Raw genomic sequence first — 230686 nt, 5'->3', positions numbered from 1 at the left:
AGTCTCCTGCACAAGAGATTTTTTGTTTGGGCGATCGCTCGCGAGAAAGACTTTTTGGTTGTGCGGTTTTTTTTTAGGTGTGCGAGTGGGGCGATCTGGGCGAACAGCGCCGGGACTGAAGCCCCTCCCACAAAAAACCTCGCGGCTGCGATGCCTTTTTCAAAAAAACTGCATAACCAAAAAGTCTTTCTCGCAAGCGACTACATGAGCAAAAAATCTCTTGTGCAAGAGACTTCATGGCGGCGAGGTTTCTTGTGGGAGGGGCTTCAGCCCCGACGCTTTTGTTTCAGGTGGCCGCGTAATCTTGATGCCTGAGACGGGCGGCAGCGAAGTCTCTTGCGGGAGAGGCGTGTGGGTTGTGAAGTGTTCTCGTAGAAAAACACATCGCAGCTTCGAGGTCTCCTTGGGAAAGGCTTCAGTCCCGATGCTTTGGTCTCAGATAACAGCGCAACCGCGATGCATGAGACAGGTTGCAAGGCATTGAGCGCATCCGAATCGCAAGCGCCCGCCTAACCCGCCTCCGCGATCAGCATCAACGAAACCGGCCGCCCGCTCACCGGATGCACCGGCTCAGCCAATTCGCGCAATCGCAGGCCGCTGCGTTCGAGCAACGCGACCCAGCCGCCGATGGTGCGGAAATACCACGGCGCCGGTTCGCCGAAGGCCGCGTCGCAGCCGGCCCAGCTGCCGTCGCGCCAGCCGTCGAGGTAGGGCGCTTCGCCGCAGGCTTGCGGCGGATGCAGGGTCTGGATCAGCACATGGCCGCGCGGGTTCAACAAGGCCGGCATCGCGCCCAGCAAGCCAGCCACGCTGTCGTCGCCGAGCAGGGAGAAGTTGCAGATCGCCAGGTCGTAGCGTGCGCACAGGGCGCCTTCGGCGATGGCCTCGTAACTCAGGCAGTCGTAACGCGGCTGCACTGCATGGGCGTCGCCCTGCAGCCGGCGCGCGGCGTCGATCAAGTCGGGTATCGCATCGACGCCATGCACCTCGATGCCGTGCAGGCACAACGCGCGGCTCAGCCAGCCTTCGCCGCAGCCCAGGTCGAGCACGCTGCGCGGCGCCAGCCGCAACGCGGCGTCGACGACGGCGCGGTCGGTGACCAGGCGCCGGCTTTCGATCGCCTGCGCGCGCACGGTCTGGGTCCAGGGCGCGGCGTTCTCGCGCCAGGCTTCGAGCACGCGTGCATCGCTGTGACGGGGAGATGCGTGGGCCATGGCTCAGGCTCCGGCGGCGGTGGGGGCGCGGCGGCGCGAGGTCGAGTAGGCCAGCCACAGCAGGCTGGCCAGCGCCAGCACCGCGATGGACCCGGGCAGGTAAAGCACGAACCAGCCGATCGAGGTGTCGACCTTGCCGTAGGTCCAGATCGTGAATGTCGCGAACAAGCCGTCGGCCAGGATCAGGAACGCCAGCGTGGTGGTGCGGCGCACGCTGGCGAGCAGGCAGGTCAGCGCGATCAAGGCCTGCGGCAGGCCGATGTAGAAGAAATTCATCGCGCCGGTGTACAGCGACTGCGACAGGCCATGGCCGTCGGCGATCCACGACTGGCCGAAGAAATACAGGAACGGCAGCGCGAACAGCAGGGCGGCGAGCGGCCAGAACCGGAGGGGGCTCATGCGACGTTCCTTGAGCGGATCGGATTGCGATTGGATTCGACGACCCCGCCTGGTCCCGCGGCGGTACGCATGCGATGCGTACCGTTTTGTAGCCAGTGGTGCCACAACGTTGGCTGAGTGACGGGCTGCGGCACATGGAGCCCAGGCTTCGCCGCGCTGGGTTGCCGATTCACCGATCGGTCCGGCCGCGTCGACGCACTCAGGCCGGCATCGCACCGTGGATCGCGCTCAGGCCGGCGCGCTCATGCCGGCGTGTAGCGCCAGTGCCAGGGTTCGTAGACGATCCCGTGCGGATTGCCGCGCGGATAACTCATCGCATAGCCGTAGCCGCCGGCGCGCTCGCGCAGCCAGGCGAAGGCCGCGGTGTGTTCGAACGATTCTTCCGCCGGCGGCTCGCCCGGCGTGCCGATGTCCAGCGCCAGACCGCTGTGGTGTTCGCTGTAGCCCGGCGCGGCGTTGACGGTGAGGATCTCCTCGACGCCCAGGCCGCGCGCGAGTTTGCGTTCGAAGATGCCCAGTTGGTAATCGTGGCTGCGGTAGCCGGAGATCGCGTCGAGCACGATGCCGTCGCGTTGCGCGGCCTGTCGCAGGTGGGTCCAGGCGCGCGCGGCGGCCGGGTGCAGCCACAGCGGGCGGCGGAAGCGGTCGATGCCGGCCAGCGCCAGCCGGTCGGGTTCGGCGATCAACGTCAGGCCGGTGCGTTGTTCGTAGGCGGCGCCGTCCAGGCCGAGCGCGTCGAGCCGGTGTTCGATCCGGTCCAGTGGCAGCGCATGCACGCGGACCAGGCCTTCGCGGCGGTATTCGACGATGCTGTCCAGGGCGTCGAGCGCGGCGTCGATGCCGTCCTCGCGCATCAGTCGGTGGACCAGCGGCAGCAGCCCCTCGGGCAGGTCGGCGGCGAGGAAACGGCCGTCGCGCTTGCGCCGCAGCACGTGTCGCGCGCGCGCCAGGGCGCGGGCGTCGTGGTTGCTGCGCGCGCGCAGCAGGCCGCCCGGCCACAGTTCGATCTCGGGCGTGTTGATCAGGACAGTGCCGGGGCCGCGCATGGGCTCAGGTTAACGGCTGCGGCCGCGGCGTGCCACGGTGCCGGTCGCAAGCCGGGCTGGCGAGCCGCCGGCGGCGCGCGCGCGGTTCATGCCGGCTGCTTGAAATACAGGCGGGTGCCGAGAATGCCCGGGTCGTGTTCGACCGCGACCAGTTCCCAGCCCTGTTCGCCGCGCTGATCGAGTTCGCGCTGGATGCGTTCGCGCATCGGCGCCTCGAATAACTGGTAGGTGAATTCGGTGACGTGGTGCTTCCATTGGCTCATGCGTCGTCCTCGGGCGTCGGGGTGTCCTGGCGCGGCAGCCGGCCGCTCTTGCGCAGCGCGTCGCGCAGGACATATTCGATCTGCGCGTTGAGCGAGCGCAACTCGTCGTCGGCCCAGCGCTGCGCGGCGGCGAGCACTTCGGCGTTGATGCGCAGCGGGTAGGCTTTCTTCTCGCTCACCGGCGGCCGGTCCGCTCGTCGCGCGATCCGTTCGCCGTGTCGTTGCGCCGTGCGTCGCGGTCGCGGTAATCGCGCCGCGCCTTGGCCACCGCCAGCATCAGCGCCACCACCAGGCCGTTGACGGCGATCAGCAGGGCCACGGTGACGCCGGTGGTGCGGCTGTCGTTGCCGGCCGCCCAGTAATACCCCGGCGCGGCCAGCAGGATCGCGATGGCGATCAGCGCGAGCAGGCGTGACAGCCGCGCCGCGGTCGCGGCCGGGTCGCGCAGGCGCGAGGCATCGAGCCCGTTGACCAGGTGCAGGTTGCCGCGCGCGACCAGGACCGCGGCGACCAGGGTCGGCACCGCGCTGATCAGCATGATCGCCGGCAACATCAAGGCGTGGGTGGTCGTGCTCATGGGCGGGCCTCAGTACAAGGTGCCGGCGTTGACGATCGGCTGGGTGCTGCGGTCGCCGCACAGCACCACCAGCAGGTTGCTGACCATCTGCGCCTTGCGCTCCTCGTCAAGCTGCACCACGCCGTTCTTCTGCAATTCGGCCAGGGCCATCTCGACCATGCCGACCGCGCCGGAGACGATGCGGGTGCGCGCGGCGATCACCGCGTTGGCCTGCTGGCGCTGCAGCATGGCATGGGCGATTTCCGGCGCGTAGGCCAGGTGGCTGATGCGCGCGTCGACCACGTGGATGCCGGCGTCGGCCAGACGTTCCTGCAACTCGTCGCGCAGGTGCACGGAAATCTCGGCGGCGTGGCTGCGCAGCGACAGCTGGCCGTCCTCGTGCTGGTCGTAGGGATAACTGGTGGCCATCGCGCGCAGTGCCGACTCGGTCTGGATGTGGACGAAGGTTTCGTAATCGTCGACGTTGTAGACCGCTTCGGCCGAATCGACCACTTGCCACACGATCACCGAGGCGATCTCGATCGGGCTGCCGTCGAGTTCGTTGACCTTGAGCCGGCCGCTTTCGAAATTGCGGATGCGCTGGCTGACCTTGCGCTTGGCGAACAGCGGGTTGTTCCAGCGCAGGCCGTTTTCCTTGACCGTGCCGACGTAGCGGCCGAACAGGCTCAGCACCGCGGCCTGGTTGGGTTCGACCATGTACAGGCCCATCAGGCAGAACGCGGCGATCGCGCCGATCAGCGCGCAGACCACCATGGCGACGAAGTGGCCGGGATCGGCGATTCCGGTGGCGAAGCCGTAGGCGCACACGAGCAGGATCAGCAGCAGGCCGATCAGGACCGGGATGCCGGACAGGGAGTGGGTCGGGTTTTCTTTCATGGCGGCGGCTCGGTCGGTGTCTGCGATATTGATATCAGATTGATATCAAGTCTGGACGGCCGTTCGTCGGGCGGTGCGTCGGGCGAGGTGGCACGCCCGGTCTGGCTTGCGCGGTAGTCTGCAACTCCGCGGTCGCGGCTTGCGCCGCTCCTACATGGTCTACCTGTAGGAGCGGCGCGAGCCGCGACCACGTCCATTCACCTGCCGGCGCAAACCGCCGTCAGCCATGCTCCACCCGATTCCCGATTCCCGATTCCCGATTCCCGACTCCCAATCGCGAATCCCGCCCTTACGGCGTAATCCGATACAAAGGCGCCGGAATGAACTCCCCCGTCGCATACAGGCTACGGCCATCGGCCGACCAGCCCAGCGCCTCGGCCTGCGGCAACCACGGCAGGTCGCTGACCCGCGGCGTGCCGGCGACCGCTTCGGCCCAGGTCTGTTTCGGCTGGCGCGGGTACTGCAACAGATAGCGGTACGTCATCACCGCCAGGGTCGCGCCGTCGGGCGAGATATCGGCCGCGGTGACCTGGCCCTGCAACTTCGCCCGGCCCGGATTGGATTTGCGCAGCGCCGCGTCGGCCTGCGGGATGCCGGCCAGTTCGCCGAGCCGGGTCGCGGTCTGCAACGCATTGCCGGCCGGCATCAGAGGCAGTGCGAACAGCTCCGGCGGCTGGCGCTTTTTCGAAATCAGCAGCACCTGCTGGCGCGCCACGTCGACCGCCACCGCCTCGCAGTCGCGCGCGCCGTCGGGCCAGCGGAACGCGATCGACCAGGCCGGCTTGAGCCGCGCGTTCTCGATCTTGTCCGGCTCCTCGATCACATGCAGTTGCAGGCTGCGGCGTAGGCCGCCGTTGTCGCCGGTGTCGGCGATCAGCAGGTAGGAGCGGCCGTCGAGTTCGAACGCAGCCATGTCCTCCCAATCGGTCTTGGTCACGCCCTCGATCCGCAGCGTGGCCAGGCGGTCGCCGTTGGTCGCGACCGCGAACAGACGCTCGGGGTTGCCGCCGTCGTCGTGCATCCACAGCACGCCCGGATGCCGGCGCGAGGCGGCCAGGCCGCTGATCTCCGACAGCTGCGGGTCGAGCATCATCCCGGCCAGTTCGCTGCTGCCGTGTTCGGGCGGCGTGTGCGAACCCGAACACGCGCCCAGCGCGGCCGCGCCGAGCAGGCCCATGAGCCATGCCAGCCGGCGCCGAACGCCGCCCGGCGCGGTGGCGGCGCGGGCGGTCTGCGGGGCATCCGGCGATGCGGGAGCGACGGCGCGCACTGCGGGCCGAGGACGGGCAAAGGGCATGGCCACAGCATCGCACGGGCGATGCGTGCCGCCATAGTCCGCGAACGCGGCCCCGGCGCGGAAAGTTAGACTAGGCTCATCCCTCCCCATGCTTCGAGATTTCGCCCATGACCACGCTCGGTACGCCGCTGTCCCCGCACGCCTTTCGCGTGCTTCTGCTCGGTTCGGGCGAGCTGGGCAAGGAGGTGGCGATCGAGCTGCAGCGCTTCGGGGTGGAGGTGATCGCCGCCGATCGCTACGCCGACGCGCCGGCGATGCAGGTCGCCCATCGCAGCCACGTGCTGGACATGCTCGACGGCCAGGCCGTCCGCGCCTTGATCGCGGCCGAGCGGCCGCACCTGATCGTGCCGGAAATCGAGGCGATCCACACCGAAACCCTGGTCGAACTCGAGCGCGAATTCGCCGAACGTGGCACCGACACGCGCGTCATCCCGACCGCGCGCGCCGCGCGCCTGACCATGGACCGCGAAGGCATCCGCCGCCTCGCCGCCGAAACCCTGCAACTGCCGACTTCGCCGTACCGTTTCGTCGACACGCTCGAGGAGTACCGCGCCGCGGTCGCCGAACTCGGCCTGCCGTGCGTGATCAAGCCGGTGATGTCGTCCTCGGGCAAGGGCCAGAGCCTGGTGCGCGATGCGGGCGAGATCAACAAGGCCTGGAATTACGCCCAGACCGGCGGCCGCGCCGGCGCGGGCCGGGTCATCGTCGAAGGCTTCATCGATTTCGATTACGAGATCACCCTGCTGACCGTGCGCCATGCGGGCGGGGTGACCTACTGCGCGCCGATCGGCCACCTGCAGCGCGACGGCGATTACCGCGAAAGCTGGCAGCCGCAGCCGATGAACCCGGTCGCGCTGGCGCGCGCGCAGCAGATCGCGCGCACCATCACCGACGATCTGGGCGGTTACGGCGTGTTCGGCGTGGAACTGTTCGTCAAGGGCGACGAGGTGTGGTTCAGCGAAGTGTCGCCGCGGCCGCACGACACCGGCCTGGTCACCCTGATCTCGCAGGACCTGAGCGAATTCGCCCTGCATGCGCGCGCGATCCTCGGCCTGCCGATTCCGACCATCCGCGAACACGGCGCGTCGGCCTCGTGCGCGGTGCTCGCCCAGGGCGTCGGCGTGCCGGTGTTCTCCGGCGTCGACGCGGCGCTGGGTCAGGTCGACACGCAGTTGCGCTTGTTCGGCAAGCCGCGCGTGGAAGGTCAGCGCCGGGTCGCGGTGACTCTGGCCCTGGGCGCGGACATCGATCAGGCGCGCGCCAAGGCGCGCGAAGCGGCGGCGCAACTGCGGATCGAACTGCGCTGAGCGCGACGACGCGCCGCGAGCCTTCGTTCGCGGCGCGACACCGTCCGCCGCCGCGCGCGCCGGGCCACCGAGTACCGAAACTTCCAGGGAAGCGACGATGAACGACACGCAGGGCTACGCGGTATTTTTCTTCCCGCAGGCATTGGAGGTGCTGGGCGAGGCGATCCGGCCGTATCTGCTCGACGGGCCGGCCGGCGCGCACGTGCTGTGCAAGGAAATCGACACCGGCGGGGCGTTCACCGAAATGACTCTGGAAGGCCGCACCGCCGACGGACAATTCTTGTCGCTGGAACTGATGGTGCCCGGCAGCATGGTGCGCATGATCGTCTCGGCGCATGGCGAAGGCTCGTTCGGGTTCGGCGCCAGCCTGCCCAAGCCCGCGGCGAAGGCCGTGCCGGCGGCGGCGAAGCCGGCCGAACCGGTCGCGGCGCCGAGTGCCGCGCCGACTTCGGCACCGACACCGGCATCGGCACCCGCACCCGCGCCCGCGCCCGCGGTGCCCGATGCGCCCGCGACGGTGATTGCCGCGAGCCATCCGAACAAGCCCGAATAAGCAGCGTCGCGGCCCGACCGCCTGCGATCGTGCCGCTTCGCGGCAGCGAATCGTTGCGAGCGTTTGCGATGCAAACACGATAGATTTCGCCGCTTCGGGCCGGACGATGGAGTCGGCCCGCAACTCGCCGGCGCATCGGGCGCTGACACGGAGTCCTGCAATGAACACCTCGCGCAAGCCCGAAGACACCGTCACCTTGTACAGACCGGTCGGCCCGGAGGAATTGGCGAAACTGCGCGACAGCGCATTCAAGCGCTGGCCGCCGCGCCTGCCCGAGCAGCCGATCTTCTATCCGGTGACCAACGAGCAATACGCCGCCGAGATCGCCGAGCGCTGGAACATCAAGGACAGCGGCTACGGCGCGGTCACCCGCTTCCAGGTGCGCGCCGCGTTCATGGCCCGTTATCCGATCCAGAAAGTCGGCGGCGCGCATCACACCGAATGGTGGGTGCCGGCGGAGGAACTGGAGGATTTGAACGATCAGATCGTGGGCACGATCGAAGTGATCCGCGAGTTCCGTCGGCCTGAGTGAGGGGCCGCGATGTGCGTGCCTGGCTGGGCGGGCGGCGAAGCTGCGCAAGCTTCGTTGTCGCGGATCGTTCGACGCTGAGCGGATGTCGTCGCTTCGTTGGTCGGGGCTGAAGCTCCCTCCCACAAAAGACCTCGTTCGGCATGCAAACGCCCGACCCACGCGCGATCGCTGCCGCGTAATCTTTCGTGGGAGGGAGCTTCAGCCCCGACCGAGGACCGATGTCATCGCACGGCTCCATCGAGCCCGCATCCACCCGCGATCCACGACACCGGATCGTTGCCCACCGCAACGAAGTCGCCTTCGCTCATGCTGCCGTGGTCGACCACAAACACAGTGGCTGGGTTCAGCGCGGCGTGGATTACGATCGCGCGGCCGCCGCCGTCGTCGCCCACGCTCAGATAGCCCGGGCAATAGACCTGAGTTTCGTAGCATTCGTTGCGTTCGATCAGTTCGTCGGCGGCGTACAGCCGGATCGCGCCGATCTCGCCGCCGCCATGACGGGCGATCGCTTCGCGCAACTCCGCCGCGATCGGCGCGCCGAGCCAGCGTTCGATCGCTGACCACGGTTCAAGCGGGCGCATCGGCTTCGACCGCCGCGGCCGCATCAGGCGAGGCGGCGAAATGACGGGTCACCGCGGCGACGATCTTCTCGATGTCGTGCGCATAGAACCCCGATGAATTGAAGGTGTTGAATTCGATCACCTTGAGCCCGTCGTCGGTCTGGGCCACGTCCATCACGCAGGTGCGGTGCGGCAGCCAGCCGTCGGCCAGCGCCTGTGCCTGCTCGTACAGCTCCGGGCGCGCGACCGCGTTGGCCATGCGCTGGCCGGCGATGCGATACGACGAGCCGTCCACGACGGCGCCGTCGACGATGAAGTAACGCCACTCGGCGTGGATCTTCTGCGGCGGCGCCACGATCACCTCGGTGTCGCCGTCGAAGCTGAAGTTGCCCGAATCCACGCTGCTCATCCAGCGGCGGATTTCCCTGGCGACCGTGACCGTGCCGTCGAAATGCTTGAGGTCGTGCAGCGGGCGCACGAACCAGACGCTGTCGTCGGCTTCGTGCTCCATCGCCGCCATGCACTCGCGCACGCTCATCTGCCGCACGTGCTGGTTGAGCATGTCGTCGCGGTTGCGGTTCCAGCAGTCGACGCGGAAGGTGTCGGGATCGAAGCACAGCCCGCTCCAGCCGCGCTTGGTCGCCAGCCGGGTCAGTTTGGTCGCGCCGTAGGGAATCACCACGCCGTCGATGGGCGGCACGTGGTTGCCCAGTTCGTCGGAAACGAGTTCGTTGGAGAACGGAATGACCTGGATGTCCTGCACGCGCGCGCCGGCATCCTCGGCGGCGTTCCACACCCGGCGGATCTGTTCGTCGGCGATGAAATTGGTCTGGATGGCCCAGGTGACGGGAGTGCTCATGCGTTGGATCGTCGGTCGGTCGGTCGGTCGGGCGCGTGCGATGACGGTGGCGCCGATTCTATCGTCCGGATTTCATGCGCGGCGATGGCGGACGACGAGGCGCGGTGCCGCGGCGAAACGCGAGAACGCGAACGCCGACGGGTTTCAGCCGCGGGCGAAGATCAGCAGCTCACTGCTGGTGGCGATCACCAGGCTGCGGCCGGTGGCCGAGAAGCCGCAGGCGCGCACGGTCGAGTCCGAATGGATCTTGTGCAGCGACGCGGGCCGATCGTACAACTCGCCGAACAGGTGCGAGCCCGGTTCGGTCAGCACCAGTTCCTGCGCGGGCCAGTCCAGTTCGAGCCGGTGCAGCGCCCAGCCGTCCGCGGTGGAGGTGGGCAGTCCGCCGCCGGCGATGCCGGCGACGCGGATCGCGTGCCCCTGCAGGGGGCCGATGCCTTGCGCTTCCAGGTTGGCGTAGTCGTGTTCGTAGTCGCCGCGATCGCGCGCCACGCGCTGGCCGTCGAGGCAGTCGAACACGCCGCGCCCGCGGCTGGACACGACCAGCAGCAGATCGCCATCGCGGTCGAAGCCCACGCAGCTCAATCCGCCGACGGCGATGCGTGCGATCGCATTCCAGGGCGCGGGCGGCGGGGTCGTTGCCAGCGAACGGATGCGTTCGCGCAGTGTTTCAAGACGTGAAGTATTCAAGGTCGACATCGGTTGTGGCGGTGGAATCGGTGCTTGTCCGATCGCGACGACGCGCATCGGACCGGGCGCTTCATCGAATCGGGCGGCGGACGCGAAGCGCGGCGTCGGCGTGGGTTTCAGCGGGTGCGTTCTATCACTCGATCGGCGCGCGCGAATCAGGACAGCGATCGGGCTGACACAGCATGCCGCCGTCGCGGCCGAAATTCTGAGGCGTGTGCGTCCGGTTAATGTGATCTTCAGCACCGCGCTTCAGCTCGAAGCGCGCGTCCGGTCCGCTTGCGCAGTGTTCAATTGCTCAGATCGACCCACACCAGGTGATGGTCGCTGGCTTCGGAAATCTTCGCGTCCTCGCTGCCGGCCTTCGGCCAGAACACGCCGGTGTCGGCGACCTGCCAGCCGCGCGAGGGCAGCACGTAGTCCAGGCGCAGGGTGCCGGCCTTCGGGCCGAAATCGCCGGTGTGCTGGGCGACGTCGCCTTTGCGTGGGAAGCCGTAGAAGCGCGCGCGCTCGGCGGCGCCTTCGCTGTGCGGTATATGGCTCGCATCGACGCGCGGGTGGTCGAGCAATTGCCTGATCGAGCCCGGGACGCCGTCGCCGTCGATAGGGTCGGCGTTCATGTCGCCGACGATGACGAAGCGCGCATCGTTCGCCAGTCCGCCGCAGCGGCCCTGGTCGTCGCACAGCCACGCCGGCGTGCCGCCGTCGAGGTAACGCGCCCACAGCGCGATTTCATCGTGATTGCGCGCGCCGTTGCGATCCTCAGGGCCGTCGAACACCGGCGGGGTGGGATGCGCGGCGAGGAAATGCAGCACGCCCAGCGGCGTTTTCACCGGTACGTCCCAATGCGATTTCGACGACAGCCGCATCTGCGGCCACACGGTTTGCGAGTACCAGGCTTTGCCGGTGGCCGGATCGCGCGGCTGGCGCGCGCCGGGCAGGGCGCTCCACTTGAAGGTCTGGAAGCTGCGCACCGCGGCGGTGTCGATCGGATAACGCGACAGCACCAGCATGCCGTACTGGCCCGGATGCAGGCCGTAGCCCCAGGCGTCGTTGCCGCGTGCGCGGTCGGCGCGCTTTGCATCGCCCGATTGCCCGTCGCCGTCCAGGTCCAGCCCGCTCGGCACGCCGGTGTTGACCGGGGCGAGGTAGCGATAGGGATAGCGCAGGGCCTCGCCGCCGCCGGGCTGGGCGACTTCCAGGTACTTGCGCTGGAACAGGTCGGCCGCGCGGTGCTGCGGGTCGTAGTCGAATTCGTTGAGCAGGACCAGGTCGGGACGCACGCGCTGCAGCACCGCGGCGATCTTGCGCGCGTTGCCGTCGTCGTTTTGCAGGCGCGCGATCAGGCCGCCGTCGGCGTCGTCGTACAGCGAGGTGTTGTAGGTCGCCACGCGCAATTGCGCGGTCTCGCTCTGGGCCTTGACCCAGGCCTTGGGATCGCCGTGGACGTTCACTTGCGTGCAGCCCGCGAGCAGGGCCGCGAGCAGCGCGGCGGCGTAGGGAAGGGGTCTGGACATGGGCGCATGATGGCACGGCGCGATTCGGGCTTTAGTGACAGTTTCGGGCGGTTACATGGGCGAGTTGTCGGGGGCGTTCGCGGCGGGCTGAGACAACAGCGTCGGGGATGAATCCCCTCCCACAAAAAACCTCGTGGCGACGAAATTCATTGTGGGAGGGGATTCATCCCCGACGCCTTTCGTTCCGATCTCGATCGATACCCGATCGCGCAAGCGGCTCCACAAACAACAACGCCCCGGCAAGCCGGGGCGTCGCGTCAAACCCGAAGGTTCGAATTACAGGGTGCAGCCGAACGAAGCGTACTGGGCCTTGCTCTGATCCAGCGCCATCTTGCAGGCGTTGGCCAGCGCTTGCTTGCCCTGCGGCGTGGCGGCGGCCTGGGCCCAGGCATTGCGGCTCTGGTCCAGACCGGTCTGGAACGCGGCGCGCTGGGCTTCGGGCACCTTGTCGGTCAGGCAGGCGCTGACCTTGGCCAGGTAGTCGTCGCACTCGGCAACGCCGACGCTGGCGGCGGCCGGGGCCGCAGCCGGAGCGGCAGCCGGGTCCATCGGAGCGGCGGGCGCGGCTTCCGGAGCCGGGGTGGCGGCCGGATCGGCGGCCGGCGCGGCAGCCGCGTCGGCGGCCGGGGCGTCGGCGGGCTTGTCGGCGGGCTTGTTACAGGCGGCCAGGCTCAGGGTGATCGCGGCAGCCAGGAACAGGGTGTTCAATTTCATTGCGGAAACTCCATGTGGCGTTGAGTGATGAGGGTGGCGGCTCCATGCCAGGCCTGAGCGGCGCCTTCCCGCATGTCGTGACTACGACGCGGCTACGAAATACACGACCCGCACGCACAGAGTGTTACGAATGTGTAAAAACCCGCCAATCGCGACCATCGAATGCCTCCAACGGTCGAAATCGGCGTTTGTAGTCCATCTTCGGATGGCCGGCGATCCAGTAACCCAAGTACAGATGGCCGCGCCGTTCGCGCTTGGCCCATTCGATCTGGCGCAGGATCGCCAGCGTGCCCAGGCTGCGATCGGCGAGGTCGGGATCGTAGAAGGTGTAGACCGCCGACAGTGCGTTGTCGACCACGTCGGTGACCGCGACCGCGAGCAGCTTGCCGTGGCCGCGCGGCGCCGGTTCGCGCAGCTCCAGGAAGCGGTTCTCGCTCCAGCTGCCGATCAGGAACTGGTCGAACTCGAGCGCGCCGTGGCCGTCCATGCCGCCGCCGGCATGGCGCGAGGCGAGGTAGCGCTTGTACAGCGCCAGTTGCTCCTCGTCGCGTTCGGCCGGGCGCACCCGCATTTCCACCGCGGCATTGCGCGCCAGGCAGCGGCGCTGGCTGCGATCGGGCACGAAGCGGTCGACCGGGATGCGCACCGCGACGCAGGCGCGGCAGCCGCTGCAATGCGGGCGGTAGACGATGTCGCCGGAGCGGCGGAAGCCCCAGCCCAGCGCGTGCGGATACCACTCGCGCAGGCGCGGATCGCGCGGGTCCAGGACCAGGTCGCGGGCGGTCCGCTCGGGCCAATAGCCGCACGCGTGCTCGCCGGTGTGGAACAGGCGCAGATCGTCGCTGTCAGGCTGAGGTTGCGTGCCCATGGGCGCAGCATAGCGCCGCGTTCGCCCGATGCGCAGGCCGGCGTCGGAGTTTTGCGTGCTCGCCGCCGATCGGCCGGCTGTCGCGCCGATGAATATCCGCGCCGGCGTGTCAACCGCCTTGCGGCGGGGACGTTGATCCGCTCATCGGCGCCACGGTGGCGCCTGCCGCAGGAGTCAACGCATGACCCGTTCCCCCCTCTATGTCGCCGCGCTTGCCGCGGCCATGCTCGCCGGCGCGGCCATCGCAGCGCCCCAGGACAACGCCGCCGCGCCGCAGCGCCAGCGGATCAAGCTCGACGCCAACAACGACGGGGTGATCACCCGTGAGGAAGCGTCCAAGCTGCCGCGACTGGCCGAGAATTTCGACAAGCTCGACAAGAACCACGACGGCAAGCTCGATGCGAGCGAACGTCCGCAGCGTCGCGGTGGCCGCGAACACGGCGGCGGGCGTGGCGGCCATGGCGGCCCGGCCGCGCTCGACACCGACGGCGATGGCCGAATCAGCCAAGCCGAAGCGGCGAAGTCGCCGCGCCTGGGCGAGAAGTTCGCGCAGATCGATCGCAACCACGACGGCTACATCGTGCGCAGCGAGTTGCGTGGTTACTTCGAAAGCGAACGGCCCAAGCGCGAAGCCGAACGCGCCAAGCGCTTCGACGAGAAGTTCGCCGCGGCCGATCTCAATCACGACGGCAAGCTCAGCAAGATCGAAGTCGACGAAAAGATGCCGCGCCTGGCCAAGAGCTTCGCGTTTCTCGACGAGGACCGCGACGGCTTCCTGACCAAGGCCGATCTCAAGCCCGCGCCGCATCGCTGAGGCGAGCGTCCGCCTTGCCGCATCGGAGTCGCGGTCCGATTCCGATGCGGCGCCTGGCTGCCGGCGACGCCGCGTGGTTCCAGCGCAATGATCGGGATCTGTCGCGCCGCATCTCGATGCCGGCCCGGCGCCTTGGTGCGTCGCGTGGCGCGATTCGCGCCTGACCGCGAGAGTCGGGCAAACGTGCAGGCAAAGTTTGAGCAATTTTTGTGGTTGTTTTGATCCGCTTCGTGTGTTTTGGCGTCGAATGAATTGGACGCGTTTTGCGCAGTCGCGGTTTTGCTCCGGATGGATCATCCGCATAAAACCAGGCTTTTTTAGCGATAGCGTGGTTTTTTAGTGTATTTAAAGCGCGAGCTTTCAACACAAATTGCGCGCAAAAATTTTATTTTCGATAAGGCCGCGCGCAGCCTTCTGTTTTCGAATCTTTGGGATTAGAAGTAGTGCCACGGCATCCGGAAATCGAGATGCCGAGACGTCGCATAGGGGAGCGATGCTATGGCGCTGCGGCACCTGTTCAATGCCCTGTTCAATGCCCTGTTCAATGCAATGTCGCCAGGCGTCCGCGCTCGGACGAAGGGGCGCCGCCGTCTGGCGATCGCGACCGTGACGATCGCCGCGACGATGCTCGCGCCGGCCGCGCAGGCCGATCGTGCGTTCGCGCCGCGCTACCAGAACCCGGCCGTCAACGGCGACATCACCGGCATCGGCAACATCAACCTGCATTGCGGCGGCAACGTCGCGCTGTGCGCGCAGGCGCAGAGCGGCAGCATCACCGTGGTCAATCAGGACCCGGCCATCGCCATGGTCTATGTCGATGTCGACAGCGACGCGACCACGTTCAACTCCAGCAGCGCCAATCTCGCGCTGCCCGCGGGGTCGACGGTGTTGTTCGCCGGCCTGTACTGGAGCGGCATCAGCGCCTCGCTCACGCGCAACAGCGTGCGTCTGCGCACGCCCGGGGCCGCGGCGTACACCGCGCTCAACGCCGACGAACTGTTGACCAACGTCTCCGGCGCGTTCGGCGATGCCGCGTATCAGGGGTTCGACGACGTCACCGCGCTGGTCAAGGCCGCGGGCAACGGCACCTACACCGTGGCCAACGTGCAGACCACCCAGCGCGGGCTCGGTTCGCCGGGCAGCACCTGGGCCGGCTGGGCGCTGGTGATCGCCTACCGCGATCCGGCCCAGACCGCGACCCGCAACCTCAACATCTACGACGGCCTGCTCAGCGCCAGCGACGCGGCCTTGCCGGTGGACATCGCCTTCAGCGGCTTCGTGACCCCGGCCACCGGGCCGGTCAATACCACCCTCGGGCTGCTGGGCTGGGACGGCGACGATACCGTCGACGGCGCGGTCGGACTGCAGTACGGACGCAACGCGGCCACGCTCAGCAACGTGTCCAACGCGGCCAATCCGGTCAACAACTTCTGGAACAGTTCGATTACCCGCAACGGCGTCAACGTCGGCACGCGCGCGCCGAACTATCTCGACACCCTGGGCATGGACCTGGATTTCACCCCGCCCAACGTGCCCTTGCCCAACAGCGCGAACTCGGCCTTGATCCGCGCCCGCGGCAGCATCGACGAGGTGTTGATCTTCGGCATGATCAGCCGCGCCACCGACGTATCGCGGCCCAATCTCAAGGACCGGCTGCTCAAGGGTTCGGCCGATCTCAACGGCGGCGGTCTGTTGCCGGGCGAATTGCTCGAATTCACCATCGGCAGCACCAACACCGGCAGCGATGCCTCGTTGCAGACCGTGCTGACCGACGCGATCCCGGCCAACACGACCTACGAGCCGGGCAGCCTGGTCATCGTCAGCGGCGCCAATGCCGGCGCGCAGAGCGATGCGGCCTCAGACGACCAGGCCGAATTCGATGCCGGCAACAATCGCGTGGTGTTCCGCCTGGGCACCGGCGCGACCGCCGGCGCCGGCGGCACGATCGCGCCCGGGGAGAGTTTCTCCTTGCGTTTTCGCGTGCGGGTCAACGCCGGCGTGGCGTCCGGTACGGTGATCAACAACAGCGCCAGCGTGGCCCATCGCGCCGCGACCCTCGGCGAGAACCTGCTCGATGTCACCGACGCCGATGCCGCCGCACCCGGCGATCAGCCGACCCGCAACGTGGTCGCGGCCCTACCGCTGATCGTGCTCAACAAGACCAGCCTGCGCGGCGTCGGCAGCTTCGCCTTCGCCTTGACCAACACCGTGCAGGCCGCCGGCAACGTCACCACGGCGACCGCGGGCACCGCGACCCAGGTCGACGGCGACGTCAATGCCGCCGGGCTGCAGGCGTACACGGTCGCCGCGGCCGGTAGCGAGGTGACCATCGCCGAGACCGGCCTGCCGGCCGGCTATGCGCTGACGTCCGCGGAGTGCCGCAATGCCGCCAACACCGTGGTCGGCGCACTCGCGGGCACGGTCTACACCCTCCCAGGCGCCAGCGTGGCCGCCGACGAGGTGCTGACCTGCACCTTCATCAACACCCGCAACCAGGTGGCGCTGTCGATCCTCAAGAGCGACGCGAGCGCGACCTACACCCCGGGCGGCAGCGCCGTGTACACCATCACCGTGCGCAACGACGGACCCGACGCGGTCGCCGGCGCGCTGGTCGAGGACCTGCTGCCCAACGGCGCGACGCTCGCCGCCGCCTGGACCTGCGCGATCGGCGCAGGCACCGGCGCGTGCAATCCGGCCAGCGGCGGCGCGGCCGGCGGCGCCGCGGTCAATCTGAGCGTGGATCTGGACAACGGCGCGACCGCGACGATCACCGTGCCGGTGAACTTCGCCGCCGAGCCGGAGGCGTATGTGCCATGAGCGCGTGGATCGTGCTCGATCGGGGCGATGAGGTTCGCGCGGGGGCGCAGCGAAGCCGCGGCGGCGCACGGGAGGGCGCCGCCGCGGCGTTCGCCATCGGCCGCGCTCAGCCGAAACGGCCTTCGCGGTACAGCACGAACACCACCGAGGCGAGCATCAGCAGCGAACTCCAGGCCATTGCCTGCGGCCCCAGCACCCAGCGATAGATCGGGCTGTGCCTGGGGTCGCGGCCGGTGTCGCGCTGCATCCGCGCCATCGACGGCGCCAGCGCGCGCGGCAGCACGATCAGCCATTGCCACAGGCTCACTGCGATCACCGCCACGGTCACGCCGAGCGGCACGACCCAGCCGCGGCTGAGTTCCAGGGTGATCATCGTGATCACCGCCAGCAGCGCGCCGGTGACGCTGATCAGCGTGACCAGCCGACCGATCTCGCGCCGCTCCTGCGGCGTGGCGGCGAAACCGAGCAGATAGCGCGCGATCAGCACCGTTGCGATCAAGCCGCCGATGAAGCCGCCGATCAGGCCGGCCATCGTGTGCGAATTGATCGTCGTCATCCGCACGGCGATCGAGGCGGCGTCCAGCGGCGCGCCGGTCACCGCTTCGGACACCGGCGACAGCACCCGTTCGACCACGAACACCACCACGCTGCCGACCACGCCGCCGGAGGTGCCGGCGGTGCCGAGCCCGCCCACGCCGAACTTGCCGGCCAGGCCCGAGCCGATCGAACCGGCCGCGATCGCCGCGGTGGTGGTGCCGGCCGGCGCGATCACGCCCAGCGCGCTGGCCACCAGGGTGGTGAAACCGACCGTGGGCGCGCTGGCCTGGGCGAACACCGCGAAGCGATCGAGCAATTCGCCGCGCACCGTGCTGCGCGCGCGCGACAGGCGCTTGCGCACCGCCGCGTCGCTCAGGCCGAGCAGGGCGGCGACCTGCTGCGAGCTTTGGCCTTCGCGGTAATACAGCAGCAGGACTTCGCGGCTTTCGTCGGGCAGGGCCGAGATCAGTTCGGCCGCGACCTGGGCGCGCTCGGCTTGGATCAGGCGCTCGACCGCGCTGGGTTCGGGATCGGCCGCGGCGGCGATGGCGGCGTCGAAGTCGTCGCTGCCGCGCGGCAGGCGCTGGCGCGTGCGCAGGTGGTCGTGGGCGAGGTTGCGGGTGATCTGGCGCAGCCACGGCAGGAAGCTGGACGGGTTCTGCAGCTTGCGGATGTTCTGCCAGGCGTTGAGGAACGCCTCCTGGGCGATGTCCTCGCTGGCGTGGACGTCGCGCACCATCGCCAGGGCGATGGCGGTGATCGAGTTCTGACAGGCGCCGACGATGCGCGAATACGCGGCGGTATCGCCGCGCGAGGCCGCCGGCAGATCGTGGTCGATCAGGGAATGCAGGGCTTCGGCGTTCATCGGACTGTGTTCCCGCGGGTGATCGGGGTACACGCGGCGAGGGTGCGGCGATGGATCATCTGGCGTCTCCGGTCGGCGGCGGCATCGCGCGATGCCTGGCGACTATGACGGTGGCCGGCGGAGGATGTGACCACGGGTCGCGACAGAGCATCGACCCCGCAAGCCGCCCGACTCCCATGCAACCACGAGGTCTTTTGTAGGAAGGGGGCAGCCCCCGGCGCTTTTCGCTCAAGTCGCGAGCGTCTATCGCTTCGGATCGAACAGCATCGGGGCTGAAGCCCCTCCCACAAAAACCTTCGGGGCTTTCGCAGTTGCTGATGGAGGCGATGCTGAAAATCGGGTCGCAGGCCTCAAGCTCAAGCCGACTATCGACTATCGACTATCGACTATCGACTACCGGTTTCCGTACCCCAGACCTCAGCCCATCGCGCGCACAGTCTTGACCGTCTTGACCACCGTCCAGTTGCCGTCGACCAGCTTGACCTCCAGCGTCTTGTAGACCGCCTGCGAGCGACTGAAATACGCCGAATACTCGACCGTGCCCGCGCTCGCCGAAGTCGGCCGGAACGCATGCACCTGGATCAGTTCGGCCGGCGCGCCGTCGAGCGCGTGGCTGCCCTGGTCCTCGTCGGCCACTTCCACGCACTGGCTCGCCGGCAACAGGCGCAGGTTCGAACGCGCGAGCGCGGTCAGCAGTTTGCGCGAGGCGTCGCTGCGGTCCACGCGCAGGCATTGGGTCGGTTGATCGGCCTCGGCCAACTGCTGCTTGAACACCGCCGCGGCCAGCCCGGCCGGTATCGCCGCGACGCTGCCGTCGAAGGCGTGCGTCTGCAACGCGACCATCGCCGGATCGACCGCCGGCGCGGCCACCGGGCGATTGCGCAGGTTGTGGAACATCGCCAGGCCCAGCACCACCGCGATGCACAGCAGCAGGCCGATCTTGATCCGGAACGCGCGCTTCTGCCCCGGCGTGCGGGTCTGGTCGATGCGCGACTGGAAACGGAACGGCGCGTGGTGCGCTTCCTCGGCGCGGGTGCTGTCGATCAGCCCGGCTTCGCGCAGCAGGTCGCGCGCGCGCAGCTGATCGCTCGACTGCACCACCCACACCGCCGGACGTTCCTTGGGCTGTTCGGCGTAACTGAAACTCGAACGCCGGTTGCCTTTGTAGGAACGGTCGTTGGTGACCCGCACCTCGATCCCGGCATCGCGCAACAACTGCGCCACGCCTTCGACGTTTTCCAATCGCGGACTGCTGAAGACCTGCCTCATGTCAGCCCTTCGCCGGCGCTTGCGCGGCCATCACGCGGATCAGGCCTTCCTGCGCGCTGCTGGCGACCAGATGGCCGTGGCGGTCGAATATCTGCCCGCGGGCCAATCCGCGCGCGCCCTGCGCGCTGGGGCTGTCGATCGAATACAGCAGCCAGTCGTCGGCGCGGAACGGACGGTGGAACCACAGCGCATGATCGAGCGAGGCCATCTGCACGTTCGGCTGGTAGTAGCTGATGCCGTGCGGAAAGGTCGCGGTGCCGAGCAGATGGAAGTCGGACGCGTAGGCCAGCAGGGCGCGATGCAGCTCCGGCGCGTCGCCGACCGGTTCGCTCAGGCGGAACCACACCTGCTGGAACGGCGGCCGCTTGGGCGGGTTGAGTTCGTCGCGCGGATACACATGGCGGAATTCGAACGGCCCCTGCCGCGACAGCCAGCGCTGGACCTTGGTCGGCAGCGTCGCCATGACCTGCGCGGGCACGGCGGGCGCCGGGTCGATGTCCTCGGGCTTGGGCACTTCGGGCATCGACAACTGGTGCTCGCCGCCGTCCTGGTCTTCGTGGAACGAGGCGGCCAGGAAGAAGATCGGCTGGCCGTGCTGGATCGCGGTGACCCGGCGCACCGAGAAACTGCCGCCGTCGCGGGTGCGGTCGGCCTGGTAGACGATCGGCGCTTCGATATCGCCGGCCTTGAGGAAATACGCATGCAGCGAATGCGCCGCGCGCGCGGTGTCGAGGGTGGCCTGCGCGGCCGACAGCGCCTGGCCGAGCACCTGCCCGCCGAACACGTACTTTGTGCCGATATCGCGGCTCTGGCCGCGAAACAGGTTGTCCTCCAATCGTTCCAGCGACAGCAGTTCGATCAGTTCGGAGACGGGGGAGGCGGTCATCGGGGCGCGGTTTGGGAGGTCGGGGGGAGTATAGCGGGACGCCTGCCACACTCCGGCGCGGCGCGGCGGGCGGTGGCGTCGCCTTGCGGACGCCGTGTCGCGCGCCGATGCGGCCGGCTCAGCGCGGCAACCGCTCCAGGCCGCACGCCGCCAACACCCGCGGCCACGGAAACCACGGGCCCGGATCGAGCTTGCGCTGCACCAGCACCGAAGGATCGTCGCTGGCCTCGACCTGGGCGGTGTCCAGGTCCTCGTGACCGGCGATAAAGCGCAGCGACGGCAGGCGCTGGCGCAGCTCGTTCAACAAGTCGGTCAGCGCCTGGATCTGCGCCGCGGCGTAGTCCTCGGGCATGGCCTGGCGGCGCGAATCCAGCCAGTGCGGATACCGCCCGATATTGACCAGTTCGATCCCGATCGAGCGCGGGTTGTAGCCGCGCACGTGATGGGCGATGCGGTCCTCGCCGACATAGCGCAGCACCGAGCCGTCGCGGTCGATGTAGTAGTGGCCGCTGTTGCCGGTGCCCGATTCGGCGTACAGCACCCGCTCGCCGTATTCGCGCGCCGTGGCCAGGTCGGGCAACTCGGTGCAATGGATCACCACCAGGTCGATCGAGGCCGGATCGCGCGGCGTCAGCCGGGCTTCGTAGGGCAGGGGCGCGGGCGTGAGATTCAGGGGCGGCATGCCTGCGGATGCTACCATTCGCCCTCCCACGGAGCCCTCGATGACCCTGCCGCCCGCCGACTCCGCGCTAGGAAAGCTGATGGCCACGTTGCCGCGGCCCGGCCGGGTCGAATGGATCGGCGTGCGTCCGGCGCGGGCGGTGCGGATGCAGTCGCTGGACGAGGTCGTCGCGCAGACCGGCGCGGGCCTGGCCGGCGACCGTTACAAGGGTGGCAGCGGCAAGCGCGGGGTGACCCTGATCCAGGCCGAGCATCTGCCGGTGATCGCGGCCCTGTCGGGTCGCGAAGCGCTGGAACCGGCGCTCCTGCGCCGCAATATCGTGATCTCCGGGCTGCCGTTGCTGGCCTTGAAAGATCGCCGCTTCCGTGTAGGCGACGCGCTGCTGGAATGGACCGAGTCCTGCGACCCGTGTTCGATGATGGAAGCCGCGCTCGGCCCGGGCGGTTTCAACGCGATGCGCGGCCATGGCGGGCTGTGCGCGCGGGTGCTCGAGGGCGGCACGATCCGGCGCGGCGATGCGCTGGTGCCGGTGATCGATGCGGTTGCGGTTTGATTGCGCGATTGCTGCGGATGATCGGGTTGGCTGGTTTCTTTCGCGATCGGTTGCCGCCTCATGGCCGCGAATCGGGCTCGGCCGTTTGGGCGAGCGCGAAATGATCGGGGTCGTTGCGATGGATTTCATGCGCGGTTGGCGCCGTGGCAGGGAGTTGACTGATGCGGTGCGGTCCGCGATTGATTCACATCCAGGCTGGATGATCTCCCCGGGACATCGCCTCTGCGGACGTTCGCAGTGATCCGCACCTGCTTCATCTCGACTTAAAGATGACCACTCAAAGTCACTGCGTTCCCGGACGTTCGATGTGACCTGCAACTACTTCACCTCGGCTCTTAGATGATCACCCCAGGTCACTGCATCCCCGGACTTTCGCAGTGATCTGCACCTACTACACCTCGGCTCCTAGATGATCACTCCAGGTCACTGCATTCTGTCTCATGGCTTCGAAAGCGGCCCCGACGCGACCAAGGTCACCGCCTTGGCCGAAGCGGCGCAGCGGCTTGGATGGACCCACGAGCGTCCCGACTACACCGACCTGGACGCCAGACGCGAAGTCAGCGACCTGGGCGATGTCTACGCGCGCATCGAGCGCCTGCTCGGGCTGGCGCGCGCGGCCGCCGAACGCGGGCCGGTGGTGCTCGCCGGGTCGAGCCTGGGCGCCTATATTTCCGGCGCGGTGTCGATGCAGGTCCGGCCCGCCGGCCTGTTCCTGATGGCGCCGCCGATCGCGATGGGCCCGGCGCCGGTGCTGCAGGCCGCCGATGTACCGATCAGCATCATTCACGGCTGGGACGACGAACTGATCCCCGCCGCCGACGTCGTCGCCTGGGCCCATCCGCGCCGTGCGCGGTTGCTCCTGGTCGACGACAGCCACCGCCTTACGGCGCACGTGCAGGGCAGCGCCGACGCGTTCGCGCGCCTGCTCGAAACATTGTGAGTACCGCGCAAGCATGAGCAAGTTCTACGCAAGCTGCGGCAAGGGTCTGGAATACCTGTTGGCCGACGAACTGATCGCGTTGGGTTGCCAGCGCGCGACCGCGGCCACCGCCGGCGTCAACGTCGAAGGCGACCTCGCCGATGCGCAGCGCGCGGTGCTGTGGTCGCGTCTGGCCAGCCGGGTGTTGTGGCCGATCGCCGAATTCGATTGTCCCGACGAACACGCCCTGTACGCCGGCGTCGCCGCGCTGGACTGGCCCGCGCACATGGAGAGCGTGCATACGCTCGCGGTCGACGCCCACGTGTCGGGCGAGGCGATCACCCACGCGCGCTACGCCGCGCAGCGGGTCAAGGACGGCGTGGTCGACGTGATGCGCGCGCGCACCGGATCGCGGCCCGATGTCGATACCGATCAGCCCGATCTGCGTTTGAATCTGGTGATCCGCAAGGGCAAGGCGATCGTCTCGATCGACCTGGGCGGCGGTTCGCTGCACCGGCGCGGCTGGCGGCAGAAACAGGGCGAAGCGCCGTTGAAGGAAAACCTCGCCGCGGCGGTGCTGCTGCGCGGCGGTTGGCCGAAGGTCTACGCGAACGGCGGCGGCTTGTTCGATCCGATGTGCGGCAGCGGCACCTTGCTGATCGAAGGCGCGCTGATGGCCGCCGATGTCGCGCCGGGTCTGCTGCGTCACGGCGCGCTGCCGCCGACGCGCTGGCGCGGCTTCGATTTCGCCCGCTGGCGCGTGTTGTGCGAGCAGGCGCGCGAGCGCGAAGCCGCGGGCCTGGCCGCGCTGCGGCCGGTGTTCGCCGGCAGCGACATCGATCCGCATGCGATCCGCGCGGCGCGCGACAACGAGATCGAGGCCGGGTTGGCGGGGGTGATCGAATGGAATGTCGCGGCGGTGGAATCGTTGCAGGCCGCGCCTGCGCGGCTTCAGGTGACACAGCTTCAGGCCACTCAACTGCAAGCCGCGCAACTTCAAGTAAGTCATCCCCGCGAAGGCGGGGATCCAGAGACTTCAGAGTCGAACCGCGATAAAGCCCTGGATTCCCGCGTTCGCGGGAATGACGGTCTTGAAGAGGCGATCTCGTCCGAGACCAACGCACGCTCGGTTACGAACGCGCACAACGACGCGCAAACTCCGGGCCTGGCCGTCTGCAACCCGCCCTACGACGCCCGCCTCGCCGCCGACCCCGCGCTGTACCGCGCGCTGGGCGAAGCGCTCAAGCGCACCGTGCCGAACTGGCGCGCCAGCCTGCTGTGCGGCGACCCGGCATTGGCCCAGGCCACCACGCTGCGCGCCAGCAAGAAGTACCAGATCTTCAACGGCGCGATCGAATGCGCCTTGATCGTGTGCGAGCCGATCGCGCGCATCGGCCACGCCGAACGCAAGGCCCAGGCCGAAGACGCCGCGCCGCAGCCGCTGAGCGAAGGCGCGCAGATGGTCGCCAATCGCCTGCGCAAGAACCTGCGCAAGCTCAAGAACTGGCGCCAGCGCGAAGCGATCGAGAGCTTTCGCGCCTACGACGCCGATCTGCCCGAATACTCGGCCGCGATCGACGTCTACACCACCGACGAAGCGCAGCCGCGCACCTACCTGCACGTGCAGGAATACGCCGCGCCGTCCGACATTCCCGAAGCCGACCAGCGCCGTCGCCTCAACGAATTGCTCGCCGCCGCGCGCGAGGTGTTCGCGGTGCCGCGCGAGCGGCTCGCGGTCAAGACCCGCGCCCGCGGCAAGGGCGGCAGCAAGTACGGCCAATTCGATCAGCGCGGCGAATTCATCGTCGTGCGCGAAGGCGCCGCGCGGCTGCGGGTCAATCCGTTCGACTACCTCGACACCGGCCTGTTTCTCGATCATCGGCCGATGCGCCTGCGCATCGCCGAGGAAGCGCGCGGCCGCCGCTTCCTCAATCTGTTCGGCTACACCGGCGCGGCGACGGTGCACGCGGCGGTCGGCGGCGCCAACGAGACCACCACGGTCGATCTGTCGGCCACCTACCTGCAGTGGTGTTCGGACAATCTGCGCGAGAACGGCGTCACCGGCGCCCAGCATCGTCTGGCCCAGGCCGACGCGATGCAATGGCTGGAAGCCGACCGCGGCCGCTACGACCTGATCTTCTGCGATCCGCCGACCTTCTCCAATTCCGCGCGCGCCGACGACTTCGACATCCAGCGCGAACACGTGCGCCTGCTGCGCGCCGCGGTCGCGCGCCTGGCCGACAACGGCGTGCTGTATTTCTCCAACAACTTCCGCCGGTTCCGTCTGGACGAAGAGGCGATCGCCCAGTTCGCCCGCTGCGTGGACATCAGCGCGCAGACGATTCCGCCGGATTTCGAACGCGACGCCAGGATCCACCGCTGCTGGCGGCTGGAGCCGCGCTGATGCCATCCCTATTTTTTCGTAGCACCCTCGCGCCTGCGCGTTGGTTGGAGCATCGCGCATGAAGTCGCACCGCAAGCCCGGTACCTGGACCTTCTTCCGTCAGTGGCTCAAGAACCCGTTGCGGGTGGCGGCGGTGGCGCCGTCCAGCGCCGAGCTGGCCGCGGCGATGATTTCCGAACTGCCCGACGCGGTGAACCGGGTGATCGAACTCGGCGGCGGCACCGGCGCGATCACCCGCGCCCTGCTCGATGCCGGCATCCGCGACGAAGACCTGCTGGTGCTCGAACTCAACGAAGAATTGCACGCACACCTGCACATGCGTTTCCCGCAGGTGCCGGTGGTGCTCGGCGACGCGCGCGCGTTGCCGCAACTGGCGCGCGACAGCGGTTATCTGGCGGCCGGTCCGGCAGATGCGATCGTGTCGGGTCTGGGATTGCTGACGATGCCGCATCCGCTGCAGCGCGACATCCTCGGCGCGGCGTTCGAATGCCTGCGCGAGGACGGCGTGTTCGTGCAGTTCACCTACGGCCCGGCCGCGCCGGTGGCCGATCCGGTCGCGCGGTCGCTGGGCCTGCAGGTGCGGCGCGGCGATTTCGTATTGCGCAACGTGCCGCCGGCGACGGTGTATGTGTATTCCAGGGTGAAGCGCTGAGGCTCGCGCGAGCGATCCCCGCCGAAACCTCGACCGCTCTCCCTCTGCCGCTTGCGGGAGAGGGAGGTGAAAGCGGGAGGTTGGGTTGAAACGCCGGTGGGCGATGATTGGTGATTGTTCCATTTTTGTAATTGATGATTGCATCGGGAGCGCTATCGTTCCGAAAATGCAGTGCCATCCTATGGCCATCGCCAATCCGGCGTCCCGATAGGAAAGACCCATGGCCACCCCCACCGCTTATGCCCGCGTCGGCCGCAAGCTGCGCGGCCAGCCGACTTCCGATGGCGCCGGGGTTCGCCTGACCCGGGTCATCGGCGGCCCGCAGTTGCCCGACCTCGATCCGTTCCTGCTGCTCGACGAATTCGGCACCGACAAACCTGAGGATTACCTCGCCGGCTTCCCGGAGCACCCGCATCGCGGCTTCGAGACCGTCACCTACATGCTCGACGGCCGCATGCGCCACAAGGACAACCACGGCAACGAAGGCGTGCTGGTCCCCGGCAGCGTGCAGTGGATGACCGCCGGCCGCGGCCTGGTGCATTCGGAGATGCCCGAGCAGGAGCAAGGCCGCATGCGCGGCTTCCAGTTGTGGGTCAACCTGCCGGCGCGCGAGAAGATGACCGAGCCGAAATACCAGGAGTTCGCGCCCGACCGCATCGTCCAGTTGCAGCCGGCCGACGGCGTGCAGGTCAAGCTGATCGCCGGCCGCATCGGCGACCTGCGCGGCCCGATCGCGCAGCCGGCGACCGATCCGGTCTACCTCGACATCGCGCTCGATGCCGGCGCGCGCTGGGAGTACGAACTGCCCGAAGGCCACAACGCCTTCGCGTACGTCTACGAAGGCGGCGTGCAGATCGGCGACGGCGAGGACGCGCGCGCGATCGATGCGCAGGAACTGGCCGTGCTGTCGGGCGGCAACGTGCTCAAGCTGTTTGACGCGAAGCCGGGCAGCCGCCTGATCGTGATCGCCGGCCGGCCGCTGCGCGAGCCGGTCGCGCGCTACGGCCCGTTCGTGATGAACACCAAGCAGGAAGTGATGCAGGCCTTCGTCGATTTCCAGGAAGGCAAGTTCTGATCGCGATCCGCGCCTGAGGCAGCGACGCGAAAGGCCACGCGCGAGCGTGGCCTTTTGCTTTTTCATTCGCCGGTATTGGCATGCGCGGCGATTTTCGCTGCGCCCGCAACACCGATGTTTCACCCGCGATACGTCCGTAGCCCGATGGCGCGCGCGTTGTTTTCTATCGCACGCAACATCGACGCAGGTCCGCGGCGATGGGCGAAGACACGCGCGCAGCCGCGCAAGCGGCGCGCGTCACAAGGAGCGACATCGCATGGCCACCAAGCTCGATCCCAAGCAGATCACCCTCGTCGCCACGTTCGTATCGGCCGGCGTCGCCAACGGCGCCAGCGGCTGGTGATCGTCGGCGGCAAACTCAAGAAGATCCCGCCGCGCGGCATCAAGCAATTGCAGGCGGTGTCGCAGATGCTCAACGCCGCCGACGCGCTCGGCAATGCGCGACTGGCCGCGCAGTTGCAGCAGACCGCGATCGAGGTCGCGAACGAGGCGGTGCGTTAGTCGACGATGCATCGGCGGGCGGGCGTTGCGACCTCGGTCTTGCGCGTCCGTCGTTGTTTCGCGCGTGTCGGCGCGGCATGGGCCGCGCCGCATCGTGCGCATGCGCTCGGCGCGCGTTGCGCGCGGAACAAGCGCGCGACCGGCGCGAGACCGAAACGAAAAAGCCGCGCGGGTGCGCGGCTTTTTCGTTTGCTGTCGAGCGCGGCATCAGTCCTTGCCGAGCCAGCGATACACCGCGCCGCCGAGCAGGCCGCCGACGATCGGCGCGACCCAGAACAGCCACAACTGGCTCATGGCCGCCGCGCCCGCGAACAAGGCCACGCCGGTGGAACGCGCGGGATTGACCGAGGTGTTGGTGACCGGAATGCTGATCAGGTGGATCAAGGTCAGGCCCAGGCCGATCGCGATCGGCGCGAAGCCGGCCGGCGCGTTCTTGTGGGTGGCGCCGAGGATGATGATCAGGAACATCGCGGTCATCACCACTTCGGTCAGCAGCGCCGCGGTCAGCGAGTAGCCGCCGGGCGACATCAGGTCGTAGCCGTTGCTGGCGAAGGTGCCGGCCGCGTTGGGGTCGATGGCGAAACTGCCGTTGCCGCTGGCGATCTGCAGCAGGATGAAGCCGGCGAGGATGCCGCCGAGCACCTGGGCGACGATGTAGGGAAACAGGTCCTTGGCCGGGAACCGGCCGCCGGCCCACAGGCCGAAACTCACCGCCGGATTGAAATGGCCGCCGGAGATGTGGCCGAACGCGTAGGCGCCGGTCAACACGGTCAGACCGAACGCCAGCGCCACGCCGAGCAGGCCGATGCCGAGCGGATTGCCCGCGCCGCCGAAATTGGCCGCCAGCACGGCGCTGCCGCAACCGCCGAGCACCAGCCAGAACGTACCGATGAACTCCGCACCGAGTCGCTTGATCATGATCGTCATCCTTTGAGGTAGTGGGGCATACAGGCCCTGCGGATCGACGATCAACCCTGTTCAGTCTTGGAACGGGGCAGTTCGACCCTGTTCAGCCAGGCCATTCTTATGCTGGCCGATTCCTCAAAAATGAGCAATACGTCACAAATATGCAGCGCGGGCACAGCAAAACGACCGCGCTGAGCCAGCGCGGTCGTTTTGTTGGAACGCAGTGCTGGATTACTTGGCGCTTAGTTGGGCGGTCGGAAATCGCAGGCCTTCGGTCTGGCCGATGACCTCCTTGAGCTGATCGGGCGAGGAGGCCTGCATCCAGATGTGCGCGACCTTGCCCGAGCCGATCTCGATCAGCGTTTCGCGGACCTGGATGTCGGGTTTGCCGGCCAGCTCGCCGCGATACCAGTACATCGCCTTGCCGTCGATCGTGCTGGCTTCGGCACGGTCGCCGCGTTTGGGCGTGAACGGCGATTTGCTGGCGATGTACAGGCCGAAGGCTTCCGAGCCGTCGGCGCGCAGAGCGCGGCAGAAATCCGAATCCGCGCTGGCGCGGTACTCCCAACGCAAGCCGGTGCTGGCGGGCAATGCCGGGCAATTGCCCGGGTCATCCGCAGCGGCGTCCTGGGCTTTGGCGTTGGCACACAATGCAAACAACAACACCAGCCACGGCACAGCGTGCTGGTTCTTTCCCCATGACTTCACGACACTTCCCCCTGCAACCGGATGTATATGGTTAAGCGGTGTTGCGAGTCCTATAGGTTGTGACCTTAGTCCACTTTGCGGGGATTGACAAACGCCAGATTCGGAAAAGTCACCGTTCAGGTAAAGGAATGAATTCGTGCTCACCCGGGATGTGACCGAATCGTCCCTCGGCCCAATCCTGCTTGGCCTGTTCGATCCGCTCACGCGAACTTGAGACGAAGTTCCACCACAGATGGCGCGGCCCATCCAGCGGCTCGCCGCCGAGCAGCATGGCCTTGACCGGGGTCTTGGCGCGCAGGCGCGGCCGGGTGCCCGGATCAAGCACGACCAGGTGTTTTTCCGGCACATCGGCGCCATCGAGCTGGGCCTGGCCTTCGAGCAGGTACAAGGCACGCTCGGCGTGACTGTCTTCGATTTCGAGTTCCTTGTCCGGGTCCAGATCGATGGCCACGTACAGCGTGTCGGCGAATACCCGCACCGGCGATTCCTGGCCGAAACCGCGACCCGCGACGACGCGCAACCAGGCACCGTCGCGGTGCAGTTGCGGCAAGGTCGCGGCGGGATGGTGGTGAAAGGCCGGCGCGGTTTCCTCGAACGAACGCGGCAGCGCGACCCAGGTCTGCATGCCGTGCAACGGATGGCCGTCGGCGCGCGGTTTTTCCGGAGTGCGTTCGGAGTGGGCGATGCCGCGGCCGGCGGTCATCCAGTTGACGTCGCCGGGATGGATGTCCTGCACGCTGCCCAGGGTGTCGCGATGGCCGATCGAACCGGCCCACAGGAAGGTCACCGTGGCCAGGCCGATATGCGGATGCGGGCGCACGTCGATGCCGTGGCCGGGCTCGAACGCGGCCGGACCCATGTGGTCGACGAACACGAACGGACCGACCGAGCGCGCCTGGACGCTCGGCACGGCGCGACGCACCTGGAACCCGCCCAGGTCGTGGATGCGCGGGGCGATGATCGTGGTCATGACGGACTCCTGCGAGACTGATACCCGCAGATTGGCATGACTTTTATGCATTCGCGGTGTCGATGCTGCAACTCGGTGTTGCAGTTGCCGGCATGGATCGAGAGGGCAGCGGGTGTGCGGCTGTTGCCGATTCCCCTGCCAATACCCTGAGCAAGTCCGAAGTCTTTTGTGGGAGGGCCTTCAGGCCCGATGCTTTTCGCTCAGGTCGCGATGAAACCGCATCAGTCGCCCCCATGAAAGCTGCGCGGCGATCCGAGCGAAAAGCATCGGGCCTGAAGGCCCTCCCACAAAAGACTTAGCTGCATCGGTATTGACTGGCCAGCGAAGGCTTCAGATCGCCGGTCGGGCGCGATCGAGCAACTCAATCACCCGATCATTTCACCCGATCACTTCGCCTGGAACCGCACCGTCGCATGCGGCGGCTCGGCGAAATCCAGCGCCTGCAATTCGAACGTCCACGCGCCCGCGCTCTTGCTCGGTTGCGCCGGCGTGTTGAGCGACACGGCGGTCTTCGTGCCGTCGCTGCCGGTCCATTGGAACTCCAGCGTCGCATCGCCGGCCCAGATGCACTGCAGGCCCGGCTTGCAGCGCGAGTCGGCGGTGACGGCGACGAAACGCAGGCGCGAGCGATCGGGCAGGGTCACTTCATCGCCGGGCCGCATCGACAGCGGCTGCCCGGGACGCGCGCCGTCGCCGGTTTCGGGGTTGGCATCGGCCTGGTCGGACGGCGCGGCGTGCGCGCAGGCGGTCAGGGCGAGCACGCACGACAGCGTCGAGGCGGCGAACAAGGGCTTCATGGCGGGACTCCGTGCGGGCGGGGCGGGCTGGCTGAACACATGAGCTAAGTCGGTGCGCAAGGCCGATGAGCTGGATGGACGGGCCGAACCCGTGAACAGGCATGCTCGACGATCCGCGTCGGTGCGTCCAGCCGCGCGAGCATCGCTCAACGCGCGCCGCGTCACTGATCGCGCGACTCGCTGTAGCTCGGGTGGCCATCGCGATCGAAGTCGATGCGCATGCGCCGGTCGAATTCGGTTTCCGCCATCGGCGCCACGCTGCACTGACACAGGGCTGCGGCAATATCGGGCGCGGTATTGCTGTGGCCGACCACCAGCACGGTGCCGCTGGGATGTTCGCGCCGCAGCGCCGCGGCGAAATCGCCGGCGGGCTGTTTGGCGTCGTAGCCGATGACTTGCAGTCCGTGCGATTGCGCGGTCGGTTCGCCGGTCTGCTGGGTGCGGCGATACGCGGTGGCATAGACCGCGCGCACCGGCTGGTTTTTCAGCGAGGCGGCGAGGCGTTGCGCGCGCGCGCGGCCGACTTCGCTCAGGCTGGGGTCGCGCGGATCGTCGTCGCTTTTTTCGGCGTGACGCACGATCACGAAACTCGCGCTGGGCGCGGGCGGCGCGCTTGCGCAGGCGGCGAGCAGGACGCTCAAGCCCAGGGCGGAAATACGGGCGATCGGTGTCATGCCGGAATCCTTGGAACGCTTGGAGTTGCGGACGATGCAGTCGGCCTACTTCAACACATCGGCGCCGGCCTGGGCGATCTCGCCATCCTGCGCGGCCCGCGCGCCGGACACGCCGATGCCGCCGATCACCTGATCGCTGTGCAGCAGGCGCACGCCGCCCGCGATCGGCGTGCTCGACGGCAATCCGAGCACGACGGTATTGCCTTCGCTGAGCAGCTTTTCATGGAACGCGGTATCGCGGCGGTAGTTGACCGCGTGCGTGGCCTTGCCGATGGCGACCTCGACGCTGGAATTCGGCGTGCCGTCCATGCGCTGGAAATGCAGGAGCCGGCCGGCGTCGTCGACGATCGCGATCGATACGTTCAAGCCCTGCGCGCGCGCCTTGTCTTCGGCGGCCTGGGCAATCTGCTTGACCGCGGCGAGATTGAGGGTGGTGCGTTGGCTGAGTTCGATCTTCATGGCGGCGGCCGCGGTGAGTGCGAGCACGGACAGCGCCGGCATCAGCAGCGCGAGGGCGAGGAAGCGGGCATGGCGAGACGGCATGAGGCGCCCGGCTTGGGAAGGGAGCGGCGATGGTAGGGCGGATGTGGGGTGGGTGTCAGTGTGGAATGTCAGGGGACGAGCGTTGCGAATGGCTTGTGGGGGCGAGGACGGGGGCGAAGAGTGAGTGGGAAGAAATGAGGAGTGAGTGGGAAGGAGTGAGGCATGAGTAAACGCGGAGCGAGCGGATGACGCCGGGCGCGGCATACGCGTCGGCGGACATCGTGAATATCGCTAAAGCCCGCGCTCGTGAAATTCGCGCCGAACTGTTCCCCCCTTTGAAAAAGGGGGGCTAGGGGGGATTTGCTTTTCGCTCGCGGCCATCGCGACGAAGCAAAAGCAAATCCCCCGCGCTGCCGATCAACCGGACATCGTGCCGACGCCGGGCGCTCGCCCCCTTTTTCAAAGTGGGCACGACAGTTGCGCGCGCCGCTCGAACCGCAGTCGCAGCCATCGTGCGGCGCTCGACGCGCAACCTCAGTGCTTGGTATCGAGCAAAGTCAGCAACCCCTTCGCCGCCGCCAACCGCGCCAACGCATCGGGCAGGTCCAGCTTGATCTTGAGCTTGTCCGGTCCATCCATCTGATACAGCTTCGGTTGGCCCTGGATCAGCTTGATCACCGACATCGGGTCCACGTTCGGCCGTTCGACGAACTGCAATCGCCCGCCCTTGTCGCCCAGATCGAGTTTGCGAATGCCCAGATTGGTCGCGATCAGCTTGAGTTCGGCCACCGCGAACAAGTGCTTGGCCGCGTCGGGCAACAGGCCGAAGCGGTCGATCATCTCGACCTGCAGCTCGCGCAGTTCCTCGCTGTCGCGCGCGCCGCTGATGCGCTTGTACAAGGTCAGGCGGGTATGCACGTCGGGCAGGTAATCGTCGGGAATCAGCGCCGGAATATGCAGTTCGACTTCGGCCCCGCGCGATTGCGTGGAATCCAGGTCGGGCAGCTTGCCCTGGCGGATCGAGCGCACCGCGCGTTCCAGCAACTCGGTGTAGAGGCTGAAACCGACCTCGGCCATCTGCCCGCTCTGATCCTCGCCGAGCAACTCGCCGGCGCCGCGGATTTCCAGGTCGTGCGTGGCCAGGGTGAAACCGGCGCCGAGTTCGTCCATCGAGGCGATCGCTTCCAGGCGCTTCTGCGCGTCGGAGGTGATCGAGCGCTTGTCGGGCACCACCAGATACGCATACGCGCGATGATGCGAACGGCCGACCCGGCCGCGCAGCTGATGCAACTGTGCCAGGCCGAACTTGTCGGCGCGGTTCATGATGATGGTGTTGGCGTTCGGGATGTCGATGCCCGACTCGATGATGGTCGTGCACAGCAGCACGTTGAAGCGCTGCTTGTGGAAGTCGAGCATGACGCTTTCGAGTTCGCGCTCGGCCATCTGGCCGTGGGCGACGCCGATGCGCGCCTCGGGCACCAGTTCTTCGAGCTGACGCTTCATGCGGCCGATGCTCTCGACATCGTTGTGCAGGAAATACACCTGGCCGCCGCGCGACAGCTCGCGCTGGAACGCCTCGCGCAATTGCATGTCGTCCCAGGGCACGACGAAGGTCTGCACGGCGAGGCGATGCGCGGGCGGGGTGGCGATGATGCTCAGATCGCGCAGGCCGGCCATGGCCATGTTGAGCGTGCGCGGGATCGGCGTCGCCGTAAGCGTCAACAGATGCACGTTGGCGCGCAGCGCCTTGAGCGCTTCCTTCTGGCGCACGCCGAAGCGCTGTTCTTCGTCGACGATGACCAGGCCGAGGTCCTTGAAGCGCACGTCGCCCTGCAACAGGCGGTGGGTGCCGACCACGACATCGATCTTGCCCTCGGTCAGCTTCTCCAGTTCGGCCTTGATTTCCTTGCTGCTCTTGAACCGCGACAGCACCTCGACCTTGAGCGGCCAATCGGCGAAGCGATCGCGGAAATTGCGGTAGTGCTGCTCGGCCAACAAGGTGGTCGGCACCAGCACCGCGACCTGCTTGCCGGCGGTGGCGGCGACGAAGGCCGCGCGCACCGCGACTTCGGTCTTGCCGAAACCCACGTCGCCGCAGACCACGCGGTCCATCGGCTGGCTGCTGCCCAGGTCGCGGATCACCGCTTCGATCGAGGAATGCTGATCGGGCGTTTCCTCGAACGGGAAGCCGGCCGCGAACGGTTCGTACATCGAACGGTCCACGTCCAGCGCCAGGCCGGCGCGCGCCTGGCGCTTGGCCTGGATCTCAAGCAGTTCGGCGGCCACGTCGCGGACTTTTTCCGCGGCCTTGCGCTTGGCCTTGGTCCATTGCTCGCCGCCGAGCGAATGCAGCGGCGCGGTTTCCACCGACGCGCCGGAGTAGCGGCTGATCAGGTGCAGTTGCGCGACCGGCACGTACAGCCGGTCGCCCTTGGCGTATTCGATTTCCAGGTATTCGCCGGGCTGGCCGCCGGCTTCGAGCACGATCAGGCCGCGATAGCGGCCGACGCCGTGATCCTCGTGCACGATCGGCGCGCCTTCGGACAACTCGCCCAGATCGCGGATGATCGCTTCGGGTTCGCGGCCGACGCGCTTGCGCCGGCGCGGCTGCGAGGCGCGCTCGGGAAACAGCTGGCGTTCGGTCAATATCGCCAGCGCCGGTTCGCTGAGCGCGAAGCCGTCGTCGAGCGGCGCGACTGCGATCGCGAAGCGGCTGGCGCCGTCGCGGAACGATTTCCAGTCGGCGACCACATCGGGTTTCAGTGCCGCGGCCTGCAGCACTTCGAGCAGCGCTTCGCGGCGGCCGGCGGTGTCGGCGGCGATCAGCACGCGGCCGGGATAACTGCCCAGGAACGACTTCAACGCTTCGGCGGGTGCAGCGTCGCGCGCGGCGACCGGCAAGGTCGGCGCGGGCTGGTCGCCCAGCGCGACGGCCTTGCCGCGTTGCGGATGCTGTTCGCCGCACAGCTCGATGCGCGCGGCCTGGTTGAGGCGCTCGCGCAGGCCGACCGGGGTCAGGTACAGCGAATCGGGCGGCAGCAGCGGGCGTTCGAGATCGTGGCGGCGCTGTTCGTAGCGCTCGCCGGTCTGGGTCCAGAATTGATCGGCCGCGTCCAGCGCGCCGTCGGCGATCACCGGCAGCACCTTGTCGCCGAGGTAATCGAACAAGGTCGCGGTCTGTTCGAAGAACAGCGGCAGGTAGTACTCGATGCCCGACGGCGCGATGCCGGCCTTTAGATCCTGATACAGGGCGCTGCGCCGGGTATCGAGATCGAAGCGTTCGCGCAGCGCATCGAGCGCGCGCTTGAGCGAGGCGTCGTCGAGCGGCACTTCGCGGCCCGGCAACAGATGCACGCGGTCGATCTTGTCGAGCGAGCGCTGCGATTCGGGATCGAACGCGCGGATGGTGTCGATCTCGTCGTCGAGCATCTCGACCCGGAACGGCGTGTCGGCGCCCATCGGGTAGACGTCGAGCAGGCCGCCGCGGACGGCGAAATCGCCCGGATCGAGCACCTGCGGCACGTGCCGGTAGCCGGCCGATTCGAGCCGGCGCTTCTCGTTGTCGAGGTCCAGGCGCTGGCCGACGCGCACGTCGAAACTGCCGCCGACGATATGCCGCAACGGCGCCAGCCGCTGCAACAGCGTCTGCACCGGCACCACCACGATGCCGCGCTTGATCGACGGCAAGCGGTGCAGGGCCGACAGACGCTGCGAGACGATGTCCGGGTGCGGACTGAACAAGTCGTAGGGCAGGGTTTCCCAATCCGGGAAGGTCAGGACCGGCAACGCGCCGTCGTGACCGGCGTCCGCGCCCAGCAGGGTGCGCAGGTCGGATTCGAGTTGGTGCGCGCCGTGGTTGTCGCGCGCGACCGCCAGCAGCGGGCCGTCGTAGTCGGCGCCGGCGCGGGCGATCGCCCAGGCCAGGGCGGAAGGCGAGGCCGGCGCGCGCCACCAGGCACGCTGCTGGCCGGTTTTAGGCAAAAGGGCAGACACGTGGTGAGGGAACTCGCAGAGGGCGGCTAGGTTAGCCGCAGGGGGACGTAAGGTCACGTCGCGCGCGCGGGCTTTCGCCTGCATGATGGCGCGGCGCCGAAGCACGGACCGGAACGCTCTGTCCGGCGCAGGAGCCGGCGCTCGTCACGGCCGGCTCACGCGGGCCGAAGCCGCCAGCGCGCGGCATCGGTCTTACGCTCATGAAGATCATGGAGGAAAGTGCAGTCATGAAGCTCGATTCGTTGGTTTCGCGGTTCCGCCGGCCGTTGCTGGCGTTGGGTGTGATGAGTGTGGTCGTGGCGTCGGCGTCGGTGTGGGCTCAACCCCCGCGTCCGCCGACCGCGGTGTCGGTGACCAGCTACTACACCGATGCATCGCATGCGTACGTGGCCGGGGTGGTCTTCTACGGGGATTGCCCGGCGATCAGTTCCGGCAGCTTGATCGGCGCGTCGACGCCGTATTCGGACACCACCACGGTCATGTGCGACGACGTGGACAGCGTGCCGCTGCCGTTCTGACCGGTGTCGCGCTAGGTTCAATGGGGCCGTAGTCGGCCCGTGACAAGGCGCCCGGGAACGGGCGCCTTGTCGTTGTCGCGCGTTGGATTACCGCCAGGGACGACACGGCCTTGTCGGCCGGGTGGTGTCGGGCGGGGTGGGGCGACTCAGTTCTGGTTGTTGCAGGTGGCGTAGTGCCAGCTGAACTTCGCGGTCTGCTGGCCCCAGTCCAGCGGCCTCGGGCCGGGACAGCCGGCGCCCTGATAGCGCATGCCGACGACCCTTTCGACACCGTCGCGACCCGCCGGGCCATAGTAGGTGTAGACCAGCCAGCCGCTGCCGGACGGCGGGACCGGCAGCGCCGAACTGGCGAGCGAGAACAGTCCGCCGACCACGATCGTGGCCAGCAGGGCGATGCGTTTGAAACCCGAGCGCTGCGTCGTCGTTTGCATGGGAGACTCCTTGTCGTACGCGGTTGTCGAAGGTGTGACCGACCGGCATTGCGCCGCAACACGAATCGCGGCGGCGTCCGGCCATGGCGACACCAACGCAGCCTAGCAGCCCGCCCTGGCCGGTGCGTGCAGGCACGCGGCATCTGGTTTTTCGAAGTGTCTGGCCGCCGAAGCAGTGTGCAGGCGGCAAGTCGCGGCCGTGAACAAAACGGCGATCGGGCCCGCGGCGAAGCGCGGGCACGGGTATCAGGTACCGGGCGTGGTCTCGCCGGCGGCGGCCTTGTGGCTGCGCAGGTCCAGCGACACCCGGATCAGGCCCGGCGCGTCCTGCTGGAATTCGCGTTCGAACCCCAGCGACTGGGCCAGCGACAGCATCGGCGTGTTGTGCTCGAACACGTCGCCGTACAGCCGATGCACCTTCTTGCCGCGCGCCCATTTCACCAGCCGGGTCATCAGATACCGGCCCAGGCCCATATTGGCGATGTAGCGGCTGACCAGGATCGCGAACTCGGCGTCCTGGGTGCGTTCGTCGATCGCGACCCGCGCGACCGCGCCGACCAGGGCCTCGCCCGGCGGCAGCGGCTCGGCCGCGACCAAGGCGAATTCGGTGCGCGGATCGATCCGGGTGAAGCGCTCGGCCATGTCCGGGGTGAGTTCCTTGAGCGCATACAGGAAGCGCTGTCGGACTTCGTCGGGCTGAAGCAGGGCGAAGCCGGCCCGCAGGGGCTCGGCATCCTCCGGCCGGACCGGGCGGATCAGAACTTCGCGTCCGTTGGGAAGACGCTGGCGTTCGTGCCAGGGAGGCAAACGTTCACGCGTGGCCATGGTTGGGATAGTGGCACATTGTGACGAATTTGGCCCTTCATCTTCGTGAGGGGCGCTCGCCGGTGCGATCGGCGGCGCTGAGCGGGTGGAATCGGCTCATCGGGCCTGTGCCGGTGAAGGGTGGGCCGGCGCGGGCTCCAGTACGGCGGTTTTGTTGACGCGAGGCACGTTGGAAATGCGAATGGCTCGCATGATGGCTGGGCGATGACGGCCTGACAATGCCCCCACGGCCGGCCAAGACGCCAGTGCCTCGCGCGGCGGCCTTCAGCCAGCCGGTTCCTTTCGACCCGCCCGATACCGGGCCCTCGACCGGACCGTGGTGTCCTGGGCGGGCCAGCTGCGCACGGCGGGGGCCAGGGGCGCGCCCGCGGCGCCGATGGCTAGGCGGCCATCGGGTTCGACCGGGCGGAGCCTGCCGGCCGTGCTGGCGGAGAAAGCCGGGCGAATGAAGCGGTGGCCGCGTGTGCAGCGTCTGGCGCTGTACCGCGTTCGCAAGAAGAATCGGCAGGCGGGCGTTGCGAACACATGCCCGATGCAGTGCAAGGCTCGATTCGGTGCAGACCGTCGAGGTAGGCGCGAGGGACGTGGCGTTGGGGGCGATGCGTGCCTTGCCGGACAATTTCTGTGCCGTGCGCTCGGCGATTGCTTTGCCGACGATGGGCGCGAATGAGCGCGAGGGTGATGTCTCGGTTTTGATTCTGGGTCTTGATCGCGTGTCGCTTGCATCGGTGTTCGCGCTGGGTGGAGTGGCGCGGTCGCGGCTTGCGCCGCTCCTCCAGGGGGTTGCCGTTGCCTGCCGGCGATCGGATGGCCGCGTGAGCCGCATGGGCTCCCTGTAGGAGCGGCGCAAGCCGCGACCGCGCGACCTCATCCGCGCCGCACGCTCGCCTGCCTGCGTAAATGCCGCCGCGCTCGTACCACCGCATCGCCCGCGCTGGCACCTGTCCCGGCCTGTCCAAAGGCCAGCATCGGCAATGCTAGACTCCGCCGCTCGTATCCGAAGGAGCAGTCCAGTCATGGCAGGTGGTGGCGATTCGACCCGCGCGATTTTGTTCGCACTTGGCGCCAATTTCGCGATCGCGGTGGCCAAGGGCGTGGCCGCGTTCTTCACCGGTTCCAGCGCGATGCTGGCCGAAACCGTGCATTCGCTGGCCGACTGCGGCAACCAGGGCCTGTTGCTGCTCGGGCTCAAGCAGTCCAAGCGGCCGCCGACGCCGGACTACCCGTTGGGGTACGGCAAGGCGATCTACTTCTGGTCGTTCCTGGTCGCGGTGATGCTGTTCACCGTCGGCGGCATGTTCTCGCTGTACGAGGGTATCCATAAATTGCAGCACCCCGAGCCGCTGAAGCAGTGGTGGTGGGCGGCCGGCGTGCTGGCGTTCGGCATCGCCGCCGAATGGGTGTCGATGCGCGCCTGCCTGCAGGAAGTGGCCAAGGCGCGCGGTCAGCGCTCGCTGTGGCAGTGGTTCCGCGAAAGCCGCCAGGCCGAACTGGTGGTGATCTTCGGCGAAGACCTGGCCGCGCTGCTGGGCCTGGTGCTGGCGCTGGGCGCGGTGCTGCTGGCGGTGGTCACCGGCAACCCGATCTGGGACGCGATCGGCACCGTCTGCATCGGCGCGCTGCTGATCATCGTCGCGGTGTTCGTCGCGATCGAAGTCAAGGCGATGCTGATCGGACAGAGCGTGGATCCGCTGCGCCAGCAGCAGATCCGCGAGTTCCTCGATTCGCGCCCGGAGATCGCCAAGGTCATCAGCGTGATCACCCTGCAGCTCGGCAACGAGGTGATGGTGTCGGTGCAGGCGCAGATGCGCGAAGAGCAAAGCGTCGCCGGCCTGACCGAACAGATCAACTCGGTCGAACGGGCGATGAAGCAGGCCTTCCCGGAGGTGCGCTGGAGCTTCTTCGAGCCCGACTTCAAGCTCGGCGACTGAGCGCTCGCGCCGTCGCGTAACAACCCGACCGGGGGAGCGAACGCTCCCCCGGCTTTTTTCTGCGCGGGCTTTCTGGGCAGGCAAGGTTCGCCCTCGTGGCGCGTTCTTGGCCATAATCCGCCCGGAGAACCGGCAAGCGAATGGACGGCGGACGATGAAGACGGGCAAGGCGGTGTTGGTGTCGGTGGGGATCATCGCGGCGGTGCTCGCCGTCGCCGGCGGCGTGGGCTATTTCGTCTACAGCAAGGTCGACAGCCGCAGCAAGCAGGCGGCCGCGCAGATCAAGGCCGAAGCCGAACACGAAGACGCCGACGAGAGCGCGCCGCAATGCGGCAGCCACGACGACGACGAACGTGCCAAGGCGGTGCTGGCGCCGATCGAACCGGCCCTGCAGAACACCCAGCGCCCGGTGGCGCGCATCGAGCTGGAGGAGATGAAGGCCGACGACGTCGCGGTCAGCAAGGTCGGCGGCCGCGCGTACTGGGCGGCCGGGCGCGACTATCCGCGCGATCCGCAGGGCCAGCCATTGTTCCTGCTGGCGCAGGTCCAGCTCAGCGAATTGCCGAAGATGCCCGGTTATCCCGAGCGCGGCATGCTGCAGTTCTTCATCTCCGGCGACGACTACTACGGCGCCGCCATCGACGCCGCGCACGGTCCCAAGCGGATGGACGCGCTGGCCGAGCCGAAGGGCTTTCGCGTCGTGTACTGGCCCGACGCGAGCGCGCCGGCGATCGCGCCGCCGGTCGCCACGGCCGGCCTGGATGCATTGCCGTTCGACCCGGCCAAGCCGCGCCGCATCCGTTTCAGCGCCGACCACGAGACCATGGGCATCCACGATGTCGGCCTGGCGAAGGTGCTCGGCACCGATATCGACGCCCTGGCCGAGCGCTACATCAGCGCCAACGTCGACGATCGCGTCGCCGCCGAGGACCTCAGCGACGAAGTGTCCGACTATCTCGATCGCAGCGGCCACAAGCTCGGCGGTTATCCCGATTTCACCCAGGACGATCCGCGTAACGCCGACGACAAGCGGGTGCTGCTGTTCCAGCTCGACAGCGACGACGGGCTGATGTGGGGCGATTCGGGCATCGCCAATTTCTTCATCGACCCCGCCGACTTGGCGCGCGCGGATTTCAGCCGCGTGTCCTACCACTGGGATTGCTATTGAGCGCGCCGGTCGCGCGCGCGTATCGCGAGGACGACCACGCCGCCTGCGTGGCGCTGTTCGAATCCAACGTGCCCGAGTATTTCGCCGCGGTCGAGCGCGAGGATTTCCTGCAGACCTTGCAGCGCATCGATCGGTACTGGGTGATCGAACAGGCCGGCGACGGCATCGTCGCCTGCGGCGGTTATGCCGGCGTGCCCGATCAGCCCGGCGTCGCGGCGTTGTGCTGGGGCATGGTGCGGCGCGACCTGCACCGGCGCGGCCTCGGCGATTTTCTGGTCGGCGAGCGTTTGCGCCGGATCGACGCCGACGAGGATTTCAACGCGGTGGTGATCGAAACCACGCGTTTCAGCTGCGGCTTCTATGCGCGCTATGGCTTTGTAGTGACTCGCGAACAGGCCGATGGTTTCGCGCCGGGGTATGACCTGGTGGAGATGCGTCGAGTGGTGCCGCGGGTCGGTTACGCGGTGATCTGAGCGGAAAGCGTCGGGGCTCAAGCCCCTCCCACAAAAGACTTCGAAGCTCGCGCAATCTTTTGTGGGAGGGGCTTGAGCCCCGACGCCTTTCGCTCAAGATGCGGTGAACCGCGGCAACCGAAGCGAATCGGTTCACCCTGATCCAACGATTCACTCGGCTGACGCCGCAAGGCGATGCGGCGCCGGCCGATCGGCCTCAGGGCACTTCGCAGCCGGCCCGGCCCATGCAACCCAGGTAGCCGCGTTCGCACGCATCGGCCGGAATGCCGTTGTTCAGGCAATTGCGCTGGAGGCGCTCGCAGTTGACGATCGCCTGCGGCGTGCAGGCGGCGGCGAAGACGGCGGTCGACAGACCGGCGGTGAAAACGAAGGTGCAGGCGAACAGCAGCAGGGTGCGGGATCGTGGCGTCGAGCGGGTCATGAGCATTCCTTTGTCAAAGTGTGGAGGCGTTGCGGTGCAACGGTGTTGGCGACGAGCGCCGCTGCGGCGGGGCTCACGGATCGTCGCAACCGGCCCGTGCCATGCAGATCAAGTAGCCACGCTCGCACGCGGCGGGCGGGCCGCCAGCCAACTCGCAGTTACGTTGCATGCGCTCGCAGTTGACGATGGCTTGCGGCGTGCATCGTGCGGCGAACGCGGTGGTCGACAAGCCTGCGGTGAAAAAGAAGGTGCAGACGAACAGCAGCAGGGTCCTGGATCGTGGCGGCGAGCGGGTCATGAGCATTCCTTTGTCAGAGTGTGGACGCGTTGCAGTGCAAGGATGTGGCTGACGAACGTCGTTCGAGCGTGTCGCGGACAATCGCCGCGCGCTTCGGCCGCCGTGGGCGGCGCGGGCGCGGCAAGGCCGATCCTGGCGCAAGCGGCCGAGGGGTTGCAATGGGCGGGGCGGTGAGTCGCGTCGGGCGGTCCGCGGCCGCGGAGGTGGCTCCGCGGCCGCGATTCATCGCCCGAACGCGTCTGGCGATCGGTCCCCGCGATCAGGGAATGACGCAGCCGCAGCTGCGATAGCAGCGGTTGTAGTTCAGTTCGCAATTGGTGGTGGCCGGATCGCACAGGCTGTAGGCGCGTTCGCAGCCCAGGCGGCAGGTGTTGTTGCACGCGGCGATCGCGGTGCTCGCCATGCCGATGCCGAAGGCGAATGCACACAGGGCGAGAAGGGTCGATTTCTTCGGGATCATGTGAACTTCCTGTCTGAGCCCGTCATTGGGCACAGGCGGTCATACGCCCAACCTCAGCGTGGCCGCAAGGCGATTTTCTGACAGGTGCGCGATCGGCGCCGGTATGAAAAGGCAGGCCGAAATGCCGGTTTTTCAGCGGTTTTCGCCTGTTCCGCCGGCTCGCCGCGGCGAAGCGGCGGCGACGCGCGAGGGCGAAATGCAATCGGCGATGGCATTGCGCGACCAGCGTGGCCGGGTGTCTCGCTGCGCTGCAACGCGGGATTGCGGCGATGGCTCGCGCAAGGGTGCGATGCAGGATGTGATCGGGTATGCAGTTGGATTTGTGATCGGTCGACAGAGCGCGGCGCGTGGGCAGGCCTTCGCCCATGCGGCGCTGATCAATGTCGGATCGATGCCGTCCGCGCTGAATCGGCTCGTCTGAGTCGTAAGCTTGAAGTCTGCAGCTCAGACCGCGCGAGCGGGACCGGCGCGCAGCCGCGCGCCGGCTCGATCGTTCAGTCGCCCTGCTTGAGCCAGGTAATCGCGCCGGACGCATCCGCGGTTTCGCCCAAGGTGCGCGCGAGCACCGGCAGCACCGCGTCGAGGGTGCGATCGAATTGCCACGGCGCGTTGAGCAGCAGCAGGCCGCTGCCGTTCATGCGCAGCGGCGAATCGTCGGCGCGCACCAGCAGCTCGGCGGTCATCACCGACTTGGCCGGCAGGGTCGCGGCGCGGCGGTAGAACGATTGCAGCGAACGCCGGCGCTTGATCGGATACCACAGCACGTAGGTGCCCTGCGGCCAGCGCGCGAGCGCATCGCGCAGCGCGCCCAGGGCGGTGTCGAATTCTTCCAACTGCGCCTCGTACGGCGGGTCGATCAGGACCAGGCCGCGGTTGAAGCGGGTCGCGCCGAGCTTGGGCGGCAACAGCGCCTTCATCCCGGTGTAGCCGTCGCGGGCGTGGACCGCGACCCGGGGGTCGTTGTCGAAGTGATGCTTGAGCTGGGCCGCTTCCTCCGGCTGCAGTTCGCAGGCGGCGATGCGGTCGTCGTCGCGCAGGGCATGCGCGAGCAGCCACGGCGAGCCCGGATACGCGGCCGGCCCGTGCTCGGCGCGGCAGGCGCGCACCGCGGCGAGGTAGCGGCCGATCGCCGGCTGCTTGGGCGCCTCGGCGAGCAGCCGGCCGATGCCGCCCTCGGCCTCGCCGGTGCGCTGCGCCGAATTGCCGTCGAGCGGGTACAGCCCGCGCCCGGCATGGGTATCGAGCGCGAACAGCGGCGCCGGCTTGGCGGTCAGTGCGTCGCACAGGGCCAGCACGGCGATGTGTTTGAGCACATCGCCGTGGTTGCCGGCGTGGAAGGCGTGGCGGTAATTCATGAGGGGCGGCCGGGAATAGGGAATCGGGAATGGGGAATCGGCAACGGCAAAAACCCCGGCGTTGGGTCGGGCAGGGCATCATTATGACGGCAAGTAGGCTTTCCCCCGATTCCCGATTCCCGATTCCCGGCCCCTCATGCGCATCCTGCTAGTAGAAGACGAATCCGCCATCGCCGACACCGTGCTCTATGCACTGCGCGCCGAGGGCTTCGAGACCACCCACTGCCTCACCGGCGGCGAGGCGCTGCGCGAGGCGCAGCGGGTCGCCTACGACCTGGCAGTGCTCGATATCGGCCTGCCCGACATCGGCGGCTTCGCCCTGTGCCGCGAGCTGCGCCGCGATCGCGACCTGCCGGTGATCTTCCTGACCGCGCAGAACGCCGAGGCCGACCGCATCCTCGGCCTGGAGATCGGCGCCGACGACTACGTGACCAAGCCGTTCTCGCCACGCGAGCTGGCCACCCGGGTGCGGGTGGTGCTGCGGCGCAAAGGCGGGGCGAACGTCCCGGCCGAGTCCGAGGCCGGTTTCGTCCACGACGGCGAGGGCAAGCGCATCCGTTACCGCGGCCAGGCGCTGGACCTGACCCGCTACGAATACGGCCTGCTGGCCGCGCTGCTGCAGCGCCCCGGCGCGGTGCTGTCGCGCGCGCAGTTGATGGACCGGGTATGGGGCGACGCGCTCGACAGCGGCGACCGCACCGTCGACACCCACATCAAGACCCTGCGCGCCAAGCTGCGCGAGATCGGCCCCGACAGCGACCCGATCCGCACCCATCGCGGCCTGGGCTATTCGCTGGAGCTGGGCTGAGATCGCCGGCATGCGCATCGGGCTGCGGATCTTCCTGGGGTATTTCCTGATCGTCGCGGTCGCCGCGCTGCTGCTGGCGCGGGTGTTCGTCGCCGAGGTCAAGCCCGGCGTGCGCCAGGCGATGGAAGACACCCTGGTCGACACCGCCAACATCCTCGCCGAGCTCGCCGCCGACGATTTCCTCGCCGGCCGCATCGACCACGGCGACTTCGCCAAGCGCGTGCGCGCGCTCGGCGAACGCGACGTCGGCGCGGCGATCTGGGGCTTCCGCAAGCGCGCGACCACGTATCGCGTCTACATCACCGACGCGCGCGGCATCGTCGTGTTCGACAGCGACGGGCGCGATGTCGGCCAGGATTACTCGCGCTGGAACGATGTCTACCTGACCTTGCGCGGCCGCTACGGCGCGCGTTCCAGCCCGGCCACCCAGGACAATCCCGACGACACGATCATGTACGTCGCCGCGCCGATCCGCGACGACGCGCGGCGGGTGGTCGGTTCGTTGACCGTGGCCAAGCCCAACAGCGCGATCGCGCCGTTCATCGCCCGCAGCCAGTCGGTGGTGATGCGTTGGGGGTTCGTGCTGATGGGCGTGGCGCTGTTGATCGGCGTGTTGGTGTCGTGGTGGCTGTCGCGCCAGATCGACCTGCTGCGGCGCTACGCGCATGCGGTCACCGCCGGCGCGCGCGCGCCGCCGCCGGACGCGGCCGGCGAATTCGGCGAACTCGGCCGCGCCCTGGAAACCATGCGCACGCGCCTGGAAGGCAAGCAGTACGTCGAGCAGTATGTGCACACCCTGACCCACGAAATGAAGAGCCCGCTGGCGGCGATCCGCGGCAGCGCGGAACTGCTCGAATCGCCGCCCGGCGACGGCACCATGGCCGACGCCGACCGCGCGCGCTTTGCCGGCAGCATCCGCGGCCAGGCCGAGCGCCTGGCGCAGATGATCGACAAGCTGCTCGCGTTGGCTGCAGTCGAACATCGTCAACGCCTGGAAAAACCCGAACCGGTGGCGCTGGCCGCGATCGCCCAGGAAGCGGCCGAACAATGCGCGCAGCGGCTGCACAAGACCGGCGCGAAACTGCTGCTGGACCTGGAACCGAACCTGCCGCCGGTGCTCGGCGATGGCTTCCTGCTGCGCCAGGCCTTGATCAACCTGATCGAGAACGCGGCCGATTTTTCCCCGGCCCAGGGCGAGATCGTGTTGCGCCTGCGCCGCGACGGCGAGTCGCAGCGGGTCGAAGTCAGCGACCGCGGCCCGGGCGTACCCGATTACGCGGTGGGACGGGTGTTCGAGCGGTTCTATTCGCTGCCGCGTCCGGCCGGCGGCAGCCGCAGCAGCGGACTGGGCTTGTGCTTCGTCGCCGAAGTGGCGTCGCTGCATGGCGGCGGGGCGGCGTTGGTCAATCGCGATGAGGGTGGGGCGGTGGCGAGCTTGGTGGTGCCGGGGTAGGGCGCACAGGCATCGAGCGGAGTACCGGGTGGCCAACAGAGGCTCGATCTTCGTTGCGTTTTGCCGTTGTGCGATCGCATCGCATCGCGGCCGTCGCTGAGTCGAGCGCGAGTGGATTGGCCGAACGCGACGGCGAAACCATGGCCGTTGTGCGCGACCGCGACTCACGATCGATGTCGTATCGGCGAGAGCCGCTGCGGCCCGCTGCGGATCGATCGGATCGGCCTCTGAATTTTCGAATTCTGCGCAAATACCTATTTTTTGTGCGTTTTATGCGGATAGGGTCGGCGAGTGTCGATGCTTGCTTTATGTGCCGTCGAAGCTAGCGCAGCGCGAATATTGATCTGTAAAAGCGTCGCGACGAACGATTTGGCCGAGCCGCCCGGTTTTCTTCGTTTGGAGTCTTGATCCGCGGTCGATACGCAGCGCGAACGCATCGGGTCTAGTGCGATTTGGTGCTTGCATACCGGATTTTTTCGGATGCAGCATGACTGCAACCAGGGGGCTGGGGCGGTCATGGAAGCAATGGAGACAGGGATCGGCGCCGTAGCGCTATCGCATGGCGTCGGCACGGTACGACCAGGTTGCGGTATTGGCGATGAATTGTTCGCGCCGGTGCCTGGTTCTTTCTTCTCTTTCTTGGCTTGGCGCGACGCTCGCGAATGCCGCGACGCAAGTCGTGACCACTTGCCGCGATCGCGCATCGCCGCCCCGCGTCGATTGAACACGACATTGCACAAGGTCGCTCGATCACGCACCGACCCGTTCTCGCGACGCCTCCATGGCCGCACAGGCAGGAGCGCTTCGCGCCGCCTGTCGACTTCGTCGCATCGGCGGTGTCGGGAGTACCGCAATCGGCCGAGTGTTTCCGCCGCGCGCTGAGGCCCGGCGTCGTGGGACCTGCAGTTCAAAACGAAAGGGGGATCAAATGGATATGAAAACAACCGCATCCGGTCTGGTGTCGACGCTTGCTTTCCTTGTTCTGGGCGGCTGCGCGAACATCCAGACCTTGGGTCGGCATACCGCTACACCCATGGTCGAAGGAAAGGGGCGGGCCATCCATCTGGATGCCCAGCAGCGCCTGGTGGTATTCACCGCGAAAAAATACTGCGCCGAGCCCAGTCCCGATGCGCTTGCCGCCTATGCGGCCGCCATCGGCGTGAGCGCTTCCAAGGTTCCAAAAAATTCCGCGGCGATTTCGGCCGCGTTGAACAACGTTGCCGGGTCCATCGGCCTGCGCACGCAGTCCATCACCCTGATGCGCGACACGCTGTACCGCAATTGCGAAGCGGGCATCAACGGCTATCTGAGCAACGAACAGGTGGCGGTGCTGCTTGCGCGCAGTCAGGACCTTACCGCCGTGATCCTGGCGATCGAGCAGCTGACCGGCGCGGTGGCGGCCCCGCCGCTGATGCTCGACACCAGCGGCGGCTCATCGGCGGCGTCCACGCTGCTGGCCAATACCGAAGCGCTCAAGGCAGCTGAGAAGATGGAAGCGGAAATGAAGGCCGCTCGCGACGAGGCCGAAAAGCAGCGCGACGATCTATTGGCCAAATTCGACGAAGTCAAGGCGAATGCGGATCGGCTCAGAAGCGAAAGCGACGCCGCCCCGGACGATGAAGGAAAAAAGACTGCGGCGGTGAAGGAAGAAGCAAAAACAGACGCCGCGAAGATCGCCGCCGAGGCAGCGAAGACCCGGTTCGTCGACCTGGATGATGCCTACGTTCGCCAGAAACAGACGACCGCGACGATTTCCGCGCTGCGCGACAGCAGCGTCAATACGGTTAATGCCCATGTGGCCGGAACCGCGCGCGCGGGTGAATTCCTTCATCGCAACACGATCGACGACAAATCGGTCGAGCACATCGCCGACGCCGTCGAAGAGACGATAAGGCGGTTTCTGCACAAGGACTACTTCGCCGACGCCTGCCTTGCCGTGCTGATGCCGGGCGCCGCGGAAGCGCGCGATGCCGCCGGCAGGGCATTCACTGAGAATGACGGTTCTTACAGTCGCGACGTCATGGCCGTCGTCAAGCGGAATTACATCGGCTTGACCTACACGTGTCTGAGGTACTTCTCGAAATACGAGCCGCATTACATCGGAGCGGAGGAAGAGGCGGCCAGAGGAACCGCTGGTGATGGGAAAGAAAAATCTCCAGGAACCAAGCCGCCGGCAGCAGCGGCGGGCATGAACGCGCCGGAGGTGATCAAAGCAAGGGACTTGGCGAAGGCTTCCGAAGCCCAGCGCGACCAGGTCTTCATCCAGCAGTTGCTTGGGCAGCCCGCCTCGCCCCCGAGTCCCGACAAAAATCAGTAAGGCCGCGTCGATTACTTTCCCTTGCCACGACGCCGGCCTGACGACCGGCCCGGCGTCCGTGGCGATCATGCGCATCGATCCGGACTATTTCGTATCCACCCGATCAGGCCGCGTCCCAACGCTTCACCACCACTTCACCAACGCAACACCGCAACGTCATCGCCTCCCCGCACACCGCCCCCAAGCTGCGCGCCAACGTCACGGAAGGAGTACGACATGCGGGTGTGGTTGAAGATGCTGATGGTGCTGGGCATGACCCTGGCGATACTCATTCCCTTGCTGATGATCGGCGGCATCATCAGCGAGCGGCAGCAATACCGCGCCCAGGCGGTCGCCACGGTGGCGCGCAGCTACGCCGGCGCGCAGGCGTTCTCGGGGCCGGCGCTGGTGGTGCCGTACGAAGACACCTGGGTCGAGGCGGAAACCGACGACAAGGGCGCGGTCAAGCACACCGTGCATCGCGAACAGGGCCGCTGGACCTACTTCCCCAACAAGCTCGCGGTCACCGGCGACCTCAATCCCGATACCCGCCGGCTCGGCCTGCACAAGGTCCTGGTCTACACCTGGCAAGGCAAGGCCGAGGCCGATTTCGCCGCGAACATCCCGGCCAATCCGGTCGCCGCGGCCGGCACCACGGTGTCGGGCATCACCCGCGTCATCGGCAAGCCGTGGTTGAGCTACGCCTTCGCCGACGTGCGCGGTCTGCGCGAACCCAAGCTGAAACTCGACGGCGCGCAGGCGGCGATCGAAGACGGCCTGGGCGCGCGCGACGGCGGCGGCATCCATGCGCGACTGGCCGCGCCGGCGCCGGGTACGCAGCTGCGCCTGCAGACGCAGTTGGAGTTCGCCCTGGGCGGCACCGAATCGCTGGCGCTGGTGCCGTTGGGCAAGGACAACCGCTTCGCGCTGAACTCCTCGTGGCCGCATCCGAACTTCGGCGGCAGCTTCCCGCCCAGTTCCGACGGCATCACCGACAAGGGCTTCAAGGCCGAATGGCGGGTGTCGTCGGTCGCGACCAATGCCCAGCGCCAGTACCAGGCCGGCACGATCATGCCGTCGGTGACGGTGATCGGCGACGACTCGGTCGACAGCGCGACCGGCGGCGACATCAACGCCGTCCAGGTCACCATGAAGGACCCGGTCAACGTCTACTCGCAGGCCGATCGCGCGACCAAGTACGGCCTGCTGTTCGTGCTGCTGACCTTCGTCGGTTTCTTCATGTTCGAACTGATCAAGCAACTGCGCATCCACCCGATCCAGTACGGCCTGGTCGGACTGGCGCTGGCGATCTTCTTCCTGCTGCTGGTCAGCCTGAGCGAACACATCGATTTCGGCCTGTCCTACCTGGCCGCGACCGTCGCCTGCATCGGCCTGATCGTGTTCTACCTCAGCGCGGTGTTGCGCAGCGTGGTGCGCGCGCTGGGCTTCGGCGCGATGCTGGTGACCTTGTACGGCGCGCTGTACGGGCTGCTGATCTCGGAAGACAACGCCCTGGTGCTCGGCGCCGGCCTGCTGTTCGTGATCCTGGCCGCGATCATGGCGCTGACCCGCAAGGTCGACTGGTATCAGATCGGCGGCAATGCCGGCCCGGCGGTCAAGCGCGGCGTCGCACCGGCCCCGGCCCCGGCCAGTCCGGCCGCGCCGCTCGAGCCGAGCGTCCCGCCGGCCCTGTAAGCGGCGGGTCGATCCGGCGGCGGCAGGCGAGGACGCCTGCCGCCGCTGTCGTTTCCAGGCCGGGGCGCGAGGCCTGGGGCCAGCCCCGATTGGCGCGAGCCTCGGCGACGGCGGAAGATGAGTTCCCGCAACCCACCGGCGCGGCCGGCCCTCACGCGCCGCGCGCCGACCCGCCCGCGCTCACCAAGATGCCGACATGAAGAAACCGATGCCTCAGATCCGCAGCTACGCCGGCGCCGAGATCACGCCCTATCTGGACGCGATCGCCGCGCTGCGCATCGCGGTGTTCCGCGACTGGCCGTATCTGTACGACGGCGATGCGGCCTACGAGGCCAAGTATTTGCAGACCTATCGCGATTCGTGGCGCAGCATTGCGGTGCTGGCCTTCGACGGCCCGCGCGTGGTCGGCGCGTCCACCGGCGTGCCGATGAGCGATGAAATCCCCGAATTCCGCGCCGCCTTCGACGATCACCTGCTCGATGTCGATCACGTGTTCTATTGCGGCGAATCGGTGCTGTTGCCCGAGTACCGCGGACGCGGCGTCGGCCACCGATTCTTCGACATGCGCGAGGCGCATGCGCGCGCGCTCGGCGGTTTCAACTGGACCACGTTCTGCGCGGTCGAACGCGAGTCCGGCGACCCGCGCCAGCCGCCGTTTCATCGCGGCAACGAGGCGTTCTGGAAAAAACGCGGCTACACCCATCGCCCGGAACTGCGCGCGAACCTGCCGTGGAACGAAGTCGGACGCGGCGAGCGCCCCCACACCCTGAGTTTCTGGCTGCGGCCGCTGGGGCGCGCATGATGCGGGTGGCCGTGGCCAAGTACGCGATCGGCGCGCCGCGCACGTTCGCCGAATTCGCCGACAAGCAGACCCAGTGGCTCAGCGAGGCGCGGCGCAGCGGCGCGCAACTGGCGGTGTTGCCCGAGTACCTGTCGCTGGAACTGGGCGCGACCTTCGGCGCGGCGACCCAGGGCGACCTGCATGCCTCGCTGGTCGCGACCCAGGCCTATCACGGCGCGTGGCTGGATTTTTTTGGATTGCTTGCGCGCGAGTTGGGGCTGCATATCGTCGCCGGCAGCTTCCTGTTCGATCCCGGTCATGGGCGTTATCGCAACCGCAGTTACGCCTTCGCGCCCGACGGCGGTCGGCTGTGGCAGGACAAGCTGCAACTGACCGGTTTCGAAAAACAGGCCGGGGTGATCGAGGCCGGCGATGCGCTCAAGACCTTCGCGCTGGGCGAACAGCGCGCCGGTATCGCGATCTGTTACGACATCGAGTTCCCGTTGCCGGTGCGCGCGCAATGCGAAGCCGGCGCGCGCTTGCTGATCGCGCCCAGTTGCACCGACACCGCGGCCGGCGCGACCCGGGTGCGGGTGGGGTGTCTGGCGCGCGCGTTGGAAAACCGTTGTTTCGTCGCGCAGGCGGTGACCGCGGGCGAGGCCTTGTGGAGTCCTGCGCTCGACACCAATACCGGCGAGGCGGCGGTGTATGCGCCGATGGACGTGGGCCTTCCTGCGGACGGGGTGTTGACGCAGACGCGCGGTGGGCAGCGGTGGGCGTATGCGGATCTGGATTTCGCGGCGCTGGAGGCGAGTCGGGGGCGGGCGCAGGTGGCGAACGATCGCGATTGGGTGGGGCAGTTGCGGCCTGGGGTGTTGCGGGCGCAGGTGGATCGGTTTGGGTGATGGGTTTTGTTGATGGTGGAGTGGTTTTTTAGCTGCGGGTGGATGCGATGTTGATGAGGTGTCGCGGTCGCGGCTTGCGCCGCTCCTACAGGTAGGCCATGCGGCTTCGGCTTGGGCCTGAAGTCGCGCAGTTCATCCAGCGCCGCGAGGCCTGAACTCGCGTTAGCAACAGCACACCCGGAGGGCGGCGCACATGGATGTGCGCCGTGCGCCACCGAGACAGGATGTCTCGTGTGGCGCATGCCTGCGCAAGCACCGATCGTGCGGCTCTTGATTCGAAACAGGAACGCCTTTTTCTTTGGTGACTTTCTTTTGTGGCTCTGGACAAAAGAAAGTTACCCGCCGCTTTAGTGGCGGAAGCTTTTGATCCTGCTTGCAGCTTCAAAGCTTTGAAGCTCTAGAGCTTTTGAAGCCAGAGGCAAGATCAATAGCTTTCGTCCGCAAGCGGCCGAGTTACTTTCTTTTGTCAAAAGCGACAAAAGAAAGGTAACCAAAGAAAAACGCTTTTTCTTGAATCAAGTGCCCGCAAGTGCGGAGCTTCCGCGGGCACGCGCCACACGGGACATCCATGTCCCGGTGGCGCGCGACGCGCATCCATGCGCGTCGCCCTCCGGGTGTGCTGTTGTTCTCGCGAGTTAGTCGCCTCGCAGCGCTGGATGAACTGCAAGACTTCAGGCGAAAGCCGAATGGCCTACCTGTAGGAGCGGCGCGAGCCGCGACCGCGCCAATTCGACTACGACGCCGGTTGCGATGCGCAACGGCAACTGCGGATGCAACTTCCAGTGTCACCTGGGTCGAAATGCAATCCAAAAGCGGGGGCGGCCAACGACACCGCGCGCAGCGCAAACCCTCAACCAAACAGCGACACCCCAGGCACCAACCACAACGAAACCCCCGCCAGACTCGACCCGATCACCGTCGCGGCCACCACATCGCTGGGGTAATGCAAGCCCAACACCACCCGCGACGCCGCCACGCTGGCGGTGAACGGGATCAACAGCCACGCCAGCACCGGGTAATGCGCCATCGCCACCAGGCTGAAGGCCACTGCGTGCAAGGTATGCCCGGACGGGAAGCTGAATTCGTCCAGCGGCGCGACCCAGGCGTGGATGCGCTGGTCGGAGGCGAACGGACGCGGGCGGCGGGTCCAGCGCTTGAGCAGTTTGTACAGCGCCAGCGCGATCACGCCGGTCGCGGCCAGATGCAGCGAGGCGCGCAGGCCGTCGTAGCCGTCGACCGCGATTAGCGTCGCCATCAGCGCGTACCAGAACACGCCGTCGCCCAGGCGGCTGACCGCGGCGAAATAGGCGCGCGAACTGTTGCGTTCGCCGAGGCGATTGGCGCGCAGGCACCAACCCGATTCGCCGGCGATCAGACGCTTGCGCAAGGGCAACCGGTTCATACGACCTCCTGCTTGGGTTTGGGTTTGTCGCGTTGCGATGCCGGGGTGCTGCGATTGCGCGGGTTGCGCTGCGCCAAGGCGTGCAGCAGCGCATCGAAATCGGCCGCGACCTGTTCCGGGCGCAGGCCGCTGATCGCGTCGCGGCCTGCGCGCGACATTCCCGCGCGCAGTGCGTCCTGGCTGCCGATGCGGACCGCGGCATGCACGAAGCCGGCGTCGTCACCGTCGGCGATCGCCGCGCCGTGCAGGCCGTCGCGCAGGTGTTCGTGGGCGGCGCCGTAGTCGAACGCGACGGTCGGCACGCCGCTGGCCATCGCTTCCAGGGTGACGTTGCCGAAGGTTTCGCTGTGGCTGGGAAACAAGAACAGATCGCCGCTGGCGAAATGTTCGGCAAGCACCTCGCCGCGCTGCACGCCGCAGAAGATGAAATCCGGGTGGTCGCGCTGCAGCTTTTCCCGCGCCGGGCCGTCGCCGACCCAGACGAAACGCGCCTGCGGCCGTTGCTGCTGCAAGGTGCGGAACGCGCGCACGGCCAGTTCGAGATTCTTTTCCGCGGCGATGCGGCCGACGTAGATCGCGGCGAAACCGGCCTCGTCCAGGCCCCACTGGCGGCGCAGGTCGGCGCTGCGGCGTTGCGGATCGAACAGCTGCGTGTCGACCGCGCGCGGCAGTCGCACCACGTCTTCGAAGCCGCGCGAGCGCAGGAACTCGGCCAGTTCGCGGGTCGGCACCAAGGTCGCGTCGGCGCCGTTGTGGAAGCGGCGCATCCACGCCAGCGCGGTGCCGGCGAGGAACGGCGCGCCGTAGTCGCGCATGTATTCGTCGAAACGGGTGTGGAAGCCGGTCGCCGCCGCAATGCCCAGGCGCTTGGCCGCGCGCAGCGCCGACCAGCCCAGCGGGCCTTCGGTGGCGACATAGATCGCATCGGGGCGGTCGCGCGTCCACGCCGCGCGCAGGCGGCCGGCGCAGGGCAGGCCGAAGCGCAGCCCCGGATAACGCGGCAGCGGCAGGCTGTTGACCAGCAGTTCGTGCGTCTGCGCCTGGGCGCCGTCGCTGAGCTGGCGCGGGCGGATCAGGCCGACCTCGTGGCCACGCGCGCGCAGACCCTGCTCCAGACCTTGCACGGTCAGGGCCACGCCGTTGATTTCCGGCGGATAGGTCTCGGTGACGATCGCGTAGCGCATGCCGCGGCTCCCGGTTTGGGCAATCCTGGGCGTGGGCCGTGTCGCGCTTGTGGCGTTGGCATGACCGGCCGATGACGTGGCCGGGTAATCGTTTTCTTGTGATCGATTCGGCGCTTCGCCCGCTCGCGGCGAGTTCGCGCGCGATCCGTCAAGCGTGCCTTGCGTTCAGCGTATTCCGTGTTGTTAACAAGCGCATCCCTACAATCGCCGGGTTTATTCGATCCGAGGTGGTTCTTGCAGCGACGCGAATTGCTCCAGGCCGGGCTGACCCTGCCGTTGGCCGCGCTGGCCGGCGGCGGCTGGTGGCCTGGCCTGGCCCGGCCGCCGCCGGCCCCGCCCAGCGCTTCGACGCCGGCACGGTGCCGGCGCTGGCGCGCGCGTTGGCCGCCAAGCCCTACCGGCCCGCCGACGCGGACCTGCCCGAGGCGCTGGCGCGGATCAAGTACGACACCTGGCGCGACATCCGCTTCGACCCCGCGCAGGCGCTGTGGAAGAACGACGGCCTGCCGTTCCAGGTGCAGTTCTTCCATCGCGCGTTCCTGTTCAAGCATCGCGTCGACATGCACGTGGTGCACGGCGGTTCGGCGACGCCGGTGGTGTACCGGCCGGCCATGTTCGATTTCGGCAAGGCGCCCAAGCCGGCGCAGGACGATCTGGGCTTCGCCGGGTTCCGCCTGCATGCGCCGATCAATCGCAAGGATTACTTCGACGAGGTCTGCGCGTTCCTGGGCGCGAGTTATTTCCGCGCGGTGGCGAAGGACCTGCTGTACGGCTTGTCGGCGCGCGGGCTGGCGCTGAACACCGGCGCCGGCGACAACGAGGAATTCCCGGTGTTCACCGGGTTCTGGATCGAGCAGCCGGCGCCCGGCGCGAAACAGATCGTCGTGCATGCGCTGATGGACAGCCCCAGCGTGGCCGGCGCGCTGCGCTTCGCGATCACCCCGGGGGTGCAGACCGTGTTCGATACGCAACTGCGCCTGTACCCGCGGGTCGCGCTCGATCGGGTCGGCATCGCACCGCTGACCAGCATGTACCACTTCGATGCCACCGACCGGGTCGGCATCGACGATTTCCGTCCCGCGGTCCACGACTCCGACGGCCTGGCCCTGCACAACGGCGCCGGCGAACAGATCTGGCGGCCGCTGCACAACCCCGGATCGCTGCAGGAAAGCGCGTTTCAGGACCGCAGCCCGCGCGCGTTCGGACTGATGCAGCGCAAGCGCGCGTTCGCCGACTACGCCGATAGCGAGGCGCATTACGAGCGCCGCCCCAGCCTGTGGGTGGAACCGGCCGGCGATTGGGGCGAGGGCGCGGTGCATCTGATCGAGATCCCGACCAAGGACGAGTACCACGACAACATGGTCGCGTTCTGGCGCCCGCGCGCGCCGCTCGCGGCCGGACGCGAGCACCGTTTCGACTACCGCCTGCACTGGTGCGCCGAGCAGGCCTGGGCGCCGACGCTGGCGACGGTGCGCCGCACCCGCATCGGGGCCGGCAGCAACGGCGCGCGGCTGGTGGTGATCGACCTCGACGGCGCACGCCTGCGCACCCTGGCCGCCGATGCGCAGCCGCGCGCGGTGGTGTGGGCTTCCTCGGGCCAGGTCGTCAACGCGCTCGCGCATGCCAACGCCGGCACCGGCGGCTGGCGGATGTCGTTCGAACTGCAACCCGGGGACGCGCGCGTGGTCGAACTGCGCGCCGTGCTGGAAGACGCGCGCGGTCCCCTTTCCGAAACCTGGCTGTATCGTTGGACTGCATGAACGCAACTGTCGCTCCCCCGAAGAAAACGCCCTCCGTGGCCTACGAAGCGCTGCCGGCCGAAGCGCCGATGGCGATGCCGGTGCAATCGCTGCGCGTGGGCGAACGCCCGGACCGGCCGCTGCCGAGCGCGCCCAACGCGATGGCGTGGCGCCGGCTGTACGTGATCGGCGGCGCCGCGCTGCTGACCCTGACCGCCGGCTATCACATCCTGCGGGTGCTGTACGTCGGCGGGCTGAGCCTGCTCGAAGGCATGCTGCTGGTGCTGTTCGTGCCGCTGTTCGCCTGGATCGCGCTGGCGTTCACCAGTTCGCTGGCCGGGTTCTGCCTGATCCTGTCGCGGCGGCGCTGGCGGTTCGGCCTCAAGCAAGGCGGCGAGTTGCCGGTGCTGGGCCTGCGCACGGCCTTGCTGATGCCGACCTACAACGAAGACCCCGAGCGGCTGATGGCGGGTCTGCAGGCGATCTACGAATCGGTGGTCGCCACCGGGCAGGTCGATCGCTTCGACTTCTTCATCCTCAGCGACACCACCAAGGAGCCGATCCGCCAGGCCGAGATCCGCGCGTTCCTCGCATTGCGCGAACGCACCGGCGGGCACGAACGGATCTTCTACCGCCGGCGCAAGGACAACGCCGAACGCAAGGCCGGCAACATCGCCGAATGGGTACGGCGCTTCGGCGCGGCCTATCCGCAGATGCTGATCCTCGACGCCGACAGCCTGATGACCGGCGAAGTCATCGTGAAGCTGTCCGGCGCGATGGAACGCAACGCCGATGTCGGCCTGATCCAGACCTTGCCGATGATCGTCAACGGCCAGACCCTGTTCGCGCGCATGCAGCAGTTCGCCGGACGCGTGTACGGGCCGGTGATCGCCTACGGCATCGCCTGGTGGCACGGCGCCGAGAGCAACTACTGGGGCCACAACGCGATCATCCGCACCCAGGCCTTCGCCGATCACGCCGGCCTGCCGGAACTGCGCGGCTACAAGCCGTTCGGCGGCACCGTGCTGAGCCACGATTTCGTCGAGGCTGCGTTCATGCGTCGCGGCGGCTGGGCGCTGCACATGGTGCCGGGATTGGTCGGCAGTTACGAAGAAGGCCCGCCGTCGCTGACCGACATGCTGGTGCGCGATCGCCGCTGGTGCCAGGGCAATCTGCAACACGGCGCGGTAGTGTCGGCGAAGGGGCTGCACTGGATCAGCCGCATGCACATGGCGATGGGCATCGGCCATTACTTCACCGCGCCGATGTGGGCGATGCTGATGCTGATCGGCCTGGCGATCCCGCTCGACAAGGAAGGCTTCTTCAACTGGGAGAGCATCCGCCTGCCGGGGTTTTCGCCGAGCGCGTACTGGCGCGATCAGGACCCCGACCGGGTGCTGTGGGTGTTCGTCGCGACCATGGCGGTGCTGCTCGCGCCGAAGTTCATGGGCTTTCTGGCGATGTTGACCGACCGCGAGACCCGCCGCGGCTGCGGCGGCGCGATCCGCGCCTTCCTCAGCATGATCTTCGAAACCCTGCTGGCCGCGCTGATGGCGCCGATCACCATGTACGTGCAGTCGCGCGGCGTGGCCGAAGTGTTGGCCGGCAAGGACTCGGGTTGGGAATCGCAGCGCCGCGACGACGGCAGCCTGCCGCTGTCGGGCCTGATCCGCAGCTACGGCGGGCTGAGCCTGCTCGGCGTGCTGATCGGCGGCATGGCCTATGTGGTGTCGCCGCCGCTGGCGGCGTGGATGTCGCCGGTGATCATCGGCCTGTTGCTGTCGATCCCGGTGGTCGCCTTCACCTCCGCGCGCAGCACCGGCCTGTGGCTGCGCAAGATCGGCATCTTCCGCATTCCCGAAGAGATCACCCCGCCGCCGGTGCTGGTGCGGGCCAAGCAGTTGCGGGCCGAGGCGGCGCAGCGGCCATTGGATTGAGTCCGGGCGCCGTCGTCCATGCGACGAGCGGCGCGATCCATTTGCAGCCATCCCAGATAACAGGCGAATGCGCCTGTGAAAGTCATGCCTGTAGTCGTGCGCATGGAGTCTGCGATGCTGCTTTCGGCCTGGCGAATCTATCGATTGCATTTGCTGCTGGAGTCATGCATTCAGCGGCTCGAATGTGCCATCGATATTGAAGATTGGACAAAGTGATTGTCCACGAGTGACTTGTAAGCATCTTTTTTCATGAAGGAATCGTCCTGTCCTTCAACGAATCTCTCAATGCCTCTTGACGGTGCGGATCGCAACGTAGAACTATCAGGCAGCGCCCGGTTGCAGGTGCGCCAAGCGCGATCGATTCGATACTGTGGAATCAGCGACACAGGAGGCGCCGATGAGCAACATCGAGCGAACTCGCGGGCCGATCGGCAGCCGCATCGAGTGGGCGCGCGATGCCGCGTTGATGCGAGAACTTGCCAGCATCAATGAGCGGGTCGTATGCGAACTTGGAGCGCTTACGTCATATGGTCTGCAGGTGAAGGCAAAGCAAAAACCTGCAGGGGCGCGATCGGCGACGGCCTTGGATCACGGATTGAAGGAGAACGACACCATGAGGTTGCGTGATGTTGCCGCCATCGCCGCAATGGCGACCGCAGTGGGCAGTTGCGGAGCGTCTGAGCCGGCTGTTCAATTCCAATCGGTCTCGGTTACGCCGGGTCACACGCAAAAGGTCGAATCGCTTGGTTCGCACTACAAGCAAGGCATGGCCTATGGGCCTTTCCGGAAATTGTTGATAGCCGACGGTTGGAGGCCGGCGGCGAACCTCGACGAATGTCTGCGGGTGACGGTCGGCGACGACTACAGGAAAATCTGCGAAAACCCTGCCATCTCCGCGGCCTGCAACACGTGCATGGAATTCAGGGAAATCGAAGCTTGCGCGGAGGATGGCTACTGCTACATGACCTTCTCCGGTCACGGCGCGCAATTGAACATCAAGACCTATGGAGACGTCCTCAGATTGAACAAGGACGGCTCCGAGCCGATTGTCCAAGAGTGGACGCTGTCGGCCAAATAGCTTTCGTGATGCCCGTTAGGTGTGAGAATGACGAACGCATTGGGCGATCTGATCAGCAAGGGTGAAGGCGATTACAACTCCTATAACAAGGGCACAGCGGGAGGGCGGATCGTTGGAGCGGATCAGCCGATCGATCTGGGGCAGATGACGATACAGGAGATCATGCGCTGGCAATCGCTTGCGTCTGGAGATCCGGACAGATTGTTCGCAGTCGGAAAGTATCAAGTGATTCCCGCGACCATGCGGCTGACGGTGAACGGGCTTGGCGTCGATCTATCGGAAAAATATACGCCGGAAAACCAGGAAAGAATGTTCGCGGACTACCTGGTCAGGGTTAAACGTCCGGATATCTACAGGTACATCGCTGGGGAGGAAGGGGCCACGTTGCGCGAGGCGCAAAAAGCGGCCTGCCTGGAATGGGCGAGCGTGGAAGACCCCGACAATCCGGGGCATGTATACGCACTCTATGAGAAACATGGCAACCGGATGCACACAAGCGCCGCGGAAGTCGCTGTGGCGTTGGACGCGATGCGAGAGCAATATCGAGCCCGCATCGAGAAGGGTGTGCCGCCCGATGCGGCCTGGCAGCAGATCACTACTGGCGAAGTCCCCACGACGCAGTGGAAGGGAATTCCTTATGCGATTTCCGATCCTCGCCCCCTCGCGTTGGCCGACCGCGGCATCGATGTTCGCGCGTTGCAAGAGAATCTGAACCGGCTTGGCGTCACCGATGCGCAAGGGCGCGCGCTCAGCGCTGATGCACAGTTCGGTCGAAACACGCATGACGCGATCACGAATTTTCAGCGTCAACAAGGGATTTTGCCCTCGGGCATCGCTGACGTCGCAACGCTCAATGCCATACAACGCAGTATCGGCGCCGCCGATCCGTTCCAGGAAGTGAAGAAATTCCAACCATCCGGGTCGCGTGACGATTGGATGCAGACCGGCGGCAACGGTCTTCCCGGTTATCTCCACGCCGCTCAGCCGTCCGGGCATGAGAGTCGGACAAGGACGCCGGCTGCGTTCGCAGATGGCGTGCTGAAAATCGGCGAACGCGGCCCTGAAGTCGCGAAGCTACAGGAGAGCCTGATCCAGTTGGGCATTAACGAGCATATCAAGAACCCGATCGTGCCAGACGGCGTGTTCGGTTCCGATACGCAGCGCGCGGTACAGGCATTTCAGCTTTGGCATGGATCGCAGAAGGTCGATGGCGTGGCCGATCGGCAGACCTTGACGGCGATCAACACACAGGCCGGGCTGGCGCTTATTCAGCGCGCGACGGATCGGGTCCAGGGAAGCCCAACGAGCGATTTCGCTGCCAATGTCAATCTCGGTACGAAGATCGATCCACAGGCAGGGGCCGATCTTCGCGTGCCCAACGAGACCTTCCAGGCGACAGCGCATGCGTCGGTGCCGGCTCAATCTTCGTATGCGGACCCATCGCGGTTTTCCAACGAAGATCACGCAATGTTCGCAAAGATTCGTGCGGGTACACTAGCGGGTGTGTCCGATGAGACCGTGGCGTGGGCGATGTTGGCCGCCAAGCGCATCGGCATTGCGGATGCGGATCGCCTGGGTCCGGTCGGAATCGCCGATGGCAAGTTGTGGGTGGGGGGCACCGTGCCGGGCTATCACACCGGCGTATCGATCATCGATCCGCCTCCAGCGATGCAGGACACCTTACGGGAAACGCAGGCGTTCAATCAGCAGGTGGCCCGGGATGCGACTCAGCGTTCGCCGGACGATCCCAGCCAGGGACCTCGCAGGTAGCGATTGCACGGCGCAATTCAGGCGAGCCGTCGGGGGCCGTGGCGAACGACCGCGATGAGAACCCAAGGACGCAAAGACGGCGAGGATGGATATGCTTGCATCATGAGCCATATTCCTTTCGCCCCGGACCCCGCGTTGAGCCACGTCGTCGGCGCCACCGCGCCGCCGCTGCTCGAAGAAACCATCGGCGCGATGCTCGCGCGCATCGCCGCGAGCTGGCCCGAGCGCGAGGCGCTGGTGGTGCCGCCGCAGGGCGTGCGCCTGAACTGGCGCGAGTTCGATGCGGCGGTCGACCGGTTGGCCGCCGGCCTGCTCAAACTCGGCCTCGCCCCGGGCGACCGCATCGGCGTGTGGTCGCTCAACCGCGCCGAATGGGTGCTGCTGCAATTCGCGAGCGCGCGTGTCGGCCTGATCCTGGTCAACATCAATCCGGCGTATCGCACCCACGAGCTGGAATACGCCTTGAATCTGGTCGCCTGCCGCGCCCTGGCGATCGTGCCTTCGTTCAAGACGTCGCACTATCTGGAGATGCTGCGCGAACTGGCGCCGGAACTGGGCCAGCAGCCGCCCGGCCTGTTGCGCGCGCGGCGGTTGCCGGATCTGCGTCACGTGCTGACGATGGGGTCGGGCGAACCGCCCGCGGGCACGCATGCGTTCGACGCGATCGCTGCGTGCGAAGACCCCGACGCGCATGCGCGACTCAAACAGATCGCCGCGCAGTTGTCGCCGGACGATGCGGTCAATATCCAGTTCACCTCCGGCACCACCGGCGCGCCGAAGGGCGCGACCCTGACCCATCGCAACATCGTCAACAACGGCTTCTTCGTCGGCGAGGCGATGCGCCTGAGCGAGCACGACCGGCTGTGCATCCCGGTGCCGTTCTATCACTGCTTCGGCATGGTCCTGGGCAATATGGCCTGCGCCACCCACGGCGCGTGCATGGTGATTCCGGGCGAAGGCTTCGATCCGCTGGTGACGCTGCGCACCGTCGCCGACGAGCGCTGCACCGGCCTGCACGGCGTGCCGACGATGTTCATCGGCGAACTGGAGCATCCGCGTTTCGGCGAGTTCGATCTGTCGAGCCTGCGCACCGGGATCATGGCCGGTTCGAATTGCCCGATCGAGGTGATGAAGCAGGTGGTCGAGCGCATGCACATGCAGCAGGTCACCATCGCCTACGGCATGACCGAGACCAGTCCGGTCAGTTTCCAGACCGTGCCGGACGATCCGCTGGCGCGACGCGTGGATTCGGTCGGGCGCGTGCATCCGCACGTGGAGGTGCGCGTGGTCGACGAAGACGGCAACACCGTGCCGCGCGGCGAGATCGGTGAACTGCTGACGCGCGGGTATTCGGTGATGCAGGGCTATTGGGGCGATCCCAAGCGCACCGCCGAAGCGATCGACGGCGAAGGCTGGATGCATACCGGCGATCAGGCCATCATCGACACGGACGGCTATGCCCACATCGTCGGTCGCTTGAAGGACATGCTGATCCGCGGCGGCGAGAACGTGTATCCGCGCGAAATCGAGGAATTCCTCTACGCGCATCCGGCGATCGCCGACGTGCAAGTGTTCGGCGTGCCCGATGCGAAATTCGGCGAGGAAGTCTGCGCCTGGATCCGCATCGCCGACGGCGCGGCATTGGACGCCGACGCGGTGCGCGCGTTCTGCCAGGACCGCATCGCCCAGTACAAGATCCCGCGCTACATCGAGTTCGTCGACAGCCTGCCGATGACGATCAGCGGCAAGCCGCAGAAGTTCGTGATGCGCGAGAAGATGATCGAGTTGCTTGCGGCGATTCGAGACCGCGGGTGAGCGTTGCGAGTGCGCGACGCTCGCCGAACCGATGATGCGATACCCGTAGCCTGTCAGCCGTCATTCCCGCGAACGCGGGAATCCAGTGACTTTGCTTCGCCTGCACGAAAGTCACTGGATTCCCGCGTTCGCGGGAATGACGTTCTGGTGAGGGCGTTGGCGGTTGAAAAGCGCAACAGCCGGCTTGGCTCGAAACTCAGGCCGCGAGCAATTTCAACGCAATTCCGAGCCCGGCCATGTCCTGCGGCTCGCCTTCCAGATCCGCGCGCACCAGCGGCCGCGATTCCAGCCAACGCTTGGACACGGTCAGGGTCAAAGTGTTGCCTTCGGCGTGCGCGTCGAGCTGCGGGATCGGGTCGGACTCGTGGGCGCGATGCAGCAATACCGCCAGGCGCAGCAGGGCCGAGCTGCGGCGAACCGCGGCCAGCAGGCGATCGGGCAGGGCGTCGAAGGCGTTCTTGGGAATGCCGCGGCGATGGGTGCGCACCAGCGCGGCGAGGAACTGCTGCTGCTGGCGCGAGAAGCCGGAGATGTCGGAATTCTCGATCACGTACGAGCTATGCACGTGGTACTGGCTGTGCGCGATCACCAGGCCCAGTTCGTGCAGGCGGGTCGCGCGTTGCAGCATCAGGCGGTCGTCGGCATCCAGGTTCCAGGCTTTGGCGACCTGATCGAACAATCGCAACATGGTCGCTTCGACCCGCGCGGATTGTTGTTCGTCGATGCCGTAACGCTTGACCAGCGCGACCACCGCGGCGTCGCGCGGATCGTCGGCGCCGCCGCGGCCGAGCATGTCGTACAGCACGCCTTCGCGCATCGCCGCCTTGCTGATCGCCATGCGCTGCAGGCCGAGGACGTTGAACGCGGCTTCGAGAATGAGGATGCCGCCGGCGATCACCGGACGGCGGTCGGCGGACAGGCCGGGCAGGTCGATGGTTTCGATCCGGTCGGCCTGCAGCAGGCGGTCGCGCAACTGCGGCAGGGCCTCGGCGGTGACCGCGCCCTTGGTCAGCTTCATCGCCGCGCAGATTTCGCCGATGGCCTTGTTGGTGCCCGACGAGCCCAGCGCTTCCTGCCAGCCCAGGGCGCGGTAGGTGCCGGCGAACTGCTGGAACTCGGCCGACACTTCAGTGAGCGCGTCGCGCCATTTCTTCTTCGACAGCTTGCCGTTCTCGAAGAACCGGCGGGTGGTGGCGATGCAGCCGACCTGCAGGCTTTCACGCTCGATCGCCTCGAAGCCGCTGCCGACGATGCATTCGGTGGAACCGCCGCCGATGTCGATCACCAGCCGGCGTTCGCCGGGCTTGGACGGTTGGGCGTGGGCGATGCCCAGGTAGATCAGGCGCGCCTCTTCGCGGCCGGAGACGACTTCGATCGCGTGGCCCAGCGCCGATTCGGCCGGCATCAGGAACGCCTGCGGCGCGGCCAGCCGGCGCACGGTGTTGGTCGCGATCGCGCGCACCCGCTGCGGCGGCACGTCACGGATGCGCTGGCCGAAGCGCGACAGGCAGTCGAGCGCGCGCTGACGCACTTCCGGCGCCAGCCCGCCCTTGCGGTCCAGGCCTTCGGCCAGGCGCACGGTCTCGCGCAGGCGATCGACCGTGCGCAGCTGCCCGAGCACGTACCGCGCGACCACCATATGGAAACTGTTCGAACCCAGGTCGATCGCGGCGAGCAGGTCGCCGTCCTGGAGCGGCAGGCGGGTGGTCGGGAAAAGATTGTTCATGCGCGGAATTTTATCCGCAGATCTTGGCTAGCAGGGTCGATTGCGCCGAATGCGGCATTTCGCCGTCGCGCGGCAACACCCGCGAGTAGTGGCCGTCGGCCTGCAATTGCCAGGCGTTGAGGTTGTCGGCGAGGTAATTGGCCAGGGCTTCGTCGTAGACGCGGGCGCGCAAATCCGTGTCGAGGATCGGGAAACCGGTCTCGACCCGGCGCAGCAGGTTGCGTTCCAGCCAGTCGGCGCTGGAGCAGAACAGGTCCGGCGCGCCGTCGTTGGCGAACCAATAGACGCGGTGATGCTCCAGGAACCGCCCGACGATCGAACGCACCCGGATATTGTCCGAGATGCCTTCCACGCCGGGACGCAGGGTGCAGGCGCCGCGCACGATCAGGTCGATCTGCACGCCGGCCTGCGAGGCCTGGTACAGCGCGCGGATCACCTGCGGCTCGTTCAAGGCGTTCATCTTGGCGACGATGCGCGCGGGCTTTCCGGCGCGTGCGTGCTTGGTTTCGCGGTCGATGCGCTTGAGCACGCCGGCGTGCAGGGTGAACGGCGATTGCAGCAGGCACTTGAGCTTGAGCGACGGCGCCAGCCCGGACAGCTGCTGGAAGATCATGTGCACGTCGTTGCCGATGTCCGGATCGGCGGTGATCAGGCCGAAGTCGGTGTAGGCGCGCGCGGTGCCGCTGTGATAGTTGCCGGTGCCCAGGTGGACGTAGCGCTTGAGCTTGCGGCCTTCGCGGCGGACGATCAGCAGCATCTTGGCGTGGGTCTTGTAGCCGACCACGCCGTACACGACCTGCACGCCGGCTTCCTGCAATCGATCGGCCAGGCCCAGGTTGGCTTCCTCGTCGAAGCGCGCGCGCAGCTCGACCACCACGGTCACGTCCTTGCCGTTGCGCGCGGCCTGCACCAACTGCTCGACGATCGGCGAATCCTTGCCGGCGCGGTACAGGGTCTGCTTGATCGCGAGCACGTTCGGGTCTTCGGCGGACTGACGGATCAGCTCCAGCACCGGTGCGAACGAATCGAAGGGGTGGTGCAGCAGCACGTCGCCGTCGGCGACGGTGTCGAACAAAGTATCGACGCCGGGCAGCACGCGCTGCTGGTACGGCGGGAATTTCAGTTCGGGACGCTGGACCAGATCGTAGACCTGGATCACGCGATTGAGATTGACCGGGCCGTTGATGCGGTAGACCGCGTTCTCGGGCAGGTCGAAATTCTCCAGCAAGGTGCGCACGATCGGCTTGGGGCACTGCTCGGCGATTTCCAGCCGCACCGCGCGCAGGTAGCCGCGGCCGATCAGCTCGTCGCGCAAGGCCAGGGCGATGTTGTCGACTTCTTCCTCGTCGACCAGCAATTCCGAATTGCGGGTGACGCGGAACTGGTACGCGCCCTTGACCTCCATGCCCGGGAACAACTCATCGACGAACGCCGACAGCACCGAGGACAGGAACACGAAGTCGTGCTTGCCGCCGGAGACGTTCTCCGGCATCTGGATGATCCGCGGCAGCGAGCGCGGCGCGCGCACGATGGCGAGGTTGCCGGCGCGGCCGAACGCGTCCTTGCCCTTGAGCACGACCACGATGTTGAGCGATTTGTTGAGGATCTTCGGGAACGGGTGCGCCGGATCGAGGCCGAGCGGGGACAGCACCGGCATGATCTCGTCGCGGAAATACGCGCGCAGCCAGCGGGTCTGGCGCGCGTTCCAGGAATTGCGGCCGAGCACGCGCACGCCCGATTCCTGCAGCGCCGGACGCAGCACGTCGTTCCAGCATTCGTACTGGGCCTTGACCAGTTCGGCGGCGCGGTCGTGGATGCGCGACAGCACGGTCTGCGGCGCGAGGCCGTCCGGGCCCGGCGCGAGGCCGAGGTCCTGGGCGTGGCGCAGGGTGCCGGCGCGGATCTCGAAGAATTCGTCGAGGTTGGTGCAGGAGATGCACAGGTACTTCAACCGTTCCAGCAACGGCACCTGCGCATCCTGGGCCTGGGCCAGCACGCGGAAGTTGAAATCCAGCTGCGACAGTTCGCGATTGAAGTACAGGGCGCTGTCGCGCAGCGGATCGGTGTCGAGCGAGGTGTCCGTCATCGCGTTCATGGCGCTGTCGCTGGTTCCCTGAGGCTTAAATATCGGAAGGGTGGGCGGGATAGGCAAGCGTATCGGCATACGCCTCGCCGTAGGCATCGCGGCGGCGGATGCGGTCGACCCCGAAATGGCAGGCGAAGGTGCTGCCGCGGCCGACTTCGCTGGCGATTTCCAGGCGCGCCTGATGCAGATGCAGCACGTGCTTGACGATCGACAGGCCCAGGCCGGTGCCGCCGCTTTCGCGCGAGCGGCTGGTCGAGACGCGATAGAAGCGTTCGGTGATGCGCGGCAGGTGCGCGGCCGGGATGCCGTAGCCGCTGTCGACCACTTCCAGCACCACGCCGCGGGCGATGCCGGCGCTTTCGGGGCGGAAGCGGATGCGGATGCTGCCGCCGGCCGGGGTGTAGCGGATCGCGTTGCCGACGAGGTTGGAGAACGCGCTGTGCAGTTCTTTATTCGATCCGAACAAGTCGACGCCGGCCAGGTCGTCCATCGCGATTTCGTGGCGCCCTTGGCTCAGCGCATTGGCCTCGCGCTTGAGCGTGGACAGCATCGAGGCCATCGACACGGTGTCCTCGGCCGGCAGGTTGTCCTGCGATTCCAGCCGCGACAGGGTCAGCAGGTCCTCGACCAGCTGGGTCATGCGCTGCGACTGGCGTTGCATTTCGGCCAGCATCGGCGCCCAGTCCGGGTGTTCTTCCGGATCGAGCATGTCGAGGTAACCGTGGACTACGGTCAGCGGCGTGCGCAGTTCGTGCGAGACGTTGGCGACGAAGTCGCGGCGCATCTGTTCGAGTTGCAGCAGCCGGCTGACGTCGCGCGCGACCAGCAGCCACAGGTTTTCCGAATACGGGATCAGGCGCAGGCTCAGGGTGATCGCCGGGTTCCACGGCGAGGCCGCTTCCAGCGGTTCGGCGTTGCGGCCCGAGGCCAGCCAGTGCGCCAGTTGCAGCGGTTGCAGGCGGTTGACCACCGGCGCGCCGATGTCGCGCGGATAGCGCAGGCCCATCAGCCCGGTCGCGGCTTCGTTGAACCACTGGATGCGCTGGCTGTTGCGTTCGACCACCACGATCGCGTCGGGCATCGCCGCCGCGGCGGCGCGGTAGGCGCGCAGCATTTCGATCAGGCGGCGCTTGCGTCCGCGCATTTCCGCCTGGCTGCGGTGCAGCAGGCGGTCGAGTTCGTTCCAGATGCCTTCGCCGAGCGGCGGGGTCAGGCGCTGGCGCGCGGTCAGCCGGATCAGCACCCGCCGCAGCCGCCAGTAATGCCAGGCGACCACGCCGAGCGCGGCGGCGGTGACGATGGGCCAGGGGTACCCGACCAGGATCCCGAGCACGGCCGCGCCGACCAGGATCAGCGCCAGCTGACCGAGGGTGCGGAACCAGGCGGAGCGTGCGCGCGGCGGCATACCTCCAGCTTACGCGGCGAGCGACGCGGAGAAGCGGTAGCCCGCTCCGCGCACGGTCTGGACCATGCCGTCGAGACGGTGCGGTTCCAGGGTCTTGCGCAGGCGGCGGATGTGGACGTCGACCGTGCGTTCTTCGACGTAGACGCTGCCGCCCCACACGTGGTCGAGCAACTGGGTGCGCGAGTAGACGCGTTCGGGATGGGTCATGAAGAAATGCAGCAGGCGGTATTCGGTCGGGCCGATCTGGACCGGCTGCTGCTCGCCGCCTTCGGCCTGGGCGAACACCCGGTGAGCGGCGCCGTCGATGCGCAGCGGGCCGACGCCGACGCTGCCGTCTTCGTCGTCTTCGCGCGAGCGGCGCAGCACGGCGCGGATGCGCGCCAGCAGTTCGCGCGCCGAGAACGGTTTGACCACGTAGTCGTCGACCCCGGCTTCCAGGCCGCCGACGCGATCGTTCTCTTCGCCGCGCGCGGTCAGCATGATGATCGGGATCTCGCGGGTCAGCGATTCCTTGCGCCAGCGCCGGGCCAGTTCCAGGCCGCTGGTGCCCGGGAGCATCCAGTCGAGCAGGATCAGGTCGGGCACGCGGTCGGCGATGGCGGCCTGGGCCTCGCGGGCGTCGCCGGCATGGACCGGGTCGTATTCGCCCTTGCGCAGGGCAAAGGACACCATGTCGCGGATGGCGGGTTCGTCTTCGACTATCAGGATGCGCTTCTGCACACGGTCACCGAGGGGGAGGCGGAAAGGGTTCGTCCTTGAAACCGCGCCAGTACACTACCGTTTTGTGACTACTCCATGACATAGGACGGGCGGCATTGTCGGCTTTGTGATGTCGTGCCGCTGTGCGTGTGCCATCCATACGCCTCCAGGCGTGGCGCGGTTCTGCCGGGGTTGGGCGCGCTTTCGCCGTCGTTGCCGGCGTTATCGCCGTAACTGGAGTTTGGCGGGCAGGTTACATCGTGATGGCAGAACGCGGGCTCGGGGCGCGTGTGAAGCGACATTCGCCGATAACGATTCCACGAAATTGTTGCCCTCTTTGAAAAAGGGGGCGGCGCGTTGCGACAGATGGGTTGCGGTCGGATATGGCGGCGCGGGGGATTTGCTTTGGCTTTTCGGATGCCTGGTAGGGCGAAAGGCAAGAGCAAATCCCCCTGGCCCCCTTTTTCAAAGGGGGGAACGCTTCGGGTGGGAGCGTGGGGGCGGGGCGAGCGAGCGGGGCTTACTGCCGGCGCAGGTCTTCGTCGCGCACGCCCTGGCGCTTGAGTTCCAGCACGGTCGGGGTGATCGCGGCGATCCGCGCCTCGATCCGGGCGCGGGCGTAGTAGTCCAGGTCGGGCTTGCGCTTGAGCGTGTTCAGCTGGACCAGCGCCTGCTCGGGACGGCCGCGCAGGTAGGCGGCTTCGGCATAGGCCTCGCCGGCGCGGATCGAGTCGCCGGCGATTTCGCAGGCGCGGGCGAAGGTCTGCTGCAGCAGCGGGTCGTCGCTGTGGTTGCCGAACAGCGGCCGCAGCACGGCCTGGGCGCGCTGGCCGGCGGCGGCGGTGCTGCGGTCGGTCAGGACCTTGGCGTAGCTCAGGGCGATCGCGCGGTTGTTCGGGGTCTGCCGCAGCAGCGCCTCGAAGCGCGCGTCGGCCGCGGCGTTCTTGCCCGACTGGGCTTCGGCCTCGCCCAGCGCCAGGCTCAGCCACAACTGGCCGGGGTGCTTGGCCAGCAGTTCGCTCAGCGCCGGGATCGCCGCGCCGGACTGGTTGTTGCGCATCCGCGCCAGGGCCAGGCCGTAACGCTGGGCGTCGGTGCCGGTGCCGAGTTTTTCGTATTCGCGCACCGCCTCGCGCGGCGAGTTGGCGCTGAACACCCGGACCCGTTCGCGGGCGTAGTCGAACAGCCCGGTGCCGCCGGCGGTCAGCGCCTGGTCGGAGATCTTCAGGCCGCTGGGCAGCAAGGGGTTGTCGGTGCCGGTGGCGGTGTCGGGCAGGCTGAACGGCGCCTTGGGAATGCGCTCGACCCGGGTCTCGGTGGGCGTGGCGGTGACCGCGGTGACGCTGTTCTTGTTGGCGATCTGCTCGGCGCGTTCCTTGGCCTCGCTGATGCGGGTGGTGGTGACCGGGTGGGTCATCAGGTAATCGGGGGTTTCGCCGTACCAGTTGGCCGCGTTGCTGCGCGAGACGACCTGCATGCGGGCGAAGAAATCGGCCATCGCGCTGGTGTCGTAGTTGCTGCGGTACAGGGTCTGGATGCCGATCCGGTCGGCTTCGGACTCGTTGGAGCGGGTGTAGTTGATCTGGCGCTGCTGCATCAGGCCCAGGCCGGAGGTGATCGCGGCCATGGTCGCGTCGTCGGTGGAATTGCTGCCGGCGCCCTGCGCGGCGACGATCGCGCCGAGCATCGCCAGCAGGATCGGCAACTGGTCGCGCTGGGCGCGCTCGACCCCGCGCAGCACGTGCTGCTGGGTGACGTGGGCGATTTCGTGCGAGATCACCGCGGCGACCTCGTCTTCCTTCTCGGCGGTCAACACCAGGCCCGAGTTGACCCCGATGTAGCCGCCCAGAGTGGCGAAGGCGTTGATCTGGCGCTCGCGCAGCATGAAGAAGGTGAAGGGCTGGCGCGGCTTGTCGCTGTTGGCGGCCAGGCGCGTGCCCAGGGTGTCGAGCCAGCTGTCGATCAGCGGGTCTTCGAGCAGGTAGTCGTAGTGGCGCAGCTGCGCCAGCATCATCGAGCCGTACTCGCGCTGCTTGGCCGGGGTCAGCAGTTCCGCGGCCGAGGAGCCGATATCGGGCAGCTTGTTTTCCTGCGCGCTCGCGCAGACGCTGCCGAGGGCGAGGGTTACAGCGGCGGTGAGCAGGGCGATGCGGCGCAAGCGATGAGTCCTCGGAACGGCGGTGGTGCGGACGACGGCGGGCGGTGCGGGTGCAGCGTCGTGGCGGTCATCGCGCCGCGGGTCGATGGCAGGATGCAGCGCGCCGCGATCGGTGGCGTGAATGCGCCGTTAATTTTCATCGCAGCCCGCCGCGAGAACGAACCCGAAGCGGGAAAAACCGGCCGACTCCACGCCAGCGTACTGAGTCCGGCCGGACTGCGTTCCACCGGCGCGCTTTAAACTGCCCGACCGCACGCCCATATTCCGACCGCAACCCCTTTCAAGAGTTCAGGCAGGAGAACCGTTTTGAGCGACACCGCCCCCAAGCCGCAGATCGTCATCTATAGCACCGCGATCTGCCCGTATTGCGTCGCCGCGAAGAATTTCCTCAAGAGCAAGGGCCAGACCTGGAGCGAGGTGCGCATCGATCTGGACCCGGCCGAGCGCGAAAAGATGGTCGCGCTGACCAAGCGCACCAGCGTGCCGCAGATCTTCGTCGGCGACACCCATGTCGGCGGCTACGACGACATGATGGCGCTGCACCGCGCCGGCGGGCTGGAGCCGCTGTTCGCGGCTTAAGCGATGCTGTGTCGGGCGGCGTTTGTCGCCGCCCGCTTGCGTGCGCCGACGCCTGTTGATCCATGTCCGCCCGGGCGTGATGGTTCGCCGATGAACGCGGCGGGCGGCTCGCGCCGGCCGCCGCGGTCGCGCCCGGCGAGCGTATTTCCCTTATTCGAGGAGTTTGTGTGAGCAACGACCGTACCGACGACAGCGCGGCCCAGAGCGAAAGCGACCGCGTCGCCGAATTCACCGCCTTCCGCAAGCGCATGAACGAACGCATCCTGGCCGAGCCGAACCAGGTCGTGCGGCGCTTCTTCGCGCTCGACACCCAGACCTACCAGGCCGGCGCGCTCGACGTGAAGACCAAGGAGTTGCTGGGCCTGGTCGCCTCGATGGTGCTGCGCTGCGACGACTGCATCAGCTACCACGTCGCCCAGTGCAAGGAAGCCGGGGTCAATCGCGAGGAAATGTTCGAGGCGTTCTCGGTCGGTCTGGTGGTCGGCGGGTCGATCGTGATCCCGCACATGCGCCGCGCGGTCGATTTTCTCGACAAGCTGGAGCAGGGCGAGGCGGCCGCGCCGGCCGGTCACGATCACGGCTGAGGCCGATTTAGCCCTTGTAGGAGCGGCGTGAGCCGCGACCGCGACATCGCGCTTGCGTCGTGGCTGCGATGTCGCGGTCGCGGCTTGCGCCGCTCCTACAGGGGCTAGTTCGAAGCCCGCTCGCTGCGAGCATCTGGAGCGAGAGCTGGCCAGGCACTACGGCTTCGGTGGGTTGAGTGGTATTCGGTCTCTTCGGTTGGTCGCGGCTCGCGCCGCTCCTACAGGGGGCAGACCCACTTTCGGCGTCCGGGCGCCATGCCGAATCGGGCCGCTTGGCCGCCTCCGGCCCTCGTCCAGTACTGCCCCGAATGCAGGGGCAGGCCGCTTCCGGCATAATTACGGGGCTAAGACCTCGTGCGCCGCGCCGCCTGCGCCGCGCCCTTCAGCTGGAAGAACTCCCTCATGACGCAAACCATTACGGTCATCCGTGGCGACGGCATCGGCCCCGAGATCATGGACGCGACCCTGCACGTGCTCGACGCGATGAACCTGGGCCTGTCCTACGAATTCGCCGACGCCGGCCTGGTCGCGCTGGAAAAGCACGGCGAGCTGCTGCCGGCCGCGACCATGGACTCGATCCGCAAGAACCGCATCGCGCTCAAGAGCCCGTTGACCACGCCGGTCGGCGAAGGCTTCAGCTCGATCAACGTCGAACTGCGCAAGCGCTTCGACCTGTACGCCAACGTGCGTCCGGCCAAGTCGTTCCCGAACACCAAGTCGCGCTTCCCGAGCGGCGTGGACCTGATCACCGTGCGCGAGAACACCGAAGGCGCGTACATCGGCGAAGGCCAGTCGCTGTCGGAAGACGGCGAGACCGCGCTGCTGACCCAGAAGATCACCCGCCGCGGCTCCGAGCGCATCGTGCGCTACGCCTTCGACCTGGCGCGCAAGACCGGCCGCAAGAAGGTCACGGTGGTGCACAAGGCCAACATCCTGAAGTCGACCTCGGGCCTGTTCCTGAAGACCGCGCGCGAAGTGGCGCAGCAATACCCCGACATCCAGTGCAACGAGATGATCGTGGACAACACCTGCATGCAGCTGGTGATGCGCCCGGAGCAGTTCGACATCATCGTCACCACGAACTTGTTCGGCGACATCATTTCCGACCTGTGCGCCGGGTTGGTGGGCGGCCTGGGCCTGGCCCCGGGCGCGAACATCGGCACCGACGCTGCGATCTTCGAGGCCGTGCACGGCTCGGCGCCGGACATCGCCGGCAAGGGCATCGCCAATCCCTGCGCGCTGCTGCTGGGCGCGGCGCAGATGCTCGACCACCTCGGCCAGCCCGAGAAGGCGACCAAGCTGCGCGAGGCGATCATCGCCACGCTCGAAGCCAAGGATTCGCTGACCCCGGATCTGGGCGGCGAGGGCAATACGCTGTCGTTCGCCAAGGCGATCGCGAGCCGCGCTACGGCTTGATCGGCGGTCTATCGCGGGATACGACGAGGCGCCTTCGGGCGCCTCGTTGCGTTTGGAGGTTCTGCCGGCCTGCCCTCACCCCAACCCCTCTCCCGCAAGCGGGAGAGGGGCTTTCAAGCGTCGCCTAAAGAGCCCGGGCTCTTGATCCCTTCTCCCGCTTGCGGGAGAAGGTGCCCGAAGGCGGATGAGGGCGGGCAGGGATTGTTCCCGTCCCCATGAACTCCCCCAAAGCGTTCCACCCCCGGCACTCGACACACGCCATGCTGCACTGCAAAATCGCGCCGTCTTAAAATCCATTCGGATGAAGCGATGAATGAGCCGCTCCGCCCCGGCGCCCCGATCACCCCCAGTGCCCTGGCGCTGACGCCGCTGCTGCTGTTCCTGGCGCTGTTCTTCGGCGCCGGGCTGTATTTCACCGCCAACGGCGACGCGATGGGCTTCTACCAGTTGCACGCGCCGGTCGCGATCCTGCCGGCGCTCGCGCTGGCCGCGTTCATCGCCTGGCGCCGCGGGATCAAGCCGCTGGAAACCCTGCTGGGCGGCATGGGCGACCACAACGTCGTGCTGATGTGCCTGATCTTCCTGCTGGCCGGCGGCTTCGTCGAAGTGTCCAAGGCGATCGGCGCGGTCGATGCGATCGTCGCGCTCGGCGTGGGCAACGTGCATCCGGCCTTGCTGCTGCCGGCGCTGTTCGTGGTCGCCGGTTTCATCTCGCTGTCGCTGGGCACCTCGATGGGCACGATCGCCGCGGTCGCGCCGATTGCGCTCGGTGTGTCGGACGCGTCGGGGCTGGACCGCGCGCTGGTGCTCGGCGCGGTGATCGGCGGGGCGACCTTCGGCGACAACCTGTCGGTGATCTCCGACACCGCGATCGTCGCCAGCCGCACCCAGGGCTGCACGATGCGGGAGAAATTCCGCGAGAACCTCAAGCTCGCGCTGCCGGCGGCGATCGCCACGCTGGTGCTGCTGGGGTTTCTCGGCGAAACCGCGCCGGTGCAGACGCCCGATCCGGTGTCGCCTTGGCTGATCCTGCCGTACCTGGTCGTGCTCGGGCTGGCGATCGCCGGCGTCGACGTGATCATCGTGTTGAGCATCGGCCTGGTCATCGCGGGCCTGTTCGGGGTGTATTTCGCCGAGGATTTCGGCTTCGCCGCCTACACCACGCATATCTGGGACGGTTTCGAGAGCATGGTCGAGATCACCTTGCTGTCGCTGCTGGTCGGCGGTCTTGGCGCGCTGATGAAAGCCGCCGGCGGGCTGGCCTGGGTGGCGCAGACCATCGGCCGGTTCGCGCGCGGCCATCGCAGCCGCCGCGCGGGCGAGATCAGCATCGCCGCGTTGTCGGCGACCACCGACGTGTTCACCGCCAACAACACCGTCGCGATTTTGATCAGTGGCGGTTTGGCGCGCGATGTCGCGCAGCAGCACGGGGTGCCGCCGGCGCGCGCGGCCAGCGTGCTCGACATTTTCGCCTGCGTGACTCAGGGCGTGCTGCCGTATGGCGCGCAGATCCTGCTGGCGGCGTCGTTGAGCAAGGTCTCGCCGTTGCAGTTGATCGGCAACGTGCATTACAGCTGGCTGCTGGGCGCGGTGACGATCGGGGCGATGCTGTGGCCGTCGCGGCAGCGGGCCCTCACCCCAACCCCTCTCCCGCAGGCGGGAGAGGGGCTTTAGTACGGCGAGGCGGGTTGAGTTCCTTATCCTGCCTGCAAGAGAGAGGATTCATTACGGCGAGGTGCTACTACTCCCTCTCCCGCTTGCGGGAGAGGGCTGGGGTGAGGGCATCGCAGGCCACCTGCGCGACTATTTGCCCGCCGGCTTGCCCGCATCGATCAACAGCGCCTGCCCCGGCTTGAGCACGGCATTGGCCGCCAAACCGTTGCGCTCCAGCAGATCCGCGACGCGAATGCGATAGCGCTTCGCAATCGTCCAGGCGTTGTCGCCGCGACCAACGGTGTGGCGACGCGCCTGCGTTTTCGCCGAACCGCTGTCGGCGACGGATTTTTCGCCGGCGCGCTTGCCTTCGTCGCTGCGCGCAACCCGGTCGCGACCCTTGGCCGCAGGCTCAACCCGATCGCCCGACGCCGGACGCTCCGACGCCTCGACAGAACCGCGCGTGCTCGCGACCGCAGTCGAAGCACTGCTCGACCCACTGGCGACGGGCGCGCTCGACCGGTCGCCACCTGCCGGCGCGACGCCGGCCAACTCGACACCCGCCAAATCGATATCGGCCGCGCTCACGCCGGCCGCGCCGATCGCGCTGGCCGCCACCGCCAGCAGCGGCGCGCGCTTGCCGGCGCTGCGGGCGATGCGGCCGTCGCCGAACACCGGGTTCAGGCGCTTGATCTGGGCGAGGTCCTGGTCGGTGCGCGCGGCCCATTCGCCGATGCTGTCGATCTCGGCCGGCACGGTCACCGCGGCCAGCCGTGGCACCGGACGATCGAGCGCGCTGAGCCATTCCTCGCGGTCGTCGGCCTGCTCCATCAGGCACGACAGCGCATGCAGCTTGCGCACATAGGCCGTGGTGATGTCGGACAGGCCGGTCAATTGATCGTGGCGTACGTCGGCGATGCTCAGGCCGCTGCGCTTGACCGCGTTGAGCACGCGGTACTCGCCGGCGTTGTAGGCCATCACGGTCAGCTGCCAGTCGCCGCCGAACATGCCGTGCAGGGTTTTCAGGTAACGCACCGCGGCCTGGGTCGATTCGACCGGCGACAGCCGCCCGTCGTAGCCCTCGCGCATCGGCACGCGGTGGTTGCGCGCGGTCATCGCGATCATCTGCCACAGCCCGGCCGGGCCGGAAGGACTGCGCGCGCCGGGCTTGTAGCCGCTCTCGACGAACGGGATCAGCGCGTACTCGGTCGGCAGGTGCGCCTCGCGCAGGGCGTCGACGACGTAGCCGAACAGCGGCAGCAGGTCGTCCTCGCTGGAGGCCAGGCGTTTGGGCGCGGTCGAGAAATGCTGGCGCCAGTGGCTGCTGACCCCGGGCTCGCAGGTCTTGTCGGCCAGGCCGTCGCGGAAGCGCTGGTAGATCTCGCGGCCGTTGCGGCTCGGACCGGTGCCCAGGTCCGGCGCGGCGACCGCCAGTTGCGCGGCATCGGCGGCGATCGCCGGCGCCGACAGTGCCGCGCTCAGGCCCAGGCAGGCCGCCAGCGCCAGATGCAGCGGCCGGCGCGCCGGCCTGCGGCCGCGGGCGTCGCCGCGTCTCACGCGCGGAACCCGTCCTTCCAGCGCCGCAGTTCGGCGAAGGTTTCGGTCTCGTCGGCCGGCGCGCGACCCAGCCGCGCGGCGACCGCGGCGATCACCGCCGGCTCGCGGGTGCGCAGGAACGGGTTGGTCGCGCGTTCGTCGCCGATCGAGCTGGGAAGGGAGGGACGTCCGGCGTTGCGCATGGCCTGGGCCTGTTCGATTCGGCGCCGCAGCGCGGGATTGGCGGGTTCGACCACGCTGGCGAAGGCCGCGTTGGACAAGGTGTATTCGTGGCCGCAGCAGACCCGGGTGTCGTCCGGGAGCGCGGCCAGCCGGGTCAGCGAGACCCGCATCTGGGCGGGCGTACCTTCGAACAGGCGGCCACAGCCCAGGCTGAACAAGGTGTCGCCGCTGAACACGATCCGGTCGGTGGCGCGGCCGCCGCGCTCCAGGTTGTCCTGTTCCAGGTAATAGGCGACGTGGCTGCGGGTGTGGCCGGGCACGGCCAGCGCGGTCAGGCTCCAGCCGTCCACGTGCAGGCGGGTGCCGTCGCCGACGCGGGCGGTGGCGCTGGCGATGCGCTCGTCGTCCGGGGCGAACACCGGGATGTCGGGCCAGCGCTCGCGCAGGGCCGGGGTGCCGCCGATGTGGTCGTCGTGGTGGTGGGTCAGCAGGATCCCGACCGGGCGCAGGCCGTGCGCGGCCGCGGCCAGCACCGGCGCGGCGTCGCCCGGATCGACGATCAGGGCCGATTCGTCGTCGCCCGACAGGGCCCAGATGTAGTTGTCGCTGAGGGCGGGCAGGGCGAGCAACCGCATCGTCGGACTCCTGGCGGCGCGCGGCCGGGGCCGTCGCGGTGGGCGGGGTGCTCGGCTTGCCTGGCCGGCGCCCGGGGCGCACAGTCGGGGCGTCGCGGACCGATGCCATCCTGGGCCGTACCGAGCTTCCTTGGTAAACGTTCGGGAGCTTGAAATCGGAACGGTCCCCGGGGTCGGCGTGCTCCGATCTGGCCGCGCCGAATCCCGAATCCCGATTCCCCAATCCCGGCTCCAAGAGACGCGACCATGCCCGCCCTGTCCCACGGCCGTCAACCCGATCACGAACCCAGCCCGGCCCTGGCCTGGTTCGGCGAGGTGCCCGGCCACGGTCTGCTCGACGTGGAGTCGGCGTCGATGGCGCGGGTGCTCGCGGCCAGTCCGAGCCTGCCGTGGGCCTGGTTCGGGGTCGCCGCGGCCTCGCCACCGCTGGGCCGCGGGGTGGCGCTGCGGCGCAGCGCCGACGGCTTCGACGGCGCGGTGCGCTGCCGTTTGCCGCTGCCGCTGGCCAGCGAGGCCTTCGGCGCGGTGCTGCTGCAGCACGTGTTCGACGACGGCGTCGACTGCGCGCCGCTGCTCAGCGAATGCGCACGCATCCTCGCCCCGGGCGGGCGGCTGTGGCTGGCCACGCTCAATCCCTGGAGCCCGTACCGCCTGCGCTGGGCCGGCAGCGGCCTGTACGCGCGCGATGCCGGCCACTGGCAGACCATGCTGCGCGCCTCGGGCTTCGCCGCCGACCCGGTCAGCCTGCAATGGCTGGGGCCGCGCTGGCGGGTCGCGCACGGCGAGGCCGGAGTCGGCGCGGCCGACGTGCTGCGCGCCGGAGTCGCCCTGACCCTGACCAAGCGCGTCCACGCCGCGATTCCGCCGGGCCGGCTGCAACAACTGCGCTGGCAGACCGGGCTGGGCCAGGCGGGGCTGGCGAACGCCGGCCTGCCGCAGGCCAACCAGAGCGGCCGGGTCGACAGCGGCCGCGGCGATGCCCGCCGCAGCGCATCGGCCAACGCGCCTATCGACCGCAACGACCCCGATCCGCTCGCGGCCCGGATCTTGCCGTTCGATCCCGACCGATCCGATGCGACCCGCGGCGGCGCGCAACAGCGATAATGCTCGGCCGTCGAAAGCGAGTAGCTGTTGCGTGAGCCAAACCACCTCCGAAGTCGACAAGACCGTCAGCATCCACACCGACGGCGCCTGCCTCGGCAATCCCGGCCCCGGCGGCTGGGCCGCGTTGCTGCGCTACAAGGGCCACGAGCGCGAGTTGTCCGGCGGCGAGCCCGACACCACCAACAACCGCATGGAACTGATGGGCGCGATCATGGGCCTGGAAGCGCTCAGCGAGCCGTGCAGGATCGTGCTGACCACCGACTCGCAGTACGTGCGCAAGGGCATCACCGAGTGGATGAGCAACTGGGTCCGGCGCGGCTGGAAAACCGCCGGCGGCGACCCGGTCAAGAACCGCGACCTGTGGGAACGCCTGCACGCGGCGAGCCTGCGCCATTCGATCGACTGGAAGTGGGTCAAGGGCCATTCCGGCCAGCCCGAGAACGAACGCGTCGACGTGCTCGCGCGCGTCCAGGCGGAGAAGCTCAGGGCCTATCGGCCTTGAGCCACAAGTGAGGGCAAAGGAGTGAGGAGTGAGTGCCAGCACTCGCGGCTCTACTCATCGCTCACTCCTCCAGACTCGTTCCTCGCTTTTTGAGACAATCGGCTAATGCGTCAAATCATCCTCGATACCGAAACCACCGGCCTGAGCTGGGAACGCGGCAACCGCGTGGTCGAAATCGGCTGCGTCGAATTCGTCGAGCGCCGCCCGAGCGGCCGCACCTACCACCAGTACATCAAGCCCGATTGCGATTTCGAAGCCGGCGCGCAGGAAGTCACCGGCCTGTCGCTGGAGCGCCTGGCCAACGAGCCGACGATGGAGCAGGTGGTCGATGAATTCCTCGAATTCATCAAGGGCGCCGAGCTGATCATCCACAACGCCGCGTTCGACGTGGGCTTTCTCAACAACGAGCTGTCGATCTGCGGCGCGCAGTACGGCAAGTTGGCCGATCACGTTCCCAACATCGAAGACTCGCTGCTGCTTGCGCGCCAGCGTTACCCCGGTCAGCGCAATTCGCTGGACGCGTTGTGCAAACGCCTGGGCGTGGACAACTCGCACCGTCAGTTGCACGGCGCGCTGCTCGACGCCCAGTTGCTCGGCGAGGTCTACATCGGCCTGACCTCGGGCCAGGAAGAGATCGGCTTCGGCGATCCGGCCGCGATCGCCGCGCAGCAGAGCCCGGCGAGTTTCCAGATCGACCCGGGCGCGGTGCGGCCGCGGGTGATCGTGCTCGCCGACGAATTCGCCGCGCATCAGGCGCGCCTGGAGAAGCTGCGCAAGAAGGCCGGCGGCAAGTGCGTGTGGGATGCGTTCGATCCGCCGGCGGCGTTGGCCGAGGCGTAAGTCGCGCGATCGCGGCGAGCGGTCGGCGGATCGACGAACGGTCGGCGATTCGATGGGTGGATTGCGCCGGCCGTCGTGTTGGCGCGGTCGCGGCTTGCGCCGCTCCTACAGGGGGCGGTCGAAGCTTCGTTGGCTACCTGTAGGAGCGGCGCAAGCCGCGACCGCGAATCCGCAACGACTGCGCAAACAACGCCGCGTGCCGGCTGATGCCAGCGCCCGAACGCGTCGAAACGATCGACTGGAAAAATTTAGACGAAGCTAAATCCGTCTAAATCCCTGCGTCGCCACCCAGCCTCAATGGCTGCGCACCAACACCACCGTGACATTGTCCGACCCGCCGCCATCCAGCGCCGCGGCGACCAGCGAATCCACGCATTCCTGCGCGCTGCAGTCGTTATGCGCCAGCACCCGGGCGATGCTGCGATCGTCCACTTCCTCGGTCAACCCGTCGCTGCACAGCAGCAGCTGCATGCCCGGACGCAGTTCGCCGGTCATGGTCTCGACGTTGAGATTGCGCGGGTCGGTCACGCCGAGCGCCTGGGTGACCACGTTGCGATGCGGATGGCTGCGCGCCTGCTCGTGGGTGATCGCGCCGTTGGCGATCAGCTCCTGCACATAGCTGTGGTCCTGCGACAGCTGGGCCAGATGCCCGTCGCGCCACAGGTACACCCGGCTGTCGCCGACCCAGGCCACCTCGAAGCGGTTGCCGTTGATGCGCGCGGCGACCACGGTGGTGCCCATCGGCAGGGCGTCGTTGCGCCGGCGCGAGGTGCGGATGATCTCTTCGTCGGCGATCCGGATGGCCTGGGCCAGGCCGGTGCCGTTGCGGACCTCGCGCACGATCGACTCGCGCGCCAGCGCGCTGGCGACCTCGCCGTATTCGTGTCCGCCCATGCCGTCGGCGACCAGCCATAGGCCGAGTTCGCTGTCACCGTAATAGGTGTCTTCGTTGAGTTCGCGGCGCAAGCCGACGTGCGTGAGGTGTCCGAATTCGATCATCTGCCGGTCAGTGCCATTCGCTTCGTCGGGATCGCCATTGCAGTAACGGAATCATCGCGGCACAACGGCCTAGTGACAAGAAAGCGTGATCCCTGCACGGCTTCATGCCCGAGATTCGATGAAGACCGCGTGTGTACCGGATCGGTGGAACCCCGCCTGGCGATACGCCGGCGCGAGCCGATCGCGGCATTTGCCGTGCATCGTGACGCAAGTCGGATTCCGAGCCTGGCTCAGTCCGACCAAACCGGGCGTGAAGCGTAAGCGCAAGCGGTGGTCGCAGAGCATGGATCTGCGCGAAGCCTGTCGAACAAATGCAGCCGAAATGCGCAGCGAATACAGCCGATGTGAGCGTCCTGCCCCGCGCACTGCCGATCCAACCGTCGTAGCCCGCGCCTGCGGCGATCCGGCGCGAACCTCGACGCCAACCGCCACGGCGCGCAAAGTGCCGGCCGTCGTCGCCCGGACCGCGAGGGCAGGGCTTCGGCGTTCGACTCAGGCCCCGAGCGCGATGGCCCTAAAACAACACGGGCCCCGAGGGGCCCGTGTCGTGCGTATCTGGCGGAGAGGGGGGGATTCGAACCCCCGGTACGCTATAAACGTACGCCTGATTTCGAGTCAGGTACATTCAACCACTCTGCCACCTCTCCGGGTGCAGTGAGCCGCGAATGATACGGATACTCGCGACCGCCGACAAGGTTTCTCGCGCATCGGATCGATCCGGCCCCGCCCGGCCCGCATCCGGCGGCCGCGGCGCCGGCCGGGGCGCCGGCTCGGGCGCCCGGCGGGGCTACACTAATCGGCCCCCTGATTAGCAAACGGCGGCGTCCCATGTCTGAAATCCTGGTCCCGGTGTCCTTTGGCGAACTGCTGGACAAGATCTCGATCCTGCAGATCAAGTCCGAGCGCATGAGCGACGAGGCCAAGCTGGCCAATGTCCGCGCGGAACTGAGCGCGCTGGAGCAGACCTGGATGGCCCATCCGGCCGCCGGCGGCGACATCGGCCGTCTGCGCGCCGAGCTCAAGGCGGTCAACGAGCGCCTGTGGGTGATCGAGGACGACATCCGGATCAAGGAAAAGGCCCAGGCCTTCGACGCGGAATTCATCGCCCTGGCGCGTTCGGTCTATGTCGAGAACGACGTGCGCGCGCGGGTCAAGAAAGAGATCAACCTCGCGTTGGGTTCGACCTACGTGGAAGAGAAGTCCTACCAGGACTACGGCACCGGCGCGTTCTGATCGCGGCGGCTGCGAGACGACCGAGCCGTTGAACCCCTCGCTCGGGGACGACGGACGCATGGCCGATCGATGCCGCGTCGTGCGTCGTCGGCGCTGCGTGTACGGCGGCGTGCTCGCCTGGCGGCTATCGGGCAGACTGTTGCCGATGGCGATGGCGATGGCGATGGCGCCGTGCAGGTCCAGAAAGGGCGCGAGCGGCTCCGCGCCGCTCAGCGCCGCGCCGCCAGGCGTTCGAAGAACTCGCGCCGGTCCGGATCGGCGAAGGCGCCGATGAAGCGCAGGTCGTTGTAGAGCCGGCCCGGCGGGTCTTCGCTGAAGCGGCAATCGCAGTAGTAGTACAGCGAATTGGCCTGGGCGATGCCCAGTTCGCGGCAGCGTTCGACGATTTCGACCTGGGTCCGCGGCGAGCAATCCACTTCCTCGCAGATCCGCTCGATCGGCAGCAGCGCGTGGCCGGCGCTGCGATAGGCGACGAAGAAATCCGAGTCGATGAAACCGCAGCGCAAGTCGCGCTGGATCGGGCTGCCGCTGTGCAGCGATTCCATGCCGCGGGTGTAGGCGTGGAAGTCGTCGTCGCTCTTGTGGCTGGTGCCGATCCAGACCGAGACCACGTCCCTGGCGGTGTCGTCGATCACTGAGGCGATTGCAAGCCGGGCAGGGCGCGCTCGTAGCCGGCTTCGTGGCATTGCGCCGGATCGCTGGCGGCGTCCGGGTCGGCCAGCTCGTGCCAGTTGCGCGCCGCGACGGTGAAGCCCAGGCCTTCGAAACATTGCGCGTGCTCGGCGAAGGCTTCGTCGTCGTCGAACACGCGGTCGCCGATCAGCGCTTCGATCAGGCCGCGGCCCTGCAGCAAGGAGAACTGGCCTTCGTTGTCGAACTTGACGATCGGCGCGGCGGCCAGCGCGGTGCGTTCGGGGCCGTGCCAGTAGCCGAACAGATTGCTCTGGTCGTCTTCGGCGAAGAAGCTGATCTGCGCGCAGACCTCGTCGATCGCGACGATGTTGGCCGCGATCGAGGGATCGGCGCGCTCGGCTTCACTGAGGTAGCTGTCGGGATGGAGCAGGGTCGGCGCGTCGTCGGCGGCGAGCAGGCGATAGCCCAGGTCCGACAGCGCATCGTTGAAATCCTCGTCGCCGCTGTCGCGCAGGCGCAGCAGCAGGCTCAGCTCGGGCGAAGGCGGGCCGTAGTCGTCGTCGATCGTTCCCAGGGGCATGGCGGTCTCGCGGGTTGAAGGTGGTGGTCGATGAGCTTGTTAGACGAACGTTGCACGCAGACGATCGCGCACGTCCATCAAGGCGAAACCCAGCAGGTTGAGCCCTTGCCAGGCCTCCGGGCGGGTCGCGTCGGGATGATCGGCGGCCAGGCCGATGCCCCAGATCGGATCGACCGGGCTGGCCTCGACCAGCACCTGCTCGCCGGTGCTCAGCAGGAAACCGCGCAGCCGCGGGTTGTGTTCGAACTTGGCCTGATTGCCGGCGACGACCAGTTCGTAGCGATGCGCGACCCAGCGCGCTTCGTCGAAGCCGGCGATCTTGCGGCCGAGCGCCTTGACCTTGGCCGGGTCGTCGCTGGCGACGATCTGCGCATGGATCGCCTCGTCGCCGAACAGCCGCGCCTTGCCGGCCATCATCCAGTGCTCGGCGGTGGCGTAGCGCTGGCCGTCGAGCTCGAACGGCGCCGGATACCACTGGCTGAAGCAGCTCTTGCCGACCTGGCCGGGCGTGACCCGGTGGCCCCAGAAGCACAGGTAGTCGAACCGCGCGCCGGCGCTCAGCGCGGCCTGCAGGTCGGCGAGGGAACGTGGGGTCATGCGCAACGTGTCCTTGTCGGAAGAAGGTTTACCTGCCCGGATGATCGGCGCGGTAGCGTTCGAACGCGGCGATGCCGTCGTCGACGCCGATCAGGTCCATGACCCCGTCGTGTTCGATCTTGGTGCCCCAGGCGATCTCGCTCGCGGCTTTGCCCAGGTACTTGCGCGCGGCGTCGTCGTAGCGGTCGGCGCAGTAGCGCAGGTCGCTGTACGGGCCGCTGCGCGCCGGGTTGCTGGCCGCGTGCAGGCCCAGCACCTTGGTGCCCATGGCGTTGGCGATGTGCATCGGGCCGGAGTCCGGGGTCATCAGCAACTGGCCGCGTTCGAGCAGCGCCGGCAATTGCTTGAGCGTGTCCTTGCCGACCAGGTCCAGCGCCGGATGGCTCATCGCCGCCATGATCGCATCGGTGGTGTCGCGTTCGAGCTGGCTGCGGCCGCCGCACATCACCACCCGCCAGCCGCGCTGCGCGGCGTGATCGGCGACCGCGGCGTAGCGCTCGGCGCGCCAGTTGCGCAGGGTGTGGCTGGAGCACGGCGAAATCAGCAAGGTCGGCACGTCGTCGCGCGGCCATTGCGCGCGCGCCCATTCGCGTGCTTCGTCGGGCACCGGCAGGTCCCAGACCACCCGCGTCTGGCGCAGGCCGAGCGGTTCGCAGAAGCTGCCGATCGCATCGAGCACGTGGATGCCGGGGCGGTCGGGGATGCGTTCGTTGACGAACAGGCCGTGCAGGTCCTTGGAACGCGCGCGGTCGTAGCCGATCCGGCGCCGCGCCGGGACGAACGCCGACAGCAGATTGGCGCGCGCGGCGACCTGCATCTGCAGCAACGCCTCGAACCGGCCGTCGGCCAGCCCCAGCGCGCGCAGCTCGCGGCCCAGCGCGCGCATGCCGGCCAGTCCGCTCTTCTTGTCGTATTCGACGAAGCGCACGCCTTCGAGGCCTTCGAGCAGGCGCCGCTCGCCCTTGCCGATCACCCAGGTGATCGCCGCCTGCGGCCGCGCCTCGCGCAAGGTGCGCACCAGCGGCACGACGTGGGTGACATCGCCGAGCGCCGACAGGCGTAGCAGGCAGATCGAAGGAGCGGCGCTGAGAGACGAATGGGTCACGTGACTTGTTAGACTCGGGCGGATGACGGGTTATGACGCCGCCGAAGGACTGACACCGTACCGCGACGACAGCGGGTACGGTGCGATTGTGTTCGACCGCGAGCGGGTGCAGCAAGCCGCGCCGGACTGGTTCTCGCCCGCGCACTGGGGCGAGAAGGCGCGTCCGGTCGACAGCGGCGGCCGCGGCGGCGCCTGGTTCGTGGACGCGCCGTTCGGCCAGGTGGTGCTGCGGCGCTACCTGCGCGGCGGCCTGGTCGCGCGCTTCAACCGCGATCGCTACTGGTGGCAGGGCGCCAACAAGACCCGCAGCTTCGCCGAATTCCGCCTGACCCGCGAACTCGCGCGCAAGGGCCTGCCGGTGCCGGCGCCGGTCGCGGCCTGGTACCGCCGCGACGGCCTGCATTACTACGCCGCGATCATGATCGAGCGGCTCGACGGCGTGCGTTCGCTGGCCGACCGTGCCGCGGTCGCCGGCGACGGCGCGCCGTGGGAGGAAGCCGGCCGGCTGATCGCGCGCTGCCACCGCGCCGGGCTGGACCACGCCGACCTCAACGCCACCAACCTGCTGTTCGACACCGCCGGACAGGGCTGGGTGATCGACCTGGACCGCGGCGCGATCCGCATTCCGGCCACCGCCTGGCGCGAGCGCAACCTCGCCCGGCTCAAGCGGTCGCTGCTGAAACTGCGCGGTTCGCGCAGTCCCGAGCAGGTCGAGGCCGACTTCGGCCGATTGCGCACGGCCTATGAACGCGCCTGGGAACGTGGTTACTAAGTACTTGGGCGAAATAAGAGGGCTGGAATGACTTGGCGGCTGCGTCTGCACGGTGTCGGCAATGCGTCGGCGGTGGAACTGGGTTCGGCGATGGCGACGCTGGAGCGCGACGGCGAGCCGTGGCTGACCGTCGACTGCGGCGGCGAGGGGCTGACCGCCTTTCTCGCCCATTACGGCCGCATGCCCGAGGCCCTGTTCGTCACCCACAACCATCTGGACCACATCGGCGGCTTCGAGCGCCTGTTCGTGGCCCACTACTTCGACGAAACCCGGCGCGGCAAGGTCCGCCTGTACGTGCCGGCGCCGATCGTGCCGCTGCTGCACCAGCGCGTGGCCGACTACCCCAACGTGCTGGCCGAGGGCGGGGTGAATTTCTGGGACGCGTTCCAGCTGATCCCGGTCAGCGGCCATTTCTGGCACCGCGGCCTGCGCATGGAAGTGTTCGCGACCCGCCACCACTGGCCCGACAGCAGCTTCGGTCTGCGCCTGCGCGGCAGCGCGATCTGGACCGGCGACACCCGGCCGATCCCGGAAATGCTGGCCAAGTATGCCGATGCGGGCGAATTGATCGCCCACGACTGCGCGCTGGAGGGCAATCCCTCGCACAGCGGCATCGAGGATCTGGAGCGCGAATACCCGCGCGCGCTGCTCGAACGCTGCCTGCTGTACCACTACGGCAGCCGCGAGGAAGGCGACGCGCTGGCCGCGCGGGGGTATCGTGTAGGCAGGCCCGGCGAGGTCGTCGACCTCGCCGATCCCACCGCCGCGCAGGCGCCGTTCGATTGACGCGCCTGGCTTGAACGCCATCGATTGAGCGCCATTCGATTGAGAGCCACCGATTGAGAGCCTTCGTGTGAACGCCGTCCCAGGTCTGCCGCTGCCGCCGGTCCCGCTGGATCGCCAGGGCCGGCCGCTGCGCGACCTGCGGCTGTCGGTGATCGAGGCCTGCAATTTCCGCTGCCCCTACTGCATGCCGGCCGAGCGCGTGCCCGACGACCACGGCCTGGATGCGGCCTCGCGCCTGAGCTTCGACCAGATCGAAACCCTGGTGCGCGGCTTCGTCCGCGTCGGCGTCAGCAAGCTGCGCCTGACCGGCGGCGAACCGCTGCTGCGCAAGCGTCTGCCCGAGCTGATCGCGCGGCTGGCGCGGATCGACGGCCTGGACGATCTGGCCCTGACCACCAACGGCTCGCTGCTCGCGCGCCAGGCGCGCGCGCTGCGCGAGGCCGGCCTGCGCCGCCTGACCGTCAGCCTCGACGCGCTCGAACCCGAGTTGTTCCGGCGCCTGTCTGGCGGCCGCGGCGACGTCGCCGACGTGCTGGCCGGGATCGAGGCCGCGCGCGCGGCCGGGTTCGATTCGCTGAAGATCAACTGCGTGATCCAGCGCGGCGTCAATGAAGATCAGGTGCTGCCCTTGGTCGAACATTTCCGCGGCAGCGGCCACGTGCTGCGTTTCATCGAATACATGGACGTGGGCAACTGCAACGGCTGGAGCGAGCAGGGCGTGGTCAGCTCGCAGCAACTGCGCGACCGCATCCACGCGCGCTGGCCGCTGCGCCCGCTCGACGCCAATTACCGTGGCGAGGTCGCCTCGCGCTACGGCTTCGCCGATGGCGGCGGCGAGATCGGCTTCGTCTCCTCGATCAGCGCGCCGTTCTGCGGCGACTGCCACCGCTCGCGCGTGTCCGCCGACGGCCGCCTGTACACCTGCCTGTTCGCCGCCGAAGGCACCGACCTGCGCCCGGCGCTGGCCCAGGGCGAACTGGCGTTCGCGCAGCGCCTGGCCGAGCTGTGGACGCGCCGCAACGACCGCTACAGCGAACTGCGCGCGATGGATGCGCCGCGTTCGAAGCGGCATGTGGAAATGTTCCTGATCGGTGGGTGAGGGGGGGCGATGCGATTGGGTTCGGACGCTGCATCGAGCCCTGACCGAAAAGCGTCGGGCATGAAAGCCCTCCCACATAAGATTGCGCAGGTTTCGAAGTCTTTTGTGGGAGGGGCTTCAGCCCCGATGCTTTCCTCTCAGATCGCGGCAGTCGACCCGGCATGAACGGCATCGATACCTCACTCCGGGTTTCCAGCGGCCGATCGATTGAAGCCACGCGATCCAGTTCGGGTGATGTATCGAGCACTGACCGAAAAGCATCGGGCTTGAAAGCCCTCCCACAAAAGACTTCGAAGTTCGCGCAATCTTTTGTGGGAGGGGCTCCAGCCCCGACGCTTTCCTATCAGATCGCGGCATTCGACCCAGCATGAACGGCATCGATACATCACTCCGGGTTCCCAGCGGCGGATCGATTGAAACCACGCGATCCAGCTCGGACGCTGCATCGAGCCCTGACCGAAAAGCGTCGGGCATGAAAGCCCTCCCACATAAGATTGCGCAGGTTTCGAAGTCTTTTGTGGGAGGGGCTTCAGCCCCGATGCTTTCCTCTCAGATCGCGGCATTCGCCCCAGCATGAACGGCATCGATACATCACTCCGGGTTTCCAGCGGCCGATCGATTGAAGCCACGCGATCCAGTTCGGGTGATGTATCGAGCACTGACCGAAAAGCATCGGGCTTGAAAGCCCTCCCACAAAAGACTTCGAAGTTCACGCAATCTTTTGTGGGAGGGGCTTCAGCCTCGACGCTTTCCTCTCAGATCGCGGCATTCGACCCAGCATGAACGGCATCGATACATCACTCCTTGTTCCCAGCGGCGGATCGATTGAAGCCACGCGATCCAGCTCGGGTGATGTATCGAGCACTGACCGAAAAGCATCGGGCTTGAAAGCCCTCCCACAAAAGACTTCGAAGTTCGCGCAATCTTTTGTGGGAGGGGCTTCAGCCCCGACGCTTTCCTCTCAGATCGCGGCATTCGAACCCGCATGACCGACCACACCCTGATCTCTCAAGGCTTCCAGCACATCAACGCCGCGATCACCGCACCGGCACTGGCGCAGATCGCGGCGCAACCCGAGGTCGCCGACGCAGGCGACGCCGATGCCGGCACCCGGGAACTGCTGCAGCAGCCCTGGTGCCGCGATCTGGCCGCGCGCCTGCGCAGTCACTTGCAGGCCGCGCGGCTGTTGGACGAAGACGCGGTTGCCGTGCAATGCACCCTGTTCCGCAAGAGCGAAGGACGCAACTGGAACGTCGCCCTGCATCAGGACCTGTCGATCCCGGTCGCGCAACGCGTCGCGCATCCGGCCCTGAGCGGCTGGTCGCTCAAGCAGGATCGGCATTTCGTGCAACCGCCGACGACGCTGCTGGAGCGCACGCTCGCGGTACGCCTGCACGTGGATGCCTGCGGCGCCGGCGACGGCCCCTTGCGCGTGGTGCCCGGTTCGCATCGCCACGGCCGGCTCGATCCGGAAACGGCGCGACGCCTGCGCACCGCGAACGGCGAAGTCGAATGCACCGCTCAGCCCGGCGATCTGCTTATCATGCGACCGTTGCTGCTGCATGCCTCATCCAAGGCCGTCCAACCCCGTGGGCGGCGGCGGGTCCTGCATTTCCTGTTCGGCCCGCGCGATCCCGGGTTCGCACTGCGTTGGAGTCTGGCGATTTGAAACCCAAAGCTTCCCTGACCCACCTCGACCGCGCCGGCCGCCCGGCCATGGTCGACGTGTCGGACAAGGCGATCAGCGCGCGCGAGGCCATCGCGCGCTGCCGCGTGCGCTTTCCCGCAGCGGTCGCCGCGCAATTGCGCGCCGACGGGCTGCGCAGCAAGAAGGGCGCGGTGATCGATACCGCGATCATCGCCGGCACCCTGGCGGTCAAGCGCACCCACGAACTGATTCCGTTCTGCCATCCGCTGCCGATCGACGGCTGCCGCTTCGCCATCGACTGGGACGGCGCGAACAGCCTGTCGATCGAATGCGCGGTCAAGACCACCCATCGCACCGGCGTGGAGATGGAAGCGCTGACCGGCGCCACCGTCGCCGCGCTCACCGTGTATGACATGTGCAAGGCGCTGTCGCACGCGATCGTGCTCGGCCCGGCGCAATTGCTCGGCAAGCGCGGCGGCAAGCGCGATTTCGGTCGTAGCGATGCGGTGGTTGCGGGCGTGCACGCGGGTGAGGTCGAATCGAAGCGCGGCGCGGTCAAGCGCGTCCAGCCGTCGGCTGCGGCGTCCGCGGTCGCGGCTCCCAAGCGCGCCGCCAAGAAAGCTGCATCCACCAAGCGCGTAACCGCCAAACCCGCGCCGCGCAAACGCGCGGGCACGACGCGCGGCACGCAAGGAACCGGTGCATGAGCCGCCTGACCGTGCTGTATTTCGCCAGCCTGCGCGACGCCGCCGGTGTCGCCAGCGAATCGGTCGATGCCGACAGCGGCGACTTGCGCGGCCTGTACGAGAGCTTGCGCGAACGCCACGGCTTCGTCTTGCCGGCGCAGCGCCTGCGCGTCGCGGTCGACGGCGCGTTCGCGCATTGGGACGACGCGCCGCGCGCCGGCAGCGAAGTCGCCTTCATTCCACCGGTGTCGGGAGGCTGAGCGATGAAACGATTCCTCTTGTCGCCGCAACCGTTCGAGATCGCGCCGCTGCGCGAGCAACTGCTCAACGCCCACGCCGGCGCCTACGCCAGTTTCGAAGGCTGGGTGCGCGACCACCACGGTGGCCGCGCGGTGGCCGGCCTGCGTTACGAAAGCTATGCCGCGCTGGCCGACAGCGAGGGCGAGCGCATCGTGGACGAAGCGATCGAACGCTTCGCGATCGTCGACGCGCGTTGCGTGCATCGCGTCGGCGATCTGGCGATCGGCGAACTCGCGGTCTGGGTCGGCGTCAGCGCGGCCCATCGCGATGCGGCCTTCGCCGCCTGCCGTTTCATCATCGATGAGACCAAGGGGCGAGTGCCGATCTGGAAGCATGAGCGCTATGCGGATGGGGAGGCGGGTTGGTTGCATCCAACGCCGCCAGAGGCGAGTTGACGAACGCAGTCGTTTCAAAGGTGCGAAGGTCGCGGTTGCTTGTGGGTGAGGCTTAAAGTCGCTGGATTCCCGCGTTCGCGGGAATGACGGACTGGGGGGAGCGAATCGATCCAGGCAAGCGCCGAAGCCGAGGATCGAACAGATCGCCAAACTTCCACCCAACGTCATTCCCGCGAACGCGGGAATCCAGCGACTTTCCTCGCCGAGACCGCGGCACATGAAGCGATAGCCGCTTTGTTGTAGCGTCGGCCTTCCCTATCGTCCGACCGGTCGCCCGCATGTTCCGTTCACTGTGCCTGTGCTTCTTGCTCTGCGCTTCGGTGCCCGCGGTTTCAGCCGAGCTTTTGGTAGGCAACAAAGCCGCCGACACCCTCTGGCGCCTGTCGCTGGACGATGGTCGCAAGCTCGGCGAATTCGCCACCGGACATGCGCCGCATGAGATCGCGGTCAGTCACGACGGCGCGATCGCGCTGGTTGCGAATTACGGCGGCAAAGAGCCCGGACATACCCTGAGCGTGCTCGATCTGCGCGGCGCGGCCCCGCCGCGATCGATCGAGCTGGGCGAACACGGCCGGCCGCACGGGCTGCGCTTCCTGCCCGGCGATCGCGAGGCGCTCGCGACCACCGAGGCGTCCAAACATCTGCTGCGCATCGACGTGGCCAGCGGCCGGATCGTCGCGGCGATCGCACTGGGCGAGGGCAAGGGCCACATGGTCGCGGTCGCCGCCGACGGCAAGGCCGCGTATGTGAGCAAGGTCGATCGCGGCACCGTCAGCCGCGTCGATCTGACCGACAACACCAAGACCGACGAAGTGCCGGCCGGCGCGGGCGCCGAAGGCATCGCGGTGCGACCCGGCAGCGACGAGGTCTGGGTCAGCAATCGCGACGCCGGCACCGTGACCGTGCATGACGCCAAAACCCTGGCGATCCGCGCGACCTTGTCGAGCCCGGGTTTCCCGATCCGGGTGGTGTTCACCGCCGACGGTCGCCACGCGCTGGTCAGCAATGCGCGCGCCGGGATGCTGTCGGTGTTCGACGCCAAGCGCAAGAAACCGGTGGCGACGATCGCGCTGCAACGCGACGGCGCGGCGTACCGCGACACCATGCTCGGCCGCGCGGCGCTGCCGATCGGGGTGATCGCCGATCCGAAGCGGCCGCGGGTGTATGTGGCGATCAGCGGCGGCGACGAGGTCGCGGTGATCGACCGCAAGCGCTGGAAGGTGATCGACCAATGGAAGACCGGGCGCGAGCCCGATGCGCTGGCGCTGGCGCTGTCGTTGGCGTCGGATTGATGGCGGCGCCTGGTGGGCATCGCGATCGAGATCGGCGCTGAAGTTTGCGCTAACGCAGTCGGACCTCAGCCCGATTCGCTACCAAAAACACCGCGCGAGCTCAGCTGGCGACCGTCACCGCCAACCGCGCCCCGAATCTCTAATCCCCAATCCCGAATCCCGAATCCCCAAAAAGGTGGCGGCCCCGCAAGCGTGACTCCGGCGCCCGAATCGGTCGATACCGTTGCTGCCTTCCGGCCCTGGCGGGATTTTCAACTTATCGTCGCGGAGGCGCCAACGGGGCCACCATAGGGATCGCATGCGCGCCTGGGCGCCATGCGGTGTCCGGATCGGAGGCGGTGGCGCCAGGGCGTCGCCGTTTCCTTCCAGAGGGGCGGCATTCTGCCTGAAACCATCGCCGCGACGCAATTGCGCCGGCGCGCGGCATGGCCGGGCCTTGCGATCGGCCCGCGCGGCAAGGCGTCGCGGCGGGCGACTGCGCCGTCCGGGCGAGGGCGCGCCGCCAACGCAGGCCCGAACGGTCCCGTCTCGCGCCGCCCGATCATCGCAGCAACCGCCTCGCCGCAACGGCTAGAATCCCGCCATGCGCATCGCCGTCGTGTCCGACATTCATGGCAACCTCGCCGCCCTCGATGCGGTGCTGCTCGACATCGAGCGCCGCGGCGCCGACCGCGTGGTCGACCTCGGCGACCTGCTGTCGGGCCCGCTGCAACCGCGCGAAACCGCCGACCGCCTGATCGCGCTGGGCTGGCCGACCATCGCCGGCAATCACGAGCGCCAGGTGCTGACCGATCCGCCGCAGCGCATGGGCGAATCCGACCGCTTTGCGGCCGCGCAGATCCGGCCCGATCAGCGCGAGTGGATGCGCGGCCTGCCGGCGACCCTGCGTCTGAGCGACGAGGTGCTGCTGGTCCACGGCACCCAGCGCAACGACCTGGAATGCTTCATCGAAACCGTCGACGCGAGCGGCATGCGCGCGGCCACGCCGGACGAAGCGGCCGAACGCGCCGGCGACAGCGACGCCCGCGTGATCCTGTGCGGCCACACCCACGTACCGCGCAGCCTGCGCCTGGCCGACGGCCGCCTGATCGTCAATCCCGGCAGCGTGGGGCTGCAGGCCTACACCGGCGAGCATCCGTACCCGCACCGCGTCGAAGTCGGTACGCCGCAGGCGCGTTATGCGATCGTTGAGCGCAGCGGCGACGGCGAATGGAACGCGCAATTGATCGCGGTGGACTACGACTGGAACGCCGCGGCCGAACTCGCGTTGCGCAACGGCCGCCCGGATTGGGCGAGGGCGCTGGCGACCGGGTGGGTTTGAGCCGCGCGGCGGCCGGGAAGCAATCAGTCGCGACCAACGCCCGCGGCGTTCGCCGAACATCGCAATCAAGGAACGAATCAACGCAATGAACGCCATGAAACGCGCATGCAGGCTGGTCCTGCTCGGATCGCTGTTGTTCCCGGCAAGCCAGGCCGCCGCCCAACACGTGAGCAGCGGCGGATGGGTCGACCAGGGCTCGAAGCTGCGGCAGCCTCCGGTTTACCCGCAGCAAGCCATCGCCCAATGCGTTCGTGGCACCACCGTGATCATCGTCGACGTGGACCGCGACGGGCGATTCGTTCGTGCCGTCGTGGAGAAGTCCAGCCGCAACCGGCACCTGGATGAGGCGGCGCTGGAAGCCGCGCGCCACTGGGCCTACATCGCGCCGCGCAACGAGAAGGGCGAGACCGAGGCGGGCCGGATTCGAATCCCGCTGGATTTCGAAGCACACGAAAGCTGCTGGACGAAAATCGTCCCGGATACGTCGGCCACTCCCGAAGCGTCCTCGGTCGAGCGCCATCCGCCGCTGTGGCCCGGCACGGTCGAGGCCAACCAGCTCAGCGGCGAAGTGGTGGTGCTGGTGCTGCTCGACAGCGACGGTTCGAAGGATTCGGTGCGGATCGCGACGTCCAGCGGCGATGTGGGCATCGACAACGCGGTCGAGTTCGCGGCGAATGAATGGACCTACGTGCCCGCCATGCTCGACGGCAAGCCGGTGCGTTCGGTGCTGCGCGTGCCGATGGCCTATGGCAAAAAGCCGCGCTGACCGCGATAAATCCTATGCGTTGGCATCGGCGCGCTGCACTCGATGTTTGCAGGTAAAGCAAAAGCGGCGCGGCCGTTCAGGCCACGCCGCTTTGATACTGGGTCAACGACTGCGGCATCGGGTGGCCGCGCGTATCGATGCGCCGCCATCGCCTATCCGCGATGCCCGCCTCAGCTGGTGACCAGCAGCTGCGAGGCTTCCTTGGAGATTTCCTGGCGAATACCGGCGTACTGATCGCCGGACAGCTCGCGCAGCAGTTGATCTTCGATAAACACATTGGCGTTCTCGGTAAACGCCTTGAGGTATTTGTCCTCGTTGCCGGATTTCGACAACGCGTCGACCACCTTGCCCTTGAGCAGGTCCGTGGCCGCGCCATCGGCCGCCTCGCCGGCGCCCGTTTCCAGAACCTTGTCCAGCGCGCGCACCGCGCCGCTGTCCTCGCCGAACACCGACTTGAACGACGAGCGCAGCCCGGTGCCGAGGCTGTCGCCGCCCGGCAACAGGCCGACGAACAGATTCATCATCGACTCCAGATCGGCCTTGCGCGCCGCGTCGTCCTCGGCCTTGTCGCTGAAACCGTCCAGCACCGCCTGTTCGGTCGAGGCCATCAGATGGGTCAGCTTTTGCGTCGCCTGCAGCTTTTCGTTTTCGTTGTCGGACTTCAGCGCGTTGATGTAGTCCTTCGACCACATATCGGCGTTGCCCGCCAGCTTGTTCAACACCTCGGTGCCTTGCTCGTTGGTCGGCGACAGGCCGGTCAGGCGTTCCAGGTTGGCCATGATGCGCACATTGCGGGTCGAGTTGGTCTCGCCGTCTTCGCCGATGCCCGATTCGCCCAGCCGCTTGGTGTCGAAGATCTCCGCGCCCTTCTTGAGCATCAACTCGTTCAGGGCTTCCTGGCGGCCTTCCTTGGGCATGTTCTTGTCGGTATAGAAGCCGTTGTCGCCGTAGGGATTGTTGGCCGACTGGGTGTAGACGTACTCGGCCAGATCGCCGGCGTAGCTGCGCTTGTCGTCGGAATAGCGGCTGTCCTTATCGTTGGCGACCGCCTTGATGATCAGGTTCATCGGATCGCGGTTGTAGGCGTCCGACAACTTGCTGTCGGCGCGATCGAGCCAGGCGTTCTCGGTGGTCACCTTGCTGAAGCCCTTGCTGATGTCGTCGATCACCTGCTCGCGTTTTTCCTTGTCCACGCCGTGCAGGATGTTGTTGATCACCGACTGATCGGGCCCCGCGCGATCGGCCGCGTTGATCAGCAGGCCCAGATAGTCGCCGCGCGAATTGGCGTCCTTGTCGTTGCCGGGCGCGCCGTCGTTGATCTGATCGATCGAGAACTTCTCGACGAACTTCGAGAACTCCTGATTCACGCCGCCCTTGCCATCGTCCAGGCCCGCCAACAACCGGTCGAATACCTCACCGGTGTTGTTCTCGTTCTTGTAATTGGGGCCCGCGCGGCTGCCGGCCGGACTTTTGTCGACGATCTCGCCGTCGACGCCGCCCATCTTGAGAAAGTCCCAAGTCACGTCCTTGTCGACCTGCCCGTTGTTGTAACCCGAGGCCAGACTCGACAGCACGGTCCTGCGATCATCGGCGCTGATGCGTCCATCGGCGACGAGCTTGTCGAGCCGATCGCCCTGCAGCCACGACCCCGTCGCGCCTTTGTCGCCGTCGAAGACCGCGCCCATGAAACGGCCGCGGTCCTCATCGTTGAGCTTGGGCAGAAAATCGCTGGCCAGCGCATCCAGACGTTTGTCGTAATCGTCCTTCTTGTGCTTGATGTCGCCGACCGAATGCAGTTCCTTCGCCAGGTCCTCCAGTTCGGAGCGGCTGGGCGAATGATAGTTGTCGGCCTGTTTCTCGACGCCGAGCTTGACCGCGTCGACTATGCCTCGGATGGCATCCAGTGCTTCCATGATCGTCACCTGTGTTCACGGGGGAGGAAGACGACATTCGCGCGACGGGCGCCACGCTCAGTCATGCATGACTTGAGCGTTGAATTTGTTTCGATCTAATTCAACTAGGGAATTCCCTAGAAAATTGGCGAAAACGGGGGTGGTTCGGTGATGTGAAGTGGGGTTGGGTCACATCTAGGGATATTGGTGGTTGAATCGAGTATTCGGGTGAGCAGCGCCGCTATCGCATAAACCGGGGCGCGTAGAGACGGCTGCCCAGCGAGCTGGGCTCGCTTCCTCCACCTACCTTTTATACGAAGCCCGTAAACGCCCATTGCCGGCGCTGCATCTGCCTAGGCGCCCGAGGCGACGGTCGGATCGACGCCGACCTGACCGCCACCATCCGCCATGGCCTCGGCGCTTTTTACTCGCAATCAAAAGCCCGAGGCTGGGAGTTGCTGTTTTTTGGGGGGCGCTGTGGCGCCCTTGGTTTCAGGGGGCAAATCCTGGCGAACCGGATCCTCCCAGGTACCTCGGTAGTCGACACTTCGGCCATAGTTCTCAACCTGGAATAGCGGCACCGCTTCACAGTTCCAATTAAAGGTAGTGCCGCTTGCTTGCCCAGCCTGGGCCTGGCGCCTGGTCGTGACCCAACGAACCGCAGTGGTAATAAATAAGAACACTCGCACCCCTATCCTGGCTCCAGGCAAGCGAGGGGCTCGACCGTAGGGCGCTCTTCATGGTTCTATTTGGGCGCACAGTTTTAGCCAGTAATTGTTGCCAGTTGGCATGCTCTCCAATGAACATGTCGCTGTTCGCTGTTCGCTGTTCGCTGTTCGCTGTCGCCGACGCTGAGATGCTGGACGCTCAGGATTGACTCCCTCAAGCCGCAAAGGACGTGCCGGCAACTTCTCCACGAAAGATGCAGATGTTTCATAGGAAACGGACGTCTCCGCACGCCATGACGGCCGCGGCGGCTTCTGTCGACGGGCACCTGATTGCCCCCCAAGGAGATCGACGATGTCTAGAAGAAATGGAGTTCCATCTGCCGGGCTCGACAGGCACCCCCTCGGAGCCGTGCTGGCCCTTTCAATCGGCGCGGCGCTTTGCACAAGCGCCCAGGCCCAAGAGGCCGGAAAACTCTGGATCAGCAACGCCATTCCGGCACAGCCTCAGCTTACCGAGGCGGGCATCCAGCAAGAAATCAAGAACTTCCTCTCCAACTTTCCTGGTGGGTCGGCGTCCAAGTTACTCGTCACCGGCAACGTCGTCTTCGGGAACAAGGCTGTCTACAACTACGATTTCGAGCCGCTGCCGCCGATAATCGAGGCATGGCGATACAGCGAAACCAGCAGTTCTGCTGGCCCCGAGGTCGGCTCGATCGAGGCGCTCAAGGCGCAACTCATCCAGCGTTTCAATCAAGAGAGCGTTAACGAGGGATGTGCGGCCGCCACTACGATCGAAATCGCTCCGGATTGGAGCGAGGACGTTCTATGGGATGACGATCAGACCGCTACCCTAGGATTTGGCGACTACACCGGCACGCGGTCGGCATGGACCGGAAGCCAGTGCGACACCGTCAACCTCAGCGGTTCCTTGAGGCGTGAGCGTGATGTCGCCTGTCCGAACGACGCCTTGCTGTCCTGGCGAGCGGATCTGCAAGCTTGCGGCGGGCCGCCGTTCCAGATCACTTATGAAACCGCGCCACTGCCCAAGAACGAGTGCCCGGTCGGCAATCCGTGCGACCCTACCACCGGCGACAAGTCCGAGCCGGCACCCGATTTCGATTTAGGCTGGATCGCGTTCGACCGGCACTACCACTCGATGGCTTCGGCGGCACGAAGCGGTTTCGGCGACGGCTGGACCCATTCGCACAACATCCAGTTGGCCATGGGCACCGACCCCATGGACCCGAACCAAACCCTGCAAATGGGGTTGATCGAAGCCGATGGCTCGCAGGTCTCGTTCACTGCTATTGGTTCGGCGTACGAGGCCGACGACGGCAGCGGTGACCGGGTTGTTGCCGACGGCGCGGACTGGCTGCTGTATCGGCCGGATCGGGTGCTGCGCTTCAACGCCAACGGACGCCTGACTGAGCAGCGGTTCGAAGATGGCACCTCGTTGGGCTACACATACGACGCGTCGCGGCGCTTGACGACGATCACCCACAGCAGCGGTCGAAGCTTGGGGTTCGAGTACAGCGCCGTGGGGGACAACGCGCCCATCGTGGCGATCCGCTCTGCTGGTGTTGCGCTCGCCAGCTACACCTACACCGCCGGTGGACAAGTCGAAACTGTTACCTACGCAGGCGGCGGAACCCGCACCTACCATTACGAGGACACGCGTTTTCCGCGCTTTCTGACCGGCGTGACCCGCGAGGATGGGCAGCGCTACAGCAGCTTCGCCTACGACGACAAGGCGCGAGTGGTGTCGAGCACCCATGCGGGCGGCGCGGACGCCGTGACCTTGACCTACCCCTCCGCGGGCGGTTCGATCGTGACCGACGCGCTCGGTCAGGCCACCACGTACGGCGTGTTGCCGGCTGGAAACGACGGCCTGTCGCGCAAGCCCACCACGTTCACCGACACGCGCGGAAGCGTCACCCGCACGTATCTGGACGCGGGCTCTGATTTCCGGCGTCGCTTGAGCACGGTCGAGGATCGGCGCAATGTAAACACCAATCACAGCTACACCGAAGCGAATGACGCCGTGACGGGCCAGCCGACGCGCACCCACGCGGTCACAGAAGCGGTGGGGCTGGATGAGGAGCGCACCAGTCAGGTGCGTACCGATATCGCCAGCAATCGCGTGCTGATGACGGTGGTTGGGAACCGTGAAACCCGCATCACCCGCAACGCTCGGCTGCAGCCGGTCACCGTGGCCGTGCGCGACACCACCACCAACGATGTCCGCACCACCACCTTCGCCTACTGTGAATCTGGGGATGTGTCGGCACCCAACAGCACCTGCCCGACGCAGGGTCTGCTGGAGTCGGTGGACGGTCCGCGAACCGATGTCAGCGACATCACGACGTTTGAGTATTTCGGCAGCGACGACAGCACCTGTGCAACCACGCCGGAACTGTGCACGTACCGAAAGGGTGACGTGCGCAAGACCATCGATGCGCTTGGTCGTGCAACCGAGGTGCTGGGCTACGATCCGCAAGGCCGACCGTTGTCCGTGCTCGATCCCAATGGCGTGGTCACCGACTACGAGTACAACGCGCGCGGCTGGCTAACGGCCACGAAGGTGCGTGGGGCCAACAATGCGGCGGAGACCGACGACCGCATCACCCGCATCGAGCACGAGCCCACGGGCTTGGTCAAGAAGGTGACCCTGCCCGACGGCGTCTTCACCCGCTACACCTATGATGCAGCCCATCGCCTGACCGATGTCCTGGACAACGCGGGCAATACGATCCATTACACGCTCGACCTGGCCGGCAATCGCAAGCAGGAAGACACCAAGACCGCAGGCGGAACACTTCGGCAAACCTTGTCGCGCGTGTTCAATACGCTGGGGCAGTTGGAGGCGCTCAAGGATGCATCGCAGAACGCCACCGGCTTCCACTACGACGCCAATGGCAACCCCGACCAGGTCACCGACGCCCTGCTGCGCAGCAGCACCCGGGCCGTTGACCCCCTCAACCGCTTGAGCATCAGCGTGCAGGATGCCGGGGCTGGCGGCTTGGCAGCCGAAACCAAGTTCAAGTACAACGCGTTCGATCAGATCACCCAAGTCACCGATCCCAATGCGCTGAATACGACCTACGCCTATAACGGCTTTGGGGACCGTACCAAGCTGACCAGTCCGGACACTGGGGTTACCGATTACACCTACAACAGCGCGGGTCTGTTGGCGACCAAGAAGGATGCCAACGACGCCGTGGCGCATCGCTACACCTACGATGTGCTTGGTCGGCCGAAGGCGGTTTTCTACACGGCTGCGGGTCCGGCGGATGTTGAGTACGATTACGACACCGTCAACACCGAATGCACCGCCGGCCAGAGCTTTGCGACGGGCGGCCTCACGGCGACAAGGACCGAAGGCAATGAGCTGAAGTACTGCTACGACCGTTTCGGTCAGGTCGTTCGCAAGGTGCAGATCGTCGCGGGCAAGAGCTTCACCCTGAGCTATACCTACACCCTTGCGGGAAACCTCGACACCCTGACCTATCCCGATGGCACCACCGTGGACTACGTCCGCGATTCGCAAGCGCGAATCACGGAAGTCGGCGTTCGTCCGAATGGTGGCAGCCGCACGGTGTTGCTGAACAACGCGGCCTACGAGCCGTTTGGTCCGGTGAAAGGGTGGACCTACGGCAATGGCCGGACGCTGGTCCGCACGTACGATCTGGACTATCGCCCCAGGACCATTCTGGACAGCGCCAGTGGCGGCTTGTCGCTCGGCTATGGCTACAACAGCGTTGGCGAGTTGACGGAGCTGAAGGACGGTCTACAAAGCGCTTTTCAGGCGAAGTACGCCTACGACACGCTGGGCCGGTTGACCGTCACTCAAGACCCCAATGCCAACCCGTTGGAAACCTACACCTACGACAAGACCGGCAATCGAAAGGGCTTGACGGATGGTGGTGGCCTGCAAGCCTACGGGTACAACAGCGCCGGAACCCATCGTTTGACCGACGTGGCCGGCGTGGCGCGCGGCTACGACGCGGCGGGTAACACCACCAGCATTGGCGGCACTGCAAAGGAGTTTGTTTACAGCCCCAACGACCGATTGCGCCAGTTCAAGCAGGCCGCTGTCATCAGGGCGAGCTATCGCTACAACACCCGCGGCGAGCGCGTCGCCACGACCGGCACCACGACAAGCACCATCGATACTTACACCTTGTACGATGAGACCGGCAACTGGATTGGCGACTACGACACCACAGGTGCGGCCAAGCAGCAGGCCATTTGGTTCGGCAGCGCGCCGGTGGGTTTGGTGGTTGGAGCTGGCGCAGCTCAGACGCTGGCTTATGTACAGCCGGATCATTTGGGCACGCCGCGGGCTGTCATCGATCCGGCTCGTAATGTTGCTGTTTGGACGTGGGACGCCAAGAGCGAAGTGTTTGGCAACAGCCCGCCGAATCAGGACCCGGATATGGATGGAACAGCGTTCGTATTCAACATGAGGTTTCCGGGGCAACGGTACGATGGAGCTACTGCAACGAACTACAACTTGTTCCGAGATTATGACTACTCAGTAGGTAGATATCTGCAGAGCGATCCCATCGGGCTTGTTGGCGGCGCATCCACTTTTGCTTACGTAAACTCGTCGCCGCTGCTCCACTTTGACCCTATAGGATTAATAGCAAAATGCAAATGCACGGATAGCGGGGTCGAGATCGAAATTCCGATCAGGTTCGAGGGCCCCGGATCTACGCTACCCGATGTTGTCGATGACATGATCCTGGCTATTGAATCCAACTGGACATCACCAGGGTTTACGGTAAAAGTCATTCGCGACGGTCAATACCCGAATGTGATCGACGTTCCCTTAGGGCAAGGCACTTCCAATGTGGTGGGTCACAGTCGTGGCACTTGGTACGCGGGCTCCGACCCTTGGGTCGCGTCTCATGAGGCCGGCCATCTAATGAAATTCAAGTTTGACGGCAGGGACGACATGTACAACATTACATCTACAAACCCGAGAAAGAGCGTCCCGGAACCGGGCTGGGAGGGGACCATCATGGCTGATGGCTTCGGAGTAGTGGATCAGCGCACAAGGGATGCGATCATCAGTGCTTTGGGATGTAAAAAGAAAAAGTGGTTTTGGCAGAAATGACAATCATAACAGTGGCGGCCATGAAAATAATCACGACAGTTTCTCTGCTGTTTCTATCGGCATGCGCAAGCGCGTCACCTGTTGATCCAATGCCCGCGACTGCGGAGGTTTGGGTTCAGGGGGCAGTTGAATTCGCTCCGTCTACGAAGAATAAACTTCCAGTTGAAAGATACATCCAAGTAAAAGATGGCGAGATAGACAAAGCGTTGGCTCAGCTCGATTCCAGACAGTTTGTTTTGCTATCCAAGGAAGATCTTCAGAAAAGCTTCCCTGTCGCGGCTTCACGGCTATCTTTAGGGGAGCGCTATTACCTTGTGCGTGGGCCATCTAACGAAGGTCGGGGGGCTTACACTGCTTACTTCAAGGCCGGAGAGTTGTTGATTCTGCACACTCAGATGGGTGGATGTGGCAAGCCTTTGAAGGCGGCTTTCATCGTCAGGCTAGATGCCGACATCAAAAAATTGTACGGCGGATGCTCTGGTGTTATGTAGCACTAGCCTGAATCGCCCGGCATTCCGGTGGCTGCGATCTGGCTAACGAAACTTCCGAGTTGTCCGGCGCCGACATGACCGGAGAAATGGCCCATTCTTGGGCCATTTCTCTTCTGCGCCGGCATTGGTTTTTTTAGGTGGTGATAGTCGAAATTATTCCTCATGTCGACGATCAATTTTTACGGGCGCAATTTCCGATCCCGATGGCAGCAATCATCTGTGGGCAACGCGAGGGTACTCATCGCAACCGAGATGGAGGGATCGACATCACGAACATGATGCTTAACAGATGTAGTTCGCGATGACCGGCCGTCGTCGACATCGTGAGTGGCGTCGATCTATTTGACGTGCCCAAAACAAAACAAGCCCCTGAGATCATCAGGGGCTTGTTTCGTAATCTGGCGGAGAGAGGGGGATTCGAACCCCCGAAGCGCGGTTTAGACGCTTACACACTTTCCAGGCGTGCTCCTTCAACCACTCGGACACCTCTCCGGACCTGTCCGGCCGCTTGCGCGGGCCGTGCAGAGCCGGGGATTCTAGCGGCGAGCGGCCGCAGTAACAAGCCACGGCGTGGGTCGGGCGCCGGGAGCGGGGGCGGTGCTCGGGCGCGAGGGTGGGGCGTGGCACAATGCACGGGTGCGTTTGGGTCCGCCGGCGGTGTGCGTCGGGGGACCCGTGTCGCGGCGGCCGCGACGGTCGCCGGCGAGGGTATCCGGGCGGTCCGGACGCCCGCCGCCGGGCTGTCGCACGCCCCAGCCGTCGCTCTTCCGCCCCGCCTGCTCAACGTTTTCAAGGATCCGATGTCCTATCTCGTCCTCGCCCGCAAATGGCGCCCCAAGCGTTTCGCCGAACTGGTCGGGCAGGAGCACGTGGTACGCGCGCTGACCAATGCGCTCGGCACCGGCCGCGTCCACCACGCCTTCCTGTTCACCGGTACGCGCGGCGTCGGCAAGACCACGATCGCGCGCATCTTCGCCAAGTCGCTGAACTGCGAGCACGGCACCTCAGCCGATCCGTGCGGGCAGTGCAGCGCCTGCCTGGACATCGACGCCGGCCGCTACATCGACCTGCTCGAGATCGACGCCGCCAGCAACACCGGCGTGGACGACGTGCGCGAGGTGATCGACAACGCCCAGTACATGCCCAGCCGCGGACGGGTCAAGGTCTATCTGATCGACGAAGTCCACATGCTGTCGAAGTCGGCGTTCAACGCGCTGCTCAAGACGCTGGAGGAGCCGCCGGGGCACGTCAAATTCCTGCTCGCCACCACCGACCCGCAGAAACTGCCGGTGACGGTGCTGTCGCGCTGCCTGCAGTTCAACCTCAAGCGCCTGGACGAGCAGCAGATCAGCGGGCAGATGACCCGCATCCTCGCCGCCGAGGGCATCGGCGTGGACGAATCGGCGATCCGCCAGCTGGCCAAGGCCGCCGACGGCAGCCTGCGCGACGGCCTGTCGCTGCTCGATCAGGCGATCGCCTACGCCGGCGCCGGTGGCGATGCGCCGCTGGAAGGCACGGCGGTCGCGGCGATGCTGGGCTCGGTCGACCGCACCCGGGTCGGCGCGGTGCTGTCGGCGCTGGCCGACGGTGAAGGCCAGCGCCTGCTCGATGAGGTCGCGACGCTGGCCGAATTCTCGCCGGACTGGGGCAGCGTGCTCGAAGCTCTGGGCGACGCTTTGCACCGGATCCAGGTGCGGCAGCTGGTGCCCGAGGCCTTGGTCGAGGCCGACGGGGTCGATGTCGATCATCTGGCCGCGCAGTTGCGGCCCGAGCTGGTGCAGCTGTGGTACCAGATGAGCGTCAACGGCCGTCGCGACCTGCCGCTGGCGCCGAGCCCGCGCGCGGGGTTCGAAATGAGCGTGCTGCGCATGCTCGCGTTCCGGCCGAGCGCGGCGGGCGAACCTGCTTCGCCCGGCCCCGGCCCGTCGTCGGGCGGTCGCAGCGAACCGGTGCGGTCGGCCAACGCCGCTGCGCAGGCTGCGGCGGCGATCCGCGAGATGGGGACGCCGGGCCGCGAGGCTGCGCCGGCGCAGAGCGCATCGGTCCAGAGCGCGCCGGCCCAAGCTGCATCGAAACCGGCCGCGCCGATACACAATCCGGCTCGCGACACTGCGCCGTCGCGCGAGGCGATGTCTTCGCGCGAACAGGCCGACGATCGGCCGCCGTGGGCGCTGCCCGAGCAGGCGCCTGCGCGCGTCGCGCCGCCGGTGTCCGTGGCACCCGCAACGCTGGCGCCGTCGCGTAGCGAGCCGGCTGCGCCGCGCACTGCGCCGGCTTTTCCGGCCAGCGAGCCTACGCTGTCGATGCGGGTCAGCGAGCCCAGGCCTGCGGACACTTTCATCGCCGTGCGCGACGAGCCGCTATGGCCGGAAGACGAACCCCTGCACGACAAGCCGCCGGCGCGGGTCGCCACGGCAGCGGTCGAGGCCAAGCCCGAACCACGGGTCGAAGCGAAGGCCGAACCGGCCCCGGTCGAAACCCGATCCGAGCCGACGCGCGAGCCCGCTCATGACCTGATGCCCGCGCACGCGGCACCGGTGCAGCCGCTAATGCCCAGCGAACCGCAACGCGGCGCCGCGGCGCCCGAAGCCATCCGCCAGCAACCGCCGCGCGACGACATATTCGCCGCGCCGTCCGCGGCCCCGGCCGTTTCGGCGCCGGTCTCCGAGCCGATCACCATGCCCGCGCGCGCCGCGTCGGCGGGTTCGTCGGCCGCGGGCATCGCCGACGACGACGCCTGGCACGCCATCGTCGACGCCAGCGGCCTGCGCGGCCCGGCCCGGATCCTGGCCGAACACGCCGGCTTCATCGGCTACGCCGACGGCGTGCTGAACCTGTCGCTCAGCCCCGACGACGACCATCTGCGCGCGCCGGCCCTGATCCAGCGGGTCGCCGATGCGCTGGCCACGCGCCTGGGCGTGGCGCCGCAGATCCGCTTCGAAACCGTCAAGTCCGGCGAATCGCTGCACGCGCGCAACCAGCGCGCGCGCGACCAGCGCCAGGCGGCGGCCGAGGACATGTTCATGAACGATCCCGACGTGCGCCGGTTGATCGAGGATCACGGCGCCAAGGTCGTGGCCGACTCGATCCGGCCGTTCGACGACGCCTGAGGCCGCGCGACCGCCGCGCCCCTTGCGCCGGGCCGCTTGCGGCCCAAGACAGGATCGGTATTCATACCGATGACGTGTGGCCGCGCCATCCTCGCGGCCATCGCACCCGACCAGACAACTCACGACAGGCAGGACACCATGCGCGGCAACATCGCCCAACTCATGCAACAAGCGCAGAAGATGCAGGAAAACGTGCAGCGCGCCCAGGAAGAACTGGCCAAGATCGAAGTCACCGGCAGCGCCGGCGCCGGCATGGTCACCGTGACCCTGACCGGGCGCATGGAATGCCGCAAGGTGCGCATCGATCCGTCGGTGATCAGCGATGCGGAAATGGCCGAGGACCTGGTCGCCGCGGCGTTCAACGATGCGGTCAACAAGATCAACGCCGAATCGCAGACCCGCATGTCGGCCGCCACCGCCGGCATGCCGATGCCGCCGGGCATGAAGCTGCCGTTCTGATCACGTCGCCTGACCACGCCACCACGGAACGCATCACATGGGTTTTCATATCGGCCTCACCGCTGCGCTGATCGCGGCGATCCTGCTGGGCCTGGACGTCTACACGACCTGGGCGATCTGGCGCGAGCCGGACCTGACCGGCGCGCAGAAAGCGGTGCAGTCGGCCTTCGTCTGGCTGCTGCCGCTGCTCGGCGCGATCGTCTGCCTCAACGTGGTGCGCGCGATGAACCGCGAGCCGGTCGCGCGCAGCAACTTCACTCCGTCGGAGTGAATGTCGTCGTGCCGGCCGTCGCGCTTCGTCGTCGATTCATGCGCCGGGCCGGCGCATGAGCAGCGCGCTGCTCGAACAACTGATCGACGCGTTCCGGGTGTTGCCGGGCGTCGGCCAGAAATCGGCCCAGCGCATGGCCTACCACGTGCTCGAACGCGAGCGCGCGGGCGGCCAGCGCCTGTCCAACGCCCTGGCCGAGGCGATCGAGAAGATCGGCCATTGCGTGCGCTGCCGCGACTTCAGCGAAACCGAAGTCTGCGCGACCTGCGCCAGCGGTTCGCGCGACGCGCATCTGCTGTGCGCGGTGGAATCGCCGGCCGACCGCCTGGCGATCGAACAGGCGACCGGTTACCGCGGGCTGTATTTCATCCTGCAGGGCCGCTTGAGCCCGCTCGACGGCATCGGCCCGCGCGAACTGGGCCTGGATCGCCTGGCCGCGCGCCTGGCCGAGGGCGAGGTGCAGGAACTGATCGTCGCGACCAATCCCACCGTCGAAGGCGAGGCCACCGCGCATTACCTGGCCCAGCTCGCGCGCCAGCACCAGGTGCGCCCGAGCCGGCTCGCGCATGGCGTGCCGCTGGGCGGCGAGCTCGAATACGTCGATCGCGGCACGCTGTCGCATGCGTTCGGCAGTCGCAGCGAGATGGGGTGAGAGCCGGGAATCGGGAATAGAGAATCGGTAGAGCGAAAAGCGTGCCGGTTACGCTGTACCGTTACGATTCCCTATTCTCCATTCCCGATTCCCGGCCCCCTATGACCGACTCCACCATCTTCGGCAAGATCATCCGTCGCGAACTGCCCGCCGACATCGTGTACGAGGACGACGAGCTGATCGCGTTCCGCGATATCGCGCCGCAGGCGCCGGTGCATGTGCTGTTCGTGCCCAAGACGCCGATCGCCACGCTCAACGATCTGCAGGCCGAGCAGGCCGCGATCGTCGGCAAGCTGGCGCATGCCGCGGCTGCTTACGCGCAGCGCGAAGGGTTCGCGCAGGACGGCTATCGGTTGGTGATGAACTGCAACGAGCACGGCGGGCAGACGGTGTTCCAGTTGCATCTGCATCTGCTGGCGGGCGCGCATCTGGGGCGGTTCGGTACGCCGCATTGAAGGGTGTCAGCGCTCGCCGATTCGGTGAGCGCTCGCGACACAAAGCAAATCCCCCGGCGCATTGAAGCATCGCAACGGCTTCATGTATCGCAGGCGCCAGCCCCCTTTTGCAAAGGGGGCGATGTTCAGCGGCAGCGATCTTTATAGGGCGACGAGTTCCACCCGCATTTAGCGCTTGTCGTTACCTCTCGCCACCGTGCTTTTGCCGTTGCTGTTCCCCCCTTTGAAAAAGGGGGGCAGGGGGGATTTGCTTTTAGCCCCGACAACCGAATCACTCGAACAAAACGCAAATCCCCCGGCGCATTGAGTCATTGCATCGACGTCATGCATCGCAGGCGCCAGCCCCCTTTTTCAAAGGGGGCAATGTGCAAAAAGGGGGCAATGTCCACTGGCCTCAAGCCCCAAAACGACCGAAGGCGCTTTCGCGCCTTCGGTCCGCATCACGATTCGCGATGATTCATCGCGACCGATTCACCACCAGCCCCACCACGGCCACGGCGCCGGACGTTCGATAACGTCGACCTGTTGCCGCACCGGCCACAGATAGACCACGTCGGCGTCGAGCTGCGGGAAGCGGTAGTCGTACTGGCCGATGCGCCGCGTTTCGTAGCCCGAGACGCGGCCGGTGAAGGTCACTTCGCGGTTGGTCTCGAACAGCGCCGGATCGTAGAACCCGGTGCGGCAGGCCAGGAAGCGGCCGCCGGTGTCGTCGGTCGCCCAGTACGGACGGCCGGTGTCGGTCAGGCGGGTCGAGATCATTTCGAAACAGGTGCGGTTGGCCTGCGGTTCGACCGAGACGATGCGGCCGCCCCAGCGCACGACCGCGCCGGTGCTGTCGTTGGCGGCGGCGTCGGCCGGGGTCAGGGCGGTGAACGCGCCCTGCAGCGGTTTGGGTGCGCTCACGCAGGCGCTGAGCAGCGCGACGCTGGCGGCTAACAAGGCAAGACGGAGCTTCATCGACGTTCTCCAGTGCGGCCAGGACGGTGTACGCGTAGCGCCCGGACCAGTTCGTTGCGCAGTTCTCGGGCCTCGCGTCGCCCGGCTTGGCCGCCAGCGTACCGCCAATCGCTGAAGTGTTGGCTAAGTTGGAGCAGGCCGATCGCCAAATCCGGCCGCTCCTTTCCGACACGTTCAGCCCAGGCCAGCGCCGGCTCGTGCGGTTCGCGCGCCAGGCCCAGGCGCCGGTAGCGCCGGCCCAGGGCGTGCCAGGCGCGCAGCACCGGGTCGCGCTCGCGCTCGCCGCGGCTGCTGAGCCAGATCATCCACAGCCCGGCGACGCTCGCAAACAGCACGAACAGCACAATCAGCCGGGTGCTGTCGAGGCGATCCACGCCGAACGGCTGCAGCAGCCGTTGCTGGCGGTTGGCGTCGAAGCCGAGCACGAAGTCGTTCCAGCCGCGGCGCATCCAGTCGCTGAGATTGAACAGCGGCGTGACCGCGCCGATCGAGCCGAACAGGCCGTTGGCGCCGGGCGCGCGATCGGCCAGGGTGTCGTAGATGCGTTCGGGCGCGACCGCGGCGGTCGGATCGACCCGCACCCAGCCGCGTCCCGGCAACCAGACCTCGGCCCAGGCGTGCGCGTCGGAGCGGCGCACCAGCCAGTAGTCGCCGATGCGGTTGTAGTAACCGCCGGCGTACCCGGTGACCACGCGCGCGGGGATGCCGGCCGAACGCATCAGCACCACGAACGAGGAGCTGAAGTGTTCGCAGAACCCGGCCTTCTGGTCGAACAGGAACTCGTCGACCGAATGCCGGCCGAGCAGCGGCGTGGTCAGGGTGTAGGCGAACTCGCGGTGGATCATCGACATCGCGCGCTCGACGATGGCCGCGTCGTTGCCGCCCAGTTCGCGGCGCCAGCGCTGCGCCAGCGCGAGGGTGCGCGGGTTGTAGCCCTGGGGCAGGGCGAGCGCGGCGCGGCGCATGGTTTCGCGCAGTTCGGGTTCGTAGTTGGCCGGCGGCGAGGACTGCAGATGCCAGCGGCTGAGCGAGCTCAGCGTCTGCTCGGCGTAGATGCCGTGGTCGAGCGACAGTCGCGAATTCGGCGGCGCCGCCAGCGGCAGGTCGAGGGCGACGAACTGGCGGGTGTCGGTGGCCTCGACTTCCAGGTCGTAATCCCACAGCACCCGGGTCGAGCGCACCGGCGCCGGCGGCAGGCCGCGGAACCAGCGCGGCTGGGTCCATTGGCGGCCGTCGAAATTCCACAGCACCGGACCGCGCCAGTACATCTGCGAGGTCGGCGGGGTGGCGCCGCGGAAATGCGCGCGCAGGGTGACGGTCTCGTCGTTCATCAGATCGACCATCTCGCCCGGCGCCATCTTGTCCGACAGCCCGGGCCGCGCGAGCGCGCGTTCGGGCACGCCCCACAACGGCGAACCCAGGCGCGGGAACAGCCAGAACACCGCCAGCGCCAGCGGCAGGCCGATCGCGACCAGGCGGCTGATCGCGCCCAGGCGTTGCCACGGCGTCAACGTCGGTTCGACCGCGCGGCCCGGTTCCGGGCGTGCTTCGACTTCGGCCAGACGTTGCAAGGTCGCCAGCGCGAACAAGGCCGCGGCCAGGCCGAGGATCAGCGACAGTGGCCCCTGGTCGAGCAGGAAGGTCGCGAACGGGCCGAACAGGGCGAAGCCGATCAGGCTGCGCGCGTCGCGCAGGGTGTAGGTTTCCGACGGCTTGAGCGCGAACATCGCCGCGAGCAGCGCGCAGCCGGTGTCGCGGCCGAGGGCGAAGCGGGTCAGCACCAGCACGGTGCCGACCAGCGCCAGCACCATGATCAGGCGCAGCAACGCCGGCAACGGCCGGCGCCACGACAGCACGCCCACGCCGATGCCGGCACCGGCGATGGTCAGGGCGATCTGCAGCGGCAATTGCAACAGCAGCGGCAACAGGCAGCTCGCGCCGGCCAGCAGCGCCCAGCGGCGCGAGGTCGGTTCCAGTGCGGGCGGGGAGGGTGCGCGCTCGGTCACGGCCGAATCGGTTCCTGCTGGGTTTCACTGCGATGGATGTCGCTGCGCGCAATGCAGCGGCGACGCGGGGACGGAAGCATCGACGTTGGCTGCGTCGCGGCGGACCGATCTTAAACGGGCTTGTCTTGAAACCGGCCGGTCTTGAACCGCTTCGATTTCAAATCGACCCACTCAACCGGCCGATAGTAGAGCAGCCCGGCGCGCGCCGGCACAGTGACGCGCGCCGTGTCCTGACATGGCCGCGGCCGGCGCTGCCTTGTCGCTGGCGCCGCAAACGTGTTCCCATGGCCGGGCCAGCTTCAGGGCATCGTCCGCAACAAGGCAGTCGCAGGCGTACACGCACGGTCGAAGACGACGACGCGGCGCCGGACACAGGGAGTGGTAATGGCCAGCGAACCCGATACCGATTCTTCGACCCGCGCCGCGACCGGCACGCCACCGCCCACGATCGTGCATGGCAGCACCGTCCCCGCCGGCGGTCCGGCGGCGGTCAACGGCACGACCGCCGACGGCAAGCCGACCGTATCGCAGGAATTGTTCCGCCGCGGCGATGTCGTCATCACCCGCGAGCAGGTCATCGGCGGCGATCAATTCGGCGACAAGGTGGTGATCAGCACCGGCGCCGGCGATGATCGGGTCAATGTCGATCAGCGCCGCAACGGCGTGCTCGACGTGAACATCAACGGCAGCCGATACGAGATCACCCTCGCGCCCGGGCAGGAACTGGGCCTGCGCACGGGCGACGGCAACGATGTCGTCATGACCCGGCCGCGGGTCAGCGTGAACATGGATGTCGACGGCGGCGCCGGCAACGACACCATCACCACCGGCGCAGGCCGCGACCGCATCGACGGCGGCGCGGGCAACGACACCATCCGCAGCGGCGACGGCCGCGACGACGTGTTCGGCAATACCGGCAACGACACCATCGACGCCGGTCGCGGCAACGATGTGGTCTACGGCGGCGACGGCAACGACCGGCTGCTCGGCGGCGACGGCCGCGACTACATCGAAGGCGGCAAGGGCAACGACCGCATCGACGGCGGCCGCGGCGACGACGTGCTGTCCGGCGGCCTGGGCGACGACAACCTCGTCGGCGGGCGCGGCAACGACCGCGTCTACACCGGCGCGGGCGCGGACCGGGTCGACAACCGTTCCGGCAACGACGCGATCTACGGCCAGTCGGGCAGCGACAACATCACTGTCGCGCGCGGCGCTTCCAACCGCGTGGTCGAGGTCGACATGACCGCCGCGATCGGCGCCAGCGTCACGGTCAACGGCTCGGCGGGGTTTACCCAACGCACCGAAGCCGACATCGAGATGCTGCGTTCTTCGCCCAACGGCCGGCAGATGCTGGGCGAACTCGACCGCGCCGCCGATCCGGTCACCGGCACCGGCAAGAGCACGACCATCACCGAGCTGCAGAACGAATACAACGGCTCGGCCGGCCCGGTGACGCCGCCGACCTATCTGCGACCCGGACCCGGCGGCGCCACCGTGGCCGGCGGCGGCGAGAACACCACCGTCAGCTACAACCCGTCCAACCACAGTGAACAGTTTCCGGCCCCGCCGGTGGTGCTGTTCCACGAGTTGTCGCACGCCTACAACGGCGTCAACGGCACCGCGCAGCGCGGCACCTATGCCGGCGCCGGCCCCGACAACGGCATCAACAACGACGAGATGCAGGCGGTCGGCCTCAACAACGGCGGCGCGGCCTTCGATTTCGATCGCGATCCGGCGACCCCGGCGACCACCGCCAATCCCAAGGCGCTCAGCGAAAACGGCCTGCGCGAGGAAATGGGTTTGCCGCAGCGTCCGAACTACAACGTCGGCGGCTGGAGCGGCGATATGGCGCGGGCCGACCTGCCGACCGGGTTGCCGGCCGCTGGCGGCACCGCGTTCGCCGGGATCGACAGCCGGGTCAGCGGTCTGTTGGCGGCGTTGGACTCGGGCGATCCGGCGGCGCTGCGAGCGGCCACCCAGCGTGTCGCATCCTCGGAAATCGGCCAGTCCTTCCGCGAAGAAACCATCAGGACCGTGGATCAACTTGCGCAGGCGCAACCTGGGCCGGTGATGGAAATGGCCACGCCGGGCGAAGCGCCGCTGTCCATGGGGCCGCGGCGGTGAAGCCCGCGCGCCAAGCCTGCCCGGCCTGTCGTGCCGGCGCATCAGTAGTGATCGCGGTACTGGCGGCGGGCATCGCCACCGCCTGCGCGCAAACGCAACGGTCGAAAACGCATTCGGAGAGCAGTATGAGTTCCACACCCCCGATCCAGGACGCAGCGGCAGCTCAGACGACCGTGCAGGGCGAACAAGGCAGCGTGTTGCAGGTCCGCTTCGACTATCAGCCCGCCGCGCGCCTCGTGGCGGTGAGCTACCGCTTGCGCAATACCGCCGACGCGCCGCTGGCGGTGTTCGATCGGGGCAATTTCCACGCGATCGATACCGGACGGCAGAAAGCCGGCGAGGTCGGCATCCCGACCGAAAAGACCGAAGGCGAGGACGTCGAGTTGATGCACGGCGTGCTGCCGCTGCGTCGGCCGTCGCCGACCGTTCCGCCCACGCCGATCGCGCTGCGGCTCGAGCCGGGCAAGGAGGTGTCGGCGCGGTTCGAGTACGCCCTCAAGGGCACGCTCGCGCCCAAACGCCTGCGTTGGTGCGTGGGCGTCATGCGTTTCAACGAAACCGACTTCGACCAGCCGCACACTGCATCGCAGGGCCAGTTGTGGCGCGCCTCGTTCGCGGTGGTCGGGAAACAGCAGATGCTGTGCACGCCATGGTTCGACGTGGCGGCGAATCGTTTCCAGGCGTAAGGGCCGCGCGCAGTCGCCGGCCTCAGCCCGGCGGCAACAACGCCAGCGCCTTGAGACAGGCATGCCGATGCGCCGCGCCGGCGCCCGGTCCGAGCGAGGGCTGATTCGGCAGGCTCAGCCGATAGCGGCAGCCGTCGCGCTCGGCTTCGTCGACCCAGCGCGCCAGCCGCGAGATCCGCGCTTCCTGGTTCAGGCCGACCAGCCGGTGCCACTCCAGCTCGACGTCGGCGCCGACCGGTTGTTCGTATTCGCGCACCAGCAGCATGTCGCGCCGCGCCGAATGCTTCCAGGCGATCGCGCGGCGCGCGTCGCCGGGACGGTAGGCGCGCAGGTGATGCACGTCGTCGCCGGCCGGATGCAGCCGGCTCACCGCCTGATCGCCGCCGCCGATCGGCAGCGGCGGACCGTGCGCTTCGGGCGTGGGGTACACCAGCAGCGGCGCCTGCGGCCACACGTGCGACCAGGCGCGCGCCAGGCCGAGCGGCCGGGTGGTGGACACGCGCAGTTTCGGCAGGTCGAGCCAGCCGCGATGTTCGGTGATCACCCGCAGTTCGGCTTCGCCCGCGCCCTGGTCGAGGTCCAGGCGCGCGCCGGTCAATTCGGCCGCGCCGGGCGCATCCACGCGCAGGCCGCGCCGTATCCGGTCGGGCGCGGCGCGCGCATGCACGCGCACCAGCAGCGCGGTGCCGGCCGGGACCGGTTCGGCGTCGATCGCGACGATGCTCAGCCCGGCCAGTTGCAACTGCGCGGCGATCAGGCTGGCCAGGCCGGCGCCGGCCAGCAGCAGCGCGAGCAGGAACGCCGGGTTGTTGTTGTAGTTGAGCGCGCCCAGCAGCATCGCCGACAGCAACGCCGCATAGAACGCGCCGAAACCGGTCGGCAGCACGTAGATGCGGCGGCGGTCGAAACGCGCCGGCAGCGCTTCGGGCGAGCGCGGCCGGGTCAGCGTCATCATCCGGTTGCGCAGCAATTGCATGTAACGGGCTCGCAGCGACGGCGCGCGCGGCGGCTGCGGCGAAGGGGCGGCCATGGCCGGTTTCAATCCACCGCCACGGCGTAGAGGATGGACTTGGCGATATCCGGCCCGGCATCGGCTTCGGCGACCAGTCGATGCGAGGCGACCGCGGCGAACAGCGCCTGCACGTCTTCGGGCACCACATGCGCGCGTCCGAGCAACAGCGCATACGCGCGCGAGGCGCGCAGCAGCGCCAGGCCGGCGCGCGGCGACAGGCCTACGCGCACGCCCGGATGCTTGCGGCTGCGCGCGAGCAGCGCCTGCACGTAGGCGATCAGTTGTTCGCTGGCATACACCGCGTCGACCGCGCGGCGGATCGCGTTGACGTCCTCGCTGCTCAGCACCGGCCGGGTCTGCGCGATCAGGTCGCGGCGATCGGCGCCCGACAGCAGGTCGCGTTCGGCCGCTTCGTCGGGGTAGCCCAGTTGCAGCCGCAGCAGGAAGCGGTCGAGCTGCGAATCGGGCAAGGGATACGTACCCGACAGGTCCACCGGGTTCTGCGTGGCGATCACGAAGAACGGGTCGGGCAGGGGATGGGTGCGGCCGTCGACGGTGACCTGGTGTTCGGCCATCGCTTCGAGCAACGCGCTCTGGGTGCGCGGCGGCGCGCGGTTGATCTCGTCGGCCAGCAGCACCTGGGTGAACACCGGGCCGGGGTGGAACTGGAACTGGCGCGATTGCGGATCGAACACCGACACGCCGACCACGTCGGCCGGCAACAGGTCGGAGGTGAACTGCACGCGCTGGAATTCCAGGCCCAGCGCCGCGGCCAGCGCATGCGCGAGGGTGGTCTTGCCCAGGCCGGGCAGGTCTTCGATCAGCAGATGCCCGTCCGACAACAAGGCCACGAACGCCAGCCGCACCGCCTGCGCTTTGCCGAGTACCAGGCCGTTGACCTGGGCCTGTGCCTGTTCGAGGGACGCGCGCAGGGCATCGGGTAGGATGCTGGCGTTGCTCGCCGCGCCGCTCTTGTCGGCGCGGGTCGCTGCCGGGGCGGAGGCGCCTGTCATTGCGGAACCTGCAGTCGGTGGAGCGCTCGTCGGTGCTGCGGTCATCGTTGCGTAAGTCCTGAGTCTGTAGGGTCGAGCGTAACGCGTGCCGTGGCGATCGGTGCGGCGGTGCAGGCGGGCGGCATGATCGCCTGCGGCTTGCGTCGGCTGCATTGGACGACAGGCTTTCTGGGACGAGCGTCAACAAACGCGCCCGCCCCGGCGCTCCCCGGATCGTGCCGCCTCGCCCGCGCGCTGCGTCATCGCAGGGCGTGCATCGCGCGGCATCCACAGTGGGCCGTGCTTGCCGTGGCGGCGCGGTCCATCCATCCGAAGTGTAGCGAGGTCGAGTATCGATGCGGGACAAGGACGAAACCGGCGCATTGCGCGATCTGCCCATTCGGCGCGTGTTCTGGACCCTGTGGTCGCTGGTGCTGCTGCTCAAGCTCGCGCTCGCCGCGAAACTGCCGTTGTTCGTCGACGAAGCCTTCTACTGGCAGGAAGGCCGGCATCCGGCCGCCGCGTACTCGGACTTGCCCGGGCTGACCGCATGGCTGGCGCGGATCGGCGTGGAGCTCGGCGGCAACCACACCCTGGCGCTGCGCGCGCCGTTCGTGTTGATCGCCGCGCTGGTGCCGTGGCTGCTGGCGCGGATCACCGCGCGCGAATTCGGCGAACGCCAGGGCTGGATCGCCGGTTGCTTCGCGCTGCTGCTGCCGTTGTCGGGCACCTTGGGCGTGCTCGCCTTGCCCGACGCGATGATGGCGCTGGCGACCTTGCTGTGCCTGGACGCGGGCGCGCGGCTGTTGCGCGAGGTCGATGCGCGCACCGCGGTCGAACTCGCGGCCGGCCTGGCCCTGGGCGCGTTGAGCCATTACCGCTTCATCGCGGTGATCGGGGTCGGCTTCGTGGTGCTGCTGTTGCTGCCCGAAGGCCGGCGCGCGCTGCGCGACGTGCGCCTGATCATCGCCGTCGCGATCGGCGCCTCGGCGTGGGCGCCGCTGGTGGCCTGGAACATGGACAACGCCGATGCGGGCCTGCGCTTCCAGCTGGTCGACCGGCATCCGTGGTCGTTCCATGTCGACGGCCTGTGGTTCATCGCGATCCAGGCGCTGCTGGTGACGCCGGCGTTGTTGCTCGCGCTCGCCATCGCCGGTGCGCGCGGCGCGCGCGCGGCATCGCCGGTGACGCGTTACTTCGCCTTGCTCGGCAGCCTGGTCGTGCTGGGGTTCTTCGTGCTGGGGTTTTTCGCCGACACCGAGCGGGTGAGTTTCCATTGGCCGCTGCCGGGGTTCCTCGCCTTGCTGCCGCTGCTGCCGGGCGTGCTCGCGGCGTGGCCGGGTTGGGCGCGCGTGCTCACCGTCGCCTGCGCCGGCGCGACCTTGCTGGCGATGCTGGGCTATTACGTCGCCGTGTCGATTCCTGGTTTGCGCGCGCACAGCGCCGGCGAGAAGTGGTATCCGTCCAATTTCGCCGGCTGGGACGAACTGGCGCGCGCGGTGCGCGCAAAGCAGCGGGCGATGCCGCCGGGAACGCGCATCGTCGCCGACAACTTCAAAGTCGGCGCCGAACTGGGCTTCGCGTTGGACGATCCGCGCATCGCGGTGCTCGATCATCCGATCAACCACAAGCACGGCCGCGCGCCGCAGTTGCAGTTGTGGGGCCTGCAAAGCGCCGGCCGCAGCGACTGGGGCGATACGCCGGTGCTGTTGGTGGTGGGCGTGGCCGAAGTCGAATACAAGAACCTGCTGCAGCGCTATCACGCCTTGTGCGCGATGGCCGGGCCGTTGCCGCCGCCGCAGATCCTCAACGTCGATCACGGCCGTCAGCGTTTCGCCTTGTTCGCCTTCGACGGCGCGCCGCGCGCGGGCGACTGCACCACGCCGGCGATGGCCTGGATCGATGCGCCCGTCGCCGGTACGAAGGTCGGCCGCGCGTTCGAGGTCAGTGGCTGGGCGTTCAAGGACGGCGTCGGCCTGGCGCGGGTCGAGATCATGCTCGACGGCCGTGTCGTCGCCCAGGCGGACTACGGCAGCGAGCGGCCGGGCGTGCGCGAGTACTGGACCTTGCCGGACGGCCGGCATTCGAGCGATCCGCAGCATCCGAAGGTCGGTTTCAACGCGAAGATCGCGCTCGATGCCGAACCGCCGGGCCGGCATTGGCTGGGGCTGCGCCTGCATGGGCGCGACGGCAGCGTCGAGGATTGGGCGGAGCAGCCGATCGAGGTCAGGCGGCGGTGATTTCGCCGCCGGCCGTGTCGTGTGTTGGTGATCACGCGAGCGCCCGAAGCGCTATCGGTGCAAGTGCATCAGTGGTGAGGCGAGCGTAGCTCGATCCGTCGCTCAGACAGGCTGCAACCGGCAGACGAATCTTCGAGGTCTTTTGTGGGAGGGGCTTCAGCCCCGACGCTTTTCGTTCCGATCGCATCGATGCCGCATCGAGATTTGATCGGAAAGCGTCGGGGCTGAAGCCCCTCCCACAAAAGATTGCGCAAGGTCGATCCTCGCTGAGGGATTGCGCGCAACGATCATGGCGAGAGTCGATGCCGCATCGAGATTTGATCGAAAAGCGTCGGGGCTGAAGCCCCTCCCACAAAAGATTGCGCAAGGTCGATCCCGGCCGGAGTCGCACGCAACGATCAATACCGCCTCAGGATCAATGCCGCATCAAGGCAACCGATACCCCGCCTCGCGCAACAACCGCGCCGTCGCGATCAGCGGCAGGCCGATCAGCGCGGTCGGATCGCGCGATTCGATCGCCTCGAACAACGTGATTCCTAAGCCTTCGGACTTGAAACTGCCGGCGCAGTCGAACGGCTGCTCGGCGTCGACGTAGCGCGCGATCTCCTCGGCGCCCAGTTCGCGGAAACGCACGACCGTCGTGTCCAGCGCGGTCAGCGGCGCTTGGCCGTGGCGCAGCACGCACAGACCGGTCAGGAAGCGCACCTCGCGTCCCGACATCGCCGTCAGTTGGGCCAGCGCGCCGGCGCGGTCGCCGGGTTTGCCGATCGGCCGGCCATCGAACTCGGCGACCTGGTCCGAACCGATCACCCAGGCGTCGGGATGCAGCGCGGCGACCGCCGCGGCCTTGGCCACCGCCAGGCGCGCGGCCAGCGCGGCCGGCGCTTCGCCGGGCTGCGGGGTTTCGTCGGTCTCGGGCCGGGCGGTGTCGAACGGCAGGCCGAGGCGGCCGAGCAGTTCGCGACGGTAGACCGAGGTGGAGGCCAGAAGCAGGGGCATGGGCGAGAAAGGAGTTGAGAGGAATGAGGAAAGGAGTGGGGCGAGGCCGGTTTTCGTCTCGCAGCTGGCTGAGCAGCTGGGGTTCAGCCCAGCGGCGCCGTCCGGACCCGCTCGATCTCGTTCAGCAACTGCTCGATCTTGACCCGGGCCGCGTCGATCGAGGCGCGGACCTCGATCAGCTGGGCCGGGCTGGCGCGGCGGCCGTGGTCGCGCAGCCACAGGCGCTGGCGGAGCATTTCGCGCATCGCGTCGCCGACCGGGTCGCGGCCCTCGTCGCCGGCGACCGCCTCGATTTCGGCGCGCGCGGTACGCAGCCGGGCTTCCAGCGCGTCGGCCGCGTCGAGCACTTCGCGCATCGCGCGCTGGCGTCGCGCCGGGCCGAACTGCCAGATCAGGGCCGACGCCACGGCCGCCAGTACGGCCACGGTCAGGAGCAGGACGAGGGTCAAGGCGGACTCGGCGCGGCTGCGGTGGGCCGGGCAGTCTGCACGGAGCGCCGGGCCGGCGGCAAATCCCGGCGGCAAATCCTCGTCCCGCCCGAGGCTTACGGTTTGACACAACCCCGGACGGTCTTTAACATTCCGCGGCTTATGTCAGCCGATGTGCCATCCGGGCGGGTGCCCGATCTTCTCGATGCCTGGCGCCTGGTGGCGTCTCGGCGCGGTGTGGAAGGGCGTCTGCCGTTGTCAGCCCTGACCCGGTTGCAGGCCAGTCTGCTCGATACCGAAGGTTTCGTTGAGTACTCGCTGGATTTCGACACCGACGAGCTCAAGGTGCCGTACGTCGAGCTGAAGATCGACACTGCGTTGCCGTTGCTGTGCCAGCGCACGCTGGAGCGGTTCCTGCTTCCGGTGCAGATGGTGCAGCGTCTCGGCCTGATCCGCGAGGAAGCCGACGAAGCCGCGCTGCCGGAAGGCTACGAGCCGCTGCTGATGCCCGAAGACGGCATGCTGCGGGCCTCCGAGCTGGTCGAGGACGAACTGATCCTCGCCGTGCCGGTGGTGCCGATGGCGCCGGGCACCGAGGCGGTCGAGCGCGACTGGCCGGCGCCGCAGGAAGAGCGCGACGCGGCCAACCCGTTCGCGGCGCTGTCCTCGCTCAAAAAGAATTGATGCAACACGCACGACCCCGCAACACCCGTTCGACCCAAGTTTCCTTCCGACCTGCAGGCGAATCAGCAAGCCGTTCCTGCTAATCGGGCTACGCTATCCACCTCAGGTTTCGACCGCTTTTCCGGAGCAAGACCATGGCTGTCCAGAAGTCCCGCGTTTCCCCGTCCCGCCGCGGCCAGCGCCGCGCCCATGACGCGCTGACCAGCAAGCAGCTGGCCACCGACCCGACCAGCGGAGAGACCCACATCCGCCACCACGTGACCGCCGACGGCTACTACCGCGGCAAGAAGGTCATCGAGACCACTTCGCGCGTCGCCGACGAAGAGTAAGCTTCGTCTGCAAGCCGCGCCGCATGCCGTGATCGCGGCATGCGTTGCCGCTGATCTGGGCCGGCGCCGATGCGAACCGCATCGTCCCGGCACCGATCCGGGCCATTCGCCAGGAACGGCCCGACCGCAAGCAGACCTGCGGCCGCCGCGACTTCTACCTGCCGCCAGCTTATGCTGGCGGTCCTGTTTTCCGGTGGCCCGCGTTTGCCTGTCTCGCGCTGAGGCGCAAGCACCCTGCGGACCGCCTTACGGCAACGCCGCGGAGTGGTGATGACAGATCGGATTTACGCCCGTATCGCGGGCACCGGCAGCTATCTGCCGGAAAAGGTGTTGACCAACGCCGACCTCGCCCAATTCGTCGATACCAGCGACGAGTGGATCGTCAGCCGGACCGGCATCCGCGAGCGTCACGTCGTCGCCGAAGGCGAGACCACCTGCGACCTGGCCTACCACGCGTCCGTGCGCGCCCTCGAGGCGGCCGGCGTGGACGCCAGCGAGATCGACCTGATCGTGCTCGGCACCACCACGCCGGACCTGATCTTTCCGTCCACCGCTTGTCTGCTCCAGCACCGCCTGGGCGCCAACGGCTGCCCGGCGTTCGACGTCAACGCGGCCTGCTCGGGCTTCGTCTATGCGCTGACCGTCGCCGACAAGTTCATCCGTTCCGGCGCGGCCAAGACCGTGCTCGTGGTCGGTTCGGAAACCCTGACCCGGATGCTCGACTGGAGCGATCGCGGCACCTGCGTGCTGTTCGGCGACGGGGCCGGCGCGGTCGTGCTCAAGGCCGACAGCGAAACCGGCATCCTCAGCACCCATCTGCACGCCGACGGCGGCAAGAAGGAACTGCTGTGGAATCCGGTCGGCGTGTCGGTGGGCTTCAAGCCCGAAGAGCACAACGCCGGGGTCAAGGTGTTGATGACCGGCAACGAAGTGTTCAAGCATGCGGTCAAGGCGCTGGATTCGGTGGTCGAGGAGACCCTGGAAGCCAACGGCCTGGACCGGCATGAAATCGACTGGCTGATTCCGCACCAGGCCAATCTGCGCATCATCGAAGCCACGGCCAAGCGCCTGGACATGCCGATGGATCGCGTCATCGTGACCGTCGATCGTCACGGCAACACCTCCTCGGGCTCGGTGCCGCTGGCGCTGGACGAAGCGGTGCGTTCGGGCAAGGTGCAGCGCGGGCAGTTGCTGTTGCTGGAAGCCTTCGGTGGCGGTTTCACTTGGGGCTCGGCGCTGCTGCGTTACTGATGCGTTGCCGGTTGCGAGGGCGGCGGTGGCCGTCCTCGTTTGATGGCTGGATTTCCGCGCGGGTCGGGCTTGTCGGGTTCGGCTCGCATAGTGCAGCTTGCATGTTGCAGCTTGTCGATGCGGTGCGCGCGGGCTGGCCGTTGGTTTCGATGCGGCTGTTGATTCGCGGTCGCGGCTTGCGCCGCTCCTACAGGCGGATACCTGGCTCACGTCGCGCGTGCGCCATGCCTGTACGAAAGCCGCGTATCGCACTGTAGGAGCGGCGCAAGCCGCGACCGCGCAGGCATGAGTTCGCCGCGCAAGCGCGTGTCCGCACCGCGCAATCGTCATGTGCGCGTCGCTTTGCACCGCGCAATCGTTATCGACGTGCCGCTACGGCAATCCGACGCGCCCGGGTGCATCGCCGCCCATCGCGCCTCCATCGTTTGCATCGTCGCAGCGCCTGCCCAGTCACCCGGCATCGCGCCGGGATGTGACCCCGTACCGTCGGGTACAGACGATCGCGACGGTTCGCCCGTATCATTCGCGATCCTCACCGATCTGGCAGCACGCGTGACCGATCAGCGACTTTCTTTCGTCTTCCCGGGCCAGGGCTCGCAAGCCATCGGCATGCTCGCCGAGCTGTCGGAACTGCATCCGCAGATCCGCGACGCCTTCGTCGAGGCCAGCGATGGCGCCGGGGTCGATCTGTGGGCGCTCAGCCAGGGCGGTCCCGAGGAAATGCTCAATCGCACCGAATACACCCAGCCGGCGCTGTTGGCCGCGGGCGTGGCGGTGTGGCGCCTGTGGCAGGCCCGCGGCGGCGCGCAGCCGGCCTTGCTTGCCGGCCACAGCCTCGGCGAATACAGCGCGCTGGTCGCGGCCGGCGCCTTGTCGCTGCGTGACGCGGCGCACCTGGTGCGCCTGCGCGGTCAGCTGATGCAGGAAGCCGCGCCTGCCGGCACCGGCGCGATGGCGGCGGTGCTCGGCGCCGAAGACGCCCTGGTGGAGGAAATCTGCCAGGCCGTGTCGGGCAGCGAAGTGGTGGTGCCGGCCAATTACAACTCGCCCGGCCAGATCGTGATCGGCGGCCATGCCGGCGCGGTCGACAAGGCGCTCACTCGTCTGGCCGAAGCCGGCGTGCGCAAGGCGGTCAAGCTGTCGGTCAGCGTGCCCTCGCATACGCCGCTGATGCGCGAAGCGGCCAACCGTCTGGCCGAGGCCATGAACGGTACTACCTGGCACGCGCCGAACGTACCGGTGGTGCAGAACGTCGATGCGCAGGTGCATGCCAGCGTCGAGGCGATCCGCGACGCGCTGGTGCGTCAGTTGTACCTGCCGGTGCAATGGACCGGTTGCGTGCAGGCGCTGGCCGCGGCCGGCATAGGCTGCATCGCCGAATGCGGCCCGGGCAAGGTGCTGGTCGGGCTGGTCAAGCGCATCGACAAATCCATCGACGGCCGCCCGCTGGGCACGCCGGGCGATTTCGAGACCGCGCTCGCCGACTGGCAGTGAGCGCGGACCGATCAACCCATCGTCATTTCGCCGCGATGCCGCCGTCCACCGGCAAGGTCACGCCGGTGACGCCGTAGGCTTCGTCCGAACACAGCCACAAGGTGGCGTTGGCGATCTCTTCGGGTTCGGACATGCGCTGCATCGGCGACTGTCCGGCCAGGAAGGATTTCATTTCATCGCTCAGGAAGGCCTTGGTCGCTTCGGTGGCCACCGCCGCCGGAGCCACCACGTTCACCCGGATATGGTTTTTCGCATACATCACCGCCGCCCATTTGCTCATGTGGATCATGCCGGCCTTGGCGGTGCTGTACGACAGGCTGGTGAAGTCGACATCGACGATCAGCCCGGCGATCGAGCCGGTGTTGACGATGGCGCCGCCGCCTTGTTTGAGCATTTGCCGGATCTGGTACTTCATGCCCAGGAATACGCCGCTCAGGTTCAGCGCGATGTTCTTGTCCCAGCCTTCTTCGAGGGTGTCATGGACGCCGGTGCCCAGTTCGTCGGGCGCCAGGATGCCGCCGGCGTTGTTGACCGCGACGTCGAGTCGGCCATGACGTTGGGCGATGTCGGCGACCAGGCGTTCGCACTGGCCCGGGTCGGTCACGTCGGATTGGACGAACTGCGCCTGCCAGCCTTGTTCGCGCAACTGCGCTTCGAACGCGGGGCCGTGATCGGCCGACAGGTCGGTGAACACCACGCTCGCGCCTTCGCGCGCGAACGCGGTCGAGGTGATCTTGCCGATGCCGGTGGCACCGCCGGTGACCAGCACGATCTTGTTTTCGTAACGTTTGCGGCTCGCGGTCATGGATCGCGCCTTGGAAGAGTGGGCGAAGCGGGGAAGGGTGGGGAGTGCGGGCGTGCCGGCAACGACGCGGCAGCGGCCATGGTGAGCGGCGAGTATTGCGCCCGCATGGCGCGGCTGAACGCGGTCTGCGTCACGTCGGCCGACGCGCGCGCAGGGCGCTTGGCGCGGATGCGCGCGCGGTCGGGTTCATTCCGTGATGCGGGCCGCCAGGGCGGCGTCGGCGCCGGTTCGCGCGCTACTCATCGCCACCCGCAGCCTGTACGCTTTGCTGCGGTCGCAACATTTCCGGTCCGGCGCCCGTGCGGCGACCGTCCCGGCAATGCCGCCGCGACCGCGACCCGATACGATCGGGCCTGGCCCCGCCGCGCGAGCGCGCGCCGGCCCAGCCCGCACCGGACACGTGTTTTGAACGGAGTGAATGCATGAGCACTGCCCCGCTTTCGGGTGAAATCGCCTTGGTCACCGGCGCCAGCCGCGGCATCGGCGCCGCCATCGCCGACGAGCTGGCCGCGCAGGGCGCGACCGTCGTCGGCACCGCGACCAGCGAGGCCGGCGCGAAGGCGATCGGCGAGCGCCTGGCCGCCCACGGCGGCCACGGCCGGGTGGTCGATGTCGCCGACGCGGCCTCGATCGAGGCGCTGATCGACGGCGTCGGCAAGGACATCGGCGCGATCTCGATCCTGGTCAACAACGCCGGCATCACCCGCGACAACCTGCTGATGCGGATGAAGGACGAGGACTGGCAGGCCATCCTCGACACCAACCTGAGCAGCGTCTACCGCACCAGCAAGGCGGTGATGCGCGCGATGATGAAGGCGCGCAAGGGCCGCATCATCAACATCGCTTCGGTCGTGGGCGTGACCGGCAACGCCGGCCAGGCCAACTACGCCGCGGCCAAGGCCGGCGTGATCGCCTTCAGCAAATCGATGGCGCGCGAGATCGGCAGCCGCGGGGTGACCGTGAACGTGGTCGCGCCCGGCTTCATCGACACCGACATGACCCGCGACCTCCCCGAGGACGCGAAGAAGGCCATGTTCGAACAGATCGCGCTGGGTCGCTTCGGCGAACCGGCCGACATCGCCCGCGCCGTGGCGTTCCTGGCCAGCCCAGGGGCGGCCTACATCACCGGCGAAACCCTCCACGTCAACGGTGGCATGTACATGCCGTAAGCCCTTGACGTAGGCTAGTAAGCGATTGAACCCAAAGGGGTTTCGTCGAAACCGGGGGCCGGTCTCGCGAAACCGCTCGATTCCATTAGACTATTCCATCGAAAACCCCTCACGGGAGGAGCAGCATCCATGAGCAGCATCGAAGAACGCGTCAAGAAAATCGTGGTCGAACAGCTCGGCGTCAAGGAAGACGAAGTCACCAACAACGCTTCGTTCGTCGACGATCTCGGCGCGGATTCGCTCGACACCGTCGAGCTGGTGATGGCGCTCGAAGAAGAGTTCGAGTGCGAGATTCCGGATGAAGAAGCCGAGAAGATCACCTCGGTGCAGCAGGCGATCGACTACGTCAAGGCGCACGTCAAGTCGTAACGCGCCTGGCGCTGGCCGCATGCGTCACGACGCCTGCGGCAAGCGCGCAGCACGCATTATCAAGTGACAACTCGGGGCCGCATTGCGGCCCCGTGCTTTTCCGGCCGGTCAATACGCCGGCGTAGCGTCCGCAGACGGAATCAACAGAGGCAGCGTTGCATGTCCAACCGTACCTTCAACCGCCGCGTGGTCGTCACCGGCCTCGGTCTCGTTTCCCCGCTCGGCAACGACGTTGTCAGCAGTTGGGACGGCATCGTCAATGGTCGCTCCGGCATCGGTCCGATCACCCATTTCGATCCGGCCTTGTTCACCACCCGCATCGCCGGTGAAGTGCGCAATTTCGACATCACCAACTACGGGGTGAGCTCGAAAGACGCCAAGAAGATGGAAGAGTTCATCCACTACGGCGTGGCCGCATCGCTGATGGCGCTGCAGGATGCCGGCATCACCGTCGACGATTCCAACGCCGAGCGCATCGGCGCGCTGATCGGTTCGGGCATCGGCGGCCTGCTCGGCATCGAAGAGCAGACCATCAAGTACCACGAGGGCGGCCCGCGCAAGATCTCGCCGTTCTACGTGCCCAGCACGATCATCAACATGCTGCCCGGCCAGGTTTCGTTGCTGACCGGCATCAAGGGCCCGAATTTCTCCGCCGTCTCGGCCTGCGCCACCTCCAACCATTCCATCGGCATGGCGATGCGCATGATCCAGTACGGCGACGCCGACGTGATGGTGGCCGGCGGCGCCGAGCGCGGCTCCTCGCCGACCTCGGTCGGCGGCTTCTGCTCGATGAAGGCCATGTCCACGCGCAACGACGATCCGATCCACGCCTCGCGGCCGTGGGACAAGGAACGCGACGGTTTCGTGCTCGGCGACGGCGCCGGCGTGCTGGTGCTGGAAGAGTACGAACGCGCCAAGGCGCGCGGCGCGCGCATCTACTGCGAACTGGCCGGTTTCGGCGCCAGTTCCGACGCGTTCCACATGACCGCGCCGAGCGAGAACGGCGAAGGCCCGGCGCGCTGCATGGTGTCCGCGCTCAAGGACGCCGGCCTCAACCCCGAGGACGTGGATTACCTCAACGCGCACGGTACCTCGACCCCGCTCGGCGATCTGGCCGAGACCCTGGCGATGAAGCGCGCGTTCGGCGACCACGCCTACAAGATGATGGTCAGCTCGACCAAGTCGATGACCGGGCACCTGCTCGGCGCGGCCGGCGGCGCCGAGGCGATCTTCTCGGTGCTGGCGCTGCATCACGACATCATCCCGCCGACCATCAACCTGGACGAGCCGGGCGAGGGGTGCGATCTGGACTACGTGCCCAACACCGCGCGTCAGGTCAAGATCGACGTGGCGATGTCGAACGGCTTCGGTTTCGGCGGCACCAACGGCACGCTGGTGTTCAAGCGGCTGTAATCCGCCCGAGCATCCGCGTCACTGCGAGGCCCGCGAAGTCCAACTTCGCGGGCCTTCGCATGTCTGCGATGCCACGATGCCCACCTGTAGGAGCGGCGCAAGCCGCGACCGCGAATCCACACCCAAGTCGAAACGCCGCCATATCTGCGAATCCCCAATCGCGGCTTGTGGCAGTACCAAATTCCCACGGCCGCCGCTCCGACAACCCCAGCCCCAACGCGTACGATGCCGCCATGCCGACCGCATCCCCGCGCCATGACTGAATTCCGCCTGTTCCGCGGCGCCGACCGCATCGACGCGCTGTCGCCCGCCGACCGCGCCTACGCCTATGGCGACGGCGTGTTCGAAACCATGCGCGCGCACCGCGGCGAGCTGCCGTGGTGGGACCGCCACTGGGCGCGGCTGCGCCACAGCGCGCCGCGCCTGGGCCTGAGCTTGCCCGACGAAGCCCAGGTCCGGGCCGAGGCGCAGGCCTTGCTAGGAGGCGAAGACGCGGTGCTGAAGCTGATCCTAAGCCGCGGCGAAGGCGGCCGCGGCTATGCGCCGCCGCCGCAGGCGATCCCGTCCTGGACGATTTCGCGCCATCCGCTGCCGCCGCCCGCGCCGCGCGAGGGCCTGACCCTGCGCTGGTGCGACCTGCGCGTGTCGCTGCAGCCGGCGCTGGCCGGGATGAAGCACTGCAATCGCCTGGAGCAGGTGCTGGCGCGCGCCGAATGGGACGATCCGAACGTGCATGAAGGCCTGTTGCTGAACGCCGACGGCGAACTGGTCGGCGCGACCGCAGCGAATGTCTTCCTGTTGCGCGCCGGGGCCTGGCTGACCCCGCCGGTAGACCGCTGCGGCGTCGCCGGCGTGTGCCGTCAGGCCCTGATCGATCTGGCCGATATCCAGGTGCGGCCGCTGAACGCCGCCGACCTCGCGCGGGCCGACGCGATTTTCCTGTGCAACGCCGTGCGCGGTATCCTGCCGGTGGCGCGGCTCGGCGAGCGGCAATGGGCGCCGCATCCGGGTCTGACCGGGTTGCGGCGCCGGCTCGGCTCAAGCCATCCCGCCTTCGCTGGGCTCGACGACTAGCGCCGCACTCGCGGCCGCCGGTCGCGGCGGCGCGCGGCGGGTTGAATCGAATGACGGAGGTTTCGTGGCAGAAAAGAAACGCAAGCGCGGCTGCGGTTGCCTGATCGTGATTGTGGTGCTGCTGGCGGCCCTGGCCGCCGCGGGCGCATGGCTGTGGCAGCGTTACGACGCCTTCGCCGTCACCCCGATGAGCGGGCTGGAGAAGGGCGAAACCTTGTTGGTCGAACGCGGCGACTCGCTGCCGACGGTGGTGCGCAAGCTGCGCGCGGCCGGGGTCGAGGTCGGCGAGCCGATGCAATGGCGCGTGCTGGCCAAGCAGCTCGGCGCGGCCGGACGGCTGCAGGTCGGCGAATACGCGCTGGAACCGGGCACCAGCCCGCGCGCGCTGCTGATCGCGATGCGCGACGGCAAGATCATCAGCTACCGCTTCACCATCGTCGACGGCTGGAACATGCGCGATCTGCGCGCGGCCCTGGCCCGCGCCACGCCGCTCAAGCAGCAGATCGGGCAGCTCGACGACAGTGCGCTGATGAAGGCGCTCGGCCATCCCGGCCAGCACCCGGAAGGCCGCTTCCTGCCGGAGACCTACCAATACACCGGCGGCGACACCGACCTGGACGTGCTCAAGCGCGCCTACGCGGCGATGGACAAGGCGGTGGCCGCGGCCTGGGCCGCGCGCGATCCCAGCAGCGTGCTCAAGAGCCCGGCCGAACTGCTGATCATGGCCTCGATCGTGGAGAAGGAAACCGGCATCCCGGCCGAGCGCGCGCAGATCGCCGGCCTGTTCGAACGCCGGCTCAAGCTCGGCATGAAACTGGAAACCGACCCGACCGTGATCTACGGCATCGGCGCGGCCTACGACGGCAACATCCGCAAGCGCGACCTGCAGACCGACACGCCGTACAACACCTACACCCGCGTCGGCCTGCCGCCGACGCCGATCGCGATGCCGGGCCTGGCCGCGCTCAAGGCCACGGCCAATCCGGCCCCGGGCGATGCGCTGTTCTTCGTCGCCTCCGGCGACGGCAGCGGCCGCAGCCTGTTCGCCGCGACCTACGCCCAGCACCAGGCCAACGTGCGCATCTACCTGCAGCGCTATCGCCAGAACCAGACCCGCGGCCAGCCCGAGGAGGGCAAGGCGGTGCTGGAGGAAGCGGCCGAAGGCAGCGATGCGCCGGCGCCCGCGCCGGCATCGCCCGGGGCGACCCGATGACGCTGCCGACCCACGCGCGCTTCGTCACCCTGGAAGGCGGCGAAGGCGCGGGCAAGTCGACCGTGCTCAGCGCCTTGCGCGCGGCGTTCGAACGCGCCGGCATCCAGGCCGTGTACACGCGCGAACCCGGCGGCACGCCGCTGGCCGAACAGATTCGCGGCCTGATGCTCGATACCCACCACGAGCCGGCCTCGCCCGAAACCGAATTGCTGCTGGCCTTCGCCGCGCGCGCCCAGCACGTGCGCGCGACGATCGTGCCGGCGCTCGAACGCGGCCAGTGGGTGGTCAGCGATCGCTTCACCGATGCCAGCTACGCGTATCAAGGCGCCGGTCGCGGCCTGGATGCGCAGTTCATCGCCGAACTCGAGCGGCGCGTGGTCGGCATCCGTCCGGCGCTGACTCTGTTGCTAGACGTACCGGTCGAGATCGGCCTGCAGCGTATGCGCGGCCGCGGCGCCGCCGACCGGATCGAAGGCGAACGCAACGATTTCTTCGAGCGCGTGCGCCAGGGCTATCGCGATCGCGCCGCGGCCGAGCCGGAACGCTTCGAACTGATCGATGCCAGCCAGCCGGCCGACGCTGTCGCCGCGCGGGCGGTCGCGCGTGTGCATGCGTTGATCGCCGCGACCCCCGAGGCCGCGCGATGAGCGCCGCCGTGTTCGCGCCTTGGCAGCGCCGTATCTACGACCAAGCCAAGGCCTCGATCGATGCCGGCCGCCTGGGCCACGGGCTGCTGTTCTGCGGCCCGGCGCAGTTGGGCAAACGCGCGGTCGCCGAGCGTCTCGCGCACGGCCTGCTGTGCCGCGACCGCGACGCCGCCGGCGAGCCCTGCGGCCGTTGCCGCAGCTGCCTGCTGCTCGCCGCTGGCACCCATCCGGATTACCAGTTGGTCAGCTTCGTGCCGAACAAGGAAGGCACCAAGCTGCGCACCGAGATCGTGATCGACCAGATCCGCAGCCTGTCCGAACGCCTGGCGCTGACGCCGCAGTACGGCGGCGCGCAGATCGCGATCATCGATCCGGCCGACGCGATCAATAACGCCGCCTGCAACGCCTTGCTCAAGACCCTGGAAGAACCGGTGCAGGGCCGCTACCTGTGGCTGGTCAGTTCGTACCCGGCGCGTCTGCCGGCGACCATCCGCAGCCGCTGCCAGCGCCTGGAGTTCCGCTTGCCGCAGCCCGACGAATCGCTGGCGTGGCTCAAGGCGCAGGGCCACAGCGAGGCCAGCGCGCGCGAAGCCTTCGATGCCGCGCGCGGCCATCCCGGCCTGGCCCACGAATGGCTGACCGGCGACGGACTCAAGCTGCGCCGCGAAGTCGCCGCCGATCTGAGCAAGCTCGCGCGCGGCGAGACCTCCGCGCCGGAAGTCGCGCAGCGCTGGGTCGGCGACGAACACGCATCGCTGCGTCTGCGACACGCGTCGGACATCGCGCTCGCGCAAGCCGCGTCCGGCTTGACCGACCCGGCGCGCGCGCGCAGTCTTGCGACTTGGTTCGATCGCGCCAACCGCACCCGCGATTTACTGCGGACCACGGTCCGCGCCGATCTGGCCGTCGTCGAATTGTTGATGGCCTGGCGCGCCGACGAAGCACGCCGCGCCGCAGGAGGAAGCAGGGCATGAACGCAACAGCGGGCGCAGCGCGGCAGGGCATCTTGTCGTTGACGATCAAGGACAAGGCGGCGCTGTACAGCGCTTACATGCCGTTCCTGAAGTACGGCGGCATCTTCGTCGCCACGCCCAAGCGCTATTTCCTCGGCGACGAAGTGTTCCTGCTGCTGACCCTGCCCGAATCCAGCGAGCGCATGCCGGTGGCCGGCAAGGTCGTCTGGGTCACCCCGACCGGCGCGCAGGGGCATCGCGCGGCCGGCATCGGCGTGCAGTTCGCCGAAACCGCCGAAGGCGATGCGGTCAAGGGCAAGATCGAGGCCTTGCTGGCCGGCACCTTGTCGGCCGAGCGGCCGACGCACACCATGTAAGACCACGGCCCGGTAGATCGGCGGTCGATCCGTTCGCAAGGAGGCGCGATGTCATCGGCGTGTGCTATTTCCCCGTGCGACAAGCGCGCCCAGGCCCGGCGCGTGGGCGACGATCTGCTGCGCCATCACGGCAAGAAGCCGTATTACAGCGTCGAGCAAGTGAAGGCCGCGAACCTGCGCAGCCAGGTGCCGACCGACGTGGTCTGCTGGTCGCATGCGCTGTTCAACACCCACGAGGATTTCGACGCGATGCATGCGGCGCTCGGCGAGGCTTGCGATTACGTGGGGATGAAGACGCAGATGCTGCAGGCGGTCAGCGTGGGCGAGGGTGGGTGGTTCGACTTCGATTTCGACCTGTCGTGGTTGGAGTTTCCGGATATCGATTGGTCGGTGTTCGATTTTTTCGATTGACGGTGGTGGTTGGGCGTGGGTTCGGATCGAGTCGTGTCGCCGTTTTGAACGCCTGACACGGTGGTTTGATTTCGATCGCCGCGATCGCGTCGTGTCCTCGAATCTTCGCGTTGCCCTCATGGCCTACCTGTAGGAGCGGCGTGAGCCGCGACCGCGCCAATACGGTAACGATGCAAGGTTCGTCGTAGTTGCATTCCCGCGGTCGCGGCTTGCGCCGCTCCTACAGGTAGGCCATGCGGGTTATGCCTCGTTTCAGTCATCGCTTCCAGAGCTGCGAGGCAAAGAACTCGCGTTAGCAAAAGCACACCCGGAGGGCGGCGCACAGGGATGTGCGCCGTGCGCCACCGAGACAGGATGTCTCGTGTGGCGCATGCCCGCGTCGGCATCGATCGTGCGGGCACTTGATTCAAAGAAAAGCGTTTTTCTTTGGTTACCTTTCTTTTGTCGCTTTAGACAAAAGAAAGTAACTCGGCCGCTTGCGGACGAAAGCTGTTGATCCTGCCTTTGGCTTGAAAGCTTGAAGCTTCAAAGCTTGAAGCAACATCAAAAGCTTCCGCCACTAAAGCGGCGGGTAACTTTCTTTTGTCCAGAGCCACAAAAGAAAGTCACCAAAGAAAAAGGCGTTCCTGTTTCGAATCAAGAGCCGCACGATCGGTGCCGACGCAGGCATGCGCCACACGGGACATCCTGTCCCGGTGGCGCACGGCGCACATCCCTGTGCGCCGCCCTCCGGGTGTGCTGTTGTTCTCGCGAGTCAGTGGCTTCGCAGCGCTGGATGAACTGCGCGGTTTCAAACTCAAGCAAGAGCCGCGTGGCCTACCTGTAGGAGCGGCGCAAGCCGCGACCGCACCATCGCGGCAACGTCGAAACCTACGCCGCAGTTGCGCTCCCGCGGTCGCGGCTTGCGCCGCTCCTACAGGCAGGCCATGCCGCTACGTTGCTCGCAACGCCGGAAAAAACGAAGAAGCCGCGCACTGCGCGGCTTCTTCGTTTGCTAACCGCGCCGAGCGCTTACTTGCGCAACGCCGCCGAATCCCAACCCGGCCGCGGCGCGAACCGATCGCCATAACGCGCCTGCAACTGCTGCAAACGCGCGAGCACGTTCTCCACCCCGGTCTCGCGCACGTACTGGATCGGACCACCACGGAACGGGGCGAAACCGGTGCCGAAGATCACGCCGGCGTCGAGCAGGTCGCCGTCGCTGACCACGCCGTCGTGCAGGCAGGCCACCGCTTCGTTGATCAACGGCAGGATCAGGCGATCTTCCAGGTCGGTCGGCGCCTTGTAGTCCTTCGGCAACTCGGGCTTCTGCGCGCGGCCGTTTTCCCACTTGTACAAACCCTGGCCGTCCTTCTTGCCGCGCTTGCCCGGCTCGACCGTGCTCAGCGCGGCCGGTACGGTCAGGCCGAGGAACGGCGCGAGTTCCGCGCCGACGCCGGCGGCGACGTCGAGGCCGACGGTGTCGATCAATTCGATCGGACCCATCGGCATGCCGAACTTGATCGCGGCCTTGTCGATCGCCGGACCCGGGATGCTTTCGGCGAAGGCATTGCCGGCTTCGAGCAGATACGGGAACAACACCCGGTTGACCAGGAAGCCCGGCGTGCCAGCGACCGGCACCGGCAGCTTGTCGATCGCCTTGCAGAACGCCGCCAGGCGCTGTTCGGTTTCCGGCGCCATCGCGTCGTGGCGGATGATCTCGACCAGCGGCATCAACGCCACCGGGTTGAAGTAATGCAGGCCGCCGAACTGGGCCGGACGGCGGATGTGTTCGCGCAGTTCGTCGAGCGGGATCGAGGAGGTGTTGGTGGTCAGCAGCGCATCGGCTTTCAGGCGCGGCTCGACCTGGTCGTACAACTCGCGCTTGGCTTCGGGTTTTTCGATGATCGCTTCGATCACCAGGTCGGCGATATCGGCGCCGGCGCCGCCCAGATCGCCTTTCAGCCGCGCGGCCACGGCCGGGCGCTTGGCGTCGTCCTTCACCTTCTTGGCGAACAATTCCCGCGCGCGTTCCAACGCGCCGTCGATGAAACGCTGCTCGCGATCGGACAAAGTGACTTCGAAGCCCTTGTAGGCCGACCACGCGGCGATGTCGCCGCCCATCACGCCGGCGCCGACCACATGCACGTTCTTGATCCCGTGCTCCTTGCCGCCCTGGCCCTTGAGCCGCTCCTGCAGGAAGAACACCCGGATCAGATTGCGCGCGGTCGGCGTGCCCGACAGCTTCACCACCGATTTGCGTTCGGCCGCGAGCTTGGCTTGGATGCCGCCGCCGGTGCGCTCCCAGGTCGAGATCAGCGCGTACGGGGCGGGGTAGTGGTCTTTCTTGGCCTTGCGCGCGACCTGCTTGACCAGCATCGGCGCGAGGATCTTGCGCGCGGGCCAGGTGTTGCTCGCCCAGCCCATGAAGCGCTGCTTGAACGGACGCTCCGCGCCGCGCAGGGCGAGGCCGGCGGCGGTGTCGACCAGCACCGCCGGTTCGGCGATCTTGTCGACCAGGCCGATCGCGCGCGCGGCCGAAGCCGACAACGTGCGGCCGGTCAGCATCATGTCGAACGCGGCCGGTGCGCCGACCAGGCGCGGCAGGCGCACGCTGCCGCCCCAGCCCGGGTAGATGCCGAGCTTCACTTCCGGCAGGCCGATGCGGGTCGACGGGTCGCTGCTGGCGACGCGGTAGCGGCAGGCCAGCGAGATTTCGGTGCCGCCGCCCATGCAGAAGCCGTGGATCGCCGCGACCGTGGGGCAGGGCAGTTCGGCCAGGCGCTGGAACACCTGCTGGCCGCGACGGATCGCGTCGCCGACCGTGCCCTTCTCGTCGAAGGTCTGGAATTCCTTGATGTCGGCGCCGGCGATGAAACCGCTGCTCTTAGCCGAGCGCAGCACCAGGCCCTTGGGCGGGTCCAGCGCGAGGCGTTCGAGCAGGCCGTCGAGTTCGATCAGCACGTCCTGGGCGAAGGTGTTGACCGGCGATCCCTCACGGTCGAAAGAAAGCACCAGTACGCCGTCCTCGCGCAATTGGGTGTGCCAGTGCCGGGCACGGAGCCCGGCAAACGCGGGGAGGCCGTCGAGGGCTGCAGTCATGCCGCACCATCCGTTCAGGTATGGAATAGGTCGCTATCATCCCGATCTTGTTTCGTCGCCGTCAAATCGGCACCGCCGAAGTGACGGCGCGACCGTATCGGGACGGCAACGCAAACGAGGGGATTGGCGACCACAATGGACCGTCCGAGCCGCCAGCGCATCGCTTATGTGACACTTGGCGGTTGCGCGAGGTCGCCGGTGGCCCCATTAATCCAGCGATTGAACTTTCCCCCGACAGGGTTGTCCCATTGTTCGGCCATGGCCGAGCTGACAGGAGTGCCGGCGCGGTATGGCCGAAAATGAGTTGTTGGACCAGGAGCTGGTCAGGCGTGTCCAGCGCGGCGACAGCACGGCCTTCGATGTATTGGTGCGCAAGTACCAGCATCGGATCACCGCGTTGATCGGGCGCTACATTCCCGACTGGAGCGAATGCCAGGACGTGGCCCAGGAAACCTTCATCCGCGCGTACCGCGCGATGGCGAATTTCCGCGGCGACGCCCAGTTCTATACGTGGTTGCACCGGATCGCCGTGAATACCGCCAAAAACTACCTGGTAGCGCAGAACCGACGGCCGCCGACCGACGATATCGACGCCGGCGACGCCGAGCAGTTCGATACCGGCATCCGTCTGCGCGACACCGACACGCCGGAACACGAACTGCTGCGGCAGGAGATCGAACGCACCGTGATGAAGGTGGTCGATTCGCTGCCGGAGGAATTGCGGGCCGCAATCACCCTGCGCGAGGTGGACGGCCTGAGCTACGAAGAGATCGCGCAGAAGATGGCTTGCCCGATCGGTACCGTGCGTTCGCGGATTTTCCGCGCCCGCGAGGCGATCGATACGGAACTTCGGCCCCTGTTGGACAACCAAGACCAGGGTAACCACCGCCCCCGGGAGCGCGCCCACTGATGACTTCGACCCCATTCCATAGCGATGCCCACCGCGACGAGCGCGAGAACCTCAGCGCCTTGTTCGACGGCGAGCTCGATGCCGACGCGGCGCGTTTCGCGCTCAAGCGGCTCGGTCACGACGTGCAATGGCGCGACACCTGCGGCCGCTGGCAGCTGTGCGGCGACCTGCTGCGCCGCCAGGCCGGCGCGGGCGTGACGCCCGGTTTCGCCGATCCGGGGTTCGCCGACCGCGTCGCCGCGGCGATCGCCGCCGATGCGGCCTTGCAGAACGTGCGCGATACCACGGCGGCTCAGGACGCCAGCATCACGCCACGTCGGGCCGCCGGTTCGCGCCGTGGCTGGATCGGTGGCGCGGCCTTGGCGGCCTCGGTCGCGGTCGCGGCCTTGTTCGTGGCGCGGCCGTTCTCCGACGAGGCCGGCGGCAACGCCGACCCGGCCCAGGTCGCGGCCCAGACCGCCACGGTGGCCTCGGCGCAGAACACCCAGCCCACGCAGCAGCCCGCCCCGCAGCCGGTCCCGGCCGAGCCGGCGCAGGCGATCGCGGCGGTGGCCGACACCGAGCCGTCGCTGACCTCGGCCGATGCGTCCGGGCTCGCCGCCGGTGCGGTCGCGGTCGCGGAAATTCCGCGTCGCCTGGCCGAGCGCCGCTCGCGCGGACAGAGCCAGCGTGCCGCATTGCGTGCCTCTGAACGCCAGGCCGAAGCGCCGGTGCAGGTTGCCGCGGCCGGCGGCGCCAGTTCGCCGGTGCTGGCCGACGCCACCCACGCCAACCCGTTCCGTCCGCAACCGCAGAACGAATCGCCGGCGGCGCGTCCGTGGCCGCGCGCGGCGCTGCCGAACTACCAGACCGCGGGCAGCGGCTACACCGCCAGTTACGGCAATTCGCCGTCGTTCTATCCCTTCGAGCCCGCCACCCAGGCCGAAGAGGCGCGAACCCGGCCGCCGGTCCAGGAACGGCCGCAGCCCTCGCCGTAAGCTGGCCCGGGCAACGTCGGCCTTGGCTGCTCCGTCAGCGCCAGGCCGACCCGCGCCGCAGCCGAATGCGTCCGGGCCGGAGCCACCGGCCCTTTCGCTCCAACCCTCCAGTGCAATGCGCGGCGATGCCGCGCAGCGGGTTCTTGTTGTCTTTTCTTAGCCTTTTCCCCGAACTCCACGTCGTATCGAGGCCGCTCCCATGACCCCATCGCCGATGAATCGCTCGTCCATCCGCACTGCGCCGGCCCGTCCGCGGCGTGCGCGCCCCCTGCAGTCGCTGGCCCTGTTCGGCGCGATCATCGCCGCGCTGCCGGTCGCCTGCACCGCGCAGCCGCCGACCACCCCGATCGCGCCGCCGCCGGCGGCGACCCCGGCCGCTCCGCTGGTCGCCGGTCTGCCGGATTTCACCAACCTGGTCCAGCGGGTCGGGCCGGCGGTGGTCAACATCAGCGCCGAAGTTACGCCCAAGCGTGAGCGCGCGACCGCCCGCGGCGGCCTGCCCGACGAAGACCAGATCCCCGAATTCTTTCGCCGCTTCTTCGGTCCCGACGGCATGCCGGGCGGCCCCGGCGGCCCGGGCCAGCAGGGCCCACGCCAGCCGCGCGGCGGCGGCCGTTCGATCGGTAGCGGCTTCCTGATTTCGCAGGACGGCTATGTGCTGACCAATCATCACGTGGTCGACGGCGCCGACACGGTCACGGTCAAGCTGACCGACCGGCGCGAGTTCAAGGCCAAGGTGATCGGCAGCGACGAGCAGTCCGACGTGGCGCTTCTCAAGATCGAGGCCAAGGGCCTGCCGTTCCTGCGCGCCGCCGCGGCCGGGCAGACCAAGGCCGGGCAATGGGTGGTCGCGATCGGCTCGCCGTTCGGCCTGGATCACTCGGTCACCGCCGGCATCGTCAGCGCGGTCGGGCGCAGCAATCCGTACGCGGATCAGCGCTACGTGCCGTTCATCCAGACCGACGTGGCGATCAACCAAGGCAATTCCGGCGGTCCGCTGCTCAATACCAGCGGCGAGGTGGTCGGCATCAACTCGCAGATCTTCTCCAACTCCGGCGGCTACATGGGCGTGAGCTTCGCCATTCCGATCGATGTGGCGATGAATTCGGCCGAACAGTTGCGCGCCAGCGGCAAGGTCAGCCGCGGCCAGCTGGGCGTGGTCGTGCAGGTGCTCGACAGCAAGGGCGCGCAGGCGCTGGGCCTGCCCGACAGCAACGGCGCGCTGGTCAATCAGGTCCTGCCGGGCGGGCCGGCCGACAAGGCCGGCATCCAGCTGGGCGACGTGATCCGCACGGTCAACGGCACCCAGATTCGCGAGTCCAGCGACTTGCCGCCGCTGATCGGCAACATGGCGCCGGGTTCCAAGGCCAAGGTCGGGCTGTTCCGCGACGGCAAGAACCTCGAGATCAACGTCGCGGTCAGCGAACTCGACACCAATGCCGCCGCGGGCCTAGCCGGCGATCCGTCGGCGCGTCCGGGCGAGAAGGCGGTCCCGCGCGCCAACGGCAATCCCTTGAACCTGATCGCCCAGGACGTCGATGCCGCCGCGCGCCAGCGCCTGGGGCTGAAGCCGGGCGAGGGCGTGGTCGTGCGCGATCCGGGCGATGCCGCCGGCGACGCGGGCGTGCGCGCAGGGGATGTGATCCTGTCGGTCGGACGCAGCCAGGTCGGCAACGTGGCCGCCCTGGACCGGGCCCTGGCCGGGGTCAAGCCCGGTCAGACCGTGATGCTGCTGATCCGTCGTGGCGCGCAGACCCAGTTCATCGCGGTCGAGGCTGCTGAGGACAAATAAGCCAGCGCGGCATCCGGCCCGGGGCGTGTGACCCGCGCCCTGGCCCGATCGATACGCTTCCAGACGTTCCATGCGACGCCCGCCGCTGCCACGGCGGGCGTCGCCGTATCCCCCGCGGCCCGTGGCTGTGCCGGAGTCCCACGCCGGCCGGGGCCTTCGCCGACCGGCGCTTCAGGTCCGTGGCGAAGATTCGCCGTCGAGGCCGGGGGCTATGCGATAATCCGCCGTTAATTTTCCTGTCCGCTCACTCATTGGAGCCGGCGAGCTTCAAGTCGCCCCGCATGCACCTGATCAGAAACTTCTCCATCATCGCCCACGTCGACCATGGCAAGTCGACGCTCGCCGACCGCATCATCCAGCTGTGCGGAGGTCTCGAAGCGCGCGAGATGGAAGCGCAAGTGCTCGACTCGAATCCGATCGAGCGCGAGCGCGGCATCACCATCAAGGCCCAGTCCGTGTCGCTGCCGTACAAGGCGAAGGACGGCAACACCTATCAGCTCAACTTCATCGACACCCCGGGCCACGTCGACTTCAGCTACGAAGTCAGCCGTTCGCTCGCCGCCTGCGAAGGCGCGCTGCTGGTGGTCGACGCGGCCCAGGGCGTGGAAGCGCAGTCGGTCGCCAACTGCTACACCGCGGTCGAGCAGGGTCTGGAAGTGGTGCCGGTGCTCAACAAGATCGACCTGCCGACCGCCGACATCGAGCGCGCCAAGGCCGAGATCGAAGCGGTGATCGGCATCGACGCCGAGGACGCGGTCGCGATCAGCGCCAAGACCGGCCTCAACGTCGATCTGGTGCTGGAAGCCATCGTCAAGCGCATTCCGCCGCCGAGGCCGCGCGACACCGACAAGCTGCAGGCGCTGATCATCGACTCGTGGTTCGACAACTACCTCGGCGTGGTCTCGCTGGTGCGGGTCATGCAGGGCGAGATCGTGCCGGGCAGCAAGATCCTGGTCATGTCGACCGGCCGCACCCATCTGGTCGACAAGGTCGGCGTGTTCACGCCCAAGCGCAAGGACCTGGCGCGGCTGGGTCCGGGCGAGGTCGGCTGGATCAACGCCTCGATCAAGGACGTGCACGGCGCGCCGGTCGGCGACACCCTGACCCTGGCCAGCGATCCGGCGGCCAAGCCGCTGCCGGGCTTCCAGGAAATGCAGCCGCGCGTGTTCGCCGGCCTGTTCCCGGTCGACGCCGAGGACTATCCGGCGCTGCGCGAAGCGCTCGACAAGCTGCGCCTCAACGACGCCGCGCTGCGCTTCGAACCGGAAAGCTCCGAGGCGATGGGCTTCGGCTTCCGCTGCGGCTTCCTGGGCATGCTGCACATGGAAATCGTGCAAGAGCGCCTGGAGCGCGAATACGACCTCAACCTGATTTCCACCGCGCCGACGGTGATCTACGAAGTGCTCAAAACCGACGGCACGGTCATCCCCATGGACAACCCGGCCAAGCTGCCGCCGGTCAACATGGTCGAGGAAATCCGCGAGCCGGTGATCCGCGCCAACATCCTGACCCCGCCCGATTACATCGGCAGCGTGATCAAGTTGTGCGAGGAAAAGCGCGGCGTGCAGATCGGCATCACCTACATGGCCAGCCAGGTGCAGATCAGCTACGAGCTGCCGATGGCCGAGGTGGTGTTGGACTTCTTCGACAAGCTCAAGTCGGTCTCGCGCGGCTATGCCTCGCTGGACTACCACTTCCTGCGTTTCCAGGAAGGCCCGTTCGTGCGCGTGGACACGCTGATCAACGGCGACAAGGTCGATGCGTTGTCGATCATCGTCCACCGCAGCCACGCCGACCGGCGCGGCCGCGAGCTGTGCGAGAAGATGAAGGACCTGATTCCGCGGCAGATGTTCGACGTCGCGATCCAGGCCGCGGTCGGCTCGCAGATCATCGCCCGCAGCACGGTCAAGGCGATGCGCAAGAACGTTTTGGCCAAATGTTATGGTGGCGACATCAGCCGCAAGAAGAAGCTCCTCGAGAAGCAGAAAGAGGGCAAGAAGCGGATGAAGCAGGTCGGCCGGGTCGAGATTCCGCAGGAAGCGTTCCTCGCGGTGTTGTCGACCGACAACAAGTAATTCGGGCGGGAATAGGGAATGGAGAATCGGGAATCGTCGACGCGTCGGCCGGTACCCGGGTTTTCTGAAGTTTTCGTCATCATCAACTAGCGCGGGACGCGGTGAGGCGGGTTCGAGGCGGGTTCAGCGGCTTTGGCCGGTTCCCGAATCGCGAATCCCGAATCCCGAATCCCGCCAATGAAGGAACAAGCATGCGTTGGTTCGAAATCGCCCTGGTCTCGCTGACCCTGATCACCGGCCTGGTCTGGCTGCTCGACAAGATGGTGCTGGCCAAGCGTCGCGCCGCGCGCGAGGGGCTGCTCGACGACGGCAAGGAGCCGGTCCTCGTCGACTACTCCAAGGCGTTCTTCCCGGTGCTGTTCGTGGTGCTGATCCTGCGCAGCTTCATCGCCGAGCCGTTCCGGATTCCGTCGAACTCGATGATGCCGACCCTGCTGACCGGCGACTTCATCCTGGTCAACAAGTTCACCTACGGCCTGCGCCTGCCGATCAGCAACCACAAGGTGCTGGCGATGGGCGAGCCCGAGCGCGGCGACGTGGTCGTGTTCCGGCCGCCGCACCATCCCGAGCAGGACTGGATCAAGCGCATCATCGGCCTGCCGGGCGACAAGGTCAGCTACCGCGACGGTCGCCTGACCGTGAACGGCGAGCCGATCATCTACGCCCCGATCGGCACCTACCAGGGCCGCGGCAACGGCACCGAGATGACCGGCTCACAGGAATTGCGCGAACAGATCGGCAAACATGTGCATCGGATCCTGCTGCGCACCGAATCGCCGCTGCTGGATCAGGGCGAGGGCGACTGGGTCGTGCCCAAGGGCGAGTATTTTGTGATGGGCGACAATCGCGACAACAGCGAAGACAGCCGATACTGGGGCTTCCTGCCGGAGCAGAACCTGCGCGGCCGGGCGTTCCTGATCTGGATGAACTTCGATGGGGGCGTGGACTTCTCGCGCATCGGCAACAGCATTCCGTAACGGCCGATCGCCGTTGCGGTGGGGACGCGGTTTGGACCTGGGCCAAATCCGGATCGGTAGTGGGATCAACTGCAGTGAGATCAACTGGGGATCGAAGGTATGAAGCGTAAGCAGAGCGGCATGACCCTATTGGGGTTCATCATCGTGCTGGGAGTGGGTGGCGTGTTTGTCTATATGGGCATGAAACTGGTGCCGATGTATTCGGAGTACTACTCGGTCAAACGCTCGCTTGCCGACCTGGCCGAAGAGCCGGGTGCCGGGCAGATGGACAGCGCCAAGGCGCGCGATCTGTTCTTCCGTCGCATGGACATGAGCTATGTCGACAGCGTCAAGCAGGAAAACTTCAAGATCAAGCGCAACGACCGCGGTTTGGAAATTACCGTGGACTACGAAGTGCGCCGTCAGCTGATCGCCAACCTGGACGTGGTCGGTCACTTCAACGCGGTGCAACAGTTGAGCTCCAAAGAAGGTGACTGATCGGATCGCCCATCGTTTCGCCAACCCCGCGCTGCTCGATCAAGCCCTGACCCACCGCAGCGCCGGGGCGCCGCACAACGAGCGGCTGGAGTTTCTCGGCGACGCGCTGGTGAATCTGATCGTGGCCGAAGCGCTGTACCAGCGCTGGCCGCAGGCCGATGAGGGCGCGCTGACCCGCGCCCGTGCCGAACTGGTCCGCGAATCGGCGCTGGCGCCGATCGCGCGCACCCTGGAGCTGGGGGCGCGCCTGACCCTCGGCCCCGGCGAAATGAAATCCGGCGGTCACCGCCGCGACTCGATCCTGGCCGACGCGCTCGAGGCCGTGGTCGCGGCGATCTACCTCGATGCCGGGTTCGAAACCTGCCGCGCGCAGGTATTGCCGTGGTTCGTGCCGGCGATGGAAGCGCTGCCGCCCGCGCACAAGGTCGGCAAGGACGCGAAGACCCGCCTGCAGGAATGGCTGCAAGGCCGGCAGAAGCCGTTGCCGGTGTATGCGCTGATCTGCGAAAGTGGCGAAGACCACGCCAAGACCTTCCGCGTCAGCTGCACCCTCAGCCAGCCGCCGATCAGCGCCGAAGGCGAGGCCGGATCGCGCCGCGCGGCCGAGCAGCTCGCGGCCGACGATGCGTTGCGGCAGCTCAAGGCGGATGATTGAGGGGCCGGGAGGAGCGGGAATCGGGAATCGGGAGTCGGGAGTCGTTCAAGCAACAGCCAAAGGCCCGCCATAAGCGGGCTTTAGCTTTTTTTGGCAATAGCTTGTGCAATAGCACCCAGGCCGCAATGCTCTTCCCGATTCCCGATTCCCGATTCCCGATTCCCGCCCCCGGAATCGTTTGCCCTGCCGTCCCCAGGGGCGGACAATCCGCGCCATGACTTCTTCTTCGTATCGCGCCGGCCACGTCGCCGTCATCGGCCGCCCCAATGTCGGCAAATCCACCCTGGTCAATGCCCTGGTCGGGGCCAAGGTCAGCATCGTCTCGCCCCGTCCGCAGACCACCCGCCACCGTCTGCTCGGCATCGCCACCTTTCCCGACGGCCAGCTGCTGCTGGTCGACACCCCCGGCATCCACCGCGAACAGAAGCGGGCCATGAACCGGATGATGAATCGCGCCGCGCGCGGTTCGATCGACGGCGTCGACGCCGCCTTGCTGGTGGTGCGCGCCGGTCAATGGGACGACGAGGACACGCTCGCGTTCGAAGCCCTGCGCAACGCCGGCGTGCCGGTGGTGCTGGTGGTCAACCAGGTCGACCGCATCACCGACAAGACCGCGCTGCTGCCGTACCTGGCCAAGGTCAGCGAAGGTCGCGATTTCGCCGCGGTGCATCCGATCTCGGCGCTCAAGAACAAGGGCCTGGACGCGCTGGTCAAGGAAGTGATGGCGCTGCTGCCCGAACAGCCGGCGCTGTACGGCGAGGACGAGATCACCGACAAGAGCCAGCGCTTCCTCGCCGGCGAGATGGTGCGCGAACAGCTGATGCGCCAGCTCGGCGAGGAACTGCCGTACGCGACCACGGTCGAGATCGAACGTTTCGTCGTCGACGGCGCGCTGCTGCGCATCGGCGCGGTGATCTGGGTCGAGCGCGACGGCCAGAAAGCGATCGTGATCGGCAAGGGCGGCGCGCGCCTGCGCGAAGTCGGCGCCAAGGCGCGCGTGCAGATGGAGCATCTGTTCGGTTCCAAGGTGTTCCTGGAAACCTGGGTGCGCGTGCGCGAAGGCTGGTCGGACGACGAGGCCGCGTTGCGCTCGCTTGGTTACCATGACTGAAACGGCGGTAGGCGCGGCGGTGCGACCTCGGTCGGCCGCGTTGGCGCTGTTGATCGCGCTGTTGTCGGTGCTGCAATGCGCGATGCCCGCCTGGGCGAACATGGGCAGGCCGTGGCGCGATGCGCGGGTAAGCGCCGAGCCGCAGGGCTTGGATACCGTGCGGATCGGCAGCGAAAGCCTGCACATCGACCTGAGCGACCTGTCCGACGAGTCGGCCGAGGCGAAGGTTTACGTCGACTATTGGCTCGACAATCCGGGCCCGGCGATCCGCCTGCGACCGGTGTTCGCCACCGGCGCGTCCGACGTCAGCCAATTCAAGGCGACGCTCGACGGCCGGGCGATCGCGGCGCGGCCGCTGGATCTGCCAGCGTTGCCGCGCAGCTGGCAACCGCCGCAAACCACCCCTTCGTTGAGCGGCGAACAGCCGTTGTCGTACGAAGTCCTGACGCCTTCGAGCCTGGCCCTGGATTTCGTGTTGCCGCCAGGACGCCACGTGTTGCGCGTGAGTTACCGTGCCGATGCGATGCAGCGCAAGGGCCATGGCCCGACCCTGCTGTACCAGTTCGCCTATGTGCTGGCGCCGGCGCGCAGTTGGGCCGGTTTCGCGAACCTGCATCTGACGGTCAGCGTGCCCGAGGGATGGCGGATCAAGACCTCGCTGTCCTTGAACGACGAGGACGTGCAGCACGCCGATACTTCCCGCGACACCTACCACGGCCGTTATCCGGGCCTGCCCGCCGATGCCATCGAGATCACCACCCAGGCCCCGCCGGGCATCGTCTACCGCGTGCTCACGGTGGCGACGGTGTTGTGTTCGATCGCGGTGGTGTTCGGCGGTGGCGTGGTCTGCGGCTGGATCGGTGGCGCGATCGCGCGGCGACTGCGCCGCGATGGCAAGCGGCGGCGCTACCGCGTGTGGCCGTATGCCCTGGCCACGGGGCTGGCGTGGGGCGTGGCGACGGCATGCGCCGGGCTGGCGATGATCTACGGGCCGGACTGTTTCCTGCCGGCCGGGCAGGCGTATCGCTACGGCTACGGACAGGCGCTGGGCAGCTTGGCGATTTGCGGGTTGTCCTTGTTCCTGATCGGGATCGGCTGGCTGGTGACGCGGATGACCGCGATGCGGCATCTGCGCGATACCGGCACCGATGCGGCTTGAGCGCGTGCGTGTACGCCATCGCGGCGACGTGGCGCGCGGGTCTCGCGCAAGCGGCTTCTGAGCCAAGCGGCTTCTGAGCTAGTGTGAGCACATGCGTCTGACCGCCGAATCCGCCTACGTGCTGCACACGCGTCCCTGGCGCGAAACCAGCCTGCTGGTCGAAGTGCTGAGCGAGCGGCAGGGTAGGGTCGGCCTGATCGCGCGCGGTGTGCAAGGGCCCAAGCGGCAGGTACTGCGCGCGGCCTTGCAACCGTTCCAGCACATCCGTTTCGATGCGCTGCTGCGCGGCGAATTGGCGCGACTGATTTCGGCCGAAGCGCTGGACGCGGCGCCGCGCCTGGACGGCGAAACCTCGCTGGCGGGTTTCTACATCAACGAACTGCTGCTGCGCCTGGTGCCGCGCGGCGATCCCTTGCCGGAACTGTACGATCTCTACGCCCGCACCCGCGCGCAACTGCGCGGCGGGCAACTGGCGTGGAGCCTGCGCTGCTTCGAACGCGATCTGCTCGAAGCGCTGGGGTCGGGGTTCGACTGGAGCGTCGACGCCGACGGCGTCGCGATCGATCCGGCCGCGCGTTACCATCTCGATCCCGAGCAGGGCCCGCGCCGCCTGCTCAGCGACCGCGGCCATGGCGAGCGCAGCGCGGCGGCGACCGGGCGCGCCTTGCTCGCGCTGACCGGCGACACCGCGCCGAACCCGTCGGACCTGCCGGGATTGCGGCACGCGATGCGTTCGGTGCTGAGCCATCACCTCGGCCCGCGCGGGCTGAAATCCTGGGAAATGCTGGCCGAGCTGGCGCGCGTCGCGCCCAGGCGCGAAACCGCGGATTCGGTGCCGGAAGCGGACGCCGACGGCGAGCGTTGAGGTCAGTGAATTAGCGCGACTGCACGCCCGATTTCAACGTCGCAGCCGGGTTCGATCATGCTGCGTCCGCTCCCTGTAGGAGCGGCGCAAGCCGCGACCGCGCACTCGCCCGTCGCGATGAACCGACGGTCCAAGCCGCACTTCGCGATCAAAGAAAATCCACGCAAAGCGCCGCACATGGCGGCAAACCTCAACCCGGCTGTTCGACCGTATCCAACGCCACCTGATCGAACCGCTGCAACAGCACGCTCGAATCGGGCTGCGCCTGCAACGCCTGCACCGCCTGGGCCAGGCGCGCGGCGCCGACGAAGCCGCAACTTGCGCGCAGCTTGTGCAGCTCCCCGCGCAGCGCTTCGAGGTTGCCGAGCTGGGCCGCGGCGCAGATCGAACGCCGCGCGTTGGGCAGCTCCTGGGTGAACAAGCCGCGCAAGGTGGCGATGTGGACACGGTTGCCGTTGAGCGCGCGCGCGGCGATGTCGTCGTCCCACACCGGCGCTTCTTCCTGCGACGGTGCCGCCGCCGAGGCGGGCGCATCGTGTTCGGGCAGGCTCAACAAGCGCCGGATCGCGCAGCGCACCGCCGCGGCCGGCAGGGGCTTCACCAGCACGTCGGAGAAACCCGAGGCGATCAGGCGGTTGCGCACTTCACTCTCGCCGGTGGCGGTATGCGCCAGCGCCGGGGTCGCCGGATGACGCCGGCGCAGGTGCTCGAGCAGGTCGATGCCGCTGCCGTCGGGCAGGTGCGCATCGAACAGCCATAACTGGTAATCCTGGGCATTGCCCAGCGCCATCGCCGCGGCCAGGGTGCCGGCGCCGTCGACTTCGGCCGGCATCGCCTCGACGGCGGCGGTGAGAAAGGCTCGGCTGGTCGGGTCGTCCTCGACCAGCAATACGCGTGGTACCTGTGGATTCTTCATTGCCGGTTCGCTTCCGCCCGCTATCCTGCTTCCATGCTGCGGACCATGTTACGCCTCCTGATGCTGTTGTCGCTGCCCGCGTTGTGGGCGGCGCCGACCCATGCTGAAGCGTACACACTGAACGCCAGGATCCAGCGCGTCGCGACCGCGGTGGTGACGCTGGAACAGGTCAAGGTGCGCCTGTCCTGGCCGGCGCAGGCCGAGCACGGCGAACTGGAATTGCAGGCCGGGCACATCCAGGCGCCGGATCTGGGCTATCGCTTCCGCGACGTGGTCTGGCGTTGCCCGCTGCAGCGCGACGGCCGCGGCGGCTGGCGCTGCGACGGCGAACTGCGCGGCGCCGGCGGCAAACCCTTGCGGCTGGCGCTGGACCTGGGCGTGGCCAGCACCGATCTGCGCTTGAGCCAGGGCGCCGCCGCGCTGGCCTTGCAACGCGCGGCCGCCAGCCCCGACCTGACCCGGATCGACCTGACCCGGGTGCCGCTGGCTTGGGCCCAGGCGCTGGTCGCGCAGGCGTGGCCGGCCGGGCGGATCAAGGCCGGCACGCTCGACGGCCGGCTCGACATCGCCGCGCCGCAACACAAACCGTTGAGCATCACCGGCCCGCTGCGCTTGCAGGGCGGTGCGCTCGACACCCCCGACGGACTGATCGCGGCCGAGAACCTCGGCGCGCAGCTGAACCTTTCGGCCCAGCTCGACCGCATCGACACCGTCGCGATCGCCGGGCAGTTGCAAGGCGGCGAGTTGCTGTTCGGCAACGCCTACGTTTCGTTGCACAAGCGCGCGGTCGATCTGCAGGTGCAGGCCGAGCAGCGCGACGGCGAAGGCTGGCGCCTGCCGCGATTGATGTGGCGCGACGACGGCATCCTCGCGCTCGAAGGCAGCGCCGCGCTGACGCCGGACGCGAGTCTGGCCGCGCTCGATCTGGATTTGCGCAGCGCCGACCTCGCGCCGCTGCGCGACGGCTATCTGTCGGGTTTCCTCGGCCTGGCCGGGCTGGGGCAATTGGAGCTGTCCGGCGCGGCGCAGGCGCGCGTGCGCATGAGCGGCGACGAATTGCAGCTCGCCGACGCCAGCCTGCGGCAGGTGTCGATGAAGGACGCGCAGGGCCGGTTCCGCTTCGACGGTCTCGACGGCCAGGTGCGCTATTCGGCCGATGCGGCGGTCGCCAGCGAACTGGGCTGGCGCGGCGGCGCGCTGTACGGCCTGGAGTTCGGTGCGGTGACGCTGCCGTTTTCCAGCGACGGCGGCGAACTGCGGCTGCTGCGCGCGGTGAGTTTCCCGATGCTCGGCGGTCGCGCCGGTTTCGACGGCTTGCGGCTGCGCCCGCCGGCGGGCGGCAAGGGCCTGGACGTGCGTTTCGGCCTCAATCTGGATCGGCTCGACGTGGGCCAGTTGGCCAAGGCGCTGGACTGGCCGGCGTTCACCGGCGAGCTCAGCGGGCGCATTCCGCAAGCGCATTACGCCGACGATCGGCTCGAACTCGACGGCGGCCTGACCATGCAGTTGTTCGGCGGCACCGTGGCGGTGTCGTCGCTGGCGATGGAGCGTCCGTTCGGGGTCGCGCCGACCCTGAGCTCGGACCTGGCACTGGACAATCTCGACCTGGAATCGCTGACCGGCGTGTTCGGTTTCGGCAGCATCACCGGCCGCTTGTACGGCCGCATCGATCAAGTGCGATTGGTCGACTGGCAACCGACCGCGTTCAACGCCGAATTGCACACACGCAAGACCCCGGGCGTGCGCCAGCGGATCAGCCAGCGCGCCGTGCAGGACTTGTCCAGCGTCGGCGATTCGTCCTTCGTCGGCAGCCTGCAGGATCGCCTGATCGGGTTTTTCGACGACTTCGGCTACGCCCGCATCGGCATCGCCTGCCGCCTGGCCGACGAGGTCTGCCACATGGACGGCCTGGGCCCAGCCAAGGCCGCGCCCGACGGCAGCCGCGGTTTCACCATCGTGCAGGGCGCGGGCGTGCCGCACCTGGACGTGGTCGGCTACAACCGCCGGGTCGACTGGGCGACCTTGCTCGAGCGCATGGAGGCGGTCAGCAAGGGCGAGGTGAAGCCGGTGGTGCAGTAGCCTTGTCGTTCAACAGCGCCGTGGTTCAATAGGCGCCATTCGTTCAGCCCGCGCCCGGACGCGGCGGGACCCGCGCAGGACCGCGCACAACCAGAAGGATTCGCTCATGCGCCGTTGGATGGGAATACCGGTCGCCGCCGTGATGTTGACGGCGTGCGTGACCATCAATGTCTATTTCCCGGCCGCCGAGGCCAAGGAAGCGGCCAAGGAGTTCGTCGAGAAGGTGATCGGCGATCAACCGCAGATGCAGACGCCCGAAGCGCCGAAGGACGGCGGCAAGCCCGGTGGCAGTGCTTCGAGCGAGCGCCCGGGCCTGGAATGGGGCCAACTGGCCAGCCGCATCGACTGGTTGTCGCTGGCCGGCATCGGCAGCGCCCACGCGCAGTCGCCGGACATCTCGATCAAGACCCCGGCGATCCAGGCGATCCAGTCGCGCATGGCGCAGCGCTTCGACAGCCAGTTGCGCGCGCACTTCGATTCCGGCGCGCTCGGCTTCGCCAGCAACGGCACCGTCGCGGTGCGCGACGCCTCGAAGATCCCCTTGTCGGACCGGGTCGGCGTCAACCAGGCCGTGGCCGACCAGGGCCGCGATTCGGCTGCGGTCTACCGCGAGATCGCGGTCGCCAACAACCACCCCGAATGGGAAGCGCAGATCCGCCAGGTATTCGCCCGCCAGTGGGTCGACAGCGCCAAGGGCGGCTGGTGGTATCAGGATGCGGGCGGCGGTTGGAAGCAGAAGTGAGGCCGGGAATCGGGAATAGGGAATAGGGAATCGTTAGAGCAACGGCCAAAGGCCCGCCACTGGCGGACCTTTGCTTTTTTGTGCCGCAGCGCTTGCGTAGGGGCGGCCTGGGCGCAACGCTCTTCCCGATTCCCGATTCCCGATTCCCGATTCCCGATTCCCGATTCCCGATTCCCGATTCCCGATTCCCGATTCCCGATTCCCGATTCCCGATTCCCGATTCCCGATTCCCGATTCCCGATTCCCGAATCTGCGACAATGCGCCCCCTTTGATTCCTGCCAGCAGCCGTGGCCCGCATCGATCAAACTCCCTTCGAGGCCGCCATCACCGGCCTTACCCACGACGGCCGTGGCGTCGCCCGGCGTGCGGACGGCAAGGCGGTGTTCGTCGCCGGTGCGCTGCCCGGCGAGCGGGTCATGGCCAAGCAGACCTCGCGCTCGCGCAGCTTCGACGAGGCGGTGACGCTGGAGGTGCTCGAAGCCGCGGCCGATCGCGTCGCCCCGCGTTGCGCGCATTTCGGCGTGTGCGGCGGCTGCGCGCTGCAGCACATGGCCGAGGATCGGCAGATCGTGGCCAAGCAACAGGTGCTGATGGAAAACTTCGAACGCATCGGCCACGTCACGCCCGAGCGGATCCTGCCGGCGCTGACCGATTCGGCCTGGGGCTATCGCCGCAAGGGACGGTTCTCGGTGCGCCGGGTCGAGAAGAAGGACAAGACCCTGGTCGGGTTCCGCGAAACCGATCCGCGTTTCGTCGCCGAGATCGCGCGCTGCGAGACGGTGATTCCCGAAGTCGGCGATGCGATCGGCGCGCTCGCGCAGCTGATCGACGGCCTGCAGGCGCGCCGCGAAATTCCGCAGGTTGAGTTCATCGGCGGCGACCGCATGCACGGCGACAACGCGCACGGCGGCATCGCCTTGACCTTTCGCCATCTGTCGCCGCTGTCGCAAGCCGATCGCGACGCGATCGTCGCCTTCGCCCAGCAGCACGAGTTCGCGGTGTTCCTGCAGCCCGGCGGGATCGAGAGCGTGCATCCGCTGTGGCCGGCCGATCCCCGGCTCGCGTTTACCCTGCCGCAGTGGAATCTGGAGCTGAAATTCCGTCCGCTTGATTTCATCCAGGTCAACGCCGGCCTCAACGGCCACATGATCCAGCACGCGATCGACCTGCTGCAGCCGCAGCCGGAAGACCGGGTGCTCGACCTGTTCGCCGGTCTGGGCAATTTCACCTTGCCGCTGGCGCGCAGCGTGCGCGAAGTGGTCGGCGTGGAGGGCGAGGCCGGATTGGTCCAGCGCGCGCGCGAAAACGCCGAGCACAACGGCCTGGGCAACGCCAAGTTCTACGCCGCCGACCTGGCCAAGGACCTCAGCGGCGAGCCGTGGATGCGCGAAGGTTTCGACCGTCTGTTGCTCGATCCGCCGCGTTCGGGCGCCGATTTCGTCCTGACCCAGCTGCCGCTCAAGCAGTTCAAGCACATCGTCTACGTGAGCTGCCATCCGGCGTCGCTGGCGCGCGATGCGGGCTATCTGGTGCGCGAGAAGGGCTGGAAGCTGCGCGCGGCGGGGGTGATGGACATGTTTCCGCATACCGCGCATGTGGAATCGATTGCGATGTTCGAGCGTTGATCGGGGCTGCGGTACGTCGATGCCTGGTTGGCGCGGAGTGACTTAGGCGCTGTCGTCTTGCCTGGTTTCGCCGTAGTCGTTTGTTCGCGGTCGCAGCTTGCGCAGCTCCTACAGTCGGAATCGAAACGATCGCCGCGCTGGCAACGGCTGCCCCTGTAGGAGCTGCGCAAGCTGCGACCGCGAACTCGCCCGACCCGTCGAAACTCCCGGAATCACTGACGCGGCGCAATCGATGCGCGCTGCGCCTATCCTTCGTACCTCAACGCTCCAACAACGACCACGTGCTTCCATTCAACTGGAAACGCTGCGTCGCCGAAGGCTCGCTGCCGTCGGGCAAGCGCAGCCGCACAGTGCATTCCACCGCGCCGCTGTCGTCGTCGAGTTCGCACGAATTCATAGCGCTCACCGTCGCCTCGGCGGCGGCGCGTTCGAATTCGGCCTTGCGCGCGGGGTCTTGCTGCCGCGCGCCTTCTTCGCCCAGGCGCCGGCGTACCAGGCGTTGCGCGTCGGCCAGGCTCGGCGCTGGAATCGCGGCGTCGACGCTGTTCGCCAGCGTCCAGACCGAACCGTCATGGGCGAATCGATACGCCTGGTAGCCGCGGCGCATGCCCGCATCGACACCGACGATGCAGGCGATGTAGTCGGCATCGACGCGCTGGCAACCTTGCACGGCGACGATCTTCATCGATGCGAGCAGCGAGGCCGAGACCGGCGACGGCGGTTCGGATTTCGCACGGATGTCGGCTTCCAGCGCGCGCCGATACGCGGCGTTGGCTTGTTCGACGTCGGGCATCGCATCGGCGGCGAACGCCACGCCGGTCGCGCCGAGCACGGCGAGGGCCAATGCATGGGGAAACAATACGTCGCAAATCAAGCGCTTCATGCGCGGCCTTGCCGATTCGGCGAATTCGCGCCTGCTGCGCGGGGCGCGCATTCTACAGGCGCGACGGCATCCGGCGGCTGGGCCATAATGGCGCATGGGCATCGAAATCGAACGCAAATTCCTGGTCGTCGGCGACGGTTGGCGCGAAGCCGCGCACCAGGTCGTGCCGATGGCGCAGGGCTATCTCAACGATCTGGCGGCGATGGACGACGCCAGCGGCGCCGGCCGCGCGGCGATGAAGGCATCGGTGCGCGTGCGCATCGCCGGCGACGAGGCTTTTCTCAATCTGAAATCGCGCGAGCTCGGCCACACCCGCCAGGAATTCGACTATCCGATTCCGGTCGCGGATGCGCGCGATCTGCTCGCGCTCAGCGTCGGCGGGCTGATCGACAAGCGCCGGCATTACGTCCGGCATGAAGGCCATTTGTGGGAAGTCGACGAGTTCCTCGGCGACAACGCGGGACTGGTCGTGGCCGAGATCGAACTGGCCAGCGCCGATACCGAATTCGCCAAGCCCGATTGGGCCGGCGCCGAGGTCACCGACTGCGTGCGCTACTACAACCTGGCGCTGGCGACGCGGCCGTACGCGCAGTGGAGCCGGGCCGAGCGCGATGGGGCGGTTGCCGACGCGGTGTGAGGTCAGGGTCTGAGGTTCAAGATCCGAGGCGTCGTCGTGAGGTCTTTTGTGGGAGGGGCTATTTCCCCGAGGCTTTCCGATCAGGTCACCGGGCATCGGCCAGGGCTGAGCCAAGAGCGTCGGGGCAACGGCCCCTTCCACAAAAGACCTCTCGGTGTCTGCCGGTTTGCTGGGGCGTCAACAAGCTTCGGCGGCGTGATCGCCGGCTTTTCTGCTGGCGGCAGTCTGAGGTCTTTTTGGGAGCCACTGCCCCGATGCTCTTGGCTCAGCGCCGATAGACCCTGAGACCTGATCGGAAAACCTCGGGGCTGAAGCCCTCCCACAAAAGACTTCACACACAAGGCTTCACACACAAGGCTTCACACACAAGGCTTCATGCGCCCGCAAGCATGTGCAGGCCGCCGCGGCACCTGAAGCAGCACGCCCGCCGCCGCGCCGGCCGCGCAGGCCAGGCCAGGCCAGGCCAGGCCAGGCCAACCGGGCAGGGTGCCCCCGCCGCACCATCTGCGCGACAATGCACCCTGCGCATACCGCGCTGTTTCTCCCCCAGGAGTTCCGCATGCTCGTGATCGGCGTCGCCGGTACCGAACTCACCGCGCAGGAACGCGACTGGCTGCAGCACGATGCCTGCGCCGGCGTGATCCTGTTCAGCCGCAACTTCGCGTCCAAGGCCCAGGTCGCCGAGCTCTCGGCCGCGATCCGCGCCGCCGCGCCGCGTCCGCAGTTGATCTGCGTCGACCAGGAAGGCGGGCGCGTGCAGCGCTTCCGCGAGGGCTACAGCGCCCTGCCGCCGCTGGAGGTGTTCGGCAAGCAGTACGCGTACGACCCCGCCGGCGCGCTCAAGCTGGCCGAGGAACACGCGCAGTTGATGGCCGCCGAAGTGCAGGCCAGCGGCGTCGACCTGAGCTTCGCGCCGGTGGTCGACCTGGGCCGCGGCAATCTGGCGATCGGCAACCGCGCCTTCGATCCCGATCCGCAGGTCGTCGCCGAGTTCACCCGCGCCTACGTGCGCGGCATGCACGCGCGCGGCATGGCCGCGACGATCAAGCATTTCCCCGGCCACGGCTCGGTCCTGGCCGACACCCATTTCAACGACGCGGTCGACCCGCGCACGCTCGAGGAACTGCGCGCGACCGACCTGATCCCGTTCGTCGCCGGCATCGAAGCCAAGGCCGACGCGGTGATGATGGCGCACGTGTCGTACCCGGCGGTCGCGCCGGAGCCGGCCGGGTATTCGCGGCGCTGGATCGAAGAAATCCTGCGCGGCGAGATGGGGTTCCGCGGCGTGGTCTTCAGCGACGACATCGGCATGGCCGCGGCGTTCTCGGTCGGCGGGATCAAGGCGCGCATCGACGCGCACCTGGATGCCGGTTGCGATGTCGTGCTGGTCTGTCATCCGCAGTTGGTAGAAGAGTCGCTGGCCGCCGTCGAAGGCCGCCGCCTCAACACCGCCGCGCTGCTGGGCCTGATCGGCCGCGGCGCGATGGGCTGGGACGGCCTGATCGCCGACAGCCGTTACGGCGAAACCCGCACCCGTCTGGAAGGATTGGCTTGATGAACGTGAAACACGAGTCCGGGCACGACCTGGCCCAGGCGCTGGAAAACGCCGATCTGATTTTCGACCGGCGCACCCTGGAGCGCGAGATCGCGCGCATGGCGGTGAAGATCCGCAGCGATTACGCCGGCAGCCGTCCGGTGTACCTCACGATCATGCACGGCGGCATGCCGTTCGCCGCGCAACTGGCGATGGAACTGGGCGAGCGCGGCCTGGACCTGGAATTCGATTACCTGCACGCGACCCGCTACCGCGGCGCGACCACCGGCGCCGATCTGGTCTGGAAGCACCGCCCGGCCACGCCGCTGCGCGGCCGTCGCGTGCTGCTGGCCGACGACATCCTCGACGAAGGCCACACCCTGCACGGCATCCGCGAATGGTGCCGCGAACAGGGCGCGGTCGAAGTGCGCATCGCCGCGCTCGCGGTGAAGGCCCACGACCGTTGCGTCGAAGACGTGTGCGCCGACTACATCGGCGTGGAAGTGCCCGACCGCTACGTGTTCGGCTACGGCATGGATTACCACGAGCAGGGCCGCAACCTGCCGGCGATCTATGCCTTGAAGTGAGGCCCGGCCAGACGCGGAAATCGGCGAACTAGAAAAAGCGCGAAGGCCCGACAAGCCCGCACCGCCACCACGCCCCGCGCTCGCCACTGTTTCCTCACTCCTGTCCACTCATTCCTGATCCCCTCCCCGGACCCCCGCAATGACCCAACCCATCGACCTCGCCCTGATCGGCGGCACCGGCCTGTACCGCATCGCCGAATTGCAGGACGTGGAATCGCATCAGCCGGTCACGCGTTACGGCGCGCCGTCGGGTCCGGTGCGGATCGGCACCCTGGCCGGGCGCCGGGTGGCGTTTCTCGCCCGTCACGGCGAAGGCCATTCCTTGCCGCCGCACCAGATCAACTACCGCGCCAACCTCGCGGCCTTGCAGGCGCTGGGCGCGCAACGCGTGCTCGCGCTCAATACGGTCGGCGGCATCACCGAACGGTTCGGCCCGCGCGTGCTGGGCTGCCCGGATCAGCTGATCGACTACACCTGGGGCCGCATCTCCACCTTGTGCGAGGAACCCGGCACCGAAGTGCTGCATGTCGATTTCGGCGAGCCCTACACGCGCGCCTTTCGCGCCGACGTGATCGCCGCGGCGGCGAGCGCGGGCGTGAGCCTGGTCGACGGCGGCTGCTACGGCGCCACCCAGGGACCGCGCCTGGAAACCCGCGCCGAGATCGCGCGCATGCGCCGCGACGGCTGCGATCTGGTCGGCATGACCGGCATGCCCGAAGCCGGGCTGGCGCGCGAATTCGGCCTGGATTACGCCTGCCTGGCGATCGTCGCCAACTGGGCCGCCGGCGCCGGTCCGGACCTGGACGAAGTGATCACCCTGCAGGACGTGCTCGACAACGTGGCAGCCGCGTCCGCGGGCCTGCCGGCGTTGCTCGGCGCCGTGCTCGATCGCGTCGGCGCTTCGGTGACCCCAGTCGCATAAATGCGATTCGGCGTAATTGATGTGGCCGGATCTTGCTTCGAAACACGTGCTGGATGTTGTCACGCTGAACCGTTGTCATCTAGCGGCACAGTTTGCATACTCGGTAGTGCGTCTCGCGCCACATCCGGCGGCGACGCACGTCAACGCATCCAGCATGAGGTCAATAAGGATATGCAGTACGGCACCGTGAAGTGGTTCAACGACGCCAAGGGCTTCGGTTTTATTTCTCCCGAAGATGGCAGCGCGGATGTATTCGTGCATTTCTCCGCGATCAACGCAAAGGGTTTCCGCAGCTTGCAGGAAGGCCAGCGTGTCAGCTATCAGCTGACCCAGGGACCGAAGGGCGCGCAGGCGTCCGAAGTGGCTCCGGTGGTTTGATTCGCCTTTGCCCCTAGGGGCAATGTCTGGCCGAATCGCATCGGACAGTTTCCAAGGCTCCGCTTCTGGCGGGGCCTTTTTTCTTTTTGGCTGGTTGGTTTGCCACTATGTGCTTGACGCAGTGCAGCAGTCAGCGCGTGGCGAGCGGGTTTGCGAACGAACGGTCGGTATTTGAATCGCGGTAGCCCAAGGCCGCGGAGCAATGTGGGCGAGTCTGATCTTCCACGACCGTCATCCCCGCGAAGGCGGGGATCCAGAGACTTCAGCGCCATGCCGCGGTGGAGCCCTGGATTCCCGCCTTCGCGGGAATGACGAGCAAAAGCGAAGGAGCCGTGAAGCGAGCCTGCGTAGCAGTCAGTGACCACACCACGGCTTGAGACCGCACAGCAACTCAAGACCACGCGGCCGCCCCGACGTGAGGCAACCCGAAGCTACGTAGCGACGAGGAACAATCGCATCCCTCAACACCGTCATCCCCGCGAACGCGGGGATCCAGTGGCTTGAGCGCCATGTCGAGATGAAACTCGGGATGCCGCAAACCTTCGCTGCGAAGAAGAGCGAAAAAGCGGACTCGCCGCAGAATCACTAGAATCCGTGCAAAGCCCCACGGAGACTCACCCTCATGGACACGCTGCCCCCGTTCGCCACCCATCGGGTCGAGAATCAGCCGCCGCCGTTCGCGCCGCGCGATCTGTGGCGCGACGACCTCGCGCTGCGCGACGCGGTCGAGCGCGAAGGCGGCGCGGGGTTCGCCGAACATCTCGCCGCCTACGGCGCGCTCGCCGGTGGCGAACTGTACGAGCTGAGCTTCGACGCACATCGCGACAAACCGCGGCTGCGCAACTTCGATGCCTACGGCCACCGCATCGACCGGGTCGAGTTCCACCCGAACTACCACGCGATCATGGGCCACGCGATCGCACACGGCGTCGCCGGCCTGTCCTGGCACGATCCGCGCCCGGGTTCGCACGTCGCGCGCGCGGCGCTGAGCTACCTGCACCATCAGGTCGAACCGGGCACCAGTTGCCCGCTGACCATGACCCACGCCAGCGTGCCGGTGCTGCGGCACGCGCCGGCCCTGCACGAGTGGATGCGCAAGGCCGCCGCGCCGCACTACGACGGCCGCGATGTCGGCTACGGCGACAAGGCCGGGTTGACCCTCGGCATGGGCATGACCGAGAAGCAGGGCGGCTCGGACGTGCGTTCCAACCAGACCGTCGCCACGCCGATCGGCAACGACGAGTACGAACTGGTCGGCCACAAGTGGTTCTTTTCCGCGCCGATGTCCGACGGCTTCCTGGTGCTGGCGCAGGCGCCGGGTGGGCTGAGCTGTTTCCTGATGCCGCGCTGGCATCCGCACGGCGGCAAGAACGCGATGCGGCTGATGCGGCTCAAGGACAAACTCGGCGATTGGTCCAACGCATCGTCGGAAGTGGAATTCCTCGGCGCCTGGGCGCAGCGCATCGGCGAGGAAGGCCGCGGCGTGGCGACGATCATCGAGATGGTGATGCTGACCCGGCTGGACTGCATGCTCGGCTCGGCCGGCGAGATGCGCATGGCCCTGGCGCAGGCGCTGCATCACGCGCGCCATCGGCGCAGTTTCGGCAAGCCGCTGATCGAGCATGCGCTGATGCGCAACGTCATCGCCGACCTGGCGATCGAATCCGAAGCCGCCACCGCGCTGGCGATCCGCGTCGCCGGCGCGATCGATCGCGCGCCGTCGTCGGCCCACGACGCCGCGTTCGCGCGCATCGCCACCGCGATCGGCAAGTTCTGGATCTGCAAGCGCGCGCCGGCCTTCGTCAACGAAGCGCAGGAATGCCTCGGCGGCGCGGGCTATGTCGAGGAATCGATCCTGCCGCGCCTGTACCGGCAGGCGCCGCTGAATTCGATCTGGGAAGGCAGCGGCAACATTCAGTGCCTGGACGTGCTGCGCGCGCTCAGCCGCGAACCCGAGGCCGGGCGTGCCTTGCTGGCCGAACTCGACCATGCGCGCGGCCGCCACGACGCGTTGGATGCGCGCATCGACGAACTGTCGCCGGTATTGGCCGGCACGACAGCCTTGCACGAGGCGCAGATGCGCGCGTTCGTCGAGCGGCTCGCGCTGGCCTTGCAGGCCGCGCTGTTGTTCGTCGCCGACAGTCCCGCCGCGGTCGCGTTCTGCCGCAGCCGGGTCGGCGGCGCGCACGGGCTGGGGTTCGGCACGTTGCCGCACGACCTGGAATTGGATGCGATCGTGGACAGGAGCCTGCCGGCATGAAATGGATATCCCTGAGTGTTTTCGCCGCGCTGCTCGCCTGCGCGCCGGCCTGGGCGCTGACCCCGCCGGCGATGGCGCCGGCCGCGCAACGCGTCGACCGCATCGTGGTCGACAAGTCGCAGCGGCGCATGCAGCTGTTCCGCAACAACATGGTGATCCGCACCTATCCGATCCTGCTCGGCGACGCGCCGAGCGGGCACAAGCGCCAGCAGGGCGACGAACGCACGCCGGAAGGCGACTACCGCATCAGCGGGCGCAATCCGAACAGCCGCTTCCATCTGTCGCTGCGGGTGTCGTATCCGAACGACGCTGATCGCAAGCAGGCGCGGGCGCGCGGCGTCGACCCGGGCGGCGACATCATGATTCACGGCGGCACTCCGGCCGGATACCGGCGCGATTGGACCGACGGCTGCATCGCGCTGACCAACCCGCAGATCGAGGAAGTGTGGAGCCTGGTGCCGACCGGAACGCCGATCCGGATCAATCCCTGACTTCTCGCGTCAGCCGCGGCCGCATATCACCGGCTGCGATGAGCGCTTGCTAGCATGCTCGTGTCCGCGACGACGGCGGGGTGCGGCGACGCACCGCGAACGGACTGGCCGCCGCGTGGACGCAACGTTGTTGTGTATCCATCGGTGAAAAGCCACTGACAAGGAAGACAGAACCATGAAGAACATCCGCCTCGCACCCGCGCTGCTGTCGCTGGCCCTGGTGCTGATCAGCTTCAGCGCCTCGGCCTTCATCGTCCAGGACAAGGACGGCACCTGGCTCGACTGCAACTGGATCACCAATTCGGCCGGCGAATCCAGGCTGCAATGCGAACCGCTGGTGTCGCAGCCGCCGGATCCGAATCCCTGATCGCCGGCGCGACCGCGACGCGCGGCCGGGGCGACCCGGCCGCTTCGCACTCGGCATCGGCGTGTGCGGCCGTCGGTTGTGCAAGGGCCCGCCGCGTCGGTGACGGCATGCCGACCAAACCTCGATTATCGGAGCACGTACGAATGGGCATGACCTGGGGCGCGACCGCCGTCGATGCGGAGCGCGCGGACGCGTTATTGCGAGCACCGCAGCAAATCATCGAGACCTTGTACGCGCACTACGACGCGGACAAGGCGGCCGGGCGCGTGGGCTATCTCGACAAGGCCTGGCACGCGATTCATTTCGTCCTCAACCAGTCGCCATGGGAAGGCGAGCCGCCGTTGGGTTGGGTGATCTTCGGCGGCACGCCGGTGGCGGACGATTCGGACGAAGCCGTGCCGCGCCATCTGCCGGCCGAGCATGTTCGCCAGATCGCCGCCGCGCTCGCCGCGCTGCCGGCCGACAAATTCGCCCGCCGCTATGACGCGCAGGCGCTGGCGGATGCGGAGATCTATCCGGAGGTGATCTGGCTGCGCGACGGCGACGAGGCCAAGGACTACGTGCTGTCGTACTACGCCGATCTGATCGGGTTCTACGCCGGCGCGGCCGCGCGCGGCGACAGCGTGTTCAACTGGATCAGTTGAGGTCGGTTGTCCGCGTGCGCGCTCGCGCCGATCAGCGCAGCCGCTCGGCGTAGGCCGCGCGGACATGACGGTTGATGTAGGTGTTCAGGCCGCGCCCGCCGCGCGCCAGTTCGTGCATGCGCGCGATCGCCTCGGCGCCGGCGCTGTCGGCGCTGTACAGGTAGACCGAGCCGTCGGCGAACTCGACCGCGATCGCCTGCGGCCCGATGGCGTAGCCGCGTACGCCCGAGTCGCCGCTGAGATTGAGATAGGGCTGGATCGAGGTGTCGTTGCGCATGGGGTTCATCGTTGCTGGCCGCGCGTGTGCGCGCTGGGTTGCCGGCCGTCGCCTGTCCGGGGCGGGGCGGTCCATCCTGGCCCGGATGGGTGTAAGGTCCGGTGAGGCGGCCATGCGGGCCGCCGCGGGAGGTGCAGCCATGCGTGGTTCGCGTAAATCCCAGGCCCTGGCGCTGATCGCGCTGGCCGCGATTCCGCCGCCGGTACACGGCGCGGATTTTTCCCTGGCCTTGTTCTGGCTGGGCCGTGGTGCCGGCATCGTCGCGCTGTGTGCTGTCACGATCTGGCTGTTGAGCGAGTTCGCGCGAGCGGATTGACCTTGCGGTGCGATGTCGGCTTGGTCGGTCTGGACCAGCCGCCGTAGTGCGTGCGCCAGGAACCCGGCGATACGCTTGCGCTCGTGATATTTGCCGGAAGCGGCGATCTGATGTGAAGTTAGGTGTCGCGCGCATCGACGTTCGCGGCGTCCCGCCTTTCATCTATCGGTCCCGCAATGCCCGCACTCGAAAAAACCAAAGCGACCCTACGTATCCACGGCGACGATTTGATTCCCGACGAGGTCAGTCGCCTGCTCGGCGCGGCGCCGACAGGCGCACGGACCCGGGGCGAGGTCCTGATCGGCAAGGCCACCGGCCACCGACGTGTCGCCCGGACCGGTATGTGGTCCCTGCAAGCGCTAGATCGCTCACCCGGCGATCTGGATGCGCAGATCCACGACATCTTCGCCAGGTTGAACAGCGATCCCGCCGTGTGGGCGCAGTTGCAGTCGCGGTTCGAAATGAACGTGTTCTGCGGTCTGTTCATGGGTGGAAGCAACGAAGGCGAGACGATCAGCGCGGCCAATCTTCGCCTGCTCGGCGAGCGCGGCATCGAACTGCAACTGGATATTTACGCGCCGGACCCGGGTGAGGTCACCTCGGGCGATCAGTGAGGCTGCTCGATCGCAGCCACGCATTGCATCGAGGCATCCCATCGAAGCATCGTCGATGCGACAACGCGACTCGATCGATGCAACCGATTTCCGCTGCGCCGCAACACTCGCGGGCAACATCACAATACGTCGGCGCATCGAACATCCTTTCTCGTTCATGTCCTTATGCCAATACCTCGTCTTGTGACGTGGCTCGGACTCTGCGTGTGATCGCGCCTGGGGCGAAGACCTTGCGCAGGCCGCGCACATCTTTTTAGCTGGAACGGCCTCGCGAACACAGTGTGCATCCGGATTGCGCGCGGGTTCGCCGACGAGAGGCCGCCGCCATGCCGCGGCGTCGAGAAGCCGCTCGGCTTCATTCCATCGATCCCATGTCAGATTCCTTCAGGAGTTCTTCGCATGTCCGTATCGAAGTCCAATGCGCGTCGTTTCGTGCGCGCTTCCGTTTTCTGCGTCGCGGCCGCGGTCGCCACGCTGTCGTCCGGCGCCGCGTTCGCCGCCGATGACGTCAGCCCGGAGTTGAAGTTCGCGATGCAGCGCGATCTGGGCATTTTCCCGGGCCAGATCGCCCAGTACCTGCAGACCGAAAAACTCGCGCGCACCCAGGCGGCGGCGATCGAACGCGATCTGGGCAGCCAGTTCGCCGGCAGCTGGATCGAGCGCAACGCCGACGGCACGTTCAAGGTCGTGGCGGCGAGCGCGGGCGCGCGCAAGTCCAGCGCGATCGGCGGGGTGGAACTGCGCACCGTGCGCCATAGCCTCAAGCAGTTGCAGAACTCGATGAACCTGCTCGATGCCGCGTCGAACGCGCGGGTCAAGGGCATCAGCAAGCCGCTCGACGGCGTGCAGAGCTGGTACGTCGATCCGATCAACAACGCGGTGGTGGTGCGGGTCGATCAGGGCGCCAGCGAGCGCGCGGTGGATTTCGTCGCGATCAGCGGCGCCGACGCCGGCGCGGTGCGGATCGAGGAAGTGCCCGGCACCTTGCAGACTTCGGTCAACATCCTCGGCGGCATCGAGTATTCGATCAACAACGCTACGTTGTGCTCGGTCGGCTTCTCGGTCACCCGCGGCGCCACCAAGGGCTTCGTCACCGCCGGCCATTGCGGCGCGGCCGGCGCGACCGTGCGCGTGGGCGGCACCCAGGTCGGTTCGTTCGCAGCGCGCGTGTTCCCGGGCAACGACCGCGCCTGGGTGAGCGTGGGCAGCACCCACACCCTGCAGGGCGCGGTCAGCAACTACAGCGGCGGCACGATCGCGATCCGCGGCAGCGCCGAGGCCGCGGTCGGCGCGGCGGTGTGCCGTTCCGGCCGCACCACCGGTTACCGCTGCGGCAACATCACCGCCAAGAACGTCACCGCCAACTACGCCGAAGGCGCGGTGCGCGGCCTGACCCAGGGCAATGCCTGCATGGGGCGCGGCGATTCGGGCGGTTCGTGGTTCACCAGCGCCGGCCAGGCGCAGGGCGTGATGTCCGGCGGCAACGTGCAGTCCAACGGCAACAACTGCGGCATCCCGGCGGCGCAGCGCAGCAGCCTGTTCGAACGCGTCGGGCCGATCCTGAGCCAGTACGGGCTGAGCCTGGTCACCAGCTGATCGCGACAGCGTCACCTTGATCGAACCACAACGCCCCGCTTCCCGCGGGGCGTTGTCGTTTATGCCGTCCCTGCGGCCCCGTCATCGCCGAGCGCGGCGGTAATCGGATGGGATCGATTCGCGGGCGGGCCCGCGATCGGTTTCGACGTTGGTCCGGGCGCACGCGAGCGACGCTTTGCGTGATCGCATCGAGACGGTTGTGTGCTCGCGTGGATCGTCGATTCGTCCATACGCCGCACGATGTGCGCGCAAAGTGTTGTTCGCGCAGTTTTTCGTGTCGTGCATGCGCTTGGATGGAACCTTTATTGCGACGTTCGCAAGCGACGGATCGGCTGGCGACGATGCGATAACGTTTTTTTTCGTCATGGCATTCGCATTCCTGTGACGGGCTAGGTTGTTTTTGTCGCTGCAGCGCGAAGCTTCGCCTTGCTAATCCAGATGGCATCGTCTTTATCTGTTTGCGTCGTTCGGCTTCCTGGTGCGCGCCGATTGTCTGGGCATCGCACTTCGAAGCAACGGCCACTGTCGCTCACGGCGATGTCGTTGCGGCCGCGTCCTGTGGACGTCGGCCGTGTTCGCATACTCAAGTCAGGAGTTCTTGCATGTCCGTATCGAAGTCGAATCTGCGCTCGCGCGCCAGTCTGGTCGCGGCCGTCGCCGCGTTGTCCGCCGGCAGCGCCATGGCCGCCGACGGTCTCAATCCGACCCTCAAGTTCGCCATGCAGCGCGATCTTGGCCTGTCGTCGACGCAAGTCGCGCAGATGATTCAGGCCGACCGCATCGCCACCACCCAGGAATCCACGCTGCGTCGCACGCTCGGCAGTGGCTACGCCGGCAGTTGGGTCGAGCGCAACGACGATGGCAGCTATCGCGTGGTCGCGGCGACCTCGGGCGCGCACAAGAACCTCGCAGTGGCCGGCGTCGAGTTGCGTCATGTCAGGCACAGCCTGAAGCAGCTCAACGATTCGATGGCGGCGCTCGACCGCGATGCGCGCCGGCGCGTGCCGGGCATCAGCAAGCTGCGCAGCGGCGTGCAGTCGTGGTACGTCGATCCGACCACCAACTCGGTGGTGGTGAGCATTGCGCCGGGCGCGGATGAGGACGCGATCGATTTCGTCGCGGTCAGCGGCGCCGACATCGGTTCGATCCGGGTCGAGGAAGCGGTGGGCACCCCGCAGACCACGGCGACGGTCCAGGGCGGCATCGAGTACCGCATGCCGCTGTCGGACGGCACCGGCCGGGTCGGCCTGTGTTCGGTCGGGTTCCCGGTCACCAAGGGCACGATCAAGGGCTTCGCGACCGCGGGGCATTGCGCCAAGGCCGGTCAGAGCGTGCAGATCAGCGGCGTCAACGTGGGCACCTTCACCGCGTCGCATTTCCCCAATACCGATCGCGCCTGGGTGACGATCGGCGCGAGCCACACGCTGGTCGGAAGCGTCAGCAACTACACCGGCGGCAGCGTCGCGGTGAAGGGCAGCACCGAAGCGGCGATCGGCGCGGCGGTCTGCCGTTCGGGCCGCACCACGCAGTACAAGTGCGGCACGATCACGGCCAAGAACGTGACGGTCAACTACGGCAGCCTCGGCAGCGTGAGCGGCTTGACCCGGGCCAACAACTGCACCGGTCGCGGCGACTCGGGCGGTTCGTGGATCACCGCCGCCGGCCAGGCGCAGGGCCTGACCTCGGGCGGCAATCTGCCCGCGGGCCAGAACGACAATTGCTCGGTGCCGAGCTCGCAGCGTCAGACCTACTTCGAGCGCATCAACCCGGTCCTGAGCCAGTACGGCCTGGCCTTGGTCACGAGCTGATCGCCTCATCGATAGCTGACTGCAAAAACGCCCCGCGACTGCGGGGCGTTTTTTCTCGGGTCATCGCATGCGGTTCGGGACGGTCGATTCGTCGATCGCGGGCGACCGCGCGATCGCGCGGGCGTGGGCGTGGCGCTCAGTGACGGATCGAAGCGCGCCGACCACGCTTCACCACTGCGGTCCCATCGGCAGGTCTTCGGCTTGCCAGGCCTTGCGGCTGGCCGGGGCGAACTCGCGCGCCTGCGCGCTGCGTTCGCGGTCGAGCTTGAGGCTCACGGTTTTGCGTTCGCCGGGCTCGGCCGGGCGATAGCCGTCGCGGTGGGTCAGGGTGCCGCTGAGCCGCTGGGCATCGAGCGTGCCGTCGAATTCGAACAGGTCGCGCGAGGGGCGGCCGTCGGGACCGGTGTCGCGGCTGATCTCCTGGCCGAGGGTGAGCTTGGCGCGGAAGAACAGCGTGCGTTTGGCCGGGTCGTAGCGAACGTCCTGCAGGCGGCCGCGCGGGGTGTCGCCGACCATGCCCTGCGAGGAATAGAACAGCCCGAACAGCTGGCCGTTTTCGCGGTACAGCTCGCAGTCGTAGCCTTCGGCGTGCGGGTCGTCGCCGCCGGTGATGCGCACGTTGCTGTAGACGCCGAGGGTTTCCACCTTGGTTTGCGGCGGCTCGGCGTGGGTGGCCAGGGGCAGGGCGATCATCGGTGCAGCGAGGGCCGCGGCGAGGAGCCAGCGGTATCGGCGCAGGCGGACGGGGTGCGGAGCGACGGCGGTGGGGGGCATGGCGGCGGCCGTGGGGAGTCGCGGCGATCTTCGTCGATGCGCGGTGCGATGTCAGCCGGTTCGCCGGCGGATTTGGCGCGCGGCTGGTTGCGCGTGCTGCGCTCGGGTTTCGCCGGCGGTCGAATTGGCGCGGTCGCGGCTTGCGCCGCTCCTACAGTCGCTTCTACCAGACTCTCGCGTCGCCCAGCGAAGTGACTGTAGGAGCGGGGTGAGTCGCGACCGCGAACCGGCAATCGCCGGCGCGCGCCGCGATGCCCCGCGTTTCAATCCAGGAACTGCAACTTCGCCAGCTCCGCATACAGCCCGCCCTCGGCCAGCAATTGCGCGTGGGTGCCTTCGGCGACGATGTGGCCGCGGTCCATGACCACGATCCGGTCGGCCTTGAGCACGGTCGCCAGGCGATGCGCGATGACGAGAGTGGTGCGGCCTTCCATCAGCGTTTCCAGCGCCTGCTGCACCGCGCGTTCGCTTTGCGCGTCGAGCGCGCTGGTGGCTTCGTCGAGCAGCAGGATCGGCGCGTCCTTGAGCAGGGCGCGGGCGATCGCGATGCGTTGCTGCTGGCCGCCGGACAGGCGCGCGCCGCGCTCGCCCAGTTCGGTCGACAGGCCCTCGGGCAGGGCGCGGATGAAGTCTTCGGCATGCGCGGCGCGCACGGCCTGGTCGACTTCCTCGTCGTTGGCGCCGAGCCGCCCGTAGCGGATGTTGTCGCGCGCGGTGGTGGCGAAGATGGTCGGTTGCTGCGGCACCAGCGCGATCGATTCGCGCAGGTCGGCCGGGTCGGTGTCGCGCACGTCGATGCCGTCCACGCGCACCGCGCCGCTTTGCGGGTCGTGGAAGCGCAGCAGGATCGAGAACACCGTGCTCTTGCCGGCGCCGGACGGGCCGACCAGGGCCACGGTCTCGCCGGGGTTCACCCGCAGGCTGAAGTTCTGCAGCGCCGGCAGGTCCATGCGCTGCGGGTAGTGGAAGGCGACCTGATCGAACACGATCTCGCCGCGCAACGGCTGCGGCAGCGGCGTGGGCTGCGCCGGCGCCTTCACCGCGTTGGTTTCGTTGAGCAGTTCGCTGATCCGGCCCATGCCGCCGGCGGCGCGCTGCAGGTCGTTCCAGACCTCGGCCAAGGCGCCGATCGAGCCGCCGCCGATCAAGGCGTACAGCACGAACTGGCCCAGGGTGCCGGCGCTCAGGCGGCCGGCGACCACGTCGTGCGCGCCCGACCACAGCACCAGGGTGATCGCGCCGAACACCAGGGTGATCGCGATCGCGGTGACCAGGGCCTGGGCGGTGATGCGCTGGCGCGCGGTCTTGACCGCGATCCGCAGCGATTCGCTGAAACGGCCTTGTTCGTAGGGCTCGCGGGCGTGGGCCTGGACCGTGCGCACCGCGCCGAGGGTTTCGGCGGCCAGGGTGTTGGCGTCGGCGATGCGGTCCTGGGTGTTGCGCGAGATCTTCTGCAGCTTGCGCCCGCCGATGATGATCGGCAGCACCGCCAGCGGAATGCCGATCAGGGCGTAGCCGGCCAGGCGCGGGCTGGTATAGAACAGCATGCCCAGGCTGCCGATCACCGTGACCGAGCTGCGCAGGGCCACCGACATGCTCGAACCGACCACGCTGCGCAGCAGTTCGGCGTCGGCGGTCAGGCGCGAGACCAGTTCGCCGCTGCGGGTGCGGTCGTGGAAGCCCGCGTCCAGCGCGATCACGTGGCGGTACAGGGTTTCGCGCAGGTCGGCGACGACTTTTTCGCCGAGGATGGCGACGAAGTAGAAGCGCACCGCGGTGGCCAGGGCCAGCGCGATGGCGACCAGGAACAGGATCAGGAAGGCCTGGTCGATCGCGCCGCTGCCGCCGCCGGACGCGCTCTGGGCGAAGCCCTGGTCGATCATCTTCTTGAACGCCAGCGGCATGCTCAGCGTCGCCGCGCTGGAGGCGGCCAAGGCGAACAGCCAGGCGATGAACAAGGGACGGTGCCTGCGCACGAACGGCCACAGGGTGCTCAGGGTGCCGATCGGGGCTTTCTGCAGGTCGCGGCGGGTGTCGGCTCTGGGGCCGGCGCTGGGGTCTGTCATCGGGTGGCGTTCATCGGCTTGGGCTCCGTTCGCCGGGATCGTCCAGGCGCACGCGATTACGAGTGGCGTCGCGCAGCTGCGCTTTCAAGGCGGACAACTGCGACGCAGGCAGGCGAATCCGCACGCGCACCCCGTCGGCGTCGAAACGCTCGTGGTCTTTGTGCGCGCCGAAGGCGTTCAACGCGGCGTGGACCGCGCCGATGTCTTCGAATGGATAGGCCAGGTCGAGTTCGTCGTAGTAGACCAGTTCGCGGCGTTCGGCGCGGCGCAGGCATTCGGCCGCGCTGCCGCCGTAGGCGCGCACCAGGCCGCCTGCGCCGAGCTTGATGCCACCGTACCAGCGCGTCACCACCGCCACCACCTGGTCCAGGCCCTGGCCGTCGATCGCCGCCAGGATCGGCCGCCCGGCGGTGCCCGAGGGTTCGCCGTCGTCGTTGAAGCGGTATTCGCCGCCGATGCGGTAGGCCCAGCAGTTGTGGGTGGCGTCGGGGTCGGCGACCTCCTGCACGAAGGCCAATGCCTCGGCGAGGGTGGTCACCGGCGCGGCCAGGGCCAGGAAGCGGCTGTGCTTGACCTCGATCTGATGGCTGGCGCGCGCGGCGAGGGTGGCGGTCGGAGCGTCGTCGCTCATCGCGGCGTGCTCATCGACGCCGGGACGCAGGCTGACCGGCGCCGCGGGCGGCACGCCGGGCCGGCACGGGCCGCGCGACGGCGGCCGTGCTCATTTCAGCAGCGCGCGCAGATCGTCCGGCACCCGCGCATGCGGATGGGCGCGGCGGAAGCGTTGCAGGCTTTCGCGTGCGCGTTCGGCCTGGCCGTCATCGCGGTAGCCGCGGATGCGCTCCAGCCATTCGGCCGGGGCCAGGCGGCTTTCGTCGCTGGCGTCGTCGCCGATGCGGCTGCCGGTCACTTCGATGCGGTCGAGGGTCGGCGAGGCAATGCCGCTCTGGCTCGACGGCTCGGGCGCGGCCTGGGCGTCGGCGCGTTCGCTGTAGGCCTCGGCCTTGCCCAGGGTCGCCGCGTCCGCGGCGACAGCCGCGGCCTTCGCGGCGCGCTTGCTGCTCAGATTGTTGGTGGGCGCGGCCCATCCGGCGTCGGCGGCGGGCGCGGCGTCAACCGGCGCCGGCGCCGACATCACACCCATCGTGGCCGGCGGCGCGGGCGGCGGCGGGGGCGGCACCACCGCCGGGGCGACCTTGAGTTCGTACTCGGCCGGCGCGGCCTGGGCGCGGCGCAGTGGCGCGGGCGCGCGCGCATCGCTTGCGGCGGCGGCCGGCGCGCTGGCCGGGACTTCGGCGCGGCTGCGCTTGGCGGCCTCGTTGGCGGCGGCCGCCTTGGGCGCGGCCGGCGGCACGGCTTCGGCGACAGGCGCGGGTTTCATCGCCGCCGGCGTGGCGGCATCGGCGGCGCGGTCGGCGGCCATGCCGGCGCCGGGCGCTACCTCGGCCGGCCTCTGCGGCGCGGCGACCGAATCGGCGGCCGACGCCGCGGCCGGTGCCGCCGCCGCTTCGGCCTGCGCTTCGGCCGATTGCGCACCGCCGCTGTCGGCGGCCGGTTCGGCCTGCATGCGCGCGACCACGGCGGTGTCTTGTTCCTGTTGGGCCGCTTCCATCGTCGTCGCCGCCGGCCGCAGTTGCCAGGCGATGCCGACCGCCAGGCTCAGCGAGGCGGCCACGCCGATCCACATCGGCCAGCGTTGCCTGGATCGCTCGCGCAGGCGTGGCGGCTGCGTCGCCACCGCGGCGTGCGCGGCGGCGAGGATGCGCGCGTCCAGCGCCGGCGAGGGGCCGTCGCTCGGGCCCAGCCGCAGCAGGCGCTGGGCCAGCTCGCGTTCTTCGGGCGAGAGGAGATCGGGGGCGTCGGGACGGCGGTTCATTCGGTCAACCTCGCGCGCAACTTGTCCATCGCGTAGCGCAGCCTGGATTTGACCGTCTCGCGGCCGGCCCCCGTGATCTCGCCGATCTCCTCCAGACTCAGTTCCTGTTCCAGGCGCAGCAACACCACTTCGCGCTGCTCCTCGGGCAATTCCTCGATCGCGCGCTGCAGGCGGCGGCGCTGTTCGAATTCGGACAGTTCGCGCTCGGGCGTGGTCGGGTCGGGCACGCGCGCGGCGCGCTCGTCGCCGTCCTCGGGCGCCGGCGGGCGGTGCTTGAGGCCGCGCCAGTGATCGTTCAGGCGGTTATGGGCGATCCGGAACAGCCAGGTGCTGAACTGCGCGTCGGGCTTCCAGCCATGGCGCGCGCCGATCACGCGCTGCCAGATGTCCTGGAAGAATTCGTCGGCGAGCGCCGAATCACGGATCTGCCGCAGCACGAAGCGGTACAAAGGGCCGCGATGGCGCGCGTACAGAACCTCGAACGCGGCGACGTCGCCGCCCGTCCAGGCCAGCATGAGTACGTCGTCGCTCGCATCCGCAGCGGAATTCATCCGCGGCAGGGTACGGCCTGGCGGCGCCGACGGGAAGCGGTTGCGCGAGCAAAGCGCGTCGTATAGCGAAGGTTGGAGGGCCAGTTGCATGCAAGGAACAACGGCCCGGAGCCCGGGATGGGGTTGTCGGCCGTGCCCCAGCCTGCGGCGCTGGCGTGAAGCTCGCGTTATCCTGCGTCCTGCGTAGAAGGCGGCGAACCGGTGCGGAACGAAGTAATGCAAGGGGCAACGGTCAGCGAGACCTCCACCGACGAGGCCTTGGCCTGCGCGCTGCAGGAGGCGCTGCCGGCCGGGACCCAGGTGGTGGTGTGCTGGCGCGTCGCGCCGCACGGCCAGATTTCCGAATCGTGCACCCCCGGCGGCGAGCACGCGCTGCGCGACGCCGCGCGGGTCCTGCTCGAACGCGATCCGCCCGCGATCGGCGCCTCCGACGACCGTTACGCCGACCGCATCGAGGCGGCGTGGTGGCTGGAGGACCGCAGCCGCGCCAGCATCGTCGCGCACCTGCCGCAGGCCCTGCCGACCGCCTTGCGCGCGGCCTGGCTGGCGATGGCGCGGCGGATCGTCGCCGCCGACCTGTCGGCGGTGCGCGCGCATGCCCGCGCCGAGGCGCTGGAGAAGTCCGAGCGCCTGCAGCAGGCCCTGTACGGCATCGCCGACCTGGCCGGTTCCGGGCTGGAGATGACCGACCTGCTCAGCCGCATCCACGGCGTGGTCTGCGGGCTGATGTACGCCGAGAATTTCTACATCGTGCTGTACGACGACGTGCTCGACACGATGCGCTTTTTGTACTTCGCCGACTGCAACGACCCCTACGTGGCCGACCCGACGAAGGCGATCGGCGGCGACGAGATGCCGACCAGCCTGACCCTGGCGCTGCTGCGCCACGGCGAGGCGCTGCAGGGCAGTTCGGCCGACCTGCGCCAGCGCCTGGGCGTGGCCGACGACGCCCACCACGGCCCCGACAGCGCCGACTGGCTCGGCGTGCCGATGCGCCGCGACGAACGCGTGTGCGGCGCGATCGTGGTCCAGCACTACGACAGCGCCGGCAGCTACGGCGACGAGGACCGCGCGCTGCTGTCGTTCGTCGCCCAGCACATCCTGACCGCGCTCGACCGCTTCCGCGCCCGCGAGGAACTCGAACGCCGGGTCACCGAACGCACCTACGCCCTGCAGCTGAGCAACCGCGACCTGCAGGCGGAGATCATCGAACGCCAGCGGTCCGAACGGCTGCAGCGCGCGCTGTTCCGGATCGCCGAGCTGACCATCACCTCCGACACCCTGGAGCGGTTCTACTCCCAGGTCCACGACGTGGTCAGCGAACTGCTGTACGCGCGCAATTTCTATATCGCGTTGCTGTCGGACGACGGCGAGCGCCTGCAATTCCCGTATTCGATCGACGAACTCGACGTGATCCGCGAAACCCGCCGGCTCGCCGACGGCCTGACCGAATACGTGATCCGCCAGGGCCGGCCGCTGCTGGCCGACCGCCATCGCATCGCCGAGCTCAACAGCCGCGGCGAAGTGCGCAGCCACGGTTCGGCCGCGCATTGCTGGCTCGGCGTGCCGTTGTACCGCGACGACGCGGTGGTCGGGGTGATCGCGATCCAGAGCTATTCGCGCGCGATCAGCTTCAACGCGCGCGACCAGGAACTGCTGACCTTCGTCGCCCACCACATCAGCATCGGCCTGGCCCGCAAGCAGGCGCAGGACCGGCTGGTCACCGCGCACGGCGAACTCGAACAACGCGTCGCCACCCGCACCCGCGAACTCGCCCACACCAACGCCGAACTGGTCGCCCAGATCGGCGAGCGCGTGCGCGCCGAGCAGAAGCTCACCCACCAGGCGCTGCACGATGCGCTGACCGGGCTGCCCAATCGCGGCCAACTGCTCGAACGCCTGGACTACGCGATCGCCCATGCCCAGCGCGACAACCGCCCGTTCGCGGTGCTGTTCCTCGACCTGGACCGGTTCAAGCTGGTCAACGACAGCGTCGGCCATTCGGCCGGCGACGAGCTGCTGATCGAAAGCAGCCGGCGCATCATCGCCACGGTGCGCAGCGGCGACATGGTCGCGCGCCTGGGCGGCGACGAATTCGCGATCCTGATCGAGAGCATCGACGGCCTGATCGTGGCCGAAGACCTCGCCCAGCGGGTGCTGCGCGCGCTCGGCGAGCCGTGCTGGGTGGCCGGGCGCGAAGTGTTTCCCTCGGCCAGCGTCGGCATCGCCATGTGGCATCCGCGCTATCGCAGCGGCACCGAACTGCTACGCGACGCGGATGCGGCGATGTACCGGGCCAAGGGCGCCGGACGCGGCCGCTTCGCGGTGTTCGACGAGGAGATGCGCGAGCAGGCGCTGCGCATCCTCGATCTGGAAGCCGATCTGCGCCGCGCCATCAACGGCGATGCCTTCATCGCCCATTACCAGCCGATCGTGCGGCTCGACGACCAGACCGTGATCGGCCACGAGGCGCTGCTGCGCTGGCGTCACGAGAAACGCGGGCTGTTGCTGCCGCGCGAATTCATCGGCCTGGGCGAGGACAGCGGGCTGATCGAGGAAGCCGACTGGATCTTGTATGCGCGGGTGATCGCGCAACTCGCGCGCGGCGGCCATGGCTATATTTCGGTCAACGTGTCGCCGCGGCATTTCCGCGCCCACGATTTCGCCGATCGCCTGCTGCGCATGATCGACGAGGCCGGCGCCGATCCGCGCCGGCTGCGCATCGAAATCACCGAGGTGGCGCTGCTCGACGACGTGCCGCGCGCGCTGCGGATGTTGCAGACCTTGCGCAGGCACGGGGTGCTGGCGCAGTTGGACGATTTCGGGACGGGGTTTTCGGCGTTGTCGTACTTACATCGATTCCCTATCGAGTGTCTGAAGATCGATCAGAGTTTTGTCGCGGGGTTGGTCGGCGAATCGCGACCGGAAAGCATCGCGGTGGTGCGCGCGATCCAGGCGCTGGCCGGCACGCTCGGCATCCACACCATCGGCGAAGGCGTGGAGACTCACGCGCAACGGCTGGTCCTGCGTGAACTCGGCTGTACTTACGGCCAGGGTTATCTGTTCGGGCGTCCGGCCGAAACGATCCGCAGCGAATTGCGGATCTTCGATGGCGAGGACGTGGTGGATGCTCCGGCCGCTGCGCCGATCGAGGCGTCGAGCGACTTCGCGCCGCTCGACGCCGGGCAAAAAGAGGGCGCCGTCCGCGCGCAGTTCGACGAGCCTGACATCGTCGAACCCGCCACGGACGACGCCCGCAGCCTTACTCGCTGATCGCCACGCCGCTGCTCGGCTTGAGGTCGCCGATCTGGGCCTTGGCGCGTTCGACCAGGCGCACGAACTCGGCGCGCTGGCCGGAAGGATCGGCCTGCTTGAGGCCGCGCGCGGTGGCCGCGATCTGGTCCCAGCCCCAACCGTCGTACTGGCTGGCGCCGCGCAGCGCATCGGCGAACGCGGCGACCGAGGCGGCCATGCGCATCGGTTCGCTCGCGACCACGCGCAGGCTGGAGCGCTGCACCGGGGTTTCGATCAACACGCTGTGATCCTCGCCCGGGCGCTTGTAGCGCAGCTTGAGGTTGGCGATCTCGTTGCCGCCGCCGCTGCTCGCGGCCTCGTTGGCGTAGCGCAGCGCCGGCAGCCGGGTCGCGCTGGAGCCGACCGGGGTCAGCTCGTACAGGGCGGTGACTTCGTGGCCCGCGCCGATATCGCCGGCATCGACCTTGTCGTTGGCGAAATCCTCGCGCTTGAGCAGGCGGTTTTCGTAGCCGATCAAACGGTACTCGGCGACCAGCGCCGGGTTGAATTCGATCTGGATCTTGACGTCGCGGGCGATGGTCAGCAGGGTCGAGCCCATTTCCTCGACCAGCACCTTGCGCGCTTCCTGCAAGGTGTCGATGTAGGCGTGGTTGCCGTCGCCGACATCGGCCAGTTTCTCGGACAGTTCGTCGTTGTAGTTGCCGCTGCCGAAGCCGAGCGTGGTCAACGCGACGCCGCTCTTGCGCTGATCGGCGACCATGGTTTCCAGGGCGTTGTTGTCGACCGTGCCGACGTTGAAATCGCCGTCGGTGGCGAGGATCACCCGGTTGACGCCGTTCTTGACGTAGGCCTGCTTGGCCATCGCATAGGCCAGGCGGATGCCGTCGCCGCCGTTGGTGCTGCCGCCGGCCTGCAGGCGATCGAGCGCGGCGAGAATCTCTTCCTGGCGGTCGCCCGGCGTCGGCGGCAGCACCAGGCCAGCGGAACCGGCGTAGACCACGATCGAGATACGGTCCTGCGGCCGCAACTGTTTTGCGAGCATCGAGAACGCGCTCTTGAGCAGTGGCAGCTTGTCGGGCGAATTCATCGAGCCGGAGGTGTCGATCAGGAACACCAGGTTGGCCGGCGGCAGATTCTTCTTCGGCACCTCATAGCCCTTGATGCCGATCATCAGCAGCTGACGCTGCGCATTCCACGGCGCCGGCGCGAGCTCGGTGCTGACCTTGAACGGCGTCGCCAGCGAGGTCGGCGCGGCGTGGCCGTAGTCGAAGTAGTTGATGAACTCCTCGGCGCGCACCGCGTCGGCCGGCGGACGCACACCGTCGTTGAGCATGCGCCGCACGTTGGTGTAGCTGCCGGTGTCGACGTCGATCGAGAAGGTCGACAGCGGTTGTTCGCGGGTGCGCTGGACCGGGTTGTCTTCGCGCTGGGCGTATTTTTCGGTGTTGGCCGGTTGCGAATACGGCGGCGCGGGCGGCGGAGGCGGCGGTGCGAGGAAGCCGATCGAGGCCGGTGCGGCGGCGACGGAGGGCATCGCCATGCGCTTGGCGTAGGTCGGGGCGACGCGCGAGCCGGTGACTTCGACCCGGTCGAGCGATTGCTCGCGCGGGGCGGCGGCGCTGATCGGCGCGGGCGCGGCGGATTTGGCTTCGACGATGCCAGCGGGTTTGACCAGGGTCGCGGCGCCGAGGTTGGCGCGCTCGGCTTCGGCCTTGGCGGGTTCGGCTGCGGCGGCTGCGTCGGCCGGTGCGTCGTTGCGTGAGCGGATGTCGGCAGTCGCGTCGGTGCCGACGGTTTGGTTCTTGGGCGGTGCCTGCGCGGCTTGCGACTGCGACGGGGCCAGATCGCCGGTCGCCTGGCAAGCCGCCAGCGACAGGGCGAGGGCGGCGGCCAGCGCCGCGCCGAGGTGATTGCGGATCAGGCGCGGTGAGGCGGCGGGCGAGGTGCGAGCGTGCATGGCGGCTTCCCTGGTGTGTGGACCTGGGAAGTGAAACGCGCCGCTGTGAACAGTGGGGTTGAGATCGTTGAAAGATTTTTTGGGGGCTACGACACACCCGATGACGCATCAACGCTTGGCCGGCGGAATCCTTCTCCCGCTGGCGGGAGAAGGTGGACCGAAGGGCCGGATGAGGGCAGCGCGTGGCTCGCGGGCTCCCTCACCCCAAACGCTCTCCCGCAAGCGGGAGAGGGGCTATACGTATGCGTTGACCGCTCGCGCCGCTTCAGGCCACCGCATCGCGAATCACCAACAAGCGCTGCTCGCTCATATCCTCGATCGCATAGCGCACGCCTTCGCGGCCCAGGCCGGAATCCTTGACCCCGCCGTAGGGCATGTTGTCGACCCGGAAGCTCGGCACGTCGCCGACGATGACGCCGCCGACGTCGAGCACGTCCCAGGCCTTCATCGCGTGATCCAGGCGACCGGTGAACACGCCGGCCTGCAAGCCGAAATCGCTGCGGTTGACCTGGGCCAGGGCGCTGTCGAAATCGTCGAACGGTTCGATCAGCGCGACCGGGCCGAACACTTCCTTGCGATACAGGTCCGCGTCGTGCGGAACCTTCTCCAGCAAGGTCGCCGGAATCATGTTGCCTTCGCGCGCGCCGCCGTTGATGCGCTTGGCGCCGCCCTTGACCGCCGCGTCGATCCACGACTGGATGCGCTTGGCCGCGTCTTCGTCGACCACCGGACCGATGAAGGTGGTGTCGACCCGCGGATCGCCCATGCGCAGCGCGCCGATCGCGGCCTTGAGCTTCTTGCGCAGTTTGTCGTAGATGTCGGCGTGCGCGTAGATGCGCTGCACGCTGATGCAGCTCTGGCCGCTTTGGTAGTACGCGCCGAACACCAGCCGTTCGACCACGTGATCCAGGCTCACGCCCGGATCGGCGTCGACGATGCAGGCCGCGTTGCCGCCCAGTTCCAGGGTGACTTTCTTCTTGCCCGAGCGCGCCTTGAGGTCCCAGCCGATCAGGCCGCCGGTGAAGCTGAGCAACTTGATGCGCTCGTCCTCGACCAGCAAGGACGCGTCCTCATTCGAACAGCACAGCACCGAGAACGCGCCTTCGGGCAGGTCGGTTTCGGCCAGCACCTCGGCGATGATCAATGCGCCGACCGGCGTCTTGATCGCCGGCTTGAGCACGAACGGGCAACCGGCGGCGATCGCCGGCGCGACCTTGTGCGCGACCAGGTTCAACGGGAAATTGAACGGGGTGATGAAGCTGCACGGCCCGATCGGCACGCGCTTGACCATGCCGCGATAGCCGCGCGTGCGTTCGGAGATCTGCAGTTCGATGATCTGGCCGTCGATGCGGGTGGCTTCGCCGGCGGCGATGCGGAAGGTATCGATCAGGCGGGTGACTTCGCCGCGCGCGTCCTTGATCGGCTTGCCCGCTTCGATGCACAACGCCAGCGCGAGTTCTTCGAAGCGCTCGCTGAAGCGGCGCACGCAGTGTTCGAGCACGTCGCGGCGGCGATCGGGAGTGAACGCGGCCATCGCCTCGCGCGCCTTGTGCGCGGCGACGATCGCCTTGCGCACCGCGGCCGCGTCGGCCATCGCGACGCGGGTCGCGCGCTTGCCGGTGTACTTGTCCAGCACGTCCAGTTCGGTGTTGGCGGCGACCGGGCGGTTGGCGAGGTAGTAGGGGTAGCTGGACTTGAGTCCCTTGGCGGGTTTTTTCTTGTTGGGCTTGGCCATTGGGTGCTCCTTTAGGATGAGCGAGATCGGGGAGAGTAGTCGCTTCGGCTGTCGGGCCTGAAAGGCCCTCCCACAAAAGACTTCGTGGCTTTCGACATCTATTGTGGGAGGGGCTTTCAGCCCCGACCGAGGTCGGGTCGAGCTTGTCGCGATCGCGATGCGGTGTTTACTGCACTGCGGCCGCAAGCCTCGGAATATCCTCATTGAGAATACGGTCGTCGTCGTTGTAATCGATCGGTACCTCGATCACATCCACCCCCGGCGTTTCCAGCGCTTGCCGCAGCAGCGGCAAGAACGCATCGCTGGATTGCGGCCGATGCCCGCGCGCGCCGTAGCTGCGCGCATAGGCGACGAAGTCGGGGTTGCCCAGGTCCATGCCGTAACTCGGGTAGCGTTCGTGCGCCTGTTTCCACTTGATCATGCCGTAGGCGTCGTCGCGCAGCACCAGCACGACTAGGTCCAGGCCCAGCCGCACCGCGGTTTCCAGTTCCTGCGAATTCATCATGAAGCCGCCGTCGCCGCAGACCGCGACGACCTTGCGGTCCGGACACACGATGCGCGCGCCGATCGCCGAGGGCAGGCCGGCGCCCATCGTCGCCAGGGCGTTGTCGAGCAGCAGGGTGTTGGGTTCGCGGCAGCGGTAGTTGCGCGCGAACCACAGCTTGTACAGGCCGTTGTCGAGGCAGACCACGTCGCGCGGCGACAGCGCGCTGCGCAGGTCGGCGACGACGCGTTGCGGCGCCAGCGGGAAGCGGTCGTCGTCGCTGCGATCGCGCAGGTGTTCGAGCATCGCCGTGCGCACGCGGTCGAAGAAGGCGAAGTCCCAGTGCGGTTGCGGCTCGATCGCTTCGGACAATCGCCATACCGAATGGGCGATGTCGCCGACCACTTCGATCTGCGGGAAGTACACCGCGTCGACTTCGGCGCTGGCGTAGTTGACGTGGATCACCGTGCGCCGGCCTTCGCGCATGAAGAACGGCGGCTTCTCGATCACGTCGTGGCCGATGTTGATGATGCAGTCGGCCGCGTCGATCGCGCGATGGACGAAGTCGTGGTCCGACAACGCGGCGTTGCCGAGCCACAGCGGGCCTTCTTCGTCGAGCACACCCTTGCCCATCTGGGTGGTGAAATAGGGGATACCGAGCTTGGCGACGAAGGCGTCGAGGGTTTTCGAGGTGGTCTTGCGGTTGGCGCCGGCGCCGATCATCAGGATCGGATGGCGCGCGTTCGCGATGGCCTGCGCGGCGCGTTCGATCGCCTTGTCCTCGGCGACCGGGCGGCGCGAGAACGAGGCGGGGATCAGTCGCGCCTGGGTCGGGTCGCCGGCGATGTCCTGCGGCAGTTCCAGATGCACCGCGCCCGGGCGTTCTTCCTCGGCGCGACGGAAGGCTTCGCGCACCCGCGCCGGGATGCTGTCGGCGGCGACGATCTGGCGGGTGTACTTGGTCAGCGGGCGCATGGTGTCGACCACGTCGACGATCTGGAAATGGCCCTGCTTGCTGGTCTTGATCGGTTTCTGCCCGGTGATCATCAGCATCGGCATGGCGCCGAGCTGGGCGTAGGCCGCGGCGGTGACCAGGTTGGTCGCGCCCGGGCCCAGGGTCGACAGGCACACGCCGGCCTTGCCGGTGAGGCGGCCGTAGGTCGCGGCCATGAAGCCGGCCGCTTGCTCGTGGCGGGTGAGGACGAGCTTGATCGTCGAGGTGCGCATCGATTCGAGCAGGTCGAGGTTTTCCTCGCCGGGAATGCCGAAGACGTATTCGACGCCTTCGGCTTCGAGTGCGGCGACGAACAGGTCGGACGCCTTGGTCATGCGGAACTCCGGATGCGGGCCTGGCCCGAATCGTTGGATCGTCGCGCAAACGGTGTTAGCGATGGGCGATGGTGGTGGAACGGTGCGGGCCGGAGGTGGTCGCTTCGCTGGAACGGGCGCAGTCGTGCGATGCGGGGGCGAAGGGGGTTGGGGTGGGGGCGATGATGGTGTGGCTGCGAAGTTTCCTGAGAGCAGCCGGTCACGGCACGATTGAGGAGTCTTTTGGGGGCAGTAGCAGTTTACGGCGCGACCGCGAAGTCTTTTGTGGGAGGGGCTTCAGCCCCGACGCTTTTCGCTCCGATCGCTTCGGCAAAACGGTTCCGAGATTCAGGCGAACTGATCGAAAAGCATCGGGGCTGAAGCCCCTCCCACAAAAGACCTCGGGATCTCGCGACGATCCGTCAATCCAACAACCCAGCAATCCGCCAATCCGCCAATCCGCCAATCCAACAATCCAACGATCCAACGATCCAACGATCCAACGATCCAACGATCCGCCGGTTTGGCGAAAGTGGGGACGACCTATGCGCGGAGGAATTGAATTGCGAGCGTCGGCCGACTACGAATCCTTGTCCTCGACCCGCACCTTCAACTGCCCGTCGTGCACCCGCGCGGTCAGGCGATCGCCCGGGGCGGCGTCGAGCACGCTGCGCACCACCCGGCCGTCTTCGTGCTGGACGATGGCGTAGCCGCGGGCGACGGTCGCCAAGGGGCTGATCGCTTCCATCGAGCGGGCCAGGCCGCGCAGGCGCAGCGCGTCGTTGCGCAAGCGCCGCGCGATCGCCGCTTGCGGACGCAGGGCGAGCGCGCCCAGGCGTTCGCGCAGTTGCGCGATGCGGCGTCGCGGGTGACGCGCGCGCAGCACCGCGTCGGCATGACGCAGATGCGCGCGTTCGCGTTCGAGCTTGAGCCGCCAGGCCTGTTGCAGCCGGCGCAGCGCGTCGTCCTGGCGGGTGCGCAACGCGGCCAGCCGCGCTTGCGGGCGTTGCGCGTTCAAGCGCAGGCCGGCGCGGTCGGTGCGCTGCATCGCCTGGCGCAGGCGCTGGCCTTGCAGGTTGGCCAGGCGCGCGTCCAGCACGCGCAGGCGGTGCAGCAGGTCGTCGCGCTGCGGCACCAGCAGTTCGGCCGCGACCGACGGGGTCGGCGCGCGCACGTCGGCGGCGAAGTCGGCCAGGCTGAAGTCGGTTTCGTGGCCGATCGCCGACACCACCGGCACCGACGAGGCGGCGATCGCGCGCGCGAGGCGTTCGTCGTTGAACGCCCACAGGTCTTCCAGCGAACCGCCGCCGCGGGCGAGCACGATCACGTCATAGCGTTGCGAGGCCTGCGCGCGCTGCAGCATCGCGGTGATGCGCTCGGCCGCGCCGTCGCCTTGCACCGGCACCGGCAGCACCTCGGCCTCGACCAGCGGGAAGCGCCGCGCCAGCACGCTGAGCACGTCGCGCACCGCCGCGCCGCTGGGCGAGGTGATCACCGCGATGCGGGTCGGAAAGCGCGGCAGCTCGCGTTTGCGCTCGCTGTCGAACAGGCCTTCGGCGCTCAGCCGCGCCTTGAGTTCCTCGAACGCGCGCCGCAGCGCGCCTTCGCCGGCCTCTTCCATGTGATCGAGCACGAGCTGGTAGTCGCCACGCGCTTCGTACAGGGTCAGCCGGCCGCGCGCGAGCACCCGCAGGCCTTCGCGCGGGACGAATTTCAGCCAGCTGCTCTTGGGCTTGAACATCGCGCAGCGGACCTGGGCGCGCGCGTCCTTCAGGGTCATGTACAGATGCCCCGACGACGGCCGCGACAGGTTGCCCAGTTCGCCTTCGACCCAGATCAGCGGGAAGGTGTCCTCCAGCAGGTCGCGGGCCAGGGCGTTGAGCTGGCTGGGGGTGAGGACTTCGTCGGTTTGGCTGGGGGGCATGTCTTGGTGTCGGGGGCTGACAGGGGTGGGGCGGCGCTGCTTTTACCTGTCATTCCCGCGCAGGCGGGAATCCAGAGACTTCAGCGCGATCCTTCAAGAACGTCATTCCCGCGTTCGCGGGAATGACGGGCTGGGAGATGCGCATTCCGTCGCGGCAGCGTCGTGGTCGATGGTAGCGCGGTGGGCTTTGTGATGGCTTCACCTTGTGCGTGACGGCTTCACCTTGTGCCGGCGTGGCTTTCGCTTTGCCGGGCCGCTGCCATACCCGCCACATCACAAACGTTGCTGCGTCAGCGCCATGCCACCCCAGCGCCATGCCGCCCCACATCCACCCGCCGCACCACACCGTTTCCCCATGCTTCACCTTAGCGACACGTAAGCCGCAGCCCCCGGCGTTACAATGCCGGCCATGAATTCAGACGCCCCCTTGCCCTGCGCCCATCCCGGTTTCGGCCCCCTGCCGCGACGCCTGACCCGATCGGTGACGGTCGGCGGGGTCCAGGTCGGCGGCGGCGCGCCGGTGGTGGTGCAGTCGATGACCAACACCGACACCACCGATGTCGCCTCCACCGCCAAGCAGATCGGCGAATTGTGGCGGGCCGGCTCGGAACTGGTGCGCATCACCGTCAATACCGTCGAGGCCGCCGCGGCGGTGCCGCGGATCGTCGACAAGCTGGCGATGAAGGGCATCGAGGTGCCGATCATCGGCGACTTCCACTACAACGGCCATCAACTGCTTACCGCGGAACCTGCTTGCGCCGAAGTGCTGGCCAAGTACCGGATCAACCCCGGCAACGTCGGCTTCGGCAAGAAGAAGGACAGCCAGTTCGCCACCTTGATCGAGTTCGCGATCAAGTACGGCAAGCCGGTGCGCATCGGCGCCAACTGGGGTTCGCTGGATCAGGCCTTGGCCACCCAACTGATGGACGAGAACGCCGCCCGCGCCGAACCCTGGGATGCCGGCCGGGTGCTGCGCGAGGCGCTGATCCGCTCGGCCCTGGATTCGGCCGCGCGCGCGGTCGAGCTGGGCCTGCCGGCCGATCGCATCGTGCTCAGCGCCAAGGTCAGCGGCGTGCAGGAACTGATCGCGGTGTATCGCGAACTGGCCACCCGCGGCGACTACGCGCTGCACCTGGGCCTAACCGAGGCCGGCATCGGCAGCAAGGGCATCGTCGCCTCCAGCGCCGCGCTCGGGGTGCTGCTGCAGGAAGGCATCGGCGACACCATCCGCATTTCGCTGACGCCCGAACCGGGGCAGTCGCGCAACAACGAAGTCATCGTCGCCCAGGAACTGCTGCAGACCATGGGCCTGCGCGCGTTCACCCCGATGGTCACCGCCTGCCCGGGTTGCGGCCGGACCACCAGTACCTTCTTCCAGGAACTGGCGCAGACCGTGCAGGAGCACGTGCGCAACAAGATGCCGGAGTGGAAGATCACCCATCCGGGCGCGGAGAACCTCACCCTGGCGGTGATGGGCTGCATCGTCAACGGCCCGGGCGAATCGCGTCACGCCAACATCGGCATCTCCTTGCCGGGCACCGGCGAGACGCCGTCGGCGCCGGTGTTCGAAGACGGCGAGAAGACCGTGACCCTGCGCGGCGAGCACATCGCCCAGGACTTCGTGGCCTTGATCGATACCTACGTCGAACGCAACTACGGCGCCCGTGTCGCCGGCGCCTGAGTCGCGCGCGCAGGCCGAACGCGCCGCCGCGACCGATCAGGCCGAGGCGGTGCGGTGCGGAGCGAACGACAACGCCGTGCAGCAGGTCGCGCGCTTCGGCGCGGCGGTGCTGCGCCGGCACGGCTGGCGCCTGTTGCTGGTGTTCGCCGGCCTGCTGCTGCCGCTGTGGGGCTTCGCCGAACTGGCCGACGAAATCCACGAGCAGGAAGCCATCGTCTTCGACGTGCCGGTGCTCGAGTACGCGCACGGCCTGGCCCGCGAGGGCTACGACAAACTGTTCGTGATCGTGTCGCAGCTGGGTTACCAGTACGGCGTGGTGCCGTTCGACATCGGCCTGGTGGTGGTGCTGGTCGCGCGCCGGCGCTTTCGCGAAGCGATCTTCGCCGCGATCGCGCTCGGCGGCTCGGGCCTGCTCAACATCGCGGCCAAGCAGTTCTTCGCCCGCGAGCGTCCCTCGCTGTGGGAGTCGATCGCGCCGGAGCACAACTACAGTTTCCCCAGCGGGCATGCGATGGGCTCGATGACCCTGGCGGCCACCTTGATCCTGTTGAGCTGGACCACCCGCTGGCGCTGGCCGGTGCTGATCGTGATGGCGCCGTTCGTGTTCCTCGTCGGCTTCTCGCGCCTGTACCTGGGCGTGCATTTCCCCTCCGACATCCTCGCCGGCTGGGCGGTCGCCACGGCCTGGGTGGTCGCGGTGTACCTGGTGGTCTATCGCGGCGGCCTGCTGCGTCCCTGGCCCGAACGCTGACGCGCGCGTCCGCGCGCTGATCCCATCTTGTCAAGCCCGAAGCGGTCGCTGAGCGACCGCTGGTCGGGCCGTGGCATGACCCGTTCATCAGAAACGGCACTCGCGTCGCAAGCGTGGGGTGGGGTAGTGTCGACTGGCACGCGTTGTGGGTATCAGGGGTGTTCATTACCCGCGTGGGGCTTTGCAGTCGAATCACGATCACGGACCACTCCGCCTGCGCCGCGTGCGCGGGCGGGGCGGATTGTTTTGCAAACTGGAGTGGGGGACGTTTCAGATGCAGCAGGTGTTTAAGAAAACTTCGATTGCGCTCGGTATCGCCGCGGTAGCGGCGATCGCCGGCGCCAGCGTGTTCGCGTTGAACGGCGGCGGCAGCGCCGGCGTCGCCGGGATCGGCGGCGCGCCCGCGCCGACGAGCAGCAGCGCCGAGCGCGCGACCAACCGCTATATCGTCCTGTACAAGGACGCGCCGTTGAGCGCCTACAAGGGCGGCCTGCAGGGCCTGCCGGCGCCGGCGCGCCTGGAAGCGCGCGGCGCGATGACCGGCGTCGCCGCCGCGAGCGAGGGCCGCATCGACGTCAAGAGCGCCGATGCGCGCAACTACGTCCACCACCTCGACCAGATGCAGAGCGGCTACGAGCAGCGCATCGACCGCGTGCTCGGCCGTCAGCTGCGGGTCGAACGGCGCATGCGCCACGCCCTCAACGGCATGGTCACCACCTTGTCGCAGAACGAAGCGGCCAAGGTCGCCTCGATGCCGGAGGTGCTGCTGGTCGAGGAATACCGCGAATACGAAATGGCCACCGACACCGGCCCGACCCTGATCGGGGCGCCGGCGTTGTGGAACGCCACGCCCACCGCGTATCGCGGCGAAGGCATGGTCATCGGCGTGCTCGACTCGGGCATCAACTTCGGCAGCCCGTCGTTCACCGCGGTGGACGAAACCGGTTATCAGCACATCAACCCGCTCGGCACCGGCAACTACCTGGGCACCTGCGCGCCCGGCGGCGTCGACGCCGGCCGCTGCAACGATAAGTTGATCGGCGGCTACGACTTCGTATGCGCCTCGCGCGCCAACCAGTGCGGCCAGCCCGACATCCGCGAAGAACCCGGTTTCGGCGACACCAACGGTCACGGCAGCCATGTCGCCTCGACCGTCGCCGGCAACGTGCGCACCGCCATGTTCCGCGGCCGCGAAGTGCATCTGTCCGGTGTCGCGCCGCGCGCCAACATCATCGCCTACGACGTCTGCTACACCAAGATCTCGACCAGCCAGGGCCTGTGCCCGAACGTGTCGGCGGCCGACGCGGTCGATCAGGCGATCGCCGACGGCATCGTCGACGCGATCAACTACTCGATCGGCGGCGGCAACAATCCGTGGAGCGAAGCGGTCTCGCTGGCGTTCCTCAACGCCACCGACGCGGGCATCTACGTCGCCGCCGCGGCCGGCAACGACGGCCCGGTCGCGGCCAGCACCGGCCATCTGGAACCGTGGGTCGCCACCACCGCCGCGGCGACGCACGGCCGTGGCGATTTCGCCTATCTGTTGCAGGTCACCGGCCCCGGCGCGGTGCCCGCGCCGTTGCAGGCGGTGCTGTTGACCGAAGGCAACAGCGGCACCCCGTTCACCGCCGCGCTGCCCAATACCACGCCGCTGAGCGTGAGCGCGGGCTTCAACACCGGCGACGACGGTTGCGTGGCGTACCCGGCCGGCACCTTCACCGGCAAGACCGCGCTGATCCGCCGCGGCACCTGCAGCTTCGTCATCAAGGTCAACAACGCGGTCGCCGCCGGCGCCACCGCGGTGGTGATTTCCAACAACGTCGCCGCGGCGATTTCGCCGACGGTGGCGGGCACCACCGTGCCGGTGTTCGGCGTGACCGTCGCCGACGGCGACGCGATCCGCAACTTCGCCAACGGCAACGGCAACACCACCACCGCCGGCATCAGCTATCCGACCACGCCGCTGCCGAACACCCCCGACGTGCTGGCCGATTTCAGCTCGCGCGGCCCGGCCGGCGCGTTCGATCTGGTCAAGCCCGACATCACCGCACCGGGCGTGTCGGTGCTCGCGGTCGTCGCCGGCGCCACCATCAGCGGCAGCGAGAACGAGATCGGCCTGAAGGACGGCACCTCGATGGCGTCGCCGCATCACGCCGGCGCGGCCTTGCTGGTGCGCCAGGTGCAACCGACCTGGACCGTCTCGGAGGTCAAGTCGGCGCTGATGATGACCGCCAAGCAGGAGGTGTTCAAAGAAGACTCGGTGACCCCGGCCAACGCGTTCGCGATGGGCTCGGGCCGAGTGCAGATCGATCAGGCGATCAAGGCCGGCCTGGTGCTCAACGAGACCACCGCCAACTACCGCGCGGCCAATCCGGCCACCGGCGGCGATCCGTCCAGCCTCAACCTGCCGAGCATGGGCAAGGCCAAGTGCGCCAACAGCTGCACCTTCACGCGCACCTTCCGCAACACCCTGAGCACGCGCCAGACCTGGAACGTGCGAGGCGAGGGCCTGAGCGTGGTGGTGACGCCGCTGTCGCTCGTGCTCAATCCGGGCGAGAGCAAGGCGGTCAAGGTGACCGTGCTGAGCAGCTCGCTGCCCAAGGACGGTTCGTGGAACTTCGGCAAGTTGGTGCTGACGCCGCAGGGCGGCAACACCACGCAGCCGACCTTGCGCCTGCCGATCGCGGTCTCGGTGCCGCCGCCGGCGGTGGCGTTGAATCCGGGTCAGGTCGCACTGAGCCTGCCGGCCGGCGGGAGCGGTTCGATCAACTTCCGCATCGACAACACCGGCGGTTCCGCGCTCGACTACCAGATCGACAACACCGGTTCGGGCACCCGCACCTACATCGACGCACCGGCCGGCGCGGTCAGCAGCGGCTTCCGCAGCACCCAGTACACCGATCCGGCGACCGCCGGCAGTCCGGGCCAGTATTCGGCCGACGATTTCACCGTCACCGAAGCGACCCAGATCACCCGGCTGTTCACCCAGGGCTTCGTGTCCAGCGGCCAGCCGCTGGCGACGACTTCGACCGGTCTGACCTGGATGATCTACCGCGATGTCGGCGGCAACCCCGAAGGCAATCCGCAGACCAGCCCCGGCGCCGCGGTGTGGAGCTACTCGGCGTTGCCGACCGGCGCGGGTGTAACGGTCACCGGCGCGAATATCGCGTTGAACCTGGCCACGGCCGGGCAGAACGTGAACCTCGCTCCGGGCCGTTACTGGCTGATCGTGTATTCGCGCAGCACCTTCGCCAACCGCTGGGTGTGGTTCGCCTCCAACACGGGCGACACCATCTTCCGCGCGATCACCCCGGGCACCGCCGGGACCGGCGTGTGGAACGCGAGCACCGGCTTCGCCGGCCAGGCCTTCAACCTGCAGGGCGCCAACGCCTGCGGCGCGTCGTGGATCGGCGCACCGGACCGCGCGTTCGGCCGGCTCAACCCGGCCGCGGGCGTCAACACCCAGGTGCAGATCAGCGCCGCCGGCCTGACTCCGGGCGCCCGCGTGGGCTACGTGTGCGTGGCCAGCAACGATCCGCTGCGGCCGAAGGCGGCCCTGCGCGTCGCGCTGACGGTCACGGCGGCGCCCTGATCGCAGGCGGCAACGGCTGAACCCGGCACCGCCGCCACCCGGCGGCGGTGCCTTTCGATCGGACCGGCGTCGCGCCGGTCCATTCCCGCATTCCGCGGGCCGTCGCGCGCTTCGCCGCGGCCCGCCCTGTTTCAGGGGTCTTCATGAAGAACATGCAGCTTTCCGTCCTCGCCGCCGCACTGATGCTGGCGAGCACCTCGGCCTGGGCCGGTTCGACCTGCCAGGTCGACGACGGCCTGGGCAACGTCGATTCTGCCGGCGCCACCGCCAACGGCGTCGACGCGACCGCGTGCGGTCCGGGCGCCACCGCCGACGGCTTCGGCAGCGTCGCGGTCGGCTCGGGCGCGCAATCCACCGGCGATCTGAGCGTCGCGCTCGGCCAGGGCAGCGTCGCCACCGGCCAGGCCGCCTCGGCGCTGGGTTCGGGCAGCACCGCCAGCGGCGATCAGAGCGTGGCCAGCGGCATCGGCGCCAACGCCAGCGGCCTGGGCAGCGTCGCCAGCGGCACCGGCGCGACCGCCAGCGGCGACCAGAGCGTCGCCACCGGCAGTTCCTCGACCGCCGCCGGCCTCAACGCCACCGCGGTCGGCGCGGCCGCCACCGCCAGCGGCGACAACAGCGCCGCGCTGGGCAACAACGCCAACGCCAATTCCGACAACAGCGTCGCGGTCGGCAACAGCGCCAGCGCGACCGCCGCCGACAGCGTGGCCCTGGGCAGCAACTCGGTCGCCGATCGCGCCAACACCGTCTCGGTCGGCTCGGCCGGCGCCGAGCGCCAGATCGTCAACGTCGCCGCGGCCACCGCCGACACCGACGCGGTCAACCTGTCGCAGCTCAACACCGTGACCGGCGCGCTCGGCGGCGGCGCCAGCTTCGGCGGCGGCGTGTTCACCCCGCCGACCTACGTGATCCAGGGCGGCAACTACAACGACGTGGGCTCGGCCTTCGCCGCGGTCGACGGCCGCCTGACCGACCTGTACACCCGGGTCGGCAGCGGCGCGGCCAATTCGGTGACCTACTCCGATCCCTCGCAGACCCAGGTCAACCTGCAGGGCGCGGGCGGCACGCGCGTGTCCAACGTCGCCGCCGGCACCGCGCCGACCGACGCGGCCAACGTCGCCCAGGTCCAGGCCGGCGACGCGGCGACCTTGAGCAGCGCCAACGCGCACGCCGACGCCGGCGACGCCAATACGCTGCGCAGCGCCAACACCTACACCGACTCGCGCGTGACCCAGATGCTGGCCGCGCCGACCGAAGCGGTGAACCGCCTGCGCGACGACATGAACTGGCGTTTCAACAAGCAGGACCAGCGCATCGACCGGATGGGCGCGATGACCTCGGCGATGGTGCAGATGTCGGCCAGCGCCGCGGGCCTGCGCACCACCAACCGGGTCGCGGTCGGCGCCGGTTTCCAGGGCGGCGAGCAGGCCTTGTCGATCGGCTACCAGCGTGCGATCAGCGATCGCGCGACGGTCACCGTCGGCGGCGCGTTCAGCGATTCGGAAAGCTCGGTCGGCATCGGCGCGGGCTTCGGCTGGTGATTGCGATGATGACTCGGTCGATTGGGTAAAGCTTTCGGCCGATTCGTACACTGCGATGCGATAGATGACGGCGCCCGCGAGGGCGCCGTTTTTTTTAAGCTGAAAACATCGCGAGCGTATCGATACGGGGTACGCGGCAGTTGCATCGGCCGTGGATGCATGCCACTGGGATGCGGGGATTCGAAGCGGCGGAACGAAAGGCGTCGGGGCTCAAGCCCCTCCCGCAAAAGACTTCGGGCTTGCGTCGATCTGTATTGATAGCGGGTATGTGCGATCGCATTGAATCGAACCGAATCGAATCTACTCAAGCCGCATTGCAAGCACGAAGTTTTTTGTGGGAGGGGATTCATCTCCAACGCTCTTCGCTCAGCTCGCCGCGACGCAACACGACACATCGATTCCATTTCAGTAGCGACTGCGGATGTGTGCGATCGCTTTGAACTGAATCGAACAGAATCGAATTGAGCCGAATCGAATCGAGGCCCGCCAAGCCGCATCGCAAGCACGAAGTCTTTTGTGGGAGGGGATTCATCCCCGACGCTCTTCGCTCAGTTCGCCGCGATGCAACGCGGCACACCAGTTCCATACGCACAAGCACGGCGGCAACCAATCCCGTTCGCGAAAAAACCCATTCGCAATGCGCGAAGCGCCGCATCCCGATTCATGAGGTTGCGGCGCTGAAACATGCAAAAAAGCCATCTGCAACCGCACCGGAACTGTGGCAATGATCACGCCGTAACTTTTCGCTCTCGCGCAGTGTGTCGGCAGGTGGGGACTGCCTGCCGGGGACGCAAGCGAATCGGCCGACGCATGCAGACGCGCCGGCGGCTGCGTTCGCGGCGCGCGCGCCGGCGTTCGCCGGAGCCGATGCTCCCTCCCGACTCTGGACCGCGACGTGCCTGGACAGGGCAGGCATGGAGGCGGTCTCTTCGCGAACGAACGTGGAGGACCTCTCGATGCCACATGCAGTCAATCGATTGACGATCGCCGTCAGCCTGATCGGGCTGGCCGCGCTCGCCGGGGCCGCGGTACGCGGCCTGAGCAGCGACCGGCCGGCCGACGCCGGCGCGATCGGCGGCGCGCCGTCGCCGCAACGCGCCGACAGCGGCCTGGAGACGCACACCAGCCGCTACATCGTCCTGTACAAGGAAGCGCCGCTGAGCACATACCACGGCGAAATCGCCGGCCTGCCCGCGCCGCAGCGCCTGGCCGGCGCGCAGAACGCCAACAGCGCCGCGGCCAGGAGCGCCGGCGGCGGCACCCGCCGCATCGACGTCAACAGCGCCCAGGCGCGCAGCTACGTGCGCCATCTCGACACCGTGCAGCGCGATCACGAACGCGGCATCAGCTCGCTGATCGGCCGTCCGCTGGCGATCGAGCGGCGCATGCACCACGCGGTCAACGGCGTGGTCACCCGCATGACCCAGAACGAAGCCGCGCGCATCGCCAAGTTGCCCGGCGTGGAACTGGTCGAGGAATACCGCGAGTACCCGCTCGCCACCGACGTCGGCCCTCAGCTGATCGGCGCGCCGGCGTTGTGGAACGCCAACCCGACCAACTTCCGCGGCGAAGGCGTGGTGGTCGGCATTCTCGATACCGGCATCAACTTCGGCAGCCCGGCGTTCGCGGCGATCGACGACACCGGTTATCATCACGTCAATCCCAACGGCAGCGGCAACTTCATCGGCACCTGCGCGCCCGGCGGCGTCGACGAAGGCCGCTGCAACGACAAGCTGATCGGCGGCTGGGACTTCGTCTGCGGCCCGCCCGGCAACACCTGCGGCGCCGCCGGCATCCGCGAGGAACCCGGCTTCGGCGACACCAACAGCCACGGCAGCCACACCGCCTCGACCGCGGCCGGCAACGCCTGGACCGCCAACTTCAAGGGCCGCAACATCCGCATCTCCGGTGTCGCCCCGCACGCCAACATCATCGCCTACGACATCTGCTACACCATCGCCGCGACCAACCAGGGCCAGTGCCCGAACACCTCGGCGGTGGCGGCGGTCGACCAGGCCATCGCCGACGGCGTGGACGTCATCAACTACTCGATCGGCGGCGGCGATTCGCCGTGGGGCGAAGCGGTCTCGCTGGCCTTCCTCAACGCGTCCGACGCCGGCATCTTCATCGCCGCGGCGGCCGGCAACGACGGCCCCGGCCCGAACACCACCGGTCACCGCCAGCCCTGGACCTCGACCACCGCGGCGGCCCAGCACGGCCGCGGCACCTTCGCCTATCTGCTGCAGGTGACCGGCCCCGGCGCCGTGCCGCCGGCGTTGCAGGCGATCGAACTGACCGAGGGCAGCGGCGGCACCGCGTTCACCGCGTCCCTGCCGCCGACCACGCCGCTGCGGGTCAGCGCCGGCATCGACGCGGCCGACGACGGCTGCAACCCGTTCGCCGCCGGCACCTTCAGCAACGCGGTCGCGGTGATCCGCCGCGGCACCTGCAACTTCTCGGTCAAGATCCAGAACGCCACGGCCGCCGGCGCGGTCGCGGTGGTGATCGCCAACAACCAGCCGACCCTGACCACGCCGAGCGTGCCCGGCACGACGATCCCGGCGTTCCTGGCCGCGCAGACCGACAGCAACGCGCTGCGCGATTTCGCCGCCGGCAACGGCAACACCGCCACCGGCGGCATCGGCTTCCCGCCGTCGCCGATCCCGAACACGCCCGACGTGCTCGCGGCGTTCAGTTCGCGCGGACCGGCCGAAGGTCTGGATCTGATCAAGCCCGACGTGACCGCGCCCGGCGTCAACGTGCTCGCGGTGATTTCCGGCACCACCCTGACCGGCAGCGAGAACGTGGTCGGCCTGCTCAGCGGCACTTCGATGGCCTCGCCGCACCAGGCCGGCGCCGCCGCGCTGCTGCGTCAGGCGCAGCCGAACTGGACCTCGGCCGAGATCAAGTCGGCGCTGATGATGACCGCCAAGCAGGAGGTGTTCCGCGAAGACGAGGTCACCCCGGCCGACGCGTTCGACATGGGCTCGGGCCGCATCCAGGTCGATCGCGCCACCCAGTCCGGTCTGGTGCTCAACGAGACCACCGCGCGCTTCCTGGCCGCCGACCCGGCGACCGGCGGCGACGTGTCGGCGCTGAATCTGGCGAGCTTGGAAAAGAGCCACTGCGTCGGGTCATGCACCTTCAAGCGCACCTTCCGCCACGCCCAGGGCAAGCCTGAATTGTGGCTAGCGCAGGTCAAGGGCCTCAACGGCATCGCCTTCCCGCCGATCTTCGTGTCCGCGCAGGGCAGCAGCACCACGGTCAGCGTGCTGGTGCTGAGCCAGAACTTCGCCAAGGACGGAAGCTGGCACTTCGGCAAGCTCGAGCTGCAGCCGCTGTTGAACCGCAACTCGCCGCAGCTGCATCTGCCGATCGCGGTCTCGGTGCCGCCGCCGGCGATCGCGCTGGCCCCGCCGCAGGTCGCCCTGACCCTGCCGGCCGGCAGCCGCGGGTTCGCCGACTTCAGCATCGGCAACACCAGCGCCGCGCCGTTGGAGTTCCAGGTCGACAACACCGGCACCGCGTCGCGCACCTTGATCGACGCCAGCGCCGAAGGCGTCAACAGCGGCTTCCGCAGCACGATCTACACCGACCCGGCCAGCGCCGGCGTGCCGGCGCAGTTCTCCAGCGACGATTTCACCCTGGCTGAAACCACCAAGCTGTCCAAGCTGTTCTCGGCGGGCTTCGTTTCCAGCGGGCAACCGCTGGCGAGCACGGCCGCGAACCTGACCTGGGCGGTGTACGCCGACAACGCCGGCAACCCGAGCAGCAACCCGCTCGCCGGCAACGCGGTGTGGAGCTACACCGCTGCGCCGACCGCGACCGGCGTGAGCGTGCAGGGCGCCGACATCACCCTGGACCTCGCCGCCGCCGGCCAGAACGTCGAACTCGCGCCGGGCCGCTATTGGCTGGTGGTGAGCGCGCGCACCAGCTTCGCCAACCGCTGGGTGTGGTTCGCTTCGAACACCGGCGACAACCAGTTCCGCACCATCGCGCCGAACGCGGGCGGTGCCGGTGCCTGGGTGGCGGGTGCGGGCTTCGCCGGCCTGGCCTACAGCATCGACGGCCAGAGCGAGTGCGGAGCGCCGTGGATCGGCGCGCCGCAGCGGGCGTTCGGCCGGGTGCCGGGCAACGGCAGCGTCGCCAACCGGGTGCGCATCAACACCGCCGGCCTCGCGCCGGGCGCGCACAGCGGCTACGTGTGCGTGGCCAGCGACGATCCGATCCGGCCGAAGGTGGCGTTGCGGGTGGCGTTGACGGTCACCGCGCGCTGAGTCGTTGCATTTGAAAAGCCGGGTCCGTGCGCGGGCCCGGCTTTTTGTTGGGTGTCGTGCGCATCGGATTTTGGTGGGCACATTCGTACCGATGTTTACGCGATCGATCGGCGCGGTCGTTTCATTGACGCGGGCGTCGGCCGGTTTCGCGCTGGACGTGGTGTCGCGGTCGCGGTTCGCTCCGTGTAGGAGCGGCGCGAGCCGCGACCGCGAAAATTCAACGACGACGAATCGCGAAAGCGCCCGCGCGACCCACTCGACCGCGCCTCACCACTCCCGCCATTCCTCGGTAATGTCCTCGCCGTCGGTACCCAGGCCGGCCAACGCCGCCGCGCCCAGGATCAACTCGCACAACCCTTCGCGCTGATCGGTCTCGATCAGGCTGTGCCCGCAGCGCGCGTTGAGCGCATTCAAGCCCAGCACCGCGTCCTTGACCGCGCCGTGCGCGCCGGCCGCGTCGCCGCGCTCGGCCGCAGCGGCGATGGTGTCCAGGAAGCGGTCGATGATGCCTTCGCACTCGTCGATCTGCTGCACGCTGTAACCGGCGTCGACGCCGTCCTGCGCCAGGTCTTCGCGGTAGCTGCGCATGCCGTCGAGGATCTCGCTCTTGAGCTCGACGTAATTGTTCGTTTCCACCTGCACCTTGTCCTCCATCGTGGCGATCCGTGGCCGGCGCCGCGTGAGTTCGCGGCGTCGCCTTGCCGCGATGAGTCTATCGGTTCGACATTGCAGGCAGTGCGACACCGGCCCGGTCCGCGGTCGCGCAAGCGCTGTGACCGATATCGATGGTTGAGGTGTTCGCGCGCGGGTCGCATTGACGGCGCCCGGCCGGCATGCTGCGTCCGAGGCGGTCGCCGATCGCCCGAGCGGGGTGGGGCAGGGCCGGGAACGGCCGGTTCAGGCGGTTTTGCTAGACTGCCGGCCGTGACCCGCCGTCCGCAAAAACGGTGCCGACGCGCCGTAACCCGGACAATTATCGGACGTGGTGCCGTGCAGAAACCGCAGATTCCCGCAAACGAAACCGCGCGCCTGGAAGCGCTGCGCCATTACGGCGTCCTCGACACGCCGCCGGAACAGGACTTCGACGACCTCGTCGCGATCGCCGCGGCGATCTGCGACGTACCCACCGCGCTGGTGAGCCTGATCGACGCCGATCGCCAATGGTTCAAGGCGCGCATCGGCCTGGACGCGCAGCAGACGCCGCGCGATCTCGCGTTCTGCGCCCATGCCATCCTCGAGCCGAACCGGACCATGGTCGTGCCCGATGCGCGCAACGACGAACGTTTCTTCGACAGCCCGCTGGTGACGGACGATCCGCATATCCGTTTCTATGCCGGCTCGCCGCTGATCACGCCCGGCGGCGAAGCGATCGGCACCTTGTGCGTGATCGACCGCGAGCCGCGCGAATTGCAGCCGCATCAGTTCGACGCCTTGCAGGCGTTGTCGAAACAGACCTCGCGCCTGCTGGAACTGCGCCGGGTCAGCCGCGCGCTCGCCCAGCAGTTGCAGGAAAGCGATTGGTACGAGCACAAACTGCTGCAATACCAGGCCGAACTGGAAGCCAGCAACGCCGACCTGACCGCCTTGACCCGCACCGATCCGCTGACCGGCCTGCCGAACCGCCGCGCCTTCGCGCTGGCGCTGGAGCAGGCGGTGGCGCGCAGCGACGCGGCCGCGCCGCTGCAGGTGGCGGTGCTCGACATCGATCATTTCAAGCTCATCAACGACGTCCACGGCCATCCCGAAGGCGATCGCATCCTGCAGGCCGTGGCCGACACCTTGCGCCTGTATTCGGCCGGCCCCAACAGCGTCGCGCGCTACGGCGGCGAGGAATTCCTGATGCTGTTCGAAGCGCCGTCGGCGCAGGCCCAGCTGCAATGCGAATTCGTGCGCGAAGCGATCGCCAACCTGCCGGTCGGCTTGCCGCTGACGGTCAGCATCGGCCTGGCGAGCTACCGCGCGGGCGAGGAGACCGCCGCGACGTTCGCGCGCGCGGATCAGGCGTTGTATGCGGCCAAGCGCAATGGGCGCAATCGGGTGATTGTTGCCGAGGACGCGTAACGTTCAGTTCGCAGACGCAGCTTCCCGAAGCGTTTCCCCCTTTGGAAAGGGGGGGGCGCTTTTACTCGCGGATCGCCGCGTCCTGCACGAAAAGCGAATCGCCCGCGCGAACCGGCCAAGTACACACATCGAGCCCGCGCAGCGCGCCGCCCCCTTTTCCAAAATGGGCTGATTGACGGGTTGCGCTGCGAGCACGAGATGGGGCGGCAATTCCAAACAAAAACGCAGCTGCCCGAAGCATTCCCCCCTTTGGAAAAGGGGGCTAGGGGGATTCGCTTTTACCCGCAGATCGCCGCGCTCCGCCCGAAGAGCAAATCCCCCACGCGCGAGTAAAGTACAGGCATCATGCTTGCGCAGCGCGCAGCCCCTTTTTCAAAGGGGGCGAATTGACGCAGCGATTGCCAAGCTGACTAACTCTGGCGGCTCGGTGTCCCGCTCGCATTGGCGCTCACCGATACACCCGCTCGCGCTCCGCCTGCAAACGCTGACGCAGATACTCGTCGCGGGTCACGCCGCCGGGAATCTGCTGCATCGCCAACACCTCGGCGACCACCACGCGTTCGCGTTGCTTGTAGGCCTGGAACTGCGGGTCGTGCTGCTGCTGTTCGATCCACTGCTGTTCGCGGCGCTGCGCATCGGCGCGGTAGCGCGCCGCCAGTTGCTGCACCATCGCCGCCTGCTGCGCTTCGTCGGCGACGGTGGCCTGGATCAGGCCGACCCGCAGCAGCATGGATTCGCCGGCCGACAGTTCGCTCGCGTTTTCGTAGCGTTCGATGTCCTGGCGCAGCGTCTGCGCGCGGCGTTCGCGTTCGGCCGGGCCGAGCGAGGCGGCTTTGCGGAAGAAGTCGTGGGCATCGGCCTGGAACTGCTTGCGCTGCTGGTAATCGCGCGCTTTCGGCGTCGCCAGCAGGTTGTGCAAGGACGGATCGGGTTTGCCGGTGGCGCGCGCGCCGGCGGCCGCGGGCGCGGCGTCGGCGCGGGCCGGACGCAGCGGGTTCCAGCCCAGGCTGACCGCCGCGGCGCAGGCCGCGACGGTCAGTGCAAGACCCAGCATGAGGATGTTGCGATTCATGCCTTATCGTCTCATCAGGCCAGCAGCTGGTCGACCAGCCAGTACAGCAGGTTGAACGGCTTGGCCTTGTCGGCCGCGTCGCTGGCTTCGCTGGCGTCGAGCACCTTGCCGTTGCCGTCGAGCACGCTGTCGATGAAGTTCTTCAACTCCAGGTTCTGCGCCTGCACGTCGCCGTTCTTGAAGTCGACGATGGTCGTGCAGTGGCTCTCGTTCAAGGCGCGGTACTGCGGGAAGTAGCCGCCGAAGTTGTCCAGCGTGTTCAAGCGCGCGGCCAGGCGGGTGGTGTCGGCGCCCCACTTGGCGTGGATCAGCGCTTCCTTCGCGGCCTGGTTCGGCGCCTGCGCGATGTCGTCGTGGAAACGTTCGTACGAGTACGACGAATAGTTCAGGTCCTGCCAGAAATGGGTCTGGCCCAGGCGGTCGTTGCGGTGCTTGTTGGCCAGCGCCGGATAGATCGAACCCAGTTCGTTGAGGTCGACCTGCGGCAGACCGGCGGCGAGGAAGGCCAGCGGGCCGTTGGGCGCGTCCAGGCCCCACACGTCGCGGATCTTGGTCATCAGCGGCTGCGAGGGATATTCGGCCGGATTGCCGTTGCGCGGGGTCGGGAAGATCGGGCCGGAATCGTCGATCAGGTAGGCGCTGCTCGGCGCCAGATCGCTGCGCACCGAGTCGTAGGCGATCAGGCTGCCGGCGCCGCCGGCGCTGCAACCGGTGCTGAGCATCTGGCCCGGACGCGGCAGGTTGTCCTTGAGCCAGGCGGTCATCGCGCGGGTGTTGCGCAGGCCGTTGTGGTGCCACACCAGCGGCTGCTGCTGTCCGCTCGGATCGGGATAGATCGCGACCTTGTCGCCGCTGTAGATATCGCCGGTGCAGTACGGCACGTAGACCATGTTCCAGTTCTGGGTCTTGACCGCATCGAACGGGCTCACGCGCGTGACGAACGGGCTGACCAGGCTGGCGCCCGGGTTGAGCAGCTTCATGTAGTCGTCGGGCACGCCGTTGGGATTGCGCGCGCCGCGCACGCCGGTCGCGCCGGTGCAGCTGGCGTAGTCCCAGCACGCACCGCCGCCTTCCATGTAGATGATGGTGTTGGTGGTGTTGGGCACGCGGTTGACGAAGATCTTGTACGGCGAGCCGTTGCCGCAGATCGCGCCGGTTTCCACCGGCAGTTGCACGGTCTGCCATTGGTAGTACGCGGCCGGGTCGAAACCGTCGGCGCGCGCGGCGTCGCGGCTGAGCAACGGATACTGGCCGGTGCGTTGCGCGGCCTGAACCTTGTTGTCGGCCTTGGGCGGCGACACCAGGTTGCGGATGGTTTGGAAGAATCCGTAATCGCCCTGTTCGGCCTGCGAGGGCTGGCTGGACAAGGCGACGGCGCCGCCCACGAGGGCGACGGCCAGATAGCGGCTGACTGCCATGATGTCTCTCTCCTTTGGATCGTCATGAAGGGAGGAGCGAAACGCGTGTTCGGCGCGAGCTAGGGCGTGCGCGCGGCCGGTTCCCCTCCGTACTGCAGCGTCCGGAATAGCGGCGGCGGCGTGACGGGTCAATTGCGATGGGGCCTGTTTACCGGCGCCGCCGCAGATTGGCCGCGATTGCGGCTACCGGTGGCCGCTATTGCCCCTGAAACCGTCACGAAACGGCGCGGCGCGCGCGCGGGTTCGTGCGCTGCAGCATGTGACCCGCATCGCCTATTGCGCGCACGTGTGCTGCGTCACTGCGACTGCGTGTCGGCGGTGGGGTGTCGTGGCGGCTGCGGGGACGGATGTGACGCGAGCCGCGGCGGCGATGGTGCATGGTTGCGGCGATCGATGAGTTTGCGATCACGACTCACGGTGTTTTGGCAGAACGCGCAGTGGTTTCGTGTCGCACGGTAGGAGCGGCGCGAGCCGCGACCGCGCTGCGTCACGTTTGCGGCGAAAGATGGTTGCGCCGCGATCGGGTGGTTCGCGGTCGCGGCTCGCGCCGCTCCTACAGGGAGCCTAGTTCGCTGCGTGGCTACTCGCCCGGCACCGCGCCCGCCGTCGATGCGGCCGACGCACGCCGCCGCGCCAGCACCGCTTCGCGATGGGCGATGTAGGCGTTCGAGCCGAGGATGATCGCCGCGCCGATCACCGTGTATATGTCCAGCGTTTCGCCGAACCACAGCCAGCCGGCGGCGGCGACCAGCGGCAACTGGGTGAAGCTGATCGGGGTGAGCGCCGAAACTTCGCCGAGCTTCAGCGCATGCGTCCACAGCACCTGCCCGCCGGTGCCGAACAACCCGGCGGCGGCGATCCACAGCCAGGTGATGCCCTGCGGCCATTGCCACACGAACAAGGCCGGCAGCAGCGACATCGGCACCCAGAACGCGTAGGTGTACAGCACGATGGTGTTGGCCGAGTCGACCTTCGACAGTTGCTTGATCTGGATCGCGATCACCCCGCCGAGCACCGCGGCGAGCAACGCCGCCAGACTATCGACCGAGAATTCCGCCGAGCCGGGCCGAACGATGATCAACACGCCGATGAAGCCCGCCGCGACCGCGAGCCAGCGCCGCGCGCGCACGTGTTCGCGCAGGAACAGCACCGCGGCGATGGTGACGAAGATCGGGGTCGAATAAGTCAGCGAAATCGCCTGCGCCAACGGCAGATGGCCCAGCGCCCAGAACCCGGCCAGCATCGAGAACATGCCGATCAGGCAGCGCACGAAATACTTGGGCAGTTGCCGGGTGCGCAGTTCGGCGCGCTGCGCGCCGAGCAACAACGGCAACACCGCCAGCAGTCCGAACAGGTTGCGGAAGAACGCGATTTCGAAGGTGTGCAGCGAGGCCGAGGCCAGCCGGATGGCGATCGCCATGACCCCGAAGCACAAGGTGCTCGCCAACATCAGGCCGGCGGCACGCAGCGGATGCGCCGGGGTTGCGCTCACCAGCGCGCGCCGACGATGCGCGGCTCGGGTTCGATCGCGACCGCGAACCGCGCCTGCACCGAGTCGGCGATGCGGCGGGCGAGGTCGAGCAGTTGCAGGCCGCCGGCGCCGCCGTGGTTGACCAGCACCAGCGCGTGCGCGGCCGACACGCCGGCGTCGCCGTCGCGATGGCCTTTCCAGCCGCAGGCGTCGATCAGCCAGGCCGCCGACAGCTTGCGGGTGTCGGCATCGGCGCCGCGGAACACCGGCATCGTCGGATGCTGCGCGAGCAAGGCTTCGGCCTGCGCGGCGGCCACGATCGGGTTCTTGAAGAAGCTGCCGGCATTGCCGAGCACCGCCGGATCGGGCAGTTTGCGCCGGCGGATCGCGATCACCGCATCGGCCACCGTCTGCGGCGTCGGCGCGCTCACGCCCATCGCCGCGAGTTCCTCGCCGATGCCGGCGTAGTCGAGCTTGAGCGCGGGCGCGCGCGGCAGCGCGAATTCGACCGCGGTGATCAGATAGCGATCGGGCGACTGCTTGAAGCGGCTGTCGCGGTAGGCGAATGCGCAGGCGGCGTTGTCGAAGCGATGCCACTGGCCGCTGGCCGGTTCGAAGGCTTCGACCGCGTGCACGAAGTCGCGCACCTCAACGCCGTAGGCGCCGATGTTCTGGATCGGCGAGGCGCCGACGGTGCCGGGGATCAGCGCCAGGTTTTCCAGGCCGGCCAGGCCCTGGGCGAGGCTGTGCATGACGAACTCGTGCCAGATCACCCCGGCGTCGGCGCGCACGATCGCGTGGTCGCCGTCGCCGCCGAGGGTCGCGATGCGGCGGCCGCTGAGTTCGAGCACGGCGCCGGCCGGATCGCCGGCGAACAGCAGGTTGCTGCCGCCGCCGAGGGTCAGCGCGATGCCGTCGTTCAACGGGCCGGTCCGCAAGGCCTGCGGCAGCGCCGCGGCGTCGTCGATCGACACCAGCCAAGGCGCGCGCGCGGCCACGCCGAAGGTATTGCGGTGGCGCAGCTCAGCGTCGCGCACGATGCGCGGTTCAGCGGTCATGCGCGAAGGCCGGATGGAGTGACATCGAAAAGCGGGCGGACTGGGAAGCGATGGCGGCGGCTCAGATCGTCGGCGGCACGTGACCGCGGCTGGGCGCTTCCTTGCGGCGGCGGATGGCGTCGACGCATTCATGCACCAGCGCCGGGCCGCGGTACACCAGGCCCGAGTAGCACTGCACCAGGCTCGCACCGGCGGCCATCTTGGTCACCGCGTCGGCGCCCGACAGAATGCCGCCGACCCCGATCATCGGGATGCTCTCGGGCAGGCGCGTGCGCATCTTGCGCAGCACCGTGGTCGACTGGGTCATCAGCGGCCGGCCGGACAGGCCGCCCATCTCGTTCGCGAACGCGCTGCCTTCCACGCCGTCGCGGGCGATGGTGGTGTTGGTCGCGATCACGCCGTCGACCTGCAACTCGCCGAGCACGCGGCCGGCGGCCTCGATGTCGTCGTCGGACAGGTCCGGCGCGATCTTGACCAGCATCGGCACCCGCTTGCCCTCGCGCGCGGCCAGCTTCTCCTGCGCCTCGCGCAGGTTGCCGACCAGCCGCCGCAGCGACTGCTCTTCCTGCAGTTCGCGCAGGCCGGCGGTATTGGGCGAGGAGATGTTCACGGTGATGTAGTCGGCCAGCGGGTACACGCGTTCGAGGCAGTAGAGGTAATCGTCCTCGGCGCTCTCGTTGGGCGTGTCCTTGTTCTTGCCGATGTTGATGCCGAGCAGGCCGCGCTTGCGCCGGGCCTTGGCGACGTTGCGCACCAGCGCGTCGACGCCTTCGTTGTTGAAGCCCAGGCGATTGATCACCGCCTGCTGCTCGGGCAGCCGGAACATGCGCGGCTTGGGATTGCCGGCCTGCGGCTTGGGCGTGACGGTGCCGATTTCGATGAAGCCGAAACCCAGCGACAGCAGCGCGTCGATGTGCGCGCCGTTCTTGTCCAGACCGGCGGCCAGGCCGACCGGGTTGGGGAAGCTCAGGCCGAGGACTTTGGTCGGCAGCGGCTTGGGCGGCCGGGCCATCAGCGGGTTGAGGCCGCTGCGATAAGCCGTCTCCAGCGCCGTCAGGCCGAGGCCGTGCGCGCGTTCGGCGTCCAGTCCGAAGAGGAAGGGGCGGGCAAGGCTATACACGAGGTCGGGGGGCACTCGGGTCGGGGAACGCGGATTATCGCCCAAGCGGGCGCTTGGGGGCGAGCGCTGCGTGGTGGACGGGCGCGCACGCACATCGGCGTGCTGTGTGAGCGGCATGTTCCGAACCGATCGCCGCCGCCGGACCGGCGCGGACCGCAATGCGTATCCGCCGCCACCAGGCATCGTCGCGTTGTATTTCACGCCGGCGATCGCGAAACGCGTACCCCTTGCTTGACCCTTCCCGTCGGCGCCGCCTAGCGTGGGCTGCACCAGAACGGACTGGCATTACAGGAGGGATTCTCGTGAACATGAGTTATCGCAGCATCCGCCTGACCGCGCTCGCGATCGGCCTGTTCGGTTTCGCCGCCTCGCTCGCCGCAACGGCCGGCGAGGAAGATTGCGCACGCTGCCGACTGCTGTTCCAAATCTGCATGACCAGCAATCCGGGCGACCTGGCTTGTTACGAACAACACGGGGAGTGCTTGCGCCAGGCCGAATTCCCGTTCTGCGTGCCGCCCGGTTGAGTTCGCGCGGGCGCACGCTCCTGCGTCCAAGCGCGTATCTGTGCTGGCTTGGACGTATCGGGGCGTTGCGCCGTTTTGTCCGGCCTGTCCGGCCGCGGTGTTCGTGCATGGCGCGGGCGGACGGCGTGCGCTTGGAATGGGAACCGCCCTTGCGGTAGCGGCGTGCCATCGGGATTCGCTTCGGTCGTGAGCCGCAACCGCAGTGTTTCGTTTGCGGGGCAAGCTATATCCGGCGTTTGCCGTGGTTGCGGTGTCGCGGTCGCGGCTTGCGCCGCTCCTGCAGCGGTTTCGGCGGGTTTCGTTCGCATCCGGACCGCGCCGCGTGCGGGCGCGGTCCGGGACAGGATCAATAATTCGAGATCGGACAATTGAGGGGAACTACGCACTGCACGTAACGCACGTCGCATACGTGGGCGTCCTGGGGCAAGGAAGTCCCCAGGCAGTACTCCCAATCGATCCGGCAGCTTTCGCAAGTGTTCCGGTCGTCCGCCATCGCCGAAAGCGAAGCGGCGAAGCCGAACGCCGCCAGGGCGATCAGGCCCAGGCGCTTGGTGCGGTTGTGAGTGTTCATCGAGTTTGTCTCCCGTAGGCGATCGATGGCTCCACGCGGTGCGCAGACGATGGCCGCGACGGCGCGGGTCGAGGCGCGAATCAGATCTCTTCGACCGGGCAATCGAGCGTGCGCACGCACTGGGCGAAGCGCGCGTCGCAGTTGCCGCCGCCGGGAATTTCGCTGTACATCAGGCAGTTTTCGTATTCGAGCCGGCACTGCCGGCAGGCCGCGTCGTCGGACGCCACCGCCGACAGCGAGGCGGCGAAACCGAAGGCGGCCAGGGCGATCAGGGCCAGGCGGGTGGAGCGGTTACGGGTCTTCATCGGGTCTGTCCTTGGTTGGGATGAGTGCGGCGTTGCTGACGGTGGCATGGGTGCGGCGAGGCGAAAATCCTGGCGACAGGCGTCCTGCAAAAGGCGTGGCGCTCCCACGGCGCGGGCTCGCAGGCGCGAAACCGGCGCGGCCGCGGGCGATGCAGCGCGAATCGATCACGCGCCGGGGCCGTGCGCTGGCATGCGGATCGCCATGTACGTCCGTGGGCGAAGCCGGCCGGCGACATCGGTCGCGGCCGGCCCGAGAGCTCAGGGCTCGATGACGATCTGGCAGCGGTTCGCGGTCAGGCAGGCGCGGTACTGCAGCCAGCAGCTCGGCGTCGCATTGGGGGTGTTGGCCTCGCACCACTCCAGCACGTCGGTGTAGCACTGGTGGCATTTGTCGACCGCGGCGAACGCGGTCAGCGAGGCGGAGAAGCCGAAAACGCCGGCCGCGATCGCGGTCAGGCGGGCTGTACGGGTCCATGTCTTCATTGAAGGTGTCCTGTCCTTAGCGCCAGTCCATCTGGCCGGGCCCAGCTTGTGACGAGGACGTGCGCGGAACAAGCTGCGCCGCAGCAGTTTACGGCGCGCGCCGCTCAAATTCGCGAAGTCGCGGCGCGCGCCGATGCCTGGCTCGTCCGCGCGCCGGATTCATTGATTGGCGGCGAAGGCGAACACCGCGGCCAGGCCGCCGAAGAACAGCACCACCACCAGCAGGGTCAGCAGGCCCACGATCACCGAGGCCCAGCCCAGCACGAGGCCGGCGATGGCCATGCCGTCGCCTTCGTAGCGGGTCGGTTCGCGGCCGATCTGCGCGCGCGCCATGTGGCCGCTGACGATCGCGCCGATGCTGCCGACGATCGGCAGCACGAACCAGCTCAGAAGGCCGCAGATCAAGCTGATGACGGCCAGCGGGTTGGTTTCACGAGTGGGAGTTTGCACCCGGTGCCCTCCTTGGGTTGCGTGACAAGGCTCGCAGCATACGACGGGTCACGCATGGTTTGCGTGCATGCGTGGCGCACGCGCATGCGAAAACCGCGGATGGATATCCGCGGTTGCATTGCGCAAGTGCGTGGGGTTGCGCTGACCGGAGCGGTTTCGCTCAGGGATCGATCGGGAAACTGATCGGGCAGCCGCCGGCGCGTTCGCAGTCCCAGAACTGTTCCAGGCAGCTGGGTTGGGGATCCGGATTGCCGCTCTGCACGCAGGCGTGATACGAGGGCAGGCAGTGCGAGCAATCGCGCAGTCCCGCCGAAGCGGTGAGCGAAGCGGCGAAACCGAACACGCCCGCGGCGAGGAGGTCCAGGCGGGTGACACGCTTGCTGATGTTCACGAGTCGTCCTTGTGTGTGTCGCCAGTCCACCTGGCGCGATCACGCTAGACGCGGCCTTGGGGGCGGTCAAGCCAACTGCGTCGCGATCCGGGAGCGAGCTCGCGATCGGGAATCGACGCGTCGCGGGCGAGCTTGGGGTCGTCGTTGCCGTGGCTCGTTCGGCGCATCCGCGACTGCGAGCGCATTGCATGCGCCGCTCGTCGTTCGGCGCGCAATAACCGCAACGCCGGCGACTCGCAGTCGTCTGGCGATATTTGCAGCGGCGTCATCGGACAATGCCCGCGAATATGCGTTCGCGGGCCTTGTCGGTTACTGCTCGCGCTGCTGGAGATCAGTAGTCCGGCGGCAGGGTGATCATGCAGCCGTTCGAGGTCTGGCAGTTCCAGAATTCCGCCAGGCAGCCGTCGCGGTTGTCCGGGTTGGCGGCCGTGCAGTCGTAATAAATCGGCAGGCAATGGTCGCAGCCCCAACCGGTCGCGCCGGCGAAAGCGGTAAGCGAAGCGGCGAAGCCGAATACTCCGACGGCGACCGCGGTCAAGCGAATGCTACGGTTCCCTTTGTTCACAAGACGTCCTTCATGTGGCGCCAGTCCATCTGGCGAGGCCACGCTAGGCACGCGTGCGGGCAGGGGTCAAGCGATGCGCTCGCAGTCTGCGACCGCGCGCTCATGGCCGATGCGGGGGGCGAGTGAAACGCCGCATTCAGCTGGGCGGATCGTGGTCCGGCAGGCGCGAGGGCGAAGACCGGTGCGAGGAAACCTGGAGCGCTCAGGAGCCTTCGAGGTTTGTTGTGGGAGGGGTTTCAACCCCGACGCTTTTCGCTACGCGGCGGTGAAGTTTCCGGCGACCTAAGCCGGAAGCGTCGGGGTTGAAACCCCTCCCACAAAAGCGGACGCGATCTTGCATTGCCGCATCGACGCATCGACGCAAGGCCCGCGCATTCGCGGGCCTTGCGGATCGTACCTACCGCGCGCCTGTCGCGATCACTCCGGCATGGTGATGATGCAGCCGTTGTCCATCTGGCATTGCCAGAACTGCTCCAGGCAGGTGGGGTTGGGATCGGGGAGGGTCTGGCAGGCGTAGTACGCCGGCAGGCAGTGGTCGCATCCCCACGGTGGTCCGGCGAAGGCGGTGAGCGAGGCGGCGAAGCCGAATACTCCGACGGCGACCGCGGTCAAGCGAATGCTACGGTTCCCTTTGTTCACAAGACATCCTTCATGTGGCGCCAGTCCATCTGGCGAGGCCACGCTAGGCACGCGTGCGGGCAGGGGTCAAGCGATGCGCTCGCAGTCTGCGACCGCGGGCTCATGGCCGACGCGGGGGTTGATTGGAACGCCGCATTCAGGTGCGTGGATCGTGGTCCGCCGAGGGTGAACGCGTGGGCCAGCAAGCAAAGAAACTCAAGGACTCGAGATGGTTCGAGGTCTGTTGTGGGAGGGGTTTCAACCCCGACGCTCTCGGCTCAGGTCGCCGGAAACTTTCACCGCCGCGTAGCGAAAAGCGTCGGGGTAGAAACCCCTCCCACATCAGCAGGCGCATTCGTTCAACCGCTCGATCACAATGCCGCGTTGCCGGTCATCCCAACACTTCACGCCATCCCTCAGCGAATCACCGCCACTTTTCCATCCGCGATCGCCTGCCGGTAATCGTGGACATGGCGAGTGCTGTCGCTGGATTGACGCAGGAGTTCGGGCTCGACGATGGGTTTCATCCGGCCCGAGCGCAGCGCTTTCTTATTGGCGGCGATGAGTTGGCGGAACTTGCGCATCTGCACCCACCAGATCCGATACTGCAGCAGATCGACCCGCTGCGGATCGACGAAGCCGAGCAGGCCGAAGATGCGGGTCGGCGTTTCGCTGGGCGCCAGCATGCCCCAATTGCCGGTCAAGGCCATGCTGGCGCAGACGACAGCGCAACCGGTCAGGACCAGCAACTGCAGTTGCAGCGCATCCCATCGGCCCGGTCCGAGCAGCCACACCGTCGCCGCCATGCACGGATACGCGAAACAGAACGTCCACCATGCAAACAAGCGGCCCGCCTTCGCATCCGTGGCGCTGCCCAAGGGGTGATGCGTCCAGACATAGCCTTGCTGCGGATCGAGGATCGCGTGCGCATACAACACGCCGCCGCTGCGGGAAACCACGGCCTTGACGCGGTGGCCGGGCCTGAGCTTCTCGGCGCCGGCGAATTCTCCGCACACCACCTGTCCTTCGATCAGGCAAGCGAAGTACTGCACGTATTCGGCGAAATACAGCGCGCGCTCGATATCGTTCGCCGCCTGCGCGATCAGCGCGTCGATCGGAGCCTTGGCGCGGTCGCGGACGATCGCATCGCGAGGCGGTTGCGCGATCCGGCGCAGCAGCTGCTCCGGCTCGTCTTCGACGTACAACGGTTCGAGCACGCCTTCGATCAGAAACAGCGCATCTTCGCGTTGCGGCAGCGGCGGGACGTCGCGATGGATGCCGATCTTCATGATCCCTCAGCAAGGGCCAGAGGCCGTGTCGAAATCCGTCGACTGTGCACTGGCGCGTGGCGCGGGCTTGCGGCACTGAGTTCAATCAATAACACGCTGTGTTGCCTGTTTAAACAGATTCGCTTTCGAGAACTACTTCGGTTGGCCTCAGGCTGAACCATGGATCGTGTTCGCCGAACCACAGATGGCCGTAGCCATCGATTTCCAGCACCGGCAGCACCTGGCCTTCAACGCTGCGCAGACGCGCGACGTCTTCGGCGGGCAGATCGTGGATCAGCGAGTGCGGCATGACCGGGATGCGGACCCGGCTGCCTTCGACGATAGGCCGACCCGACGCATCCACGGCCGCCAGGGGAAACCCCGGCGGCAGTGGACCGTGCGGCGGATCGAAAAACGCCATGCTTGCCGTGTCGGCTTACAGATCGAACTTGATGCCCTGCGCCAGCGGCAGCGCATCGGAGTAGTTGATCGTGTTGGTCTGACGGCGCATGTACGCGCGCCACGCATCCGAACCCGACTCGCGACCGCCGCCGGTTTCCTTCTCGCCGCCGAACGCGCCGCCGATTTCGGCGCCGGAGGTGCCGATGTTGACGTTGGCGATGCCGCAATCCGAACCCGCCGCCGACAGGAACGCTTCGGCGGCCTTGAGGTTGGCGGTGAAGATCGACGACGACAGGCCCTGCGGCACGTCGTTCTGCAGCGCGATGGCTTCGTCGAGCGTCTTGAACTTCATCACGTACAGGATCGGCGCGAAGGTTTCGGTCTGCACGACTTCGGCGTCGTTGGTCAGGCCGGTGATGATGGTCGGCAGTACGAAGTTGCCCTTGCGCTCGATCGCCGCGCCGCCGGTGGCGACGGTGCCGCCGCTGGCCTTGGCCTTTTCGATCGCGTCCAGGTAGGCCTGCACGCCGTCGCGGCTGTTGAGCGGGCCCATCAGGTTGGTCGGGTCGGTCGGGTCGCCGATCTTCTTCTCGACCTGCTTGAACGCGGCGACCAGCTTGGCCAGCACGTCGTCATGGATCGACTCGTGCACGAACAGACGGCGCGTGGTGGTGCAGCGCTGGCCGGCGGTGCCGACCGCGCCGAACGCGATCGCCGGAATGGCCAGCTTCAGGTCGGCCGAGGCGTCGACGATGATGGCGTTGTTGCCGCCCAGTTCCAGCAGCGAACGGCCCATGCGGCGGGCGACGCGCTCGCCGACGATGCGGCCGACCTTGGTCGAACCGGTGAAGCTGACCAGGCCGATGCGCTTGTCGTCGACGAAGTTCGAAGCGAGCTCGGTGCCGGCATCGTTGAACAGGAAGAAGATGTCCGGGAAGCCGCCGGCGCGCAGCGCTTCGTTGCAGACCTTCATCGAGGCGATCGCCGACAGCGGGGTCTTGGGCGAGGGCTTCCAGATGGTGATGTCGCCGCAGATCGCCGCGATGAACGCGTTCCACGCCCACACCGCGACGGGGAAGTTGAACGCGGAAATCACGCCGACGATGCCGAGCGGATGCCACTGCTCGTACATGCGGTGGCCCGGACGCTCCGAATGCATGGTCAGGCCGTACAACTGGCGCGACAGACCGACGGCGAAATCGCCGATGTCGATCATTTCCTGCACTTCGCCGTCGCCCTCGGGCTTGGACTTGCCCATTTCCAGCGCGACCAGCGAACCCAGCGCGTCCTTGTGCTTACGCAGCGCGTCGGCGCACAGGCGGATGGCTTCGCCGCGGCGCGGGGCCGGGGTGGTGCGCCACACCGCGAACGCGGCCTGGGCGCGCTCGACGATGGTGTCGTAGTCGCTCTGCGAGGAGGCCTGCACGCGCGCGAGCACTTCGCCGTCGGTGGGGTTGACCGGTTCCAGCACGCCGGCGTCGGCGGTCGTCGCCCATTGCCCGTGACCGAGGTAGGTGCCGGACTCGGTGTCGTTGAGTCCGAGTGCGGCGAGAACGGGGTGAGTCATACCGAAAGCTCCATGTGGTGGCACGCCGGTGGCGCGGCATAAAGAAAAGCGGTGGGTGGCACGCGTCCTGTGGACGCGGACGGCGCGCGACAGGGCGCGCGGCCGTGGAGGTGGCGACCCCGACACGATTCGAACGTGTGACCTTCCCCTTAGGAGGGGGATGCTCTATCCAGCTGAGCTACGGGGCCGAAGGTTTGAAATTCAAGCGGTTGCACGACCCGGATCGACCATCCCGGGGCCCGCGCGGCGGCGCGCCGCAGTGCAGGCACGATCGACGCGACCGGCCCGGATTGTACTCGGCCCGGCCCGCGGGCCGCCATGGCGCGACGGGCGGCGAGGGCGCATGAATGCTGATTCGACCGCCGCGCGGACGTAACGCTTCGCTCACAAGCGCCTGAGCCGGGCTGGGTATGCTCGGCCCGACGCGATCGGTCTGCCACGTCGCCCGCCGCGCCGATGCGCCGGGCGGCACGGCAGCCAGGACTTCGATCCGCCGGTCCGTCGGGACCCTGAAGTAAACCAAGGAGCAGTGCATGTCATTCGATCGACGTACGTCTTTATTCCCCCGGTCTTCATCCCCCTTGTTGTTCAAGACCGCGGCCGCGGTAGCCCTCGCGCTCGCCGCCAACGCCGCCTGCGCGCAAAGCGACGCCCAGGTCTACGAATCGGCGATCGCCGAAGCTGCGCGGATCTGCCCCGGCCATTCCAAGGAACGCACCACGCCGGGCATCCGCGCGGTTCCGGTCGGTGCGTTGCGGGTGTTGGCGCAGCGCAGCTACACGATGTGCCCCGACCGTCGCCTCGACGCCGCGACCCCGGCGGTGTGGTACGGCGCGGCCGGCGTATTCGCCTGGAACCCCGACGCCAAGAACGCGGCCAAGCTGATCGCGGGCAAGGTCGATGCGATGACCCGCAAGGAAGAGTTCCCGGCCGAAACCCTGGTGTGGAAGGCCGACGGCAGCGAAGCCCGCGGCGTCACCGTGCCGATGTTCGAACCGCGGCCCAAGCCGGCCGGGGCGTACTGATCGGATCGGGACTGATTCGCCAGCGATTGATCTCAACGATGGAGGGCGGCTGATCGAGGAGGTTCGCCGTTGTTCGAAGCAGCCCGCTGCTCGCGGGCGAGGGCGGGCCGGCCGGTGGCCGGCGTGAGGCCGTCGCCCGCGAGCGGTTGTCGCCGGTATTGGGCGACTGCGCCATGGCGGCGACAGCGTCAAGGGCCGTAGGCAAGACGAAAATCCACGAGCGGCTGGATAAGCCAGCAGGCGCGGAGTACGACAGGCCGACAAGAAGCCGATACGAATACGAGAGCTGATGCGACTGCCGCGAGGTCTCTTGTGGGAGGGGCTTCAGCCCGGACGCTGTTCGCTCAGGTCGCCGGCCACAACAACGGCTCGGATCGAAAAGCGTCGGGCTGAAGCCCCTCCCACAAAAGCCCTCTTTGCCATCTTGTTCGCGACAGGGCTTTTGCGGCACATGGCGCGCAGTCAGTCACAATGATTCATTGAGCGTTGGAGACGCATGCCTTGGATTTCAAAGCGTTTGATGCCTGGCTGGCCGATGCAATCGAAAAAGCCTCCCCGACGCAACGCATGGCCTTTGCCCGAGACACGATCCGTCAGGTGATTGCCGCGGCGCATCTCGATGAGGTGGACCTTGCATGCGAGCTCGATAGCGATGCAAGTGATGCCTTGCACGAAGCGATGGCAAGCGCACTCACGGCACCGGCCGATGCGCTCAAAGCGCTCGACGAGCGGATTGAAAAAGGTGTGCTCACCGAAGGCGATATGGATCCACGTCTACGGTTCGTTTTTAGCGCGATTGGCGCATGGACAGACGTTCTTGCGGTCGGCGACCCGAAGTCGCTTAAGTATCTGGCTGACGAGGCAATTTGCCAGATAGATCATCGCTTTGAACCAAACGTCAACGATTTCCTCGCTTGCCCGCAAATGCAGACTGAGCGCAATCGCATCGCTACGTGGCTGGAGGCATGACCTCGACCGGTATCGAGCGCTGAGGAGCTGTTGTGGGAGGGGCTTGAGCCCCGACGCGCTTCGCTCAGGCCGCCGGCCAACTGCACCGCTTCGGGCCGACGGCGCTCAGGTCGCCGGCGGCCTCACTGCGTCGGATCGAAAGGCGTCGGATCGAAAGGCGTCGGGGCTGACGCCCCTCCCGCAAAAGACCTCGTAGTTCGAACGCTTCAGAACCCGTTGCGGTTCTTCCCCTTGGTGCCCGACCCGCCGTCCCCGGCGGGTCGCCTGCATCCGACTGCCCTGTGAAGACGTACCAAGACACATCAATGTCGAACTATTTACGTTTTTGACGGCCGCTGTTGGCACCTCTTTGCGTTACATGCCAGTAACCCTGGATGTTTCAGGACGGTAACGGCAGCCACGGCGACTACCCGATAAACGGGATTGGCGTGGATTGAGTACGTATTTATTGTGTGATCGGGGTCGCATGTTCGTGGCGCGCCGCTTGCGGCGCAGTCAGAGGCATCGGTTTTTTTCGGCCGCGGGGAAGTGGTCGGTCTAGGGGACAACATGATCGGTTTAAAGAACTGGGCGCTGCGCGCCCGAGCGGCGCTGCGCGTGTGTGCGAGTCCGTCGGCGCGGGTGGGTTGGGTGTTGTTGCTGCCGGGCCTCGGCCTGGCCGGCGCGGCGCAGGCCCAGAGCTGCGGGGTCGGGGAAGTCCCGGCGGCCTTCGGGTTCACCGGCGGCGAGCAGACCACCACGGTGCCGGCCGGCGTGCATTCGCTGACCGTGTACCTCAGCGGCGCGCAGGGCGGCGCCGGTCGCAGCGGCGCCGGCACCATCGGCGGCAGCCCGAATTCTCCGGGCGGCGCGGGTGGGCTGGGCGGACGCGTTCGCGGCACCCTGGCGGTCACGCCGGGCGCGACGCTGTCGATCTGGGTCGGCGGCCAGGGCTCGCAGGCGGTCAATCCCGGCGGCATCGGCGAAGGGGTCGACGGCATCGGCGGCGGCGCCACCGATCTGCGCGTGGGCGGCAACGGCATCGGCAACCGGGTTGGCATCGCCGGCGGCGGCGGCGGTGGCGGCAACGCCGGCTGGAGCACGGCCAACGTGATCGCCGGCGGCGCCGGCGGTGTCGGCGGCGGCGGTACCGGCGGCGCGGGCGCGACCGTGCCCGGCGGCCCCGGTCCGTTCGGCGGCGGCGGCGGCACGGTCGGCACCGGCGGTGCGGCTGGCGCCGGCTGCGGCAGCTTTCCGGCCACCGTGGGCAATGCCGCCAACGGCAATGGCGGCGACGCCTTCAATTTCTCCGGTTCCTTCGTCGGTGCCGGTTACGGCGGCGGCGGCGGCGGCGGCGCCACGGTCGGCGCGGGCGGCGGCGGTGCCGGCGTCGGCACCACCGGCTGCCAGCAGAACTGGAACGGCGGCGGCGGCGGCGGCGCGGGCGGCAGCTCGGGCGCGACCGGTCTGTCTGCGGTCACCATCAACAACGGCGTGCAGGCCGGCAACGGCGCGGCGCTGATCTGTTTCGCGCCGACCCAGTTCTCGGTCGGCGGCACCGCGACCGGTCAGACCGGTCCGGTCACGTTGCAACTCGCCGGCACCAACCCGGTCAGTTCGCAGCAAGTCGTGGTGGCGCAGGCCGCGACGACCTTCGTGTTTCCCACCCGTCTGCCGCAAGGCGCCAACTGGACCGTCAGCGTGCTCAGCGCACCTGCGGGCCAGCAGTGCACGGTCGCTCCGGCCAGCGGCCTGGCGATCAACGCCGATGTCACCAATGTCGCGCTCAGTTGCGTCACGGTCGCGGTGACGGTCAACCCCGCAACCTTGCCTAACGGCGCATTCAATACGGCCTATTCGCAGACGCTCAGCGCCACCAGCGCCAACGGCGGCACCGCGCCGTACACCTTCGCGGTCACCGCCGGCGCGTTGCCGGCCGGGCTGACCTTGTCCAGCGGCGGCGTGCTGTCGGGTACGCCGACCGCGGCGGGTTCGTTCAACTTCACCGTGCGCGCCACCTCGAGCAACAACTTCAGCGGCACCCGCGCCTACACCCTGGTGATCGCCCAGAGCGCGCAGGCCATCACCGCCTTCGCCTCCAACCCGGTCTCGCCGGTGTTCGCGCCGGGCGGTACGTTCACCGTGTCGGCTACCGGCGGCGGATCGGGCAATCCGGTCGTGTTCGCCAGCACCACCGCGGCGGTGTGTACCGTCGCCGGCAGCACGGTGACGATGGTGGCCGCGGGCAATTGCGCGCTGACCGCCAATCAAGCCGGCAACGCCAACTACAGTGCCGCGCCGCAGGCCAACCTGGCGGTGACGATCGGTGCGGCCAGCCAGGCCATCACCGCGTTCGCGTCCAACCCGGCCTCGCCGGTGTATACGCCGGGCGGCACGTTCACTGTGTCGGCCACCGGCGGCGCGTCGGGCAACCCGGTCGTGTTCGCCAGCACCACCGCGGCGGTGTGTACCGTCGCCGGCAGCACGGTGACGATGGTGGCCGCGGGCAATTGCGCGCTGACCGCCAACCAGGCCGGCAACGCCAATTACAACGCCGCGCCGCAGGCGAACCTCGCGGTGACCATCGGCCTGGCGAACCAGGCGATCACCGGTTTCGCCGCCAACCCGGCCGCGCCGGTCTACACGCCGGGCGGCACCTTCGCCCTGTCGGCCACGGGCGGCGCGTCGGGCAATCCGGTCGTGTTCGCCAGCGGCTCGCCGGCCGTGTGTACGGTCAGCGGCAGCACCGCGACGATCGTGGCCGCGGGCACCTGCTCGCTGACCGCCAATCAGGCCGGCAACGCCAACTACAACGCCGCGCCGCAGGTGGCCCTGGCCGTTGCGATCGGCGTGGGCACCCAGGCGATCAACAACTTCGCCGCCAACCCGGCCTCGCCGGTGTACGCGCCGGGCGGCACGTTCGCGCTCTCGGCCACGCCGGGCGCCTCGACCAGCCCGGTCGTGTTCGCCACCACCACGCCGTCGGTGTGTAGCGTCGCCGGCAGCACGGTGACAACGCTCGCCGCGGGCACCTGCTCGCTGACCGCCGACCAGGCCGCCGATCCCAACTACGCGGCGGCGCCGCAGGTACTGCTCGACGTGGCCATCACCGTGGCCAGTCAGGCGATCACCGACTTCGCCGCCAACCCGGCCTCGCCGGTGTTCGCGCCGAGCGGCACCTTCGCGCTCTCGGCCACGCCGGGCGCGTCGACCAGCCCGGTCGTGTTCGCCAGCACCACCGCCTCGGTGTGTACCGTCAGCGGCAGCACCGTGACCATGCTGACCGCGGGCACCTGTTCGCTCACCGCCGATCAAGCCGCCGACGCCAACTACAGCGCCGCGCCGCAAGTGACGCTGGACGTGACCATCGGCGCGGCCGCGCAGGCCATCAGCAACTTCAGCGCGAATCCGTCGGCGCCGGTGTACAGCGTGGGCGGCACCTTCGCGGTGAGCGCCAGCGGTGGCGCCTCGGGCAACCCGGTGGTGTTCGCCAGCACCACGCCGGCGGTCTGCACCGTCAGCGGCGGCACCGTGACCATGCTCGCCTCGGGCACGTGTTCGTTGACCGCCGACCAGGCCGGCAACGGCAACTACAGCGCCGCGCCGCAAGTCGCGTTGCAGGTGGTGATCGGCGGCGGCACGCCGACCCTGTCGTGGATCGGCGATATCTCCAAGACCATCGGCGAACCGTCGTTCGACCTGCCCGATCCGAGCAGCAACAGCACCGGCGCCTTCACCTTCTCCAGCGCCAACACGGCGGTGGCGACGGTGAGCGGACGCAAGGTGACGATCGTCGGCGCCGGCGTGGCGACCCTGATCGCGACCCAGGCCGCGGCCGGCAGCTACCTGCAGACCACGATCAGCGCGACCCTGACCGTCGCCGACCGCCCCGATCCGACCCGCGACCCGAGCGTCGTCGGCGGCTTGCAGGCCCAGGTCGACGCCAGCGTGCGCTTCGCTTCGGCGCAGCAGTCCAACATCCACGACCGTCTGCGCCAGCAGCGTTTCGCCGGTGCCAACAACTCCAGCGACGGCCTGAGCCTCAACCTGAGCAACCGCTCGGGCGGCGCGATGTCGCTGACCGCGGGCCAGGTGGCCTCGGTCGACAACGTGCGCCTGCCGGAAGGCTGGGGCCTGTGGACCGCGGGCAGCATCACCAACGGCCAGCGCGAACCCAACAGCCGCAGCGACGGCTTCGACTTCCAGAGCGACGGCATCACCGTCGGCGCCGACTGGCGCATGGGCGAGCGCTTCCTGCTCGGCGTGGCCGGCGGCTTCGGCTGGAACGATACCGACCTGGACGACGGGCGTTCCAAGCTCGACGCCAAGCAGCGCGCCCTGTCGCTGTACGGCCTGTGGCGCCCGAGCGAGCATTGGTTCGTCGACGGCATCATCGGCTGGGGCCGCCTGGACTTCGACATCCGCCGCTACAGCGCGACCGCCCTGGCCACCGCCACGGCCTCGCGCGACGGCGACCAGGTGTTCGGTTCGTTGACCGCCGGTTACGAGCACCACGGCGACGGCATGACCCTGACCGGTTACGGCCGCTTCGACACCAGCCGCACCAAGCTCGACGGCTACCGCGAACACGGCCTGGGCATCTACGACCTGAACTACGGCTCGCAGACGGTCGAGAACAACGGCGCCTCGCTGGGCCTGGAAGGCAGCTTCCCGATCGTGACCACCCGCGGCAGCATCTTCCGTCCGTACTGGATGGTCGAATACCGCGAATCGCTCGACAACCGCAGCGACGTGAACCTGAACTACGTGGTCATGCCGGTCGCCAACGACTACAGCCTGTCGCTGCGCAGCTACGGCGACAACGCGCTGACCTACGGCGCGGGCATGGACATGGACTTCCGCGCCGGCTGGAAACTTTCGCTGCTGATGCGTCGCCAGCACGGCGACGGCCAGGACCCGAGCACCAGCTTCGGTCTGCTGCTGTCGTTCTCGCCGAGCATCCAGCCCTCGTCGCTGACCGCGCCGACCGCGCAGGAAGTGGCCGAGCAGATGGACGCGACCGCATCGACGAAGGAGCCGCAGACCGGCCGTTGAGTGAGCGACAGGCCGGTCGGATCAACGACCGGCTCGTCGAGATGAGCTTTGTCGAGATGAGCAAGGCATTCGACCGGCACCGCGATGCGCGGTGCCGGTCGGTGGTTTCAACGGCGTAGCGGATAGGTCGCCGCAAGATGCGGTCAGTCGACGATGCGGATTCGCATCAACCGACCACGAAACTGGCTCTCCCACACGCATCACCAAGCGAACGCTCCCGGCTAAACCCGTGGAGCGTTTTGCTTTGCGCAGGTCCGCGGTTGTGTTGGGACTTTCTTCGATAACCGTAAGGTCGCGGTCACGGTCGCGGCTCGCGCCGCCCCTACAGCTAGCGACCGCGGATTCGTCCCTCACTGTAGGAGCGGCGCAAGCCGCGACCGCGACACCTCATTCACCGCGCAACCCAAGGCCAGTGAACGTCGTTACCGTAGCTAGTGCCAGTGATGGATCCCGCAACCGCACATCGCCACGCGATGCCTGCTGAGCCAGACCCGCCAGTCCGGTTCGCTGGTCGCGGCCACATCGACCGCCGACACGCGCCAAAAAACTCCGCCAACGCCGCGTGGCCGCGATGTACTTTGTGGGAGGGGCTTGAGCCCCGACGCCCTTCGCTCAGACCGCCGTCACTCCGCATTTCATGACGAAAATCGCTGCGCCGAACTTCGTGCCTGCATAGACACGGTAGCCGTCCCAGGCTTCGCCGAATCCCAAAACAACTCAGCCCATCAGCCCCCACCGCCTCCCGCGCGCGACACCAGCAACTTCTCGACGATGGCCTGATACAACGACGCGGCGAACTCGGCATCGTTGCCGGTATCGTCGGTCATGGCGTACTGCCCGCTGGCCAGCATGCCCGCAGCCAGATGCGCTGCGACTTGTTCGGCTTGTTCGCGATTCATGTCTACCTCCGGTTCGGATTGCGCGAGCCGATGCCCGCGCCGCGCACTGAGCACGTGAGTCCCAGCCTACGCTCGCGCAGGCGCCGGTCGGGTCGCGAAAATGGAACTGTCTGGAGCGATGCAATCATTCCGGCCGATTCGGCAAACAGCGGTGGCGGCCGTATCGTTTGCCTTACTGACACACGGCATCTGGCCGATGTTTCAGGATCGTCGCAAGCACCTCGTCGCGATTCGTCTTCACCAGATCAAGCGGGCGATCGCCGTAGTCATTCTGGGCCGACAAGCTTGCGCCGTGGTTCAGCAGAACATCGATGACCGCGGCATGTCCGAACATGATCGCGTAGTGAAGCGGCGTATGCCCGATTCCGCCAGGAGAGTCGATGTTCGAGATGGTCGGCAGCATGAGCAGGAGATCGTCGAGCTCCCCGTTGAGGGCGGCGAGGTGCAAGGGTGTCTCCGCGTCGTCGCCACGATCCTCAAAACTTTGGATGTCGAAGTCGACGAACATTTCGTGCGAGCGATATGTGTCGAGCAATTTTTCGAGCTTGTCTTCCGTGCGTCGTGCTCCTGCCGGCAGCGTTTGTCGGGCCCGTGGGCGAGGGCGATGGCTTGCGCCCAGTGCGAATCCATGATGCCGTTGCGCGTGGGTTTGGCAAGCGGTTCAGATGCCTGGGTCGATTTGTCTGTAGCTGGTGTATCGAATCGACAGCGATCGCACGCCATGATCTGCCGTTGGACCGAACGCCGATTGCCATCGCTTCTCCACGATTCCCTCCATCCGCCTTCTGGTCCATCCTGAGCGCCTTCCCCACCGACCCACGCCGTGCCCAAGATCATTTGCATGCTGGTGTATGCCGACGCGCAGTCGCTGGACATCAGCGGGCCGCTGGAGGTGTTCGCGCTGGCCAGCCGGCAGGCGCAGGAGGACGATCCGGCCTGCGGGCCGTTGTACAGGCTGCATGTGGTGGCGGAAAAATCGGGTCCGGTCGTGCTGGCGTCGGGGATGCAATTGCTGCCGGACCTGCGGTGCTCGCAAGTGCCCGACGCCGTCGACACGCTCTTGGTCAGCGGCGGCATGGGCGATGCGTTGGACCGCGTGCGCGCGAACGCCGGACTGGTCCGTTGGCTGCGCGAGATCGCGCCGCGGGTGCGGCGGATCGCGTCGGTGTGCAGCGGCGCCTTGTTGCTGGCCGAGGCCGGTGTGCTCGACGGCCGCAAGGCGACCACGCATTGGCGCGATCTGGCCGAGCTGCGCCAGCGCTATCCGCGGGTGCAGGTGGAGGCCGATGCGATCTACACCCGCGACGGCGCGGTCTGGACCTCGGCCGGCATCACCGCCGGCATGGATCTGGCGTTGGCGATGGTCGCCGCGGATCACGGCATGCCGCTGGCGCTGAAGGTCGCCAAGCGCATGGTGATGGTGAGCAAGCGCTCGGGCGGGCAGAGCCAGTTCAGCCGGCAACTGGACGAACTCGATCTGCCCGATCAGTTCGCGCAACTGGCCGCGTGGGTGCGCGAGCATCTGCGCTCGCGCCTGGACGTGGGACGGCTGGCGCAGCAGGTGCATATGAGCCCGCGTCAATTCGGCCGGCGGTTCCAGTCGGTGTTCGGCACCACGCCGCAGAAGTACATCGAGCAACTGCGGGTCGAAGCGGCTAAACCGTTGCTGGAAAGCACCCGCAAGGAGTTCAAGCGGATCGCGTCCGATTGCGGGTTCGCATCCGACGAGGCGATGCGGCGCGCGTTCGTGCGCCAACTCGGCATCCGCCCGAGCGATTACCGCGAGCGCTTCGGTTCGCCCTGAGCGGGGCGGTGAGGCCGGCCGGTCGCCGATGTCCGAAAGCGCGGCTTCGATGTCCGCCTTTGCACCCCGTGTTTGCGCACGCTGACCGCCTTCCGGACGATTTCGAAGGTTAGTTGAATGCGCGCTCGATCGACGACCGTGGCGACGTGGTGGCTGTCGCTGTTGCTCCTGCTGTTGCCGCTGTCGGCCTGGGCCGCGCACGCGCCGCATTCCAAACCGGAGGTGCGGGTGGGTATCGTCTTATTCGACGGCGTGCAGATCATCGATTTCGCCGGGCCGTACGAGGTCTTCGGCACCGCCGGTTTCGGGGTGACGACGATGTCGGCGGACGGCAAGCCGGTCAAGACCGCGATGGGATTGACGGTCACGCCGGACACCCGTTTCGCCGACGCGCCGGCCTTCGATGTGCTGCTGATCCCCGGCGGCGACGTCGAGGACGCGCAGAAAAATACCGCCGTGCTCGACTTCATCCACGCGCGCTCGGCGCCGTCGCGTTACGTGCTGTCGGTCTGCACCGGCGCGTTCATCCTCGGCGCGACCGGATTGCTCGACGGACTCAAGGCGACGACATTCCGGCCGGCGATCGAAGGCTTGGCGGCGCAGTTCCCGAAGATCGAGGTGATCTCCGACGTGCGCTGGGCCGACAACGGCAAGTTCATCACCGCCGCCGGCCTGTCGTCGGGCATCGACGCGGCCTTGCACGTGGTCGAGAAAGTGCGCGGCGAACAGTTCGCCCGTGGGACCGCGCTGCACCTGGAGTACGACTGGCAGCGCGAGCACGGCTTCGTGCGCAGCAAGATGGCCGATCGCTATTTCCCCAAGCAGTTTTCCACCGTCGTCGCCTGGCCGAAAGACATCAAGTTCGAAGGCCTGATCTCGGTCGGCGACGCGCGGCAATGGCGCATCCGCTACCGGGTCACCACCGCGACCTCGGCGAAGGCGCTGTCCGAGTTGATCGATGCCGGCGTCGACAAGACGGGCGGGTGGACGCGCGAACCGGCGTCGAGTAGCTTGCGCTGGCGCGGTGAGCAGGAAGGCCATCGGATCGTCATGGCGTTGGGCACGTATTCGTCCGATGTGGCTGGCAGCTACGAGATCGAGATGACGTTGGGGGTGGACGATGCATCTGTGCCGGGTGCGGATGAGTAATGACCGAAGGGCAATCAAAGCTTGATTTGCCGCCGATGATCGGACTTCTTCCATTGAAGAATCGAGTCCCGGAAAAGGTGGCTGGCCTGAAAAATTTTGTAGTAATTTCTTCAGGGGTCGAAGTTCAGTGCAAAAAAAGAGCCCGCATTCGGGCTCTTTTTCAGCGCGTCCGAGATTTACGGGTTACTCGCTGTAGCCGGCAAGACGAATGCACCTGCCAATCGCTCAGAATAGTCGCCGGTTTCTAACTTCGGTTTATAACTCCAAAAAACCACCAGATCGCACTTTCCTAGGATGTCTCCGATATTTGAATACCGATCTGAAAGCTTGACCACTTCCCGCATTGACTGGCCGGGCTGTATCGTAGCGGTTCCTAGCAAACCGTCATTTATAAAAATTTTTTCCACCGGTTCTGGACAGGGGTGAAAATTTTCGCCGGACACTGGAAAGAAATCGACACCAATCCAGATGGCATCCTTCTGCACTCCTGGGATCGAGCTTCTCGCAAGCACGATTGGTTTCGACCCTGAAAATGCAAGGTCAAAATTTAGTGTTGCATCGCCCCTGCTTATGTCGATATTTGAGCTCGTGGTCATGGTGAATCTTGATTCCATGGCCGCTGCCTGCAGAGAGGGTATTAGAAAAAACAATAGCAGTAACTTCTTCATGCGATTGTCCTTATTTGAAGACGCATCTCTTGGCGCTTGCTTCGCATTGGGTTCTGTTCTTCTGAACGTCTTTAATTCGTTCATCGATCTGTTTTCTACAGGTGCTGCTCTCCTTTCTCCTCAGTTTTTGTAGGCATGCAAGTTCCGCTGCGGTGCCACTGAGTTCAAGGGCCTGCTTTTGTGGCCATTTGCCAAAATCCATAAGGTTGATGGCTTCTCCTTCGTTAGCTGGGACCGAACAGAATTCTACGATGCCCTGGTCGGCTGCCATCTCCTTCGCATGGCACTGCTCATGTTCGATAAGGCAAGCCTTGATCCCGCATTGTTCAGTCTGACCGCCATCGACTTTAACAACAAGGGTGCCATCTCGACCGCACACAACCGTGTTGGATTGCAGGCCGAAAAAATCAGTGTGGAACAATGGTGAGCTACCAACATAGCTAAAAAGGTTTAGCCCACCTTTGAGCCCGATTGGGTCAGCCTGAATATAACGCCCTACGCTTGGATCATAATCGCGATAGTAGTTGTAGCTCAGCCCCGTACTCGGGTCGTGACGCTGTCCCGGAAACCGCATATTAAACACGAACGCGGTGCCGTCCTGGTCCGGGTCCTGATTAGGCGGACTGTTGCCGAACGCCTCGCTCTTCGCATCCCACGTCCATATCGCAACACCGGTCGTGCCGCGGTTCGGATCGACGACCGCACGCGGCGTACCCAGGTGGTCGGGTTCGATGTACTTCAATGACTGCGCGGTTCCCGCACCGTCCAACAGACCGACGGGCAGGTTGCCCATCCAGATCGCCTGCTGGATCGTGGCGCCCGTGCTGTCGTAGTCGCCGATCCACTGGCCGCCTTCGTCGTACAGCGTATAGGTTGTCACCGGCCCGGTATCGCCGTTGATCGCCGCGACCCGCTCGCCCTTGGCGTTGTAGCGATAGCTCCTAGTCACCACGCCGCCTTGCTTGACCTGCTTCATGCGGTCGTTGGCGTTGTACACGTACTCCTTGGCGGTGCCGCCGATGGCGATGGTGTTGCCGATGGCGTCGTAGCTGCGGGTGATATTGCTGCCACCAACGGTATTGATACTGGTCAGGCGATGACTGGTGGTGGGATAGACATAATCCTCCTCAACCGTGCCGTGCGTCAGTTTCTTGCGGTTGCCGGTTTTGTCGTATTCATAGCTTTCCAACGCGTCATTACTGGTCCCGTCCCGGGTCACAGTAAGGCGGCCCAGCGCGTCGTAGTCGTACTTCGCCTGGAAGGTGCTGAGCAAGCCGTCCTTGAGCTCGGTCAGGTCGCCGACCGTGTTGTAGCCGTAGCCCAGCGACAGGCCGCCACTGGCGGTATCGAGGATGGATTTAGGCCGATAGTCAAGGTCGTAGTCGCGCTGGAGGAGTCGGCCATTCCCGTACGTCCAGCCCAGCGTCGGGCCGAACGGCTGGTATATCGCATCCCTGAGCAGAACGGTGGCCGGACCGACTGCCGGCGTCACGTTGATTTTCCCAATGCGTCCGTGTCCGATGTACTCATATTCAGCAATCGCCCCATCGGGGTAGGTCACCGACTTCGGACGGCCAGTCGGGGTGTAGGCGTAGCGCAGAGTGAAGCTCTGGCTGCCGATGCTCTGCACCTTGCGCACCACTTGGCCGAAGCGGTCGTAGCAGTACTTCAGCTCCGTACCTTCCGTGCGCATTGCCGAGACTCGGCCCAGCGCGAAGGTTTCGCCCGCTGCACAGGTGCTGTTGACCGTGTCGTAGTCGTACTCCACATCCGCGGCGCCCGCGGCGGTATAGAACACAGCCGTAGGACGGTTCAACGCATCGTAGACGTAACGATGCGGCGCAGCGTCATTAGCGTCTTGCTTGGTCGCCAGCAGGCCGGCGCTGTTGTAGGTGTAGTTCGCGATGCCGTTGTCGGGACTGGTCAGCTGGGTCTGGTCGCCGAATCCGTTATAGGCGTACAGCGTGTTCAGGCCGTTGGGATCGGTCACCTTCGTGACTTGGTCCAGCATGTTGTACTCAAGCTGAGTCTGGACGGATTCTCCGTTGATCTGCTGCAAGGTGCTGGTGAGGCGGTTCAATGAATCGTGGTCCTGGTTGACTACGCGGCCCAAAGCATCGGTAGTCAGGTCGGGATTGCCGTCGACGTCGTAAGTAAAGCTGGTGGCGTTCTGTGAAGCGTCCTTTAGCGCGGTCAGCTGCCCAAGCGTGTTGTAGACCCGCGACAGGGTACGTGTCAGCTGGCTGCCAACGGTCTTGGTATCTTCCTTCTTGCGATTGCCTGCCTTGTCCAGGGTGTAGACGATTTCGCCTTCACCGTTAGAAATGACTGTCAGGCGCTGCGCCGCGTCGTAGAAGTAGGTCGTCTGTACATCGCCTGGCGGAAATAACGATTGGATCAGATCGTTCGCCCAATAGCTGATTCGGGTGATCCGATCGTCGCTTTCAGCATTGTCGTCAGCGCCGCGTTCCTTGACAGCTTTCAGTCGGCCACGCGGGTCGTACTCGTAATCGGTGACCACGCCATTGGGGTCCAGCACCGATAGCGGTCGGCCCATCGGGTCGTAGCCGAGAGTCTCAACGGAACGGCCCAGCGCATTGGTGACCTTGCGCAGGTCGCCCTTGCGATACGTGCATAAGGCAGGCGTGCTGGCGCAGGTGCTGTCGTCGCTGCCGTAGTAGACGAAGGTCGTGACATCGTTGACGTCGGTGCGCGGACCGTCGACCGACTTGAGCATGCCCAGAATCGGGCAGGTGCTGTTGCTGGCTGCGACGTCTGCCGCTTCGCAATAACTGTAGGCCGTGGTGCGCGTTTGATTGGTGGTCGTGTCGCGTATGGTCACGCTCACCGGTTGCAGGCGGGCGTTGCGGGTGATACGAGTCTCGCGATTGCCGACTTTGGTCAACAAAGTACGATTGCTGGTACTGTCGCGGCGTTCTTCACGGGTGCGCGCCAAGGATGTTTCGTACGCCTCGGTGATGGCATGCGTCCAGGCGGGCTGGCCGGTGACTGGATCGTTGGCGTCCGTGTAAGTGTGCTTGGTCGTGGTGCCGTTGCGGTCTTTGACTGTATTGATTCGGCGTCGAAAGTCCGATCCATCGTCATAGTATTTCCGTTCGACGGTGCCCTTGCTGTCGGTCAGGTCGCCGGCCTTCCGCGGCTTAGTGGCGGCCCCAGCGGTCGTCAGGCTGTAGTCGGTCGCATCGCCCAAGGCGTCGGTGACCACAGCGCCGCCCTGTGCCGAATAAGCCACGGTCACGCCATCGGCGCCGCCGGCCAGTTGAGCGCTGATCGACCGACCCTGCGCGTCGTAGGCGAAGGTGCTGTAGCGCTGACCATCCCCGACGGTAACACCGGTCAAGTTGTACGGAAAATTCGGGTCTTCGTAGTGATAGGTGCGGGTGCCGCCGAAGTATTGGGCTGTCTGAACCTGGCCGTTGGTGTTGTAGCCATAGCTGACCTCTACCTCGCCTGCCGATGAGATCGAAGCGATCGAAGCGTTGGCCGAAACGCCGGAATAGGCGATGACCAACGAACGTCCGGTCGAATGAGTGATCGTGATCAGACGGCCGACAACATCGTAGCCATAGGTCAACGAGGTACCGTTGTCCGCGCGCTGCTCAAGCAACTGGCCTGCGGCATTGAAGGTCAGGGTGCCGCTGGACTGTTGCAGCACCCAATTGGTCCCGGACGCGGTGATCCGGTCGCCGCTGCCGTCAACAGCTTCGTAGTAGGTGCTGAATTTACGGAACGGCAGGTGCGAGCCGTTGGCCTGGACCAAACCGAGGGTCGGATCGGTAGTGCCCTGGATCGCCAGCCGGATATCGTGTGAATGGGTCCAGCCGTAGCCGAACCCTGCCGCCGCGTTGGACGTGACCGAGTGGTAATAGCGATCGAAGCGAATCCAGCTCAGGTCGATATCGTTCTCGGTCTCGTACTGGTCGCCGGTGGAGAAATCGACCGGGTCGCCGACCAAGGTGCAACTGTCGCAGTAAAGCGGTGGCGCGGTCAGGCGGGCGACGTAAAAATCATCCGAGCAGGTGTTGTTCGAAGCATTCCAGGTCACGTATTGGTTTGAGCAGCGCGTGCGCAGCCGCACCGCGAACTCGATATCGCTGTAGAGAGAACAGGTTCCCGACGATTTGCGGTTCCATTTGACGTTGTATCCGGCCTGCTGACGCTGGCTTACGCCATCCGACCATTGATTCAACGTCGCCCATTCGGCGCCCCGGGTAATGGTGGTGTTCGGGGTGCAGCCGCGATCGGTGCTCTGCTGGTCGTACTTGGCCTTGAGTGCGTCTACGAAGGTCTGCTCGGGGCCGGTAACATCAATGCCGACGACCGTGTACGTCCACTCGTTGACCTGGGATATCTCGGTCGGAATCCCGTAGGTCAACTCGACTTCGGTTTCCGTGATCGCGCGCTTCTTGATCGCGGTCATGTACTGATAGCCGCCGCCGGATTGTGCCCGAGCGGAAGCCAGCGCTTGCTGCTGCGTGTTGTGCGTGGTTTCCAGTTCGTAGTGCGTCCACTTGTGCCCGCTTTCTTGAGCGAGCACGGGGGGCGACAGGAGTGAGGCCAGCAGGATCGCGGCCGCCGGCCATAGCTGTCTGATGCGATAAGTGCTTACGGAACGGTCGGGCCGGGGGGAGCCCGGTCCGACCCGCGTCCTTGTGGGTTCTTTCACGATGCAACTCCTTTTGTCACGGATGCTTAGGTCAGGCGGTAACGCCTGATGCGGCTGATCGCGTCAGCGCGGTGATGGCGGTGCGGTGCGCGCCGCGCCGGCATCAGGGGCCGGGCGGAGCGGTCGAACGGGAGAAGGGTGTGCCACGGGCGACCTGTCCTTGGCGGGTGGGGCGGCCCGACTGTCCTTGCGGCCGCTACGGCGATCATTCTGCAGAAACAGTGTCATACGCAAGCGTATCTATGTACGAGATTCTGCCAATTCTGGCGACTGAGGGCTTCGAGGCGGGGGCTGAATCTGGTTGCCGCTCGTGCGCCAATCTGGCGTTTGCAGACGGCGGCTGTCACGGCCGGCCGCGCGGCACAGTTACGATGAGTCAACCATCGAGGAGCCCCCGGCCCCATGAGCACCGAGATCGAATCATTGCAATCCGACCTGCGCCGCTTCGCGGACGAGCGCGAATGGGGGGCGTTCCACACGCCCAAGAACCTGGCCTGCGCCTTGTCGGTGGAGGCGGCCGAGCTGCTGGAGCATTTCCAGTGGCTGACCGAGGCGCAAAGCTGGGCGCTGGACGAGCCCAAGCGGTCCGAGGTGGCCGCGGAAATGGCCGATGTCTTCCTGTATCTGCTGCAGTTGTCGATGCGCCTGGACATCGATCTGGTCGCCGCCGCGCGGCGCAAGATGATCGCGAACGCGAAGAAGTATCCGGTCGAGCATACGAAGGGGCGTATCGCCAAGATTACCGAGGGGTGAGCCGCGCCGCCGCCGCGGGCTTCGACCATTCCGGTCCCGGGCTTCGCCGCTGTTGTCGTTCAACTCGCAAACGCGGCCCATGAAAAAGCCGCCTTTTCACGGGGCGGCTTTTCAATGCTTGCGACGATGATGCGCGCCGCGAGACCCAAGGCCTCACCGCAACCCGACGATCACTCCACCGCCAGCCCTTCGACCTTCTGCCAGCCGCGCGGCAACAAACCGCCGCGCGTCGCGCGCGCGCCCAGGTACGGCTCGAGTTCCTTGAACGACAGGCTCATCGTGCGCGCGCCCGACTTGATGCTGAGCGTGGTGCCCGGCGCGACCACCGCCACCGCGACCACGCGCTCGGTGCCGAGCTTGGCCTTGGGGATGTCGATGATCTTGTTGCCCTTGCCCTTGTCGAGTTCCGGCAGTTCGTTGACCGGGAAGGCGAGCAGGTGGCCGACGTTGGTCACCGCGACCACGCGGTCTTGCTCGACATCGCCGATCTGCGCCGGTTGCAGGACCTTGGCGTTCGGCGTGAGCGACAGCATCGCCTTGCCGGCCTTGTTGCGGCCGGTGAGGTTTTCGAAGCGGGTGACGAAGCCGTAGCCATGCGAACTGGCCAGAACGAAACGCATGTCGTTGTCGCCGGCCGCCAGCGCCTGGAACGAAGCCCCCGCGGCAGGCGCGAACCGCCCCGTCAACGGTTCGCCGTTGCCGCGCGCCGAAGGCAGGCTGTGGATCAACGCCGAATACGAACGACCGGTCGAATCCAGGAACGCGACCTGCTGCGTGCTGCGACCGCGCGCGGCGCCGAGCAGGCTGTCGCCGTCGCGATAGCTCAAGGTGGCCGCGTCGATCTCGTGGCCCTTGGCCGCGCGCACCCAGCCCTTTTCGCTGATGACCACGGTCATCGGCTCGCTGGCGACCAGTTCGGTTTCCGACAGCGCCTGCGCGGCGCTGCGCGAGACCAGCGGCGAACGGCGCGCGTCGCCGAACTTTTTCGCATCGGCGATCAGTTCGTCCTTGATCAGCTTCTTGAGCTTGGCCTTGCTGCCGAGCAGGGCGATCAGCTGTTCGCGTTCTTTCTGCAATTCGTCCTGCTCGCCGCGGATCTTCATTTCCTCCAGGCGCGCGAGCTGGCGCAGCCGGGTTTCCATGATGTAGTCGGTCTGCTCCTCGCTCAGGCCGAAGCGCGCCATCAGCACCGCGCGCGGTTCGTCCTCGGTGCGGATGATGCGGATGACTTCGTCGAGGTTGAGGAACGCGACCAGCAAGCCTTCCAACAGGTGCAGGCGGCGCTCGACCTTGTCCAGGCGATGGGTCAGGCGGCGGGTCACGGTGTCGGTGCGGAAGCTCAGCCACTCGCTCAGCAGCGCCTTGAGGCCCTTGACCTGCGGGCGGCCGTCCAGGCCGATGATGTTGATGTTGACCCGGAAGCTCTTCTCCATGTCCGTGGTCGCGAACAGATGGCCCATGAGCTGTTCGACATCGACGCGGTTGGAGCGCGGCACCAGCACGATGCGGGTCGGGTTGGCGTGGTCGGACTCGTCGCGGATGTCCTCCAGCCACGGCAGCTTCTTGGCCCGCATCTGGGTGGCGATCTGTTCGATCACCTTGCCCGGCGAGGCCTGGTACGGCAGTGCGGTGACGACGATGTTGGCGCCGTCCTTCTCGAAGATGGCGCGGGCGCGCACGCTGCCCAGGCCGGTTTCGTACATCTGCAGCAGGTCGCTGCGCGAGGTGATGATCTCGGCCGGAGTCGGGTAGTCCGGGCCGAGCACGTGCTCGCACAGGTCGCGGGTGGTCGCGTCCGGGTCGTCGAGCAGGCGCACGCAGGCGCTGACGATTTCGTTGAGGTTGTGCGGCGGCACGTCGGTGGCCATGCCGACCGCGATGCCGGTGGTGCCGTTGAGCAGCAGGTGCGGCAGGCGCGCCGGCATCCAGGTCGGCTCTTCCAGGGTGCCGTCGAAGTTGGGCGTCCAGTCGACCGTGCCGTGGCCGAGTTCGCCCAGCAGCACTTCGGCGATCGGGGTCAGCTTGGATTCGGTGTAACGCATCGCCGCGAACGACTTGGGATCGTCGCTGGAACCGAAGTTGCCCTGGCCCTCGACCAGCGGATAGCGGTACGAGAACGGCTGCGCCATCAGCACCATCGCCTCGTAACAGGCGCTGTCGCCGTGCGGATGGTACTTACCGATCACGTCGCCGACGGTGCGCGCGGACTTCTTGGGCTTGGCCCCGGCGTTGAGGCCGAGCTCGCTCATCGCGTAGATGATGCGGCGCTGCACCGGCTTGAGGCCGTCGCCGATGAAGGGCAGGGCGCGGTCCAGGACCACGTACATCGAGTAGTCGAGGTAGGCGCGCTCGGCGTACTCGCGCAAGGGAATCTGTTCGAAGCCGTGGAACACCGGACGTACGGGATCAGTCATGGAACCTTGAGGCGGGTAGGGCAGACCGGGGATTCTACCCGCGGACGCGTTTCACCGGGTGCGACGGCGAGCCGATGCAGGCCGCACAAGGCTTTGGCGGTATCCTCGGCGGCCTGTCGATGGCCCGTCGCGGGCCTGCAAAGGGAGTCGCCCATGCCCGTGAGCCTGTTGTGGATGCGTTCGCCGGCCGTCGCCGCGGCGATCCTGGCCTTCGCCGCCGCCTGTTCGCAGGGGCCGGCGCAGGCGCGCGGCCATGTCCCGGTCGATTCCTACCGGGTGGTGGCGAGCTATCCGCACGACCCGCAGGCCTTCACCCAGGGCCTGATCTTCAAGGACGGCTTTTTGTACGAAAGCACCGGCCTGAACGGTCACTCCTCGGTGCGCAAGGTCGAGCTGGACACCGGCCGGGTCCTGCACAAGACCGACCTGCCGGCGTCGGTGTTCGGCGAAGGCATGACCGACCGCGGCCAGCAACTGCTGGTGCTGACCTGGACCTCCGGCTTCGGCTACGTGCTGAATCTGCCCGGTTTCGACCAGGCCGGCACCTTCGCCTACCCGGGCGAGGGCTGGGGCCTGACCCGTTCGACTGAGGCGCTGTACATGAGCGACGGCAGTGCGCAGATCCGCGTGCTCGACCCCAAGACGCTGAAGGAGCGCGCGCGCATCGACGTCAGCGACGAGGGCCGCCCGATCGACCAGCTCAACGAGCTGGAGTGGGTCAAGGGCGAGCTGTACGCCAATGTCTGGCAGACCGACCGGATCGCGCGGATCGATCCCAAGACCGGCCACGTGCTCGGCTGGATCGACCTGAGCGGGCTGCTGCGCGAGCACGGCCGCCCGCACCGCGGCGCCGACGTGCTCAACGGCATCGCCTACGACGCCGCGCGCGATCGTCTGTTCGTGACCGGCAAGCTGTGGCCGGACCTGTTCGAGATCCAGCGGGTGCCGGCGGCGAAACCGACCGACAAGCGCTGAGCGCCGCGCCGCGCGGCGTTGTAGTGCTCGCTGTGGTGGGAGGGGCTTGAGCCCCGACGCCTTTCGTTCCGATCGCGATGCGGTCGCATGGCGAGTCCATCCAAGCGCCTCGGGAGCGCCTCGGGCTCGACGATGCATCGCGCAGCGAGCGGAAACAAGAGCATCGGGGCTGAAGCTCCCTCCCACAAAAAACCTGCGCCTGATTCGCCGCGCCATCGGCGTTACCTGACGAATTTGTCAGCCAGGCGACAGCGTGGCGTAGGCCGCGCCGGCCTAGAGTCGCCCGATGGCCCCTGTCCTCCCCACGGGCGCCATCGGCGGCGTTTCCCCAGGGGCGCCGCCACCTATTCCGTCCGCCGCCTGGCGCGGTTGTACGATGGCTCATGCCGGGCCACCGCCAGGACATCCACGCCGCAATGAAGCCGCTGCAATGAAATTGCTGATCGTCGAGGACGAAGCCAAGACCGCCGACTACCTGCGCGACGGTCTGGCCGAGCAGGGCTGGGCGGTCGACGTCGCGCGCGACGGCACCACCGGCCTGCACCTGGCGCGCGAGCTCGACTACGACGTGATCGTGCTCGACGTGATGCTGCCCGGCATGGACGGTTTCGCGGTGCTGCGCGAACTGCGCCTGCGCAAGCAGACCCCGGTGATCATGCTGACCGCGCGCGACCGCATCGACGATCGCGTCCACGGTCTGGGCGCGGGCGCCGACGACTATCTGGTGAAACCGTTCTCCTTCATCGAACTGCTGGCGCGGTTGCAGGCGCTGGTGCGGCGCGGCCGCCAGCAGGAACCGACCGAGCTGCAGATCGGCGACCTGCAGATCAACCTGCTCGCGCGGCGCGCCTTCCGCGACGCCACCCGGCTCGACCTGACCGGCAAGGAGTTCGCGCTGCTGGCCCTGCTGGCGCAGCGGCGCGGCCAGATCCTGTCCAAGACGGTGATCGCCGCGCAGGTGTGGGACATCAATTTCGACAGCCACACCAACGTGGTCGAAGTGGCGATCAAGCGCCTGCGCGCGAAGATCGACGGCCCGTTCCGCAACAAGCTGCTGCACACCGTGCGCGGCATGGGCTACGTGCTCGAAGCGCGCGAAGGCGACGAGGACGACGACGCGCCGGTCGCGGGACGGACCAGCGCATGAGGCCGGCATGAAGCGCGTGCGCGATCTGTCCATCGCCCAGCGCCTGGCGGCGATGTTCGCGCTCGCCGCGCTGCTGGTGTTCGCGCTGGTCGGGGTGGCGCTGTATCACGTGCTGCAGACCCAGATCGTGCGCTACCAGCACGCCGAACTGGCGACCAAGCTGCGTTACGTCGTCGGCAGCGTGGCCTTGTGCGAATCGCGCGAGCGCTGGCTCAAGGTCGAGGACAAAGTGCAGAACCTGATCTCCAGCGACCGCAGCACCAAGGTCTGGGCCTGGAGTTCGAACCCGGACTACCGCATCGGCGACGGCGAACCGACGATCAGCGCCGCGACCAGCCGGCGCGACCTGGGCATGGGCCGCTTGCTCCTGCCCGGCGCCGAATACCCGTATCGCACCTTGCAGGAACAGGTGCCTGCGCTCGGCAATCGCCCCGCGGTGCGGGTGTCGGTCGCCATCGATTCGAAACCCTACGTGTCGGCGCTGCGCTGGTTCACCCTGATCATGCTGGCGCTGGGCGTGTGCGGCATCGGCCTGGTCGCGCTGCTCGGGCACTGGATCGCGCGGGTCGGCCTGCGCCCGTTGCAGCGGCTGTCGAACGAAGCGCAGACCCTGAGCCCGAGCAATCTGTCGCAACGCTTGCAGCCGGCGCAGCTGCCGCCCGAACTCGGGCGCCTGACGGGGACCTTCAACGGCGCGCTCGATCGGCTGGAAGCGGCCTACACACGGCTCGATGCGTTCAATGCCGATGTCGCCCACGAACTGCGCACCCCGCTGACCAATCTGATGGGCCAGACCCAGGTGGCGCTGTCGCGACCGCGCGAGGCGGCGCAACTGGAAGACGTGCTGCAATCGAACCTGGAAGAACTCGAGCGCATGCGCGACATCATCAACGACATGCTGTTCCTGTCGCGCGCCGGGCAGGGCGATATCGCCCTGGACCGGGTGTGCGTGCCGCTGGCCGAGGAAGTCGCCAAGACCGGGGAATTCCTCGAATACCTGCTGGAGGAAGCGGGCATGCAGTTGCGCATCGACGGCGCGGTCGATGCGTGGATCGACACGTCGCTGTTCCGCCGCGCGATGACCAATCTGCTGCACAACGCGGTTCAGCACGCGACCCCGGGCTCGGAAATCGTGGTCGAACTGCGCGGCGGCGACGCGGCGCACAGCGACTGCGGCAGCGGCGCGCGCGTGGCCGTGCGCAACCACGGCGCGGGCGTGCCGCCGCAGCATCTGGCGCGAATGTTCGACCGCTTCTATCGCGTCGACGCCGCCCGCGAACATCGCGGCGAGCGGCATCACGGCCTGGGCCTGTCGATCGTCAAGGCCATCGCCTCGCTGCACGGCGGAACGGTGTTCGCCGACAGTCGCGAAGGCCGCACCACGGTGGGTTTCAGCCTGGCGACGCCGCAACCGCACTCGCCGGCTTAGCGGCCTGCGCGACTTCGCGAAAGCGGTGGAGTCGGCGAGAGAGCTTCAGCCCCGGCTCCCGAAGCATCGCCAGCGTAAGACCATGCGCCGCGGCAAAAAACCGCGAAACACATGCTCAGCGATGCAGGTCGCCCGCCGCCTCGGGCTGATAACGCAAGCCCAGCACGCGCAGGCGCGCGCTGCGTCCGCCCGGCAACGGCCAGGCGATATGCGCGCCGACCCGCAGGCCGAGCAACGCGCTGCCGACCGGGGCCAATATCGAAATACGTTCGGCGCTGCCGTCGGCATCGCGCGGATACACCAGCGCGGCTTCGCGCTCTTCGCCGCTGGCCTCGTCGACGAAACGGATCACCGAGTTCATCGTGATCGCATCGGCGGGGACCTGCGCGGGTTCCACTACTTCGGCGCGGTCGAGTTCGCGGCGCAGGCCGGACGCATCGATGCCCGCCGGCAAGGCGTGTTCGAGCAGCGCTTCGAGCCGCTCGCAATCCAGGCGTGAAATCACCAGCGGGGGAGGCAGGCCGGACGGGTGGGGCAGATGACGGTCGTTCATGGTGGAACTCCAAAGCAAGAACGGGCGACGCACCGTGTACGCCACCCGTGGACTGAGAGTAGCTGCGGACCATAGCCCGCACGCCCGGCTTCATCAAGCTGGCCGCGTCGCGCCGCCGCGCGTTCGGGCATGCGCGCATCCATCGCCGCGCACCGCCCGTATCAATCCGCGTGGGCCGAACAGCGGCCGTTTCGTGAATCGCGATGGATGCCGTCGTCTACAACGCAAATCCGTTCCGCACCGCGCGCCCGAAGGCCGATGCGCGGGATTCGTCGACGCGTTCGCGGCGGCCGACCGGGCCGCTGCCGCCGGGCCGGGCCGGCCGGGCCGCGCGGTCGCGTCTGGCGGGCCCGCAACCGCGCGCTGGCGCACGCTTCGCTCATGCCGACGGCGGGTATTTGCCGAATCTGGCCGCAGCGCGACTAGAATCCCAGCCAAAGTGTGCCGTTTTGGCACGCACGACCGAGACGCAGATGACCGACTACACGGCCGCGCAGTCCCCCGAATTCTCCGGTGGCTCCGATCCGATCAGCGAATTGCTGACCGCGGTGGGGCGCGGCGACGCGAGCGCGTTCGAGCGCCTGTATCGCGAAACCTCCTCGCGCTTGTTCGGCGTGTGCCTGCGCCTGCTGCCCGAGCGCAGCGAGGCCGAGGACGTGCTGCAGGAGGTCTACACCATCGTGTGGCGCAAGGCCGGGCAGTTCGACCCCGGCCGCGCCA

Annotated in this window: 203 protein-coding genes, 3 tRNA genes, 1 other RNA gene and 4 pseudogenes (1 of these 211 cut by a window edge); 118 read left to right on the top strand and 93 right to left on the bottom strand. The window is 67.3% G+C overall.

Annotated features, from left to right (window positions below; all coding sequences use genetic code 11):
* Window positions 1-509: 509 nt before the first annotated feature.
* The 8 genes from KME82_RS16960 to KME82_RS16925 form a co-directional block, all read right to left on the bottom strand.
* Entirely contained in the window at window positions 510-1214 is a 705-nt protein-coding gene (locus KME82_RS16960; RefSeq protein ID WP_215495092.1) for a class I SAM-dependent methyltransferase, read from the bottom strand.
* Between the two features lie 3 nt (window positions 1215-1217).
* Entirely contained in the window at window positions 1218-1613 is a 396-nt protein-coding gene (locus tag KME82_RS16955) for a hypothetical protein (protein ID WP_215495091.1), read from the bottom strand.
* A gap of 242 nt (window positions 1614-1855) precedes the next feature.
* Window positions 1856-2659: a M15 family metallopeptidase gene (locus tag KME82_RS16950; protein ID WP_215495090.1), complete on the bottom strand. Its 804-nt coding sequence runs from the start codon at window positions 2657-2659 to the stop codon at window positions 1856-1858.
* 86 nt (window positions 2660-2745) lie between these two features.
* On the bottom strand, window positions 2746-2922 hold the full coding sequence (locus KME82_RS16945; protein ID WP_215495089.1) for a hypothetical protein: 177 nt from the start codon (window positions 2920-2922) through the stop codon (window positions 2746-2748).
* Complete coding sequence (locus tag KME82_RS16940; RefSeq protein WP_036109329.1) at window positions 2919-3101, bottom strand: hypothetical protein; 183 nt, start codon at window positions 3099-3101, stop codon at window positions 2919-2921. The genes KME82_RS16945 and KME82_RS16940 overlap by 4 nt, the downstream gene beginning before the upstream one ends.
* Entirely contained in the window at window positions 3098-3499 is a 402-nt protein-coding gene (locus KME82_RS16935; RefSeq protein ID WP_057922120.1) for a hypothetical protein, read from the bottom strand. The genes KME82_RS16940 and KME82_RS16935 overlap by 4 nt, the downstream gene beginning before the upstream one ends.
* 9 nt (window positions 3500-3508) lie before the next feature.
* Window positions 3509-4375: an SPFH domain-containing protein gene (locus KME82_RS16930; protein ID WP_215495088.1), complete on the bottom strand. Its 867-nt coding sequence runs from the start codon at window positions 4373-4375 to the stop codon at window positions 3509-3511.
* A 289-nt stretch (window positions 4376-4664) separates the two neighbouring features.
* The gene (locus tag KME82_RS16925; protein ID WP_215495087.1) at window positions 4665-5552 is read right to left on the bottom strand and encodes a hypothetical protein; all 888 of its coding nucleotides are present in this window, start codon (window positions 5550-5552) and stop codon (window positions 4665-4667) included.
* A 227-nt stretch (window positions 5553-5779) separates the two neighbouring features.
* Here KME82_RS16925 and purT point away from each other — a divergent pair, with 227 nt between their 5' ends.
* The 3 genes from purT (at window position 5780) to KME82_RS16910 (ending at window position 8064) form a co-directional block, all read left to right on the top strand.
* Entirely contained in the window at window positions 5780-6979 is a 1200-nt protein-coding gene (gene purT, locus KME82_RS16920) for a formate-dependent phosphoribosylglycinamide formyltransferase (protein WP_215495086.1), read from the top strand.
* Window positions 6980-7076: 97 nt separating this feature from the next.
* Window positions 7077-7532 carry a hypothetical protein gene (locus KME82_RS16915; RefSeq protein ID WP_215495085.1) on the top strand — a complete coding sequence of 152 codons (456 nt, stop codon included), beginning with the start codon at window positions 7077-7079 and terminating at the stop codon, window positions 7530-7532.
* A 160-nt stretch (window positions 7533-7692) separates the two neighbouring features.
* The gene (locus tag KME82_RS16910) at window positions 7693-8064 is read left to right on the top strand and encodes an ADP-ribosylation/crystallin J1 (protein ID WP_215495084.1); all 372 of its coding nucleotides are present in this window, start codon (window positions 7693-7695) and stop codon (window positions 8062-8064) included.
* 221 nt (window positions 8065-8285) lie between these two features.
* On the opposite strand, the gene KME82_RS16905 is transcribed toward KME82_RS16910, so the two are convergent.
* From KME82_RS16905 to KME82_RS16880, 6 genes are all read right to left on the bottom strand, one after another.
* A complete protein-coding gene (locus KME82_RS16905) occupies window positions 8286-8645 on the bottom strand; it encodes an SMI1/KNR4 family protein (RefSeq protein WP_215495083.1) in 360 nt (119 codons plus the stop codon).
* A complete protein-coding gene (locus tag KME82_RS16900; protein ID WP_215495082.1) occupies window positions 8632-9483 on the bottom strand; it encodes an ATP-grasp domain-containing protein in 852 nt (283 codons plus the stop codon). Before KME82_RS16900 ends, KME82_RS16905 begins: the two co-directional genes overlap by 14 nt.
* Window positions 9484-9627: 144 nt before the next feature.
* Entirely contained in the window at window positions 9628-10173 is a 546-nt protein-coding gene (locus tag KME82_RS16895; RefSeq protein WP_215495081.1) for a hypothetical protein, read from the bottom strand.
* A gap of 287 nt (window positions 10174-10460) precedes the next feature.
* The gene (locus KME82_RS16890) at window positions 10461-11687 is read right to left on the bottom strand and encodes an endonuclease/exonuclease/phosphatase family protein (protein ID WP_215495080.1); all 1227 of its coding nucleotides are present in this window, start codon (window positions 11685-11687) and stop codon (window positions 10461-10463) included.
* A gap of 276 nt (window positions 11688-11963) precedes the next feature.
* Window positions 11964-12401 (bottom strand): hypothetical protein, encoded by a 438-nt coding sequence (locus KME82_RS16885; protein WP_215495079.1) that lies wholly within the window; start codon window positions 12399-12401, stop codon window positions 11964-11966.
* Window positions 12402-12525: 124 nt separating this feature from the next.
* Entirely contained in the window at window positions 12526-13269 is a 744-nt protein-coding gene (locus KME82_RS16880; RefSeq protein WP_036109306.1) for an arginyltransferase, read from the bottom strand.
* Window positions 13270-13450: 181 nt separating this feature from the next.
* Between KME82_RS16880 and KME82_RS16875 the strand changes: the two genes are divergently transcribed.
* Together KME82_RS16875 and KME82_RS16870 are read left to right on the top strand one after the other, a co-directional pair.
* The gene (locus tag KME82_RS16875) at window positions 13451-14083 is read left to right on the top strand and encodes an EF-hand domain-containing protein (protein ID WP_215495078.1); all 633 of its coding nucleotides are present in this window, start codon (window positions 13451-13453) and stop codon (window positions 14081-14083) included.
* A 498-nt stretch (window positions 14084-14581) separates the two neighbouring features.
* Complete coding sequence (locus tag KME82_RS16870; protein WP_215495077.1) at window positions 14582-16900, top strand: prealbumin-like fold domain-containing protein; 2319 nt, start codon at window positions 14582-14584, stop codon at window positions 16898-16900.
* A 106-nt stretch (window positions 16901-17006) separates the two neighbouring features.
* Here KME82_RS16870 and KME82_RS16865 read toward each other — a convergent pair whose 3' ends face one another.
* The 4 genes from KME82_RS16865 to KME82_RS16850 form a co-directional block, all read right to left on the bottom strand.
* The gene (locus KME82_RS16865) at window positions 17007-18302 is read right to left on the bottom strand and encodes an RNA polymerase sigma factor (RefSeq protein WP_215495076.1); all 1296 of its coding nucleotides are present in this window, start codon (window positions 18300-18302) and stop codon (window positions 17007-17009) included.
* A gap of 417 nt (window positions 18303-18719) precedes the next feature.
* Window positions 18720-19571 carry a hypothetical protein gene (locus tag KME82_RS16860; RefSeq protein ID WP_215495075.1) on the bottom strand — a complete coding sequence of 284 codons (852 nt, stop codon included), beginning with the start codon at window positions 19569-19571 and terminating at the stop codon, window positions 18720-18722.
* 1 nt (window position 19572) lies between these two features.
* Window positions 19573-20457 carry an acyl-CoA thioesterase II gene (gene tesB, locus KME82_RS16855; RefSeq protein ID WP_036109297.1) on the bottom strand — a complete coding sequence of 295 codons (885 nt, stop codon included), beginning with the start codon at window positions 20455-20457 and terminating at the stop codon, window positions 19573-19575.
* Window positions 20458-20575: 118 nt separating this feature from the next.
* Window positions 20576-21157 (bottom strand): N-acetylmuramoyl-L-alanine amidase, encoded by a 582-nt coding sequence (locus KME82_RS16850; protein WP_252255380.1) that lies wholly within the window; start codon window positions 21155-21157, stop codon window positions 20576-20578.
* A gap of 22 nt (window positions 21158-21179) precedes the next feature.
* Here KME82_RS16850 and KME82_RS16845 point away from each other — a divergent pair, with 22 nt between their 5' ends.
* The 7 genes and pseudogenes from KME82_RS16845 (at window position 21180) to KME82_RS16820 (ending at window position 27243) form a co-directional block, all read left to right on the top strand.
* Window positions 21180-21692, top strand: coding sequence for an MOSC domain-containing protein (locus KME82_RS16845; protein WP_215495073.1), 513 nt, complete (start codon window positions 21180-21182; stop codon window positions 21690-21692).
* A gap of 412 nt (window positions 21693-22104) precedes the next feature.
* On the top strand, window positions 22105-22632 hold the full coding sequence (locus KME82_RS16840; RefSeq protein WP_215499112.1) for a hypothetical protein: 528 nt from the start codon (window positions 22105-22107) through the stop codon (window positions 22630-22632).
* A 13-nt stretch (window positions 22633-22645) separates the two neighbouring features.
* Window positions 22646-23554, top strand: a pseudogene (locus KME82_RS27165) (THUMP domain-containing protein); the annotation flags it as partial.
* Window positions 23555-23698: 144 nt separating this feature from the next.
* Window positions 23699-25015 (top strand): annotated as a pseudogene (rlmKL, locus tag KME82_RS27160) (bifunctional 23S rRNA (guanine(2069)-N(7))-methyltransferase RlmK/23S rRNA (guanine(2445)-N(2))-methyltransferase RlmL); the annotation flags it as partial.
* A 58-nt stretch (window positions 25016-25073) separates the two neighbouring features.
* Window positions 25074-25667, top strand: a complete 594-nt coding sequence (locus tag KME82_RS16830; protein WP_215495071.1) for a class I SAM-dependent methyltransferase — start codon at window positions 25074-25076, stop codon at window positions 25665-25667.
* Between the two features lie 220 nt (window positions 25668-25887).
* The gene (locus KME82_RS16825) at window positions 25888-26742 is read left to right on the top strand and encodes a pirin family protein (protein ID WP_215495070.1); all 855 of its coding nucleotides are present in this window, start codon (window positions 25888-25890) and stop codon (window positions 26740-26742) included.
* A gap of 339 nt (window positions 26743-27081) precedes the next feature.
* A complete protein-coding gene (locus KME82_RS16820; protein ID WP_215495069.1) occupies window positions 27082-27243 on the top strand; it encodes a hypothetical protein in 162 nt (53 codons plus the stop codon).
* A gap of 207 nt (window positions 27244-27450) precedes the next feature.
* Here KME82_RS16820 and aqpZ read toward each other — a convergent pair whose 3' ends face one another.
* From aqpZ to KME82_RS16805, 3 genes are all read right to left on the bottom strand, one after another.
* On the bottom strand, window positions 27451-28161 hold the full coding sequence (aqpZ, locus tag KME82_RS16815) for an aquaporin Z (RefSeq protein WP_036109456.1): 711 nt from the start codon (window positions 28159-28161) through the stop codon (window positions 27451-27453).
* A 219-nt stretch (window positions 28162-28380) separates the two neighbouring features.
* A complete protein-coding gene (locus KME82_RS16810; protein WP_215495068.1) occupies window positions 28381-28857 on the bottom strand; it encodes a hypothetical protein in 477 nt (158 codons plus the stop codon).
* 109 nt (window positions 28858-28966) lie between these two features.
* On the bottom strand, window positions 28967-29827 hold the full coding sequence (locus KME82_RS16805) for a pirin family protein (protein WP_215495067.1): 861 nt from the start codon (window positions 29825-29827) through the stop codon (window positions 28967-28969).
* 168 nt (window positions 29828-29995) lie between these two features.
* Here KME82_RS16805 and KME82_RS27155 point away from each other — a divergent pair, with 168 nt between their 5' ends.
* Together KME82_RS27155 and KME82_RS27150 are read left to right on the top strand one after the other, a co-directional pair.
* Entirely contained in the window at window positions 29996-30064 is a 69-nt protein-coding gene (locus tag KME82_RS27155; RefSeq protein ID WP_430538845.1) for a DUF6053 domain-containing protein, read from the top strand.
* Window positions 30048-30323 (top strand): DUF6053 domain-containing protein, encoded by a 276-nt coding sequence (locus KME82_RS27150; RefSeq protein ID WP_430538843.1) that lies wholly within the window; start codon window positions 30048-30050, stop codon window positions 30321-30323. The genes KME82_RS27155 and KME82_RS27150 overlap by 17 nt, the downstream gene beginning before the upstream one ends.
* Here the strand turns inward: KME82_RS27150 and KME82_RS16800 are convergent.
* The 4 genes from KME82_RS16800 to mfd form a co-directional block, all read right to left on the bottom strand.
* Entirely contained in the window at window positions 30214-30624 is a 411-nt protein-coding gene (locus KME82_RS16800) for a hypothetical protein (RefSeq protein WP_215495066.1), read from the bottom strand. The genes KME82_RS27150 and KME82_RS16800 overlap by 110 nt on opposite strands.
* A gap of 161 nt (window positions 30625-30785) precedes the next feature.
* Entirely contained in the window at window positions 30786-31298 is a 513-nt protein-coding gene (locus tag KME82_RS16795; protein ID WP_215495065.1) for a SixA phosphatase family protein, read from the bottom strand.
* A gap of 45 nt (window positions 31299-31343) precedes the next feature.
* Window positions 31344-31841: a GlcG/HbpS family heme-binding protein gene (locus KME82_RS16790; protein WP_215495064.1), complete on the bottom strand. Its 498-nt coding sequence runs from the start codon at window positions 31839-31841 to the stop codon at window positions 31344-31346.
* A 474-nt stretch (window positions 31842-32315) separates the two neighbouring features.
* Window positions 32316-35774, bottom strand: coding sequence for a transcription-repair coupling factor (gene mfd / locus KME82_RS16785; RefSeq protein WP_252255377.1), 3459 nt, complete (start codon window positions 35772-35774; stop codon window positions 32316-32318).
* A 227-nt stretch (window positions 35775-36001) separates the two neighbouring features.
* Between mfd and KME82_RS16780 the strand changes: the two genes are divergently transcribed.
* Window positions 36002-36292: a hypothetical protein gene (locus tag KME82_RS16780; RefSeq protein WP_148650448.1), complete on the top strand. Its 291-nt coding sequence runs from the start codon at window positions 36002-36004 to the stop codon at window positions 36290-36292.
* A 146-nt stretch (window positions 36293-36438) separates the two neighbouring features.
* Here the strand turns inward: KME82_RS16780 and KME82_RS16775 are convergent, their stop codons facing one another.
* Together KME82_RS16775 and KME82_RS16770 are read right to left on the bottom strand one after the other, a co-directional pair.
* Window positions 36439-36723, bottom strand: coding sequence for a hypothetical protein (locus KME82_RS16775; protein WP_215495062.1), 285 nt, complete (start codon window positions 36721-36723; stop codon window positions 36439-36441).
* A 246-nt stretch (window positions 36724-36969) separates the two neighbouring features.
* On the bottom strand, window positions 36970-37548 hold the full coding sequence (locus KME82_RS16770) for a GNAT family N-acetyltransferase (RefSeq protein ID WP_215495061.1): 579 nt from the start codon (window positions 37546-37548) through the stop codon (window positions 36970-36972).
* Between the two features lie 554 nt (window positions 37549-38102).
* On the opposite strand from KME82_RS16770, the gene KME82_RS16765 reads away from it, so the two are divergent.
* The 4 genes from KME82_RS16765 (at window position 38103) to KME82_RS16750 (ending at window position 41120) form a co-directional block, all read left to right on the top strand.
* Window positions 38103-38387 (top strand): hypothetical protein, encoded by a 285-nt coding sequence (locus tag KME82_RS16765; protein ID WP_215495060.1) that lies wholly within the window; start codon window positions 38103-38105, stop codon window positions 38385-38387.
* Between the two features lie 177 nt (window positions 38388-38564).
* Window positions 38565-39479, top strand: coding sequence for a cation diffusion facilitator family transporter (locus tag KME82_RS16760; protein ID WP_215495059.1), 915 nt, complete (start codon window positions 38565-38567; stop codon window positions 39477-39479).
* A gap of 154 nt (window positions 39480-39633) precedes the next feature.
* Window positions 39634-40647 carry a YwqG family protein gene (locus KME82_RS16755; RefSeq protein WP_215495058.1) on the top strand — a complete coding sequence of 338 codons (1014 nt, stop codon included), beginning with the start codon at window positions 39634-39636 and terminating at the stop codon, window positions 40645-40647.
* Window positions 40644-41120: a GNAT family N-acetyltransferase gene (locus tag KME82_RS16750; RefSeq protein ID WP_215495057.1), complete on the top strand. Its 477-nt coding sequence runs from the start codon at window positions 40644-40646 to the stop codon at window positions 41118-41120. Before KME82_RS16755 ends, KME82_RS16750 begins: the two co-directional genes overlap by 4 nt.
* A 196-nt stretch (window positions 41121-41316) precedes the next feature.
* Here the strand turns inward: KME82_RS16750 and KME82_RS16745 are convergent, their stop codons facing one another.
* From KME82_RS16745 to KME82_RS16735, 3 genes are all read right to left on the bottom strand, one after another.
* Complete coding sequence (locus KME82_RS16745) at window positions 41317-41541, bottom strand: hypothetical protein (protein WP_215495056.1); 225 nt, start codon at window positions 41539-41541, stop codon at window positions 41317-41319.
* Between the two features lie 73 nt (window positions 41542-41614).
* Entirely contained in the window at window positions 41615-41839 is a 225-nt protein-coding gene (locus tag KME82_RS16740; protein ID WP_215495055.1) for a hypothetical protein, read from the bottom strand.
* A 259-nt stretch (window positions 41840-42098) separates the two neighbouring features.
* Window positions 42099-42299 carry a hypothetical protein gene (locus KME82_RS16735; protein WP_215495054.1) on the bottom strand — a complete coding sequence of 67 codons (201 nt, stop codon included), beginning with the start codon at window positions 42297-42299 and terminating at the stop codon, window positions 42099-42101.
* Window positions 42300-42402: 103 nt separating this feature from the next.
* On the opposite strand from KME82_RS16735, the gene KME82_RS16730 reads away from it, so the two are divergent.
* Window positions 42403-42720 carry a hypothetical protein gene (locus tag KME82_RS16730; protein WP_215495053.1) on the top strand — a complete coding sequence of 106 codons (318 nt, stop codon included), beginning with the start codon at window positions 42403-42405 and terminating at the stop codon, window positions 42718-42720.
* A gap of 73 nt (window positions 42721-42793) precedes the next feature.
* Here KME82_RS16730 and KME82_RS16725 read toward each other — a convergent pair whose 3' ends face one another.
* Window positions 42794-43654 carry a 23S rRNA (adenine(2030)-N(6))-methyltransferase RlmJ gene (locus KME82_RS16725; protein ID WP_215495052.1) on the bottom strand — a complete coding sequence of 287 codons (861 nt, stop codon included), beginning with the start codon at window positions 43652-43654 and terminating at the stop codon, window positions 42794-42796.
* Between the two features lie 136 nt (window positions 43655-43790).
* On the opposite strand from KME82_RS16725, the gene creB reads away from it, so the two are divergent.
* The 6 genes and pseudogenes from creB (at window position 43791) to KME82_RS16695 (ending at window position 51592) form a co-directional block, all read left to right on the top strand.
* On the top strand, window positions 43791-44462 hold the full coding sequence (gene creB, locus KME82_RS16720) for a two-component system response regulator CreB (RefSeq protein WP_215495051.1): 672 nt from the start codon (window positions 43791-43793) through the stop codon (window positions 44460-44462).
* 10 nt (window positions 44463-44472) lie between these two features.
* Complete coding sequence (gene creC / locus KME82_RS16715) at window positions 44473-45915, top strand: two-component system sensor histidine kinase CreC (RefSeq protein ID WP_215495050.1); 1443 nt, start codon at window positions 44473-44475, stop codon at window positions 45913-45915.
* Between the two features lie 934 nt (window positions 45916-46849).
* Window positions 46850-48232, top strand: coding sequence for a hypothetical protein (locus KME82_RS16710; RefSeq protein WP_215495049.1), 1383 nt, complete (start codon window positions 46850-46852; stop codon window positions 48230-48232).
* Between the two features lie 216 nt (window positions 48233-48448).
* A pseudogene (gene creD, locus KME82_RS16705) lies at window positions 48449-49813 on the top strand (cell envelope integrity protein CreD); the annotation flags it as partial.
* A 289-nt stretch (window positions 49814-50102) separates the two neighbouring features.
* Window positions 50103-50708, top strand: a complete 606-nt coding sequence (locus KME82_RS16700) for a GNAT family N-acetyltransferase (protein ID WP_215495047.1) — start codon at window positions 50103-50105, stop codon at window positions 50706-50708.
* A complete protein-coding gene (locus KME82_RS16695; RefSeq protein ID WP_215499111.1) occupies window positions 50708-51592 on the top strand; it encodes a carbon-nitrogen hydrolase family protein in 885 nt (294 codons plus the stop codon). The genes KME82_RS16700 and KME82_RS16695 overlap by 1 nt, the downstream gene beginning before the upstream one ends.
* Before the next feature lie 850 nt (window positions 51593-52442).
* Here KME82_RS16695 and KME82_RS16690 read toward each other — a convergent pair.
* Both KME82_RS16690 and KME82_RS16685 read right to left on the bottom strand, forming a co-directional pair.
* On the bottom strand, window positions 52443-52994 hold the full coding sequence (locus KME82_RS16690; protein WP_215495046.1) for a phosphatase PAP2 family protein: 552 nt from the start codon (window positions 52992-52994) through the stop codon (window positions 52443-52445).
* Window positions 52991-54178 carry a glycosyltransferase family 4 protein gene (locus tag KME82_RS16685; RefSeq protein WP_215495045.1) on the bottom strand — a complete coding sequence of 396 codons (1188 nt, stop codon included), beginning with the start codon at window positions 54176-54178 and terminating at the stop codon, window positions 52991-52993. The genes KME82_RS16690 and KME82_RS16685 overlap by 4 nt, the downstream gene beginning before the upstream one ends.
* A gap of 302 nt (window positions 54179-54480) precedes the next feature.
* Between KME82_RS16685 and KME82_RS16680 the strand changes: the two genes are divergently transcribed.
* The 5 genes from KME82_RS16680 to KME82_RS16660 all read left to right on the top strand — a co-directional run bounded on the left by KME82_RS16680 (window position 54481) and on the right by KME82_RS16660 (window position 62517).
* Window positions 54481-55938: a glucan biosynthesis protein gene (locus tag KME82_RS16680; RefSeq protein ID WP_215495044.1), complete on the top strand. Its 1458-nt coding sequence runs from the start codon at window positions 54481-54483 to the stop codon at window positions 55936-55938.
* Entirely contained in the window at window positions 55935-57854 is a 1920-nt protein-coding gene (mdoH, locus tag KME82_RS16675; protein WP_215495043.1) for a glucans biosynthesis glucosyltransferase MdoH, read from the top strand. The genes KME82_RS16680 and mdoH overlap by 4 nt, the downstream gene beginning before the upstream one ends.
* A gap of 397 nt (window positions 57855-58251) precedes the next feature.
* Window positions 58252-58932: a hypothetical protein gene (locus tag KME82_RS16670; RefSeq protein WP_215495042.1), complete on the top strand. Its 681-nt coding sequence runs from the start codon at window positions 58252-58254 to the stop codon at window positions 58930-58932.
* 27 nt (window positions 58933-58959) lie between these two features.
* Window positions 58960-60702, top strand: coding sequence for a peptidoglycan-binding domain-containing protein (locus KME82_RS16665; protein ID WP_215495041.1), 1743 nt, complete (start codon window positions 58960-58962; stop codon window positions 60700-60702).
* 102 nt (window positions 60703-60804) lie between these two features.
* Complete coding sequence (locus KME82_RS16660; protein WP_215495040.1) at window positions 60805-62517, top strand: AMP-binding protein; 1713 nt, start codon at window positions 60805-60807, stop codon at window positions 62515-62517.
* Window positions 62518-62713: 196 nt separating this feature from the next.
* Here KME82_RS16660 and ppx read toward each other — a convergent pair whose 3' ends face one another.
* The 5 genes from ppx to KME82_RS16635 form a co-directional block, all read right to left on the bottom strand.
* Window positions 62714-64243 carry an exopolyphosphatase gene (gene ppx, locus KME82_RS16655; RefSeq protein ID WP_215495039.1) on the bottom strand — a complete coding sequence of 510 codons (1530 nt, stop codon included), beginning with the start codon at window positions 64241-64243 and terminating at the stop codon, window positions 62714-62716.
* Between the two features lie 10 nt (window positions 64244-64253).
* Window positions 64254-66338, bottom strand: a complete 2085-nt coding sequence (gene ppk1, locus KME82_RS16650; RefSeq protein ID WP_252255375.1) for a polyphosphate kinase 1 — start codon at window positions 66336-66338, stop codon at window positions 64254-64256.
* Window positions 66339-66363: 25 nt separating this feature from the next.
* Window positions 66364-67734, bottom strand: coding sequence for a phosphate regulon sensor histidine kinase PhoR (gene phoR / locus KME82_RS16645; protein ID WP_215495037.1), 1371 nt, complete (start codon window positions 67732-67734; stop codon window positions 66364-66366).
* Between the two features lie 9 nt (window positions 67735-67743).
* Window positions 67744-68454, bottom strand: a complete 711-nt coding sequence (gene phoB / locus KME82_RS16640) for a phosphate regulon transcriptional regulator PhoB (protein ID WP_036112073.1) — start codon at window positions 68452-68454, stop codon at window positions 67744-67746.
* A 499-nt stretch (window positions 68455-68953) separates the two neighbouring features.
* A complete protein-coding gene (locus tag KME82_RS16635) occupies window positions 68954-70678 on the bottom strand; it encodes a M48 family metalloprotease (RefSeq protein ID WP_430538842.1) in 1725 nt (574 codons plus the stop codon).
* On the opposite strand from KME82_RS16635, the gene KME82_RS16630 reads away from it, so the two are divergent.
* The 5 genes from KME82_RS16630 (at window position 70652) to KME82_RS16610 (ending at window position 74844) form a co-directional block, all read left to right on the top strand.
* On the top strand, window positions 70652-70831 hold the full coding sequence (locus KME82_RS16630; RefSeq protein ID WP_215495035.1) for a hypothetical protein: 180 nt from the start codon (window positions 70652-70654) through the stop codon (window positions 70829-70831). The two genes, KME82_RS16635 and KME82_RS16630, sit on opposite strands and share 27 nt — an antisense overlap.
* A gap of 66 nt (window positions 70832-70897) precedes the next feature.
* Window positions 70898-71170 (top strand): glutaredoxin 3, encoded by a 273-nt coding sequence (grxC, locus tag KME82_RS16625; protein ID WP_215495034.1) that lies wholly within the window; start codon window positions 70898-70900, stop codon window positions 71168-71170.
* A gap of 248 nt (window positions 71171-71418) precedes the next feature.
* On the top strand, window positions 71419-71754 hold the full coding sequence (locus KME82_RS16620) for a carboxymuconolactone decarboxylase family protein (protein WP_082124718.1): 336 nt from the start codon (window positions 71419-71421) through the stop codon (window positions 71752-71754).
* Window positions 71755-72156: 402 nt separating this feature from the next.
* On the top strand, window positions 72157-73170 hold the full coding sequence (locus tag KME82_RS16615) for an isocitrate dehydrogenase (RefSeq protein ID WP_215495032.1): 1014 nt from the start codon (window positions 72157-72159) through the stop codon (window positions 73168-73170).
* Between the two features lie 309 nt (window positions 73171-73479).
* A complete protein-coding gene (locus KME82_RS16610) occupies window positions 73480-74844 on the top strand; it encodes a Na+/H+ antiporter NhaC family protein (RefSeq protein WP_215495031.1) in 1365 nt (454 codons plus the stop codon).
* A 129-nt stretch (window positions 74845-74973) separates the two neighbouring features.
* Here the strand turns inward: KME82_RS16610 and KME82_RS16605 are convergent, their stop codons facing one another.
* Together KME82_RS16605 and gloB are read right to left on the bottom strand one after the other, a co-directional pair.
* Complete coding sequence (locus KME82_RS16605) at window positions 74974-76380, bottom strand: lytic transglycosylase domain-containing protein (protein WP_252255373.1); 1407 nt, start codon at window positions 76378-76380, stop codon at window positions 74974-74976.
* The gene (gene gloB, locus KME82_RS16600) at window positions 76377-77177 is read right to left on the bottom strand and encodes a hydroxyacylglutathione hydrolase (RefSeq protein ID WP_215495030.1); all 801 of its coding nucleotides are present in this window, start codon (window positions 77175-77177) and stop codon (window positions 76377-76379) included. The genes KME82_RS16605 and gloB overlap by 4 nt, the downstream gene beginning before the upstream one ends.
* Before the next feature lie 246 nt (window positions 77178-77423).
* Between gloB and KME82_RS16595 the strand changes: the two genes are divergently transcribed.
* The 3 genes from KME82_RS16595 to dnaQ all read left to right on the top strand — a co-directional run bounded on the left by KME82_RS16595 (window position 77424) and on the right by dnaQ (window position 79623).
* Window positions 77424-78281, top strand: a complete 858-nt coding sequence (locus KME82_RS16595; RefSeq protein WP_215495029.1) for a methyltransferase domain-containing protein — start codon at window positions 77424-77426, stop codon at window positions 78279-78281.
* A gap of 31 nt (window positions 78282-78312) precedes the next feature.
* Window positions 78313-78783: a ribonuclease HI gene (gene rnhA / locus KME82_RS16590; RefSeq protein ID WP_252255371.1), complete on the top strand. Its 471-nt coding sequence runs from the start codon at window positions 78313-78315 to the stop codon at window positions 78781-78783.
* 105 nt (window positions 78784-78888) lie between these two features.
* Window positions 78889-79623 (top strand): DNA polymerase III subunit epsilon, encoded by a 735-nt coding sequence (gene dnaQ, locus KME82_RS16585; RefSeq protein ID WP_215495027.1) that lies wholly within the window; start codon window positions 78889-78891, stop codon window positions 79621-79623.
* Between the two features lie 294 nt (window positions 79624-79917).
* Here dnaQ and KME82_RS16580 read toward each other — a convergent pair whose 3' ends face one another.
* The gene (locus KME82_RS16580; RefSeq protein ID WP_046657254.1) at window positions 79918-80622 is read right to left on the bottom strand and encodes a PP2C family protein-serine/threonine phosphatase; all 705 of its coding nucleotides are present in this window, start codon (window positions 80620-80622) and stop codon (window positions 79918-79920) included.
* 556 nt (window positions 80623-81178) lie between these two features.
* Window positions 81179-81269, bottom strand: a tRNA-Ser gene (locus KME82_RS16575).
* Window positions 81270-81450: 181 nt separating this feature from the next.
* Here KME82_RS16575 and KME82_RS16570 point away from each other — a divergent pair.
* On the top strand, window positions 81451-81855 hold the full coding sequence (locus tag KME82_RS16570; protein WP_036112047.1) for a DUF6165 family protein: 405 nt from the start codon (window positions 81451-81453) through the stop codon (window positions 81853-81855).
* A 209-nt stretch (window positions 81856-82064) separates the two neighbouring features.
* Here KME82_RS16570 and KME82_RS16565 read toward each other — a convergent pair whose 3' ends face one another.
* Genes KME82_RS16565 through KME82_RS16550 form a run of 4 tightly spaced genes read right to left on the bottom strand, consistent with a single transcriptional unit; the run spans window position 82065 to window position 84770 of the window.
* Complete coding sequence (locus KME82_RS16565; RefSeq protein WP_215495026.1) at window positions 82065-82490, bottom strand: immunity 22 family protein; 426 nt, start codon at window positions 82488-82490, stop codon at window positions 82065-82067.
* Window positions 82487-83068 (bottom strand): hypothetical protein, encoded by a 582-nt coding sequence (locus tag KME82_RS16560; RefSeq protein WP_215495025.1) that lies wholly within the window; start codon window positions 83066-83068, stop codon window positions 82487-82489. The genes KME82_RS16565 and KME82_RS16560 overlap by 4 nt, the downstream gene beginning before the upstream one ends.
* A gap of 39 nt (window positions 83069-83107) precedes the next feature.
* Window positions 83108-83665 (bottom strand): NADAR family protein, encoded by a 558-nt coding sequence (locus tag KME82_RS16555; protein ID WP_215495024.1) that lies wholly within the window; start codon window positions 83663-83665, stop codon window positions 83108-83110.
* Between the two features lie 28 nt (window positions 83666-83693).
* Window positions 83694-84770 carry a glycosyltransferase family 9 protein gene (locus KME82_RS16550; RefSeq protein WP_252255369.1) on the bottom strand — a complete coding sequence of 359 codons (1077 nt, stop codon included), beginning with the start codon at window positions 84768-84770 and terminating at the stop codon, window positions 83694-83696.
* A 22-nt stretch (window positions 84771-84792) separates the two neighbouring features.
* Between KME82_RS16550 and KME82_RS16545 the strand changes: the two genes are divergently transcribed.
* The 8 genes and pseudogenes from KME82_RS16545 (at window position 84793) to KME82_RS16515 (ending at window position 91748) form a co-directional block, all read left to right on the top strand.
* Window positions 84793-85542 (top strand): 3-deoxy-D-manno-octulosonic acid kinase, encoded by a 750-nt coding sequence (locus KME82_RS16545; RefSeq protein WP_215495023.1) that lies wholly within the window; start codon window positions 84793-84795, stop codon window positions 85540-85542.
* Between the two features lie 27 nt (window positions 85543-85569).
* The gene (locus tag KME82_RS16540) at window positions 85570-86328 is read left to right on the top strand and encodes an MBL fold metallo-hydrolase (protein WP_215495022.1); all 759 of its coding nucleotides are present in this window, start codon (window positions 85570-85572) and stop codon (window positions 86326-86328) included.
* Window positions 86329-86395: 67 nt separating this feature from the next.
* Entirely contained in the window at window positions 86396-87427 is a 1032-nt protein-coding gene (gene moaA / locus KME82_RS16535) for a GTP 3',8-cyclase MoaA (RefSeq protein ID WP_286673190.1), read from the top strand.
* 985 nt (window positions 87428-88412) lie between these two features.
* Window positions 88413-89096, top strand: a complete 684-nt coding sequence (locus tag KME82_RS26630) for a phytanoyl-CoA dioxygenase family protein (protein ID WP_252255367.1) — start codon at window positions 88413-88415, stop codon at window positions 89094-89096.
* Window positions 89093-89569, top strand: a pseudogene (gene moaC, locus KME82_RS16530) (cyclic pyranopterin monophosphate synthase MoaC); the annotation flags it as partial. The gene KME82_RS26630 and the pseudogene moaC, both read left to right, overlap by 4 nt.
* A 209-nt stretch (window positions 89570-89778) precedes the next feature.
* Entirely contained in the window at window positions 89779-90021 is a 243-nt protein-coding gene (locus tag KME82_RS16525) for a MoaD/ThiS family protein (protein WP_215495021.1), read from the top strand.
* Between the two features lie 3 nt (window positions 90022-90024).
* A complete protein-coding gene (locus tag KME82_RS16520) occupies window positions 90025-90456 on the top strand; it encodes a molybdenum cofactor biosynthesis protein MoaE (protein ID WP_215495020.1) in 432 nt (143 codons plus the stop codon).
* A gap of 278 nt (window positions 90457-90734) precedes the next feature.
* Window positions 90735-91748: a cytochrome D1 domain-containing protein gene (locus tag KME82_RS16515; RefSeq protein ID WP_215495019.1), complete on the top strand. Its 1014-nt coding sequence runs from the start codon at window positions 90735-90737 to the stop codon at window positions 91746-91748.
* A gap of 182 nt (window positions 91749-91930) precedes the next feature.
* Here the strand turns inward: KME82_RS16515 and ffs are convergent.
* An RNA gene (gene ffs, locus KME82_RS16510) (signal recognition particle sRNA small type) lies at window positions 91931-92027 on the bottom strand.
* Between the two features lie 304 nt (window positions 92028-92331).
* Between ffs and KME82_RS16505 the strand changes: the two genes are divergently transcribed.
* On the top strand, window positions 92332-93069 hold the full coding sequence (locus tag KME82_RS16505) for a metallophosphoesterase family protein (protein ID WP_215495018.1): 738 nt from the start codon (window positions 92332-92334) through the stop codon (window positions 93067-93069).
* 85 nt (window positions 93070-93154) lie between these two features.
* A complete protein-coding gene (locus KME82_RS16500; protein WP_215495017.1) occupies window positions 93155-93835 on the top strand; it encodes an energy transducer TonB in 681 nt (226 codons plus the stop codon).
* Between the two features lie 170 nt (window positions 93836-94005).
* On the opposite strand, the gene KME82_RS16495 is transcribed toward KME82_RS16500, so the two are convergent.
* The gene (locus tag KME82_RS16495; protein WP_215495016.1) at window positions 94006-95748 is read right to left on the bottom strand and encodes a hypothetical protein; all 1743 of its coding nucleotides are present in this window, start codon (window positions 95746-95748) and stop codon (window positions 94006-94008) included.
* A gap of 999 nt (window positions 95749-96747) precedes the next feature.
* Between KME82_RS16495 and KME82_RS16490 the strand changes: the two genes are divergently transcribed.
* Window positions 96748-101514, top strand: a complete 4767-nt coding sequence (locus KME82_RS16490) for an RHS repeat-associated core domain-containing protein (RefSeq protein WP_215495015.1) — start codon at window positions 96748-96750, stop codon at window positions 101512-101514.
* A gap of 20 nt (window positions 101515-101534) precedes the next feature.
* Window positions 101535-102005 (top strand): hypothetical protein, encoded by a 471-nt coding sequence (locus tag KME82_RS16485; RefSeq protein ID WP_215495014.1) that lies wholly within the window; start codon window positions 101535-101537, stop codon window positions 102003-102005.
* A 399-nt stretch (window positions 102006-102404) separates the two neighbouring features.
* Here KME82_RS16485 and KME82_RS16480 read toward each other — a convergent pair.
* Window positions 102405-102497: transfer RNA gene (locus tag KME82_RS16480), tRNA-Ser, on the bottom strand.
* A 308-nt stretch (window positions 102498-102805) separates the two neighbouring features.
* Between KME82_RS16480 and dnaX the strand changes: the two genes are divergently transcribed.
* From dnaX to KME82_RS16455, 5 genes are all read left to right on the top strand, one after another.
* The gene (gene dnaX, locus KME82_RS16475; protein WP_215495013.1) at window positions 102806-105115 is read left to right on the top strand and encodes a DNA polymerase III subunit gamma/tau; all 2310 of its coding nucleotides are present in this window, start codon (window positions 102806-102808) and stop codon (window positions 105113-105115) included.
* A 138-nt stretch (window positions 105116-105253) separates the two neighbouring features.
* On the top strand, window positions 105254-105574 hold the full coding sequence (locus tag KME82_RS16470; protein WP_036112019.1) for a YbaB/EbfC family nucleoid-associated protein: 321 nt from the start codon (window positions 105254-105256) through the stop codon (window positions 105572-105574).
* Window positions 105575-105611: 37 nt separating this feature from the next.
* Window positions 105612-105845, top strand: a complete 234-nt coding sequence (locus tag KME82_RS16465; protein ID WP_036112016.1) for a hypothetical protein — start codon at window positions 105612-105614, stop codon at window positions 105843-105845.
* 55 nt (window positions 105846-105900) lie between these two features.
* The gene (gene recR, locus KME82_RS16460; RefSeq protein ID WP_046657220.1) at window positions 105901-106497 is read left to right on the top strand and encodes a recombination mediator RecR; all 597 of its coding nucleotides are present in this window, start codon (window positions 105901-105903) and stop codon (window positions 106495-106497) included.
* Between the two features lie 101 nt (window positions 106498-106598).
* Complete coding sequence (locus tag KME82_RS16455) at window positions 106599-106952, top strand: histidine triad nucleotide-binding protein (RefSeq protein ID WP_215495012.1); 354 nt, start codon at window positions 106599-106601, stop codon at window positions 106950-106952.
* Window positions 106953-107423: 471 nt separating this feature from the next.
* Here KME82_RS16455 and KME82_RS16450 read toward each other — a convergent pair whose 3' ends face one another.
* Together KME82_RS16450 and KME82_RS16445 are read right to left on the bottom strand one after the other, a co-directional pair.
* Window positions 107424-107909, bottom strand: coding sequence for a Slp family lipoprotein (locus KME82_RS16450; RefSeq protein ID WP_056111507.1), 486 nt, complete (start codon window positions 107907-107909; stop codon window positions 107424-107426).
* On the bottom strand, window positions 107906-109915 hold the full coding sequence (locus KME82_RS16445) for a transglutaminase TgpA family protein (RefSeq protein WP_215495011.1): 2010 nt from the start codon (window positions 109913-109915) through the stop codon (window positions 107906-107908). The genes KME82_RS16450 and KME82_RS16445 overlap by 4 nt, the downstream gene beginning before the upstream one ends.
* 384 nt (window positions 109916-110299) lie before the next feature.
* Between KME82_RS16445 and KME82_RS16440 the strand changes: the two genes are divergently transcribed.
* Both KME82_RS16440 and KME82_RS16435 read left to right on the top strand, forming a co-directional pair.
* Entirely contained in the window at window positions 110300-112042 is a 1743-nt protein-coding gene (locus tag KME82_RS16440) for a M91 family zinc metallopeptidase (RefSeq protein WP_215495010.1), read from the top strand.
* 125 nt (window positions 112043-112167) lie between these two features.
* Complete coding sequence (locus KME82_RS16435; RefSeq protein WP_215495009.1) at window positions 112168-112728, top strand: hypothetical protein; 561 nt, start codon at window positions 112168-112170, stop codon at window positions 112726-112728.
* A gap of 22 nt (window positions 112729-112750) precedes the next feature.
* Here KME82_RS16435 and KME82_RS16430 read toward each other — a convergent pair whose 3' ends face one another.
* Together KME82_RS16430 and KME82_RS16425 are read right to left on the bottom strand one after the other, a co-directional pair.
* Window positions 112751-113719 carry a DUF58 domain-containing protein gene (locus KME82_RS16430; protein ID WP_430538841.1) on the bottom strand — a complete coding sequence of 323 codons (969 nt, stop codon included), beginning with the start codon at window positions 113717-113719 and terminating at the stop codon, window positions 112751-112753.
* 47 nt (window positions 113720-113766) lie between these two features.
* Window positions 113767-114753, bottom strand: a complete 987-nt coding sequence (locus tag KME82_RS16425; RefSeq protein WP_215495008.1) for an AAA family ATPase — start codon at window positions 114751-114753, stop codon at window positions 113767-113769.
* A gap of 335 nt (window positions 114754-115088) precedes the next feature.
* Between KME82_RS16425 and KME82_RS16420 the strand changes: the two genes are divergently transcribed.
* On the top strand, window positions 115089-116972 hold the full coding sequence (locus KME82_RS16420; protein WP_215495007.1) for an ArnT family glycosyltransferase: 1884 nt from the start codon (window positions 115089-115091) through the stop codon (window positions 116970-116972).
* 426 nt (window positions 116973-117398) lie between these two features.
* Here the strand turns inward: KME82_RS16420 and KME82_RS16415 are convergent, their stop codons facing one another.
* On the bottom strand, window positions 117399-117971 hold the full coding sequence (locus tag KME82_RS16415; protein ID WP_215495006.1) for a Maf family protein: 573 nt from the start codon (window positions 117969-117971) through the stop codon (window positions 117399-117401).
* Window positions 117972-118054: 83 nt separating this feature from the next.
* On the bottom strand, window positions 118055-118420 hold the full coding sequence (locus KME82_RS16410; RefSeq protein ID WP_215495005.1) for a hypothetical protein: 366 nt from the start codon (window positions 118418-118420) through the stop codon (window positions 118055-118057).
* Between the two features lie 141 nt (window positions 118421-118561).
* Between KME82_RS16410 and KME82_RS16405 the strand changes: the two genes are divergently transcribed.
* The 4 genes from KME82_RS16405 to fabD all read left to right on the top strand — a co-directional run bounded on the left by KME82_RS16405 (window position 118562) and on the right by fabD (window position 122157).
* Entirely contained in the window at window positions 118562-119083 is a 522-nt protein-coding gene (locus KME82_RS16405) for a YceD family protein (protein WP_215499106.1), read from the top strand.
* A gap of 134 nt (window positions 119084-119217) precedes the next feature.
* Complete coding sequence (rpmF, locus tag KME82_RS16400; protein ID WP_215495004.1) at window positions 119218-119412, top strand: 50S ribosomal protein L32; 195 nt, start codon at window positions 119218-119220, stop codon at window positions 119410-119412.
* 270 nt (window positions 119413-119682) lie between these two features.
* The gene (locus tag KME82_RS16395) at window positions 119683-120663 is read left to right on the top strand and encodes a beta-ketoacyl-ACP synthase III (RefSeq protein WP_215495003.1); all 981 of its coding nucleotides are present in this window, start codon (window positions 119683-119685) and stop codon (window positions 120661-120663) included.
* 552 nt (window positions 120664-121215) lie between these two features.
* A complete protein-coding gene (gene fabD, locus KME82_RS16390; protein ID WP_215495002.1) occupies window positions 121216-122157 on the top strand; it encodes an ACP S-malonyltransferase in 942 nt (313 codons plus the stop codon).
* A gap of 22 nt (window positions 122158-122179) precedes the next feature.
* Here fabD and KME82_RS16385 read toward each other — a convergent pair whose 3' ends face one another.
* Window positions 122180-122962 (bottom strand): SDR family NAD(P)-dependent oxidoreductase, encoded by a 783-nt coding sequence (locus tag KME82_RS16385; protein ID WP_215495001.1) that lies wholly within the window; start codon window positions 122960-122962, stop codon window positions 122180-122182.
* Window positions 122963-123384: 422 nt separating this feature from the next.
* Between KME82_RS16385 and fabG the strand changes: the two genes are divergently transcribed.
* The 9 genes from fabG (at window position 123385) to KME82_RS16340 (ending at window position 130588) form a co-directional block, all read left to right on the top strand.
* Window positions 123385-124131: a 3-oxoacyl-ACP reductase FabG gene (fabG, locus tag KME82_RS16380; RefSeq protein ID WP_215495000.1), complete on the top strand. Its 747-nt coding sequence runs from the start codon at window positions 123385-123387 to the stop codon at window positions 124129-124131.
* 129 nt (window positions 124132-124260) lie between these two features.
* Entirely contained in the window at window positions 124261-124500 is a 240-nt protein-coding gene (gene acpP, locus KME82_RS16375; RefSeq protein ID WP_036111977.1) for an acyl carrier protein, read from the top strand.
* A gap of 159 nt (window positions 124501-124659) precedes the next feature.
* Window positions 124660-125913, top strand: coding sequence for a beta-ketoacyl-ACP synthase II (gene fabF / locus KME82_RS16370; protein WP_215494999.1), 1254 nt, complete (start codon window positions 124660-124662; stop codon window positions 125911-125913).
* Window positions 125914-126168: 255 nt separating this feature from the next.
* A complete protein-coding gene (pabC, locus tag KME82_RS16365; RefSeq protein ID WP_215494998.1) occupies window positions 126169-126987 on the top strand; it encodes an aminodeoxychorismate lyase in 819 nt (272 codons plus the stop codon).
* A 64-nt stretch (window positions 126988-127051) separates the two neighbouring features.
* A complete protein-coding gene (gene mltG, locus KME82_RS16360; protein ID WP_252255365.1) occupies window positions 127052-128200 on the top strand; it encodes an endolytic transglycosylase MltG in 1149 nt (382 codons plus the stop codon).
* Window positions 128197-128847 (top strand): dTMP kinase, encoded by a 651-nt coding sequence (gene tmk / locus KME82_RS16355; protein ID WP_215494997.1) that lies wholly within the window; start codon window positions 128197-128199, stop codon window positions 128845-128847. Before mltG ends, tmk begins: the two co-directional genes overlap by 4 nt.
* Window positions 128844-129821, top strand: coding sequence for a DNA polymerase III subunit delta' (locus KME82_RS16350; protein ID WP_191823369.1), 978 nt, complete (start codon window positions 128844-128846; stop codon window positions 129819-129821). Before tmk ends, KME82_RS16350 begins: the two co-directional genes overlap by 4 nt.
* Window positions 129818-130177, top strand: a complete 360-nt coding sequence (locus tag KME82_RS16345; protein WP_036111958.1) for a PilZ domain-containing protein — start codon at window positions 129818-129820, stop codon at window positions 130175-130177. Before KME82_RS16350 ends, KME82_RS16345 begins: the two co-directional genes overlap by 4 nt.
* A gap of 48 nt (window positions 130178-130225) precedes the next feature.
* Window positions 130226-130588, top strand: coding sequence for a hypothetical protein (locus KME82_RS16340; RefSeq protein ID WP_215494996.1), 363 nt, complete (start codon window positions 130226-130228; stop codon window positions 130586-130588).
* Window positions 130589-131599: 1011 nt separating this feature from the next.
* Here the strand turns inward: KME82_RS16340 and KME82_RS16335 are convergent.
* Window positions 131600-133669, bottom strand: coding sequence for a 3-hydroxyacyl-CoA dehydrogenase NAD-binding domain-containing protein (locus KME82_RS16335; protein ID WP_215494995.1), 2070 nt, complete (start codon window positions 133667-133669; stop codon window positions 131600-131602).
* Between the two features lie 289 nt (window positions 133670-133958).
* On the opposite strand from KME82_RS16335, the gene rpoE reads away from it, so the two are divergent.
* The 10 genes from rpoE to recO all read left to right on the top strand — a co-directional run bounded on the left by rpoE (window position 133959) and on the right by recO (window position 144667).
* Window positions 133959-134579 carry an RNA polymerase sigma factor RpoE gene (gene rpoE, locus KME82_RS16330; RefSeq protein WP_046657182.1) on the top strand — a complete coding sequence of 207 codons (621 nt, stop codon included), beginning with the start codon at window positions 133959-133961 and terminating at the stop codon, window positions 134577-134579.
* On the top strand, window positions 134579-135556 hold the full coding sequence (locus tag KME82_RS16325; RefSeq protein ID WP_215494994.1) for an RseA family anti-sigma factor: 978 nt from the start codon (window positions 134579-134581) through the stop codon (window positions 135554-135556). Before rpoE ends, KME82_RS16325 begins: the two co-directional genes overlap by 1 nt.
* 214 nt (window positions 135557-135770) lie before the next feature.
* On the top strand, window positions 135771-137348 hold the full coding sequence (locus tag KME82_RS16320; protein ID WP_215494993.1) for a Do family serine endopeptidase: 1578 nt from the start codon (window positions 135771-135773) through the stop codon (window positions 137346-137348).
* Window positions 137349-137629: 281 nt separating this feature from the next.
* A complete protein-coding gene (gene lepA / locus KME82_RS16315; RefSeq protein ID WP_215494992.1) occupies window positions 137630-139423 on the top strand; it encodes a translation elongation factor 4 in 1794 nt (597 codons plus the stop codon).
* A gap of 191 nt (window positions 139424-139614) precedes the next feature.
* Complete coding sequence (gene lepB / locus KME82_RS16310) at window positions 139615-140400, top strand: signal peptidase I (RefSeq protein WP_096415009.1); 786 nt, start codon at window positions 139615-139617, stop codon at window positions 140398-140400.
* Between the two features lie 99 nt (window positions 140401-140499).
* Entirely contained in the window at window positions 140500-140877 is a 378-nt protein-coding gene (locus KME82_RS16305) for a DUF4845 domain-containing protein (protein WP_215494991.1), read from the top strand.
* A complete protein-coding gene (gene rnc / locus KME82_RS16300) occupies window positions 140870-141532 on the top strand; it encodes a ribonuclease III (protein WP_215494990.1) in 663 nt (220 codons plus the stop codon). The genes KME82_RS16305 and rnc overlap by 8 nt, the downstream gene beginning before the upstream one ends.
* A gap of 214 nt (window positions 141533-141746) precedes the next feature.
* Window positions 141747-142643, top strand: coding sequence for a GTPase Era (gene era, locus KME82_RS16295; RefSeq protein ID WP_036112168.1), 897 nt, complete (start codon window positions 141747-141749; stop codon window positions 142641-142643).
* Between the two features lie 19 nt (window positions 142644-142662).
* Window positions 142663-143802, top strand: coding sequence for a hypothetical protein (locus KME82_RS16290; RefSeq protein ID WP_215494989.1), 1140 nt, complete (start codon window positions 142663-142665; stop codon window positions 143800-143802).
* 91 nt (window positions 143803-143893) lie between these two features.
* Window positions 143894-144667 (top strand): DNA repair protein RecO, encoded by a 774-nt coding sequence (recO, locus tag KME82_RS16285; RefSeq protein WP_215494988.1) that lies wholly within the window; start codon window positions 143894-143896, stop codon window positions 144665-144667.
* Between the two features lie 190 nt (window positions 144668-144857).
* Here recO and KME82_RS16280 read toward each other — a convergent pair whose 3' ends face one another.
* Window positions 144858-145583, bottom strand: coding sequence for a response regulator (locus KME82_RS16280; protein ID WP_215494987.1), 726 nt, complete (start codon window positions 145581-145583; stop codon window positions 144858-144860).
* A 45-nt stretch (window positions 145584-145628) separates the two neighbouring features.
* On the opposite strand from KME82_RS16280, the gene KME82_RS16275 reads away from it, so the two are divergent.
* The 3 genes from KME82_RS16275 (at window position 145629) to rlmD (ending at window position 150030) form a co-directional block, all read left to right on the top strand.
* Entirely contained in the window at window positions 145629-147662 is a 2034-nt protein-coding gene (locus KME82_RS16275) for a hypothetical protein (RefSeq protein ID WP_215494986.1), read from the top strand.
* A 106-nt stretch (window positions 147663-147768) separates the two neighbouring features.
* Window positions 147769-148404, top strand: a complete 636-nt coding sequence (locus tag KME82_RS16270; protein WP_215494985.1) for a YdbL family protein — start codon at window positions 147769-147771, stop codon at window positions 148402-148404.
* 276 nt (window positions 148405-148680) lie between these two features.
* Window positions 148681-150030, top strand: coding sequence for a 23S rRNA (uracil(1939)-C(5))-methyltransferase RlmD (gene rlmD, locus KME82_RS16265; RefSeq protein ID WP_215499104.1), 1350 nt, complete (start codon window positions 148681-148683; stop codon window positions 150028-150030).
* A gap of 259 nt (window positions 150031-150289) precedes the next feature.
* Here rlmD and KME82_RS16260 read toward each other — a convergent pair whose 3' ends face one another.
* On the bottom strand, window positions 150290-150913 hold the full coding sequence (locus KME82_RS16260) for a hypothetical protein (RefSeq protein ID WP_215494984.1): 624 nt from the start codon (window positions 150911-150913) through the stop codon (window positions 150290-150292).
* 94 nt (window positions 150914-151007) lie between these two features.
* Between KME82_RS16260 and KME82_RS16255 the strand changes: the two genes are divergently transcribed.
* From KME82_RS16255 to KME82_RS16215, 9 genes are all read left to right on the top strand, one after another.
* Entirely contained in the window at window positions 151008-151550 is a 543-nt protein-coding gene (locus tag KME82_RS16255; protein ID WP_215494983.1) for a CYTH domain-containing protein, read from the top strand.
* Between the two features lie 559 nt (window positions 151551-152109).
* A complete protein-coding gene (gene nagZ, locus KME82_RS16250; RefSeq protein WP_215494982.1) occupies window positions 152110-153105 on the top strand; it encodes a beta-N-acetylhexosaminidase in 996 nt (331 codons plus the stop codon).
* Window positions 153105-153671 (top strand): hypoxanthine-guanine phosphoribosyltransferase, encoded by a 567-nt coding sequence (locus KME82_RS16245; protein WP_215494981.1) that lies wholly within the window; start codon window positions 153105-153107, stop codon window positions 153669-153671. Before nagZ ends, KME82_RS16245 begins: the two co-directional genes overlap by 1 nt.
* Window positions 153672-153810: 139 nt before the next feature.
* The gene (locus KME82_RS16240; protein WP_215494980.1) at window positions 153811-154593 is read left to right on the top strand and encodes an S-methyl-5'-thioinosine phosphorylase; all 783 of its coding nucleotides are present in this window, start codon (window positions 153811-153813) and stop codon (window positions 154591-154593) included.
* A 171-nt stretch (window positions 154594-154764) separates the two neighbouring features.
* Window positions 154765-154971: a cold-shock protein gene (locus KME82_RS16235; RefSeq protein WP_031373678.1), complete on the top strand. Its 207-nt coding sequence runs from the start codon at window positions 154765-154767 to the stop codon at window positions 154969-154971.
* A 622-nt stretch (window positions 154972-155593) separates the two neighbouring features.
* Complete coding sequence (locus KME82_RS16230) at window positions 155594-157231, top strand: acyl-CoA dehydrogenase family protein (protein WP_215494979.1); 1638 nt, start codon at window positions 155594-155596, stop codon at window positions 157229-157231.
* A complete protein-coding gene (locus tag KME82_RS16225; RefSeq protein WP_215494978.1) occupies window positions 157228-157722 on the top strand; it encodes a L,D-transpeptidase family protein in 495 nt (164 codons plus the stop codon). Before KME82_RS16230 ends, KME82_RS16225 begins: the two co-directional genes overlap by 4 nt.
* Window positions 157723-157897: 175 nt before the next feature.
* On the top strand, window positions 157898-158089 hold the full coding sequence (locus KME82_RS16220) for a hypothetical protein (protein ID WP_215494977.1): 192 nt from the start codon (window positions 157898-157900) through the stop codon (window positions 158087-158089).
* Window positions 158090-158196: 107 nt separating this feature from the next.
* A complete protein-coding gene (locus KME82_RS16215) occupies window positions 158197-158733 on the top strand; it encodes a YfbM family protein (protein WP_215494976.1) in 537 nt (178 codons plus the stop codon).
* A gap of 31 nt (window positions 158734-158764) precedes the next feature.
* Here the strand turns inward: KME82_RS16215 and KME82_RS16210 are convergent, their stop codons facing one another.
* Window positions 158765-159010 (bottom strand): hypothetical protein, encoded by a 246-nt coding sequence (locus tag KME82_RS16210; RefSeq protein WP_430538732.1) that lies wholly within the window; start codon window positions 159008-159010, stop codon window positions 158765-158767.
* A gap of 139 nt (window positions 159011-159149) precedes the next feature.
* Between KME82_RS16210 and KME82_RS16205 the strand changes: the two genes are divergently transcribed.
* The 4 genes from KME82_RS16205 (at window position 159150) to KME82_RS16190 (ending at window position 163344) form a co-directional block, all read left to right on the top strand.
* Window positions 159150-159326, top strand: coding sequence for a hypothetical protein (locus KME82_RS16205; RefSeq protein ID WP_215494975.1), 177 nt, complete (start codon window positions 159150-159152; stop codon window positions 159324-159326).
* Window positions 159327-159502: 176 nt separating this feature from the next.
* Window positions 159503-159940 carry a DUF4279 domain-containing protein gene (locus KME82_RS16200; RefSeq protein ID WP_215494974.1) on the top strand — a complete coding sequence of 146 codons (438 nt, stop codon included), beginning with the start codon at window positions 159503-159505 and terminating at the stop codon, window positions 159938-159940.
* Between the two features lie 399 nt (window positions 159941-160339).
* Window positions 160340-161536, top strand: coding sequence for a S1 family peptidase (locus KME82_RS16195; RefSeq protein WP_215494973.1), 1197 nt, complete (start codon window positions 160340-160342; stop codon window positions 161534-161536).
* 602 nt (window positions 161537-162138) lie between these two features.
* A complete protein-coding gene (locus KME82_RS16190; RefSeq protein WP_215494972.1) occupies window positions 162139-163344 on the top strand; it encodes a S1 family peptidase in 1206 nt (401 codons plus the stop codon).
* A 168-nt stretch (window positions 163345-163512) separates the two neighbouring features.
* Here KME82_RS16190 and KME82_RS16185 read toward each other — a convergent pair whose 3' ends face one another.
* The 5 genes from KME82_RS16185 to KME82_RS16165 form a co-directional block, all read right to left on the bottom strand.
* Window positions 163513-164037 (bottom strand): hypothetical protein, encoded by a 525-nt coding sequence (locus KME82_RS16185; protein WP_215494971.1) that lies wholly within the window; start codon window positions 164035-164037, stop codon window positions 163513-163515.
* A 344-nt stretch (window positions 164038-164381) separates the two neighbouring features.
* Window positions 164382-166184, bottom strand: a complete 1803-nt coding sequence (locus tag KME82_RS16180) for an ABC transporter transmembrane domain-containing protein (protein ID WP_215494970.1) — start codon at window positions 166182-166184, stop codon at window positions 164382-164384.
* Between the two features lie 10 nt (window positions 166185-166194).
* Entirely contained in the window at window positions 166195-166815 is a 621-nt protein-coding gene (locus KME82_RS16175) for an IMPACT family protein (protein WP_215494969.1), read from the bottom strand.
* Window positions 166816-166905: 90 nt separating this feature from the next.
* Window positions 166906-168060 (bottom strand): hypothetical protein, encoded by a 1155-nt coding sequence (locus KME82_RS16170; protein WP_215494968.1) that lies wholly within the window; start codon window positions 168058-168060, stop codon window positions 166906-166908.
* Window positions 168057-168611 (bottom strand): RNA polymerase sigma factor, encoded by a 555-nt coding sequence (locus KME82_RS16165; protein ID WP_215494967.1) that lies wholly within the window; start codon window positions 168609-168611, stop codon window positions 168057-168059. Before KME82_RS16165 ends, KME82_RS16170 begins: the two co-directional genes overlap by 4 nt.
* Window positions 168612-168827: 216 nt before the next feature.
* Here KME82_RS16165 and KME82_RS16160 point away from each other — a divergent pair, with 216 nt between their 5' ends.
* The gene (locus KME82_RS16160) at window positions 168828-171884 is read left to right on the top strand and encodes an EAL domain-containing protein (RefSeq protein WP_215494966.1); all 3057 of its coding nucleotides are present in this window, start codon (window positions 168828-168830) and stop codon (window positions 171882-171884) included.
* Here KME82_RS16160 and KME82_RS16155 read toward each other — a convergent pair.
* The 5 genes from KME82_RS16155 to xseA all read right to left on the bottom strand — a co-directional run bounded on the left by KME82_RS16155 (window position 171874) and on the right by xseA (window position 179274).
* Window positions 171874-173823, bottom strand: a complete 1950-nt coding sequence (locus KME82_RS16155) for a vWA domain-containing protein (RefSeq protein ID WP_215494965.1) — start codon at window positions 173821-173823, stop codon at window positions 171874-171876. The genes KME82_RS16160 and KME82_RS16155 overlap by 11 nt on opposite strands.
* A 265-nt stretch (window positions 173824-174088) precedes the next feature.
* Window positions 174089-175558, bottom strand: coding sequence for an aldehyde dehydrogenase family protein (locus KME82_RS16150; RefSeq protein ID WP_215494964.1), 1470 nt, complete (start codon window positions 175556-175558; stop codon window positions 174089-174091).
* Between the two features lie 166 nt (window positions 175559-175724).
* Window positions 175725-177371: an acetolactate synthase large subunit gene (locus KME82_RS16145; RefSeq protein WP_215494963.1), complete on the bottom strand. Its 1647-nt coding sequence runs from the start codon at window positions 177369-177371 to the stop codon at window positions 175725-175727.
* Between the two features lie 239 nt (window positions 177372-177610).
* Window positions 177611-177745 (bottom strand): DUF6053 domain-containing protein, encoded by a 135-nt coding sequence (locus tag KME82_RS27145; protein WP_430538731.1) that lies wholly within the window; start codon window positions 177743-177745, stop codon window positions 177611-177613.
* Between the two features lie 185 nt (window positions 177746-177930).
* Window positions 177931-179274, bottom strand: a complete 1344-nt coding sequence (gene xseA, locus KME82_RS16140; protein ID WP_215494962.1) for an exodeoxyribonuclease VII large subunit — start codon at window positions 179272-179274, stop codon at window positions 177931-177933.
* A 409-nt stretch (window positions 179275-179683) separates the two neighbouring features.
* Between xseA and ispG the strand changes: the two genes are divergently transcribed.
* The 5 genes from ispG (at window position 179684) to KME82_RS16115 (ending at window position 191116) form a co-directional block, all read left to right on the top strand.
* Entirely contained in the window at window positions 179684-180955 is a 1272-nt protein-coding gene (gene ispG / locus KME82_RS16135) for a flavodoxin-dependent (E)-4-hydroxy-3-methylbut-2-enyl-diphosphate synthase (protein WP_215494961.1), read from the top strand.
* A 76-nt stretch (window positions 180956-181031) separates the two neighbouring features.
* Complete coding sequence (locus KME82_RS16130) at window positions 181032-181706, top strand: phosphatase PAP2 family protein (RefSeq protein ID WP_215499102.1); 675 nt, start codon at window positions 181032-181034, stop codon at window positions 181704-181706.
* Between the two features lie 274 nt (window positions 181707-181980).
* Window positions 181981-185298 (top strand): S8 family serine peptidase, encoded by a 3318-nt coding sequence (locus KME82_RS16125; protein ID WP_215494960.1) that lies wholly within the window; start codon window positions 181981-181983, stop codon window positions 185296-185298.
* A 152-nt stretch (window positions 185299-185450) separates the two neighbouring features.
* Window positions 185451-186839, top strand: coding sequence for a YadA-like family protein (locus KME82_RS16120; protein WP_252255363.1), 1389 nt, complete (start codon window positions 185451-185453; stop codon window positions 186837-186839).
* Window positions 186840-187795: 956 nt separating this feature from the next.
* Window positions 187796-191116 carry a S8 family serine peptidase gene (locus KME82_RS16115; protein WP_215494958.1) on the top strand — a complete coding sequence of 1107 codons (3321 nt, stop codon included), beginning with the start codon at window positions 187796-187798 and terminating at the stop codon, window positions 191114-191116.
* A 267-nt stretch (window positions 191117-191383) separates the two neighbouring features.
* Here the strand turns inward: KME82_RS16115 and KME82_RS16110 are convergent, their stop codons facing one another.
* Window positions 191384-191770 carry a hypothetical protein gene (locus tag KME82_RS16110; RefSeq protein ID WP_215494957.1) on the bottom strand — a complete coding sequence of 129 codons (387 nt, stop codon included), beginning with the start codon at window positions 191768-191770 and terminating at the stop codon, window positions 191384-191386.
* Window positions 191771-192106: 336 nt separating this feature from the next.
* On the opposite strand from KME82_RS16110, the gene KME82_RS16105 reads away from it, so the two are divergent.
* Window positions 192107-193177, top strand: coding sequence for a sensor domain-containing diguanylate cyclase (locus KME82_RS16105; RefSeq protein ID WP_215494956.1), 1071 nt, complete (start codon window positions 192107-192109; stop codon window positions 193175-193177).
* 448 nt (window positions 193178-193625) lie between these two features.
* Here the strand turns inward: KME82_RS16105 and KME82_RS16100 are convergent, their stop codons facing one another.
* From KME82_RS16100 to KME82_RS16080, 5 genes are all read right to left on the bottom strand, one after another.
* Window positions 193626-194249 carry a hypothetical protein gene (locus KME82_RS16100; RefSeq protein ID WP_215494955.1) on the bottom strand — a complete coding sequence of 208 codons (624 nt, stop codon included), beginning with the start codon at window positions 194247-194249 and terminating at the stop codon, window positions 193626-193628.
* 14 nt (window positions 194250-194263) lie between these two features.
* The gene (locus tag KME82_RS16095) at window positions 194264-195667 is read right to left on the bottom strand and encodes a pectinacetylesterase family protein (protein ID WP_215494954.1); all 1404 of its coding nucleotides are present in this window, start codon (window positions 195665-195667) and stop codon (window positions 194264-194266) included.
* 580 nt (window positions 195668-196247) lie between these two features.
* Window positions 196248-197117: a DMT family transporter gene (locus tag KME82_RS16090; RefSeq protein WP_215499101.1), complete on the bottom strand. Its 870-nt coding sequence runs from the start codon at window positions 197115-197117 to the stop codon at window positions 196248-196250.
* A gap of 38 nt (window positions 197118-197155) precedes the next feature.
* Window positions 197156-198196, bottom strand: coding sequence for a UDP-N-acetylmuramate dehydrogenase (gene murB, locus KME82_RS16085; protein WP_215494953.1), 1041 nt, complete (start codon window positions 198194-198196; stop codon window positions 197156-197158).
* Window positions 198197-198257: 61 nt separating this feature from the next.
* Window positions 198258-199316 carry a quinone-dependent dihydroorotate dehydrogenase gene (locus KME82_RS16080; RefSeq protein ID WP_215494952.1) on the bottom strand — a complete coding sequence of 353 codons (1059 nt, stop codon included), beginning with the start codon at window positions 199314-199316 and terminating at the stop codon, window positions 198258-198260.
* Between the two features lie 308 nt (window positions 199317-199624).
* Here KME82_RS16080 and KME82_RS16075 point away from each other — a divergent pair, with 308 nt between their 5' ends.
* Window positions 199625-199840, top strand: coding sequence for a hypothetical protein (locus KME82_RS16075; RefSeq protein WP_215494951.1), 216 nt, complete (start codon window positions 199625-199627; stop codon window positions 199838-199840).
* A 346-nt stretch (window positions 199841-200186) separates the two neighbouring features.
* Here the strand turns inward: KME82_RS16075 and KME82_RS16070 are convergent, their stop codons facing one another.
* From KME82_RS16070 to KME82_RS16040, 7 genes are all read right to left on the bottom strand, one after another.
* Window positions 200187-200411: a hypothetical protein gene (locus tag KME82_RS16070; RefSeq protein WP_215494950.1), complete on the bottom strand. Its 225-nt coding sequence runs from the start codon at window positions 200409-200411 to the stop codon at window positions 200187-200189.
* An 80-nt stretch (window positions 200412-200491) separates the two neighbouring features.
* Window positions 200492-200716: a hypothetical protein gene (locus KME82_RS16065; protein ID WP_215494949.1), complete on the bottom strand. Its 225-nt coding sequence runs from the start codon at window positions 200714-200716 to the stop codon at window positions 200492-200494.
* A gap of 258 nt (window positions 200717-200974) precedes the next feature.
* Window positions 200975-201199, bottom strand: a complete 225-nt coding sequence (locus KME82_RS16060; protein ID WP_215494948.1) for a hypothetical protein — start codon at window positions 201197-201199, stop codon at window positions 200975-200977.
* Window positions 201200-201358: 159 nt separating this feature from the next.
* Complete coding sequence (locus tag KME82_RS16055) at window positions 201359-201649, bottom strand: DUF4190 domain-containing protein (protein WP_215494947.1); 291 nt, start codon at window positions 201647-201649, stop codon at window positions 201359-201361.
* Window positions 201650-201809: 160 nt separating this feature from the next.
* Window positions 201810-202040: a hypothetical protein gene (locus KME82_RS16050; protein WP_215494946.1), complete on the bottom strand. Its 231-nt coding sequence runs from the start codon at window positions 202038-202040 to the stop codon at window positions 201810-201812.
* A 331-nt stretch (window positions 202041-202371) separates the two neighbouring features.
* On the bottom strand, window positions 202372-202578 hold the full coding sequence (locus KME82_RS16045; RefSeq protein ID WP_215494945.1) for a hypothetical protein: 207 nt from the start codon (window positions 202576-202578) through the stop codon (window positions 202372-202374).
* 444 nt (window positions 202579-203022) lie between these two features.
* Window positions 203023-203244, bottom strand: coding sequence for a hypothetical protein (locus KME82_RS16040; RefSeq protein WP_215494944.1), 222 nt, complete (start codon window positions 203242-203244; stop codon window positions 203023-203025).
* Window positions 203245-203256: 12 nt separating this feature from the next.
* Here KME82_RS16040 and KME82_RS27140 point away from each other — a divergent pair, with 12 nt between their 5' ends.
* Window positions 203257-203685: a DUF6053 domain-containing protein gene (locus tag KME82_RS27140; protein ID WP_430538730.1), complete on the top strand. Its 429-nt coding sequence runs from the start codon at window positions 203257-203259 to the stop codon at window positions 203683-203685.
* Here KME82_RS27140 and KME82_RS16035 read toward each other — a convergent pair.
* From KME82_RS16035 to KME82_RS16020, 4 genes are all read right to left on the bottom strand, one after another.
* Window positions 203640-204512: a hypothetical protein gene (locus KME82_RS16035; protein ID WP_215494943.1), complete on the bottom strand. Its 873-nt coding sequence runs from the start codon at window positions 204510-204512 to the stop codon at window positions 203640-203642. The two genes, KME82_RS27140 and KME82_RS16035, sit on opposite strands and share 46 nt — an antisense overlap.
* 109 nt (window positions 204513-204621) lie before the next feature.
* The gene (locus KME82_RS16030) at window positions 204622-204912 is read right to left on the bottom strand and encodes a hypothetical protein (protein ID WP_215494942.1); all 291 of its coding nucleotides are present in this window, start codon (window positions 204910-204912) and stop codon (window positions 204622-204624) included.
* A 15-nt stretch (window positions 204913-204927) separates the two neighbouring features.
* Window positions 204928-206460, bottom strand: a complete 1533-nt coding sequence (gene amaB / locus KME82_RS16025) for an L-piperidine-6-carboxylate dehydrogenase (RefSeq protein WP_215494941.1) — start codon at window positions 206458-206460, stop codon at window positions 204928-204930.
* A gap of 111 nt (window positions 206461-206571) precedes the next feature.
* Window positions 206572-206648: transfer RNA gene (locus KME82_RS16020), tRNA-Arg, on the bottom strand.
* A gap of 393 nt (window positions 206649-207041) precedes the next feature.
* On the opposite strand from KME82_RS16020, the gene KME82_RS16015 reads away from it, so the two are divergent.
* The 3 genes from KME82_RS16015 (at window position 207042) to KME82_RS16005 (ending at window position 213488) form a co-directional block, all read left to right on the top strand.
* Window positions 207042-207485, top strand: coding sequence for a hypothetical protein (locus tag KME82_RS16015; protein WP_215494940.1), 444 nt, complete (start codon window positions 207042-207044; stop codon window positions 207483-207485).
* Window positions 207486-207986: 501 nt separating this feature from the next.
* Entirely contained in the window at window positions 207987-208454 is a 468-nt protein-coding gene (locus KME82_RS16010) for a hypothetical protein (RefSeq protein ID WP_215494939.1), read from the top strand.
* 549 nt (window positions 208455-209003) lie between these two features.
* Window positions 209004-213488, top strand: coding sequence for an autotransporter domain-containing protein (locus KME82_RS16005; RefSeq protein WP_215494938.1), 4485 nt, complete (start codon window positions 209004-209006; stop codon window positions 213486-213488).
* A 725-nt stretch (window positions 213489-214213) separates the two neighbouring features.
* On the opposite strand, the gene KME82_RS16000 is transcribed toward KME82_RS16005, so the two are convergent.
* Window positions 214214-214387 (bottom strand): hypothetical protein, encoded by a 174-nt coding sequence (locus KME82_RS16000; protein WP_215494937.1) that lies wholly within the window; start codon window positions 214385-214387, stop codon window positions 214214-214216.
* A 172-nt stretch (window positions 214388-214559) separates the two neighbouring features.
* Complete coding sequence (locus KME82_RS15995) at window positions 214560-214895, bottom strand: ankyrin repeat domain-containing protein (RefSeq protein WP_215494936.1); 336 nt, start codon at window positions 214893-214895, stop codon at window positions 214560-214562.
* 315 nt (window positions 214896-215210) lie between these two features.
* Here KME82_RS15995 and KME82_RS15990 point away from each other — a divergent pair, with 315 nt between their 5' ends.
* A complete protein-coding gene (locus tag KME82_RS15990) occupies window positions 215211-216191 on the top strand; it encodes a GlxA family transcriptional regulator (RefSeq protein ID WP_215494935.1) in 981 nt (326 codons plus the stop codon).
* Window positions 216192-216308: 117 nt separating this feature from the next.
* The gene (locus KME82_RS15985) at window positions 216309-217340 is read left to right on the top strand and encodes a DJ-1/PfpI family protein (protein WP_215494934.1); all 1032 of its coding nucleotides are present in this window, start codon (window positions 216309-216311) and stop codon (window positions 217338-217340) included.
* 176 nt (window positions 217341-217516) lie between these two features.
* On the opposite strand, the gene KME82_RS15980 is transcribed toward KME82_RS15985, so the two are convergent.
* Window positions 217517-218008 carry a hypothetical protein gene (locus KME82_RS15980; RefSeq protein ID WP_215494933.1) on the bottom strand — a complete coding sequence of 164 codons (492 nt, stop codon included), beginning with the start codon at window positions 218006-218008 and terminating at the stop codon, window positions 217517-217519.
* A 10-nt stretch (window positions 218009-218018) separates the two neighbouring features.
* Entirely contained in the window at window positions 218019-222695 is a 4677-nt protein-coding gene (locus KME82_RS15975) for an RHS repeat-associated core domain-containing protein (RefSeq protein ID WP_215494932.1), read from the bottom strand.
* A 402-nt stretch (window positions 222696-223097) separates the two neighbouring features.
* On the opposite strand from KME82_RS15975, the gene KME82_RS15970 reads away from it, so the two are divergent.
* On the top strand, window positions 223098-223448 hold the full coding sequence (locus KME82_RS15970) for a nucleotide pyrophosphohydrolase (protein WP_036112284.1): 351 nt from the start codon (window positions 223098-223100) through the stop codon (window positions 223446-223448).
* A gap of 170 nt (window positions 223449-223618) precedes the next feature.
* Here the strand turns inward: KME82_RS15970 and parC are convergent, their stop codons facing one another.
* On the bottom strand, window positions 223619-225862 hold the full coding sequence (gene parC, locus KME82_RS15965; protein ID WP_215494931.1) for a DNA topoisomerase IV subunit A: 2244 nt from the start codon (window positions 225860-225862) through the stop codon (window positions 223619-223621).
* Between the two features lie 153 nt (window positions 225863-226015).
* On the opposite strand from parC, the gene KME82_RS15960 reads away from it, so the two are divergent.
* The 3 genes from KME82_RS15960 (at window position 226016) to KME82_RS15950 (ending at window position 229413) form a co-directional block, all read left to right on the top strand.
* A complete protein-coding gene (locus KME82_RS15960; protein WP_252255361.1) occupies window positions 226016-226837 on the top strand; it encodes a glutaminyl-peptide cyclotransferase in 822 nt (273 codons plus the stop codon).
* A gap of 430 nt (window positions 226838-227267) precedes the next feature.
* Entirely contained in the window at window positions 227268-227984 is a 717-nt protein-coding gene (locus tag KME82_RS15955; protein WP_215494930.1) for a heavy metal response regulator transcription factor, read from the top strand.
* Between the two features lie 7 nt (window positions 227985-227991).
* Complete coding sequence (locus KME82_RS15950; protein WP_215494929.1) at window positions 227992-229413, top strand: heavy metal sensor histidine kinase; 1422 nt, start codon at window positions 227992-227994, stop codon at window positions 229411-229413.
* 115 nt (window positions 229414-229528) lie between these two features.
* Here the strand turns inward: KME82_RS15950 and rnk are convergent, their stop codons facing one another.
* On the bottom strand, window positions 229529-229966 hold the full coding sequence (rnk, locus tag KME82_RS15945) for a nucleoside diphosphate kinase regulator (RefSeq protein WP_215494928.1): 438 nt from the start codon (window positions 229964-229966) through the stop codon (window positions 229529-229531).
* Window positions 229967-230439: 473 nt separating this feature from the next.
* Between rnk and KME82_RS15940 the strand changes: the two genes are divergently transcribed.
* Window positions 230440-230686: the 5' end (the start) of a sigma-70 family RNA polymerase sigma factor gene (locus KME82_RS15940; protein ID WP_215494927.1), read on the top strand. It continues 338 nt past the right edge of the window; the window shows 247 of its 585 coding nt (coding positions 1-247); the start codon lies at window positions 230440-230442; its stop codon lies beyond the right edge, outside the window.

This window comes from Lysobacter capsici (assembly GCF_018732085.1).
GTDB classification, from domain to species: Bacteria; Pseudomonadota; Gammaproteobacteria; order Xanthomonadales; family Xanthomonadaceae; genus Lysobacter; species Lysobacter capsici_A.
This window is presented reverse-complemented; position numbering and strand designations above follow the sequence as displayed.

Excerpts from the sequence above, each read along its gene's own strand:
- KME82_RS16335 (WP_215494995.1), bottom strand. The coding sequence starts at position 133,669 with ATGACTGCAGCCCTCGACGGCCTCCCCGCGTTTGCCGGGCTCCGTGCC.
- parC (WP_215494931.1), bottom strand. The coding sequence starts at position 225,862 with ATGACTGATCCCGTACGTCCGGTGTTCCACGGCTTCGAACAGATTCCC.
- KME82_RS16665 (WP_215495041.1), top strand. The coding sequence starts at position 58,960 with ATGACGAACGCATTGGGCGATCTGATCAGCAAGGGTGAAGGCGATTAC.
- KME82_RS16580 (WP_046657254.1), bottom strand. The coding sequence starts at position 80,622 with ATGATCGAATTCGGACACCTCACGCACGTCGGCTTGCGCCGCGAACTC.
- KME82_RS16795 (WP_215495065.1), bottom strand. The coding sequence starts at position 31,298 with ATGACACCGATCGCCCGTATTTCCGCCCTGGGCTTGAGCGTCCTGCTC.
- KME82_RS16910 (WP_215495084.1), top strand. The coding sequence starts at position 7,693 with ATGAACACCTCGCGCAAGCCCGAAGACACCGTCACCTTGTACAGACCG.
- KME82_RS16125 (WP_215494960.1), top strand. The coding sequence starts at position 181,981 with ATGCAGCAGGTGTTTAAGAAAACTTCGATTGCGCTCGGTATCGCCGCG.
- KME82_RS16305 (WP_215494991.1), top strand. The coding sequence starts at position 140,500 with ATGAAGCGTAAGCAGAGCGGCATGACCCTATTGGGGTTCATCATCGTG.
- KME82_RS16235 (WP_031373678.1), top strand. The coding sequence starts at position 154,765 with ATGCAGTACGGCACCGTGAAGTGGTTCAACGACGCCAAGGGCTTCGGT.
- KME82_RS16180 (WP_215494970.1), bottom strand. The coding sequence starts at position 166,184 with ATGACAGACCCCAGCGCCGGCCCCAGAGCCGACACCCGCCGCGACCTG.
- KME82_RS16730 (WP_215495053.1), top strand. The coding sequence starts at position 42,403 with ATGAAAAGGCAGGCCGAAATGCCGGTTTTTCAGCGGTTTTCGCCTGTT.
- KME82_RS16095 (WP_215494954.1), bottom strand. The coding sequence starts at position 195,667 with ATGGCAGTCAGCCGCTATCTGGCCGTCGCCCTCGTGGGCGGCGCCGTC.
- KME82_RS16685 (WP_215495045.1), bottom strand. The coding sequence starts at position 54,178 with ATGCGCTACGCGATCGTCACCGAGACCTATCCGCCGGAAATCAACGGC.
- KME82_RS15950 (WP_215494929.1), top strand. The coding sequence starts at position 227,992 with ATGAAGCGCGTGCGCGATCTGTCCATCGCCCAGCGCCTGGCGGCGATG.
- KME82_RS15955 (WP_215494930.1), top strand. The coding sequence starts at position 227,268 with ATGAAATTGCTGATCGTCGAGGACGAAGCCAAGACCGCCGACTACCTG.
- KME82_RS15995 (WP_215494936.1), bottom strand. The coding sequence starts at position 214,895 with ATGTTCGTCGACTTCGACATCCAAAGTTTTGAGGATCGTGGCGACGAC.
- KME82_RS16755 (WP_215495058.1), top strand. The coding sequence starts at position 39,634 with ATGAAGACGGGCAAGGCGGTGTTGGTGTCGGTGGGGATCATCGCGGCG.
- KME82_RS16260 (WP_215494984.1), bottom strand. The coding sequence starts at position 150,913 with ATGAAGCGCTTGATTTGCGACGTATTGTTTCCCCATGCATTGGCCCTC.
- KME82_RS16760 (WP_215495059.1), top strand. The coding sequence starts at position 38,565 with ATGGCAGGTGGTGGCGATTCGACCCGCGCGATTTTGTTCGCACTTGGC.
- KME82_RS16215 (WP_215494976.1), top strand. The coding sequence starts at position 158,197 with ATGCCGACCAAACCTCGATTATCGGAGCACGTACGAATGGGCATGACC.
- mdoH (WP_215495043.1), top strand. The coding sequence starts at position 55,935 with ATGAACGCAACTGTCGCTCCCCCGAAGAAAACGCCCTCCGTGGCCTAC.
- KME82_RS16385 (WP_215495001.1), bottom strand. The coding sequence starts at position 122,962 with ATGACCGCGAGCCGCAAACGTTACGAAAACAAGATCGTGCTGGTCACC.
- ppx (WP_215495039.1), bottom strand. The coding sequence starts at position 64,243 with ATGAACAATCTTTTCCCGACCACCCGCCTGCCGCTCCAGGACGGCGAC.
- KME82_RS16860 (WP_215495075.1), bottom strand. The coding sequence starts at position 19,571 with ATGAGGCAGGTCTTCAGCAGTCCGCGATTGGAAAACGTCGAAGGCGTG.
- KME82_RS16610 (WP_215495031.1), top strand. The coding sequence starts at position 73,480 with ATGAATGAGCCGCTCCGCCCCGGCGCCCCGATCACCCCCAGTGCCCTG.
- nagZ (WP_215494982.1), top strand. The coding sequence starts at position 152,110 with ATGCTCGTGATCGGCGTCGCCGGTACCGAACTCACCGCGCAGGAACGC.
- KME82_RS16280 (WP_215494987.1), bottom strand. The coding sequence starts at position 145,583 with ATGAAGAATCCACAGGTACCACGCGTATTGCTGGTCGAGGACGACCCG.
- dnaQ (WP_215495027.1), top strand. The coding sequence starts at position 78,889 with ATGCGTCAAATCATCCTCGATACCGAAACCACCGGCCTGAGCTGGGAA.
- ppk1 (WP_252255375.1), bottom strand. The coding sequence starts at position 66,338 with ATGAACGCGATGACGGACACCTCGCTCGACACCGATCCGCTGCGCGAC.
- KME82_RS16885 (WP_215495079.1), bottom strand. The coding sequence starts at position 12,401 with ATGAAATTGAACACCCTGTTCCTGGCTGCCGCGATCACCCTGAGCCTG.
- murB (WP_215494953.1), bottom strand. The coding sequence starts at position 198,196 with ATGACCGCTGAACCGCGCATCGTGCGCGACGCTGAGCTGCGCCACCGC.
- lepA (WP_215494992.1), top strand. The coding sequence starts at position 137,630 with ATGCACCTGATCAGAAACTTCTCCATCATCGCCCACGTCGACCATGGC.
- KME82_RS16255 (WP_215494983.1), top strand. The coding sequence starts at position 151,008 with ATGGGCATCGAAATCGAACGCAAATTCCTGGTCGTCGGCGACGGTTGG.
- KME82_RS16620 (WP_082124718.1), top strand. The coding sequence starts at position 71,419 with ATGAACGAACGCATCCTGGCCGAGCCGAACCAGGTCGTGCGGCGCTTC.
- KME82_RS16945 (WP_215495089.1), bottom strand. The coding sequence starts at position 2,922 with ATGAGCCAATGGAAGCACCACGTCACCGAATTCACCTACCAGTTATTC.
- KME82_RS16515 (WP_215495019.1), top strand. The coding sequence starts at position 90,735 with ATGTTCCGTTCACTGTGCCTGTGCTTCTTGCTCTGCGCTTCGGTGCCC.
- KME82_RS16440 (WP_215495010.1), top strand. The coding sequence starts at position 110,300 with ATGGCCAGCGAACCCGATACCGATTCTTCGACCCGCGCCGCGACCGGC.
- KME82_RS16555 (WP_215495024.1), bottom strand. The coding sequence starts at position 83,665 with ATGACCCCACGTTCCCTCGCCGACCTGCAGGCCGCGCTGAGCGCCGGC.
- KME82_RS16800 (WP_215495066.1), bottom strand. The coding sequence starts at position 30,624 with ATGAAGCCCTTGTTCGCCGCCTCGACGCTGTCGTGCGTGCTCGCCCTG.
- KME82_RS16230 (WP_215494979.1), top strand. The coding sequence starts at position 155,594 with ATGGACACGCTGCCCCCGTTCGCCACCCATCGGGTCGAGAATCAGCCG.
- KME82_RS16035 (WP_215494943.1), bottom strand. The coding sequence starts at position 204,512 with ATGAAGATCGGCATCCATCGCGACGTCCCGCCGCTGCCGCAACGCGAA.
- KME82_RS16865 (WP_215495076.1), bottom strand. The coding sequence starts at position 18,302 with ATGAACGCCGAAGCCCTGCATTCCCTGATCGACCACGATCTGCCGGCG.
- phoR (WP_215495037.1), bottom strand. The coding sequence starts at position 67,734 with ATGCCGCCGCGCGCACGCTCCGCCTGGTTCCGCACCCTCGGTCAGCTG.
- KME82_RS16890 (WP_215495080.1), bottom strand. The coding sequence starts at position 11,687 with ATGTCCAGACCCCTTCCCTACGCCGCCGCGCTGCTCGCGGCCCTGCTC.
- KME82_RS16420 (WP_215495007.1), top strand. The coding sequence starts at position 115,089 with ATGCGGGACAAGGACGAAACCGGCGCATTGCGCGATCTGCCCATTCGG.
- KME82_RS16220 (WP_215494977.1), top strand. The coding sequence starts at position 157,898 with ATGAAGAACATCCGCCTCGCACCCGCGCTGCTGTCGCTGGCCCTGGTG.
- KME82_RS16175 (WP_215494969.1), bottom strand. The coding sequence starts at position 166,815 with ATGAGCGACGACGCTCCGACCGCCACCCTCGCCGCGCGCGCCAGCCAT.
- KME82_RS16960 (WP_215495092.1), bottom strand. The coding sequence starts at position 1,214 with ATGGCCCACGCATCTCCCCGTCACAGCGATGCACGCGTGCTCGAAGCC.
- KME82_RS16465 (WP_036112016.1), top strand. The coding sequence starts at position 105,612 with ATGGGTTTTCATATCGGCCTCACCGCTGCGCTGATCGCGGCGATCCTG.
- aqpZ (WP_036109456.1), bottom strand. The coding sequence starts at position 28,161 with ATGATCAAGCGACTCGGTGCGGAGTTCATCGGTACGTTCTGGCTGGTG.
- rnk (WP_215494928.1), bottom strand. The coding sequence starts at position 229,966 with ATGAACGACCGTCATCTGCCCCACCCGTCCGGCCTGCCTCCCCCGCTG.
- ispG (WP_215494961.1), top strand. The coding sequence starts at position 179,684 with ATGAATTCAGACGCCCCCTTGCCCTGCGCCCATCCCGGTTTCGGCCCC.
- KME82_RS16200 (WP_215494974.1), top strand. The coding sequence starts at position 159,503 with ATGCCCGCACTCGAAAAAACCAAAGCGACCCTACGTATCCACGGCGAC.
- KME82_RS16030 (WP_215494942.1), bottom strand. The coding sequence starts at position 204,912 with ATGGCGTTTTTCGATCCGCCGCACGGTCCACTGCCGCCGGGGTTTCCC.
- rpmF (WP_215495004.1), top strand. The coding sequence starts at position 119,218 with ATGGCTGTCCAGAAGTCCCGCGTTTCCCCGTCCCGCCGCGGCCAGCGC.
- KME82_RS16170 (WP_215494968.1), bottom strand. The coding sequence starts at position 168,060 with ATGAACCGCCGTCCCGACGCCCCCGATCTCCTCTCGCCCGAAGAACGC.
- KME82_RS16075 (WP_215494951.1), top strand. The coding sequence starts at position 199,625 with ATGAGTTATCGCAGCATCCGCCTGACCGCGCTCGCGATCGGCCTGTTC.
- KME82_RS16345 (WP_036111958.1), top strand. The coding sequence starts at position 129,818 with ATGAACGCAACAGCGGGCGCAGCGCGGCAGGGCATCTTGTCGTTGACG.
- KME82_RS16325 (WP_215494994.1), top strand. The coding sequence starts at position 134,579 with ATGACTTCGACCCCATTCCATAGCGATGCCCACCGCGACGAGCGCGAG.
- KME82_RS16000 (WP_215494937.1), bottom strand. The coding sequence starts at position 214,387 with ATGAATCGCGAACAAGCCGAACAAGTCGCAGCGCATCTGGCTGCGGGC.
- KME82_RS16065 (WP_215494949.1), bottom strand. The coding sequence starts at position 200,716 with ATGAAGACCCGTAACCGCTCCACCCGCCTGGCCCTGATCGCCCTGGCC.
- KME82_RS16615 (WP_215495032.1), top strand. The coding sequence starts at position 72,157 with ATGACGCAAACCATTACGGTCATCCGTGGCGACGGCATCGGCCCCGAG.
- KME82_RS16700 (WP_215495047.1), top strand. The coding sequence starts at position 50,103 with ATGAAGAAACCGATGCCTCAGATCCGCAGCTACGCCGGCGCCGAGATC.
- KME82_RS15985 (WP_215494934.1), top strand. The coding sequence starts at position 216,309 with ATGCGCGCTCGATCGACGACCGTGGCGACGTGGTGGCTGTCGCTGTTG.
- KME82_RS16770 (WP_215495061.1), bottom strand. The coding sequence starts at position 37,548 with ATGGCCACGCGTGAACGTTTGCCTCCCTGGCACGAACGCCAGCGTCTT.
- KME82_RS16210 (WP_430538732.1), bottom strand. The coding sequence starts at position 159,010 with ATGCGCAACGACACCTCGATCCAGCCCTATCTCAATCTCAGCGGCGAC.
- KME82_RS16070 (WP_215494950.1), bottom strand. The coding sequence starts at position 200,411 with ATGAACACTCACAACCGCACCAAGCGCCTGGGCCTGATCGCCCTGGCG.
- KME82_RS16320 (WP_215494993.1), top strand. The coding sequence starts at position 135,771 with ATGAATCGCTCGTCCATCCGCACTGCGCCGGCCCGTCCGCGGCGTGCG.
- KME82_RS16415 (WP_215495006.1), bottom strand. The coding sequence starts at position 117,971 with ATGCCCCTGCTTCTGGCCTCCACCTCGGTCTACCGTCGCGAACTGCTC.
- KME82_RS16245 (WP_215494981.1), top strand. The coding sequence starts at position 153,105 with ATGAACGTGAAACACGAGTCCGGGCACGACCTGGCCCAGGCGCTGGAA.
- KME82_RS16935 (WP_057922120.1), bottom strand. The coding sequence starts at position 3,499 with ATGAGCACGACCACCCACGCCTTGATGTTGCCGGCGATCATGCTGATC.
- fabG (WP_215495000.1), top strand. The coding sequence starts at position 123,385 with ATGAGCACTGCCCCGCTTTCGGGTGAAATCGCCTTGGTCACCGGCGCC.
- KME82_RS16740 (WP_215495055.1), bottom strand. The coding sequence starts at position 41,839 with ATGACCCGCTCGCCGCCACGATCCAGGACCCTGCTGCTGTTCGTCTGC.
- KME82_RS16570 (WP_036112047.1), top strand. The coding sequence starts at position 81,451 with ATGTCTGAAATCCTGGTCCCGGTGTCCTTTGGCGAACTGCTGGACAAG.
- KME82_RS16275 (WP_215494986.1), top strand. The coding sequence starts at position 145,629 with ATGTTACGCCTCCTGATGCTGTTGTCGCTGCCCGCGTTGTGGGCGGCG.
- KME82_RS16115 (WP_215494958.1), top strand. The coding sequence starts at position 187,796 with ATGCCACATGCAGTCAATCGATTGACGATCGCCGTCAGCCTGATCGGG.
- KME82_RS16790 (WP_215495064.1), bottom strand. The coding sequence starts at position 31,841 with ATGCCGTCTCGCCATGCCCGCTTCCTCGCCCTCGCGCTGCTGATGCCG.
- KME82_RS16195 (WP_215494973.1), top strand. The coding sequence starts at position 160,340 with ATGTCCGTATCGAAGTCCAATGCGCGTCGTTTCGTGCGCGCTTCCGTT.
- KME82_RS16825 (WP_215495070.1), top strand. The coding sequence starts at position 25,888 with ATGGCCACCCCCACCGCTTATGCCCGCGTCGGCCGCAAGCTGCGCGGC.
- fabF (WP_215494999.1), top strand. The coding sequence starts at position 124,660 with ATGTCCAACCGTACCTTCAACCGCCGCGTGGTCGTCACCGGCCTCGGT.
- tesB (WP_036109297.1), bottom strand. The coding sequence starts at position 20,457 with ATGACCGCCTCCCCCGTCTCCGAACTGATCGAACTGCTGTCGCTGGAA.
- KME82_RS16395 (WP_215495003.1), top strand. The coding sequence starts at position 119,683 with ATGACAGATCGGATTTACGCCCGTATCGCGGGCACCGGCAGCTATCTG.
- acpP (WP_036111977.1), top strand. The coding sequence starts at position 124,261 with ATGAGCAGCATCGAAGAACGCGTCAAGAAAATCGTGGTCGAACAGCTC.
- KME82_RS15960 (WP_252255361.1), top strand. The coding sequence starts at position 226,016 with ATGCCCGTGAGCCTGTTGTGGATGCGTTCGCCGGCCGTCGCCGCGGCG.
- KME82_RS16830 (WP_215495071.1), top strand. The coding sequence starts at position 25,074 with ATGAAGTCGCACCGCAAGCCCGGTACCTGGACCTTCTTCCGTCAGTGG.
- KME82_RS16725 (WP_215495052.1), bottom strand. The coding sequence starts at position 43,654 with ATGAATTACCGCCACGCCTTCCACGCCGGCAACCACGGCGATGTGCTC.
- recR (WP_046657220.1), top strand. The coding sequence starts at position 105,901 with ATGAGCAGCGCGCTGCTCGAACAACTGATCGACGCGTTCCGGGTGTTG.
- KME82_RS26630 (WP_252255367.1), top strand. The coding sequence starts at position 88,413 with ATGACCGACCACACCCTGATCTCTCAAGGCTTCCAGCACATCAACGCC.
- KME82_RS16780 (WP_148650448.1), top strand. The coding sequence starts at position 36,002 with ATGAAGCTCGATTCGTTGGTTTCGCGGTTCCGCCGGCCGTTGCTGGCG.
- KME82_RS16660 (WP_215495040.1), top strand. The coding sequence starts at position 60,805 with ATGAGCCATATTCCTTTCGCCCCGGACCCCGCGTTGAGCCACGTCGTC.
- KME82_RS16500 (WP_215495017.1), top strand. The coding sequence starts at position 93,155 with ATGAACGCCATGAAACGCGCATGCAGGCTGGTCCTGCTCGGATCGCTG.
- creC (WP_215495050.1), top strand. The coding sequence starts at position 44,473 with ATGCGCATCGGGCTGCGGATCTTCCTGGGGTATTTCCTGATCGTCGCG.
- KME82_RS16505 (WP_215495018.1), top strand. The coding sequence starts at position 92,332 with ATGCGCATCGCCGTCGTGTCCGACATTCATGGCAACCTCGCCGCCCTC.
- KME82_RS16485 (WP_215495014.1), top strand. The coding sequence starts at position 101,535 with ATGAAAATAATCACGACAGTTTCTCTGCTGTTTCTATCGGCATGCGCA.
- KME82_RS16450 (WP_056111507.1), bottom strand. The coding sequence starts at position 107,909 with ATGAAGCTCCGTCTTGCCTTGTTAGCCGCCAGCGTCGCGCTGCTCAGC.
- KME82_RS16875 (WP_215495078.1), top strand. The coding sequence starts at position 13,451 with ATGACCCGTTCCCCCCTCTATGTCGCCGCGCTTGCCGCGGCCATGCTC.
- KME82_RS16525 (WP_215495021.1), top strand. The coding sequence starts at position 89,779 with ATGAGCCGCCTGACCGTGCTGTATTTCGCCAGCCTGCGCGACGCCGCC.
- KME82_RS16100 (WP_215494955.1), bottom strand. The coding sequence starts at position 194,249 with ATGAATCGCAACATCCTCATGCTGGGTCTTGCACTGACCGTCGCGGCC.
- KME82_RS16745 (WP_215495056.1), bottom strand. The coding sequence starts at position 41,541 with ATGACCCGCTCGACGCCACGATCCCGCACCCTGCTGCTGTTCGCCTGC.
- KME82_RS16455 (WP_215495012.1), top strand. The coding sequence starts at position 106,599 with ATGACCGACTCCACCATCTTCGGCAAGATCATCCGTCGCGAACTGCCC.
- KME82_RS16560 (WP_215495025.1), bottom strand. The coding sequence starts at position 83,068 with ATGCCCCTGGGAACGATCGACGACGACTACGGCCCGCCTTCGCCCGAG.
- lepB (WP_096415009.1), top strand. The coding sequence starts at position 139,615 with ATGCGTTGGTTCGAAATCGCCCTGGTCTCGCTGACCCTGATCACCGGC.
- KME82_RS16595 (WP_215495029.1), top strand. The coding sequence starts at position 77,424 with ATGCCCGCCCTGTCCCACGGCCGTCAACCCGATCACGAACCCAGCCCG.
- KME82_RS16495 (WP_215495016.1), bottom strand. The coding sequence starts at position 95,748 with ATGGAAGCACTGGATGCCATCCGAGGCATAGTCGACGCGGTCAAGCTC.
- KME82_RS16870 (WP_215495077.1), top strand. The coding sequence starts at position 14,582 with ATGGCGCTGCGGCACCTGTTCAATGCCCTGTTCAATGCCCTGTTCAAT.
- KME82_RS16710 (WP_215495049.1), top strand. The coding sequence starts at position 46,850 with ATGAAAACAACCGCATCCGGTCTGGTGTCGACGCTTGCTTTCCTTGTT.
- amaB (WP_215494941.1), bottom strand. The coding sequence starts at position 206,460 with ATGACTCACCCCGTTCTCGCCGCACTCGGACTCAACGACACCGAGTCC.
- tmk (WP_215494997.1), top strand. The coding sequence starts at position 128,197 with ATGACGCTGCCGACCCACGCGCGCTTCGTCACCCTGGAAGGCGGCGAA.
- KME82_RS16915 (WP_215495085.1), top strand. The coding sequence starts at position 7,077 with ATGAACGACACGCAGGGCTACGCGGTATTTTTCTTCCCGCAGGCATTG.
- xseA (WP_215494962.1), bottom strand. The coding sequence starts at position 179,274 with ATGCCCCCCAGCCAAACCGACGAAGTCCTCACCCCCAGCCAGCTCAAC.
- KME82_RS16435 (WP_215495009.1), top strand. The coding sequence starts at position 112,168 with ATGAGTTCCACACCCCCGATCCAGGACGCAGCGGCAGCTCAGACGACC.
- KME82_RS16405 (WP_215499106.1), top strand. The coding sequence starts at position 118,562 with ATGTCAGCCGATGTGCCATCCGGGCGGGTGCCCGATCTTCTCGATGCC.
- rpoE (WP_046657182.1), top strand. The coding sequence starts at position 133,959 with ATGGCCGAAAATGAGTTGTTGGACCAGGAGCTGGTCAGGCGTGTCCAG.
- KME82_RS16670 (WP_215495042.1), top strand. The coding sequence starts at position 58,252 with ATGAGCAACATCGAGCGAACTCGCGGGCCGATCGGCAGCCGCATCGAG.
- KME82_RS16695 (WP_215499111.1), top strand. The coding sequence starts at position 50,708 with ATGCGGGTGGCCGTGGCCAAGTACGCGATCGGCGCGCCGCGCACGTTC.
- KME82_RS16150 (WP_215494964.1), bottom strand. The coding sequence starts at position 175,558 with ATGGCCAAGCCCAACAAGAAAAAACCCGCCAAGGGACTCAAGTCCAGC.
- KME82_RS16905 (WP_215495083.1), bottom strand. The coding sequence starts at position 8,645 with ATGCGCCCGCTTGAACCGTGGTCAGCGATCGAACGCTGGCTCGGCGCG.
- KME82_RS16845 (WP_215495073.1), top strand. The coding sequence starts at position 21,180 with ATGACCCTGCCGCCCGCCGACTCCGCGCTAGGAAAGCTGATGGCCACG.
- KME82_RS16110 (WP_215494957.1), bottom strand. The coding sequence starts at position 191,770 with ATGGAGGACAAGGTGCAGGTGGAAACGAACAATTACGTCGAGCTCAAG.
- KME82_RS16880 (WP_036109306.1), bottom strand. The coding sequence starts at position 13,269 with ATGGGCACGCAACCTCAGCCTGACAGCGACGATCTGCGCCTGTTCCAC.
- KME82_RS16930 (WP_215495088.1), bottom strand. The coding sequence starts at position 4,375 with ATGAAAGAAAACCCGACCCACTCCCTGTCCGGCATCCCGGTCCTGATC.
- KME82_RS16090 (WP_215499101.1), bottom strand. The coding sequence starts at position 197,117 with ATGTTGGCGAGCACCTTGTGCTTCGGGGTCATGGCGATCGCCATCCGG.
- KME82_RS16205 (WP_215494975.1), top strand. The coding sequence starts at position 159,150 with ATGCGTGGTTCGCGTAAATCCCAGGCCCTGGCGCTGATCGCGCTGGCC.
- KME82_RS16950 (WP_215495090.1), bottom strand. The coding sequence starts at position 2,659 with ATGCGCGGCCCCGGCACTGTCCTGATCAACACGCCCGAGATCGAACTG.
- KME82_RS16775 (WP_215495062.1), bottom strand. The coding sequence starts at position 36,723 with ATGCAAACGACGACGCAGCGCTCGGGTTTCAAACGCATCGCCCTGCTG.
- KME82_RS16925 (WP_215495087.1), bottom strand. The coding sequence starts at position 5,552 with ATGGGCCTGCTCGGCGCGGCCGCGCTGGGCGCGTGTTCGGGTTCGCAC.
- KME82_RS16350 (WP_191823369.1), top strand. The coding sequence starts at position 128,844 with ATGAGCGCCGCCGTGTTCGCGCCTTGGCAGCGCCGTATCTACGACCAA.
- dnaX (WP_215495013.1), top strand. The coding sequence starts at position 102,806 with ATGTCCTATCTCGTCCTCGCCCGCAAATGGCGCCCCAAGCGTTTCGCC.
- KME82_RS16060 (WP_215494948.1), bottom strand. The coding sequence starts at position 201,199 with ATGAAGACATGGACCCGTACAGCCCGCCTGACCGCGATCGCGGCCGGC.
- KME82_RS16900 (WP_215495082.1), bottom strand. The coding sequence starts at position 9,483 with ATGAGCACTCCCGTCACCTGGGCCATCCAGACCAATTTCATCGCCGAC.
- recO (WP_215494988.1), top strand. The coding sequence starts at position 143,894 with ATGCGTCTGACCGCCGAATCCGCCTACGTGCTGCACACGCGTCCCTGG.
- gloB (WP_215495030.1), bottom strand. The coding sequence starts at position 77,177 with ATGCGGTTGCTCGCCCTGCCCGCCCTCAGCGACAACTACATCTGGGCC.
- KME82_RS16470 (WP_036112019.1), top strand. The coding sequence starts at position 105,254 with ATGCGCGGCAACATCGCCCAACTCATGCAACAAGCGCAGAAGATGCAG.
- KME82_RS16160 (WP_215494966.1), top strand. The coding sequence starts at position 168,828 with ATGCAAGGGGCAACGGTCAGCGAGACCTCCACCGACGAGGCCTTGGCC.
- KME82_RS16270 (WP_215494985.1), top strand. The coding sequence starts at position 147,769 with ATGCGCCGTTGGATGGGAATACCGGTCGCCGCCGTGATGTTGACGGCG.
- creB (WP_215495051.1), top strand. The coding sequence starts at position 43,791 with ATGCGCATCCTGCTAGTAGAAGACGAATCCGCCATCGCCGACACCGTG.
- KME82_RS16120 (WP_252255363.1), top strand. The coding sequence starts at position 185,451 with ATGCAGCTTTCCGTCCTCGCCGCCGCACTGATGCTGGCGAGCACCTCG.
- KME82_RS16190 (WP_215494972.1), top strand. The coding sequence starts at position 162,139 with ATGTCCGTATCGAAGTCGAATCTGCGCTCGCGCGCCAGTCTGGTCGCG.
- KME82_RS16425 (WP_215495008.1), bottom strand. The coding sequence starts at position 114,753 with ATGACAGGCGCCTCCGCCCCGGCAGCGACCCGCGCCGACAAGAGCGGC.
- KME82_RS16185 (WP_215494971.1), bottom strand. The coding sequence starts at position 164,037 with ATGATCGCCCTGCCCCTGGCCACCCACGCCGAGCCGCCGCAAACCAAG.
- KME82_RS15980 (WP_215494933.1), bottom strand. The coding sequence starts at position 218,008 with ATGAAGAAGTTACTGCTATTGTTTTTTCTAATACCCTCTCTGCAGGCA.
- KME82_RS16165 (WP_215494967.1), bottom strand. The coding sequence starts at position 168,611 with ATGAATTCCGCTGCGGATGCGAGCGACGACGTACTCATGCTGGCCTGG.
- KME82_RS16145 (WP_215494963.1), bottom strand. The coding sequence starts at position 177,371 with ATGACCAAGGCGTCCGACCTGTTCGTCGCCGCACTCGAAGCCGAAGGC.
- KME82_RS15970 (WP_036112284.1), top strand. The coding sequence starts at position 223,098 with ATGAGCACCGAGATCGAATCATTGCAATCCGACCTGCGCCGCTTCGCG.
- KME82_RS16540 (WP_215495022.1), top strand. The coding sequence starts at position 85,570 with ATGACTTGGCGGCTGCGTCTGCACGGTGTCGGCAATGCGTCGGCGGTG.
- KME82_RS16225 (WP_215494978.1), top strand. The coding sequence starts at position 157,228 with ATGAAATGGATATCCCTGAGTGTTTTCGCCGCGCTGCTCGCCTGCGCG.
- KME82_RS16850 (WP_252255380.1), bottom strand. The coding sequence starts at position 21,157 with ATGGTAGCATCCGCAGGCATGCCGCCCCTGAATCTCACGCCCGCGCCC.
- KME82_RS16690 (WP_215495046.1), bottom strand. The coding sequence starts at position 52,994 with ATGAACCGGTTGCCCTTGCGCAAGCGTCTGATCGCCGGCGAATCGGGT.
- KME82_RS16955 (WP_215495091.1), bottom strand. The coding sequence starts at position 1,613 with ATGAGCCCCCTCCGGTTCTGGCCGCTCGCCGCCCTGCTGTTCGCGCTG.
- era (WP_036112168.1), top strand. The coding sequence starts at position 141,747 with ATGACTTCTTCTTCGTATCGCGCCGGCCACGTCGCCGTCATCGGCCGC.
- pabC (WP_215494998.1), top strand. The coding sequence starts at position 126,169 with ATGACTGAATTCCGCCTGTTCCGCGGCGCCGACCGCATCGACGCGCTG.
- KME82_RS16490 (WP_215495015.1), top strand. The coding sequence starts at position 96,748 with ATGTCTAGAAGAAATGGAGTTCCATCTGCCGGGCTCGACAGGCACCCC.
- KME82_RS27140 (WP_430538730.1), top strand. The coding sequence starts at position 203,257 with ATGTGGCGCCAGTCCATCTGGCGAGGCCACGCTAGGCACGCGTGCGGG.
- KME82_RS16155 (WP_215494965.1), bottom strand. The coding sequence starts at position 173,823 with ATGCACGCTCGCACCTCGCCCGCCGCCTCACCGCGCCTGATCCGCAAT.
- KME82_RS16545 (WP_215495023.1), top strand. The coding sequence starts at position 84,793 with ATGACGGGTTATGACGCCGCCGAAGGACTGACACCGTACCGCGACGAC.
- purT (WP_215495086.1), top strand. The coding sequence starts at position 5,780 with ATGACCACGCTCGGTACGCCGCTGTCCCCGCACGCCTTTCGCGTGCTT.
- KME82_RS16805 (WP_215495067.1), bottom strand. The coding sequence starts at position 29,827 with ATGACCACGATCATCGCCCCGCGCATCCACGACCTGGGCGGGTTCCAG.
- KME82_RS16005 (WP_215494938.1), top strand. The coding sequence starts at position 209,004 with ATGATCGGTTTAAAGAACTGGGCGCTGCGCGCCCGAGCGGCGCTGCGC.
- KME82_RS16735 (WP_215495054.1), bottom strand. The coding sequence starts at position 42,299 with ATGATCCCGAAGAAATCGACCCTTCTCGCCCTGTGTGCATTCGCCTTC.
- KME82_RS16520 (WP_215495020.1), top strand. The coding sequence starts at position 90,025 with ATGAAACGATTCCTCTTGTCGCCGCAACCGTTCGAGATCGCGCCGCTG.
- KME82_RS16340 (WP_215494996.1), top strand. The coding sequence starts at position 130,226 with ATGTCATCGGCGTGTGCTATTTCCCCGTGCGACAAGCGCGCCCAGGCC.
- KME82_RS16240 (WP_215494980.1), top strand. The coding sequence starts at position 153,811 with ATGACCCAACCCATCGACCTCGCCCTGATCGGCGGCACCGGCCTGTAC.